Here is a 227,662-nt window from a genome sequence, read left to right as displayed (position 1 = left end):
CTAACCGGCGCCCGCCTGCCGTCTACTGCGTCTGCGGCACATGCCAGCCGCCGCCCAGCGACTGGATCAAGGCCACGGCCGTCGTCTGCCGGTCAGCCTGGGCCTGCACCAGCGAACGGCGCGCCGACAGGGCCGTCACTTGCGCCGTCACCACGTCCGTATAGCCGACCTGGCCCGCGTTGTAGCGGTTCAGCATTTGCTGCTCCACCTGGTCGGCGGCCGACGACGCCTGCTGGCGCAAGGCCAGCTGCTCGGCCAGCGCGCGCGTGGCCGACAACTGGTCTTCCACGGCGCCAAAAGCTGCCAGTACCGTCTGGCGGTAGCGTGCCACGGCGGCCTCATGCCCCGCCTTGGCCGCATCCACGCTGGCCGTGGTGGCGCCCGCGTTGAACAGGGTTTGCGCGGCCGACACGCCCAGCGACCACAGGCTCGACGAAGCATTGAACAGGTCGCCCACACGGCTGGCACCGGATCCGTAGGAACCCGTCAGGTTCAGGCTCGGATAGTAGGCGGAGCGGGCGATGCCGATCTGCTCGTTGGCCACGGCCACCCTGCGCTCGGCGGTGGCGATGTCAGGACGGCGCTGCAGCAGGGTCGACGGCACGCCCAGCGGCACCTCGGGCACGGTCAGGGTCCACGGCGCAACGGCAAGGCTGAAGTCGGACGGCGCTTTCCCCAGCAGGATGGCGATCGCATGTTCGAGCTGGGCGCGCGCGCGCACCTGGCTGGACAGATCGATCTGCGCATTGGCCAGCTGCGTCTGCGCCTGCAGCAGGTCGGACTTGGCGGCGATGCCGGAATTGAAACGGTTGCTGGTGATGTCGAGCACGCGCTTGTAGCCGGCGATGGTGGCGTTCAGCAGCGCGATCTGCGCATCGCTCTGGCGCAGCGAAAAATAATTGATGGCCAGCTCGCCCTGCGCCGACAGGCGCGCGGCGGCCAGGTCGGCCGCGCTGGCACTGGCGCTGGCGTCCGCCCCCGTCACGCCGGCGCGCAGGCGGCCCCAGATATCCGGTTCCCACGAGGCGCCGATGGCCGCCTTGAAATTATTGTTCGTCTGCTGCTCGCCCCCGCCGCCGGAGCGGGCGCCGCTGCCCGTCAGGCTCACGGTAGGAAACAGCGAGGCGCGCTGTTCGCGCACCAGAGCGCGCGCCTGCTCGTAGGAGGCAACGGCTTCGGCCACGTTCTGGTTCGATACTTCAATGCCTTCGGCCAGCTGGTTCAATTGCGCGTCGCCGAACAGGGTCCACCAGGGACCCCGTTCCAGGGTATCGGCCGGCACCGCCGCTTGCCAGCCGGCCGCCTCCTTGAACGTTTGCGGCGCGGCGGCCGTGGGTACTTCATATGCGGGGCTGACGGCGCAGCCGGCCAGCAGGGCAGCGGCGGCCACTGCCAGCAAATGGCGGGCAGGAACGGTGGATACGATAGGTTTTACTTGCTTCATGATTGTGTGCTCGGGTTATCTGGCCCAGGAATGCGGCTCAATTGCTGCTCGTCGGCACTGCGCGTGCGCAGCTTGTCGAGCAGGATGTAGACCACCGGGGTGGTCAGCAATGTGAGTAACTGGCTGGCAATCAGGCCGCCGATGATGGCGACCCCCAAGGGCTGGCGTAGCTCTGACCCCTCGCCGAAACCGATCGCCAGCGGCAAGGCGCCAAGCGCCGCCGCCAGAGTGGTCATCAGAATGGGGCGGAAACGCAGCAAACATGCCTCGCGCACCGCCTCCACAGCTGTCAGCCCGCGCGAACGCTCGGCCTCCAGCGCGAAGTCGATGATCAATATAGCATTTTTCTTGACGATGCCGATCAACAGGAACACGCCGATCAGGGCGATGATGGAAAACTCCATGCGGAACAGCAGCAAGGCCAGCACGGCGCCCACCCCCGCCGACGGCAAAGTCGACAGCACGGTAATCGGATGTATCAGGCTTTCGTACAGGATACCCAGCACGATGTAAATCACCACGATGGCCGCCAGGATCAGCAGCGGCTGCTCCTTGTTGCTGTCCTGCGCACTCTTCGCCGAACCCTGGAAGCTGCCGCGCACATTCACCGGCATGCCGATCTCCGACTCTGCCTGGGCCACGGCGGCCTGGCCGTCGCTGAGCGGATAGCCGTCGCTGAGATTGAACGACACGGTGGTGGCCAGCTCCCCGCCCTGGTGATTGATGGAGGTCGCCGTCGAGCTTTCGGCAAAGCTGCTGAACGACGACAGCGGCACCATCGTCGCCAGGGTGGTACTCAATGCCGAGCCGCTGGACGGATCGCGCGCCGCCGTCGTGTTGGACGTCGTCGCGGCCACGCTGGTGGTGGCCGTAGCGGCGCTGGTGGCCGTGGCCGTGGCCGTGGCCGTGGCCGTGGCCGTGGCGGCGACGGCCGCCGCATTCGACGCCGGCACATACACGGAGCGCAGCGCTTCCGGGCTTTGCGCGTAGCGGGGCGCCACTTCCATAATCACGTGGTACTGGTTCAGCTCATCGTAGATGGTCGCCACCTGGCGCTGGCCGAAGCTGTTGTACAGCGCATTGTCGATATCCTTGACTTGCACGCCCAGCTGCGTGGCCCGGTCCTTGTCGATGCTGACAAAGGTTTCCACGCCGTTTTCCGCCTGGTCCGTATCGACGTCGATCAGGGCCGGCTGCAGCTTCATCTGGTCGGCCAGTTTCGCCGCCCATTTCTTCAAATCGGCCTGGTTGTCGCTGATCAGGGTGTACTGGTAGGTCGAATTGCTGGAACGCCCGCCCATGCGCAAGTCCTGCACGGGATTGAGGAACAGCGAAATGCCCGTCACCTTGGCCAGCTGCGGACGTAAACGGGCGATCACGGCCTGGCCCTTGTCCGTGCGCTGCGAGGCCGGTTTCAGATCGATGAACATGAAACCGCCCCCTGCCCTGCCCCCGCCCGTAAAGCCGACGACGGTGGCGACGGCAGGATCGTCCTTGATGATGTTGACCAGCTGGCGCAGCTTGCCCTGCATGGCCTGGAACGAGATGCTCTGGTCGGCGCGCATGCCGCCGTTGATCTGCCCCGTATCCTGCTGCGGGAAGAAGCCCTTGGGCGCGGCCGCGAACAGATACACGTTCAGGCCGACGACGAACACCAGGATGGTCATCACCAGCGCGGCGCTGGACAAGGCCCAGTCCAGGCAATGCTCATACACTTTCAGCATGCGCTCGAAGCCACGTTCGAACCAGCGGGCCACCGCGCCCGGCGCCTTGTGCTGCTCGCCGCTTTTCAGCAGCCAGGCGCACATCATCGGCGTGGTGGTCAGCGAAATGACCAGCGAAATCATGACGGCGGCCGACAAGGTCACGGCAAACTCGCGGAACAAACGCCCCACCTGGCCGCCCATGAACAGCAGCGGGATGAAGACGGCCACCAGCGACAGGCTGATCGACAGCACCGTGAAACCCACTTCGCGCGCGCCCAGCAGGGCCGCCTTGAAGCGGTCCATGCCTGCCTCGATATGGCGCTGCGTATTTTCCAGCACCACGATGGCATCGTCGACGACAAAGCCCGTGGCCACTGTGAGTGCCATCAGGGACAGGTTATTCAGGCTGAAGCCCAGCATGTACATCACGCCGAAAGTACCCAGCAAGGAAACGATGGTGGCCACGGCCGGGATGATGGTGGCGCGCACGCTGCGCAGGAAGGCGCTGACCACCAGCACCACCAGCACGATGGACAGGATCAGGGTGAATTCGATCTCGTGCAGGGACGAGCGGATGGAGTTGGTGCTGTCGGACGCCACTTGCAGCTTGATGTCGCCGGGCAGCTGCGCCTGCAGTTGCGGCAGCAGCGCGCGCACGCCGTCCACCGTGGCGATGACGTTGGCGCCTGGCTGGCGCGTGATCAGTACGATGACGGCCGGGTCGCCGTTGAACAGGCCCAGGGTATTCGTGTTTTCCACGCCGTCGACCACTTCGGCCACGTCGTCGAGGCGGATGGCGGCGCCATCGCGCCAGGCCACCACCAGGCTGCGGTAGTCGGCTGCGCTGCGCCCGCCAGAGGCCGTGCTGGCGCCCGAATAAATCTGCAGGCTGCGCTCGTCGCCGGAAATCGCCCCCTTGGGCCGGTTGGCGTTCGTGGCCTGGATGGCCGCGCGCACATCTTCCATCGACACGGCATAGTGATTGAGCTGGTACGGCAGCAGTTCCACGCGCACGGCCGGCAGCGAACCGCCGCCCAGTTCCACGTCGCCTACGCCTTTGACTTGCGCCACCTTTTGCTGCACCAGGTTTGACACGGCGTCGTAGATCTGGCCCGGCGTGCGCGTTTTTGACGTCAGCGCCAGGATGATCACGGGCGCGTCGGACGGATTGGCCTTGCGGTAGGTCGGGTTGCTACGCAAGGTGGCCGGCAAGTCGACGCGCGCAGCGGCAATGGCCGCCTGCACTTCGCGCGCGGCCGAATCGATCTTGCGGTTCAGGTCAAACTGCAAATTGATGCGCGCCGAACCCGTGCCCGACGACGACGTCATCTCGTTCACGCCAGAGATGACTCCGAGACGCCGCTCCAGCGGCGTGGCCACCGAGGTGGCCATGGTCGCGGGGCTGGCGCCGGGCAGGCTGGCGCTGACGGAAATGGTCGGATAATCGACCTGCGGCAGCGGCGAGACGGGCAGCACGAAGAAGGCGCCGATGCCCGCCAGCGCAATGCCGATGGTCAGCAGCACGGTGGCGATGGGACGCTTGACGAACGGTTCGGACAGGTTCACGCGGCGCTCCCCGCATTATCGGCAGGCTTGTCCAGGTTGACGCCCCGCGTTTTGGATGCAAAGCGCTGACCCAGGCGGTCGAAGCCCAGGTAGATGACGGGCGTGGTAAACAGCGTCAGCACCTGGCTGACGATCAGGCCGCCGAAGATGGCCAGGCCCAGCGGACGGCGCAACTCTGCGCCCTCGCCCCAGCCCAGCATCAGCGGCACGGCCGCGAACAGCGCCGCCAGGGTGGTCATCAGGATTGGGCGGAAACGCAGCAGCGCCGCCTGGTGGATGGCTTCCTGCGCACTCTTGCCCTCGTCGCGTTCGGCCTCGATGGCGAAGTCGATCATCATGATGGCGTTCTTCTTGACGATGCCGATCAGGAGAATGATGCCGATGATGCCGATCACGCCCAGGTCCTGCCCGGAAATCATCAGCGCCAGCAAGGCGCCCACGCCGGCCGACGGCAAGGTCGACAAAATCGTCAGCGGGTGGATGTAGCTTTCGTACAGCACGCCCAGCACGATGTAGACGCAGACGACGGCGGCCAGGATCAGCCACAGCTGGTTCGACAGCGAATTTTCATACGCGCCGGCCGCACCGAGGAAGGTCAGGGTCACCGATGGCGGCAAGGCGATATCCTTGGCCGCCTGCCGGATGGCGTCGACGGCGCTGCCCAGCGCCACGCCTTGCGTCGTATCAAAGCCCAGCGTCGTGGCCGGGTATTGCGCCACGTGCGTGATCTGCAGCGGCGCCTGTTTTTCGCTGACGCTGGCAAAGGCGGACAGCGGCGTCGACTTGCCGGAACCCGTGCGCACCTGCAGTTCCGACAGGTCGGCCGGCGTGGTGACAATGCCGGGCTGCGCTTCGAGGATCACGCGGTACTGGTTGGTTTCCGTAAAAATGGTCGAGATGATGCGCTGGCCGAAAGCGTTGTACAGCGCGTCGTCGACAGTGGCCGTAGTGACGGACATGCGTGCGGCGCTGTCGCGGTCGATGGCCACCACGACGGCGGCGCCCGTGGCGCCCGCGTCCGTGACCACATTGCGCAGCTGCGATTTTTCGCGCATGCGGGCCGCCAGCTTGCCGGCCCACTCGGTGACGGTGGCCGTGTCGGCCCCTTCGAGCGAGACGCGGTATTGCGTCGGCCCCGATTCCGCATCGATGGTCAAATCTTGCGTCGGCTGCAGATACAGGGTCACGCCGGCCACCTTGGCGACGCGGTTGCGCAGGCGCTCCATGATGTCGTCCTGCTTGCCGCTGCGCGAGCGCTTCAGGTTGATCAGCATGCTACCCGTGTGCAGCATGGTATTGTTGGCTGCATCGACGCCCACCAGGGAACTCAGGGTATCGACATCGGGGTCCTCCAGCAGCGCGCTGGCCGCCGCCTGCTGCAAGGTGGCCATGCGTTCGTACGACACGGCTTGCGAGGTTTCGATGCGCGCCTGCAGCTGCCCTGTATCCTGTGTGGGGAACAGGCCTTTCGGGATGGTGATGTACAAAATCACCGTCAACAGCAAGGTGGCCAGGGCCACCAGCAAGGTCAGTCCCTGGCGTTTCAAGACCCACACCAGCGCATGGTCGTACTGGACGATCACGCGGTCGAGGAAAGCCTGGATGCGCTGGCCCGTGGCGCTGACTTTTTCATCGGCATGGCTTTTCAACCAGCGCGCCGACATCATCGGCACCAGGGTGAGCGAGACGACGGCGGAAATCAGAATCGTGATGGCCAGTGTCATGGCAAATTCGCGGAACAAACGGCCCACCACGTCGCCCATGAACAGCAGCGGAATGAGCACGGCGATCAAGGACACCGTCAGCGAGATGATGGTAAAGCCGATCTGCGACGCGCCCTTCAGGGCGGCGGCCATCGGCGTTTCGCCCTCTTCGATGTAGCGGGCGATGTTTTCGATCATGACGATGGCGTCATCGACGACAAAGCCGGTGGCAATGGTCAGCGCCATCAGGGACAAGTTATTCAGGCTGTAGCCAAGCAGATACATGACGCCGCAGGCGCCGATCAGCGAGATCGGCACGGACAGGCTGGCGATCACGGTGGCGCGCATGCTGTGCAGGAAGGCGAAAATCACCAGCACCACCAGCAGCACGGACAGCAGCAACTCCATCTCCACGTGTTCGACGGAGGCGCGAATGCCCGTGGTGCGGTCGCTCAGCACGTCGAGCTTCATGGCCGCCGGCAGGCTGGCCTGCAGGTCGGGCAGCAGTGCCTTGATGGCGTCGACCGTCTTGATGACGTTGGCGCCGGGCTGACGCTGCACGTTCAGGATGATGGCCGGCTGTTTGCCCGACCAGGCGCCCAGGCGCGTGTTTTCCGCGCTGTCGACCACGTTGGCCACATCAAGCAGGCGCACGGGCGCGCCATTCTTGTAGGTGATGATCAGGCGCTTGTAGTCTTCCGCCGTCACCAGTTGATCATTCGCATTGATGGTAAACGAGCGCGTGGGGCCGTCGAAACTGCCCTTGGCGCTGTTGACGTTGGCTCCCGCGATGGCCGTGCGCAGGCTGTCGAGGCCCAGGCCATACGACGCCAGCAATTTGGTGTCGCCCTGGATGCGCACGGCGGGACGCTGGCCGCCCGACAGCGACACCAGGCCCACGCCATTGACCTGGCTGATCTTCAGCGCCAAACGCGTGTTGACGATGTTCTGCACCTGCGTCAGCGGCATCGTGTCCGAGGTAATCGCCAGTGTCAGCACGGGCGCGTCGGCCGGATTGATCTTGGCGTACACGGGCGGCGCCGGCAAGTCGGTAGGCAGCAGGGAACCACCCGCATTGATGGCCGCCTGCACTTCCTGCTCGGCCACGTCCAGGGTCTGGCCCAGGGTGAATTGCAGGGTGATGATGGAGACGCCGGCCGCGCTGGTGGAACTCATGCGCTGCAAGCCAGACATCTGCCCGAACTGGCGCTCCAGCGGCGCCGTGACGGTCTGCCCCATGACTTCGGGACTGGCGCCCGGGTACAGGGTCTGCACCTGGATGGTGGGGAAGTCCACCTGCGGCAAGGCGGCCAGCGGCAAGAACTTGAAGCCGACCAGCCCCGCCAGCACGATGGCCAGCATCAGCAGCGCCGTGGCGACGGGGCGCTTGATGAAGGGAGTCGATGGACTCATTGCGCTGCGCCCTTCGCTGGCGCGGTGGCTGGCGCATTGGCCGGTACGGATGCGGAAGCCGATGCACTGGCCGCGCCGTCAGCCTGCTGGCGGCGGTGGCGGCGTTCGCCGTTCGCGCCAGTTGCACCGCCCGCGCCGGCACCGCGCGCGCCGGCCGGCTTGTCGCCAGCCAGGGTGACTTTCGCGCCTTCCTTCAGGCGGTCGGCACCTTCCGTGATGACTTGCTCTCCCGCTTCCAGTCCGGCGCGGATTTCCACCATGTCGGTGGTGGCCTGGCCGCGCGTGACCATGCGCACGGTGACGGTTTTATCCGCTTTCAGCACATATACGAAGTCGCCATTATTGCTGTGACGCAGGGCCGTGACGGGTACCAGCACGGCGCCCGTGATATTGCCCAACTCCAGGCGCACGTTGACGAACTGGCTGGGGAACAGGGCCATCTTGTCATTCATGTAGCGGGCCTTGGCACGCACGGTACCCGTCTGCACATCGACCTGGTTATCGAGCGCACTCAAGCGGCCCGTGTCCAGGGTATGCGTGCGCGTGCGGTCCAGCGCCAGCGCCGGCAGGGCCGAGCCGGCATTCAGGCGCTCCTGGATGGTCTGTACCTTATCCTGTGGCACGGAAAACTGCACGTCGATGGGCGACAGCTGCGTCACCACCACCACGCCGCCCGCGTCGCTGGTATTCACCAGGTTGCCGATATCGACCACCTTCAGGCCCGCGCGGCCGCTGATCGGCGACACCACCTTGGTATAACCCAGGTTGAGTCTGGCAGTGCCTTCTGCGGCGCGGTCTGTCATCACCGTGCCTTCCAGCTGCTTGACCAGGGCGGCCTGCGTATCGACGTCCTGGCGCGCGATGGAGTCCTGGCCCAGCAGGGTTTGATAGCGTTTCAGTGTCAGGCGCGCGTTTTCCAGCTGCGCTTCATCGCGCTGGCGCTGGCCCGTGGCCTGCATCAGCGCCATCTCGAACTGGGCAGGATCGATTTGCGCCACCACCTGGCCCGCCTTGACCATGCCGCCTTCCTTGAATTTCAATTCCTTCAGGATGCCCGATACTTGCGGGCGCACCGTCACGGTGGACGCCGCCGTCACGGTGCCCAGCGCATCGAGCACCACGGGCAGGTCCGATTTCACGGCAGTGGCCACGCCCACGGTGGTCGAGGGCGCGCCACGGCGCCCGCCACCGGGGCCACCAGGACCACCTGGCCCGCCGGGTCCGCCCATGCCGGGGCCGCCCTGGGCACTGGTGCCGGAGTGGGTCAGGTACCAGGCACCGCCCCCCAACGCAGCCATGACGGCCAGCGCAATGACACTGCCGACGATTTTCGAACGGCGGCTGCGCCGCGGGGTGTTGGGTGTTGTCTGCGAATCCATCGCTTATCCTTGTATAGGCCGCTGGCACGGCGAGTCTGTGGCGCCGGCCGAGGTGGGACACACTCAGGCCGGACGACCGTTTTTCGGGGTTGTTTCGGTACACAGCCGGGGGAGTCAAGAGCTGAAAGTCAGCTGAAAAAACATCGCTCCCTAGCGTGAAACGACTCTAGCATAGTCATGTTTCTGTTTCATTTCTACTTGAAACAATTACACACAGCCAGACTGGCATGGGAGGATCAGGAGGACCGGCTGAGGTGCCGCCGCTGTGGGGGAACGTCGGAAAAATCAGGCTTGCGGGGCGTCGCGCTGCGACGCCAGCCGTGCGCGAGCGCCTCGCATGCAGATACAAAATCGCTACAAATCTCCCGCCATCGGCCTTGACCTGGCGCCATACGGCTGCTCGGGCGACGGAAACTCTTTACCTCGATTTACAAGGTCAAGCCGAGGATGACATCCTGATAGTCGGTGCGGCCCACGCGGAAAGTGCGCCGGCCCACTTGCGCAAAGCCGCAGCGCGCATAAAACGCCAGCGCATCGTGGTTTTCCGCGTAAACGCCCAGCAGCACGCGCCCTGCGCCGCTGGCGCGCGCCTGGCTCAGCGCCGCCTGCATCAAACGCTGTCCCACGCGCTGGCCCTGGAAGCGGTGCAGCAGGTAGATGCGCTTGATTTCCAGATCTTGCGGATGCGGGTCGGCCACTGGCAAGCTGGCGGGACTGAGCACCAGATAGCCCACGGGCGCGCCGCCGGGCCTGGCTTCGGCCAGCCACAAACGCATGGCCGGCAGCGCCAGCCAGTCGCGGTACAGCTGCGCGTCGTGCTGGCGCTGGCAATGGGCGATGACGTCGGCGCCATCGAGGATACCGGCGAACGCTTCCAGGAAGGTGGCCTGCCCCACAAGCGCCAGCGCCTGTTCATCGCCCTGCACGCATGGGCGGATGGCGATCGCCGTGTCAGTGTGTGTACTCATGTCGTTTGCCATGCATCGCTCCTGATATGAAACAAGCCGGACGAAGCCGGCTTGGGTATGCAGTTTATGTGGATGTTACTTGCCGCCCAGAGGCACCTCGCACAAGCAGTGCGTGAGGGCCATGAATGGTTTGTGCTCGCGCGTGATGCCCGACAGCCAGCTCAGGTCCTGCGCCATGCCCAGCGCCGCGTCGGCCGGCAGGCCCGTGCTGGCCAGGCCCAGTTTCACGTGCTCGCCCAGCCCCAGTGTGGCCATGGCCTTGGAGCCGAACATGCCGATCAAACGGTCCACGTTCGACGTTTCCTGCTCCAGGTAGGTCACGCGGTAGTCGCTGCCCAGCTTGGCGCGCTTGGCGGCCGAGGCCAGCGCATCGCCATAGCTGCCGATACGGTCGACCAGGTTGCGTTCTTTCGCCTGCAAGCCCGTCCAGACGCGGCCCTGCGCCACTTCATTGATCTTTTCAGGCGTGGTCTTGCGCGCCTTCGCGGCCAGGTTCAGGAAATCGCCATACACGTGGTTGATCGAGCCCTGGATCACTTGCGCAAAACGGGGGTCGAGCGGACGCAGGGGGTTGCCCGCGTCGGCCAGCCAGGTGGTGGGCGAACCTGCCGTGTGGATGCCCAGCTTTTCCACTACCTTGTCGGCCGTCGGCAAAATCGCGAACACGCCGATGGAACCGGTGATGGTGGCTGCGTCGGCGATCACTTCATCGGATGAGGTGCTGATCCAGTAGCCGCCCGAAGCGGCCACGTTGCCCATCGAGACGACCACCGGCTTGCCGGCGGCGCGCGTCAGTTCCAGTTCGCGGCGGATCAGTTCCGAGCCGAAGGCGCTGCCGCCCGGCGAATCGACGCGCAGCACGATAGCCTTGATCGATTTGTCTTCGCGCGCCTGGCGGATCAAACGCGAGGTGGACAGGCCGCCGATGGCGCCCGGTGGCGCGATGCCGTCGCCGATTTCACCGGAAGCGATGACCACGCCGACGGCGTCGCCGATGTGCACGGGGCGCAGGCGCGCCAGGTAATCCGTGTAATTGATCTGGCGGAAGTTCGTGCCTTCCGTATTTTTGGCGCCGCGCGCCATCATGAACTGGCGCAGTTCATCGCGCGTTTTCAGGCCGTCGACCAGCTTGGCATCCAGCGAAAGCTTGCCCAGGTCGCCGCCAGCCGCCGTCATCAAGGCAGGCAGATTGTCGATCGATTGCATGATGGCGCCGGCCGGCAGCTTGCGCGCCTTTTCCACGTCCGACGTATAGGTGGTCCACAAACCGTTGTTCAGGTAGCGGTCCGCTTCGGCCGCCGCTTCGGACGGGCCGTTGGCGATGAAAGGCTCGGCCGCGCTTTTATACGTGCCCACTTTCAGCAGGTTGACCGTCACGCCCACTTTGTCGAGCGCGTCGCGGTAGTAATTACGGTAGCGGCCAAAGCCTTCCAGCATGACGCCGCCCATCGGGTGCAGATACACCTCGTCGGCCTTGGCAGCCACCAGGTACTGGCGCTGGTTGTAGCTCGAACCCCAGGCCGTGACTTTCTTGCCCGTGGCGCGGAAGCGTTCCACGCCGGCCGCCACTTCGCGCAGCGAAGCGAGACCGCCGCCTTGCAACTCGTCGAGCAGGATCACCATGGAGCCGATGTTCTTGTCCTTGGCCGCCGTGTCGAGCACCGCCAGTACATCGCGCAACTGCACGCTTTTCTTGACTTCGCCGCTGACATTGGCCAGCACCGCCTCGCGCACGCCGCCCGGGGTTTCCTCGACCAGCGGCCCTTGCAAGTCCAGCACCAGGGTGGTCTTTTCCGCCAGGGGCTTGGCGCCGCCGCCAAAGATGGCGATCAGGATGGCGATGACGATCAGCAGGAAAATCAGATTGATGACTGCGCGGCGGGTGGCGTCCAGCGCGCGCCAGAATGCGCCAAAGCCGCGGCGCAGCGGCGGGAAGGGGTTCAGTGACATTGATGCTCCGTGAGGTGATATGCCTAAAGGAAATCAATATAGCTGAAAACGGCCGGAATCGTCGTAGGATTCGTCTTATTTTGACAATATTACGCGCTCTTGCCTCCCCGCCCTGACGGCATGGAAATGAGAAACAGCCCCCCCAGCACCAGGGCACCATTCAATATCAGCAATTCCAGGCCGATGCGGTAATGCTCGAACAGCCGCGCCTGCTCCCCTTCGATCAGGGCGCACAGCAATGGCCCGGCGATGGCCACCAGCGGCACCCAACGGTCGCGCACGTCGCGCCGGCTCAGCAAGCCGAAGGCGAACAGGCCCAGCAGCGGCCCATAGGTATAGCTGGCCAGCTTCAGGATCACGCCTATCATGCTGGGACTATCGATCCACTTGAAGGCCATGATCAGGATCAGGAACAGTGCGGAAAAGCCCAGGTGGACGCGGCGGCGCCAGCGCATCTGCGCCACCGGGGTCAAATCCGTCCTGCGCTGCAGGCCCAGGATGTCGATGCAAAAAGTCGACGTCAATGCAGTGAGCGCCCCGTCCACGCTGGGAAACAGGGCGGAAATGAGGGCGATGAAGAAAATCAGCTGCACCACGGCGGGGAAGTGCCCGAGCACCACGGCGGGGAACAGTTTATCGCCCGTAGCCGTCACGCCCGCCAGCGGCGCATACAGGTGCAGCAAGCCGCCGAGGAAGAGAAACAGCAGCAGCACGCCCGTCAGCACGACGGTCAGGCTGAGCATATTCTTTTGCGAATCGCGCAAGGTGCGCACGGAAATGTTCTTTTGCATCATTTCCTGGTCCATGCCCGTCATGGCAATCGTGATGAACATGCCGGCGAGAATGTGCTTCCAGACATAGGCGGGACTGTCCGGGTCGACGGTGAAGATGCGCGTGAGGCCCTGCGCGCGCATGTGTTCCAGGCTGTCGACGAGGGACAGGTCCATCTCGCGCAACAGGAATATGCTGCAGATGACGAGGCCTGCCAGCATGCACGCCGTTTGCAGGGTATCGGTCCAGACGATGGTTTTCACGCCACCTTCATACGTGTAGAGCAGGATCAGCAGCAGCACGACACCGGCCGTCAGCCAGAATGGCACGCCCAGGCTGTCGAGTATCGTTGCCTGCAGGATATTGACCACCAGATACAGCCGCGCCGTGGCGCCCAGCAGGCGCGACAGGATGAAGAACGCCGCCCCGCTCTGGTAGGAACGCCGTCCCAGGCGCAGTTCCAGGTAGCGGTAAATGGAGGTCAGCTGCAGCCGGTAGTACAGCGGCAGCAAGATGAACGTGATGGCCAGGTAGCCCAGTACATAGCCGATCATCAGCTGGACGTAGCCGAAACCATTGCTCCCCACGGCGCCCGGCACGCTGATGAAAGTGACACCCGTGAGCGTGGTGCCCACCATGCCGAAGGCAACCAGCATCCAGTTGCTATCCTTGTTGCCGATGAAAAAGCTGTCGTTGGTGGCGTGGCGCGAGGTGCGCCATGCCACGCCCAGCAGGATCAGGAAATAGGCGAGGACGACGGCAAAAAGGATGGTGGGCGACATGGGCGTTGCGCTGGCGGCAAAGTGGAACAGGGGCAGAAATATACAGCAAAGCCCCTATTTACGCCGGTCTCAGCAGCCGGTCGGTTTCACGCGCTCCACTTCCAGGCCGAACCACGGGCGCAAGCGCGTGCCGACGACATTGCCGACGAAGGCGCACACCAGCCACAGCCAGCCGTGCAGGCTGCCAGAGATGATGCCGCTGAAATACGCGCCGATATTGCAGCCGTAGGCCAGGCGCGCGCCGTAGCCGAGCAGCAAGCCGCCCACGACGGCGGCGATGATCGACCGACGCGGGATGCGCCACACGGGCGCATAGCGGCCCGCCAGCGCGGCGGCCAGCATGGCGCCCAGCACGATGCCGATGTCCATCACGGACGTCTTGTCTTGCGTCAATGGCGCGGCCAGGGCGGCGGCGTTTGCTTTGGTGGACCAGTAGGCCCAGCTGGCCGTGTCGATGCCGACCACAGACGCCGCTTTCGCGCCCCACAGGGCGAACGCGGACGTCACGCCCCACGGCTTGCCCGACAGCGCCAGGGTGGCGAAGTTCAGCACGACGAGCGCCACGGCGCCCGCCACCAGCGGCCACGGGCCGTGCAGCCAGGGCGACGACTGCGCCGGGCGCAGCGGTGTCGCGACGAGCTTGCCGTGGCGGCGCTTTTCAACGAAGACCGTGATGCCTGCGATCAGCGCGAAAACGATCCAGTTCAGCGCCAGTGCCGGTACCAGGCCCAGGGTCGTGACGAGGGAAATGGGCTTGAGTTGCGGCAGCGCCGTCCAGAATGGCATGTGCGCCGTGCCGATCACGGAGCCGACAATGAAGGCAGCCAGGGTGACAAGCATGCGCGTGCTGCCGCCACCCACCGTGTACAGGGTGCCGGAGGCGCAACCGCCGCCCAGCTGCATGCCGATACCGAAGATGAAGGCGCCAAAGATCACCGAGGTGCCAGCGGGAGAAACCAGGCCCGCGACGGGCATGCCGAACAGGGTGCCGGCCGACAGCGCGGGGAAGAACAGGGCCACGCCCACGGCCAGCATCAGCATTTGCGCGCGCAAGCCGTCGCCGCGGCCATCGGCAATGAAAATGCGCCAGGCGGACGTGAAACCGAAGGCTGCGTGATACAGGGTGATGCCGAGCAAGGCGCCCACCACATACAGCGCGGCTTGGTTGATGCCCACGGTGTGCGCCAGATACCACGCACCCAGCAGGATGAGCACAAGCGCAACGCCCAGCGGTTTCGGATTGATATCGGTGCGCAGGCGTAGCGATGAAGCTGCAGTATCGGACATGGTAGGGAACGCGAAAGGGAGGGAAGCCCCATTTTCGCCCGTTTTGCTGTTTTCTGCCAGCAAGTTAGCTTGCCTTGATGCCCCACCAGCAATGCAAAGATGGCGGGCGGCACGCCGGCAAGGAAGGCCTGCCCCCCTGCCCTGCGTACCTGCAACCCTTATCGGACGGCGCGCATCATTTCGACAGTTTCACCTGCGTCAGTTCCGCCGTCAGATAGCCGACAGCGCCGCTGGCCTTGCTGTTGTAGTTGGTGTTGATGATGATGTTGATCTGATCCTTCAGCGCCGATGGCAGGCCGGGGAAGCGGTTCCACTCATCACCCGGATGCTGGAAGTTGCTCATCACATAGGTCCAGCCATTGATCTCATCGACCGCATGCAGGCCGGTCGATTCCGCGCCGGCCGGGCAGGACAGCAAACGTTCCAGCTTCCTGGTATCGACGTTGTACGCCCACAGGAAGTTGTTCAGGTGGTTGCCGCTGTCCTCGCCGATGAACAGGGTGCGCAGTTTTTCCGAGAATTTCAAGTTGTCGGGACTGGCGATCTTGGCCGGGTTGGCGGTATTGCCCAGGCCATCAGCCGCGATGTCTTCACCTGCGATCAGCAGGGTCGATTCGCTCGGCACCCATTCGCTGTCGATCGCCGCGCCGGTATCATCCTTCTGTCCGCCCGCCAGCTTGTGCGACACAACGCCGCCCGCCACCAGTTTCTTGAACTTGACGTTGTTGCCGGCCACGTAACCCGCACCGCCTTCGACCATCGAGTCCTGGATATTGGCATACGCCGAGTAGGCAATCTTGTCCTTGGCGTTGACCGTCGTGCCTTCGTTCTTGGTAAAGGCCATGCTGCCCCCCTTGAGGGCGGCGTACCGGTGGGTTTCCAGAAAAGCGGCGGCTTTTTCCTGGCCAGCCTTGACTCTGACCCAGGCGGTTTTCTTGTTCAGGACGATCTTCGTGTAGCTGGCATCGGACGGATCGACCAAGGTCGAATCCATGATGTCGGTGGCCTTGATGCCGCCGTCGACCAGCGCCTTGATCTCGGCGTGCGTCGCATGGCCCAGCTTGACCCATTGCAGCTTGCCGGTGGTGGTCTCGGTCAGCTGGGTGGTGTATTTGGCGACGTACAGGGTGCCGCCTGCCGCCAGGTCGGCGACCTTGTCGGCCACAAACATGAACAGCCCGCCATTCGTATAGTCGTCACCGCCCAGGATGGTGCGCTGGTCTGGCATCACCTGCACCAGTTCGCGCGAGTAGCGGCCCAGGCAGTAGTGCTTCTTGATGCTGCCGGTGCCGTCCGGGTTTACCGACACTTCCGGCAGGTGGCCGTAGTCATACGCATTGGCGGTAGTCGTATCGCCGAAGACGTTCTTGCTGAATTCCTTGAGCACGGCCAGGGTCTGGCCACCCAGGCCCTGGTCGAAGGCATCGGGTTCATACTCTTCGCTCGACAAATGGGTGTTCCAAGGCGACAGGCTGGCGCCGCAGGTAATCCACAGGCCTTTGACGGACGAAGTATCGACATTGTGGTATTTCACCAGCGACAACTTGCCGGTGGTCTGGTCCTGGTCCAGGGTCAGCACGGCGATCGGCGACGGCAGCGTGCCGTAGGTGGATGCGCCGGCCTGGTTGAGCGAGTTATATTCAAACTGCACGACGGCAAACACAGGCTTGCCCTTGACGCCGGTCACGGTGGCGTTGGCCACCGTCAGCATCGAGCTGCCGTCTGGCGAGTCCGAGAAGAACTGGCGTTCCTTGCCCGGCACCGAGCTGTCGATGATAGGCTGGTTCCTGATGTCAAAGTAGCCGCCCGCAATCACCGTTCCGCCCTTGCCATCAGGCACACGGTCGCCGGTCAGGAAGAAAGGCTGGTACGCCAGGTTGTAGCTGTTGCTGCTGCCATCGCTGAAATTGACCTTGAGCTTGGAGCCGACGGTGGTCGTGGCCAGCGCGGCAGGCGCGCTCGCCAGCGGCGCCGCCATGCCGGTGAATTCTGCCGTGGTAAAGGTCGCAGCCGGGGTGCCTGTGCCTGGCGTGGTCACCGGCGGCACGTCGTTATTCGAACTACCGCCACAACCGGACAGAAAGGCGCTGACACCGGTCAAGCCGGCCAAAGGCAGCATGGGTGCACCGGCAAACAGTTGCAACAGGCGGCGACGTGAGGACTCAGGGACGAAATTCGACATTTTTTGTTTCTTCCGTTATAAATAAATATCGTGGGACAGACCAGCTTGAATACGAGGCCGGAGCATAAACGACAAATATTTCAGCTTGATTACAGGCAAACTGTTCCGGGAAGTAAGGGCAAGCGGGCACTCAGGGTTTCAATGGCCTGTCGCATGCATCGATTTTTCGCCGGCAGCCCGCACGGGGATAGGGTTCAATCGATCCAGGCGGCCGCTCAGGGCCGTCAAGCCAAATGCACCGAGCACGACGAGGGCGCCGATCCAGCCCGTGTGCACGAGGCCCAGGTGTTCCACGATCAGGCCGCCGCCCCAGGCGCCGCCGGCGATGCCCAGGTTGAAGGCGGCGATGTTCAGGCCCGAGGCCACGTCCACGGCGCGGGGCGTGAAGTGCTCGGCCTGCTGCACCACATACACTTGCAAACCGGCCACGTTACCGAAGGCCACGGCGCCCCACAGCAGCACGGTGATGACGACCAGCACGGGATGCGGCGCCGTGAAGGTCAACAGCAGCAAGACGGCTGCCAGCAGCAAAAAGATCAGTTTCAGGGCGCGCACGGGGCCCTTCTTGTCGGCCAGCTTGCCGCCCCAGATATTGCCGAAGGCCACGGAAACGCCATACACGAGCATCACCGCGCCCACGGCGCCGGCGCTGAAACCCGATATTTGCTGCAGGATCGGCGCCAGATAGGTGAAAGCGATGAAGGAGCCGCCATAGCCGACGGCCGTCATGGCGTACACCAGCAGCAGGCGCGGCTGGCCCAGCACCTGCACTTGCTGCAGCAAGGAAGCAGGCTTGCTGTGGGCGATGGTCGATGGCACGTACAGCAGGCTGCCGACAAAGGCCACCAGTCCCAGGGCCGAGACGGCGAGGAAAGTTTCACGCCAGCCAAAATGCTGGCCGATGAAGGTGCCCAGCGGCACGCCCGTCACCAGGGCCACGGTCAAGCCCGTAAACATGATGGCGATCGCGCTGGCCGCCTTGTCCTTCGGCACCAGAGAGGTGGCGATAGTCGAACCGATGGAAAAGAACACGCCGTGCGCCAGCCCCGTCAGGATGCGGGCGATGACCAGGGTTTCATAGCCGGGCGACTTCCAGGCCAGCAAGTTACCCAGGGTGAACAAGACCATCAGCGACAGCAGCAGGGTCTTGCGGGGGATCTTGCCCGTCAGGGCAGTCAGCACAGGCGCGCCGACGGCGACGCCCAGCGCATACAGGCTGACCAGCAGGCCGGCAGATGGCAGGTTGACGCCCAGGTCCGCGGCGATGGTGGGCAACAGCCCGACAATAACAAACTCGGTGGTTCCGATGGCAAATGCGCTGAGGGTCAGCGCGAGCAAGGCAATGGGCATGACAAACTCCGATAAAAGATGTAGTCATGCAGTATCGGGGTTTTCTTTGTGGCGAAAAATACCTGCTCAGGCAGAAGATAATTGCGTTGTAATCAACAATCAATGGATCTGCTACACTGGCCCGATCGAAACCGGAGCTGTTGCATGAATTCAGAAAAACTGGCGCTGCTGGTCACGCGCGAAATGCCATATGGGAAATATCAGGGGCGGCTGCTGGCCGATTTGCCGGGACACTACCTGGGCTGGTTCGCGCGCGAGGGCTTCCCCTCTGGCGAACTGGGCAGTTTAATCGCGCTGATGTACGAGCTCGATCACAACGATTTGCGTGGCTTGCTCGACCCCTTGCGCACGCGCAAATCGCCGTGGCGGCCGGGCGAGTAAGTAGAGTCGTAAGGCGGGTCTTAAAACTGGCGCACCTTCTTCGCCAGCATGGCGCTGAACTCGCCATTTTCCACCAGCTTTTGCAGCTCGCTGGCGCCACCGATGAGCACGCCGTTGACAAAGACCATGGGGAAAGTTGGCCAGCCCGTCCACATTTTCAAGGCATTGCGGCGGTGCCACTGGTTCAGATAACTGCCGTATTGCAGGTACTGGTAGGGCGTACCCAGCACGTCGAGGATCTTGCGCGCCTTGCGCGGAAACGGATTGAGCGCCATGCCGACGACGACCACCTGGTGCGCGGCAATGGCAGCCTGCACTTCGCGCACAATGTCCATATGTTTGCTGCCGATCAAAGGGCGGGCGGCGGGATGGATCTGTGCTTCGTCGAGGATGGCGCGGGTCATGAAAGTCCTGGGGTGAGTGGCATGCGGATCACACATTGTGCCACGCATACAGGCTGGCGTGGGCTACACTGCGCCTCTTCCCCTCTTCGCGTGGAATATATGCAAGGAATCACTTCCATACCGCAATGCCGCACCCGCCGCCTGCTCGGCGCTCTTCTGCTCGCCGCCAGTTGCACCAGCGCCCTCGCCGCTGCCGATCCTGGGCTCGAAATGGGCCTGATCCATGCGCTGCACCTGAAAAAGGGCACGACAGACAGAGTGGGCACCTCCGGCAAGGCCATCCGGGCCTACATGCGCGAAGGCTACCTGGCCAAGCAACCCGACCAGCGCGCCGATTACACCGATTACTACCTGCTGAAGAAGCCGGCAAGCTTCATGGGACATGAACTGGTGCTGATCGAGGAAGAATACATCACGCAATACATCGGCTGCTGCGCCAGCCCCGGCGTTGGCGTGACGGTAAAGGTGCGCGGCAACACGCAGAAACTGCAAGCGTTTGCCCGCGCCCAGCGCTGCACCTTGACCGACCCCGTCAATGTTCAACATAAGCTGAGCGAGGTGACCATCAAGACCAGGATGCCCAAGGGCCATTACGCGTCATTGAGCTGCCGCCAACGCGATGCCGAGCGCGAAGAGCCGTAAGCTGCCACCGCCATGATGGCCTGCAGCTGCTCGCCGCCCCCTATTCAGAACAGCTCGTCGAGCAGCAAATGAAATTGCAGTTTGCCTTGATCGATATCAAGGAGCCCATATTGCTCAACAAACCTTTGCTGCAGCGCGGCGTCCAACTCTCCGAGAGCACGCCAGACGATGGCCAGGTCCTGGTAGCGGTCGGCAATGCCGGCCCCTCCCACGTCGATGCAGCCGCTAATGGCACCTTTCTGCATCAGGATATTCTCCGGCGAGAAATCGCCATGCGTGACGACCAGCTCTGGCGTGATCGGCAGGCAGTCCTGCAGCGCCGCCCACACCTGCTCAGCCGTCCAGCCTTGGCGCCCGGCATCGAAATCGTCGGCATCAACCAGGCCTGCATCAATGCGCTGGCGCGCCTGGGCCAGCCGAACGGCAGAGCCAGCATCGAACGGGCAGTCGCTCACGGGCAGCGCGTGCAGGCGGCGCAAGAAGGCCGCCAGTGCGTCGACCACGGCGGGCCTCATCTGAGGGCTCGCTTCCAGCACCGCGGACGCCCTTATGCCAGGCATGGCCGTCATCAGCAGCCATGCCTGGTCCGGGTCTGCCACGCGGGCGAACTGGACCACGGCCGGCACAGGCAGGTACTGCGCCAGCCAGCGCAGCCGCGCCATTTCATGGGCAATGTCGGCGGCCGCCGCCCCCCCGCCGTGTTTCAGGTACAGGTCCGGCCCACCATCCCGGCCCTGCAGGCGGTAGACGGCAGCGTCAGACTCACCGGCGCTGTCGCGCGTCCACAGAGAAGCAGCCACGGCGGCGCGCAGGCTGGCGGGCATGGCTGCCGTCATGGCGACTTGCCGGCTTTTGGATATGCTCATCTGTCTGGCCTTTGCCCTATCCCAGCGGAACGTGCAAGCCCATCTTGAGGCAGGTCAGTGCCACCGAGGTGCGGTAGCGCCGGATATTGTCGTCGCCGCCGAACAAACGCTCCGTCAGCGCCTCGTATTCGGCCATGCTGCTGGCGGTAATGATCAGCAGGTAATCGGCCTCGCCCGTGATGCCGTAGCACTGCTGTATGGCAGGCTCGGCCATGATGCGCGCGCGCATGCCCGCCGTGCGCTGCGGGTGCTCGTCGTGCAAATGCACTTCCACCGTCAAGATCAGGGGGCGGCCCAGGCGGCTCGCGTCGAGCACGGCCACCTCGTTGCGGATCACGCCGCTCTCGCGCAGGCGTCGGATGCGCCGCTGCACGGCCGGTGCGGACAGGTGCACGGTCTGGGCGATTTCGCGCTGCGAGGTCGTGTTATCGCGCTGCAAAATATCCAGGATCGCCAGGTCGAAGGCATCGAGGGCAAGGGAAGGCGTGAGCGAAAGTTGCGTCATGGAGGTCAAAATGCAGTGCAAATATCGGAGTAGACACAATAAACTTTCGCTATTCCGATATCAAGCCTTTTATCCCCATGCCATTACGCCGCTATTCCTCCCTGATTCCCCTGCTGGCCATCCTCGGCTCCGTCACCTGCCTGGGACTGGGCACTTCATGGGCCAAGCACAGCCTGTTCCCACTGGTGGGTGCACAGGGCACGACGGCCGTACGCGTGGGCTTCTCCGCCTTGCTTCTACTACTGTTCTGGCGTCCGTGGCGCTGGCAGCTGAGCCGCGCCGACCTGCGCACGGTGGCCCTCTACGGCGCGGCGCTGGGCTTGACGAACCTGTGTTTCTATATGGCCCTGCGCACGATCCCCTTCGGCATCGCCGTGGCGATCGAGTTTTCCGGCCCGCTGGCCGTCGCGCTGCTGGCCTCGCGCCGCCCGCTCGACTTCGTCTGGGTGGCCTTGGCCGTGGCGGGACTGGCGCTGCTGCTGCCGCTCGGCCACGACGTCAGCAAGCTCGATCCCACAGGCGTGCTGTTCGCCTTGGGGGCCGCCGTCTGCTGGGCCACCTATATTATCTTCGGCAAGCGCGCCAGCCATTTGCACGCGGGCCATTCCGTCGCCCTGGGCCTGGCCATGGCAGCGCTGGTGGTGGTGCCCGTGGGCGTGGCGCACAGCGGCGCCGCCCTGCTCTCGCCCGTCGTGCTGGGCGTGGGCTTGGGCGTGGCCTTGATTTCCAGCGCGATACCGATCTCGCTGGAAATGGTGGCCCTGAAGCGGCTGACACCGCAGGCCTTCGGCATCATGAGCAGCATGGAACCGGCCGTCGCCGCCATGCTGGCCTTCATCCTGCTCGATGAACGGCTGGATGCACCGCAATGGCTGGCCATCGCCATGATCATGGCCGCCTCCATGGGCAGTTCCTATATGGCGCAGCGCCAGAAACGGGCGCCGGCCGCCGCCGTGCATACCTGAACCGTACCCTTAATGCCCGGCTGCCCCCGCCACGTGGACGGCCAGGTTGCGGCGCGCCAGCCAGGCCAGCGGCAGCAGGGCGAGCAAGGCGGCAGCCACGCCGGCCCACGGCGACGACGCCATCAGCTGGCGCGAGACCATTAAGGCACCGAGCATGGAGCCGAAGGAAATGCCCAGGTTAAACGCGGAAATGTTCAGGCCCGAGGCGAAATCGACGGCTTGCGGCGTATAGCGCTCGGCCGTGGCCAGCATGCCCGCCTGCAGGGCGGGCGACAGGCCGAAGGCGAACACGCCCCAGACAAACAACATCACCGTCATCATCCATGGCGAGCTGATGCTCAACGCCACGCCCACTTGCGTAGCGGCCAGCAACAGCAGCATCAGGCGCAAGGCCTTTTGCCAGCCCAGGTGGCTCGTCAGGTAGCCGCCCGCCAGGTTGCCAGCAAAGGTGGCGATGCCGAACACGATCAGCAAGGCGCTGGCCATGGTGGCGGAAAAGCCCGTGACATCGGTCAGGATGGGCGTGATGAAGGTGAATGCGGCAAAGCTGCTGCCGAAGCCGAACGTCGTCACGGCCATCATGGTCAGGATGGGGCCGCTGCCGAGGGCCGCCAGCTGCGTCATGGCCTTGCCACCCTTGCCCTGCTGCAAGCCGGCCGGCAGCCAGCGCGCCATGGCGCCCAGGCCCACGGCAGCGAGCACGACGACGGCAAAGAAGGGCAAGCGCCAGCCCATCAAATTGCCAAGGAAACTGCCGAAGGGCACGCCGATCACCATCGCCAGGGTCAGGCCCGCAAACATCACGGAAATCGCCCTGCCCGCCTGCGCCTTCGTCACCAGGCTGGCGGCCACGGTGGCGCCGATGGCAAAGAAGGTGCCGTGCGCCACGGCAGTGATAACCCGTCCTGCCAGCAACAGTTCAAACGTGTGGGAAAAGGCGGCCAGCAGGTTGCCGGCCAGGAAAACGCTCATCAGGCCCAGCAAGGCAGCCTTGCGCGGCAGGCGCGACATCAGCAGTACCAGCAGCGGCGTACCAATGGCCAGGGCCAGCGCATACAGGCTCACCAGCGAGCCGGCCGATTCGATGGAAATATGCAAATCCTTCGCAATGGTGGGCAATATGCCCACGACGATGAATTCGGTGACGCCGATGGCAAAGGCGCCGACGGCCAGCGCCAGCACGCCGGGCGGCATCTTGCTGGCTGAAGTGGAAACAGGGCTTGCGGTGGTCATGATGGCTCCAACAATGATTCAAGCCAGCCAGTGTACCGAGACAAATACTTTTGATATAGACTCTCATAATGGAAACACTTATGAAATGGATTCAATAATGGCCAGGCAAGACATCAACCGCGCGTTCGAGATGGCCGTGTTCGTGGCCGTGGTGGAAACGGGCGCCTTTTCCGCCGCCGCGCGCCGCCTTGCCCTGACGCCATCGGCCGTCAGCAAACTGGTCAGCCGGCTGGAAGCGCGTCTCGGCGCGCGCTTGCTCCAGCGCAGCACGCGGCAATTGCACACCACACCCGAAGGCGACGCCTTCTTCGTGCAGTGCAAGCGCATCCTCGACGATATCGATGGCGCCGAGCGCGAAGCATCACAGGGCGCGGCGCCGCGCGGGCGCTTGCGCATCAACTGTTTCGTGCCATTCGGCGTGCACCATCTGCTGCCCATCCTGCCCGAGTTCGCGCAGCGCTATCCCGACATCGTGCTCGACGTGGTCGTCAGCGATGCCATTGTCGACTTGCTGGAAGACCGCACCGACATCGCCATCCGCACGGGCAAGCTGAAGGAATCGAACCTGGTGGCGCGCAAACTGGGCGAAGACGCGATGATCGTCGTCGCCGCGCCCGCCTACGTGGCGCGCCATGGCCTGCCGCGCACGCCGCAGGAGCTGTCACAGCACAATCTGCTGGCATTCAATTTCCGCTGCCAGAACGAAACCTGGCCCTTCCTCGACAAGGAGAGCGGAGCAACCTTGCAGGTGGCGCCGCAGGGCAATGCCTGCGTCAGCGATGGCGAAAGCATGCGCCAGCTGGTGCTGGCCGGCATGGGGCTGGGACGCTTTTCGCGCCAGCATGTGCAGCGCGATATTGCGCAAGGTCACTTGGTGGAAGTGCTGCAGGACTGCAACCCGGGCGACACGGAACTCGTGCACGCCGTCTTCGTGGGACCGGGCCTGCAAGTGCCGGCCCGCGTGCGCGTGATGCTCGATTATCTGCTGGAAAAAGTCAAGCTGGGCCAGCCTTAAACGACGGCCTCGCCCAGGCGCAGGCGCTTGCCATCGCCCAGCATCACTTCGAATTCCGCCGCCGGCACGGCCGGACTGAACAGATAGCCTTGCAACTGATCGCAGCCCAGTTCGCGCAGGAAGCGCATCTGCTCGGCCGTTTCCACGCCTTCCGCGACGATTTCCTGGCGCAGCTGCTGCGCCATGGTGACGATGGCGCGGGCGATGGCGCAATCGTTTTCCTCGAAGGGCAAGCCGATGACAAACGAGCGGTCGATTTTCAATGTGCTGATGGGAAATTTTTTCAAATACGCGAGGCTGGAGTAACCGGTGCCGAAATCGTCCAGCGCCAGCGACAGACCCATGGCCACCAGCTGGTTCATGATGTCGATCACCTTGTCGGCGCCACGCATCAACAGGCTTTCCGTGATTTCCAGCATGATCTGGTCGGGCCGCACCTGGTAGCGTTCCAGCACGGCCGCTATGCGCGCTGGTAACTGTTCATCGAACTGGCGCGCCGACAGGTTGACGGCGATGGCCGGCATGTCCAGGCCGCGGTCTTCCCAGTTGCGGATCTGGCGGCAAGCCTCGTCCAGCACCCAGGTGCCCAGCTCCAGAATTAAACTGGTTTCCTCGGCCACGGGAATGAAGAGGCCGGGCGAGACCATGCCGCGCATCGGATGCTTCCAGCGCAGCAAGGCTTCCGCGCCCACGATGCGCCCGCTGGCCAGGCTCACTTTCGGCTGGTAATGCAATTCCAGCTCCTTGTCGCCCAGCGCCAATCGCATTTCGCTTTCCAGGCGCAAATGTTCCTTGGCGCGCCGGTTCATGTCTTCGCGGTAAAACAGGAAGGTCGATTCGATGCTCTGCCCCGCCTTCGCCACGGCCACGTCGGCAAAGCGGAACAGGGCCGGCGCTTCCAGGCCGTCTTCCGGATACACGGTAATGCCAATGCTGGCGCCAACGTGCAGCGCGTGCGCATCGATATTGATCGGTGCTTCGAGCAAGTTGAGCAGTTTTTGCGCCACGTTCGCGGCATGTTCGCGCTTTTCGATATGCAGCAGCGCCACGACGAATTTGCTGTTGTCGACCCGCGCCAGGATGTCGGCGTCGCGCAGGGAACCACGGAACAGCTGGCCGATGGCGATCACCAGCTGGTCGCCCACTTCATGGCCCAGCGTGTCGCTGATGGAACCGATACGGCTGATATCGATGACCATCAGCGCGCCATGCGTCCCTTGCCGTTTCGCTTCGGCCAGGCCCTGGTCGACCAGCTGGTTCAGCAGGCAGCGGTTGGGCAAACCCGTCAGGCTGTCGTAATTGGCCATGCGCTGCATGCGCGCCTCGGCATCCTTGTGCACGCTGATGTCGGAAAACAGGGAAAACACATGGCTGATCTCGCCATATTCGTCGCGCACGACGCTAATGGTGACGTCTTGAGGGAACAGTTCGCCATTCTTGCGCTTGCCGATGATTTCGCCGCGCCAGGAGCCGTGCCCCCGCATGGCGGCGCGCACCTTGGCGCGGAAGTCGGGATCGTGCACGCCTGAGCGCAACAAGTCCGGCGTGCGGCCGATGGCTTCGGCCGGCGAATAGCCGGTGATGCGGCTGAAGGAACTGTTGATGGAGACGATGCGCTCTTCCGCATCCGTGATCAGCACGGCTTGCTCGCTATCTTCAATGATGCGCGCGTGCAACCTCACCTTGTCCACGTCGGAGAGCGGTTCGCTCATGGCCGACAGGCGCACGGCCATGCCGCAAGCCTTGCCCGCCTGGTCGTGGATCACGTGGCGGTGCATGCGCAGCCACGTCACCATGCCCGACTTCTTGCGCCGGCGCACATCGGTGGCCACGTCGCCCTGCTTGAAATGCAGTTCCAGCACGCTCGCTTCCGCGTCGTCTTCGGGATACAAAAACAAGATGTGCTGGCCCAGCGCTTCCAGTTCGGAATAGCCGAACATCTGTTCGGCGCCATGGTTCCAGCCAATCAGGAAACCATCAGGATCGATCTCCAGCAAGGCATCGGCCGGGGCCACGCGCACCACGGGCCGGCTGGCGCCGCGCAGCTGCTCCAGCTCGTCCTGCAGCCGCGCCAGGGTGGCGGCCTGCTGCTGCCCCGCCTGTTCACGGGCGTCCTGGGCCAGGCGCAGGCACAGCGCGACCTTCGCCTCAAGCATGGCAACCCCGCGCGTATGCCAGGTCAGGGGAACATATCAGGGGCGCTGCGGTGTGTGTAATCATCAAAATCCCACTGTGGGGCATGGAAGTCGGAGCAGAAAGACGGTCGAAATACTGTGAATATGGTAACTTAAAAATGTTGGCATATGTCAACATTTTAAGACCTGCGCCGAATGGCACGGCACTGCGACCCGGAGTGCCGTGACTGTGTGTCACGCCCGGCCCGGCAGATGCTGCGCCAAACGGGAAAACACATCGGGTTCACGCATGCGCGCCATCCACCAGCGCAGCGCGGCGCCATCCTCGCCCACGCGCCACGCCAGGTAAAACGTTTCCGACGGTTTCGGCTCTTCCACGGCCTTTTCCACCAGCAAGCCACGCGCAATGGCGGCGCGCGCACACGGCCCCGGCAGGAAGCCAAAACCCAGCCCCAGCACCTGGTAATCGAACTTGACCTGCATGTTCGGCACGCTCAAGGCATCTTGTCCCAGCAACAAACCCACGGTGCGCGGCGCCATCTGGCGCGCCGAGTCGGCCACGACCACGGCCCGGTGCTGCTGCAGGTGGCCGCGCGACAAAGGTTCCGCTACCTGCGCCAGCGGGTGCGTGGGCGCCACGGCAAAAACGAAATCGAGCATGCCTATCGGCTGCGCGATATAGCCGCCGCCCGCCGGACCGTCGCCGGGCGCGCCCACCAGCAAGTCGACCCTGCGGTCCAGCAAAGCTTCCCAGGTGCCCGACAGGGCATCTTGCGACAGGCGCAAGCGCGTCTGTTGCGCTACCTCATAGAAGGCGCGCACATCGTCGGCCAGGGCCACGGCGGAAAACATGGAATCGATGCCGATGGACAACTCGGTTTCCCAGCCGGACGCCACCCTGCGCACGCGGTGCTCGAGGTCCTGTGCCGCCTTCAATAAATACCGGCCCTCTTTCAGCAATTCCTGGCCGGCCGCCGTCAGCATGACTTTCGGGCCATTGCGCTGGAACACTTGCACGCCCAGGTCGTCTTCCAGCTTGGCCACCGTATAGGAAATGGTGGACGGCACTTTATGCAACTCCTTGCCGGCCGACGAGAATGATCCACGGCGGTCGATGGCGTCGACGATTTGCAAGGCTTCCAGGCTCAGTCTTAACATTCGATTTTTTCGATCATAGTACGGTAGATTTTCCGTTTTTCTTTCTGGACTGGGCGGCCTATACTTTCTCCATCGTACAGCGAAGGGCAGAAAAGAAGCCAGGGCGTAGCGCCAGGCAACGGTCCTTCGAAATTATCGCACATTCACTGATAGAAACGGAGTCCACCATGTTACAGATTCGTCATAGCGAAGAACGCGGCGCCGCCAACCACGGCTGGCTCAATTCCCACCACAGCTTTTCCTTCGGCAGCTACCACGATCCCCTGCACATGGGCTTTGGCCCCTTGCTGGTGATCAATGAAGACCGGGTCACGCCCGGCCAGGGCTTCGGCACGCACGGCCACCGCGACATGGAAATCATTTCGTATGTGCTCGACGGCGCGCTCGAACACAAGGACAGCATGGGCACCGGTTCCGTACTGCACTACGGCGACGTGCAGCGCATGAGTGCCGGCAGCGGCGTGCGCCACAGCGAGTTCAACCATTCTGCCACGGATGGCTTGCACTTCCTGCAGATCTGGATACAGCCGAACGTGACGGGCATTCCACCTAGCTATGAAGAGAAACACTTCACGCCAGAAAGCAAACGGGGCAAGCTGCGCCTGATTGCATCGAGCGACGGGCGCCAGGGTTCCGTGCTGATACACCAGGATGCTGCCATCTACGCCAGCATCCTGCAGGAAGGCGAACAGGCCGAGCATGGGCTGGACGAAGGCCGCCTAGCCTATGTGCACCTGATCCGCGGCAGCCTGGTGGTCAATGGCACGCCCTTGAAAGCGGGCGACGCATTGAAACTGACGCAGGAAGCGGCCGTGACGATTACCCAGCCTGAAGATGCAGAATTCCTGCTCTTCGACCTGCCTAAATAATTGATGAATATAAAGAAAAAGGAAACCAGCATGAAAAACAATACGGATATCCTGCTCCCCCTCGGCCGTGCCGCCCTTGGCGTGCTGTTCTTCGTTTCGGGCTTGCTGAAAATCGGCGGCTTTGCGGGCGTGGCCGGCTACATGGCCAGCCAGGGCTTGCCGCTGGCGAACATCCTTCTGGTGGGCGTGATCGCCCTGGAGGTAGGCGGCGGCTTGCTGCTGATCACGGGTTGGCAGGCGCGCTGGGCGGCGTTGGCGCTGGCGCTGTTTTTGATCCCGACCACGCTCATCTTCCACGCGTTCTGGAGCGCCGATGCAGCCCACTTCCAGGACCAGCTGACCAACTTCCTGAAGAATCTGTCCATCTTCGGCGGCATGCTGTTACTGGTGGAACGGGGCTTCGGCAAGGCCAGCCGCCTTGCAAAAGCCTGATCCGACCGCAATTAGAGGGCTATCACCAGGCATTCCTGCCTTCAAATCTCAGCCAGGGGGAATGGTTTCCCCTGCTTTTTGGTATGATGACAGGGCGCGCCGGCACCGCAGTGGTACGGCGCGCCTCCATTTTCGAACATTACCTATATGAGCACAACCATGCAAAGCGGCGCAGACCTCCTGGCGACAGGCGAATTGGATTACACGACTTCCTGCGCACTGCCGACGCCTTGGGCCCAGTTTACCCTGCACGCCTTTGTCGAACACGCCACGGGCAAGGAACACCTGGCCATGGTGCTGGGCGATGTCGGCAACGGCGAACCTGTACTGGCACGCGTGCATTCCGAGTGCCTGACGGGCGACGTGCTGTTTTCCCAGCGCTGCGATTGCGGCGCCCAGCTCGAAGGCGCCTTGAAACGCATCGCCGAGGAAGGCCGCGGCATTTTGCTGTACCTGCGCCAGGAAGGGCGCGGCATTGGCCTGATCAACAAGATCCGCGCCTACCGCCTGCAGGAAGCGGGTGCCGACACGGTGCAGGCGAATGAACAGCTGGGCTTCAAGGCCGACGCGCGCAACTACACCCTGTGCAAGCCCATGTTTGCGCAATTCGGCATCCACAGCCTGCGTTTGATGACGAACAACCCGCGCAAGATTGCCGCCATGGAAGCGCTGGGCATCACGGTGGCCGAGCGGGTGCCGCTGCTGGTCAACCGCAACGCCTTCAACCAGCATTACCTGAATACCAAGCAAAGCAAACTGGGCCACATGATGACGCCGGAAACGGCGCCGGCACTGGAAGACGGCGCCCTGTAATTCCCCGGGCTGGCGCAGCGCGTGCACACTGCCGCACCGGGCCAGCCCCGCTCCTGCTCACGCATAAAGGATGCATGAAATTATCTAACTTCGCCTTCTTGCTGGCCAGCCTGTGCGCCGCCGCAGGCGCACACGCGGCACGGGCGCCTGCGCCAGCCGCGGCCACCACCGCTTCGACTCCCCTCGCCAAACCGCCACCGGCCACCGCTGCGCCCGCCGCCACCGAACATGCGGCCTTGCCGCCGCCCTCGTCCGCCGCGCAAAAGCTGTACACGGCCGCGCGCGCCGACATCCTGCAGGTGCGCGTGCTGCTGAAAAACGGCCGCACGCAATCGTCGGTAGGTTCGGGCTTCCTGATCGGCACGGGCGACCTGGTCGTGAGCAACTATCACGTCGTGTCGCAATTCGCCCTCGATCCCGATACCTACGTGGGCGAATGGGTCGACACCAGCGGCCAGCGCGGCAATGTGGAATTGCTGGCTGTCGACGTGCTGCACGACTTGGCCGTCTTGCGCGTGAACCGCCATGGCACGGGCTTTTTCAACATGCCGGAATCGCTGGCGCCCCTGACTCAGGGCCAGTACCTGTATTCGATGGGCAATCCGCTGGACCTGGGCTTCGCCATCTCGGAAGGCTCGTACAACGGCATCGTGACGCGCAGCTTCTACGACCAGCTGATGTTTACGGGGCCGATCAATTCCGGTATGAGCGGGGGGCCCAGCGTGACGGCCAGCGGCGATGTCGCTGGCGTGAACGTCTCGAAACGCCTCGATGGTGAACTCGTCAGTTTTCTCGTTCCTGCCCGCTATGCCCAGCAATTGCTGGCCAAGGTGGCCCTGCAAGGCAGGGCGCCGAAAGACTTCAAGCCGCTGGTGACGGCGCAGCTGCTGGCGCATCAGGAAGTGATGCTGGCGCGCCTGCTCGACACGCCCTTGAGCCTGAAAGCCATGGGCCCGTACCGCGTGCCCGTGCGCGAATCGGACCAGATGCGCTGCTGGGGCCGCTCCAACGTGAAGTCCGACAAGCCCTACATGCTCGACAACACCAGCTGCGCCATGGAATCGGCCATCTTCATTTCCGGCGCACTGCAGACGGGGCAAGTGTCGATGCGCCACGAATTCCTGCGCAGCAGCGAACTGGGCGCGCTGCGCTTTTCCGAACTGGCCAGCGCCTCGTTCAAGAATGAAAGTTTCGGCAGCTACAAGAGCGTGCACCTGACGGGGCCACATTGCACCGAACAGTTCGTCAAAAACAAGACCCTGCCCCTGCGCGCCGTCCTGTGCGTGCGCGCCTACCGCAAGTTTACCGGCCTGTACGACTTTGCCCTGCTGGCCGCCAGCACCGATGAGCCACTGATGAGCCTGCAAAGCCGCATCGACGCGCGCGGCGTGTCTTACGCAAACGGCATGCGCGTCACGCGTACCTTCCTCGAAGCGCTGTCGCGCGCTCCCTCCGCCACCGGGACGCGCAAGCCATGAAGCCGCCCTATTACCTTGAAATCCTCGCCGAGAACGGCGAAGTGCAGCAGCGCCAGCGCATCGATGCCTTGCCGATCCGCATCGGCCGCGGCTACGACAACGACTTCATTCTCGACGACGCGCATACGGCCGCCCGCCACGCCGTCATCGAAGACGATGGCGCGGAAGGCTTGCTGCTGCGCGACCTGGGCAGCCAGAATGGCGTGATTTACCGGGGCCAGCGGCAACTGCAAGTAGCCTTGAACGGCAACAGCATCGTGCGCCTCGGTCATACGCGCCTGCGCGTGCGCGCCAGCGATCACCCTGTTGCGCCCGAGCTGAGCGATACCACCAGGCACGACTGGGAAGGCTTGCGCCCCGCCGTCGCCGGCCTGGCCATGATCGCCACCTCGGCCGCCTTCAGCAACTGGCTGGGCGACGCGGAAGCCTTCGACCCGATTTCCTACCTGATGATCGTCGCCTACGCACTGGCCGGCGGCCTTGTGTGGGCATCGATCTGGGCCGTGGCGAACCGCCTTTTCGGCCATGTGGCGCGCTTTGGCCGCCACCTGTTCATCATCGGCTGCGGCTTGCTGGCCATGGAAGTGTGGGAACTGGGCAGCAATGTGGCGGCGTATGCGCTGTCGCTGGAAGTGCTGACGCGCTACGGGCGGCATATGTTCATCGTGATTGTATGCGTCATGATCTACTACCATTTGCGCACGATCAAACCCCAGCACCCGCGCCGCTTCGGTCTCGTTGCCGTCGTGCTGGCCATCGTCGGCTCGACCCTGATTTTGCTGAGCAACCTGCAGATCAGCGGTCGCCTGGCCGACGAGGCCTACATGTCGGCAATCTACCCGCCGGCACTGCGTCTGAGCCCGGATCACACGACCGAGGTTTTCTTCCGCGATGCGGCCAGCCTGCAGCGCGCCGTCGATGCCGAGCGGGGCAAGGCGACCAAGGGGGCAGAGGAAGACGAGGACAGCGGCGACTGACAACGCACACGTAAAAAAAGCCCGCCGTGTCCTTGCAGACCGGCGGGCTTTTTTACGTGCGCAGCGAAGCCCGCACTGTCTCCCAGCTTAGAACTTGTCGTCCTGCCTGCGGCGTGCCGTGAAGCCCAGTAAGCCCAGGGTGGTCAGCAGCATGGCGTAGGTGCTCGGTTCCGGCACAGCCGACACCAGGTCACCGCTGCTGGAAAAACTGGCGAAATCGCTGTTACCCGCCTTTAACTGGACTTGCTGGCCTTCATCGCAGCAGCCCTCCAGGCCATCGATACTCAAGCTACGATTACCTGCCGGCATGGTGCCAGAACCGGCGAGGAACTGGCTGCTGCTTTGGATGTTGGCAGCCCACCACAGGTCGCTGCTCTTGCCGTCCAGCGCCGCGCCGGCATTCACCACGGACGGGTAAGCGGCAGCTTGCAAGCCAGTATTCGAGTAATCGGTGGTGACGGTAATGGTGCTGGCGTTCGCGTGGGCAAACACACCAGCAGCGATCAGGGACAGGACGATTTTAGGCAAATTTTCCATGATAAGTATCCAGTCAGTAAGTATTCAACGGGCGCAGCGGGCGTGCTTGAGCTGAATACACGCTGCATTGAGGCGTGTCGGCATCGCGCTGGCAATTGCAAGGATGAGCGGTCGGGGGCCTGGCTTTCGCAGAGCTTCGCGGGCTTGCGGCATGCCATGGCGGCACTGCAAGCGTCCTGGAACGGGTTCGGGTTCCCCGGACAAAGCCAGACAGTTGACGGGTCAGGTAAAACGTTGAATCTATTGTATCTTAAATTCCCTGGAGGAAAAGTATTTTTCTTTTTACCATGTAAAATATTTTTATGACAATCGCGCTGAAGGCAGCTAAAACGGCCTGGATAGCCTTGCTGCCCTGGCAGCACTGTCGCCGCGCAGACTGGCTCGGTGTCGCACCAGCACCACAAAGGCACGCGCCAGTGTCGCATCTTGCGCATTTCTTTTCGCATGCCGCTGCACCACGCGACGAAACAGCATGGCAAAATGCAGTCATGCAGTCATGCAGTCATGCAGTCAAGCAGTCATGCAGTTATCTGTCCGATGAGGGAGAAAGAGGAAATGGTCAACCTGGAAGAACTACGCTATCTGGCATTGTCGTTTCCCGACACCACCGAGGAAGAACACCACGACCGTCCAGCCTTCCGCGTAGGCGGGAAGATCTTTGCCACCCTGCCCGACGACAAGCACATCAACGTGCTGCTCGATGCGGAAGCGGCGCATATCGCCACCGTCATCTCGCCGTCCGGCTGCGAAAAACTGTGGTGGGGCGAGCGGCTGGCCGGTATCACGGTATGCCTGGCGGATGCCGAACTGGACATGCTAGCCGCCGCCCTGACGGCCGCCTGGCGGCGCAAAGCGCCCAGCGACCTGGCCAAGACCATCGCCCCGACAGGGTAGTTACAGCGGCCAATTGCGCAACAGCAAGCCCACCATCTGCTGCAATTGCTCGCGCGATACGCCCGCCGCCGCCTGAATGGCCATGCCCTGCGACAGGGTCACGACAAAGCGCGCCTGCTGCTCGGGGCAGGAATCGGGCGGCAAATCCCCCTCTTCCTTGGCGCGCCGCAAGCGGTCGCGCAATTTGATTTCACCGCGCAGACGGCGCGCAAACAATTCATCGCGGATCGGCAAGGCATCGTCGCTGCAGGCGAGCGCCGCATTCACGCCCATGCAGCCGTGCGGACCATCGGGCATGGTTTGCGCATCGACATACTGCGTCAGCAAGGCTTCCACCACCTGGCGGGCCGTCGGCTGTTCCAGCGCAGCATCGAAAAACTGCATGCGCGTGTCGCTGTAGCGCTCCAGCGCCTTGTGGAACAATTGCTCCTTGTTGCCGAAAACGGCGTACAGGCTGGGCCGGTTCATGCCCATGGCTTTCGTCAATTCCGGCAAGGAACTGCCTTCATAGCCTTTCTCCCAGAACACTTTCATGGCGCAATCGAGCGCTTCGTCCGCGTCAAAGGTGCGTGGCCGGCCCGTTTTCGCCTTGACCGCTTGCTCTTTTTTATCTTGTTTCATACCGTTCGGTAAAAAATTATTGACAACAATGTCTGCCTGGCCTGATTATATACCGACCGGTTAAAAACCTCTCGGCTTTTCAGGACTCCCCATGCAAACACCACCTGCTTCCCCCTCCGCCCCGGCGGCCACCAGCAACGATACCACCGTGGCGCCCTGGCTGGCCGTCTTATCGGTCGGCATCGGCGCCTTCGCCCTCGTCACGTCCGAATTCCTGCCCGTCGGCCTGCTGCCGGCCATGGCTGCCGAACTGGATATCAGCAAGGGCCAGGCGGGGCTGATGATCACCACGCCCGGCATCGTTGCCGCGTTTGCCGCCATCTTCGTCACCGTCGGTTCGGGCCGCCTGGACCGCCGCATCGTGCTGCTGGCACTCACCGCGCTGCTGGTCGCTTCGAACCTGCTGGTGGCGCTGGCGCCCTCATATGGGGCGATATTACTGGGCCGCGCCATGCTGGGCGTGGGCGTCGGCGGCTTCTGGGCGATCGGCAGCGCCATCGGCCCGCGCCTGGTGGCGCCGCAGCATGCGTCGCGTGCCATGTCCATCATCTTCGCCGGCGTCTCGCTGGGCACGGTGGCCGGCGTGCCGGCCGGCGCGCTGGTGGGCGAACTGGTGGGCTGGAGGGTCGCCTTCGGCGCGGCCAGCGCCATTGCCGTGCTGGTCTTCCTCGGCCAGTTGTTGCTGCTGCCCAAGCTGCCACCGACACAGGCCATCCGCTTGCGCCAGTTGCCGATGATTTTCGGCATCCGCAAGGCCAGGCTGGGCCTGATCGCCACGGCCATGCTGTTCACGGGCCAGTTCGCCGCCTACACGTATATCGCACCCTTCCTCACGCAAATTTCGCACCTGTCCGCCGGCACGGTCAGCGCCATGCTGCTGGTATATGGCGCTTCCGGCTTCATCGGCAACCTCGTGGGCGGCTGGGCCGCCGGCCGCTACGAACGGGCCGCGCTAATGGTCACAGGTGCAGTGCTGGGCCTGTCCACCCTGGCCTTGGCCGCGTTCGGCAGCCATGCGCTCGCCGCCATGCTGCTGGTGGCCGTGTGGGGCTTCGGTTTCGGCGCCATGCCGATCGCCGTGCAAACGTGGATGTTCAAGGCGGCGCCGCACTTGATGGAAGGCAGCAGCGCGCTGTTTGTTGCGATTGTGCAAGTGTCGCTGGCGTCCGGCGCCCTGCTCGGTGGCATGGCCGTCGACCGGCTGGGCGTATCGAGCGCGATGGTGGTGGGCGGCCTGTTCGCCCTCGGCTGCGCGTTGACGATCGCGCTCTTCGGCAAGCCGCAGGCCAGCGCCAAGGCCAGCGCGTCCTGCATCGCATCGTAGGAAAGTGATATCAGATGCGGCCGCGCCGAAATTCGCCGAGGAATTTCACGACTTCGGCTGGCGTCATCAAGACGTCCGCATCGCCATGATACGCATACAGGAAGGGCGTGCCGCCCAGGCGGTCCGTCAGCTTGGCGAACAATAAAAAACGGCTGCCCAGCGGGTAGCGCTGCAGGTCCACCAGGCGGCGCGAACACTGCACGGCCAGTTCGGGCGAAAAGGCCTGGCCCGGCACGGGCCGAATTTCCACGCGGCCATCGATGGCGCGCGATTCGACGGCAACGTGCCGGTATGCATAAGTATCACGGGCCATGCCGCCACCTTGTCTTGAGTAAAGGCGCCATCTTAAGCGAAGATGGCGCCTGCCGTACTACTGCCCCACGATGCGCAGCAAGCGGCCGTTGTCCTCATCCGTCAGCGCATACAGGTAGCCGTCCGGTCCCTGGCGCACGTCGCGCACGCGCGCGCCGATTGCCAGGCGGTCCTGCCCCGTCACCTTGCCATTCGCATCGACGGCGATGCGGCGTATATCCTTGGCCGCCAGGCCGCCGCTGAAGATGCTGCCGCGCCAGGCGGCAATCTTGTCGCCAGTGTAGACGGCCAGCCCTGACGGCGCCGGCGACGGCACCCAGGCCACGCTCGGATTGATCATGCCTGCCACTTCATGCTTGCCCACGGGTTCATGCGTCTTGTAGTCGGCGCCATAGCTTTGCAGTGGCCAGCCGTAGTTGCCACCCGCCACCACCAGGTTCAGCTCGTCGCCGCCATACGGGCCATGTTCCGTGGCCCACACGCGGCCGGAAACGGGGTCGAGCGCCAGGCCTTGCACGTTGCGGTGGCCATATGACCAGATTTCCGGCAAAGCGCCCTTGGCCGCCAGCGGATTGCCGGGCGCCGGCTTGCCATCTTCCGTCAGGCGCAGGATGGAACCCTGGTGCGTGGCCAGGTTTTGCGCCTGCTCGCGCGCCAGGCGGTCGCCTATGCGCAGCGGCGGATTGCCGCCGTCGGCCACACTCATCAGCAAGGTGCCGTCCGGTAACCACAACAGGCGCGAGCCGAAGTGCTGGCCGCCAATCTTGTCGGTCGCCACCTTGAACAGGGTCTGGATGCCCGTCACCTTCTTGCCGTCGAATACGCCGCGCACCAGGGTCGTGCGGTTAGCGTCATTGGTACCCGTCGACAGCGTCATGTACACGCGCGGAGTCGGCTTGCTGGCATCCTGCGGATGCAGCGCGATATCGAGCAAGCCGCCCTGCCCGCCCGTAAACACCTTGGGCATGCCTTCCAGCGCCACGTCGGTAAACGTCTTGCCGTTCAGCAAATGCAAGCTGCCCTGCTTGCTGGTCACCAGCGCGCGGCCGTCGCCCAGCCAGGCAATGCCCCAAGGCTGGCGCACGCCTTCGGCGACCGTCTCGGCCTTCCATCCCTGTTTCGCGGCGGGCGGTTCGCCCGTGGCTTGCAGTTCGGCCCAGGCCGACGGCGCGGCGGCCAATGCCCATGCAAGCAAGATGCTGGTGCGGCGTAACTGGAACATGCTCTCTCCTGTCAGTGAATGATGCGAAAGTGGTGTCTCAGGCGCGCAGCAGCAAGGCCACGGCTTCGGCGGCGATGCCTTCTTCACGGCCCAGGTAGCCCAGCTTTTCATTCGTCTTGGCCTTGATGTTGACCTGACCCACGGCGACGCCCAGGTCTTCGGCCACGTTGGCGCACATGGCGCCGATGTGCGGTGCCATCTTCGGGCGCTGGGCGATGATGGTGGCGTCGATATTGCCGATGATATAACCGGTGGCTTGCACGCGGCGCACGGCTTCGCGCAGCAGGGTGCGCGAATCGGCGCCCTTGAATTGCGCATCCGTATCGGGAAAATGGCGGCCGATGTCGCCCAGCGCGGCGGCGCCGAAGATGGCGTCGGTAATCGCGTGCAGCAGCACGTCCGCATCGGAATGGCCCAGCAAGCCCAGGTGATGGGGAATCTTCACGCCGCCGATGATCAGGTCGCGGTTTTCCACCAGCGCGTGGCAGTCATAGCCCTGGCCGATGCGGAAAGGAAGTACGGGAGTCGTTGTGTTCATGCGGGTCTCTCTGGAATTCAAGGATGTGCCAGGTACAGCTCGGCCGTGTGTATGTCGCGCGGTAAAGTGACCTTCAGATTGCGCGGATGGCCTTCGACCAGCCTGGGCGCCAGGCCCAGGGCTTCGACGGCGCTGGCGTCGTCCGTGATGGCGTGCGGGTCGGGCGCCTGCGACAGGGCCCGGTGCAGCAAGGCATAGGAAAACATTTGCGGCGTCTGCGCCAGCCACAGGTGATCACGCGGCACCGTCTGCGCCGACAGGCTGCCCGGCCCTGCCCGCTTGACAGTGTCGACCACGGGCAAGGCCAGCAAGCCACCGGCCGGATGGTCACCCACTTCGGTGATGAGCTTGCCGATCAGCGCTGGCGTCAGGCCCGGTCGCGCCGCGTCGTGCACCAGCACCTGGTCGAGGGCATCGATGCTGCCGTGCAAGGCCTGCAAGGCATTCAAGATCGTTTCCATGCGCGTGGCGCCACCGCAGCGCAACACGGTAACGCCGTACCCGGCGCCTTGATCTGGCACAAGCCCATCGATCTGCCCATCGTCTGCGCTGACGACGATGTACGTGTGCGCGATCAGGGGACTGGCGAGAAAGGCGTCAAGCGCGTGGCGCAGCATGGGCTTGCCCGCGATGGGTAAATATTGTTTGGGGCTGCCCGCTTCCATACGCGCGCCCACGCCGGCGGCGGGGATCAGCGCAAAGTGGCGGACCGTGTTCGGTGCTGCTGTCATGCCATTCCTTGTCTAGTTGGCGGGCGCTGCCTTGCCCGACAGGATATTCTGGATCTCGCCTTTGCACGCCTTGCCCAGGCGTGCATATTCCTGCGGCGAATCGATGGCCGCCTGCAAGGTTTCCACCTTGCGCATTTCGGCCTTGACGTATGGCAACCAGCCCGTGTCGATCTCGCGCGCCAGCGCTGCCTTCGCCGTGCCGCTGGGCGCATACAGGGGCCGCGCCTCGAAGCGCTTGGCCAGGGCGGCGCGCACAGTCTTTTCCACGCGCGGCAAGTGTTCCATATAGGTTTTCATGTGCCGCAGCTCGTGCGTGAGTATTTCATCATACGCGCAAGTTCCGGGAGCAAACTCGCGGCCGATATAGATCACCACGGGCGCATACGTGAGGGTCACGGTAATCTGCGGCGCCACGCATTCATAGCCGCTGGCCGGATCCTGCAGCATGGGGCCGGCCAGGGCGATGGCCACACGCGAATCCGTCCTGGTCAATCCCAGCACCCAGCTATTCGCGCGCGCCGTCCCCTTCATCACCGTCAGGGCCTTGTACGGCAGATGCGTATCGATGCTGTAGCCGTTCTGCTGCGCCGTCAGCACGGACACCGTCTTGCTGATCGTGTCTTCGCAGCGCACCTGGAACGGCGTGCGCGCCTGCGCCTGTGCACCCACGGTGACACAGGCAAGCAGCAGGAAAAGAGCCGTACGCATGCGCAGGATCAAGCCGCTTGCCAGGCGCCGCTGGTAATTTTGTCTAGCCAGAAGATGCCGATGACGGTTTTCACATCCGTGATCGTGCCATCCTTGACCCAGTCGAGCAGCTGCGGCACCGTGGCGGTAAATGTTTCCAGAAATTCGCCCTCGTCGAGCTGGCGTTCGCCGGCCACCAGGCCGCGCGCCAGAAACAGTTCCAGGTGCTCGTCGGAATAGGCGATGGCGTTATGGATGGTGGAGACGAATTGCCAGTCGCTGGCCGTGTAGCCCGTTTCCTCCAGCAATTCGCGCTGGGCGCAAGCCAGGTGCGATTCTCCCGCATCGATCTTGCCAGCCGGGAATTCAATGAAGACCCGGTCCAGCGGATAGCGGTACTGGCGTTCCATCAGCACCGTGCCATCGTCGAGCAGCGGCAGGATGACGACGGCGCCAGGATGCAGGACGAATTCACGCGCCGTGATCTTGCCGTCAGGCAGGGCGACACGGTCGCGCTGCACGCGCAAGAAGCCCCCTTGGTAGACGAGCTCGCCGTCCACCTTGGTTTCAGTTAAATTCATATCCATGCGTTCTGTATCCATACCTTGATTATGCTCAATAAAAAAAACGGCGCCAGAGGCGCCGCTTTCGGAGGGGAGGAACACTGACAAAACCGTAGCGAGCGGCAGTGATTTGTGGCTGAGAAGCGGAACTGTGCTCTAGCACAGTGAGCATCGCAGGCCGCAAAGCGCGACGCGCAGCAGGTTTGGTCAGCGTTCTAGCGACGTTTGCGCAGATAGCGTGTTACGAAGCCGGGAAAGGCCAGCACCAGGAACAGGCATCCGGTGATGGCGTAAAACTCCCACGTCTGCGGGAAACCGTTGCCGATGCGCGCTTCGAGCGCGAACGCCACGGCGCCGACGATGAAGTACAGAATCACCATCTCCAGCAGGCGCAGCGCCAGCGGCTTGCGCCAGCCTTTGCCGTCTTCTGCCTGCACCGCCTTTTTCAGGGGCACGGCGGCAAACAGTTTCTCGTTCAAGAATGGCAGGTTGGCGCCCAGGATGCCCAGGGCGATCACCAGCCAGCTCGAGGCGGTGACATCCATCGGTCAGGACGCCAGGGTCTTGGTGATGGCTGTCGCGCAGGCAGCCAGGATGCTGTTCGGCATCACACCGAGCGCCAGGACGAACACGCCGTTCAGGGCCAGCACGACGCGCATGTCGCCATGCACGACCAGCGCGTTGGTGTCCGTCGGCTCGTCGAACCACATCATTTTCACGACGCGCAGGTAGTAGAAGGCGCCGATCAGCGAGAACAGCACGGCAGCGATGGTCAGCCACAGCTGGCCGGTAGCCAGCACGGAGGCCAGCACCGAGTACTTGGCCATGAAGCCCATCAGCGGCGGCACGCCGGCCAGCGAGAACATGAACAGGGTCATCACCAGCGCGAAAATCGGGCTGCGTTTGCCCAGGCCCTTGAAGTCGGCCAGCTCTTCTGCTTCGAAACCATTACGTGCCAGCAACATGATCACGCCAAAGGTACCCAGGGTGGTGAACACGTAGGTGATGACGTAGTACATCGAGGCGCCATAGGCGGTGGCCGCGCCAGCCGCGTTCAGGGTGTTGTTCGGCGCATCGACGGTGCCGGACAGCAGACCCAGGAGAACGAAGCCCATTTGCGCGATGGTCGAGTACGCCAGCATGCGCTTCAAATTGGTTTGCGCGATAGCGGTGAAGTTACCGATAGCCAGCGACATCACGGCCAGTACCAGCAGCATTTGCTGCCAGTCATGCGCCATCGGCAGCAAGCCCTCGCCCAGCAAACGCAGGGTGATGGCGAACGCGGCCAGTTTCGGCGCGCCGCCCAGCAGCAGGGTCACGGCTGTCGGCGAACCTTGATACACGTCAGGCACCCACATGTGGAATGGCACGACGCCCAGTTTGAAGGCCAGGCCGGCTACCAGGAAGACCAGGCCGAAGACCATGATGGTGCCGTTGGTCTTGCCGTTTTCCAGCGCCACGCGCAGTTCACCCAGGTCCAGCGTGCCGGAGGCACCGTACAGCATGGAGATACCGTACAACATGAAACCGGAAGCCAGCGCGCCCAGGATGAAGTATTTCATGGCCGCTTCCGTGGCCTTGGCATTGTCACGGCGCAAGGCGATCAGCGCGTACAGCGACAGCGACATCAGTTCCAGACCCAGGTAGATGATCAGGAAGTTGTTGGCCGAGATCATGATCATCTGGCCCAGCAGTGCAAACAGGGCCAGCACGTAGAACTCGCCGCCCAGGTTACCCGACAGCATGCTGCGGTCGGTGGCATAGGCACGCGAGTAGATCAGGGTCAGCGCCACGGCGCCGTACGAGAACAGTTTCAACAGCTGCGACATCGGATCCGACACGAACATGTTGTGGAACGTGTAGACGGTGGTGCCCGCGTTGAAGTCGCCCACGGTCAGCAAGGCGCAGCCTGCCAAAGTCAGCAGCGACAGCGCATAGGTGATCGAACGCTTCGCCGCAGGCAAGAACATATCGATCAGCAAGAGCGCCGACGTGGCGATCAGCAGAAAGATTTCCGCGTACAGCGGTACCAGATTAGGTGCATTAGTCATGTTATCGGTCTTCTATTTAAGGCAACTTGCTGATGGCGACATGCTGCAGCAGGTCGGCAACCGAAGTTTGCATCGTGTCGGTGAACGGGGCTGGGTACAGACCCATCACGAGCACGGCGATGGCCAGCACAGCAAGCATGAAGAATTCACGCTTGTTAATGTCGGTCAATTCGGCCACATGCTTGTTCTTGATCTTGCCGAACACCACGCGCTTGGCCATCCACAGCGAGTACGCCGCGCCCCAGATCAGTGCCGTTGCAGCCAGCAGACCAATCCAGAAGTTGTATTTCACCGCGCCCAGGATCACCATGAACTCGCCGACGAAGCCGGAAGTCGCTGGCAAGCCGCAGTTCGCCATCGAGAACAGCACGAAGAAGGCGGCAAATTTCGGCATGCGGTTTACGACGCCGCCGTAGTCGGCGATGTTGCGGGTATGCATGCGGTCATACAGCACGCCGATGCACAGGAACATCGCGCCGGAGATGAAGCCGTGCGAGACCATCTGCACGATACCGCCCTGCACCGAGATGTCGTTGAACATGAAGAAGCCCAGGGTGACAAAACCCATGTGCGCGATCGACGAATAGGCGACCAGTTTTTTCATGTCGGTTTGCACCAGGGCAACCAGACCGATATAGATGACGGCGATCAGCGACAAGGCGATCATGAAGCCCGACAGGTAGTGGCTGGCGTCCGGCGTGATCGGCAGCGAGAAACGCAGGAAGCCGTAGGCGCCCAGTTTCAGCATGATGGCGGCCAGCACGGCGGAACCACCGGTAGGCGCTTCCACGTGGACGTCCGGCAACCACGTGTGGACGGGGAACATCGGCACTTTCACCGCGAAGGCCATCAGGAAGGCCAGGAAGATGAAGATCTGTTCGTTCATCGTCAGCTTGAATGCATGCCAGGCCAGGATGTCGAAGCTACCCGTCACATTGCGCAGGTAGATGATGGCAACCAGGGTCAGCAGCGAACCGAAGAAGGTGTACAGGAAGAACTTGAACGACGCGTACACGCGGTTCGAACCACCCCAGATACCGATGATGATGAACATCGGGATCAGGGTTGCTTCAAAGAAGAAGTAGAACAGCAAGCCGTCCAGCGCGCAGAACACGCCGATCATCAGGCCCGACAGGATCAGGAAGGCACCCATGTACTGGGCGATGCGCTTCTCGATCACTTGCCAGGCCGAAATGACGACGATGACCGTGATGAAGGCCGTCAGTGGAATGAACCACAGCGACAGGCCGTCGATACCCAGCGAGTACCAGATATTGAAGGTGGCTATCCACGGTGCTTTTTCGACGAATTGCATGCCGTGTGCGGCGTTGTCGAAATGCTGGATCAGCGGCAAGGTGCACAGCATGCTGAGCACGGCGCCAGCCAGCGACAGCCAGCGGGTAAAGCCCGCTTTGCTGTCACGGCCGAGAGCCAGGACCAGGACGCCGCAAATGATCGGCACCCAGATCGACAGACTCAGGTAAGGAGGTAGTGTAGAAATCGTAGACTGCATCATGGTTCTCAGTATTCTTTTATCAGGTCAGCTTACTTAGCGGGCCAGAATGGCAGGAAATAGATCAGGAAGCCCAGCACGCCCAGGATCATCACGAATGCATAGTGATAGATGTAGCCGGTCTGCAGCACTCGCGACAGCGAGGACAGCCAGGCGACGACCTTGGCGCTACCGTTGACCAGCAGGCCATCGATCAGCTTCTTGTCACCGAAGTTCCACAGGCCATTACCCAGCAAACGGGCACCGCCGGCGAACACGACTTCATTGAACTTGTCCATGTAGTACTTGTTGTCCAGCAGGGTGTGGATCGCGTGGAACTTGGCAAAGAACCAGGCCGGCACACGCGGGTTGACCATGTAGCAGTAGTAGGCTGCCACCACGCCGGACAATGCCAGCCAGAACGGAGCCGTCGACAGGCCGTGGATCGCCATCGCCATCGCGCCGTGGAATTCATGCGACAACTCTTCCATTGCTGGATGGTTTTCGCCAACAAAAATCACGCCCTTGAAGAAATCGCCATGCAGCATCGGGCCGATGGTCAGGTAACCGATCAGCAGCGACGGAATCGCCAGCATCACCAGCGGGAACCATACGACGAATGGGGATTCGTGCGGCTTCTGGCCAGGTTCCAGACCGTGATGCGCGTGGTCGTCTTCCTCTTCCTCTTCGTGATGGTCATCATGCGCATCGCCGTGCGCGCCATGGGCCGCTTTCGGTGCGTGGTGGTCGTCATGACCGTGCGCATGCGCCTGGCCGAAACGTTCCTTGCCGTGGAAGACGAGGAAATACATGCGGAACGAGTAGAACGCAGTGACGAACACGCCAGCCAGCACGGCGAACTGGGCAAAGCCAGCGCCCCAGATGTGCGTCGCTTCGACCGCTTCGATAATGCTGTCTTTCGAGTAGAAACCGGAGAACAGCGGCGTGCCGATCAGGGCCAGCGAACCGACCAGCGACGTGATCCAGGTGATAGGCATGTACTTGCGCAGGCCGCCCATGTTGCGGATATCCTGGTCATGGTGCATGCCGATAATGACGGAACCGGCGCCCAGGAACAGCAGTGCCTTGAAGAATGCGTGCGTCATCAGGTGGAACACGGCCACGGAGTACGCGGACGAGCCCAGCGCGACAGTCATGTAGCCCAGTTGCGACAGAGTCGAGTAAGCGACGACGCGCTTGATGTCGTTCTGGATGATGCCCAGGAAACCCATGAACAGCGCCGTGATGGAGCCGATCACCAGGATGAAGGACAGTGCCGTGTCGGACAGTTCGAACAGCGGCGACATGCGCGAGACCATGAAGATACCGGCCGTCACCATCGTCGCGGCGTGAATCAGTGCCGAGATCGGGGTAGGACCTTCCATCGAGTCAGGCAGCCATACGTGCAGCGGGAACTGCGCCGATTTGCCCATCGCGCCGATGAACAGGCAGATGCAGGCAACGGTCAGCAGGGCCCAGTCGGTACCAGGCAAGCTCAACAGCGCCAATTCGTCTTTCTTGGCGAACACTTCCTGGTAGTTCATGGTGCCGGCGTAAGCCAGCAACAGGCCGATGCCCAGGATGAAGCCGAAGTCGCCCACGCGGTTGACCAGGAAAGCCTTCATGTTGGCCACGATGGCTGTCGGACGCTGGTACCAGAAGCCGATCAGCAGGTAAGAGACCAGGCCCACGGCTTCCCAACCGAAGAACAGTTGCAGGAAGTTGTTGGCCATGACCAGCATCAGCATCGAGAACGTGAACAGCGAGATGTAGGCGAAGAAGCGGTTGTAGCCTTCGTCGTCCTTCATGTAGCCGATCGTGTAGATGTGCACCATCAGGGAGACGAAGGTGACCACGCACATCATCATCGCCGACAGCGAATCGATCTGGAAGCCCACTTCCATCTTCAGGGTGCCGATCGTCATCCAGTTATAGATCGTGCCATTGAATGTCGCGCCATCCATCACTGCCAGCAGTGTCTGCACGGACAGGATGAACGCAATCAGTACGCCAAGGATCGTCGCGGTATGCGACGTCTTGCGTCCGACCAAATTACCCAGGAACTGGGTGCCAAGCAAACCTGCAATCGCGGCACCGGCCAGCGGCGCCAGCGGTACGGCAAGAAGGAGGTTAGGGTTGAGGAGTTGCCCCGCCATGATGAACCTTAATCGTTATTATTCGAGAGATCGAGTCTGAAAAACATCAGCCTTTAAGGCTGTCCAGGTCTTCGACGTTGATGGTATCCAGATTACGGAACATCACCACCAGAATAGCCAGACCGATAGCCGACTCAGCGGCGGCAACCGTCAGGATGAAGAAAACGAAGATCTGACCGGCCGCGTCGCCCATGAAATGGGAGAACGCGATGAAATTCATATTCACCGCCAGCAGCATCAATTCGATTGCCATCAGCAATACGATGATGTTCTTGCGGTTCAGGAAAATACCGACGATCGAGATTGCGAACAGGATCGCGCCCAGGACCAGAAAATGTGTGAGCGATAATGTCATGGTGCCTCCTTAACTTCCGGCTCAGCCGCAGGACGCTCGACGACCGCGTCCATCTTGATGATCTTCAGGCGGTCGTTGCGCTTGACGCGTACCGCATCGCCCGGAGCAAAATGCTTGGTGTCCTTGCGTTTGCGCAGGGTCAGTGCAACCGCGGCAACGATGGCCACCAGCAGCACGACGGCAGCGATCTCGAAGGCGAACACATATTTCGTGTAGATCAGCAGGCCCAGTTCCTTGGTGCCGCCCAGATTGACGTTCACCGGAGCGATGCTAGGCGCAAAGTTGCGGAAACCGTGCCACAGGACAGCGGCCATTTCCAGCACGATGATCACGCCCACCGTCACGGACAGCGGCAGGTAGCCCCAGAAACCTTCGCGCATGCGGTCGATATTGATATCGAGCATCATGACCACGAAGAGGAACAGCACCATCACGGCGCCGACATACACCAATACCAGCACGATGGCCAGAAATTCAGCTTGCAGCAGCATCCAGATGCCCGCTGCGGAAAAGAAGGACAGTACCAGGAACAGTACTGCGTGGACCGGATTACGGGCCGTGATAACGCGCGTCGCTGCCAGAATCAAGATCAGCGCAAAGGCGTAAAACAAAATTGTTTTAAAGTCCATAAAAAACCCAATAGACGTACAGATGAACGAGGGGCGCGCCGTAGCCAGAGGCTACGGCGCATCCATCAGCGATAAGGTGCGTCGGCGGCGCGCGCAGCGGCGATGTCATTTTCATAACGATCACCCACGGCCAGCAACATCTCTTTCGTGTAATACAAATCCCCGCGTTTCTCGCCGTGGTATTCCAGGATTTGCGTCTCGACGATCGAATCGACCGGGCAGGACTCTTCGCAGAAACCGCAGAAGATGCACTTGGTCAAGTCAATATCGTAACGCGTGGTGCGGCGCGAACCGTCGTCACGCTGTTCCGATTCGATCGTGATGGCCATCGCCGGGCAAACTGCTTCGCACAGTTTGCAGGCGATGCAACGTTCCTCGCCGTTCGGGTAGCGGCGCAGCGCGTGCAAGCCACGGAAACGCGGCGAGATCGGTGTCTTCTCTTCCGGGAATTGCACCGTGATCTTGCGCGAAAACATGTACTTGCCTGTCAGCGCCATGCCCTTGATCAGCTCGCCTAACAAGAGGCTGCTGAAGAAATCTTTTACCTTATCCATTCGTATGCACTCTCTTACTTCCAAATATTCCAGGATGTCTGCATCCAGGCAGCGACGAAGACCAGGTAGACCAGCGTCAACGGGATAAACACTTTCCAGCCGAGGCGCATGATCTGGTCATAACGGTAGCGTGGGAAAGTACCGCGCACCCAGATGAACACCGACACGATGAAGAAGGTCTTGGCGAACAGCCAGAAGAAGCCGCCGAAACCACCCCAGAACTCAAGGAAAGCAAATGGTGCGGACCAGCCACCGAGGAACATGATCGAAGCCAGGGCGCCGATCAGTATCATGTTGGCGTATTCGGCCAGCATGAACATGGCGTAGGCCATGCCCGAGTACTCGACCATGTGGCCGGCAACGATTTCCGACTCGCCTTCGACGACGTCGAATGGGTGACGGTTGGCTTCAGCCAGGCCCGACACCAGGTAAATGACGAACATCGGCAGCAGCGGCAACCAGTTCCACGACAGGAAGTTCACGCCCTTGTCAGCGAAGAAGCCGATTTGCTGGCCGCCAACGATGTCGATGAAATTCAGGCTGCCCGATACCATCAGCACGATGACCATCACGAAGCCCATCGGGATTTCATACGAAATCATCTGTGCCGAAGCGCGCATGGCGCCCATGAACGAGTACTTCGAGTTCGACGCCCAGCCGGCGATGATGATGCCGTAGACTTCCATCGAGGTAATCGCCAGCAGCATCAGCAAGCCCGCGTTGACGTTGGCCAGCACGGCTTGCGGACCGAACGGCACGACCGACCAGGCAGCCAGGGCCGGCATGATGGTCATGATCGGACCGATCACGAACAAGCCCTTGGCGGCCTTGGACGGGATGATGATCTCTTTGAACAAGAGTTTCAGCGCATCGGCGATAGGCTGCAGCAAGCCCAATGGGCCCACGCGGTTCGGGCCGACACGGATCTGAATCCAGCCGATCAGCTTGCGTTCCCACAAGGTCAGGTAGGCAACCAGGCCCATCAGCGGCAACAGCACGCACAGGATCTTGATCAGGGTCCAGAAGAACGGCCAGGAGCCGCCCAGCAAATCCTGGCCACCGCTGTTGATGACGTTTACAAATTCAGGCAGAGCCATCAGATTTTCCCCTCTGCTGTTTCAACTGTGATGTCACCGAACATGCCGCCCAGGCTAGCCGTCGAGGCATGCGCCGCCGACACTTTGACCACATTGGCTGGCAGGCCGGCATGAATAGCCGCCACCAGAATGGCGCTGCCGGAGCCTTGCGCCACTTTGACCTTGTCGCCTGCCTTGATGCCCAGCTTGTCAGCCAGCGCCAGGGACAGGTGCGCTTGCGGCGCGGCACCATCGACCGTGCGTTGCAAAGGTTCGGAGCGGCGTACCAGCGCGTCGGCGAAGTAGATCGGCACGTCGGCGATGCGTTGCAGCGCCGGCGAAGCCGGTGCGTAGCTTGCCGCTTCCGGTGCGTTCTTGGCGATATTGTTCAGCTGTGCCGACAGATCGGTCACGCCAGCGCCAAACGCTTCGTCGCGGATCGCTTCGGAGGTGTCGTAGTCGAAACCGGCCAGGCCCAGGATGTTGCCCAGCACGCGCAGCACTTTCCAGGCTGGACGGGTTTCCGCCAGCGGTTTCACGGTGCCGTTGAAGCTTTGCGCGCGGCCTTCGCAGTTCACGAAGGTACCCGAGGTTTCAGCGAACGGCGCGATCGGCAGCAAGACATCGGCGTAATCCATGCCGTGCTTGAAGGCCGACATCGCCACGACCATGTCGGCGCCATCCAGGGCGGCGCGGGCCGCTTGTGGATTGGCAGCATCGAGTTCCGGCTCGGCGTGCAGCAGCACGTAAGCTTTCTTCGGCACGGCAAAGGCAGCTTGCACATTGGTGCGCGGCTTGGCGACCAGGTGTGCGCCAACCGTGTTGGCCGCTTCCGTCAGGTAACCGAGCTTGGCGCCCGTCTGTTCGGCGATCCATTGCGCGGCAGCATGCAGTTGCGACGCTTGCGGGTGTTGCGTTGCTGCGTTACCCAGCAGCACGGCGCCATGATCGCCAGCCATCAGGCTGGCAGCGATGGCGACGGCCACGTCCGAAGCGGTCACCGCTTCAAAACCGTTTGGCGCGGCGATTTCTTTCGCTTTAGCAACAGCAGCGACCACTTCCGACAGGGCCGCCAGCCAATCGCTAGGCGCCACGATCATCTTGTTGGCGATGGTGATCAGTTGATCATCGTCCGAGGCGTGCAGGATGGACAGCTTGGCACCGCCCTTGACGGACGCGCGCAAACGCGTAGCCAGCAATGGGTGATCCTTGCGCAGGAACGAGCCGATGACGAAGGCGCGCTTGATCTGGCCAAATTCATTGATCGGCATGCCCAGCCATGGCTTGACGCCGGCATCGAGCGCGAAGTCGGTCTGGCGCAGGCGGAAGTCGACGTTCTCGGAACCGAGGCCGTGGACGACTTTTTGCAGCAGGACCAGCTCTTCGACGGTCGAATGCGGGGTGGCCAGCGCGGCGATGGCGTCAGCGCCATGCTCATGCTTGATATTTTTCAAACCGTGCGCCACGTATTCCAGCGCCGTTTGCCAATCGACTTCTTTCCACTCGTTGCCTTGTTTCAGCATCGGGGAAGTCAGGCGTTCAGCGCTGTCCAGCGCTTCGTACGAGAAACGATCCTTGTCCGAGATCCAGCACTCGTTGACAGCTTCGTTTTCCAGTGGCAATACGCGCTTGACCTTGCCAGCTTTCACTTGCACGATCAAGTTGGTACCCAGACCGTCATGCGGGCTGACCGATTTGCGGCGCGACAGTTCCCACGTACGGGCGCTGTAGCGGAATGGCTTCGAGGTCAGTGCACCGACGGGGCACAGGTCGATCATGTTGCCCGACAGTTCGGAGTCGACCGTATGGCCAACAAACGACACGATTTCCGAGTGTTCGCCGCGGCCGATCATGCCCAGCTCCATCACGCCGGCCACTTCCTGGCCAAAGCGTACGCAACGGGTGCACTGGATGCAGCGCGACATTTCCTGCATGGAAACCAGCGGACCGGCTTCCTTCGGCTGCACCACGCGCTTGTCTTCCTTGTAGCGCGATTCGCTCTTGCCGTAGCCCACTGCCAAGTCTTGCAACTGGCATTCGCCGCCCTGATCGCAGATAGGGCAATCAAGCGGGTGGTTAATCAGCAAGAATTCCATGACCGACTTTTGCGCCTGCACAGCTTTATCGCTGGCGGAGCGCACGATCATGCCGGCACTGACCGGGGTCGCACAAGCGGGCAAAGGCTTGGGCGCCTTTTCCACTTCGACCAGGCACATGCGGCAGTTCGCTGCGATCGACAATTTCTTGTGATAGCAGAAGTGCGGAATGTAGGTTCCCAATTTGTTGGCGGCGTCCATCACCATGCTACCAGCAGGGACTTCGACTTTTTTGCCGTCTATTTCGATTTCAACCATGGTGATCGTTACCTGACGCAGCTTAGATATATGCGGGCACTAAGCAATGCTTGTGCTCGATATGATATTCAAATTCTTCACGGAAATTCTTAATGAAGGCCCGTACCGGCATGGCAGCCGCATCGCCCAGCGCGCAAATGGTGCGGCCCTGGATGTTGTCGGCGATCGAGTTGAGCATGTCCAGGTCGTCTGGACGACCCTGCCCCTGCTCGATGCGATGCACCATGCGGTACATCCAGCCTGTGCCTTCACGGCAAGGCGTACACTGGCCGCACGATTCTTCAAAATAGAAGTAGGACAGGCGTTCCAGCGCCTTCACCATGCAGCGTGTTTCGTCCATCACGATGACAGCACCCGAACCCAACATCGAACCGGCTTTCGCGATCGAGTCATAGTCCAGGTCGGTCTGCATCATGATGTCGCCGCGGATCACCGGAGCGGACGAACCGCCAGGGATCACGGCCTTGATCTTTTTGCCACCGCGCATGCCGCCTGCCAGTTCCAGCAGGGTCGCAAACGGGGTGCCGAGCGGCACTTCATAGTTGCCCGGTTTTTCCACGTCGCCCGAGATCGAGAAGATCTTCGAACCGCCATTGTTCGGCTTGCCCATCGCCAGGTATTTCTCTGGACCGATGTTCAGCACGAAGGGCACGGCCGCGAAGGTTTCCGTGTTGTTGATCGTCGTCGGCTTGCCGTACAGGCCAAACGAGGCGGGGAAAGGCGGTTTGAAGCGCGGCTGGCCTTTCTTGCCTTCCAGCGATTCGAGCAGGGCCGTTTCTTCGCCGCAGATGTAAGCGCCATAACCATGGTGCGCATGCAACTGGAACGAGAATTCGCTGCCCATGATCTTGTCGCCCAGGAAACCGGCGGCACGCGCCTCTTCCAGCGCTTCTTCGAAACGCAGGTATTCCTGGAAGATTTCACCGTGGATATAGTTATAGCCGACGGTGATGCCCATCGCATAAGCGCCAATGGCCATGCCTTCGATCAGCGCATGGGGATTGTAACGAATGATGTCGCGGTCCTTGAAAGTACCCGGTTCGCCTTCATCTGTATTGCAGACGAGGTATTTCTGACCCGGGAACTGGCGCGGCATGAAGCTCCACTTCAAGCCGGTAGGGAAACCCGCGCCGCCACGGCCGCGCAAGGACGAAGCCTTGAGGTCGGCGATGATCTGTTCCGGCGTGATTTTCTCTTCCAGAATACGCCGCAGGGCCGAATAGCCGCCGCGGTTCACATAGTCTTGCAAATGCCAGTTCTTGCCATCCAGATCCTTCAGGATCAATGGATCGATATGGCGGTTGTGGAGTGACGTCATTTCTTGAGTTCCTCCAGCATGGCGTCGATTTTCTCGTTCGACATCCAGCTGCACATGGTTTTATTACTGACCAGCAAGACAGGCGCATCGCCGCAAGCACCCATGCACTCGCCTTCAACCAGGGTGAACTGGCCGTCTGCGGTGGTTTCGCGGAAATCGATACCCAGTTTCTGCTTCAGGTACTCTGCAGCGCGCACGCCGCCCGACAGGGCGCATGGCAGGTTGGTGCACACGGTAATCTTGTGCTTGCCCACGGGCTTGACGTTGTACATATTGTAGAACGTGGCCACTTCCTGCACGGCAATCGCCGGCATGCCGATGTAATCGGCCAGTTCCTTCATGGTTTCCGGCGCCAGCCAGCCCAGTTCATCCTGGGCATGGGCCAGCGCGGCCATGACGGCCGACTGACGCTGGTCGGCCGGGTACTTGGCCAGCTCGCGGTCAATTTTCTTATAGCATTGCTCTGATAACAACATACTTTTTGCCTCTTAGCGGTCAATACTGCCGAACACGATATCTTGCGTCCCGATGATGGTCACGGCGTCGGCAAGCATGTGCCCACGCGCCATCTCGTCGAGCGACTGCAAGTGAGCGTAGTCTGGCGCGCGCAGTTTCATGCGGTACGGCTTGTTGGCGCCATCGGACACCAGGTACACGCCGAACTCGCCCTTCGGATGTTCCACGGCGCTGTAGGCCTCGCCTGGCGGCACGTGGAAACCTTCGGTAAACAGCTTGAAGTGGTGAATCAACGATTCCATGTTGGTCTTCATGTCGACGCGGCCCGGAGGCGCCACCTTGCGGTTGCTGGTCATGACAGGACCTTCATTGTTGCGCAGCCACTCCACGCATTGCTTGATGATGCGGTTCGACTGGCGCAGCTCTTCCACGCGGACCAGATAGCGGTCGTAGCAATCGCCGTTGGTGCCGATAGGAATGTCGAAATCCATCAGGTCGTACACTTCGTACGGCTGTTTCTTGCGCAAGTCCCACTGCACGCCCGAGCCGCGCAGCATGGCGCCCGTAAAGCCCATGGCCAGCGCATCTTCCGGCGACACCACGCCGATACCGACGGTACGCTGTTTCCAGATACGGTTGTCGGTCAGCAAGGTTTCGTACTCGTCCACGGAATTCGGGAAACGGCGCGCGAAGTCTTCGATGAAGTCCAGCAGGGAACCCTGGCGGTTTTCATTCAGCTTGGAAATCGCCTTGGCGTTGCGAATGATCGACGCCTTGTGCTGCGGCATTGCGTCCGGCAAGTCGCGGTACACGCCGCCCGGACGGTAGTAGGCTGCGTGCATGCGCGCGCCCGAGACTGCCTCGTAGGCGTCGAACAAGTCTTCGCGGTCGCGGAAGCAATACAGGAACGGGCCCATGGCGCCAACGTCCAGCGCGTGGGTGCCCAGCCACATCAGGTGATTCAGGATGCGCGTCATTTCGTCGAACATGACGCGGATGTATTGCGCGCGCAGCGGCACTTCCAGGCCCAGCATCTTTTCGATGGCCATCACGTACGCATGCTCATTGCACATCATCGACACATAGTCGAGACGGTCCATGTACGGCACGGATTGCAGATAGGTCTTTTGCTCGGCCAGCTTTTCGGTGGCGCGGTGCAACAGGCCGATATGCGGGTCGGCACGCTGGATGACTTCGCCATCCATCTCCAGCACCAGGCGCAGCACACCGTGCGCGGCCGGATGCTGTGGCCCAAAGTTCAGGGTGTAGTTCTTAATCTCAGCCATTATTTCATCCCGTAATGTTCTTCGCGGATCACGCGCGGCACGTTTTCCCGCGGCTCGATCGTCACGGGCTGGTAAATCACGCGCTTCTGTTCCGGATCGTAGCGCATCTCGACATAGCCGGAGACGGGGAAATCCTTGCGGAACGGATGGCCGATGAAACCGTAGTCGGTCAGCAGGCGGCGCAAGTCGTTGTGGCCTTCGAAGAGGATGCCCAGCAAGTCGAACGCTTCGCGCTCATACCAGTTGACGGCACGCCAGATGTTCACCACGGAGGGCAGCAGCGGCATGTCGTCGTCCGGTGCGAATACGCGCACGCGCACGCGCCAGTTGTGCTTGACCGACAGCAAGTGCGAGACGGCCGCAAAACGCTTGCCATCCCAGCTACCGTCGCCATAGGTCGAGTAGTCGACGCCACACAGGTCGAGCAATTGCTCGAAATGCAGGGTCGGATCGTCGCGCAAGGTCTGCATCACGGCCAGGTAGTCCTCGGCCTTGACGACCAGGGTGACTTCGCCCAGCGCAACCGTCGTGCTAACGCGATCGCCCAGGGCAGTGCCGAGGGCGTTTTGCAATACTTCTAAATGTGTTGTCATAATCTGAAGCGGCCCGGTTAGCGTGCGATCGTGCTGGTACGCTTGATCTTGTTCTGCAACTGCATGATGCCGTACAGCAAGGCTTCAGCGGTCGGAGGACAGCCAGGCACATACACGTCGACAGGCACGATGCGGTCGCAGCCGCGCACCACAGAATAGGAGTAATGGTAGTACCCGCCGCCATTGGCGCAGGAACCCATCGAGATGACCCAGCGTGGCTCTGCCATCTGGTCGTAGACCTTGCGCAAGGCCGGCGCCATCTTGTTGCACAGGGTGCCGGCAACGATCATGACGTCGGACTGACGCGGCGACGGACGAAACACGACGCCGAAACGGTCCATATCGTAGCGGGCTGCGCCCACATGCATCATTTCGACCGCACAGCAGGCCAGACCGAACGTCATCGGGAACATAGACCCGGTGCGCGCCCAGTTGATCAGCTTGTCGGCCGAGGTGGTGATGAAACCTTCGCTTAATACGCCTTCAATAGCCATGGCTTATTCCCAGTCAAGGGCACCTTTCTTCCAAATGTACCAAAATCCGACCACGAATTCAGCGATGAATACCATCATCGTGACGAAACCGGCCCAACCCAGGTCGCGCATTGCAACGCCCCACGGGAAAAAGAATGCCGTTTCCAGATCGAACAAAATAAACAGGATTGCGACCAGATAGTAGCGCACATCAAATTTCATGCGCGCGTCTTCGAATGCTTCAAAGCCACATTCGTACGGGGAGAGTTTTGCTGCGTCAGGCTTGTTAGGACCTAACAGGCGCCCCAGGAGCTGGGGAGCGATACCGACACCAAGGCCGATAATAATAAACAGCAGGACGGGGAAGTAATTTTCGAGGTTCACGATTGATAAGCTTATATTGAACGATCGGTTAAATGAGGACGCTGCGATCATTTGCAGCGTATCTAACGCACGACCCCAATCAAAGCTAAGACCAGGATCGAACGACACATCCTCGTAAAAAAAGCCAGCAACTTTGTACGAGCCATGGCTCGTGCGCCGTTGCTGGCTTCTGATTTCTGGTGCCGACGACGAGACTCGAACTCGTACAGCTTTCGCCACTACCCCCTCAAGATAGCGTGTCTACCAATTTCACCACGTCGGCGGTAAGGCCCGTATTCTACTCTGCTTTGCCGCTAAAGTTAATGCACAAATGCATCAAAACACAGATAAAAACGATAAATTTTTACATCTTCCAGCGCGTCACGATTTTTTCCTGCCGCGCTGCTAAAACATTGAGCAATAATCTGCCCGTAATGAGAACTACTCTCGATGAGGTATCGAGATGCTGCTCAGTGACGACACAATTACTTCGGAATCGCGCCTGCCGGAGTGCTGGCAACCGGTGCCGCAGCTGCCGGAGCGCTGGCGACCGGTGCTGCTGCAGGTACCGTCGTCGGGATCGCGCCCGCACCGGTGACTGGCACTGGCTTGACGACTTTATCCATCACGCCGCCGCCGACAGTGGTGGCGCGCTGATTGGCCATCAGCGACAGGGCCAGGGTGGCGCCAAAGAAGATCGCGGCGGCAACGCCCGTCGACTTCGACATGAAGTTCGACGAACCCGTCGCACCGAACAGGCTGCCCGAGGCGCCCGAACCGAAGGCGGCACCCATGTCGGCGCCCTTGCCGTGCTGCAGCAACACCAGCGCGATAATCGACAATGCCGAAATAACCTGTACTACCACTACCAGATTGAACATCATGTTCATTGCAATTCCATTCTTAGTTTAAATTAATTCAATCAGCGGCGTGAATAATCGCCAGGAAATCCACCGCCTTCAATGCTGCACCACCGATCAGACCGCCATCGATATCCGGCATCGCCATCAATTCTTTTGCGTTCTCCGGCTTCATGCTGCCGCCGTACAGGATTTGCACGCCGGCCGCCGCTACCGCATTCTTTGCCGCCAGCTGGCCGCGCAATACCTGATGCACGTCCTGCGCCATTTGCGGCGTGGCTGTCTTGCCAGTGCCGATGGCCCAGACTGGCTCGTAGGCCAGCACCAGTTTCGCCACGTCGTCGGCGGAAATCGCCGCCAGCACGGCGCCCAACTGCTGCGCCACGACCGCGTCGGTCTGGCCCGCTTCGCGCTGCGCCAGCGTTTCGCCGATGCAAACGATAGGCGTAATGCCCGCCGCCAGCGCAGCTACCGTCTTGGCCGCCACCAGTGCATCGCTCTCGCCATGGTAGGCGCGGCGCTCGGAATGCCCGATCACCACATAGCTGCAGCCAAAATCCTGCAACATCGCGACCGAGATTTCGCCCGTGTAGGCGCCGCTGGCGTGCGCGGACACATCCTGCGCGCCCCAACCAAGAGCCGTGCCTGCCAATTGCGTCTGGCACTGCGCCAGATACGGCGCGGGCACACAGACGGCGCTGGCGGCGCCAGAGGCAGCCAGGCCAGCAACTATTTCAGACAATAACACCGCGTTCGAGGTGCGACTGCCGTTCATTTTCCAATTTCCGACGACGAGTTTGCGACGCATAGTAGCCTAAATTCTAATAACCCGTCATTCTAACTCCGGCGCCGATGCCGGTCAAACAGGCAGTGCCCCGTTTCAGGCAACTTGCAACATGATCTTGCCTACATGCGTGCTCGCTTCCATCAAGGCATGCGCCTCGTTGGCTTTTTCCAATGGGAAGGTTTGATAGATCACAGGCTTGATCTTGCCCGCCTCGATCAGGGGCCAGACGGTCGAGCGCAGGTGGTTCGCGATGGCCGCCTTGAAGGCGACGGGACGGGGGCGCAGGGTCGAGCCGCTGACGCTCAGGCGGCGGCGCAGCACCTGCCCCAGGTCCAGGGTGGCCTTGCTGCCGCCCTGCACGGCGATCAAGCCGATGCGGCCATCGTCGGCCAGGCAATCGATCTCGCGCGGCAGGTAGTCGCCACCCACCATGTCAAGGATGACATCCACACCACGGCCTGCCGTCAACTCCTTGACGACGGCAACGAAATCTTCCGTGCGGTAATTGATGCCCCGTTCGGCGCCCAGCGCCTCGCAGGCGCGCGCTTTTTCATCGCTGCCCGCCGTGGCGAACACGCGGTGACCGAGCGCGGCCGCCAATTGAATGGCCGCCACGCCAATGCCGGACGTGCCGCCCTGCACCAGCAAGGTTTCGCCGTCGGCCAGCGCGCAGCGATCGAACACATTGCTCCAGACGGTGAAGAAGTTTTCCGGCAGGGACGCGCCTTCCAGCGCCGTCAAGCCTTTGGGCAAGGGCAGGCATTGGCCGCTTGGGGCTGCGCAGTACTCTGCATAGCCGCCGCCCTGCACCAAGGCGCAGACCAGGTCGCCCTTCTTGAATGCAGTGTCAGTAAAATCGCCATCGACGACTTCGCCAGCCACTTCCAGGCCGGGCAAGTCGGACGCGCCGGCGGGCGGCGCATACTTGCCCAGGCGCTGCAACACGTCGGGACGGTTGATGCCGGCCGCGTGCACCTTGATCAGCAGTTCGCCCGCCTTATAGTGCGGCATGGGACGTTCGGCGATCTGCAAAACGTCGGCGGGACCTGGCTGGCTGATGGCAACTGCACGCATGGCGGGACTCTTTCAAGGGAAAATGGCGATTGTACGCCAAGCCGCCAGCCCTTGCAGACGCCCCCCCCTCAACCGGCGCCCGTCTTCGACTGGCGCGGCAAGGGCGTGCCCGGCTTCCATTTCGCCGACAGGGCCTGCCCCTCCTCGACTTGCTCATGCGTCATCTTGCGCACCACGGCGGCGCGCTGGTCGGCCGCATTTGCGTTGCCATTCGCGGCCGCCAGGTTCCACAGCATGTAGGCGATGACGTTGTCCTGCTGCACGCCACCCATGTGGTAGCGATACATCAGGCCCAGCACCTGCTGCGCCTCCGCATGATTCTGCTCGGCAGCCTTGCGAAACCAGCCCACTGCCTGCTTGTGATCCTGCAGCACGGCATTGCCCGTGTAATACATGGCGCCCACCACATACTGGGCGTCAGCCTTGCCCTGCTCGGCCGCCTTGCGGTGCCAGAACATGGCTTGCTTGTAATCCTGCGGCAAGCCCCGTCCCATGTAATACATCAAGCCCAGCAAATGCTGGGCATCGGCGTTGCCCGTCTTTGCAAGGGGCAATATTTCCTTGTAGGCTAGCGCGTAATTCTTGTTGTTGTAAGCACTGGCGCCTTCGGCGAAACCAGCCCGCGCGGGTAGCTGTATCGTCAACAGCATGAGTAATGTAATGATCAGTTTTTTCATCGGAATGGGATGTGGTCTGACTACTTATTCTTGTCCTGCCAATAAGATCTGCGGCAGGATGCTTTTACTTCCAGCTAACTTTGCCCAGGCCCTCGACGCTGACATCGCGGTTGGCCGGCTTGCCGTACACCACCACCGACCCGAGTCCGCTCAGGTTCAGCTTGGCATTCGTATGGGCATTCACTGTGGCATTGCCGAGGCCACTCAATTCCAGGTTGACGGCGTCCGCCTCGAATTGCTGCGCATTCAGGCTGCCCAGGCCGCCCAGGCTGGCTTTCAGGATGCGTCCGCGTCCGCCCAGCACTACCGAGCCGGCACCCTGCAAGTCCAGCTCCGCTTTGTCGTTATTGCCGATCCAGAGCTGCATGCTGCCCACGCCACCCAGGCTGGCATTGAGCTTGCGGTAGTCGCCCACCAGCTTGATGCTGCCCGCCCCTTCCAGCGACAGGGTCAGCTCCTCGCCCTTGAAACCGGTGATGTCGGTGCTGCCAAAGCCTTCCGAGCTCAGTTCGCGCAAGTTCGGCAAGACGAGGTCGGCGCGTATCGACGAGGGACCGATCTTGAAGCCGCGCACTTCCGTCTCGATGTGCAGGGTATCGCCGCTTTGCGCCGTGCTGACATCGGCGATGTAGCGCTTGTCGGCCGTGATGCTCAGCGAAGGCACGTTGCCCTGGCGAATGCGCACTTCCATCACACCATCGAGCTTGACGCGTACCACGCGGGCGTCGATGTTGCGCATTTCCAGCAAGCGGGTCTCGGCGGCCGCGCCGCGCACCAGGCCCAGTGCCGCCAGGAACAGCAGCGCCAGTTGGAGTGTCTTTTTCATGTAATGCATCCTCGGTATCTTGTTTTTATCTGTCTGGCCGCCCGCCGGGGGCGCCCGCATTGCTCGCGCAGCACCACTGTAGCAGCGCGGAAAATTGCTGACAATCAATTATGCAAAACGGGATTTTTCCGCGGCGCTGAGGCGCTTGGCCTTGATCACCACCACTTGCATGGCAGCCTTGTTCGCTGGCGCGGCCAGGGTGGCCGTGGAACTGGCCACTTGCAGGGCCGGGGCGAGCGGGGCAATGGCGTAGCAGCTGGCGCTGACCAGGATGGCGGCGGCAACGGCAATGACTTCCATGTTTTTAGCGACGTTCATGTTGTTCTCCTCGGGTGTCTGGCAGTGGGCTTGCGGTATGGTGTCACTATAGCCATACCGCCCCCGGCCAACACGCCGATTGCGACGAACTGCGCTTTTGGCAGGCTGACCTGACAAAAACGCGGATGAACGTGCCGAATAGGCGTCGCGAATCAACGTCGCGACTGCTGCGCGCTTAAAACTCTTCCCACTCGTCGGCGCCGGACTTCGCTGCCTTGACCGGCTTGCTCGGCGACAGCGCGCGGGCCGGCGCGCGCGGCGCTGGCGCCGCTGGCCTGGCCTTGAGGCGCGTCACGGGTGCGGACGCCGCGCTGGCACCTGCATCTCCGAGGCGGAACATGCCGACGGCCTGCGCCAGGTCCACCGCCTGCTCCTGCAGGCTTTCCGCGGCGGCCGCCGCCTGCTCGACAAGGGCCGCGTTCTGTTGCGTCATGGTATCCATGTGCGTGACGGCCGTATTGATTTCGCCGATGCCGGCACTCTGTTCGCGGCTGGCCACCGTGATCTCGCTCATGATGGTCGTCAATTGCTGCACCGAGGCCACCACCTGATCCATGGTCTGGCCCGCCTCATCGACGAGCCTGCCACCGGCGCCCACCTTTTCCACCGAGTCGCCGATCAATTCCTTGATTTCCTTGGCTGCCTGGCTCGAGCGTTGCGCCAGGTTGCGCACTTCGGACGCCACCACGGCAAAGCCCCTGCCCTGCTCGCCTGCGCGGGCCGCCTCGACGGCCGCATTCAAGGCCAGGATATTCGTCTGGAAAGCGATGCCATCGATCACGCCGATGATGTCGACGATCTTGCGCGAGCTTTCCTGGATGCCTGCCATGGTGCCCACCACCTGCTGCACGACGCGGCCACCCTTGGCCGCCACTTCCGAGGCGGACATGGCCAGCTCGTTGGCCGCATGCGCGTTTTCCGCATTCTGCTTGACGGTCGAGGTCAGCTCATCCATCGAACTGGCCGTCTCTTCCAGCGCGCCCGCCTGCGCTTCCGTGCGCGAGGACAGGTCGGCATTACCGGCGGCAATGTCGGCTGACTCACTGCGCACCAGGGTGCTGATGCTGCGGATCTGCACCAGCACGGTGGCGATTTTCTCGACGAACAAATTGAAGGCCTTGGCGATCTGCGCCAGCTCATCCGCACCTTCCGCGTCGAGGCGGCTGGTCAGGTCGCCGTCGCCCGTGGCGATCGCTTCCATCGCATCGCGCACCAGGCCCAGGCGGCGCAAGGCGCGCGCTACCAGCACGCTCAATGCCGCGGCGGCCAGGGCCAGCACCAGCAAGGCCGTCAGGGCCGAGGCGCGCAGCATGGAGCTCAGGGCTTGCGTGGCTTCCGCGCGATCGAGCACGGTAGCCAGCAGCCAGTCGCTGCCCGGCACCTTACTCACATGCAAGATACCTTCGCGCTCGCCAAGGCGAATGGCGGCACCATCGCCGCTCTTTTCAATATTGCCCAGCGCCTGCGCGCTCAAGCCCGGATCGAGCTCGGCCAGCGGCTTCAGGGTCAGCTTGCCGTCCGGGTGGGCGATGATCTTGCCGCCTCCATCGACGAGGAAGGCGTAGCTGGCCGCGGTTGGCTTGATCGAGGCGACATTTTGCACCACGGCATCCATCATCACGTCGGCCGCCATCACGCCCGTCACGCTGCCCTTGCCGCCCAGCGGCTCGGCAAACGTCACCACCAGCTTGCCCGTGCTGGCGCCGATATATGGCGCCGTGATGATGGGACCGCCCGACTCGGACGCCTGCTTGTACCAGGGCCGCGCCGTAGGATCGTAGTCGGCGGCGCGCTTGCGCTCCTGCGAAAAGACGGCATGCTTGTCGGCAAAGCCGATATACGCCATGTCAAACGTGCCAGCCTGCTCGGCCGCCTTCAGGGCCGGCAGCGGATCGGCCGCCGTGGCACCCTGCTTGAGCGAGCCCACGACGGCTTGCTTGGAGCGCAGCCATTCGGCGATGGCTGCCGCATGGCTGTGCGACAACTGCAGCATCTGCGTATCGAGCGCGGCAAGGGTGCTTGAGCGCGTGGTATAGAAATTGGCGATGGCGACGGCCAGCATGGCCAGCACGACGGTGGAAACGGCGATGGCGATCAGCCGCGCCTTAAGGGAGGACAACATGGTGCATCCAATAAAAAAGGGGAAATCGGGAGGGATGCGCCATGGTCGATGAATAAGATTTTGTCGTCAAGTAATACTGACTCTCAATTACCCATAAACAACAATTGATACCGTCTATTAACTACATATCAACTACATCTCGCCGCGCAGCTTGCGCAAGGCGGGCGATTCGCCGCCCGTGGCTTCGATGCGGAAACGGGCAAACGCCTGCTCCAGCTCGGGGTAACGGCGCTGGCTGCCTTCGTTAAAGTAGCGCCCGCCCGGGATATCGCCCCATGGCAGGGGCGCATTCAAGGCGCCAGCAGCCACCTGCGCCTGCATGGATGTGGATGTGACGGCGATGGAGATGGGCAGCAGCACCGGCGCGGATGGGTTGTCCAGCCCGCATAGGGTGCGCATGCTGCATCTCCCCGGAAGACGCGTTCAGGGGAAGGTCCCATCCCGAACCGGCAAGGCGCGGCAGCGGCCGATACGCGCTGGATCAAGGCCGGTACACACGTCGGCACTCACCTTCGATACAGCGCAAACGCGGCGCATAAAAAAACCGCCAGGGCTTGCGCACTGGCGGTTTTTGAGCATGCGGCCGAGGCCGCACTCAGGCTAACTTAAGCGGCTGGCGCTTCGTTGCCTTCAGCAGCTTTCATCGACAGCTTCAGACGGCCGCGGTCGTCCGTTTCCAGGACCTTGACGCGAACCAGCTGGCCTTCTTTCAGGTAATCGGCCACGGCATTGACGCGCTCGTTGGCGATCTGCGAAATGTGCAGCAAGCCGTCTTTGCCTGGCATGACTTGCACGATGGCGCCGAAGTCCAGCAGTTTCAGCACGGTGCCTTCGTAGGTCTTGCCCACTTCGACGGAAGCGGTCAGTTCTTCGATGCGGCGCTTGGCTTCCTGGCCGGCAGCAGCGTCGACGGAAGCGATGGTGACCACGCCTTCGTCGCTGATGTCGATCTGGGTGCCCGTCTCTTCGGTCAGCGCGCGAATCACGGCGCCGCCCTTGCCGATCACGTCACGGATTTTTTCCGGGTTGATCTTGATGGTGATCAGACGCGGTGCGAAATCGGACAGTTCGGTTTTGACGTGCGGCATGGCTTTTTGCATTTCGCCCAGGATGTGCTCGCGGCCTTCCTTGGCTTGCGCCAGTGCCACTTGCATGATTTCCTTGGTGATGCCCATGATCTTGATGTCCATCTGCAGCGCCGTGATACCGTTGCGGGTACCGGCTACCTTGAAGTCCATGTCGCCCAGGTGATCTTCGTCGCCCAGGATGTCGGACAGCACGGCAAACTTGCCGCCTTCCTTGATCAGGCCCATGGCGATACCGGCCACGTGTTCTTTCATCGGCACGCCGGCGTCCATCAGTGCCAGGCAACCGCCGCAGACGGAAGCCATCGACGAGGAACCGTTCGATTCCGTGATTTCCGATACCAGACGCACCGAGTAGCTGAACTCTTCAGCTGCTGGCAGGGCGGCGATCAGCGCGCGCTTGGCCAGGCGGCCGTGGCCGATTTCGCGGCGCTTAGGCGTACCGACACGGCCCGTTTCGCCGGTGGCGAACGGAGGCATGTTGTAATGCAGCATGAACGAATCGGTGAACTCGCCCATCAGCGCATCGATCTTCTGGCTGTCGCGGGCGGTGCCCAGGGTGGCGACGACCAGCGCCTGCGTTTCGCCGCGTGTGAACAGGGCCGAACCGTGGGTGCGTGGCAGCACGCTGGTGCGGATCGAGATCGGACGCACGGTGCGCGTGTCGCGGCCGTCAATGCGTGGCTCGCCGTCCAGGATTTGCGTACGCACGATTTTCGCTTCGATATCGAACAGGATGTTGTTGACTTCTGCGCTATCGATGGAAGCGCCGCCGGCAGCAGCCGCTTCAGCCGACAGGTCGGCGATCACTTCCGACGTCGCTGCTTTCAGCTTGGCCGTACGCTCTTGCTTGTCCTTGGTTTGATACGCGTCATTGATCTTGGCGTTGGCGAAATGCGCGACGCGGGCGATCAGTGCTTCGTTTTTCGGCGCAGGCGCCCATTCCACTTCCGGCTTGCCGCCGTCACGCACCAGGTCGTGAATCGCGTCGATGACGACTTTCATCTGGTCGTGGCCGAAGACCACGGCGCCCAGCATGATTTCTTCGGACAGCTGTTTCGCTTCCGATTCGACCATCAGCACGGCCGTTTCGGTACCGGCGACCACCAGGTCCATTTCCGACGTCTTCAGTTGCTGAACGGTTGGGTTCAGGATGTACTGGCCATTGGCGTAACCGACGCGCGCAGCGCCGATAGGGCCGTTGAAAGGCACGCCCGATACGCACAGGGCAGCCGATGCGCCGATCATGGCGGCGATGTCCGGATCGATTTCCGGGTTGACCGACAGCACGTGAATGATAACTTGCACTTCATTCAGGTAGCCTTCCGGGAACAGCGGACGGATAGGACGGTCGATCAAACGGGATGTCAGTGTTTCTTTTTCGGAAGGACGGCCTTCGCGCTTGAAAAAACCGCCCGGGATTTTACCGGCAGCATAGGTTTTTTCAACATAATCAACCGTCAAAGGGAAGAAATCCTGGCCTGGCTTGGCATCTTTGCGTGCCACTACCGTTGCCAGAACGACGGTATCTTCGATCGACACCAGCACTGCGCCGGATGCCTGACGTGCGATCTCGCCGGTTTCCAGGGTCACTTGGTGTTGACCGTACTGGAAGGTTTTCGTAACTTTGTTAAACATGGGGTATCCCTTTTCTAATTGCCGACAGATTTTCAGGGGCTGTCGTTCACCTCACCACAGGCGGCGCAAACATCGTTGCCGCCTTTACCACTTTACTTTTAAAACATGATATCGGTAGAGAATACTGCACTTACCGACATAAATCAGGAATTCAAATGACAAAATGCCCGCGTCAGCGAACTGGCGCAGGCATTTCTGTATAAACCTTGTACGGCAAAAATTACTTGCGCAGACCAAGTTTAGCGATCAGGTCGCGATAACGGGTAGCGTCTTTAGCCTTCAGGTAGGACAACAGGCTCTTACGACGGTTGACCATCATGATCAGGCCGCGGCGGGAGTGGTGATCTTTCGAGTGGGCTTTGAAGTGGCCGTTCAGTTCGTTGATGCGAGCTGTCAGCAGTGCAACTTGCACTTCAGGGGAGCCGGTGTCGTTTTGACCACGTGCGTTGTCCGCGATGATAGCGGCTTTGTTGATGTTTTCTACTGTCATGATAAACCTTTCACATGCGGTGCACAGAGTCTGAACCCTATCCACCGTGAACTACGATTATTAAAATACTGGTCTATGCTTACAACCAGACGCGCAAGTATATCGGAAAAATGCCCGCCTGTATCCTGCCGTGCGGCCTTTTCTCGGCGCATGATAGGATTTTCCTGCATTTGAGGAGCATAAACATGAAAACCATACTCAAATTAGCAACACCTGTGCTGCTTGCCGTGCTCGCGGGCTGTTCCAGCCTGGGCGGCCCGCCGCCGCAGCCGGGCGAACCGCGCACCGCAGTGGAAGCGCGCCTGGGCCGGCCGACTGCCATTTACCAGCTGCCCACGGGGCCGGAACTGGAATACGCCACGGGGCCGTACGGCCAGTACACCTACATGGCGCGCTTCGGCCCGGATGACAAGCTCATTTCCTACGAGCAAGTGCTCGACACGCCAGGCTTTGCCCGGGTCAAGGTGGGCTTGTCGACCCAGCAGGACGTGCTGCAACTGCTGGGCCGCCCGACGGAAAAATCCTATCTGTCCATCCCTAAACTGGTCGTCTGGTCTTACCGCTACAAGGAATCGGGCGCCTGGGATTCCATGATGCACGTGCACTTCGACCACGACGGCATCGTGCGCATGATGATGAACGGCCCCGATCCGGACAAGGAGGAGCGGCGCTCTTTCTGGTGACAGATTGCTAGCGTAACGACGTCCTTTACTACGGCTGCGGGTCGATGCGCTCATCCTTGGCATGTAACTTGTTCAGCGCCGACAAATACGCCTTGGCCGACGCGACGATGATGTCCGGATCCGCACCCACGCCGTTGACGATACGCCCGTCGCGTGAGAGGCGCATCGTCACCTCGCCCTGCGACTGCGTGCCCGTACTGATGGCATTCACGGAAAACAAGACCAGCTCCGCGCCACTGGCGGCCGCGCTTTCGATGGCATTGACGGTAGCATCGACGGGACCGTCACCCTGCCCTTCGCAGCTGCGCTGCACGCCGCCGACGAGAAATTCCACGCGCGCATGAGGCACGGCGCCCGTCGTCGACTGCTGCGCCAGGGAAATGAAACGGTAGTGCTCACTCTCCTGCGCCTGCTGTTCCTCGCTGACGAGGGCCATGATGTCTTCGTCGAAAATCTCGGATTTCCGATCGGCCAGCTCCTTGAAACGCAGGAAGGCAGCGTTGACTTCCGCTTCCGATTCGAGCGCGATGCCCAGCTCGTGCAGCCGCTGCTTGAAGGCATTGCGGCCCGACAGCTTGCCGAGAACAATCTTGTTGGCCGTCCAGCCCACGTCTTCGGCACGCATGATTTCATACGTCTCGCGCGCTTTCAATATGCCATCCTGGTGGATGCCCGACGCGTGCGCAAAGGCGTTCGCGCCCACCACCGCCTTGTTCGGCTGCACGGCAAAGCCCGTAATTTGCGACACCATTTTTGACGCCGCCACGATTTGCGTCGTATCGATGCCTACCGTCAAGTTGTAATAGGCAGCGCGCGTACGCAGCGCCATCACCACTTCCTCCAGTGCCGTGTTGCCGGCCCGCTCGCCGAGGCCATTGACCGTGCATTCGATCTGCCGCGCGCCGCCTATCATGACGCCGGCCAGCGAATTGGCGACTGCCAGGCCCAGGTCGTTATGACAATGGACAGACCAGATGGCTTTATCGGAATTCGGTATGCGTTCGCGCAAGCGCTTGATGGTATTGCCGAAGATTTCAGGCACGGCGTAGCCCACCGTATCGGGGAAATTGATGGTCGTGGCGCCCTCGGCGATCACGGCTTCCAGCACACGGCACAGGAAATCCTCATCGGAGCGGCTGCCGTCTTCGGGACTGAATTCAATATCGTCCGTGAACTGGCGCGCGTAGCGCACGGCGTTCTGCGCCTGCAGCAAGACTTCCTCGGGCGTCATGCGCAGCTTCATCTGCATGTGCAGGGGCGAAGTGGCAATGAAAGTGTGAATGCGCTTGCGCTCGGCCGGTTGCAGGGCTTCGGCGGCGCGGGCGATGTCGCGGTCGTTGGCGCGCGACAGCGAGCAGATGGTCGATTCGCGCACGGCGCCGGCAATCGCCCGTATCGACTCGAAGTCGCCCTGCGAAGCGGCGGCGAAGCCCGCCTCGATCACGTCGACCTTCATGCGTTCGAGCTGCTTGGCGATGCGCAGCTTTTCCTCGCGCGTCATGGAAGCGCCCGGCGATTGCTCGCCGTCGCGCAAGGTGGTGTCAAAAATGATGAGTCGGTTGCTGGTGCTCATGGCTGCTCCTGGCTGGCTGAAGACTGGCGACGCTACCGACTCTGCGCATCAATGCTCGGGGTCGGTCTGAATGATGCTGACGGGCTTGCCCTTCGCCATGCGCCAGAAGAACACGGCGTAGCCGGACAGGCCATAGGCGACGAAAATCGGGAACAGCACTTTCGGCGGGTCGATGGAAATGAGCGCGAAGAACAATGCCAGCAGGAATACCACGATGAAGGGCACGGACTTGCGGAAATTCACATCCTTGAAGCTGTAGAACGGCACGTTGGTGACCATGGTCAGGCCCGAGAACAGGGCGATCGTCCACGATACCCAGGCCAGCTGGTTGCCGGCAAATTCCAGGTCATTCATCAGCAGGATGAAGCCGGCCACCATGGCTGCGGCTGCCGGGCTGGGCAAGCCCTGGAAGAAGCGCTTGTCGACCACGGCGATATTCGTGTTGAAGCGGGCCAGTCGCAAGGCGGCACCGGCGCAATACACGAAGGCGGCCAGCCAGCCCAGCTTGCCCATGCCGCGCAGCGACCATTCGTAGATCACCAGCGCCGGCGCGGCGCCAAACGACACCATGTCGGACAGGCTGTCGTACTGGGCGCCGAATTCGCTCTGCGTATTCGTCAGGCGCGCAATGCGGCCGTCCAGACCATCGAGGATCATGGCGATGAAGATGGCCCAGGCCGCGTGTTCGAATTTCTGGTTCATGGCCATGACGATGGCGTAGAAACCGCAAAACAGGGCTGCCGTCGTAAAGGCATTCGGCAACAGATAGATGCCGCGGCGACGCAAGGTTTTCTTGCCAGTGCCATCGTTCACCGGCTGGCGCACGAATTTGCTGAAGCGGGACGCTTTGGATACTGCGGGGGTGCCGTTCTTGCCTCTACGACGGGGGAAGTTTGCCATGTTGTTCCATATCTTGTGTACTGCGGGGGATTCGGTGCCAGATGGCAGGCGCATTCGTCTTGCGGCATGCGCCTGCCGATGTTGCCATTATAGAGGAGCCACCGCCAAAGAAAAGCGCGGCGGCGTCAAGCTGGCAATATTGACGCCTATTCAAGCATCATTTGAACTTGACCTTCGCCACCAGGCCCATGTTCAGGGTCGTTTCGCCCGGCTCGAAGCTCGGTTCGGCCACCTGGTTGCCGCCGTAGCCCATGGAGTCTGCACTCATGTTGCGCGCGCCGGCCACGCTGACGCGCTGGGCGTAATTGCCCGAGCCTTCGAAATCGATGGTATCAATCACGGCGTCATTGACATTGCGGCCCATGGCGCCGGCGATGGCGGCCACGCGCTCATTCAGGTTCTTGTAGGCGGCGGCGATGCGCTGGTCATCGAGCTTGCGGACCGTGGCGGGCGCCAGGCCGAAGTTCAAACGGTTCAGGGTCAGTACGCCTTGCGCTGCGGAAACGGTTTTCGGCAAGGCAGCCAGGTTCGTCGTCGTCACCTGCAAGTACTGGCCCACTCTCCAGCCGGTCGGCACTCTTGGCTTGGCGGCGACGCCCGGCGGCAGGGGCGCCGCTTCCGGGTACACGGCATACGTGTAGTAGCCCTGGGTCTTCAGCACGGCTTGCGGGTCGGCTTTCTTGACGATGGCCGCGCCCTGGTTCATCTTCTGGTTGACGCGCGAGGCGGCGGCGGCCTTGTCCTTGTCCTGCTCTTCGATGGCGAGGGTGACGGTCACCTGGTCATTCGCATGCACCACTTCGCCGTTGGCGGGCACCACGACGAGGGCGCCGGAAGTGGGCAGGCTTTGCGCTTGGGCGGACAGGGCAACGGTAACGGCGGCGGCAGCCAGCATAGCTTTCATGACGGTCATGGTGTTCTCCTGGAAAATAATGGGGCAAAAACGCGCATGGGGCCAGCAGCCCCATGATTTTTACAACATGCTAATGTGGAAATATTTCCACGCTGGCGTGCTTACTTGAACTTGACCTTGCCGACGACGCGCATGTCGAGGGTGGTCTCGCCCGGCTCGAAGCTTGGCTCGGCCACGACGCTGTCTTCGGCCATCTTGGCGCTGCGCATCATCATCGGTGCGGCGGCAGGACGGCTTTCGTTGGCATAGTTGCCCGAACCTTCAAAGTCCACCGTATCGAGCACGGCGTCGGACACGTTGCGACCCATGGCCTTGGCGATGGCGGCCACGCGCTCATTCAGGTTTTTGTAGGTAGCGGCGATGCGCTGGTCGTCCAGCAGGCGGATGGTTTCCGGCTTCAGGCCGAAATTCAAGCCATTCAGGGTCAGCACGCCTTGCGCCGCCGACACGGTTTTTGGCAAGGACGCCAGATTGGCCGTTGTCACTTCCAGGTACTGGCCGACTCTCCAGGCCGTTGGCAAACGTGGCTTGGCGACGGCGCCGGCTGGCAATGGGCGCTCTTCCGGGTACACAGGATAAGTGTAGTAACCGTACGATTTCAGTGCCGCCGACGGATCGGCCTGCTTGACGATGGCGATACCCTTGTTCATCTTCTGGTTGACGCGCGACGCAGCGGCAGCCTTGTCCTTGTCCTGTTCTTCGATGGCCAGGGTAGCGACCACCTGGTCATTGACATGCTTGACTTCGCCAAATGCGGGTACGACCACCAGGGTGCCGTTGGTTGGCAGGGATTGGGCTTGCGCGCTCAGGGCAACAGTGGCTGCGGCGGCAACAAGGACGGATTTCATCACGGTCATGGAGGTACTCCTAGGTAGTTAATATGGCTGACAGCAGGCAGTGGGGCATGCACTGCACGCCCCCATTTCGCCTGAGAAACTTGTCAAACTGTGTAGATTCTAACGCCTCATTCGTTCCCGTGGCGCAAATTAACAAATCGTCACAAAATGTGTCTGCCAGTCACATCTGCTCACATTTCAACACACCATCATTCAAAATAACAGCGTTATTAGTGGCCCAGCACCGCGCCGCCACTGCGCCGGCCCGGCTTGAAACTGTGGCGGTGCGCGCACCAGGCGATAGTCAATGCCACCAGCAGCAAGGCCAGCATGGCCCAAGGGAACGACGCCGCGCCATAGCCGTCGAGCAACATGCCGCCCGCCAGGCCGCCGCCCGCGATGGCCACGTTCCAGATGGTCGCCACCATCGCCTGCGCCACATCCATGCCGTCGCCGGCTGCGTCCGCCGACGCCGTCTGCAGCAAGGTGCCGGCGCCGCCGAAGGTGACACCCCAGATGCCCATGCTGATATAGATGACGGCGGGCGAGTCCATCGCCAGTCCCAGCGCGACCATCACGAGGGCAAAGGCGGCGATGCAGCCCAGCACGAGCGGGCGCAGCCAGCGGTCGATCAGCTGGCTGACCAGCCAGATGCCGGCCAGTGAACCCAGACCATATACGAGCAGCACCAGGTCGACGCGGGGGCGCAAGCCGGACGGCGCCAGGAACGGTGCGATATACGTATATAAAATGTTATGCGCCAGCATCCAGGCGACGATGACCGCCAAAATAGGCCGCACGCCCGGCGTCATGAACACGGCACGTATCGACAGGCGTTCGCCATTCTTTTGCCCAGGGTAATCGGGCACAACCAGCAGCACCCACGCGACCAGCACCACGGCCAGGCCGGACATGATGCCAAAGATGCTGCGCCAGCCCAGCACGCCACCCATCAGGGTACCCAGCGGCACGCCCAGCGACAGCGCCAGCGGCGTGCCTATCATGGCAATGGCCATCGCCCTGCCCTGCTGTTCGACGGACACCATGCGGCGCGCATAGCCAGCCATCAAGCCCCAGGCCAGCCCGGCAGCCATGCCAGTGATGAAGCGCGAGACCAGGGCGACAATATAGTTGGGCGACAGGGCCGTCGCCGTATTGAAGATCAAAAAGCCGATGATGGCCAGCAGCAAGACATTTCGCCGACGCCAGCCGCTCGTCAAGGCCGTCAGTGGAATCGCCGTCAGGATCGATCCGATGGCGTAGACGGTCACCAGCTGGCCGGTCATGACTTCGGAAATATGAAGATCCCGGGCAATCTGCGGCAGCAGGCCGGCCGGCAGGGTTTCCGACAGGAGGGCGAGAAACGCCGTCATGGCCAGGGCCAGCAAGGCCAGGATGGGAAGCCGTTCGGAAACGGAAGATTCGGCAGTGCCCGGCATGGGTACTGTCGTGGTAATGCGGTCGGTCATAGGGGTCCTTCAGGATGCGCAAGCGGCTGATCAACTAGCGCCTGGCGTGCTACAAAAGCGGTGATGCGCGTTGCGGTCGGCAGATACCGAAACAGATGCAGTCCATAGGAAACTGCAAAGGAAGGGCGGAATTATAGCGCAAACGCACCAAAAGCGTGCGCACAAGAACAGCCGCCCTCAAGCTGGCGTCATGCAGGCATCATTGGCCGCCTTGCGTGGCGAAAACCAGGCATTCGATTTCGGACTGAACAGGAAGGCGCAGATGACGACGAACGTGAGCACGCCAGGCAGGACGCTCATCTTGAGTGGCACGGTCGCCAGACTGAGCGCAATGTCGATCACGCCCCACACCAGATAAACAGTGCGCGCGCCACGCTGCCGTTGCAGCATGGCCAGCGCTGCCACCAGGGTGATGCCCAGGCTGGCGAACAACATCGCGTACTGCGCCTCGGCGGAAATCGCGCTGCGTGCCATCCAGGCCAACATGGCGGGATCGTCGCGGCCAAGGTAAGCAGACACCAGGGATGACAGCGAGCCGAAGATCAGAAACCAGCAGCTGATGGCAACCGAGACGGGGCGCTTGATCAGATGAAGATTCCCAACGAAAACTTTAGAAAAAACAAGCATGGTGCTGGCGGTATTTTTGAAGGGGTCTGATTGTAACGGATGTTGCCTGCCAAGCGCCTGCGCACAAAAAAAAGCCGGCTTGCGCCGGCTTTGCTATGCAACAGACTGCTTAGTTCTTCGACTGGTCAACCATCTTGTTCTTGGCGATCCAAGGCATCATGGCGCGCAGTTTGGCGCCCACTTCTTCGATCTGGTGCTCGGACGTCAAACGGCGACGCGAGATCAGGGTCGGTGCGCCTGCCTTGTTTTCCAGGATGAAGCTCTTCGCGTATTCGCCCGTCTGAATGTCTTTCAGGCATTGACGCATCGCATCCTTGGTGGCCGACGTCACCACTTTAGGACCGGTCACGTATTCGCCGTATTCGGCGTTGTTCGAGATCGAGTAGTTCATGTTGGCGATGCCGCCTTCATAGATCAGGTCGACGATCAGTTTCAGTTCGTGCAAGCACTCGAAGTAAGCCATTTCAGGCGCATAACCCGCTTCCGTCAGGGTTTCGAAACCGGCCTTGATCAGTTCCACGGCGCCGCCGCACAGCACGGCTTGCTCACCGAACAGATCGGTTTCGGTTTCTTCACGGAAGTTCGTTTCGATGATGCCGGCACGTCCGCCGCCGTTGGCCGAGGCGTACGACAGGGCGATATCGCGGGCGATGCCCGATTTATCCTGGTACACGGCGATCAGGTGGGGCACGCCGCCACCTTGGGTGTAGGTAGCGCGCACGGTGTGGCCCGGGGCTTTCGGCGCGACCATGATCACGTCCAGGTCGGCGCGGGGAACGACTTGGCCGTAATGCACGTTGAAGCCGTGGGCGAAGGCCAGGACGGCGCCCTGCTTGGCGAACGGAGCGATGTTTTCGTTGTAGACCTGGGCGATGTTTTCATCTGGCAGCAAGATCATGATGACGTCGGCCGCTTTCACGGCGTCGTTCACTTCCGCTACTTTCAGGCCGGCTTGCTCGACCTTGGTCCACGAAGCGCCACCCTTGCGCAGGCCGACGGTGACGTTGACGCCCGAATCGTTCAGGTTTTGTGCGTGCGCGTGGCCTTGCGAACCGTAGCCGATGATGGCAACGTTTTTGCCTTTGATCAAGGAGAGGTCAGCGTCTTTGTCGTAAAAAACTTTCATGGTATTTCCTATAATTTGATGATGCGTTGTTGTTTTAAATGCGGCGCCAGGGCCGCGTAGTGCTACTTATATTTTTATACTTTGAGGATGCGTTCGCCGCGGCCGATGCCGGAACCACCCGTACGGACGGTTTCCAGGATGGCGGCGCGGTCGATCGAATCGATGAACGCGTCCAGCTTGACCTTGTTGCCGGTCAGTTCGATCGTGTACGTCTTTTCGGTGACATCGATGATGCGGCCACGGAAGATATCGGCGGTGCGCTTCATTTCCTCGCGCTCCTTGCCCACGGCACGAACCTTGATCAGCATCAACTCGCGTTCGATATGCTGGCCTTCGGTCAGATCCACCACCTTCACCACTTCGATGAGGCGGTTCAAGTGCTTGGTAATCTGCTCGATGATGTCGTCCGAGCCGCTGGTGACGATGGTCATGCGCGACAGGGTCGAGTCTTCCGTCGGCGCCACGGTCAAGGTTTCGATGTTGTAGCCGCGTGCCGAGAACAGGCCCACCACGCGCGACAGGGCGCCCGCTTCGTTTTCCAGCAAGACAGAAATAATATGGCGCATGATTAAAGATCCTCCGAACCGAGCATCATTTCGGACAGGCCCTTGCCGGCTTTCACCATTGGCCACACGTTTTCGGACTGGTCGGTAATGAAGTTCATGAATACCAGCCTGTCTTTCATGCCAAACGCCTCTTTCAGGGCGCCGTCGACGTCGCCCGGTTTTTCAATTTTCATGCCCACGTGACCATAGGCTTCAGCCAGCCTTTCGAAGTCGGGCAGCGAATCCATGTACGACTCGGAATAGCGCGAACCGTAATCGATTTCCTGCCACTGGCGCACCATGCCGAGGAAACGGTTGTTGAGCATGATGATCTTCGGCGTCAGGTGGTACTGCTTGCACGTGGCGAGCTCCTGGATGCACATCTGGATCGAGCCTTCGCCGGTAATACAAGCAACGGTGGCATCCGGATTGGCCATCTGCACGCCCATGGCGTAAGGCAAGCCGACACCCATGGTGCCCAGGCCGCCGGAATTGATCCAGCGGCGCGGCTTGTCGAAGCCATAATATTGCGCCGCCCACATCTGGTGCTGGCCCACATCGGACGTGATGAAAGCGTCGCCCTTGGTGATCTGGAAGACCTTTTCCACCACCGATTGCGGCTTGATGACCAGGTCGGAAGTCGGGTATTTCAGGCATTCGCGGCCACGCCATTCGGCGATCTGCTTCCACCAGTTACTCAATGCATTGACGTTCGGCTTGGCTTCGGCCGCGTCCAGTTGCGCGAGAAACTCGATCAGCACGTCCTTGACGTTGCCGACGATGGGGATATCGACCTTGACGCGCTTGGAAATCGACGATGGATCGATGTCCACGTGGATGATCTTGCGTGGATGCGAGGCGAAATGTTTCGGGTTGCCAATCACGCGGTCATCGAAACGGGCGCCGATGGCGATCAGGACGTCGCAATTCTGCATCGCCATGTTCGCTTCATAAGTGCCATGCATGCCGGGCATGCCGACATACTGCTCGCTCGAGGCGCGGTAGCCGCCCAGGCCCATCAAGGTGTTGGTGCAAGGGAAACCCAGGCGGTCGACCAGCTTGTTCAGCTCGGGAGCCGCATTCGCCAGGATGACGCCGCCACCCGTGTAGATCATCGGGCGTTCGGCTTGCAGCAACAGCTGCACGGCCTTGCGGATCTGGCCCGAATGGCCCTTGTCGACGGGACGGTAGGAACGCATCTCGACTTCCTTCGGATAGTCGAAATGGCATTTGTGCATGCTGATATCCTTGGGGATATCGACCAGCACGGGTCCCGGACGGCCGGTACGGGCGATGAAGAAGGCTTTCTTGATCGTTGCCGCCAGGTCCTTGACATCCTTGACGAGGAAGTTGTGCTTGACCACGGGGCGGGTGATGCCGACCGTGTCGCACTCCTGGAACGCATCCTGGCCGATGGCGTGGCTCGGCACCTGGCCAGAGATCACCACCATGGGAATCGAGTCCATGTACGCGGTCGACAGGCCCGTGACGGCATTCGTGACGCCCGGACCGGACGTGACGATGGCGACACCGACTTTGTTCGAGCTGCGCGAATAGGCATCGGCGGCGTGGATCGCGGCCTGCTCGTGGCGTACCAGGATATGCTGGAATTTGTTTTGCTGGAAGATGGCGTCGTAGATGTAGAGTACGGCTCCGCCCGGGTATCCAAAGACGTGCTCGACTCCCTCTTCAGCCAGACAGCGCACGACAATTTCTGCGCCCGTAATTGGTCCTGCTGCTGCTTCGGTATTCATGAAACATTCCTTTCAAGGTCCATTGGAGATTGATCGGATGTTCTTTCCTGACGAGGTACGCCTAACGCAACAGTGCTCCTGCTTCCCTTTTCATGCGGTCACGCAATTTCTTTGGGCACCCATAGATACCTTACAAAACAACGCTTAACGCAACTCGTTTGGCCGGAGTTTCTGTGGCGCCTGTACGAACCGCTCGCGCTTGTGGCGCGGGTTAGAACAAACTGCCTACAAATGAAAGCGCGTCTTGCCGCGGATGGCCTTGTGTGCCGGTCGCGACCTGACCATAGGGCTTTGGGGTGTTCAAAGCGTCCCATACGTTATCGCGTTGCACCATTATGGTCAAGGAAAATGTCAGCCTCGCTGCATTTTTGCTCGCACGACGTGCAAAAACCCTGCGGAAACGCACATTTTTTGCTAGCATGCACGGGGTTGCAAAAAGCATACCCGTCCCCAATTCGCCCACCGCACCCGCAGCCGCTAAGATCCCCATACCGCATGGCAACAGACAAAGAATTATCCGACTTTCTAGAAAACGTCGAGCGGCGCGCGTTCAAGCAAGCCGCCTACGCGGTCCGCAAGGAAGAATCGGCACTCGACATCGTGCAAGATGCCATGATCAAGCTGGCCGAGAAATACGGCGACAAGCCGGCCGCCGAATTGCCGATGCTGTTCCAGCGCATCTTGCAGAACACCATCCTTGATTATTTCCGCCGTGAAAAAGTCCGCAACACCTGGGTCAGTCTGTTTTCCGGCATGAAACCCTCGGGCGACGAGCATGAAGATTTTGATATACTTGACACTTATGAATCGGAACAGGGTTCCAGCGCCGCCGAATCTTCGGCCGACCAGGTCGAGCGCGCACAAATCCTTGATTTGATTGATGCAGAGGTACAAAAACTGCCTTCACGTCAACGCGAAGCCTTCCTCATGCGTTATTGGCAGGACATGGATGTGGCTGAAACAGCGGAAGCGATGGGTTGTTCCGAAGGTAGCGTGAAAACACATTGCTCTAGAGCTACCCACACGCTCGCCGAATCGCTGAAAGCCAAGGGAATAAAATTATGAACACCGACGATCTCAATTTCGCCTACAAAGTGCGCCATGCACTGAACGAAAAACTCGACGACCTGCCCGCATCGGCCACCGATCGCCTGGCAGCGGCACGCAAGCTGGCCCTGTCGCGCAAGAAGGCAGACGCACCCGCAGTCGTTGCCGTGCGCAAGGACGTCTTCGCCGGCATCGCCAGCCACCTGTTGGTCGAGCCGCTGTCGTGGCTGGGCCGCATGAGCGTGATCATCCCGCTGTTGCTGCTGGTTGGCGGCATGGTGGGCATCTATCAGTTTGAGCAGGAACAACATATTGCCGAACTGGCAGAAATCGACGCAGCCGTTCTGTCCGACGAATTGCCGCTCTCCGCCTATATGGACCATGGCTTCAACGCCTACCTGACGAAACGCGAGCAATAAGCATGGCACGCTTGAGCGTACGCAAAGGCTGGCTGGCTGGCGGCTTGGCTCTGGGCGCCTGCGCCCTGGCTGGCGCTGCATGGGTAGGTGCGCAGCAACATCCCGCGCCCGTCGCCCCTCCCGTGGCGACAGCGCCCGTGGTGGCGCCGGCCCCGGCCGTCAAGCCCGGCTCGCCCCGCACGGCCGGCAAAGGCGGCACGCCGCCCAAGGCCAGCGACAACCCTTCCTGGAACAAGCTGTCGCGCGCGCAGCAGGAAGCCCTGCAGCCGCTGGCGGGCGAATGGAACAAGCTGGAAGCCTTGCGCAAGCAGAAATGGCTCGATATCGCCAACCGCTTTGCCTCGATGTCTCCCGACGAGCAAACCCGCGTGCATGAACGCATGCGAGAATGGATCAAGCTGACGCCGGCACAGCGCAGCCTGGTGCGCGAAAACTATGCGCGCACGAAGAAGATCGATCCTGGTCAAAAAACCGCGCAATGGGAGCAATACCAGCAATTGCCGGAAGAGCAAAAGAAAAAGCTGGCCACGGAACTGGTACCGAAAAAACCGCTGGGCAAGGTGCCTGCGATCAATTCGAATACCAGCAAGCCAGCCTTGATCCTGCCACCCGCCACGCCGGCAGCGCCTGTCGCCGCCGCGCCCGTCCTGCCGCCCGCTCCTGCGGCGGCAAGCGTGCCGGTAAGCGATCCGGCCGCAGCTCCCGCCACCGTGCCCGTCACGCCGCCTTCCACGCCTGCCCCCCTGCCGAACTATGCCAAATAGCACGCCTGCCGCCAGCATCACTTCCCATCCCACGATCAAGCGCCGCCTGATTTCCATGGTGTACGAGTCACTGCTGGCCCTGGCCGTGCTGTTTTTGCCCTTCCTGCTGTTTGAGCTGGCCGTGCAGAGCGCGCATACGCCACTGACGGAACACATGCGCCAGTGCCTGGCCTTCCTCGTCATGGGTGCGTACTTCATCCACCAGTGGAGCCGCGAAGGGCAAACCCTGGCCATGAAGACGTGGCGCCTGAAAGTCGTGCTGCCGGGCCACGCCCACGTGCCACTGCGCGTGGCCGCCTTCCGCTACATCCTGTCATGGATGTGGCTGCTGCCGGCACTGCTGGTGTCCTATGTATTCGATTTGCAGCACTGGACAGCCCTGAGCGCCATCGGCGTGGGCATCCTGGCCTGGTCAGGCACGGCCCTGTTCACCGGCAATGGGCAATTCCTGCACGACAAGCTGCTGGGCACGCAGATCGTGCAATTGCCGGCCCCCGCCAAGAAGTCAAAGAAAGTCGCCGCCTGAGTTTTTTCTGGGGCTTGACCTGGGTCATTGAAGCGCCACGGGGCCTCTGCGATCATGGCGTGCCATGAATAATACCGCCCCCCTCCCCCACACGCGCTTCGCCCCCTTTCGCGAGGAAGTCTGCAGCGAAGACGAAGTCAAGCATCTCGTCCACACGTTTTATGCGGCCGCCCGCGACGATGCCATGCTGGGCCCCATCTTTGCCGCCGAGGTCAAGGATTGGGATGCCCATCTGGCAACATTGGTCGATTTCTGGTCGGGCTTGCTGCGCGGCACCATGCGCTACCACGGCAAGCCGCTGGCCCAGCACGCGCAAATGGAACACCTCACGCCCTGCATGTTCCGCCGCTGGCTGACCCTGTTCTTTGCCACGACCGAAAGCATGGGCAACCCGGCCCTGCAAGAGAAGGCCGATACCATTGCATTGAATATTGCCGAACGGCTATGGAAAAGCTTTGCGGAAAGCCATGCCATCGTGGCGCCGCAGCTTTAGAATCTTTCGTAGCCTTGCAGATAACGCCATTGCCCCACGGGCATGGCGCCCATCGGGATGCGGCCGATGCGCAAGCGCTTCATGGCGACCACTTCCAGTCCCACCATCTTGCACATATGGGCGATCTGGCCCGGTTGCACGTTTTTCAGGGCGAAACGCAAGCGCGTTTCATTCTGCCAGCTGACCTTGATCGGCGGCAAAGGTTTGCCATTGAAAGGCAAGCCGTGATTGAGCAGCGCCAGGCCGTTTTCCGCGATGGCGCCCGACACTTCCACGATGAATTCCTGCTCCACCGTTTTCGCTTCGTCGACCAGCTTGCGGGCAACGCGGAAATCCTGCGTAAACACCAGCAGGCCGGAAGCCATGGTGTCGAGCGGATTGGTGATGGTCAGGCCGATCAGGTGGCGCTTGAGGAAGCGCGTGACGGCGCTGGGCAGCACGTTTTCCGGGGTGAACAGCTCTTCGGGACGCAAACAGGCCAGGGCCGGCTTGCCTTCGCTGCCCACGCCGCCGTTGATGCCGGCCGGCTTGTGCAGCAAGATCGTCACGGGCGGCATTTCTTCCAGGGTGGCGTTCGGCAACAGCACCACCGCTTGATTGTCGGCTACGCGCGCACCCGATTCTTCCACCAGCACGCCATCGACCGTGACCCAGCCGCCCTCGATATACAGCTCGGCCTCGCGGCGCGAGCAGGGCACGTCTTCAGACAGGCGCTTGGCCAGGCGGACGGTGGGCATTTCGTGTGGTGTGGTCATGGGGGAGGCGCAAAAAGCAAGAGGAGGAGAAAGCCGGTATTGTAACCGACCCGCTCCTCCTCTCGGGTGCGCCAGCGTATGCTTACGCAGTGGCCTTGGCCAGCTCTTCGGCAAAGAAGCGGTGACCCATCTCTTCCAGGCCCAAGGTTTGCAGCACTTCCTGCAGGCGCTCCGTCGGACGCTGGCGCGGCAAGTTCTTGTAGCTGGCGATGATCAATTCATTCTTCATCGAATGCTCCCAGCCCACCAGCTCCGTCACGCTGACCTGGTAGCCATGCGCTTCCAGCTGCAGACAGCGCAGCACGTTGGTGATCTGGCTGCCGAACTCGCGCGTGTGCAGCGGGTGGCGCCACAATTCCGTCAACACATTCTTGCCCAGGCTCTTGCCCTTGTTCTTCTTCAATACAGAAGCGACTTCGGCCTGGCAACAGGGCACCAGCACCATGAATTTCGCCTTCTTCTTCAAGGCGAAATGGATGGCGTCATCGGTGGCCGTGTTGCACGCATGCAAGGCCGTGACGATGTCAATCTGCTGTGGCAGCAAGTTTGACTCCGTCGATTCGGCCACGGACAGTGGCAGGAAGGACATGCCCGGGAACTTGAATTTCTTCGCCAGCTCTTGCGAGCGCTGCACCAGCTCTTCGCGCGTCTCGATGCCGTAGATGTGCGAACCGTCGTTGCCGTTCTTGAAGAACAGGTCGTACAGGATGAAGCCCAGATACGACTTGCCGGCGCCGTGATCGACCAGCGACACGCCGGGATGGTCCAGCTGCACTTCGCGCAGCAGCGGCTCGATGAACTGCGTCAGGTGGTACACCTGCTTGAGCTTGCGGCGGCTGTCCTGATTCATCTTGCCGTCGCGCGTCAGGATGTGCAATTCCTGCAGCAGGGCGACCGACTGACCATCCTTGATCTCGGGCATGTTGCTGGCGGCAGTGATGACGTCTTTCGGCACTGCGACTGCGGTGGCGGCCGCTGCCGCGCCCTTAGCGCGCTTCATCGATCCACGCCATCTGTATCGCTTCGAGCACTTTTTCGCCGCCGCGCGTGTGGTCATCGTCGAAACCGTCCAGCTCCACCACCCAGTTATGCAGGTCGGTGAAACGCACGGTCAGGGGATCGATGTCCGGATGCGCGTCGTACAGCGCTTCGGCGATCACATGGATGTCGGACCATTTCATGTTAGTGACTGCCTTCGCTGACCTGGTTGATCGTGTATTTCGGGATTTCGACGACGAGGTCTGCCTCGGCCACGATGGACTGGCACGACAGGCGCGACACGGCTTCCAGGCCCCAGGCCTTGTCCAGCATGTCTTCTTCCAGTTCCGTCGCTTCGTTCAAGGATTCGATGCCTTCACGCACCAGCACGTGGCAGGTGGTGCAGGCGCACGATTTTTCGCAGGCGTGCTCGATGTCGATGTCGTTTTCCAGCAAGATGTCGCAGATGGACTTGCCGGCAGGGGCTTCGATGACGGCGCCGTCCGGGCAAAGCTTGGCGTGCGGCAGAATGACGATTTGGGGCATATTACCTCTACAATTTCAATGATTCGGAGCGCTGCCGCAGCAAGTGCACGCGGCGCGCATTTCAGTTATCTTTAAACGACCTGGTCGAGCGATTTGCCCTTCAGGGCAGTGCGCACGCTGCGGTCCATGCGGCGCGAGGCGAAATCCTCGGTGCCGTCGGCCAGCGCTTCGATCGCCAGCTTCAATGCCTGGTGGTCGACGGCGCCGCTTTGCGATTGCACAATGGCGTCGCGCACCTTGTTCATCAAGCCATCCACTAGCACGCGCTCCGCGTCATCGAGCAAGCTGCCGTCTTCATCGAGGGCCGACTGCGTGGCAAGCAGGATGCGCTCCGCTTCCACCTGCTCTTCGCGCAACGCGCGCGCCACCATGTCGACGTCGGCCGAGGTGTAGGAATCCTGCAGCATGCGGGCGATGTCGTCGTCGCCCAGGCCGTAGGCAGGCTTGACGCTGATCGACGCTTCCACGCCCGAGCGCAGTTCGCGCGCCGAAACGGACAGCAAGCCATCCGCATCGACTTGATACGTGATGCGGATGCGCGCGGCGCCCGCCACCATCGGCGGAATGCCGCGCAATTCAAAACGCGCCAGCGAACGGCAATCGCTCACCAGTTCGCGCTCGCCCTGCAACACGTGTACGGCCAGGGCCGTCTGGCCATCCTTGAACGTCGTGAACTCCTGCGCGCGCGCACAGGGAATGGTCGAATTGCGCGGGATGATCTTTTCCACCAGGCCGCCCATGGTTTCGATGCCCAGGGAGAGCGGGATCACGTCCAGCAGCAGCCAGTCGTCGCCGGCGGCGCGGTTGCCGGCCAGCAAGTTTGCCTGGATGGCCGCGCCCAGCGCCACCACTTTATCAGGATCGATATTCGCGTGCGGCGTCGTGTGGAAGAATTCGCTGACGGCACGCTGCACGTGCGGCATGCGCGTGGCGCCGCCCACCATCACCACGCCATCGACGTCGTCCGCATCCACGTTCGCGTCGCGCAAGGCTTTCTTGATGGCGTTCATGGTCTTGCCCACCAGGTGCTGCGTCATGGCCGCAAATTCCGTCGCCGTGATGCGCAGGTGGATCTCTTCGCCCGAGTTCAGGGCCGCGTCGATCATCGTTTCCGACTTGGTCGACAATGTTTCCTTGATTTCGCGCGCTTTCACCATCAGGATCGCCGTGTCTTCATCCGACAGGGGCGCCAGCTTGGCGTGTTCGCTGATCCAGCAGAACAGGCGGCGATCGAAATCGTCGCCGCCCAGGGCCGAATCGCCGCCCGTGGACAGCACTTCAAAGACGCCCTTGCTCAGTTTCAGGATCGAGATATCGAAGGTGCCGCCGCCCAGGTCATACACGGCGTACACGCCTTCGGAGGCGTTGTCGAGGCCATACGCAATGGCCGCGGCCGTGGGCTCACTCAGGAGGCGCAAGACATTGATGCCGGCCAGCTGCGCCGCATCCTTGGTGGCCTGACGCTGCGCGTCGTCAAAGTAGGCGGGCACGGTGATCACGGCGCCGACCAGGTCGTCGCCCAGCGAATCTTCCGCGCGCTGGCGCAGGGTGGCGAGGATTTGCGCCGACACTTCGACGGGACTTTTCACGCCGGCCACGGTTTTCAGCTGCACCATGCCAGGCGTATCCTGGAAGTCGTAGGGCAGGTTTTCCGCGTAGGCGATGTCGGCCAGGCCGCGGCCCATGAAGCGCTTGACCGACACGATGGTGTTCTTCGGGTCGGTGGTTTGCGCGGACAGGGCCTTGTAGCCGATGTTCGCATGGCCGTTCGGCAGGTAGCGCACGACGGAGGGCAGCAAGGAGCGCCCGTCCTCGTCGTTGAGTACCTCGGGGATACTGTTGCGGACAGTGGCGACCAGGGAATTGGTGGTGCCCAGATCGATGCCGACGGCCAGGCGGTGCTGGTGCGGCGCGGTCGACATGCCTGGTTCGGAAATTTGCAGAAGTGCCATTGTATTCGTGCCTCGATTAATTTTTTGCGTGATGCTGCTGATGCCTGTCGCGCATTATAAGACGCGTGCCAGACTGGCGCTTGGCACGCGGGTCAAGCGATCAGCCAGTCAGGCTTCCATGGCTTCGTATGCAAAGCGGACTTCCTCGCCGAATTTGTCCAGGAACATCAGGGCGCGCACGCTTTGCGCGGCGTTCACATAGTCGCCCCCGTCGAGCTGGGCCGCCACCTGGGCCAGCAAAGCCTTGCGTTCGCCGCGCAGCTGGCGATCCAGGGCGTCGAGCGCGTCGGCATCCTTGCCGGCACGGGCGTCGCCCAGCTCTTCGCGCCATTCCATCTGTTGCATCAGGAAGCTGACGGGCATGGCCGTGTTCGATTCCGTCTGCAAATCGACGCCATTGAGCTCGCACAGGTATTGCGCGCGCTTCTGCGGGCTTTTCAGGGTTTGATAGGCTTCATTGGCGCGCGTGGCCCATTGCATCGCCACGCGCTTTTCAGCGCTGCTGGCGTTGATGAAACGGTCCGGATGGACCTTGCCCTGCACGTCGCGATAGGCCGCGTCGAGCGCGCTCATGTCGAGCCCGAACTGCGCCGGCAACTGGAATAATTCGAAATGGTTTTGCATAATTGTCGGTGGTCGCTGTACCGCAATCGATGGGTACAGCGCACCGACCGGGGTCTTGCCAGCTGTTTAAATCCTGAAGGACTCGCCGCAGCCGCAGGCGTCTTTTTCGTTCGGATTGTGGAACTTGAAGCCTTCGTTCAAGCCTTCGCGCGCGAAATCGAGTTCCGTGCCATCGATGTAAGGCAGGCTTTTCGGGTCGACGAATACCTTCACGCCGTGCGATTCGAAGACGCTGTCTTCGGCCGCCACTTCATCGACATATTCGAGCTTGTAGGCCAGGCCCGAGCAGCCCGTGGTGCGCACGCCAAAACGCAGGCCCATGCCCTTGCCGCGCCGTTCGATATAACGGTTGATGTGTTTCGCCGCTTTTTCGGTCAGTGTGATCATGTATTTCTCCGCAACTGCCCCGGCCTTGCGGCTGGGGCGGGCTGCCAACGTTTAAGCTGCTACTGGATGGCGGGTCTGGTAGTCCAGAACAGCTGCCTTGATGGCGTCTTCCGCTAGGATGGAGCAGTGGATTTTCACTGGCGGCAGGGCCAGTTCTTCGGCGATCTGCGTGTTCTTGATGGCCAGCGCCTGGTCCAGGGTCTTGCCCTTGACCCATTCGGTCACCAGCGAGCTCGACGCGATGGCCGAACCGCAGCCGTAGGTCTTGAATTTCGCGTCTTCGATCAGGCCATCGGCGCCGACCTTGATCTGCAGCTTCATCACGTCGCCGCAGGCAGGCGCGCCCACCATGCCGGTGCCGATGGTTTCATCACCCTTGTCGAAAGCGCCCACGTTGCGCGGGTTTTCGTAGTGATCGAGTACTTTGTCCGAGTAAGCCATTTTGATGCTCCTTTAATATGCTTGCCGGCCCCGTGAGCGGGACCTGCGTGATGGTTAGTGTGCCGCCCATTGGATCGAATTGATGTCGATCCCTTCCTTGAACATGTCCCACAGGGGCGACAGCTCACGCAATTTGTGTACTTTCGATTTCAGCAGGTTCACGGCGAAGTCGATGTCTTCCTCGGTCGAGAAGCGGCCGATGGTGAAGCGGATCGAGCTGTGCGCCAGTTCGTCGCTGCGGCCCAGGGCGCGCAGCACATACGATGGCTCCAGGCTGGCCGAGGTGCAGGCCGAACCGGACGACACGGCGATATCCTTGATGGCCATGATCAGCGACTCGCCTTCGACGTAGTTGAAGCTGACGTTCAGGTTGTGCGGCACGCGGTGGTCCATGTCGCCGTTGATGTAAACTTCCTCAATCTCTTGCAAGCCCTTGGCCAGGCGGTCGCGCAAGGCCTTGATGCGGCCGATTTCGCTGTCCATCTCTTCCTTGGCGATGCGGAACGCTTCGCCCATGCCGACGATCTGGTGCGTAGGCAGGGTGCCCGAGCGCAAGCCGCGCTCATGGCCGCCACCGTGCATTTGCGCTTCCAGGCGCACGCGCGGCTTGCGGCAGACGTACAGGGCGCCAACGCCTTTCGGGCCGTAGGTCTTGTGCGCCGTAAAGGTCATCAGGTCGACCTTGGTCTTTTGCAGGTCGATGACGAGCTTGCCCGTCGCTTGCGCGGCGTCGCAATGGAAGATGATGCCTTTCGAGCGGCAGAACACGCCGATCTCGTCGATCGGCTGGATCACGCCGATTTCGTTGTTCACCAGCATCACCGACACGAGGATGGTGTCCGGGCGCACGGCCGCAGCCAGTTGCTCGACAGTGATCAGGCCATTGTCCTGCGGTTCCAGATACGTTGCTTCGAAGCCGATGCGTTCCAGTTCGCGCACCGTGTCGAGTACCGATTTATGCTCGGTCTTGACGGTGATGATGTGCTTGCCCTTGGTCTTGTAGAACTGCGCCGCGCCCTTGATGGCCAGGTTGTTGCTTTCCGTCGCGCCGGAAGTCCAGATGATTTCGCGCGGATCGGCGTTCACCAGAGCCGCCACGTAGCCGCGTGCCTCTTCCACGGCTTTTTCCGCCGTCCAGCCATACATGTGGCTGCGCGACGCCGGATTGCCGAACTGCTCGCGCAAGTAAGGAATCATCTTGTCGGCGACGCGTGGATCAATCGGCGTAGTGGCCGAGTAATCCATATAGATCGGAAAATGCGGTGCGGTTTCAAAGTGCACTTGGCCTACGTTTTTTTCAGGGGCGTTCATCAATAACTCCAATGCAATCAGCAACTTAGTATTTTATAATGTTCAACCGACGGCGGCGTGATTACGGTGCATCACCATCACGCTTTGTTCGGCAATCTTTTGTCTCTGCTGGTCGACCAGGTCCTGCAAGGACACAGAATCCAGATAGTCGACCATTTTTTCGTTGAGCGTGGACCACAATTCATGCGTCATGCAGCGTGCCCCCGTTGCCGCATCGGCGCCGTGGCAATGTTCCTTTCCGCCGCACTGCGTGGCATCGAGCGGCTCATCGACGGCGATGATGATGTCGGCCACCGTCACCTTGTCGGCACGGCGCGCCAGGCTGTAGCCGCCGCCGGGGCCACGAATCGATTCGACGATCTCATGGCGGCGCAACTTGCCAAACAGCTGTTCCAGGTAGGACAGGGAAATCGACTGGCGCTGGCTGATGCCGGACAAGGTGACCGGTCCCTTGCCCTGGCGCAGGGCAAGATCGATCATTGCAGTCACGGCAAAACGGCCTTTTGTAGTCAGACGCATACATCCTCGGTCAACTGTTCAATAACTGGTTTAAAATATCGCGGCTTTTCAACTTCTCAAACCCTGAGTAGTTGAATGATTTAGTCAAGTATAACAAATTCGGCGGGGTTTGTCAGAGCGCCCCTCGAAGACCACAGGGCTGGCAGGGGCATGGCCGGCCGCGCCAGGCGCGGCGGCATCAGGAAAACAACATTACGGAAAATCGCTGGCATCCTCACCCGCGCAGGGCTGTCCGTACTTTCATTAATTCAAAACCCAGCAAGTTCAAACCATCCCAGCGCGATGGATCGCCGATACGCGGATTGTCCGACGCCAGGCCCACGCCCCAGATGCGATCGACGGGACTGGCTTCGACGATGACGCGCTCGCCCGTGCCCAGCAAAAACTTGCGCAGCGCGGCTTTTTGCGAGAACTTGGCAAAGTTGCCATCGAAGACGATGCCGGCGCGCGCCGCCTCCCAGACCCTGGCGTCAAAGTTCGCCACTTCGCGCCCCAGCTTTTTCACTTCCGACGGCCGCCCGGCCGCCACGATACGCGCCTGCACGGCCGTGTCACCAAACAGGGCCGCCTTTTGCGCCATCATGTAGTGCTCGGCCGTCGCATACGTCACGCCAGCGAGGCTGAATGGCGACGGAAACCACTGGCTGAAGCAGCTTTTGTCGGGCACCTGCGGCTGTGCTGGCGTGTGCCCCCAGAAATACAGATAGTCGGGCACGCCGCCCGCCTCTATCCATGCCTTCAATTCTTCCACATTACTAATTTGCATATTCCCCGCACTTCCGCCAGACAGGCGCCAATTCAAGCACGCAATAGTTGCATCGGACCAAACAATGCCTGCATGTCACGATTGCCGATAAAGGACAGATTATACGGATGTTCCGCCGTCACCTGCGGCAAGGATGCCGCCACCGGCAGGCGCTTGATGAGCTCGGCAATCTTGCCCCACAACACCAATTGCGGCGCGGCCGCCCCGCCCTGCTGCGCCAGCGCTTCCAGCACCACTTGCAAGAAGGGCAGCCAGCCGCGCGCATCCTGCGCGGGCGGCACGTGGGAACGGAACACCAGCGCCGCGTTGAGCAGCAAGAAGCCCTGCTCCGTCATCTTGCGCTGCAAGTCGGGCAGGGTCTGGATCACGCCGCTGCCCGGCAGTTGCGCGGCGGCCGCCACGGGCGCCATGGCCATGCCGGACGTGTCGCCTCCCTGCAACTGACCATCGGCCACCAGCAGCATCTTCATGAAGTTGCGCAAGGAGGTGGCGCGGTTGACGGGCTTGGACAGGCCTGTCGCCGACCATAAACTGCCGACGGCGCCATCCATGAAGCACACGCCCGTGGCGCTCTCAGCGCGCGGATACGGCCCCTCACCCACCAGCACGTAGCGCACCTGCTCCAGCGGCAAGGCAAAGGCGGCGAACAGCCGGCCCTGCGTGGGCAGATAATCGTCAACAGCCAGCGCCGGCAGGTAGGCGGGATCGGCCGCCATCACGGCGTGCAAGCCGCGCAGCAGGACGGGACGCCAGGAAGGATGCGCCAAGGACAGGGCATCGATGATGCCGGAAGGAACGGTGGTAGCAGTCATGGCGCGGGAAGTATTTGGACAAACGCAAATTGTAGCGCACCGGCAAGCTGGCATTGACTGCCCCACATCAAGCACGCATAAAAAATCCCCGGCCTGTTGCCAGGCCGGGGATTTTTGAGTGCGCTACATCAAGTCTATTCGGCGTCAGGCTGCTGCGACGGATGGGCAGCGGCAAACGCAGGCAAGCCGGCGCAATGCGCATGGATGCGCACCACGCGCGGGTACGGCGCCAGGTCGATGGCGAAACGCTGCGCATTGAACACTTGCGGCACCAGACAGCAATCGGCCATCGTCGGACTGTCGCCATGGCAGAACAGGCCCGTGCCGGCAGGGTCGCCCTGCGCCAGCAGCGCTTCCACGGCCGCCAGTCCCTCGGCCATCCAGTGGCGGTACCACTCCTGCTTGGCCTCGTCCGACAGGCCAAGCGTGTTTTTCAGGTATTTCAGGACGCGCAGATTCGTCAGCGGATGGGCGTCGCAGGCGATCGCCAGCGCCAGCGCGCGCACGCGGGCGCGTCCCAGCGCGTCCGCCGGCAACAGCGGCACGCCAGGACGCGTCTCGTCGAGGTATTCGAGCATCGCCAGCGACTGCGTCAGGATGGCGCCGTCGTCATCGAGCGCCGGCACCAGCGCCGACGGGTTGACGGCGCGGTAGGCTGGCAGCAGCTGCTGGCCGCCATCCTGCAGCAGATGCACGGGAATGCTGTCGTAAGCGATGCCCTTCACATTGAGGGCGATGCGTACGCGGTAGGCTGCCGAACTGCGGAAATAGGTGTACAGCTTCATGCTCATGGCGAGGCGTCCTTTCAGGCGCGGCCGGCGTACAGCGCGACCGTCTGCTCGATGCTGCCGAAGATGCTGGCGCCAGCCGCGTCGCGCATCTCGATGCGCACCGTGTCGCCGAACTTCAGGTACGCCGTCTTTGGCGCGCCGTGTTCGATGGTTTCATACATGCGCACCTCGGCCAGGCAGCAATAGCCCACGCCGCCATTGTCGATGCTGGAACCGAACAGATTGCCCTGCTTGTTCGACACGGTACCGGAACCGACGATGCTGCCGGCGCCCAGTTCGCGCGTCTTCGCCGCATGGGCGACCAACTGGGCGAAGTTGAATGTCATGTCTTCGCCCGCATTCGGCTTGCCGAAGGGCTTGTCGTTCAGCTCCACCAGCAGCGGCAGGTGCAGCTTGCTGTCCGACCAGTCGGCACCCAGTTCATCGGGCGTGACGGCGACGGGCGAAAACGCGCTGGCCGCCTTGGACTGGAAGAAGCCAAAACCCTTGGCCAGTTCGCCCGGAATCAGGTTGCGCAGCGAGACATCGTTGACCAGCATGACCAGGCGAATCGATGCCGCCGCATCGGCCACGCCGGCGCCCATGGCCACGTCGCCCGTAATCACTGCCACTTCCGCTTCCAGGTCGATGCCCCACTCTTCCGACAGGGCGAAGATCGGGTCGCGTGGGCCGATGAAACTGTCCGAGCCGCCCTGGTACATCAGCGGGTCCGTGTAGAACGAGGCTGGCACTTCCGCGTTGCGCGCCTTGCGCACCAGTTCCACGTGGTTGATGTAGGCGGAACCGTCGGCCCACTGGTAGGCGCGCGGCAGCGGCGAGTGGCACAACGCTGCATCAAACGGCTGCGCGTCCGGCGCCTGGCCCGCGTTCAGGTCGGCGTAGGCCTGTTCCAGCTTTGGCGCGACGGCGTCCCAGTTGTCGAGTGCCGCCTGCAGGGTGGGAGCGATGGCGGCCACGCGCTGATACTGGCGCAGGTCGCGGCTGACGAGGATCAGGGCGCCGTCGCGGCTGCCGTTTTTCAGGGTTGCGAGTTTCATGGTATTCCTTGTTCGGTGGTTGTTTCAGAAGGTATCGGTCTGCGGCGCTCAGGCTTCGGCCGGCGCGTGCATCCAGGCGGCGTGTTTCGGCGCACGGCGCGTCTGCGACCATTCTTCCAGCATTTCCCATTTGACGGCGTCCAGTTTGGCCATCATTTCCGGCGTGCCCACGTTGGCTGCCAGTTCCAGGCGGTGACCGTTCGGGTCAAAGAAGTAAATCGACTGGAAGATCGCGTGGTTGACAGGGCCCAGCACCTCGATGCCTGCGGCCACCAGGCGCTCCTTGGCGGCCAGCAGTTCTTCCATGCTGCCCACTTCCAGCGCCAGGTGCTGCACCCAGGCGGGGGTATTGCGGTCGCGGTCCATCGGCGGCTGCGTCGGCAGTTCAAAAAAGGCCAGCACATTGCCCTGGCCCGCGTCGAGGAAGACATGCATGTACGGGTCCGGCGCCTTGGTCGACGGCACCAGGTCTTCGGCGATGGCGAGGACGAAATTCATGTTCAAATGCTTGACATACCACTCGACGGTTTTCTTCGCGTCGATGCAGCGGTAGGCGACGTGGTGGATTTGCTTGATTTTCATGGTCTGTCTCCAATGGATGCGCTCAGGGCGCGATGGCTGGCGTGTTTTTCAGCTTTTCACCATTAGAATCGAGTTACAGCTATCATACAAACAATTTTTAACCATTGATTTATCGGATTATCTTATGAGTCCTAGCCTGCGACAGATGCGCGCCTTCGTGGCGCTGGCCAAGACCGGCAGTTTTACCCTGGCCGCCGAATACCTGCACGTGACGCAGTCCGCCTTGAGCGGCTTGATCAAGGAACTGGAAAGCGTGCTGGGCGTGCGCGTGGTCGAGCGCAGCACGCGCAAGACGCAGCTGTCGGAAATCGGCCGCGAACTGTATCCGCTGTTTGAAAAGATGATCGAGGATCTCGATGGGACCATGGCCGGCATCGCCCAGCGCAAAGCCCTGAAAACGGGCATGGTGCGCATAGCAGCGCCGCAGATGATGGCGTGTACCCTGCTGCCGGAAGTGATCGCCGCGTACCGCCAGGCCCATCCGGATGTGCAGCTGCGCCTGGTCGACTGCCCCGTGGAGAATGTATCGAGCCGTGTCTTCAGCGGCGAAGTCGATTTCGGCATCGGCCCCGAGCGCGATCCGACGGCGGAAATTGCCGCGCAAGTACTGTTCGAAATGCCCTTCGTGCTGGTCTTCCCGGAGCAGCACCCGCTGCAACAGAAAGACCGCGTCACCTGGGCCGACGTGGGCGACTACCCGTTCATCTCGCTGCAGGGCCAGTTTACGGAACGCCTGCTGCGCGACATGCACGGCAGCTTCCGCGACCTGTCGCTCAATCCCTACAATGAAGTCACGTTCATGACAACGGCGCTGGCCATGGTCAGCGCCAACCTGGGCATCACGGTCTGCCTGCCGTATGCAGAACCGATGGTCAAATTATATAAATTGCAGATGCGCGCCCTGCACGAGCCGGAACTGACGCGGCGCTTTTTCGTCTACACGAAGACGGGCCGTTCGCTGTCGCCGGCGGCCGAAAGCTTCATGGCCTTCCTGTTCCAGTTCGTCGAGACGCACGAGTGGAATGTGGGCGCGGGCGGCGACGCGGCACGCGATAGCCTGCCAGCGGGCAACCCTGCGGGCAGCGCTTTATAATGGCGCATCGCCCCTTTGCAAACACGCCATGACCCAGCCTGACCAGCACGACCTGTCGCCCATCGACGCGGCCACCATCGCCATCAACCAGCGCATGAACAAATTCGACGGTCATGAACAAGTCTGGCTGTTCGGCTATGGCTCCCTGATCTACAAGGCGGACTTTCCCTATATCGAGCGCCGCCCGGCCAGCATCGCCGGCTGGACGCGGCGCTTCTGGCAGGGTTCGCACGACCATCGGGGCACGCCCATGGCGCCGGGCCGGGTCGCCACCATCGTGCCGCAGGCGGGCGCCGTGTGTGACGGCATGGCTTACCTGATCACGCCCGAAGTCTTCGCCCACCTCGACCACCGCGAAAAAAATGGCTACCTGCGCCTGGCCACCGACATTAGCTTCGAGGACGGCGGCAAGGTCGAAGGCCTGGTGTACATCGCCAACGAGGAAAACGCCGCCTTCCTCGGTGCCGCCCCGGAACTGGACATCGCGCGCCAGATCGCCCGATCAAACGGCCCCAGCGGCCCGAACAGCGAATACCTGCTGCACCTGGCCAGCGCCCTGCGCGAGCTGGGCAAGAACGACCCGCACGTATTTGCCATCGAGCAACATCTGGCGCAACTCCAGACACCTACCCAGCACAGCGCCGCAGCACACCCCTGCAGCAACAGCACTGACGCTGGTGTAACTTAAAACAGATCCAGCTGCCCCGCATTCGCCCCTTTTGCCTTGTTCCCCAACGGCGGCACCACCAGCGGCCGGCGGAACTGCGTGCAATCGAGCTGCTTGAAACGCCCCCCCTTGCCGTGCAGCCCCAGCCGATGCACGGCCTTTTCAAAGCGCTGGTGGATGAGGTCGGCCCATACGCCTTCGCCCCGCATGCGCGCGCCGAACGCGCTGTCGTAATCCTTGCCGCCACGCATTTCGCGCACACGGTTCATCACGCGCTGGGCCCGCTCCGGGAAGTGCGCCTCCAGCCATTGCTGGAACAATGGACTCACTTCCCACGGCAGGCGCAGTACCACATAATGGGCGTGGATCGCGCCCGCGTCGCGCACGGCTTCAAGCAGTTGCTCGATTTCCGGCTCCGTCACGAACGGAATGATGGGCGCGATGCTCACGCCCACGGGAATGCCCGCCTCCGTCAGGGTGCGGATGGTGCGCAGCCGCCGCGCCGGCGCGGCCGCGCGCGGCTCCAGGGTGCGCGCAATGGCAGGGTCGAGCGTGGTGACAGTGACGGCCACGGCCGCCAGGCGCCTGGCCGCCATGGGCGCCAGAATGTCGATGTCGCGCTCGATCAGCGACGATTTTGTGATCAGCGCCACGGGATGCTCGCACTCGTGCAGCACTTCCAATACGCGCCGCGTCAGCTGCCGTTCGCGTTCACACGGCTGATACGCATCGGTATTGACGCCCACGGCGATCGGTTCGGGCACATACGATGGCTTGGCCAATTCGCGCCGCAACAGTTCGGGGGCGTTCACCTTGGCATAGATGCGGCTCTCGAAATCCAGGCCCGGCGACAGGCCCAGATAGCTGTGCGTGGGACGGGCAAAGCAATAAATGCATCCGTGTTCACAGCCCCGGTACGGGTTCAGCGACACATTGAAGGGCAAGTCGGGCGAAGCATTGCGCGTAAGGATGGTGCGCGCCTGCTCGTCGCTGACCTGCGTCTTCCAGCCCGAAGCGACCTCCTCCCCGGCCGTTTCATCCAGGCCACCCACGCTCCAGCCGTCATCGAAACCGGCGCGCGCATGCGCCTCGTAGCGCCCTTGCAAGTTCGACACGGCTCCGCGCCCCTTGTGAGCTTTCAGCGATTGCGGCGGCAACATGGCTTGCCCGGCGAAGCTGTCATCGTACTCTGGAATGATTGCTTTCATGAACGGCCCCATTAACTGTATATACGTACAGTATACTATGCCGCTGCGCGGGCAAGATCAAGGGCTGGCGTGATGCCATTTCACGCTTTTTCAGCATGCTGCATGACATAACTCAACTGCTGCGCGACAAAACCGTCAAATGCCGTGATCAAGGGAACGAAACGGGGTGCATCCTGCTCCAACTGCATCAAGGCATAGCATGTCGCTTCCAGGGTCGATAACTGGTCTGGCGCGTGTGCCTTGCGGATCAGGTAATGGGAAGCGGGCGTATCGCGCAAGGGCAGGCGCGGCAACTGTTGCAAGCGGGGATTCAGGTACACCATCTTGCGGCTCTTGCGCCAGGTGGCGTCCAGCACCACCAGCTGCAAGCGGGCCGGATCGAGCAATGTGGCGGGGTCGAGCGCAGGCGGCGGCGCGATGCCCAGCGAACGATCGCCTGGCGTATCCGGGTACAGCAGCACAGCGTGCTTGTCGGCCAGCAATGCGGCGAGCGTGTCAGGGGCAAACTGCTCGCCCGTCAGCATGCGGCTGTTGGGCAGGCTCAGGTGCAGCAAGCGGGCGCTGCCCTTGGCGTTGTGGACTTCCAGCGGATGCTGCAGGATCAGCACGTCCACCGCGTGGGCAACGGGGGTGATCCAGCGGCAGATGCAGCTGCTTTCGGCGCGCAGACAGCTTGGACAGCGCGCGCGTTTGGCGGTTTCAGCCAGGGAGGAGGATGCAGCGGTATGGCTGGAGCTAGAACTGGAGGTACGGCGGGTGGTCATGGCGGAGCGCGTTCGCGGCTGTCTTCAAGCCGCGATTGTAGCGCCCGCGCCATGCCACGGGGAGTCTGCGCTTAAAACTCTTCCCATTCGTCGGCGCCAGACGCCACCGGCGCCTTCGGCGCGCGTGCGCGCATCGCTTCCGCTGGCGCGGCCACGGGCTGCGCTGGCGCACGCCGCACGGCGGCTTGCACGGCAGGCCGCATGGCCGTTCTTGCCGGTGCAGACGCGTTCACAGACGGGGCAGCCCTGGTGGAAACATATTGCTGCGTGGCATCAAGCTTGAATACTCCCACCACCTCGGCCAGCTTGGCTGCCTGTTCCTGCATGGATTCGGCCGCTGCGGCAGCCTCTTCCACCAGGGCCGCATTTTGCTGTGTCACCTGGTCCATCTGACCGATGGCCTGGTTGACCTGTTCGATGCCGGCGCGCTGCTCGTCGCTGGCATCGGTGATCTGGTTCATGATCTGCGTCACATGGCTGATGCTTTGCACGATCTCGTCCATGGTGCGGCCCGCCTTGTCCACCAGTTGCGAACCGGCCTCGACCTTTTGCACGGAATCGTCGATCAAGCCCTTGATTTCCTTGGCCGCCGCGCTGGAGCGCTGCGCCAGGTTGCGCACCTCGGAGGCCACCACGGCAAAGCCGCGGCCCTGTTCGCCCGCCCTGGCCGCTTCCACGGCCGCGTTCAGGGCCAGGATATTCGTCTGGAAGGCGATGGCGTCGATGACGCTGATGATATCGACAATCTTGCGCGAGGAATCGTTGATCGAACCCATGGTGCTGACCACTTCCGACACCACCACTCCGCCCTTGCTGGCGATCTGCGAGGCGTCGATGGCCAGCTGGTTGGCGCTGCGTGCATTGTCGGCATTGAGTTTCACGGTCGAGGTCAGCTCTTCCATCGAAGAAGCCGTCTCTTCCAGCGAACTGGCCTGCTCTTCCGTGCGCGACGACAAGTCCAGGTTGCCGGCGGCAATTTCGCTCGACGCCGTGCTGATCGATTCCGTGCCGGCGCGCACCTGGCCGACGATACTGACCAGTTTATCGTTCATGTTCTTCAGCGCATGCATCAGTTGCCCCGTTTCATCGTGGCTTTCCACCACGATATGGCTGGTCAGGTCGCCAGCGGAAACGGCTTCCGCCACCTGCACGGCGCGCGTGATGGGACGCGTGATCGAGCGCGTGATCCAGTATGCGCAGGCGATACCCAGCAAAATGGCGAGCGCGCCCAGCGAGATCAGCAGCAAACGGCCGTTTTCATAGCGCGAACGGATTTGCGCGGCCGCTTCGTCCAGCAATCTGGCTTCCAGCACTTCCAGCTTCTTCAGCGCCGCCAGATAAATGTCGCGCTTGGCGACCATCTCACCTTCGTACAGGCGCTTGCCCAGTTCCAGGTCGCCCGCGTTCTTGGCCTTGAACACATTCTTGCGCACTTCCGTATACGCCTTGCGCGTGCTCAGCACCTCCTGGTACAGTGCCTGCTCTTCAGTGTTCAGCTCGCTCTTGCCGATATCGTTCTGGATTTCCGTGGCGCGGGCGGACGAAACCGCCATTTCCTTTTCAAACTGCTTCTGGTGTTCAGGATCGCTGACTTTCCAGGCGGCGGCCGTGCGTGCCGCGTTCACCTCGATGACCTTGGTCCATTCGGCGATCAGGCGCTCATTGCGCACCTTGACATTGACCAGTGTATCGGTTTCCTTGCTGGCGCTTTGCATCTGCACGATGCCCACCACGGTCAGGCTCGTCAACAGGAGCAGGACGGCGGCAAAAGCGCCACCGAGACGCACGCCGATTTTGAGGTTTTTCATTGCGTGATTCCTATCTGAAAAAAAACAATGCACAGACGCCACGAAACCGACCTGCTGCTACCTAGCAATATAGCAGGCATCTGCCGTGCGGCAATCACGAACGGCGACGCAACGCTACCGCCTCGCCGGAATGGCAGCACGCCGCAGCGCACCACTTTGGAGCAGATTGTGAGTGAATCAGGATGGCATTGCAAGAAATAACATGCAGGAAAGCAACAACTGGGAGACACTATGCCGCCACGAATGGGCGGCAGGCAAGCAAGCTCAGTTTTGCTTCACATAGATCAATTTTGACGTATCGAAACCCAGCCCCCGGGCTTTCTCGATCAATCGTTGCTGCAAGCCAGCGTCCATGGTGGGCGTGCGCGACAGCAACCACAAGTATGACTTGTCGGGTCCGCTGATCATGGAATAGCTGTAATCTTGCTGGTCCAAATCAAAAACGATGTAGGAACCATAAAAGGGGCCGAAAAACGACACTTTCAGGTAGCCCACGTCTTTCTTGTCCACGAAATACGCCTTGCCTTCGGCTTCCTTCCACTTCGCATCCGTGTCCTTGTAGCCGCGATTGAGCACTTTCAGGCCACCATCCTGGCGCAGGCTGTAGTCGGCCGTCACATGGCTCAGGCCCCGTTCGAACGAGTGGTCCAGACGCGCAATCTCATACCACTTCCCCAGATAGCGGGTCGTGTCGAAGTGATTGACGGGATGAATATTCTCGGGCCGGCCCACACAGCCGGCCAGTACGAGCACACACAGGAACAGCAGTTTTTTCATGGTCTTCTCCAGATGGTGAAATCAAGGCAGCTGCATCAGGGCAGCAATGCGTGGTCGACGATGCGGCGGATCGCGCCATTATCTTGCATGCGCACGATGGCGGCATTGAATTGCTCGATAAAGTCATCACGATAAGGGTAGGCGGCCGGCCGGCGCGCCGTAAAACCCAGGTGGCCCTGCTGGCTGGCCAGCTGCGCCGTCTCCTGGATCGCCTGCATCGGCGTGCCCGGCGGCCCATAGCGCCGGATGCGCTGCAATTCCCACTGCGCCGACAGGCGGTCGCTGACATAGCAATCGATGCGCCCGCGCATCAGCTTGAGCAGATTCGTGCGCGTGCCTTTGGCCGGGTCGAGCACGATTTTTTCGGCGCGCAAGGACGCCGTCAGCGCCGCATCGCCAAGCAGGAAACCCGCGTTCACGCCGATGTGCAGGCCGCCGTAATCGGCGGGCCATTGGCGCAGTGCGCGCTTGGCCAGCACGTCCTGATTGCACAGCACCACCAGCTGCTCCATCAGCAGCGGCACGGAATAGCGCACATACGGCCGTTCGCTGCGCCACGAATACGGCGGATACAGGGCAAACGCCTCGCCCGTCTGCAGCATCAGCAGTCCCCGCTTCCAGGGCACCGGGCGCAGCTGCACCGCATACTGCGGCATCGATTGCAAGGCGACACGCACGATCTCCGTGTAGATGCCTTTCAGCTGGCCATTCTCGACGTAGGAGTACGGCGGATAATCGTCGTCACCATAGATCACCAGTGGCGTCGCAGCCCCGGCGTGCGCGCTGGCAGCGATGGACAGGCATAGCGCGGCAGGCAACATGATCATTCTGAGCATGCCCAAAGATTAGCATGGAAGCGCCAACCGCGATCAGCCGTTCGCGCTGTTCGTCCCCAGCATCTCATCGAGCTGCGCCAGGGTGCCCGAGTCCTTCACGACGGCACGCAGCCACAGGTGCAGCGGCAATTCTCCCCAGCTGGCGGCCTTGTCGGCCAGGTAGGCGACGGGACTGTGCGGCTCCGTGCGGCGGAAGAAATCGGCCACCAGGCGCAGCTGGGCCAGCGCCTGCTGGCGCTGCACGATGGCGCCCCCGCTGCTGCTGGCACCCTGGCCAGCGGCGGGCGGCGCGCCAGCGAAGTCCACGCCAGGCGACAGTGGCGCGATGAAATGAATGACGTTTTCCAGCGCTTCTCGCGCGGCGCGAAAACTCGGGCCATCGGCGCCGAAACGCGCATCGACGCTGCGTTCAAACGCCAGCAGCGACTGCATGCAGTATTGCGCATCGGCCAGCAAGCCATCGGAAAATGCGCGCGTATTCCTTTGCTGCGCCGCCTCCATCTGTGCCAGTGTCTCACCGTCGTCGTGGCGCGTATCGCCCCAGCCCTGCTCTGCACCGCCCTGCGCCAGGCTGGCCGCCGCGCGCTGGCGCGCCACATCGAAATCCTGCAGTGAAAACAGGCCATTGGCGCCTTCGGTCAACGGGATCTCGCGCAGCAACTGCGGCGTGCGCGACAGCAGCCAGAAGACATTGCCGATACGCTGTTCCTGGTCGCCCTCTTCTGCTGGCGGGTACAGACCATCCCAGTAGCGCTCGCACAGGCCAGCCAGCAGCGCGTAACCATCGCCCAGGCCGCGGAAGTGGCGTGTTTTCGCATGCGCCTCGGCCAGCCACACGGCCACGCGCAAATCCTTGCTACTCGTTGCGATCAGCTGTTCGCAGCGCGTCGCCACGAAAGGCCAGTCGGCTTCCTTCAGCGCCGTCACCCACTCGCCCTGGTCCAGGCTCGGGTCATCATGCTGGCGCGCCCGCGCGATGGCGTCGAGCTCCTGGCTGAAAGTGATGTCTTCGCCACAGGGGCTGACGGCGCTGACGGGGTGCAGCAACTGCTCCAGATTGAACATGGCGCTCTCCGGCGGTTGACGTTATTTGATGGCGTTACTTGATCGCGTATTTGAACTGCCCCTGCTTGCCGGCGCTGACGCGTATCGAGGCTATCGGCTCGCCTTCGGCCATGCGCGCCAGCACCGCTTCGGCGATCGCCGGCAGCAGGCTGCCGTTGAGGACCTGGTCGACGTTGCGCGCGCCCGAGTCGACCTCGGTGCAGCGCGCCAGCACCGCGTCGACCAGGCCCGCGTCATGGCTGAACTGCGCCTGGTGGTTGCGCGCGATGCGTGCGCCGATATGCGCCAGTTTCAGGGCGATGATCTCGGCCAGCACCGCGTCGTTCAAGGGGTAGAACGGCAGCACCTTCAGGCGCCCGAGCAAGGCCGGCTTGAAATGCGCCACCATCTGCGGACGCACCAGTTCTTCCAGCGCGGCCGGCGTGGGCAAGTCGTGCGCTGCCCGGTTCAGGCAGGCGGCCATCATGGCGCCGGCGCCCAGGTTCGAGGTGGCGATGATGATGGTGTTGCGGAAATCGACTTCGCGCCCTTCAGCGTCATCGAGCACACCTTTGTCGAAGACCTGGAAGAACAGTTCCAGCACGTCGGGATGGGCCTTTTCCGCTTCGTCAAGCAGCACCACGCTATAGGGCTGGCGCCGCACGGCTTCCGTCAGCACGCCGCCCTCGCCATAGCCGACATAGCCGGGCGGCGAGCCTTTCAGGCCGGCCACGCTGTGCGCCTCCTGGTATTCGCTCATGTTGATGGTAATGAGCTTGCGCTCGCCGCCATACAGCAGGTCGGCCAGCGCCAGCGCCGTTTCCGTCTTGCCCGTACCAGACGGCCCCGTGAACAGGAACACGGCTTGCGGCTTGTTCGGGTCGTCCAGGCTGGCGCGCGCCGTGCGCACGCGCTGCGCCACCGCCGCGATAACGTGGTCCTGTCCCAGCACCCGTTCGCGCAGCGCCCCATCCAGGGTCTGCACCGTGCGGATCTCGTCCTTGAGCATTTTCCCCAGCGGGATGCCGGTCCAGCCGGCGACGATGCCGGCCACCACCTGCGCATCGACTTCCAGCGGCGACAGAGGCGCCTCTCCCTGCAGGGCCGCCAGCTCTTCCTTCAGCGCCAACAGCCTTACCGCGCCGGCCTCGCCCGGCCGCTCGCCGCGCAGCTGCGCGCGCAGTTCGCCGATCTGCGCCACCAGCGCCTTTTCGCGCTCCCAGCGCTGCGCCAGGGCCGCGACCGCCGCCTGTCCTTCCTCATGCTCGCGCCGCAGTTGCGCCAGGCGCGCGGTACCGGCTTTATCGGGCGCTTCGCCGTCACTTGCCTCGCGGGTCAGGGCGGCGATTTCCGCGCCGATGCGTTCCTGCCGCCGGTTTGCGTTTTCCAGCTGGGCCGGCGTGGCGCACTGGCCCAGCGCCACCTTGGCGCACGCCGTATCGAGCACGCTGATGGCCTTGTCGGGCAACTGGCGCCCGCTGATGTAGCGGTGCGACAAGCGCACCGCCTCGACGATGGCGGCATCGCGCACGCGGGTGCCGAAATGGCGTTCCATTAGCGGCGCCATGGCGCGCAGCATGGCGCAGGCGACATCTTCGCTCGGCTCCTCCACCTTTACCACCTGGAAGCGCCGTGCCAGTGCCGCATCCTTTTCAAAATATTTTTTGTACTCGCTCCAGGTAGTGGCGGCAATCGTGCGCAGGGCGCCGCGCGCCAGCGCCGGCTTGAGCAAATTGGCCGCATCGTTCTGCCCCGCCTGGCCACCGGCGCCGATCATGGTGTGCGCCTCGTCAATGAAGAGGATGATGGGATGCGGGCTTTTCGTCACCTCGTCGATAACATTCTTCAATCGGCTTTCGAATTCTCCCTTCACGCTGGCGCCAGCCTGCAGCAAGCCCATGTCGAGCGCGTGGATGCGCGCCCCCTGCAGCACCTCGGGCACGTCGCCGGCGGCGATGCGCAAGGCCAGGCCTTCCACCACGGCCGTCTTGCCCACGCCCGCCTCGCCCGTGAGAATGGGATTATTCTGGCGCCGGCGCAGCAGGATATCGACGGCCTGGCGTATCTCCGCCTCGCGGCCGATGACGGGATCGAGCTTGCCGTCGCGCGCCAGTTGCGTCAGCTCGGTGGTGAACTGGTCCAGCGCCGGGGTTTTGCTGGCCAGGGTCGCAACAGGATCGTCGGGTGTGCCGGAAAGCTGCGGCACGGCCGCGCTTTCCTCCTCGGAGCCGGCCGTCAGCCTGTCTGGATGGTGCTTCAATTGTTCCACGCTGAAGCGGGCGAACAGCTTCGAACCCCGATACGCGAGCTGCGACAATTCCGGGTCCGTCAGCAGCGCCAGCAACAGATGGCGGCTGCGAATGGGTCCCGACTGCGCCGTATCGAGCGAGGCGACCAGCCAGGCATGTTCGAACAACAACGGCAAATGGGGCGAAAACACGGGAGTGCGCGCACTGCCCGTCCGGAAGCTGCCGATCTCGCGGCGCAGGTCCGACTCCAGCGCCGTCAGACTGATTTCACTACGCCGCGCGATGGTGACGAAATCGCTGCGCTCCTGCTCCAGCAGCGCCAGGAACAGGTGTTCGATATCGACTTCGTACTGGCCCAGTCCCACGCAGATGCCGGCGGCGCGGGTGGCGGCCGTGCGCGCCGTGTCATTCAGTTTGGCGATCAGGGTTTTCAAATGATTGCTCATGCGGCGGCTCCCTTGCGGTTGATCGAATAGCGCAACGACGATGGCTGCAGCACGGCGTCGAAATTGACCGTCTCGCCGGCGGACATCACGGCCAGTGAGCCGCTGATGACAAAGCCGACGCGGTTGATGCTGCCCGCTTCGCGCTCCAGGCGGGCGCGCACATTGCGCAGGCGCGGTTCGTGGCGTTCGATTGCTGCCTTCAGCGCGGCGCAGATGCGTGCGCGGTCATCGCTGCTGGACAAACACATGCCGGCGAAATCGATCAAGCCATAGTTGACGATGGAGGCCGCGCATTCCGGATAGGCGTCGAGCGCGCCGGGCGGCAGGGCCACGCGCGTGTTGAGCAACTCTTCCAGGTCGCGCGCCACCGCATCCTTCAATTGTTCCAGCGACAGGCGTGCCGCCACGCCGCCCGCCGCCGCACCGCCGTCGCCCATCAGGCGGTCGAACAGGCCAGGTACAAAACTGTCCATGCGCTCTCCTGAAAAGTCGGCGCGACGCGCAGGCGAAGGTGGCCGCCGCGCGCCGCGCACGATGGATCAAGCCACGCGGTTCGCGGCCAGGTCCCAGCCGCCCGAGGTATTGCCGCCGGCGCCGCCCGTCACTTTTTGCTGCGTGTATTTCCACTTCACTTTCGAGAACTTGAAGCCGACGTGTTCACCCAGGATATCGCCCTCTTCCACGTTCGGCGTCACGGCGCCGATCAGCACATTCTCGATTTCGATTTCAAAGTACTTGACGCGCTCTCCCTGGCCGTCGGCGCGCATGAATTCGAAGCGCGCCTTTGGAATGGTCTTGCCGGCCGAGCAGGTCTGCAGCAGCACCGGTGAGGCCAGGTCGGCCAGCTTGGAGATGACGATGTCCTTGTGCTCGCAGCGTTCGGCCGTATGGCCGCCGCCCGTCGAGGCGGTGGCGGACTTCGGCTGCTCGACGCTCCAGTTGACCGATTTGCACTCGATCCAGTCCTTGTGCTTGTCATCGGTGGACTCGCCCTTGATGCCGTCTATCTGCAGATATACATCGATTGCCATGGTGTGCTCCTCTGGTTGAAAGATGGGTGAATCAGGAATTGGTCGACTTCGGCAACTCCGCGACCAGTCGGAGCGAAACGGATAATTCATCGAGCTGGAAGTGCGGCCGCAGGAACGACACGGCGCGGTACACGCCGGGCCGGCCCGACACTTCCTGCACTTGCACGGATGCCTCGCGCAGGGGGAACTGCGCCTTCTGCTCCTGGCTGGCGTTATCGTCGAGCAGCACGTACTGCATCAGCCAGCGATTCAGGAAGTCTTCCACGTTGGAGGCGGCGGCAAAGCTGCCGATCTTGTCGCGCATCATGGCCTTCATGTAATGGGCAATGCGCGAGACGGCGAAGATGTACTGCAGCTGCGACGACAGCACCGCGTTCGCATTGGCCGCGTCGCTTTTGTACTTGCGGCTTTTCTGCGCCGACTGGGCGCCGAAAAACGCCGCATACGCCGTGTTCTTGCAGTGCACCAGCGAGATGAAGCCCAGGTCCGACAACTCCTTTTCGCGGCGGTCAGTGATCGCCACTTCGGCCGGGCATTTCAGGGCCACGTCCCCCTCGTCCGTCTTGAAGGTGTGGGTGGGCAGGTCGTCCACCAGGCCGCCGCCCTCCACGCCGCGGATGGCGGCGCACCAGCCATAATCGGCAAAGGCGCGCGTGAGCTTGCAGCCGAATGCATACGCGGCGTTGCACCACAGGTATTTGTGATGGTCGCTGCCATCGACTTCCTCGATAAAGTTAAAACCTTCAACGGTGGTGCCATCGACGGGATTGAAGGGCAGCCGGCCCAGGAAGCGGGGCAAGGTCAGGCCCACGTAGCGTGCGTCCTCGGATTCGCGGAAGGCCTTCCACTTCGCGTACTCGATGGTGTCGAACACCTTGGCCAGGTCGCGCGGCTTGCCCAGGTCACCGTAGCTTTCCAGGCCAAACAATTCCGGCGCGGCCGAGGCGATGAACGGTGCATGCGCGGCGGCAGCGATGTGCGACATCTGCTCGACGAAATACATGTCTTCCGGCTGGCGCGAGATGGCGAAGTCTCCCAGCAGCGCGGCGAACGGCGCGCCGCCGAAGGTGCCAAATTCCTCTTCGTAGACCTTCTTGAACATGCAGCTCTGATCGAACTCCAGCGCCGCCTGGAAATCCTTCACCAGTTCGCGCTTGGTGGCGTTGAACATGCGGATCTGCAGGCGCGTGCCCGTATCGGAGTTGCCGACCAGGTAGCGCAGCCCCGTCCAGCTTTGTTCGAGCTGCTGGAACGGCGCCGCGTGCATGATTTCGCTGAGCTGGGAGGAGATCAGGCGGTCGATTTCCGCCACGCGTGCGTCCAGGGTGGCCGACAGGCTGCTGGACATCAGCACCGTGCCGTCAAGCACCTGCGCCACCAGTTCCGAAATGAGGTCGCGTGCGCGCGCATGTTCGGCGCCCGACTTGGCGACGCGGCTTTGCTCGACGATCTGGTCCAGCAAGTCGGTCGCCACCGGCGCATCGGATGCGGATACTGCAAGGGCTTCTGCATGGGCGCTCATCTCAATCCTCCTGCGTCGGGAAGCGCGGTTTCAGGGTGGCCAGGCTGTCCGTGTTGTTCAGCACCTCCGTCAGCAAATCTTCCAGCTTGTCATTGCCGGCCAGCTTGTTGCGCAAGTCGGCCAACTTGGTGCGCGCCTCGAGCAGCTTGCGCAAGGGGTCGACCTGGCGCACCACGGATTCCGGGCGAAAGTCATCCATCGAGCGGAAGTGCAGGTCGACGGCGAACGTGCCACCCGCCTCGCTCATGCGGTTCGGCACGGCGAAGCGGGCCACCGGCTCCACGCCGGCCAGCACTTCGTCGAAGTTTTCGTGGTCGATGGCGACGAACTTGCGGTCCTTCAGGCGTTTTTTCTCATTGTCAGAATTACCGCCAAAGTCACCCAGCACACCGACCACGAAGGGCAGCTCCTTGTTTTCAATCGCGTCGCCAATCTCGACGTCATAGGTCATTTGCACGCGCGGGGCGCGTATCTTTTGCAGGCGTTTCTGCACGCTGTCGGACTTGGACATGTCGCTTCCTTTGCAAGGAGATGGTGGGGATGCTGGCTTATTTCAGGCCGCTGAACGGATCGGCCCCGCTGGCTGGCGCTGCCGCGCCCTTCGCCGCCGGCGTGCCGGAACCGGCTGCGCGCTTGCCGGCCGCCGCCGGGCGCCTGGCCGGCGGCACCAGCACATCTTCGCCGATGCTTGCGCGCAGCAGCTTGGCCAGATCCTGCGCTTCCGAGCGCAGCGAGCCATTCAGATTGTTTTGCCGCGACAGATCGGCCAGCGCCTTGCCGGACAGGCGCAAGCCGCTGACGGCGACGATGCTGTTGGCAACCTTGTCGTCCGGGTCGCGCTCCAGCGCTTCGAGCGCATGGCCGATGGCGTCGCCGTACTGACCACGGTCGAACTTCATCTGCGCCATTTGCAGCCACGGCGCCTTGTCGGCCGGGTAGCTGCTGCCGCCGCGCTGAAGCAGGATCATGGCGCGCTCGTACTGGCCGGCGCGCGCGGCAGCATCGGCGTCGCTCATCACTTGTGCCAGGGTGGGCGCGGCAGGTTTCTTGGGCGCCGGCTGGTCTGGCGTGGCGCAGGCGGCCAGCAGCAAGGCGCTGGCGAAGCAGGCAATACGGGGCAACATGGTGGCTGGCTTCATCGGGCATTCCTTCACGTGGAGGACGCTACCGCTGGGAAAAATGGGCGGCGCCTTGGTGGAGGCCATTATTGATCGCCAATTTTCATGGCAGATTGAGATTAATCAGCAAAGAAGAAGTTCCACATCACAGCCACGTGCAGCCGCCTGAATCCTGATCTGGCGCAGGAACTGCGTTGAACGCAGGCGGACTTTGCGCCAACGCAAGCAGGCCGCCGGTGCATGCGTTTAAATGACTGCAACACTTTTATTTCCACCCTCCATTCTTAAAAAGAAAACCCATGCCACCTGACGCCCCGCTCCGCCGCCTGGCGCGCGCCACCCCGCTACTGCTGCTGGCCTTGCTGCAAGCCGGCTGCGCGGGCGGCGCCATCGGCACCCTGGCCAACGCGGCGCTGCAAATGGCCGGCGTGGCCAAGCCGCCGCCCGAACTGCCTGACGCGCAAAAACCACCGCGCAATGTCAGCATCCGCCTGCACGCGGCGCAGCGCATCTACACCGATGCCGAAGGCCGGTCGCTGGCGCTGGTGGCGCGCATCTACAAGCTGCGCCAGAGCGCCGCCTTCGAGCAGGCCCACTACGACAGCTTCCTCGACGCGCAGCGCGAAAAGGCGGCGCTGGGCGCCGACCTGCTGGAAGTGAAGGAAGTGCTGCTGGTGCCGGGCCAGCGCTACGAAGTTCTGGAAAAAGTCAGCGGGGAAGCGTATTTCATCGGCGTAGTGGCCCTGTTCCGCGCGCCTGCGGCACAGCGCTGGCGCGCCACCTTTGCCGCCGCAGATGCGGAACGCGGCGGCATCACCGTCGGCCTGCACGCCTGTGCGCTCAGCGTCACTGGCCTGGCCGGCATGGACAGCGGCATGGTGCCGCTGTCCGCCCTGCGCTGCCAGTAACGGAGCAGCGGCACGCCACACATTCAAGGAGAAACGAGATGGGCATGGCAGCGAAAGTCTTGTGGGGAGAAGGCCTGTTCCTGCGGCCGCAGCATTTCCAGCGCCAGGATCAGTATCACGAAGCGCGCCTGCATCACACGGCCAGCGCGCTGCATCCCTACCTGTGGGGCGTGGCGCAGCTGCAGTGGGATCTGGCGGGGCTGAAGACGGGCACCCTGCGCCTGCAGGCCCTGTCGGCGATCTTCCGCGACGGAGAAGTGTTCGAGGCGCTGGGCGACGGTGCGCCCGGCAGCGATACGCTGCCCCCGCCGGTGGACCTGGAAGCGCTGCCGCCTGCGGTTCAGGAAGTGACGTATTACGCGGCGCTGCCCATCCTCAACCGCGAAGGCATGAATTGCACGGCGCAGACGTCAAAGACAGGCACGCCTGCAGCCACGCGCTTTGCGCATGCCATGCGCGCCACGCCCGACCTGTTTACGGAGTCCACCGTAGCCGACGTGGCGTATCTGAAGAAAACCGTGCGCCTGATTCCCGACAGCGAGGCGCGCGGCTCCTACGACTGCCTGCCGCTGATCGCCCTGCGGCGCACGGTGTCGGGCGGCTTCGAGCCCGTGCCATCGTTCATGGCGCCCAGCCTGGCGATCGCGGGCGCGCCGCGCCTGCAGGGCGTGCTGGAACACTTGCTCGACGCATTGCAGGCGAAAGTGAGCGCGCTGCACGGCCACCACCGCGAGCCGAGCCGCAACGTGATCGAGTTCCGCTCGGGCGACGTGTCCTCGTTCTGGTTGCTGCACACGGTCAGCGCGGCCGCCGCCGCGCTGATGCACTATGTGCGCCATCCGGCCCTGCATCCGGAGCGCCTGTACGAAGCGCTGCTGGGACTGGCGGGCGGCCTGCTCAGCTACTCCAGGCATTACACCCTGGCCAGCCTGCCCGCCTACGACCACGCGCAGCCGAGCGCCTGCTTCGATGCCATCGACGGCATCATTCGCGAACTGCTCGACACCGTCATCTCGTCGAAGTATTTTTCCATCGCCCTGCTTGAGGACAAGCCGTCGTATTACCTGGGCAAACTCGATTCGGACAAGATCGACCAGCACACCACCTTGTACCTGGCGATTCGTGCCGCCATGTCCGCCATCGAACTGGTTGACGTGGTGCCGCTGCGCGTCAAGGTGGGCGCGCCCGACGACGTGGAAAAATGCGTGCTGACAGCCATGCCCGGCCTGAAACTGTCGCACGCGCCGCAAGTGCCGGCCGCCATTCCCGTGCGCCCCGAAACCTATTATTTTGCGATTGAAAACCGCGGCGCGCTATATGAGCAGATGCTCAAGGCGCAGTCAATTTCCGTGTACGTGCCGGCAGGCATACGCGACCTGCAGCTGGAACTGATCGCGGTGACGGCATGAGCCAGCTCATCGAACGGCGCGCGGCGCCATCCCTGCTGGGCCCCCGCAGTGCCGCCCCTGCGGGCAGCAGCCGGCATGCCGGCAGTGCCCTGCCGGACCTGATGCACGAAGGCTTTTACATGCTGTTCATGCTGAAGCACGGTTCGGCGCCCGGCGACGAACAGAGCTTCATGGACCGCATCACGGCCTTCCTCGACGACTTCGAACGCGAAGCGAAAAAGATCCGCGCCGACGGCGACGATATCGAAGCGGCCAAATATGCATTCTGCGCGGCGGTCGATGAAATCATCCTGGCCTCGCCTTTCGACCTGCGCAAGCAGTGGGAGCGGCGCCCGCTGCAGCTGCTGATCTTTGGCGACCAGTTGGCGGGCGAACACTTTTTCGATCGCCTCGACGCCCTGCGCGGCAAGGGACCCATGCGCGTGCAGGCGCTGCAGGTTTTCCATATGTGTTTGTTGCTGGGATTCCAGGGCAAGTATGCGATCGACGGCGGCGAAAAACTCAGCTACCTGACGGCACGCCTGGGCGACGAGATTGCCCACATCAAGGGCAAGAGCCGTGGCTTCGCGCCGCGTGCGGAACGCCCCGACCAGGTGATCAACAAACGCGGCAGCGACGTGCCGCTGTGGGCGTTGTTGAGCTTTTTCGCCCTGCTGGCCATCTGCGCTTACCTCGGCCTGAAAACGCATCTGACGCGCAACACGCAAACGACTCTGGCCTCGTATGCAGACCTGGTCAAACTGGCGCCGCGCCCAGCACACCTGACCATCACCCTGCCCTGAACACCTCACAAAACCTACTGCGCGTCGGTTTAGGCGGCCTGCGATGCTCACCGTGCTCTAGCACGGTTGCGCTTCTCGACCGCCTCTCCCTTCCGCTCGCTACGGTTTTGTGAGGTGTCAACCCAATCTATTGCGCGATCCTGAACTCGATGCGCCGGTTTCTCGCCCGGCCATCGGCCGTGGCGTTGCTGGCCACGGGACGGTCAGGCCCCTGGCCCGACACCAGCACCGAATCGGCCCCGACGCCCTTGCTGGCCAGGTGGGCACGCACGGCTTCGGCGCGCGCCTGGCTCAGGGCCACATTGCTGGCGCGCAGGCCCGTATCGTCCGTGTGGCCGATCACCTCCACCTTGCGGCCCCGCAACTTGAGCATGACGGCAGCCATTTCGTCGAGGATGGCCAGGCCGGCCGGCGTAATGGACGCCTTGCCGCTGTCGAATTCGATGATGCGTTTATCCAGTGCAGCATCGAGCAAGCCCTGCTCGGCCTCGGCCGCCCTGACCCGCAAACCATTGCTGACGATGTAGGTGGGATTGAGGCTGGTGGCGATGTCGCTGGCGATCTGCTGGCGCTGCGCCTCGTTCGCCACCTCGCCGCGCACGCTGACGTCGTTGCCGGCTATGCTGATCTGCCCCCGTGAAATGAGCTTCAGGTTCGGCGCGATGAGCTTTTGCACGTAAGCGTTCCAGTTGGCCGGCATGGCAACGTTGCCGATGGCGATCTGGTCGACCACGCGCTCGGCGCCATACAGTTCGCGCAGTCGGGCCAGCACGGCAGCCTTGCCCGCCTCGTCGGCCAGGGTGCCCGTGACGAGGATTTGCCCCGGCATCGGCGTCTGGGGCGCCTGGGCCTGGGCGTGGCAGGAAGTGGCTGCAGGAAGCAGCAGCGGCAGCAGGAAAATGTGTGACTTCATCGCAATCCTTCAGGCAAAGGTATCGGCAAACATCACGCAGGCCGAGCGCAGCGACAGCTGCTCCTGCTCCAGGCAGGCGGAAAACTGACGCAGCGCCGCATCGTCTCCCAGCTGCCCGTCAACCCAGTCCAGCTGGTCGAACAGGATCAGCCTTTCGCTGCCGGCCTGCGGATCGATCAGCGCGCGCAAGCCATGCGGGTCGGCGCCGCAAAAGCCGATCACCAGTACGGGTGCCTCGTCGAGGTGGGAGAAAAACAGCGCCAGTTCGAAATCGGCCTGGCGCAGGAAAGGCGCGATCAGGTGCAGCCAGAGGCTGGCCACCAGCTCGCGCAGCTGCACGTCTTGCGGCAGCGGCAGCACCAGGCTTTTCTCCAGGCGCGGCAAGCCGCTGTGGCGCACCGGCTGCAGCAGCAGGCCCAGGCCCAGCAGCAATTCGCGCACCGTCACCGGAAACGCGGGCGAGGCCAGCATCGCCTGCAAGTCATGCACGGTCTGCGCCTGCAAGAAGGCGGATAACCGCGCCGCATGGCCAGGCGCGGCCGGTTCGACTTCGACCACATTGCCGGCCAGCGCCAGCAAGGCCGGTCCGGGTTCGTCGCTGGCCACGATGCCCTGCGACAGCTGCTCCACCTGCTGCCACAGCGGCGCCAGCACCAGCGGGCTGCAAGCGACGAAGGCTTCGGCGTCATCGACTTCCAGCGCGCCCATGGCCATGAAGGGAAACCGCCGCTGCGACTGGTCATTGCTCGCTTCCAGGCGCCCGGCGATGGCGCGCCGGCTGCGCGTGCCGACGAAGGCAAAGCGCAGCGGCGGCAAGGCATCGTAATTGAGCTTCCAGCGCGGGTTCACCGTCAGGGCATTCATGACCTGCGCCAGCCAGTCGTCAAGCAGCTGCACCAGCGCGTGATTGTCGCAAGCCTTGATGAAATCGCCGCGCGCGGGGATCTTGCCGAAGTACCCGAGACGCACCTGTTGCGCCGCGCGCCTCATGGCGAAACTCCCGCTGCAGCTACAGCAACGGCGGCAATGGCTGGCGGGGGTGCTGGCGTGCCGACGATGGTCTCGGGCAGCTGCATGCCGCGAAACCCCTGCTCCTGCACCGCCGCAGTCCCACCCGCGCCCGCGCCTGTCGTTTCGGCGCTGCTGGTGATTTTCAGGTCGACCGCCACGGCCACCTCGCCGCGCACCCAGCGCAGTTCGAACACGCCGCCATCCTTGCGCTTCTTGGTGGCCGCATCGATCATGCGCTTCAAGCCGAATTGCCCCGGTTCGTTGAACAGCTCCAGCGTGCGCCCGTCAAAGGTGACGGCGGTGATGCGCGCGCCCTGGAGGCCCGCCGCGCCTTGCGGGCCGGGATGGACCATGTTCGTCCACTGCGCCGGCGTGTTGCGGTAGCGCAGCTGCTGGCCGTCGATCTCCACCGTGTACTCCAGGGTGCCGGGCGCGGGCGACGGCTGGATCTGGAACACGGTTTGCGCCACGCTGGAGGTGGCCGCCACGCCACCCGCGCCCAGCGGCGCAATCCAGCCGGGGAAGCGCGCCACCACTTGCGGCGACAGGCTGATGCCCATGTCGGCCCAGGTGCGCGGCGCCAGCACGTCGCCGCGCCGCACCACCAGGGGGCCCATGGAGGTGGTGACGAATTTTGCCACCAAGCCTTCAGGACCGAAGTACTGGCCGATCTCCAGGCTGCTCGCCTCGATGCGCGCGCCTGGGGAAAACGGATATTTATTGGCCAGCGATTTCTGGAACGGTTCATATACCTGCGCCGCCCAGGTCTTGTTGATATCGAGTTCGGCCGGTGCGACGATGACGGCAAAAGTCTGCATCAATGGCCGTACGAGGATGGGTCGTATGGCCTGTTTTTGCGCGTCGCTCATCCCCGTGAGCATCTGCTCGTCGACCAGCTTCAGGGCGTCGGCCAGTTCGGAACCGCTGCCTTCCAGGGTCTGCTGCATGAACTGGCGCGCGCCCGGTCCCGCGTCGCCCTGGTTCTTCAGCAAGTTCAAACGACTGCGCAGTTTCGACAGCGCCTCCAGATACGCGCGCATCAGCGAGGCATTGTTGTCCCTGGCCGCCACCAGCTTGCCCACGCCGGCAAATTCGCGCCCCACGGGACCCATGGGTTTGTCCAGTCGGGCCGGGTCGAGCTGCGCATTCATGCCCGGATTGGCCGTCAGCTGCGATGGCGCACGGCGCAGCACCGTTTCCTTGAACCAGGCGATGATGCCCCGCTCGGCCTTGCGCAACTGCGCATTTTGCAGGGCCGGATTGTCCCACGAGGTTTCCTCGTAAATGGTCGTCAGCAATTTGGCAATCGGCGACGCTTGCGGGTCACCCAGGCGGTTCATCGCCTGCACGGCGCCGTCAAAGCCCTTCAGATCGGCGACAGCGACGCCCTGCACGAATTTTTGCCACTCGCGCGCGTAGTCGGCCTTGTACATGGCCACCAGGTTTTTCTCGATCTGCTCCGGGCTGCCTTCCAGGGTCAGGTCGTCGGTGGAAGCGCTTTTCAGCACCCAGTCGGCGCTTTGCAGTTCGTGGTTGGCAGCGCCCCGAAACGCGCCCTCGACGAACTTTTCCCACGCCTGGCGCGTAAAGGCGCCGGAGACGGCGTAACTGCCCGCCAGCAGTGCCTGATCCTGTTCGCCGACGATGCGCGCCACCGTCATGCCGGGAAAGCGCGTCGAAGCGCGCGCGCGAATGTCGGCATACACGCGCTCGCGCGCCGGCATGCCCTGCACCACGCGGCGCAGGTTTTCGCGTGCCTGGTCGACCAGCGCCAGCTTCTGCTCGATGCGCGGCCAGGACGGGTCGCCAATTTGCGCCAGGTAAAACGTCAGTAGCCGCTCGGCGCTGCGTATCATCTGTTCGCGCGGCATGGCGCCGCGGTTGCCTTCCAGCCAGGCGCGCCAGAAACGCGTCAGCTGGTCGTTCAGGTGGCTGCTCTCGGCATGCGTCTTATCGGCCAGCATCAGATAGGTTTTCAGCGCGTTGTAGGCATCTTCCACGTTCGTCGGCGACGCGGCCTGGTACTGGAACGATCGCGCGGCCGCTGAAGTGGCCGGGGCGGCGGCCGGCGTCTGCGGCGTGCGCGCCGCTGGCTGTAGCTGGTCGGCGCTGGCGTTCATCTCGAACAGCAAGGCTTCCAGCGCGCCCGCCACGGGGACCAGCATGACCTGGCGCGCGCCGGCAAAGTATTCTTCACGCAGCTTGCGCTCAAGCAGATCGCCCTGGTACAGGCCCAGGCGCAATGACCAGGGCCGTTGCGTGCGGTACGCTTCCAGCTGCTCGATGCGGTCCTGCAAGATCTCCAGCGCTTCCAGGCGCGACTGCAAATCCAGGCGCCGCTCCTGCAGCTTCACCACTTTGTTTAAATCGGCCTCCACGTTGGCAACCAACTGGCGGTTGCCCAGGTAGGACCAGCTCCAGCCACCCAGGCAGGCGCCCAGCGACACCGTGGCGGCAAAGAACACGGCGTACTTGAAGCGCAGCTTGGCGCGGTTGGCATAGTTGGCCACCAAATGCTTGTCGGCAAAAATCACCTTGCGGAACAACTCCAGCAGGAAATAACCATGCTGGCGCGCACCTGCGGGCAGCAAGGCCGGGGTTGGCGCGTAGGCCAGGTCGAAGCGGCGCGCCACCTGCTGCGAGGAAGCACTGACTGGCTCGCCCTCCTGCAGCGCGCTGGTGAAATAGAAGCCGCGGAACACGGGCTGGAACTGGAACGGGTTTTCCTCGAACAGGGTGGCGATGAAGGCGCGCAGGGCTGGCTTGATGGCGGTAAATTCCAGCGGGAAGGTAAACACGCCGGGCGCCATCGTCTTGCGTTGCCGGTGCGCCATGTTAGCCAGGCTCAGCTCCGTCAAGCCATCGTGCAATTCATCGAAACTCTGGTCGAAAAACGCCAGCAAGTCGGCCGTGGGCAGCTTGCGCTGATAAGGCATGGTGGCGCCCCAGACACGCTCGCGCTCGCTACGCTCGGCATCGGCAAAAAACTCCGTGAAGCCGGCGATCAGGTCCGCCTTGGTAAACACGATGTACAGGGGTGCGAACACTTCCAGGCGTTCGATGACGTCCTGCACGCGCTTGCGCAGGCTGCGCGCCAGTTGCATGCCCACGTCGGGGTCACCTTTCAATTCGTCGATGCTGACAGCGATGAGGATGCCGTTGATGGGTGCCTTGCGCCGGTATTTTTTCAGCAAGTCGAGAAAACCGAACCACTCCCCACGGTGCTCGTCGACGACGCAGTAGCGTCCCGCCGTGTCGAGCACGATGCCATCCGTGGTGAAAAACCAGTCGCAGTTGCGCGTGCCGCCCACGCCTTGCACGATCTTGCCGTCGGCGAAAGGGAACTGCAGGCCCGAATGCAGGATGGCGCTGCTCTTGCCGGCGGCCGGATTGCCAATGATCATGTACCACGGCAATTCGTAGAGAGCGGCAGCGCCAGATTTGAGGCCCAGCTTGGACGTCTTGATGGTCTCGATGGCGGCCAGCATGCCCGTGCGCACGGCGTCGAGTTCGCCATGCTGGGTGCTGCTGGGCGTCGAGACCGAGGCCGCTTGCGCGGCGGCGATCTCGGCCTCGTTGAGGATGGCTTGCCCCAACGCCTGGGCATTGCGCCGTGCGCGGCGCCGGCGCCACAGCCATAGGCCGAGCCAAGTGACAAAGGCCAGCAGCAACAGGGCAAGCGCCCAGATCAGCGCCACTTCCAGCACCTCGGCGCCCAGGTACAGGAACACGGCCAGCGCCACGAAGCCGAGGATGGTCAGATAGCGGCTATCGGTGAGGAAATGCCAGATTCGTCGCAGCATGATGAGCCCAGGGTGAGGTCGCAAAACATGAGGAACGCCGCCGCGTAACTAGGCGGATTCGCCCCATCCTGACAGCAATGCGGCGCGCCTTTGTTGACATATGACAAGTACCAGACGCCAGCGCACGGCAGGCGCTGGCGTGCCATTGACGCTGCGCAAGCAAGCTTGCAGCTGTGAAAATAAAGCCGCGCTGCGGCGCTAGAATGGCTGGCGCTGCTTACTTGCCCAGCACGCGAGGTTGCGGCAATTCCGTGTGGCCAAAATCCATCATGGTCCAGCGCCCGCCCCAGCGCAGGCCCACCGATTCGGCCGTCACGCCATATAAACGGTAGCCGCGCATGGCCCAGGCATTTTTTTCAGAAAGGATGAGTTTTCCTTCATGCATGAATGCGCAATCGGCGGCCAGGCCATACTGGTGATAGCTTTGAAACGCCCTGGCGTTGGTCACGTTCGGGCCGGCCGCCGCCAGCTGGTCCTGGCGCGCGGGGCTGCGATAGCCTTCCAGCAAGACCATCTCGTAGCCATGCACGTCCTTCATGATCTTGAAGACCAGCAGCAGGCGCTGCGCGTAGTCGTGGTCGAGCAATTGCCAGTTGCGGCTGGCGCCGCCCAGCAGCGGGCGCAGCTGCGTCACTTCCGCCGTGGAAAACAGCAGCGGCGGCAGGCTCAAAGGCGGCACCAGCTGCTCGCCTTTCAGCAAATCGCTGACCTGGTCGTTGATGACATGTTGCCGGTCAGCATAGCCGCGCAGGGCGATGTGATTGCTGGACAGCCACGCCAGCAAGGGCGGCACGATGACCACCACGCTACCTGCCAGACTCAGCCAGCGATGCCGCAACAGCAGCTGCCAGGCATGCGCCATGCCCGAGCCCGTACGCCGCTGGAGGCGCTGCCATTGCGCGCCGCTGCCGCCCTTCAGATGCTGCGCGCGACGCTGCATGCGCCAACCCAGATTGACGAGCGTGTGCAGCACGATGGCGCGGCCGCCGGGAAACAGCAGCAGCCAGCAGGCAAAACAGGCCAGCAGGAAATACATCAGGACCAGGGCGACGAACATGGGGCGCTCCGTGACAGGGATGGGCGTGGGCCGGACAGCAATTTCCCGGCCGTATTGCTAGATCGTAGGCGTCCGCGGTCCGCATGAGCGCGGTTTACATCAAGGTCAGTCGAGTTTGATCCACTGTGGAGGTGATATTTTGTCTTTATTGAAAACCGGGGAGTGCCAGGCGTGCGGTCCTGACCTGCTGAGCAAGGCTGGCGTGGCTGACGTGCACATCGAAGGCAAGGGCATCCTGTCGCAGCTCGAACACGGCGTCGCCGCGCCTGCGGCCAGACCCGCCCTGCGCTGGCGCCCAGGACGGTGGCACTGGGCCGCTGCTGCGCTGTGCCTGGCGGTGCTGATTACGACCGTGCTCGCTTATGACACGACCATCGTGCCCGTGCCGGCAGCACCCGCCACGGCTATGACGGCGCCCGTAATGCCCGCGCCAACGATACTGCCGCTTGCCGTGCAGGCGGCCACCATCGTCAATACGGCGGCCCCGCCCTTGCCTGCGGCGTCCGCCACGACAGCAAGCGCAAACGCGCCGCACAAGACGCCGCCACCCATGCGCCAGGCGGCCGCGCATCCACAGGGGGCGAGGCCGGCCGCCGCGCCCGGCGACAGCGACGTCGCCTTGCTGACGGCGATGGTCGCCCATGCGCACCGGCAAGAATCCACGGTGGCGCCCGTGCGCGACGTGGTGCTGCGCCAGCAGGAACAGGAAAAGGAAACGGCGGAACTCTTGCAGCGCTGTCAGCAGCTGGGCCTGATCGAAGGCATGCTGTGCCGTTCGCGCATCTGTTCGGGCCGCTGGGACAGCGATCCCGCCTGCCATTGAGCGCCCGCGCGCCCAGTAACATGTCAGGCGCGCTCGGACACTCGCGTCAGCTTGCGGTCCCGTGGCCCGTCAGCCTACCTTCGGGTGAGTGGCCGCGTCCATGCGGCCTTGCAAAAAGCCTTCCATCAGCGCCAGCAATGCCTGCGGCTGTTCCTGGTGCGGTGTATGGCCGCATTGCTCGACGATGGCGGGCACGGCGTTGAGCGCCTGCGCCACGATGGTGTCGACCTGGGCCGCGCTGCCGTACTGGTCCTCGCTGCCCTGCACCACCAGCGCCGGACATTCGACGGATGGCAGCAGGTATTCGATGTTCCAGAACTGGAATCCATAGCTGAGCCAAGTATGCGACCAGGCCTTGAAGATGGCTTCCGTCTTGTCGCCATGGTATTTCGCCAGTGCGCGCAGCTTGCCCGCGCCAAACGCCGCGTCCGCCACACGGATGCCATCGAGTGTGATGCCTTCGACAAACACGTGCGCCGCTTCGGTGATGATGCCGCGCAAGCGCGGCGGCTGCTGCGCCGCATAAATGAGGGCGATGCTGCCGCCATCGGAGTGGCCGACGAGAAAATGGTCCTGCCCCGGCAGCAGTGCAGTGAGCACTTGCGGCAGCTCGCACAGCGCGTAGTCGTGCAAATAATGGAGTTGGCGGCGCGCCTCAAGCGGCGACGATTGCCCATAGCCGTGGCGGTCATACAGCAAGCCGCGGCAGCCCGTCGCCTGGCATAGCTGCGCGGGGAAATCTTTCCACATCGCACAACAGCCGAGCCCCTCGTGCAGGAATACCAGGCAGGGCTTGGCGGGGTCGCCTTCGATCAATTCGTAATAGATATCTGTTTCGGCACTCAGGTTCAGTATCGGCATAGGCTAGGCTCGCAACGGGTTGCGTATCGACAGGTCGGCTGCGCCTATTGTGCCATTGTCCTGCCCGGCATGCGTGGTGCCCCCCTAAAAATAGCCTGCGGGAAAAGATCTTGCCACTTGCCTGCAAGGTGTTTGCGCCAGCACAAATGAGCGCCGTTTTGCATGGCCAGATCACGCCTTTTTGCTAGCTTGCGGGCCTAGAATTCATCTCTGCACTATCGGAGCAGACGGCTACCTTATCAGCCAGGACGTGACACTGGCCGTCACGGCAACAGATAGGGCGTCTTGCCGCACGACGTCAGGCGCGGCGTCCAAACTATTAATCAGGAGCGCATCATGGATATGAAAGTAGAACATCGCACCGGTAGCAATCTGGCCCTGGAAACCGCGGATCTGCCGATGGAACAGGACGGCAAAAGCGCGAAAGGCGCGGCTGCACAGGCCTTGAACCTGAGCGCCGCCGCCTTCACCACCTATTACACGTGGACGGCCAATGGCGTGCATCCTTCGGTCAACTTCGCCAATCCCAACGTGAAAGCCAATTCGCGCGTCTTGCTCAACATCAGTGAATATGGCGCGACTCCCCAGGACCGTTTTATCGGCTCAGCCCGCATGGCCGTATACAACATCGCACCATACAATGGCGGCTTCCGTGCCTGGGTGGATATTTCCTGGGGCAGCCCGCTCAAGGTGCGTTTCGACGTGTTTGTCGATCCCTGATCCGGGAAACACTGCGCCTGCCCCTGCTACTGGCGGACCGGCAACGCGCACGTCGCTAAAACGCGTAAGGGATGGCAAGCGTGGATGGAAAACCGTGCGCGCATGACAAAAGGGTCACGTGTTGCCACGTGGCCCTTTGCTGCTGCTTGTTCTGGCTCCCCGACCTGGACTCGAACCAGGGACCTGCGGATTAACAGTCCGTCGCTCTACCAACTGAGCTATCAGGGAAAGGAGGCCGAATTATATACGTCAAAATTTCTCATGTCCAGTTGTTGCTGCATGCCCGGCAAAAACAGGCTGCCTGTGGCTGCCTGCCTCGCTGGGACGTGAACGAATGGCGGGCGCTGCGGCGCGCCTTCGCCTTGAGCATAGGCGCTGACTGGGCGCTGCTGTGGCATCGTGCGCGTGCGCCAGACGGGACGCCGACGCCGGACGGCGCAAGCCTGCGGGTAGCCGCCGCGTCCGTCTGCGCGGCGCCACGCAAGATAGTAGAATAGCCAGGTCTTCCCGACACGGAAGGCGCTAACGGCATGCCGCCAACGGGGCGTCGACCACGCCACCGTGCGGGCATGTGCTTGCAAGGCTCATCCTTGCCCCTGGCTGACTGCTCTCACCCGACATGACAGAATCAAGCGCACCCCTGGTGGAAAAGCACGGCAGCGGCGACAGCTCGGCAGAGATTGCCGAGCATATGACGGCAGCCATCGTGGCGCGCCAATTGCCGCCCGGTACGCGGCTGCGCGAAGAGGCGCTGTGCCGGCTGTATGGCGTCAGCCGCACCAAGATCCGCGCTGCCCTGTTGATCCTGTCCAAAGACAAACTGATCCGTATGGTGCCCGACAAGGGCGCCTTCGTCAGCCAGCCCACCGAAGCGGAAGCGCGCGACATCTTCGCCGCACGGCGCATCATCGAGGCGGCCCTGGCGCGCGAGTTTGTCGCGCGGGCCAAGCCCGCCGACTACCGGATGCTGGAGCGGCACCTGAAAGCGGAGCGCCTGGCGCTGATGCAAGCGACGCCGCTGCGCTCGCAACTGCTGGGCGACTTCCACGTTTTGCTGGCCGACATCGCCGGCAACGCCGTCCTGCGCGACATCGTGCGCGAACTGGTGGGGCGCAGCTCGCTCATCACCATGCTGTACCAGTCCAGCCATGCTGCCGCCTGCTCGTATGACGAACACGGCCGCTTTCTTGAGGCCGCGCGCAGCGGCGATGCGGACCTGGCAGCGCGCTTGATGGTCGAGCACCTGGCACATGTGGAAGCGGCCTTGCGCTTCGATGGCAGCGCCGGCGACGCCAAAAAAGACCTGGTGGCGGCGCTGCTGATGTAAGCGACGCCATGATCAAAAAAAGGCCGCCCCTGCGGATGCCCGGGCGACCTGTCTCATGCGACGGCAACTGCTTGTCAGCAACCTGGCTATTCGCCCAGGTAGATAAACTTGAACAGGAAGATCGCGGCGATGATGTAGGCTACCACCGACACTTGCTTGCCCTTGCCAGTCAACAATTTCAATACCGCATACGTAATGAAACCGAACGCCACGCCGCTGGCCACCGAGTAGGTAAACGGCATCATCAACGCCGTGATGGCAGCCGGAATGCTTTCCGTGCTGTCATCCCAGTCGATATAGGTCAGTTCGCGCAGCATCAGGCACGCCACGTACAGCAGTGCAGGCGCCGTCGCGTACGGCGGCACCGTGTGCGCCAGCGGGGCGAAGAACAGGCTGCCCAGGAACAGCAGCGCGACGGCCACGGCCGTCAAGCCCGTGCGACCACCGGCTTGCACGCCGGCCGCGCTTTCCACGAAGGCCGTGGTGCTCGACGTGCCCAGGCAGGCACCGGCGGCAATCGCCGTGCTGTCGGCCAGCAAGGCCTTGTTCATGCGCTCCATTTTGCCGTCTTTTAACAAGCCGGCACGGTTGGCCACGCCCATCAGGGTGCCCGTCGCATCGAACAATTCCACCAGGAAAAATACCAGCACCACGTTGACGATGCCGATCGACAGCGCGCCCATGATGTCGAGCTTGAACAGCGTCGGTTCGATGGCGGGCGGCGCCGAGATGATGCCGTTGAACTGGTTGCCGCCAAAGAAGAAGCTGGCGATGGTGATGGTGAGGATGCCGATCAGGATGGCACCCGGCACTTTCAGGCGGTCCAGCGCGACGATGATGAAAAACCCGAGGATGGCCAGAATGGGCGCCGCCTTGTGCAAGTCGCCCAGAGCGATGATGGTGGCGGGGTTCGACACCACCACACCTGCGCTTTTCAGGGAGATGATCGCCAGGAACAGGCCGATACCGACAGTAATCGCTGTGCGCAGCGCGGGCGGGATGCTGTTGATGATCAACTCGCGCACCTTGAACAGGCTGACCAGGATGAACAGGCAGCCGGAAATGAAGACGGCACCCAGCGCCACTTCCCAGCTCATGCCCATGCCCTTGACCACCGTGTACGAGAAATAGGCATTCAAGCCCATGCCTGGCGCCAGTGCGATCGGATAGTTCGCGTACAGGCCCATGATCAGGGTGCCGATGGCGGCCGCCAGGCAGGTGGCAACAAAAACGGAGTCTTTCGGCATGCCCGCGTCGCCAAGGATGGACGGGTTGACGAAGATGATGTAAGCCATCGTCAGGAATGTGGTCAGGCCGGCCAGCAGCTCCGTGCGCACATTGGTCCCGTTGTCCTTCAGTTTGAAATAGCGTTCCAGGAACTGCATGATTAACCCCTTGTTTTGGTAAAACCGCGCGCGTGGTCTTGGACTATGCGCATCTTTTTTTCTTGCAAAAAATACTTACTTGGTCGGCGCGCTGGCCGGCTTGAAGGCCCACCAGCGACTGCCCGCAAAATTCCAGACCACCCCGATTCCCGTCGCCAGCACCTGCGCCAGCCAGTAATACCAGCCCAGTTGATGTACCAGCAGCCACATCAGGCCCGTATTGATGCACCAGCCTATGCCCAGCAGGGTGAAATACTTGCTGGCCGCTTCGCCATGCCCCTTGTCGCTTTTAAACGTGAAAAAGTAATTGAGGATGTAGTTGACGACGGAACCGAGGATGTAGCCGATGCCGGAAGCGGCGGCGGCGCTGATGCCAGCCCATTCCACGCCGCCCCACAGCACGCTGTATTGTACGGCCGTGCCGGAAGCGCCGACGGCGGCAAAACGTAAAAATTGGTGATGCAGGGAATGGGACATTGTCAATTTTCAAATGAGGCGTAAGCCAGGATCGGGCCAGAATAAAAAATGGCTACGATTGCTCGTAACCATTTTTCAGCCTGCATTTTACTGCAAGTTGCGTCCAACGTTCATAGTCGCCGCCGTTTCGCCACCGCTTCGACTCTTAAACGTTGCGTTGACGGCGCCGGCGCAGCCACACCAACAGCGCGATCAGCAGCAAGATGCCCACGATTCCGCCGGGCAGCATGAAGGGTTGCATGCGCGCCAGCACGGGCTTCTCGCCGCCGCTGCGCGCCTGCGCCACGTACGCGGGAGTGACGGACACGTCCGGATTGCCATACTGCTTCAGCACGTAGTTGGCGATCGAAGCGATCTGCTCATCCGTCAATGGCTGTACGTAGGAACGCTGGTCGAAACGGGGCATGAAGGCTTCGTGCTCCTCCCCTTCGATCTTGCGCTCGACGCCAAACAGAATGGCCGACACCAGGTTGGCCGGCGTGTTGCCGCCCGTCGCCGTGTTGTTGAACAGGGCCGGGTAACTCTGGCCCGTGCTGCCGGCGCCGCTGGCCGAATGGCAGCTGGCGCAGTAGCCGGAAAACAGCACCGCACCGCTGTTCAGGGAATGGTGCTCGGTGGAACTGGCCATGCCGCGCAGCACAGCTTCCTCGCTGGCCGCGCTGCCATGGCTGAACGCGGCCTTGGTCTGCCCCGGCGCGCGCACGGCCGGCACCGTGCGCAAGTACGCCACGATCGCGGACACGTCGTCATCGCGCAGGAATTGCAGGCTGTTCTGGATGGCTTCGGCCATGCCGCCCGCCGCCTGCCCCTTGCCTTCCACGTGGCCCGTCTTCAGGTAGGCGGCAATTTCCCCGTCCGTCCAGGCGCCGATACCGCTGACCTTGTCGGACGTGATGTTGGGCGCGTGCCAGGAACCGAGTGACGCGCCCGCCAGGGTCTGGCTGCCGATTTCCGCCATCAGCGCATTGCGCGGCGTATGGCAGGCGCTGCAGTGCGCCAGGCCTTCGGCCAGGTAGGCGCCCCGGTTGATCTGCGCGCTCTTCGCTGGATCTGGCACAAAGCGTTTATTGTCGAGGAACAAGGTATTCCAGCCCAGCATGGACAGGCGCACATTGAACGGGAATGGCAGGGTCGTCTGGCGCGCCGGTTCATCGACGGGCTTGACGGCCTGCATGAAGTAGTAATACAGGTCGCCCACGTCCGCGTCCGTCAGCTGCGCATAGCTGGTGTAGGGCATGGCGGGATACAGATGGCTGCCATCGGCGCGCACGCCTTCGCGCAGCGCGCGCGCAAAGTCGGCTTCGCTGTAGTGGCCGATGCCGCCTTTTTTCGATGGCGTGATGTTCGTGGCGTAAATCGTGCCCAGCGGCGAGTCGATGGCATAGCCGCCCGCATACGGCTTGCCGCCCGCTGCCGTATGGCAGGCCATGCAGTCGGCGGCGATGGCCAGGTAACGGCCCCGCTCCAGGCGCGCATCGGGGCCAGCCGCAGCGACTGCAGCGGGCGCGGCCGGGCGGTCCGGCGTCAGCGTGACGGGCGGAACAGGTGGCGCAGCGTGCACGGCCAGCGGCAAACCGGCCGCCAACGCCAGGCCAAGCAAGAAACGGCGCATCATGCTGCCTCCCTTGCCAGGGTGCGGGCGATGTCGTCGGCCGCGCGCAAACCGAGCGCGGCCATGCTGAGGGTGGTGTTGACGACGCTGGCCGACGGCATGGCGCCGCCGCCCGGCAGCCACAAATTGGCATGGTCGTGGGCGCGGCAATTGCCGTCGACCACGGAGTCAAGACGATTCGAGCCCATGATGACGCCCCCCATGATGTGGTTATTCGCGTTCAGGCTGCTGGTGATGTTGAATTCCACGGCGCCGAACAGCTTGCCGATGTGCTCCAGCTGCGCGTGGGCTGCCTTCGCGCCATCGCGCACGTAATCGCCCACGTCGTAATAAATATCGGGACAGGCCAGGCCCAGCGGGTCCTTGCGCGTCTTGCTCAGGGTCAAGCGGTTATGCGCTTCGGGCAGCGGCTCCAGGCTGATCGACAGGTCCACGCCAAAGGCGGCGCGGCGGCGGATTTCATCGTCGAGATCCTTGCCCACCAGGCCCAGTTTGAGCGACTGCTGGGTAGCAGGTCCAACGCGGGTAATATTGTTCAGGATCATCTTGTTGGCCGAATACTGCGAACGGAAGGCGCCGTCGCGCGGCCCCACCAGACAGCTGCTCTGCGCCGGGCCGCGGCCCGTCCAGATCGGTTCATTGGCCAGGAAGGTACAGTGGAAGCCCGAGTGATCCATCATGTTGCGGCCGACTTGATCCGAACTGTTGGCGATGCCGTTCGGATTGTTCTGGTTCGCCGCCAGCAGCAGCAAGCGGGGTGTTTCGATGCCATTACAGGCAATCACGAAGGCCTTGCCGGTCGCCATGTGCGACTGTTTTTTTGCGTCATACCAGTGCACGGCCGTCACGCGGTTGTTGTGGTCCGTGTCGATGCGGTAGACGACGGCCTCGGCCAGCACGCCAGCGCCCTTCAGCTCGGCACGCTCCACATGGTGGATGCCGTTGTACATGGCGCCGATGGGGCAGATCGGCTGGCAATTGTTATTGCCACAGCAAGTCGGACGGCCCTGCCACGGACGCGTCGAGCGGCCTTGCGGAATCGGCACGGAACGGTAGCCGTGCGGGTTGACCACTTCGGCGAAGCGCTTGTCGCCATAGCCCCAGGGCACCATGTCCATCGGGTACGGTGCACTGCGCTCGCTGGGCGACTGCAGTGCCGGATCGTTGGGCCCGGCCACACCCATTTCCTGCTCGGCGCGGCAATAGTACGGTTCCAGCTCATCGTAGGAAATGGCCCAGTCGCGCCCTACCCCGTAATCGCTCTTCATGCGCATGTCGGACGGCAAATGGCGCCAGCATGAAGCGGCCCAATGCCAGGTGGTGCCGCCCACCGTGCGCAGATAGCCCTGCTGGAAACTGCTGCCGCTGGGGCCGGACAATTCCACATAGTTATTCTTTGGGAAATACAGGGGCGCGGGCGCGTTCTCCGCCTGCGGATACAGGCCCTGGAAGTCGGAACCGACGCGGTTTTCGAACGGCATGTTGCGCCAGTTTTCCACGGCCTGGCCCCGCTCGATGCGCAAGCCCGCTTCCAGCATGATCACGGAATGGCCCTGCGCGGCCAGCTGGTCGGCCATCATGGCGCCCACGACACCAGTACCGACGATGACGACATCGGCGACGACGTCGCCATTACTCTTGAATTGGGGTGATTTCATTTTGCTTGCTTGCCTTTCGGTTCGGGAGTGCCGGTGGTGGCCGGGGCCGGTACGGGTTTCGGTGCCACGGGCGCGGAGACGCGCACGGCCGGCGGTGCCTTCAGCCACCACAGGGGGCCGTAGTTGCAATAGGTGGGCACGACCTGGCCATCGGCCACCGTGCGGTACATCAGGGCTTCCGCATACGCGACGACGATGGACTTCGTGCCCTGCGCCGGGTTGCCGGCCACGGCGCCCGTGTACCAGGCGGTGACGATAGCCAGCGCCAGCTCGCGCAGGCTGGCATCCACAGCGGTGGCGGCCGCCAGCAGCGCCTTGGCTTCCTGGCCCGTGACGAGCAGCGCGCCCAGCTGCGGCAAGCGCTCGGCAAAGCCGGGCAAGTTCGCGCGCATGGCTTGTTCGATGCGCGCCGCCGTACCGGCGGACAGATCGCGGTGGCCCGTGATCGTTTGCGACAAGGTATAGAACAGCATGGTGGCGGGCGCCAGACCGGCAGCCGGAGCGCTGGCCGGCGCCTGCATGGCGGCGGACAGGGGATTGCTCCAGAAACCGGCCTGCGCCAGCAAGGCGGCCAGACCGATCAGGGCGTGGCGGCGGCTGATGCGGGGAAGGGATGACACGGATGTTGCAGATGGTTCGCTGCCTGGATGGTTCATGAGACTCCCGCAAGACTTGTTGTTTTGTTGACTTGGATGATTGCGTTACATTGCATTTGCGCATATGGAACCGGTTCCATCATTATCCTACATAAATAAATTGTTTGCCAATGGAGTATTACTACTGGGACAGTAGTGGGCAATAGACCTGCCGCAGTCGCAGGGCATCGCTCGCAGGCTTGTCGGTGCAGACGGTGCAGACGGTGCAGACGGTGCAGGATGCATGGCCATCCCTCTTGAAATGATTGCAAGCTTGCTTAAAAATTGGCAGCATAGCGAATAGGAAAACGCCTGCAATACCGCCTGGGGCGTATCCACCAGTCCATCCCTGAACCGGAGCATCGATGCACACTTTGCCGCCTCCACTCCTTGCCGCCCTGCCCGCCCCCTATCAATTGCGGCTACAGCACGACGGGGACGATGCCTTTGCCGCCGCGCTGTACAGTGCCACGCGCGATGACCTGCGCCAGATGCAGGCCGAGCCTGCCCTTATCGAAGAGTTGATCGCCATGCAGCGGCGCATGCAGTCGCACGGCTACCGCCAGCATTTTCCGCAAGCGGCCTACCTGGTGTTGCTGTACGGCGACATTCCCATTGGCAGGCTCGTCATCGAGCAGCGGGAACAGGCGCTGCGCGTGGTCGATATCGCCGTGCTGCCGGAGGCGCGGGGCCGGGGCGCAGGCAGTGCCGTGCTGCGCTGCCTGCAGTCGCTGGCCGAGGCGCAGCAATTGCAGATCCACCTTGGCGTCAACCGCAATAATATGGCCGCGCGCAAGCTGTATCTGCGGCTGGGATTTCAGGTACAGGCGGAAGACCAGGTGCAGGAGCAGCTGGTATGGCGAGCAGCGCGATGCCACTGACCTTCGATGTGGCCCGCATGCTGCACCCGGCTCAGTTGCCGCTGCCCCGCCTCGGCCTCGCCCCACGGCCGCGCAGTTGCAAGCGATGCGCGCGGCGGCGTGCACGCGACATAGGGCACGGCCTTCCACGGCGATCCACCGGTGCCCAGGACGACTGCCAGATCGATGTTTTTTTTGCAGCCAACTATCTGAAGAGGAGGTTTGTCGACGCACCCGATGAAAACCATGCGAGCCGCATGACCCTCGCGTACCCCATGCAGCTGTTCAAAGGCGGCGCGCAATATGCCGCTGCAATCAACCTGAAACTGACCCTGAAACCATGATAAAAAAAATGACCCTGGCAGTACTCTTTACCGCCCTGTTTCCCTTCTACGGATGCCAGGCGCAAACCACGGCTGAAGCAAAACCCGTTTCCGCTGAAGTCACCACCACCCTGACACCCGACATCGGCGGCATCAAGCAGGTGGTGGAAATCAAGACTGACGACGCGACCAAACCCGTGCTCCTGTTCTTGTCCGGCGGGCCGGGAAGCTCCATGATCAAGGGTGCGGATACCTTTACCAATGCGCTGAAAAGCAGATACACGCTGGTGCAATGGGACCAGCGCGATGCCGGGAAAACCTTGAAACTGAATCCTTCCCCCACGCAACCGTCCGTCGCTCAGATGGAGCAGGACACGTATCAAGTCATACAATTTCTGCGCAAGGAATTAAAGCAGGAAAAAATATACTTGCTGGGTAGCTCCTGGGGTAACGTCCTGGGCTTTTATATCGTCAAGCATCACCCGGAACTGCTGCATGCCTATTTCGCGTCGAATCCTGTCGTGAGCCAGCTGGAAAGCGAAAAAGAATTGCTGCAAGCCTTGAAAGTGCACTTCAAGGACAATGCCGTCGCCAGCCAGGAACTGGACAGCGTCAGTTTCCCGTTTGCCAGTGACGAAAGCATGTTTTATTTAAGAAAATGGCTTTTTTACAAGGATGGCAAGGCATTTGCAACGAGCGAGGGTTTCAAGACGGGCTTTCTTCAATGGTCAAAAACCTGGTCGCCAGTCTGGAACGAGGTCATGAACATTGATTTGCCAAAGACCTTGAAGAGCGTTGATTGCCCCGTGTATTTCTTCGTCGGCAAAAATGACATCCAGACCTCGACCAGGATCACGCAAGCGTATTTCGAGACCTTGAAGGCGCCAAAGAAGGGACTGTTTTTCTTTGATCATTCCGGGCATCAGATACACCAGGATGAACCTGCAAAGTTCCAAGAAGCCATCATCAAGACATTGGATACGGCTGGCAATTCCTGACGCCACGCGCTGGATAAACAAACTGCCCCGACTCTGGTGTTGCCCATGACACCATGCTCGGGAGCTGGCCAGCCGGCCAAAACAGCGCCGCCTCACTCGCCGGCAATGCTCGCAACGGCCCTCCCGATCAGCGACGCCAACGCATGGGCTTGCAAAGCAAGGAATCGACAGACTCGCCTCGATCCGGCACAAACGCCGCAATGCAGACCAATGCCTGGGCCTTGGCATCGTTCCCCGCTTGCGTGACCACGGCGCCGCCATACGAGTGAGCGACCAGGACCACAGTCGCTGGATGCCTGGCGGTCTATGTGGCGGATCAAGGGCAGGCAACATGGGCGTCTCGTGCGGGCTTTGAAACGCAAAAAGCCCAACCGGTAAAGGCTGGGCTTTTCGATACTGCTGATGTTCTGGCTCCCCGACCTGGACTCGAACCAGGGACCTGCGGATTAACAGTCCGTCGCTCTACCAACTGAGCTATCAGGGAAAAGAGGCCGCATTCTATAGGGTAAATTTTGCGATGTCCAGATTCCCTCCTGAAAAAGGTATATTTTCCTGCCTCACCTTGCCAGACACTCAGCCAGGATGCTCTTGCGGGTAGTAGTCAAAGACCAGCACACGCCCCAGCCAAGGCTTGAGCTGCTCGACAAATGCCAGGTGGGCCGGATGGGTCAGATACACGTCGCGCGCAGCAGCGTCATCGAAGGTCAGGGTAAAGCAATCGGTAAAGCCATCATCGAGGCCTTCCGGGCTGACGTTCGGCCCCCACTCAAATTGCCGCACGCCGGGAATGCGGTGTTTCAGTTGGGAAAACTCATAGACGAGCTCGGCATGCTTGGCGGAGGTGATGCCATCGAGAAAGTCGCACAGGACGATGTGGCGCAAGGCGGAGGTACAAGTCATGGGAAGGTGCTCCTGAAGTGATGCCTTCAGGATAGCGCAAAACGCGATCACGCACAGCCCAGCCCAGCTGGCAGCAACGGAAAACAAAAAAGACCATGTTTTTCAACATGGCCTTCCAAATTCTGGCTCCCCGACCTGGACTCGAACCAGGGACCTGCGGATTAACAGTCCGTCGCTCTACCAACTGAGCTATCAGGGAAAAGAGGCCGTATTATATAGGGCAACTATTCACATGTCCAGATTCCCATAGGGAAATTCTTATCCTGCCAATCTGCCCGCGTCTGCGGCGGAAAACAAAAAAGGCCACGTTTTTCAACGTGGCCTTCTGAATTCTGGCTCCCCGACCTGGACTCGAACCAGGGACCTGCGGATTAACAGTCCGTCGCTCTACCAACTGAGCTATCAGGGAAAAGAGGCAATATTATATGTCGCTTGTTCCACATTTGCAAGACTGAAACTGCATCTCGACAAACACGGCTACCACCGACTTTCTACTGCCATCAGCGCCGCACTTGCATGCAGCGCCGAAGAAGCAAGATCTTAAAGCACTTTGGCGATCGCGTCAATAACGATGTCGATATTGCGCGAATTCAACGCTGCCACGCAGATGCGGCCCGTGTCGACGGCATAGATCGATTGCTCGCGCAAGGACGCCACTTGCTCCTTGGTCAGGCCCGAGTACGAGAACATGCCGATCTGCTGGCGCACGAATTCGAAGTCGTGCACTGGCGCCTTGGCTTTCAGCTTTTCCACGAAGGCATTGCGCATTTCACGGATGCGCACGCGCATGCCGGCCAGTTCCTCTTCCCACAGCTGGCGCAGTTCCGGCGTGGCCAGGACGGTAGCAACCACCTTGCCGCCATGCGTAGGCGGATTCGAGTAGTTGGTGCGCACGACGCGTTTCAATTGCGACAGCAGGCGTGCCGCTTCATCGGCGCTGGCCGCGACGACGCTCAGGGCGCCCACGCGCTCGCCATACAGCGAGAACGATTTCGAGAACGAGTTCGACACCAGCAGCGGGCCGCCCGCGTCGGCGAAGCGGCGCACCACGGCGCCATCTTCGGCGATGCCGTTGGCAAAGCCCTGGTAAGCCATGTCCAGGAACGGCACCAGGCCGCGCGACGTGACGATGGCGATGATCTGGTCCCACTGGGCCACGCTCAGGTCGGCGCCGGTCGGGTTGTGGCAGCAAGCGTGCAGCACGACGATGGAGCCGGCTGGCATGGCGTTCAGGCTGGCCAGCATGCCGTCGAAGTTCACGCCGTGGGTGGCTGCATCGTAATACGCGTAGTTATTCACGACGAAACCGGCGCTTTCAAACAGCGCGCGGTGGTTTTCCCAGCTTGGATCGCTGATATAGACCTGGGCACCCGGCGCGAAGCGCTGCAGGAAATCGGCACCGATCTTCAGTGCGCCCGTGCCGCCGATGGCTTGCACGGTGATGGCGCGGCGCTCTTGAATAACGGCACTATCGGCACCAAATACGAGTTCTTGCACCGCCTTGTCGTAGGCGGCCAGGCCTTCGATCGGCAGATAGGTGCGTGGCGAGGCCTGTTCGATCAGAATGGCTTCTGCCTTGCGTACGCAAGCTAACAGCGGCACTTTACCGTTGTCGTCATAATAGACGCCAACGCCCAGATTGATTTTGGCGGGATTCTGGTCCGCGTTAAATGCTTCGGTGATGCCCAGGATCGGGTCGCGTGGGGCCATCTCGATGGCGCTAAACAGACTGGCAGAAACAGTTGGGTTCGTCATGATAAGATTGGATTCGATTGGAAGCAGGTTCACAGCGGAGTTGTAGACAGCGCCCCGAATACAACGCCAGGGCCGCCAGCAGAGCACTATTCTAACAAAGGTCTGATTCACATGCCCGAATTATCTACCGCCAGCGAGGCGGAAAGCGCAATTATCTCTTTCCCGGACTCCCCCTTCAAGCTGCACCAGCCCTTCCCTCCGGCTGGCGATCAGCCGGCGGCGATCGCCCAGTTATCCGAGGGGATTGCCGATGGCCTGGCCTTCCAGACCCTGCTGGGCGTGACCGGTTCGGGCAAGACCTACACCATGGCCAACGTCATCGCGCGCATGGGCCGGCCGGCCATCGTCTTCGCGCCCAACAAGACGCTGGCGGCGCAGCTGTACAGCGAGTTCCGCGACTTTTTCCCGCAAAATGCGGTCGAGTACTTCGTCAGCTACTACGATTACTACCAGCCCGAAGCCTACGTGCCGCAGCGCGACCTGTTCATCGAAAAGGACTCGTCGATCAACGAACATATCGAGCAGATGCGTTTGTCGTGCACCAAGTCGCTGATGGAGCGGCGCGACGTCATCATCGTCGCCACCGTCTCGGCCATCTACGGTATCGGCAACCCGAACGAATACCACCAGATGATTCTGACGTTGCGTGTAAAAGACAGGGTCGCGCAGCGCGACGTCATCGCGCGCCTGATCCAGATGCAGTACACGCGCAATGAAGTCGACTTCGGCCGGGGCACCTTCCGCGTGCGCGGCGATACCATCGACATCTTCCCCGCCGAGCATGCAGAGCTGGCCGTGCGCCTGGAAATGTTCGACGACGAGATCGAATCGATCCAGCTGTTCGACCCATTGACGGGCCGCGTGCGGCAAAAAATCCCCCGCTTCACCGTGTACCCGGGTTCGCACTATGTGACGCCCCGCTCCACCGTGTTGCGCGCCGTCGAGACCATCAAGGACGAACTGCGCGAGCGTCTCGAGTTCTTCCGCAAGGAAAACAAGCTGATCGAAGAACAAAGGCTGGAACAGCGCACGCGCTTTGACCTGGAAATGATGGCCGAAATCGGTTTCACCAAGGGCATCGAAAACTATTCGCGCCACCTGTCCGGCGCGCTGCCGGGCGAACCGCCGCCCACCCTGGTCGACTATTTGCCCGCCGACGCGCTGATGTTCCTCGACGAGTCGCACGTGCTGACGGGCCAGCTGAGCGCCATGTACAACGGCGACCGTTCGCGCAAGACCAACTTGGTCGACTATGGCTTCCGCCTGCCGTCGGCGCTCGACAACCGGCCCTTGAAATTCGAGGAGTTCGAACAGAAGATGCGTCAGACGATCTTCGTCTCGGCCACCCCTGCCGACTACGAAAAAACGCATTCCGACCAGGTGGTCGAGCAGGTCGTGCGCCCGACCGGCCTGGTCGACCCGCAAATCATCGTGCGCCCCGCCAGCAGCCAGGTGGACGACCTGATGTCGGAAATCGTCGAACGCATCAAGAAGGATGAGCGCGTGCTGGTAACGACACTGACCAAGCGCATGTCGGAGCAATTGACGGAATACCTGGGCGACCATGGCATCAAGGTGCGCTACCTGCACAGCGATATCGAAACGGTGGAACGCGTGGAAATCCTGCGCGACCTGCGACTGGGCACCTTCGACGTCCTGGTGGGCATCAACTTGCTGCGCGAGGGCCTGGACTTGCCGGAAGTGTCGCTGGTCGCCATCCTCGACGCGGACAAGGAAGGCTTCTTGCGCTCAGAGCGCAGCCTGATCCAGACCATCGGCCGCGCCGCGCGTAACCTGAACGGCACGGCAATCCTGTACGGCGACCGCATCACGGACTCCATGCGCCGCGCCATCGACGAGACAGAACGCCGCCGCGCCAAGCAGATCGCTTTTAATACGGCCAACAACATCATCCCGATCGGCGTCAAAAAATCGATCCGCGAAATGATCGACGGCGTCTACAGTCCGCAGGAAGCGCGCGAAAACCTGCAAGTGGCGCAGGAAGCGGCGAAGTTCGAGGCCATGAGCGAGAAACAGGTCAGCAAGGAAATCAAGCGCCTGGAAAAACTGATGGTCGACCACGCCAAGAACCTGGAGTTCGAAAAGGCGGCGCAAGTACGCGACCAGCTGCACCTCCTCAAGCAGCAGCTGTTCGGTGCACCCGGCACCGACAATGTGGCGTCGATCCTGGGAAAATGAATACCACGCCATGCGTAGGTCGGATTAGGCCCTGCGGGCCGTAATCCGACAACATTGTTGGCGCTGGTGGTGGTGTCGGATTACGCGGCCTTGCCGCTAATCCGACCTACTTGAAAAGCCGCTCGGCACGAAGTCCTGGGCTGTGGCTTGACTGTATCAGCGAGTACAGGATTGCTGCCCATGGGTTTGCCCTACTCCGGCAGCGAATAGTCGATATCGTAGAAATGCTGACCATCGACGATGCGGATGGCCATCGTCCCGCTGATGCCCGTCAGTTGCCCCGTGCCGGAATACGGCACGATGACGATACTCAGCTCCTGCCTGCCGTCGGCCATCGTGCCGAAATGCTGGGCCACGAAACTGCCCTCTTTTCCCTGCAGGACGCCCGTGATGGCTTCCATCGCGACATAGCCGGCAGCGCCTTTGGTGTCGGTCACGCCATTGAGCATCTGCCCCTTGGCAGTGGCGACAAGGTCGCCCGCATACACCTTGTCAAGCAGCACCCTTCCCAAGGTCGTGCGCCCCGCGCGTTGCGGCGCCGTGGCCGGCGTCATGGTGATGCTAAAACTTCCCGTAGCGTGCGCGTGCATGCGATGATTCCCCTCTGTAGACGAGGCGGCGCCGGCTGGCGCCACCGATAGACAACATGCGGCCAGCATCAGGCCCGACCAACTGTGTGATTTCATGATTCCCTTCCGATCAATGCGAGAGGGCCAGCTTAAGGCCGTGCAGGAGACAAATATTGGATAAAGCCGACAGCGCGGCCAATCTGCTTGCCGTGCGCGGGCAAGCACCGAAAGGCATCGTCGACCCGCACGCAGCGGCCCGCCGCATACGCCTGGCGATCTATCCACCGGCTGCAGCGCTGGCGCCGTTCGTCGAGTATTGCTGGGTGGTCGAATGGGACAGGCGGGGCTGCGCACCGGAGACGCAGCGCGTGCTGCCGTATCCGAACGCCCATCTGGTTTTCGATGCCGGACGCACCGCCATTCATGGCGTGGTGCGCGGCGCCTTTGACAGGCCATTGATCGGTGCAGGCAAAGTACTGGGCGTGCGTTTCGCGCCGGGTGGCCTGCGCCCGTTCATCACGCAGCCACTGTCAAGCTTCACCGACACGACCATCGCGGCCGAGGCGCTGCTGGGCATGCCGGCAGCGCAAGCCGAGGCGCGGGTGTTAGGCAAGTCCGACGATCTGGCCATGGTGGCGCAGGCACAGGCACTGCTGCTGGCAAGACTGCCGCAGGTCGATGATGCTGCCCTGCTGTCCGCCCGCTTGACTGCCGCGGCAGCGGCCCATAACGGTCCGGCGAGTGTGGCGCAACTGTGCGAAAAAATGGCCATTGGCGAGCGCAGGCTGCAGCGCCTGTTCGCCAACTACGTAGGCGTGCCGCCTAAATGGGTCATACAGCGCTACCGCCTGCAGGAGGCGATCTGGCGCCTGGCGCAGCCCGATGCACCCGACTTGGCCAGCCTCGCACATGAACTGGGCTTTTTTGACCAGGCCCATTTCAGCCGCAGTTTTGCGGAACTGGTGGGCAGCACGCCGCTCGACTATCGCCGCTCGCAACTGGCGAAAGTCGCCTAGCCCGGCGCTTCAGTGCACTCACCACATCGCACTGCACTGCAGTCATGTTCGCCGCCCCTGCTTTCCTATGCTCGCGCTCATCATGTCGAACAGGGTGCGTGACGCGGGCGGCATCGCATACTGATGCCGGCTAATCAAGCCCAGTGTCCGCTTCACGGCAGGATTGACGAGCGGCACGCCGACCACCGTGCTTTGCCGCTCCGGCAAAATGGACAGCCCCGGCACCGCTGCCACGCCCAACCCCGACTCCACCAGCGCCAATATGCCTGATACATGGTTGATCTCGCACGAGATCCAAGGGTGCTTTTCCACGCCAGCCAGCGCCGCATCGAGCACGCTGCGGTTGCCGCTCGACTTGGCCACCGAGATATAGCGCTCGTCGACGGTGTCCTTCCAGTTCAGTTTCTTGCGCTTGGCCAGCCGGTGATCGTGCCGCATCGCCAGCACGTAGGTCTCGACGTAGATGGGCTGGAAATTGATCTCCGGATTTTCCGCGCCGGTAAAGCTGATGCCGAAATCCGCCTCCCCCGCCAGCACGAGATTGAGCACGTCTTGGGCGCTTTCGTCATGCACGCGCACGCGGATTTTCGGAAACTGCGCGCTGAAGCGCTTGAGCACGTCAGGCAGGAAATGCCATACGGCCGAAGGCACGCAGGCGAACGTCACCGTTCCGGTGCGGTGTGCGGCGAGGTCGGCGACGCCCAGTACGGCATCCTCCAGGCCATTGAGCGCATCGCGTACGTTCACCAAAAACACCTGTCCGACATTGGTTAGCTGCACGCGCCGGGTGGTGCGTTCGAACAGCTTGACACCCAGCGCATCCTCCAGTTTTTCGATGCGGCGGCTGAGCGCCGGCTGCGACAGGAACAGGTCGGCTGCGGCCTGGCGAAAGCTGTTGCGCTCCGCCACTGCCACGAAGGCCTGCAAATCATGAAGTTCGTAATTGATGCGTGCCATGCATTAATCCCTGGAAAAATTGCAATTATCAAATTATGCCATTTCAACGATGATGGGATCCTAATACTGAGCCTCGCCAAGAAGGCATCACTCAAAAAACGGAGACACCATGCCCGCCATTTGTAGCGGCGTCAACAACACAAACCGCGGGGGCGTGCGCGGCCAAAGCCGGGAAGCTGTGCGACCGGCAGGCCTGGGCCGACCTCAAGCCGCCGCTCGGATCGGTGTATCTGGGACGCCAGGCGACCATGCTGGGCGACACCAACTCGCCGTTGGACCCGCTGGCGATCCACTGCGCCTCCCTCCATCCGAACATCGACATCGCGCAGCGCCACGGGCCATGTCGATGACGGCTTCCAGCGCGCTTTCGCCTACCCGGAAAAAAGCGCTCTCGCCACGCTTGGCCCTGGACCTCGAATTGGACTACACCCTGTGGCAAGGCGATACCGCCGGCGTCACAGGAGCGCGGGGCAACGACCGCAAAGGCATGAGCCTGACGTTCGGCCTCATGCGCAAATTTTAACGACAGGAGAAACAACGATGCTTCAACATATCCTGGTGCGGCGATCCGCCCCCATACTGGCCGGCTTCATGCTGCTCGCCGCCGGCGTGGCCCACGCCGCCGACATCCGCGTGGTCAGCTCAGGCGGTTTCGCGCAGGCCTACAAAAACCTGGCGCCCGCCTACGAGCGCGCCAGCGGCAACCATCTGCTGTCCGAATGGGGGCCGTCGATGGGTACCACAAAGAATGCGATCACGGCGCGGCTGGCACGCGGCGAACCGATCGACGTCGTCATCATGGTGGGCGACGCGCTCGACAAGCTGATGCAGGAGGGGCGCCTGGTCCCCGGCAGCAAGGTAGTCCTGGCGAATTCGCCGATTGCCTGCGCCGTGCGGCGCGGCGCGGCAAAGCCCGACATCAGCACCACCGAGGACTTGCGCAGCGCTTTCCTGTACGCGAACAAGGTGGCCTATTCGGACAGCGCCAGCGGCGAATACATCGAGAAGCAACTGATGAAGAAACTGCACATCTCGGAACAGATGCAGGGCAAGGCCGCAAAAATTCCCGCCACCCCCGTCGGTGAAATCATCGCGCATGGCGAGGCCGATTTTGGCTGCCAGCAGCGCAGCGAACTGCTGCCTGTCGAGGGCATCGACATCGTCGGCCTGCTGCCGCCGGAAGTGCAACTGATGACGCAGTTTTCGGCAGCGCTGGTCCCGGGCGGCAAAGAACCAGAAGCCGGCCGCGCCTTGCTACGCTTCCTCGCCGCCCCTGCCAACGCCGGCGCGATCGAAGCAACCGGACTGGAACCGGCATCGGCACCCATGCCAATCACACACTAGACGACGTCACTCATCTTTCATCAATAGGTAAACCATGGCCATTCCATCCACCGTCACGCCCAACGCCAAGGCTGCACCGCCGCGCGCGCAGGTGCGCCCTCCCTCGCGCATCGCCACCGTCATCCGGGTGACGAGCGGGAACTTCATCGAAATGTACGATTTTTTCCTGTTTGGTTTTTACGCGACGTATATTGCCAAGGCCTTCTTCCCAGCCACCAGCGAATACGCGGCCTTGATGATGACGTTCGCCACCTTCGGCGCGGGTTTCTTCATGCGGCCGCTGGGCGCCATCATTCTCGGCAGCTATATCGACCGCATCGGCCGCCGCAAGGGCCTGGTGCTGACCTTGGCCATCATGGCTTCCGGCACGGCGCTGATCGCCTTCGTGCCCGGTTATGCAACCATCGGGCTGCTGGCGCCGTTCCTCGTGCTGATCGGGCGTTTGCTGCAAGGCTTCTCCGCCGGCGTAGAACTGGGCGGCGTCTCGGTCTACCTGTCCGAGATGGCGACACCGGGCAACAAGGGATATTACGTGAGCTGGCAATCGGCCAGTCAGCAAGTCGCCATCATCTTTTCCGCCGCGCTCGGCTACTATCTCAACGAAACCTTGAGCAAGGAATTCATCGCGGACTGGGGCTGGCGCATCCCGTTCTTCATCGGTTGCTCCATCATCCCGGTGGTGTTCTACATCCGCCGTTCGCTACAGGAGACCGAGGCCTACCTGACGCGCAAGTCCCATCCGACGTTCCGGCAAATGCTGGGGACTATCACCCTCAACTGGCCGCTGGTCGTCGCCGGCACGATGCTGATCGTGCTGACGACGGTCGCGTTCTACCTGATCACCGTCTACACGCCGACCTTCGGCAAGAACGTGCTCAAACTGAGCACAGAGGAAAGCCTGCTCGTCACGCTGTGCATTGGCTTGTCGAACTTCATCTGGCTGCCCCTCATGGGCGCTCTGTCCGACCGGATCGGGCGCTGGCCGATCATGGCCGCGTGCTCGGCGCTGACGGTGCTGACCGCCTATCCGGCCTTGTCCTGGCTGGTCGCCCATCCCAGTTTCGACCACATGCTCATGGTGGAGCTGTGGCTGTCCTTCCTCTATGGCAGTTACAACGGGGCCACCATCGTCGCGCTGACGGAAATCATCCCGGCCAGCGTCAGGACCACGGGTTTTTCGCTGGCCTACAGTCTGGCCACCGCGCTGTTCGGCGGCATGACGCCGCTGGTATCGACCTTGCTGATCGAAAGCACCGGCGACAAGGCGGCGCCAGGCTACTGGATGGCAGGCGCCGGCGCCATCAGCCTGCTGGCCACGTGGCTGATCTATCGCGGCATCGTCAAGGAACGCCATCCCGTCCCGGCATGAACCAGTCCCACCTGGCCAGACGGCATGTCATGGTGTCATGGCCAGGCGGGCCGGCGCATGTGAAACAGGCTGTCCGGTCCGATCTCAAAATAATCGGCCGGCCCGCCACCGCGCAATATCGGTGCAGCGGCGGCCGTGTCGTACACGCCATCGCTCAACAGATGGCGCGCGATATGCACGCCCACCACTTCACCCAGCACCAGCCAGCTGCCGACACCATCGCCATTGACGCCTTGCAGCTCGATGATCTGCGTGCGCCGGCATTCGAAGGACACGGGGCTGTCGGCTACGCGCGGCACATTGACGATGCGCGAGGCGGCCGGGCTCAAGCCGGCCAGCGCGAATTCGTCGACGTCGGGCGGCGCCGCCGCGCAGCTGAGGTTCATCGCCTCGGCCAGCGGACGCGTCGCCAGGTTCCACACGAATTCGCCCGTCTGCTCGATATTGCGCAAAGTGTCCTTGCGGCCGATGCTGGAAAAACCGATCAGCGGCGGCGTGTAATTGAAGGCGTTGAAAAAACTGTAGGGCGCCAGGTTCAGCACGCCTGCGCTGCTGCGCGTGGCGATCCAGCCGATCGGCCGTGGTCCGACAATCGCATTGAAGGGATCGTGCGGCAGGCCGTGGCCCTGCGCAGGTTCATAAAAGTGAATGGGGTCAAGCACGCGCGTTCCTGAAGTCAAAAGAAGTCAAAGGCGCCCGGGGATGGAGCGCCTGAAACGACAGCTTACTGGAATTGCCGCCACCACGTTGCCAGCCCGCCGGCGCCAGGTGCGCTCGCGCACAGACGACCAAGGCGACAATTGTATGGCGCGCCCCAGCACGCCTCGCTTATGATGGCACAACTCAACCCTTATCATAGCGCTACCGCCCATGCATACACTCACGCTGCACCAGAAAGTGTTCTTGCTCCTCTTGAGCATCGTCACCATCGGCTTCGGCTGGATACTGGCGCCATACGCTGGCGCCATCTTCTGGGGCGTCATCCTGGCGATCCTGTTTGCACCTGTGTATCGCTGGCTGCTGCGGAAAACCAAGGGCCGCGCCGGCCTGGCGTCGGTGCTGACCTTGCTGCTCATCGTCGTCATCGTGATCCTGCCGCTGTCGCTCATTTCAGTGTCGCTGGTGAACCAGGCGGCCAGCGTAGTGGAAATGGTACGTTCGGGCGAAATCACGGTCGGCATGTTCTTCAATAAAATCATGGCGGTGCTGCCGCAATGGCTGATCAATTTGCTCGAGCGCTTCAATCTGAGCAGCCTGGCCAGCCTGCAGGACAAGCTGGCCGAGGGCGCCACGCAGCTAAGCCAGGTGGTGGCGGTGAAAGCCATCAATGTGGGCCTGTACACCTTTGAATTCCTCACCAGCCTGTGCATCATGCTGTATCTGCTGTTTTTCCTCATGCGCGATGGCTCCGCCCTGTCGGCCCGCATCAAGGGCGCCGTGCCGCTGAGCCGCAAGTACAAGCAGCGCCTGTTCACCAATTTCACGACGGTGATCCGCGCTACGGTGAAGGGCAACATCCTCGTGGCGATCGCCCAGGGCGCCCTCGGCGGCCTGGCGTTCTGGTTCCTGGACGTGCCCGCGCCCCTGCTGTGGGCAGTGCTGATGGCCTTCCTGTCGCTGCTGCCAGCCGTCGGCGCCGCCCTTGTCTGGGCGCCCGTGGCCGTCTACTTCCTGGCCACGGGTGCGATCTGGCAAGGCGCAGGCCTGGCCGCCTTCGGCGTCTTCGTCATCGGCCTGGTCGACAACGTGCTGCGCCCCATCCTGGTGGGCAAGGACACCAAGATGCCCGACTACGTGGTGCTGCTATCGACCGTAGGCGGCATGGCCCTGTTTGGCCTGAACGGCTTCGTCATCGGCCCCGTGGTGGCGGCCCTGTTCATCGCTTCGTGGGATCTGTTCGTCTCGGCCAGCGAGTTTCAGGCCGAGGATTAAAGCGTGGCGACCTGGCCAAGCGGGAAACAGATGCGCATCAACCCTGCACGACAGGAGCATGATTTTTCTCTCGGCCAGCGTCCCCATGGCCGCTACATCGCCGCGATTATCCTGCTGCACCTGGCGCTGTTCTGGGCCGCTACGCAGCCCGTACACACCAGCATCGAGCACGATGACCGGGTCTGGCTGCAGCTGACGCCACCACTGCCGCCAACACGAGGGTTGATTCCACCCGCCGAGCCAGATCCAGCGCCGGCACCTCCGCCAACCCTTCCATCGAGCACGGCAAGCGTGTCGCCACAGAAGGAGGCGCCAGCACCGGTGCAGGACCAGCCGCAAGACGATGCCCTGCCGGCAGAACCGGTGCCTGCCGCACCCAAGGCCGCCCCCCTCACCCTGGCGCAACAGGCGCTGCAGGCAGCCGGCGCCATCGACCGCCAACTACGCGCAGAGCATCCGCAGGAATTCGTGGCGCCGCCCGAGACGCCGCACACGCGCCTGGCGAAAGGCTTCGCGGAAGCGCATGCGGCGGTCAAGCCGAAGTGGTTCGAAGCAGCACGTATCGAACTGTGGAGCGCACCAAACGATCCCAAGCGCATCTACCGCGTCATCACGGCGACCGGTGAATACTGCATCTATTTGCCGGACAAAGGCAATATGACGCTGAACCTCAGCGCGCGATCCGGCTACGCCGGTTTTGGCGAAGGGACTGCGGCCCCTTGTCCCATCAGGTTCTAACGGCGGGTGACGGTGGGTAGCGGGAGGTGTACGAACAGCCCGGATCGCTTGCATTGACACTGCCATTGCACTATCGTTACAGCACGCGCGTGTTGCCAACTTTGCAAAACAACCGGAGATCCTACCGTGTCGCTCATCCTCTACGGCCATCCTTTTTCCTCGTACACGCAGAAGGTGCTCATTGCCCTGTACGAGAACGCCATACCGTTCGACTTCCGCTGCCTGGCACCGGACATGCCGCAGCACCTGCAGCAGTGGCTGGCGCGCTGGCCGCTGCGCAAGTTTCCGCTGCTGGTGGACGGGGAGCGCAACGTCGCCGAGACCAGCATCATCATCGAATACCTGCAACTGGCCCATCCCGGCCCGCTGCGCCTGCTGCCGGACGACTCGATGCAGGCGCTGGAAGTGCGCTTTCTCGACCGATACTTCGACCTGCATGTCATGACGCCCGTGCAGCTTGCCGTCGGCGCGGCCCTGACTGGCGACCCGGCGAAGACTGAGGAAAGCCGCGCGTTTGCCGGCGAAAAACTGGACCTCGCCTACGCCTGGCTGGAAACCCACCTGGCGGGCAGGACGTGGGCCGCCGGCGAAGACTTTACCCTGGCCGACTGCGCCGCCGCCCCGTCGCTGTTCTATGCCGACCGGACGCAGCCGATTCCCGCCGCGCTGCCCCTGCTGCGCGCCTACCGCGCGCGCCTGCTGGCCCGCCCATCGTTCGCCCGCGCTGTGGAAGAAGCACGCCCGTATCGCCACCTCTTTCCCCTGGGCGCGCCGCAGCGCGATTGAGGCGACTCAGGCAAACACGGGGCGGAAAAAACTGCGCTCGTAGCTGACGATGCAGCGCGTCTCCTCCGCGTAGCGGAAAGCGGCCTGGCACTCGGCGTCCTGCATCGAGTCGCTGCGGTACTGCTCGTACAGGGCCAGGCTGGGGAATGAAAACATGGCCAGGGCCACGTTGCTGGTGCCTTCGGACGGTAAAAAGTAACCGTGGTGCTGGCCGCCGAAGCGTTCGACCAGCGGTATCCACAGCTTGCCGTAGGCTTCGAATTCCGTCAGTTTGTACGGGTCGATGATGTAGCGCAAATAACAGGTGATCATGCGGTTTCCTTATAAACGTTCACATCCATCAGCATGCCCGCTTCCCAGGAGCCGATGGCGGCCAGTGGCGAGCCAGGCAAAAAGTCCAGCGCGCAGGGATACGTAAAAGCGTCTTGTGCCAGCACGCCGAGCCCCGGCCAGCCGTAAAACAGCAGCTTGCCCTTGCCGATACGGCCCAGCGCGCTGCCGTCGGGCAGCCAGCGCAAGCCGTTGCCCGTGCCGCCCCCCGCCTCCACGGGCACCTTGCCCAGGCAACAGCCGTCGGCCAGCGCGTACATGGAAAGGAATTCCGTGCCGCCCGCGTGGTGCAGCACGGCCAGATATTCCCCATCTGGCGACGGCGCGCACGACATCAGGCCTGGCAGCGACAGCACTACCCTCCCGCCGCCCGTCCGCAGGGGCCAGTCCCACACACTGCAGTAGTCGGGCGGCTGCAGCAGCCCCTCGTCCACCGATTTGACGCCGTGCAGTACCAGTAAACGCCGCCCGCCATCGACGGCGTCGATCGTGTGTATGGCGCGCAGCATCTCGCCAGCATGCACCTGCGTGAAGAGCACCTCGCCCGTTTGCGCTTCGCGCAGCCGCAGGCTGCCATCCCAGCCGCCATCGGCCAGATATCGCCCGCACGGCGACCATGCGGGGCCGCAGCCTTCGCCATCCTTCTTGTTCCGGAAGTTCAGCAGCAGCTGGCCCGCCTGCGCATCCACCACGGCCATCTGGCCCGTCGTGCTCTTGATGGCCAGTTGACTGCCGTCGGGCGAAAACGCCATGCCCGACATGTGCGCGATGAACTTGCCGCGCCACAGTTTCTGCCGTGCCGCCACATCCCACAAGACCAGGTCGCGCCCCAGCACAGCCAGGCGCGTGCCATCGGGCGAAAAGCGCACGCCGTAGCTGCAACCGAGCTTCAGGGGCTTCGGCCTTGCCGTCATGGGCGCGCCAGACGGTACACGACGCTATCGATGTCGTAGTGGCGTTCCATGCCCGCGTATTGCATGCCCAAACGCGTCATGACCTTGATCGAGGCGGCATTGTCCGGGTGCGCCACGGCCACCACTTCAGGCGCACCGACGACGTCGAAGGCATGCGCGACGATGGCGGCGGCCGCCTCGCTGGCATAGCCCTGCCCCCAGCCGGTGCGGGCCAGACGCCAGCCGATTTCATGCGGCCTGGCTTTGTCGCCATCGAGATGCTGCAGGCACGCCATCCCCACCATCTCGCCATCGTCGAGACGGATCAAGGCCCACCACGAATAGCCCCATTCGGCCCAGCGACCTACCAGACGCGTGACGGCAGCGCGCGTATCCTCTTCCGTTTCGGGCTGGCCCGCGTTCAGATAAGTCATCACCTCGGGATCGGTGTTGAGAGTGCGCATGCGCTCGTAGTGGTTTTCGGTGATCGGTTCCAGGCGCAGCCGCGCCGTCGTCAGTATGGTCATCGCATTTCCTTGGACGAAAAAAAAGACGATACACGATCGTCTTTTTTTTGCAAGCGCGCACGCAATTACTTGCCTGCTTCGCCCTTCTTGATCCATGCCGCCAACTGGTGCGGGCGCAGGCCGTCATAGTCTTCGAACGGCTGATGGATCCACGGGTTGTGCGGCAATTCGTCGAGGAAGTAGTCTGGACGCACGACGGAGCAGCCTTTCAGCCAGATCACGGCCGATTTGACTTCGGTCACGTCAGGGAAGTTTTCCTTCAGGTGACGCGTGACCTTGTCCAGGGTGACGCCGGAATCGGCCAGGTCGTCGACCAGCAGGATGCGGCCAGCCAGCGGACCCTTGGTCATGGTCATGTACTTGGCGATATCGAGGTCGCCGCGCACGGTGCCCGCGTCTTCGCGGTAGGAGCTGGTCGACAGGATGGCCAGCGGCAAATCAAAAATGCGCGAGAACACGTCGCCAGGACGCACGCCGCCGCGCGCCAGGCACAATACCTGGTCAAACTTCCAGCCTGATTCGTAGACCTTGAGCGCCAGGCGCTCGATCAGGCGGTGGTACTCTTCCCAGTTGACCCAGAGATGTTGATCGTTCGATTGTGGGGTAGTCATGATAGTGAAATCTTATTATTGGCGTGATTAAAAAAATCCGCCTTGCGGCGGATTGTGTCCAGCAGCTTACTCGAATGGGTGGCGCAGCACGATCGTTTCTTCACGATCCGGACCGGTCGAAACCATGTCCACCGGTACGCCGACCAGTTCTTCGATGCGCTTGATGTAAGCGCGCGCCGTCGCCGGCAAGGCAGCCAGCGATTTCGCGCCGACCGTGCTTTCCGTCCAGCCTGGCATATCTTCGTACACCGGTACGCAACGTGCGGCTTCTTCAGCGCCCGATGGGAAGATGTCCGTGGCCACGCCGTCGATGGTGTAGCCAGTGCACAGTTTCAGCGTTTCGATACCGTCCAGCACGTCCAGCTTGGTCAGGCACATGCCCGTCACACCGTTGATCTGCACGGAACGGCGCAGCAAGGCGGCGTCGAACCAGCCGCAGCGGCGGGCGCGGCCCGTCACGGTGCCGAATTCATGGCCCACTTGCGCCAGGTGATGGCCGACGCCTGCATCCGTTGGCAATTCCGAAGGGAAAGGACCGGAACCGACGCGCGTCGTGTAAGCCTTGGTGATGCCCATGATGTAGTGCAGCATGCCTGGGCCTACGCCCGAACCGGCAGCGGCATTGCCGGCCACGCAGTTCGACGAGGTGACGAACGGATAGGTGCCGTGGTCGACGTCAAGCAGGGAACCCTGCGCGCCTTCGAACAGCAGGTTTGCGCCGGCCTTGTGCGCCTTGTACAGCGCGCTCGACACGTCGGTGACCATGGGACGCAGACGCGGCACATAGGCCAGCGCGTCGTCGAGGGTCTTCTGATAGTCGACTTTCGGTGCTTTCAGGTAGTTTTCCAGCACGAAGTTGTGGTAATCGAGGTTCTCGGCCAGCTTTTCGGCAAAGCGCTTCTCGTTCAGCAGGTCGGCGATACGGATCGCGCGGCGCGCCACTTTGTCTTCATAGGCCGGGCCGATGCCCTTGCCGGTGGTACCGATCTTCGCATCGCCACGCTTGGCTTCACGCGCCAGGTCGATCGCGGTGTGGTACGGCAGGATCACGGGCGCAGCGTCCGACACTTTCAGGCGCGAGGCGACTTCGACGCCCACAGCTTCGAGTTTGTCGATTTCGCGCAGCACGTCCGGCACGGAAACGACCACGCCGTTACCAATGTAGCAGGCTACGCCTGGACGCATGATGCCCGAAGGGATCAGTTGCAGCGCGGTTTTCACGCCGCCGATGACCAGCGTGTGGCCTGCATTGTGGCCGCCCTGGAAGCGCACCACACCCTGGGCGTGATCGGTCAACCAATCGACGATCTTGCCTTTACCTTCATCGCCCCATTGGGTGCCGATGACAACGACGTTCTTTGCCATAATTTTCTTTGACATCACTCAACCTAAGTTTTTAAGAATCCAGCTACTACCATTATCGGCAAGTACCAGCACGCGATCGCACTCGAACTCGTCTTGTTCATTACTGTGACCCGGCATACTCTGGATCACGACCTCGCCCGCCTTGCGCAACTCGGCGATTTTTTCCTTCAATTCTGGCGCGCTGCCCCACGGCGCGCGGATCGAATGCTTCCGTTCCGCGGTCGGTAACAGGCGCGCCAGTTCGCGCAAATCGAGCGAGAAGCCGGTCGCGGGACGAGCCCGGCCGAACGCTTCGCCGACGTGGTCATAACGGCCGCCGCGCGCAACCGCGTTCGGCAAGCCAGGTACATACAGCGCAAACATCGCGCCGCTTTCATATTGGTAGCCGCGCAGGTCGGCCAGGTCGATCGCCACTTCGGCGCGGCCCAGGGCGGATCCTGCCAGCGCGGCCAGCTCGGCCAGCGCCTTCAGCACGCCCGGCAACGGCGGCAGCACTTGGCGCGCACGCGCCAGCACGTCGATGTCGCCGTACAGATTCGGCAAGGCCAGCAAAGCATCGCGCGTGACGGGATCGTAGGTGGCAGTCAGCGCACGCAGGCCCGGCGCATCTTTCGCGCGCAGCAAGGTGTACAGCGCAGCCTCGTCGCGCACGGCAGCGGCGTCTTGCGCAATGATAGCGCGCAACAGGCCGACGTGCGACAAATCCAGGCGGACAGAGTCAAAACCGGCCAGTGCCAGCGAAGCGAGCGCCAGTTCCTGGATCTCGGCATCGGCTTCCAGGCCGGCGTGGCCATAGATTTCGGCGCCGATCTGCAGCGGTTCGCGGGTGGCATGCAGACCCGACGGACGGGTATGCAGCACGCTGCCGGCATAGCACAGGCGGGTCACGGTGGCACGGTTCAGCAGGTGAGCGTCGATGCGCGCCACTTGCGTCGTCATGTCGGCCCGCAGGCCGAGCATGCGGCCCGACAGCTGGTCGACCAGTTTGAACGTGCGCAGGTCGGTATCCTTGCCAGCGCCAGTCATCAGCGATTCCAGATACTCGAGCAGCGGCGGCATGACCAGTTCATATCCGTACAGACGGAAATTATCCAGCATGAGGCGGCGCAGCTCTTCGATCTTGCGCGCTTCCGACGGCAGAACATCGGCAATATTTTCGGGCAAAAGCCAATTCGGCATGAGGGAGCGAGATACGGAAGAAAGTTGAAAAAATGCATCATGCGAGGCAGCGGCGAGCGCGCCAGGCAAGAGGCCGAACCTGATATTTTACGCGAAAACACGGGCCTTTAGGGACAAGTTCTCCGAATAGCTGCCACACAGCCCTAAAAACACCGCATTTTACGCCTTCCCGCAACAACTAGACGGGCACAAAAAAACGGGGCCGACGTCGATGCCGGCCCCGCTGCTGCCACCCGTCCTTGCGGCCAGGTGCAGTCTCGATGCTGCCTTACTTCTTGGACGGAGCGGCCGTGCCGTTACCCTTGAAGTACTTGAAGAATTCCGAACTCGGATCGACTACCATCACGTCGCCCTTGTCCTTGAAGGTGGCGCGGTAGGCTTCCAGGCTACGGTAGAACTTGTAGAACTCCGGATTCTTGCCAAACGCTTCCGCATAGATTTGCGACGCCTTGGCATCGCCCTCGCCGCGGATCTTCTCGGCTTCGCGATACGCTTCGGCCAGGATCACGGTGCGCTGCTTGTCGGCGTCGGCGCGGATTTTCTCGGAGTCGGCCGAACCGGTCGAACGCAGCTCATTGGCCACGCGCACGCGCTCGGACTTCATGCGCTCGTACACGGAGTTGTTGATCTGCTCGACGTAATCGACACGTTTCAGGCGCACGTCGACGATTTCCACGCCGATGGCCTTGGCTTCCGCCGAGACCTTCGCCAGGATCGCTTCCATCACCTTGCCGCGCTGGCCCGAGATCACTTCGCGCACGGTGCGCTTGGTGATTTCATCGTTCAGCGCCGCCTTGACGATTTGCGACATGCGGTTGCGGGCCGGTTTTTCATCACCACCGAAGCTGCGGAAATACAGCCGCGGGTCGGCGATGCGCCACTTCACGTAGGCGTCGACGAGGATGTTCTTCTTCTCGGCCGTGATGAAGCGTTCCGGCTCCGGCGTATCGAGCGTCAGGATGCGCTTGTCCAGGTACAGCACGTTCTGGAACGGCGGCGGCAGCTTGAAATACAGGCCCGGCGTGCTGATGACTTCCTTGACTTCACCGAGGGCGAAGACGACCGCATACTTACGCTGGTCGACCACGAACACGGTCGAGGACAAGAGCATGATCGCGATAAAGCCCGCGATCAGGGCGGCTACGATACGGTTCATTAGCGGCTCTCCCGTTCACGCGAAGAGCGGCTGTCGCGGCGCGTATTGACTTCTACTGTCTGCATGGCTTCCTGTGGCAAAACGGTATTGGCTGCGGGTGTCGCGGCAGCACGGGCGGCGGCAGCGGCAGCATCGGTGGCAGCCGTCTGGGCGATCAGCTTGTCGAGCGGCAGATACAGCAGATTGCTGCCCGTCTTCGCGTCAACCATGACCTTGCTGGCACTGCTGAACACTTGCTGCATCGTTTCCAGGTACATGCGGTCGCGCGTGACAACGGGCGCCTTCTGGTACTCAACCAGCACCTGTTTGAAACGCGAGGCATTACCAGCGGCGTTTTCAGTCACCATCGAACTGTACGCTGCGGCTTCCTCCATCAGGCGGAAAGCGGCGCCGCGGGCTTTTGGAATGACGTCATTGGCGTAAGCCTGGCCTTCATTCTTCTGGCGTTCGCGGTCCTGTCCAGCCTTGACGGCATCGTCGAAAGCGGCTTGCACCTGCTCCGGCGGCTGCACGGCCTGCATCGTCACGTTGGTGATGACAGCGCCAACCTTGTAGCGGTCCAGAATTTGCTGCATCAGCTGCTGCGTATCGTAAGCGACCTTTTCGCGGCCTTCGTACAGCACGAAGTCCATCTTGCTGCGGCCGACCACTTCGCGGATCGCCGTTTCGGCGACCTGGCGCAGGGTGTCTTCCTGGTCGCGCGTGTTAAACAGCCACGCCACGGGATCTTTCAGCGTGTATTGCACCGCGAACTGGATGTCGATGATGTTTTCATCGTCCGTCAGCATCAGCGACTCGCTGGCCTGCTTGTTGCGCAGCGACTGGCGGTAACCCACTTCCACCGTGCGCACCTGCGACACGTTGACCGTTTCGTCGGTCTGGAACGGGTACGGCCAGCGCCAGTTAAAACCGGCCGGCGTAGTGTGGCTATACTTGCCGAACGTGAGCACGACGCCGTTCTGGCCCTCTTGCACGATGAAGGCGCCACTGGCGAGCCAGATGAAGACGGCGATCACGCCGACCACGCCGGCGGTGATGCCAGCGCCCTTCATGTCGGGACGCGGGCCGCTGCCACCACCGTTGTTATTGCCGCCGTTGTCGGGACGGTTCTTCTGTCCGAAAAAGGCATTCAGGCGCTGATTGAAATCGCGCCACAACTGATCGAGGTCCGGCGGACCTTCGCCGGGCTTTTTGCCTTCTTGGGCTTTCTTGCCGTCGTCCTTGCGATTGCCCCAGCGGGGATCGTTCAGGGACAACTTCAAGCCTGTTTTTTTGAGTAGGGAGACAAGCATAACTATCGTGTTCCGACTTGGGAGTGGGTGGAAATCCTATCGTCCTCGCCAGGCTCTTCGTCCTGGTCCGGGGCGGCGCCATCGTGCTGGTCGTGCTGGTCGTACTGACCGTCCAACTGATCTTCCTGCTGTGCTTCGTCGTTCTGATACAGGTGGGCCGAGCGAGGCGCCTTCCTGGCCATCTCGACGATCGCATCGCGCAGCAGGTCGAGCCCGCTGCCCTTCTGCGCACTGACGAACACGCGACTGATCGTAGCATATTCGTCGCGCTCCACCGAAGGCTCCAGCCCGGCCGCATCGATCTTGTTCCACACGAGGATTTGCGGAATATGATCGGCGCCGATCTCTTTCAAGACCAGGTTGACCTGTTCGATCTGCTCCATGCGTACCGGCGACGCAGCGTCGACGACATGCAGCAGCAAATCGGCATGGATGGTTTCTTCGAGCGTGGCGCGGAAAGCGGCCACCAGCTGATGCGGCAATTCGCGCACGAAACCGACCGTATCGGAGATCACCACATTGCCCACTTCCTGGCCCAGGTAAACCCGGCGCGAGGTGGTGTCCAGGGTGGCGAACAACTGGTCGGCGACATACACGCCAGCCTTGGTCACGGCATTGAACAGGGTCGACTTGCCGGCATTGGTATAGCCGACCAGGGACACCGAGAATGTGTGATTGCGGCCGCGCGCACGGCGCTGCGTTTCGCGCTGCTTGTGCAGTTTTTCCAGGCGCGCGCGCAGGGCCTTGACACGGTCGCCGATCAGCCGGCGGTCCGTTTCAAGCTGCGTCTCGCCGGGACCGCGCAAGCCGATACCGCCCTTTTGCCGCTCAAGGTGGGTCCAGCCGCGGATCAGGCGCGTGGCCAGATGCTGCAGCTGGGCCAGCTCGACTTGCAGCTTGCCCTCGTGGCTCTTGGCGCGCTGCGCGAAGATGTCGAGGATCAGGCTGGTACGGTCGAGCACCCGCACGTTCAGGCGCTTTTCCAGATTGCGCTGCTGAGCAGGTGAAAGGGCGTGATTGAAGATGACGATTTCCAGGCCATCGTTGACGACGACGTCGCCAATTTCATCGGCCTTGCCGCTGCCGACGAAATACGCGGAATCGGGACTGGAACGCTTGGCCGTGATGGTGGAAATCGGGTCAGCGCCAGCCGAGCGCGACAACAGCATGAGTTCCTCCATGCTGGCGGCGAAGTCGCTGTGACCGAAGTCAACCCCGACTAGTACGGCGCGCATGATGGCATCAGACAAGTTGCGGCGGACGCCGACGCCGATGCAAACGCATCAGCGCCGCTGGCGCGGACGGGGGCGATGGAGGGTGAAAGGCGCTGGGCCTTCAAGCTCAACGCTTTACTCCGCTTCAGATTCAATATTGAGATTGACGGCACGGGCCGGCACCACTGTCGAGATGGCATGCTTGTACACCATCTGTGTCACTGTATTGCGCAGCAATACGACATATTGATCGAACGATTCGATATGGCCCTGCAATTTAATGCCATTGACCAAGTAGATCGAGACAGGAACATGCTCTTTGCGTAATGCATTGAGGAATGGGTCTTGTAACAGTTGCCCTTTGTTGCTCATAACAGCTCCGTTTGTTTATGTTGTTGTGTAAGAATTGGAGGCGACTCGCTTGATTTCAAGTGCTCTCACACCTTTCAAAGAGAGAAAGATGCGTCATAGCTACTGTAACCTGTTTTCACGATCGCTGTCGCGCATGGCGCATTAACACTTTATTATTTTCGTGCAAATGCCGTTGAATTGGCAGTCGGCGCCGCATTATCTCTGCGGCGCCTTAATATGCACTTAATTCAGCCGAAATCGTTACTTGCTCGGCGTGCGTGCAAACGGATTTTTACCCGTGCGCAGTTCAATGCGCAGCGGCGTGCCGACCAGGGCAAACGTATCGCGGAAATGTTTTTCCAGATAACGCTTGTATGGATCGCCAACGGCGTCGAGCGCATTGCCGTGTATCACGATCACAGGCGGGTTCATGCCGCCCTGGTGGGCATAGCGCAGCTTCGGACGAATCGAGCCTTTGCGGCGTGGTTCCTGTTTCTCCACAGCCTCGATCAAGGCGCGCGTCAGCTTCGGCGTCGACAGGTCGCACATGGCGGCTGCATACGCGGCGTTGAGCGACTTCATCAATGGACCGATGTTGGTGCCCTTCAGCGCCGAAATGAAATGCATTTGCGCGAACGACAGGAAATCGAGCTTGCGGTCAATATCGATCTTGATTTCATCGCGTTCGTGCGATTGCAAGCCATCCCACTTGTTCACGGCCACCACCAGCGCACGGCCCGATTCCAGAATGAAGCCGGCGATATGCGCGTCTTGTTCGGAAATATCCTGCTGCGCGTCAAGCATCAGCACCACCACGTTGGCCTCGGAAATCGACTGCAGGGTTTTCACCACCGAGAATTTCTCGATCGCTTCAAACACCTTGCCGCGGCGGCGGATACCGGCCGTGTCGATCAGCGTGTATTGCTGGCCATCGCGCTCGAACGGAATCTCGATCGAGTCGCGCGTCGTACCCGGCATGTCGAATGCGATCACGCGCTCTTCGCCCAGCAGGGTGTTGATGAGCGTCGACTTGCCCACGTTCGGACGGCCCACCAGGGCAATCTTGATGCCGCGGTCCGTCTTTTCCAGCTCTTCAGGCTCATCAGGACGCTGCGCAAAAGCGAGGTCCAGCATCACTTCGACGAGGTCGTTGACGCCGTCGCCGTGCGCCGACGAGATCGCATACGGATCGCCCATGCCCAATTCATAGAATTCGGACACGACGGCCGTATAGCGCATGCCTTCGCTTTTATTGACTACCAACAAGACCGGGCGTCCGCTCTTGCGCAGGAAGTCAACGATGGTCTTGTCATGCGGGGTCAGGCCTTGGCGGCCGTCCACGATGAAGACCACCACGTCGGCCTCGGCCACGGCCTGCTTGGTCTGCAGTGCCATCTGGTGCATGATGCCTTCCTTGGCGACGGGTTCGAAACCACCCGTATCGATGACCAGGAAGGGACGTTCGCCGACACGGCCTTCGCCATAGTGACGATCGCGCGTCAACCCAGGCAAATCCGCCACCAGCGCATCGCGCGAGCGGGTCAGACGATTGAATAAAGTCGATTTCCCAACATTGGGTCGACCTACTAGTGCAATTACCGGCTTCATTGTATTACTCGACCGCGAGAGCGGTCACTGTCCCTGATTGGGTTTGAAAAATCAAATTCGAACCGGCAACAACGGGAGCCGAAACAATCGGGCTACCGTCGGTACTGACACGACCTATTAATGCGCCATCTTCCCGTGACAGGAAGTGGATATAACCTTGATAGTCACCGACGGCGACGCTGCGGCCAAAGGAGGCCGGCGTCGACAGGCGGCGGCGCGCCAGCGCCTCATTCTTCCAGGCGCTCTGACCGGCTTCGCGGCCGAACGCCACCACCGAGCCCTGGGCGTCAGCGGCAAACACGAAACGCTGGTCGACGGCCACGCCCACATCGGACGAGATCGGCTTGGTCCAGCGGGGCACGCCCGTGGCGGCATCGAAGCAGCCCACCTTGCCCTGGTACGTGACGGCGCACACTTCGCCCTCGAACACCACCGGCGTGCCGGCGATGTCGGAGACGCGCTCCAGTTCGGTGGCGCCGCGCGGTTCGCTGACGACGATCTCCCAGCGTACCACACCGGTGGCGGCCGTCAGTGCCAGCAGCTTGCCACCTGGCTGGGCCACGTAGACATTCGCGCCACCCATCACCATGCCCGGCGCATTGCGCAGGGTCAGTGCCGGCGTGGCGCGCTGCACCGTCCACTTGCGCTCGCCCGTCTTGGCATCGAAGCCGACGATGCGGTTGTCCACGCTGCGCACCACGACCACGCCCTGTCCGACTACTGGCGGGGTCAGCACTTCGCTGGACGCCTGTGCCTTCCACAGTTGCTTGCCATCAGTATCAAAGGCCAGCACGGCGCCCTTGGCAGCGCCCACGGCCACCAGCGCGCCATCGCTACCGGCGCTGGAAGTGATGTCGCTGCCGGCCTTGATGCGCCACGTTTCACGGCCGCTGGCCGCATCCAGGCGCGCCAGCGCGCCATCGGCATTGACCACGTACAGGCTGTTGCCGGCCAGCGCAGGCGTAAAGGCGTACACGCCGGCCTTGCCGATCGAATACTTCCAGGCGTCGCGTACGGCAATGCTCGATTTTAACTCGACCAGCTTGGCCGGTTCGACTTTCGGGTCTTTGGAGGCAAACGGGTTCCAGGACGAGCAACCGGCCATCAGGGCCAACAGACTTGCAGCTACCAGCTTTTCAGTGACACGCATAAGTGTTATCCAACCTTTTTCTTGTACTTGTAAGGGCAAGGCAGGCGGCGCAAAACGCCGCATGGCCGAACCATCAGTGTTCCTGTCAGGCGGCGGCCTTCTCAGCCTTGGCCTTGTCTTCCGGTACCGTGCCGCCAATCGCCTCCAGTTTGACCTGGATCAATTGACGACCTGGATTATTCTTGTCCGTCGCGGCCAGCGCGGCCTGGTAGGCCGTGCGGGCATCGGCCAGCTTGTTTTGCGCCACGAGGATATCGCCCTTGCGGTCGGCCACGGCGCCGGCAAATTGCGCTACGCTGGCCGTCGCCAGCACTTTCAACGCTTCATCGTAGGCTTTCTCGTCCAGCAGGACACCCGCCAGGCGCAGCTTGGCCATGGCCTTGTACTCTTCCGTGCCATGCTCGGCTACCCATTGCAGCTGGGTCTTGGCCGTCTTCAGGTCATTCGCGTCAAACGCCACTTTGGCTGCGGCCAGCGCGCTCATCTGCGCATACGCCGTGCCGCTGAAACGCGATTGCATGTCGCCGGCCGCGCGCATCACCTTGGCGGTGTCCTTGGCGGCGATGGCGTTTTGCAGTTCGTCGTACAGCTGGCCCGCTTGCGCAGCTTGCGTGCGCTGGTAGTACTGCCAGCCAGCCCAGCCGCTATAGCCTGCCAGCGCCACGATCAGGACCCAGGAGGTCAGATTGCCATTGCGCTGCCACCAGGCCTTGAGGGTTGCCAGTTGTTCTTGTTCTTCGTGATCGTATGCCATGGGTCGTCAGTTTTAATGAGTAGTTGATCGAGGGTAGTACGGTCTTGCTTCAAATCAATGGTGGTGATGCACGTGACCGCCAGGACCGTGGTCGTGGCCGCAATCATGGTCACCGATGATCTGGTCCACCACGTAATCGACGACATCGTCGAACGGTACCGTGTTTTGCTGCGCGCCCGCATCGGCTTCGCGCATGGCTTTCACCGTAGCGACATTGTTGGCGATTTCATCATCGCCCATGATCACGGCAAACGCCGCACCGCTGGCATCGGCCTTTTTCATTTGCGTCTTGAAGCTGCCGCCGCCGTTGCTCGCTGCGCAATGTAGCACAACGTCGAGGCCCGCATCGCGAATCCGTTCGGCCAGCACGAAGGCTTGCAAGCCTGCCTGCTCGCCCTGATGCACCAGGTAGACGTCGCACTGGGCCGGCGCTTCCGGTTCGGCCGCATCCTTCATCAGCAGCACCAGACGTTCGACGCCCATGCCGAAACCGACGGCTGGCGTCGATTTGCCACCGAACATTTCCACCATGCCGTCATAGCGGCCACCGGCGCACACCGTGCCTTGCGCACCCAGCTTGTCGCTGACCCACTCGAACACCGTGCGGTTGTAGTAATCGAGGCCACGCACCAGGCGTGGATTGATGGTGAACGGGATATTGTTGTGATTCAAGATCTTCTGCACGCCGTGGAAGTGGGCCAGCGATTCCTCGCCCAGGTAGTCCAGCAGCTTCGGTGCACCATTCACCAAGTCCTGCATGGCAGGGTTCTTGGTATCGAGGATGCGCAGCGGATTGCTATGCAGCCGGCGCTTGGCTTCTTCGTCCAGCAGCTCGCTATGGCTTTCCAGATAGGTGATCAGGTCAGCGCGGTGGCGCAGGCGCTCGGCCGCGTCGCCGATCGAGTTCAGTTCCAGGCGGATGCCTTCCAGGCCCAGGTCATCCCACAGGCGGCGCGACAGCATGATGATCTCGGCGTCGATATCCGGGCCCGTGAAACCGATGGCTTCCACGCCAAACTGGTGGAACTGGCGGTAGCGGCCTTTTTGCGGGCGCTCGTGGCGGAACATCTGACCCTTGTACCACAGGCGTTTCGGACCTTCGTAGACGAGGTTGTGCTCGACCACGGCGCGCACCACGCCAGCCGTGCCTTCCGGACGCAGGGTCAGGTTGTCGCCGTTCATCGAATCGGTGAACGAGTACATTTCCTTTTCCACGATATCGGTCACGGCGCCGATGGCGCGCGCGAACAATTTCGTTTCTTCCACGATCGGCGTGCGGATTTGCTGGAAACCATAGCTTTGCAGCACGGATTGCGCCGTATTTTCAAACAATTCCCACAGCGGGGCGTCGGCAGGCAGCACGTCATTCATGCCTTTCACGCCGGTGATCTTATCTGCTTTTTTATTTTCGGACATAGTGTTCTCTTTAACTTGATTGTCGGATTACGCGCGTAGCGCTAATCCGACCTACGCTGCTGCGCCATAATGGCTTTTAACATAACTGAGGACGATGTCCTGGAATTCCTCGACGATGCGTTCGCCGCGCAAGGTAACGACTTTTTCGCCATCGACAAACACGGGCGCGGCCGGCGACTCGCCCGTACCGGGCAGGCTGATGCCGATATTCGCATGCTTCGATTCGCCGGGGCCGTTGACGATGCAGCCCATGACGGCCACGTTCATCGCTTCCACACCCGGATACGATTTTTTCCATTCCGGCATCTGCTCGCGCAGATACGTCTGGATGTTGTCGGCCAATTCCTGAAAGGTGGTCGACGTCGTGCGGCCGCAACCTGGGCAGGCGATCACCATGGGCGCGAACTTGCGCAAGCCCATGGTTTGCAAAATTTCCTGGCCGACGATGACTTCACGCGTGCGGTCGCCGCCAGGTTCTGGCGTGAGCGAGATGCGGATGGTGTCGCCGATGCCCTCTTGCAGCAGCACGGACAGGGCCGCCGTCGAAGCGACGATGCCCTTGCTGCCCATGCCCGCTTCCGTCAGGCCCAGGTGCAGCGGATAGTCGCAGCGCTGGGCCAGCTCGCGGTACACGGCGATCAAATCTTGCACACCAGAAACCTTGCACGACAGGATGATCTTGTCGCGCCCCAGGCCCAGCTCTTCGGCCCGCACGGCGTTCTCAATCGCCGACGTCACCAGCGCTTCATACATGACGGCTTGCGCCGGCCACGGTTCGGCGCGGCCTGCATTTTCATCCATGATGCGCGCCAGCAAGGCTTGATCCAGGCTGCCCCAGTTCACGCCGATGCGCACCGGCTTGTCGTACTTGCAAGCCGCTTCGATCATTTGCGCGAATTGCGTATCGCGCTTGGCGCCCTTGCCCACGTTGCCCGGATTAATACGGTACTTCGACAGCGCGCGCGCGCAATCGGGGTAGTCGTTGAGCAAGGTATGGCCGTTGTAATGGAAGTCACCCACCAGCGGCACGTCGATGTCCATCTTGTCGAGCTGCTCGCGGATATACGGTACGGCCGCAGCTGCTTCCGGACGGTCCACGGTCAGGCGCACCAGTTCCGAACCGGCACGCGCCAGTTCCTTGATCTGGATCGCCGTGCCGATGGCGTCAGCCGTATCGGTGTTCGTCATCGACTGCACCACCACGGGGGCGTCGCCGCCTACCCAGATCTGGCGCTGGCCGTGCACGATCAGCACCTTGCGGCTGTCGCGCCGGCCGGAAGGACCGGAGCCGATCGCTGTTTTCGAGGTAGCCATAATATTATCTTCTGAGTTTGCTTGAACGATTACTGCGCTTATTTGATGCTGACACGGGAAATCGTGCCACCCGCAACGGTCGGCAGGTCCAGCTTGGCACCGCGCAAAGTTGCCTGCACGACACCTGGCTTGCCCACCACCAGGGTGGCCGGGCCCGTGATATCAAACGTTTCCGTGCTGCCAGCCTTGACCATGCGCGAAATCAGCGGCGTGCTGCCAGGGCGGCGAATCTCGACCCACGAATCCTGCTCCACCTTCAACACCAGCGCATTCGCGCCCACGGCAGCGGGGGCCTCGGCCGGCGCAACGGCAGCCGTCGTCGCTGGCGGCGTCGCAGGCACAGCGGCAGGCACAGCGGCAGGCGCTGAAGCGACGCTGGTGGCAGGCGCGCCCGTCTGCGTATCGTTGCCTGGCGGCGGCGGCACGGAAATCAGCGGCACGGACGGCGTCTGCACGGGCGTCAAGTCCTGGCCCGGCTTGATCAGGGTTGTTTCCACGGGGCCCACGTCCGCATGTGCCACTTCTTTCTCGGCGTGCGAGGACAGCAGGCTGGCTGGCACATAGCCGAGCTTGTAGGCGCCAAAGGCTGCCGCCACGACGACAGCTACGGCGCCGGCGATCCAGAGGGGAGTCTGGTTCGACGAGCGCTGCGTCATCGACGGGAAGCGCGATTCGGAAAACGTGGCGGAAATTTCACGCCGCACGGGCGCGGCCGGGTCTTGCGCCGGCGCCGGATGGACTTCGATCATGGCCACCAGCGGCGCCGCGTCGAGGCGCACCACCTTGGCATAGGCGCGCACGAAACCGCGCACCACGGCCACGTTCGGCAAGGCCGCCATGTCGCCCTCTTCCAGCGCGATCACCTGGCGTGGCGCCAGCTTGAGCTGGTCGGCCACCTGTTCCACAGGCCAGCCCAGCGCTTCGCGCTGCGCCTTCAACTGTGCGCCTGCCAACGCAAGATTGCCCTGGGGCTGCTGCTGAGGCGTTTCTGCCCACTCTGAATTCATTGGTATCCCTGTCTCACTCATCAAACGCCCCATTTTGATAAGCAGCATATTCGGGGGAGCCGGAATGGTGGTTGCGCAAATGCGCCCCCAGGCCAGCTTCCGCACCCGCATCCCCGAGCTTATGCTGCACCTTGATCCCGAGCCACAGCACATCGGCCGTCTGGCTCTCCATTGTCGCTACTTTACCGAGCCGCTCAAGGTAATGAGCCGCTTGCCGGTAGTCTTGCTGTTGGTAATACACGCGCACCAAGCCGGCATAGGTCATTGCCGCAGCAGGTGCGATGCGCTCCGCCTTGAGCCAGTAGTCAGCGGCGCGCGGGTAATCTTTCATCATCAGGCTGCACGCCGCTGCATTCTGCAGCGCAAGTTCAGGCGTGCCATAGGCCACATCTTGCAGTGCGGCATCGAAATATGCCAACGACTGCGCCGCGCGCCCGGTCTGGCACAGAAACTGGCCATAATTATTGCTCAACTCGGGATTGTGGGGCGCGAGGCGCAATGCGTAAAGAAAATCTTTTTCAGCAGCCACAGGTTGGCGCAGGGCGGCAAAAATCAGGGCGCGCATGCCGCGCACCTGGGCGTTGTCCGGCACCAGCCGCACCGCCTGCTCTGCCTCGGCCAAAGCCACCACAAACTGGTCTTGCATATAATAGGCGCTGGCCAACTGCAAGCGCAAGGCGGCGCGCTGCTCGACAGATGCGGCTTGCTCCTTGTTTGCGGTGGAAGCACAGCCGGCCAGCAGCACGCCCAGGCTGACAACAGCCACGGCAAGTGCGCCAGGATAAGCCATGCTTCCCCGCATCAGGAGCGGATCTCCACGATCTTGCCGAAATTGGCGCCAAATTTCTGTTGATACTCGGTCATCTTTTCCATGCGTTCCTGCACCCGCGTGCGGTCCTTGACTTCGCCCGCCAGCTGACCGCAAGCCGCATCGATATCGTCGCCGCGCGTCTTGCGCACGGTGGTGATGATGCCACCATCCATCAGCACCTGGGCAAACGCCTTGATGCGCGGGTTTTTCGAGCGGAACAGGCCCGACTCGGGGAAGGGATTGAAGGGAATCAGGTTGAACTTGCAGTTCACGCCGAACTCGCGGTCTTGCACCAGCGCCAGCAGTTCGCGCGCGTGCTCGTCGCTGTCGTTGACGCCGTCGAGCATACAGTATTCAAACGTGATGAAATCGCGCGGGGCGAATTCCAGGTAACGTTTGCAGGCCGCCATCAATTCCTTCAGCGGGTATTTCTTGTTCAGTGGAATCAAACCGTCGCGCAAGGCGTCGTTCGAGGCGTGCAGCGAGACGGCCAGGGCCACCGGCACTTCCTGCGACAGCTTGTCCATCATCGGCACCACGCCCGAGGTCGACAGGGTCACGCGGCGGCGCGACAGGCCATAGGCATTGTCGTCGAGCATCAATTTCAGGGCCGTGACGGTCGGCTCAAAGTTCAGCAGGGGCTCGCCCATGCCCATCATCACCACGTTGGTGATCTGGCGCTCACCTTTCGGGCCCGGCTCGATGCCCTTGGTGCGGCGCAATTCGAATTCCGCCATCCACAGCTGGCCGATGATTTCACCAACGCTGAGGTTGCGGTTGAAGCCTTGCTTGCCCGTCGAGCAGAAACGGCAGTTCACGGCGCAGCCGGCCTGGGTCGAGATGCACAAGGTGCCGCGGTTTTCTTCCGGAATGAACACGGTTTCCACGGCATTGCCATTGCCCACGTCAACCAGCCACTTGCGCGTGCCATCCGTCGATGTGTGGTCGCTGATGATGGCCGGGGCGCGCACTTCGGCGCGCGTGGCCAGCTTGTCGCGCAGCGACTTGGCCAGGTCCGTCATGGCGTCGAAGTCGGAGGCGCCGAACTGATGTATCCAACGTTGCAATTGTTTCGCACGAAACGGTTTCTCTCCCAACTCGGCGCAGTAGGCGATGAGTTGCGCGGGATCGAGGTCCAGCAAGTTGGTGAGGGTCGTCGTATTCATGATCATGTCTATTCTAAAAATCCGTCCCCGCGCGCATCAGGAGCGAAAACTCCACAGCGCAGCGGGAACAGGGGGTGATAAGTTATTTCACAGATAACGCCAGGAAATAACGTTATCTAAAGCAATTAAGCCTTCAGTTCTGGGAAGAAGTAAGCGATTTCCACTTTAGCAGCTTCGACAGCGTCGGAACCGTGTACGGCGTTAGCGTCGATCGAATCGGCGAAATCGGCGCGGATCGTGCCTTTTTCTGCTTTCTTCGGATCGGTCGCGCCCATCAGGTCACGGTGGGCCAGAACGGCGTTTTCGCCTTCCAGGGCTTGGATCATGACTGGACCCGAAACCATGAAGTCGACCAGATCCTTGAAGAAGCCGCGCTCTTTGTGCGCTGCGTAGAAGCCTTCAGCTTGTTCGCGCGACAGTTGGGTCATGCGTGCTGCAACGATTTTCAGGCCAGCGTTTTCAAAACGGGTGTAGATTTGACCGATTACGTTTTTTGCAACTGCGTCTGGTTTGATGATCGACAGGGTGCGTTCGATTGCCATGTGTGAAAACTCCAATAAAAAGTAAGGTTTAAAACAGTAAATTGATAACTCAATCAACCTTTGATTTTACCATACTCCACCCCATATCACCCAGACAGGCAGGGGGCGTCTTGCCGCCCTACCCCTGTTTAATGAAATCTTAAGCTGCTTTTTTGGCAAATTCCGACCCTCATGCTATCCTTGGGTAAAGCACTAATTTGAATTGACAACACGGAGGCACTATGAATCAGAACATGCAACGCACCTTTGACCTGTCGGGGGGCATGCAGCAAGTCCGCCACCAGGTCTTGCGCAACACTTACTGGCTGCTGGCACTGTCCATGATACCGACCGTGCTGGGCGCCTTCATCGGCGTGCAAATGCACTTGCCGATGCTGAGCGGCGGCATGGGTTTCATCATCTTCATGGCAGTCGCATTCGGCTTCATGTATGCGATTGAAAAAACCAAGAACTCGGGCCTGGGCGTCGCCGTCCTGCTGGGCTTTACCTTCTTCATGGGCCTGATGCTCACGCCTATCCTGACGCGTACGCTCGGCTACTCGAACGGCGGCATGCTGATCATGACGGCATTCGGCGGTACGGCCACCATCCTGGCCGTGATGGCGACCATCGCCACGGTCTCGAAGCGCGACTTCTCGGCCATGGGAAAATGGCTGTTCGCCGGCGTGATCGTGCTGATCCTGGCGTCGGTGGCGAACATCTTCCTGGGCCTGTCGGCACTGTCGATCGTGATCTCCATGGTCGCCATCGCCATCTTCTCGGCTTACATCCTGTATGACGTGCAGCAAATCATCAATGGCGGCGAGACCAACTACATCTCGGCCACCCTGCGCATCTACCTGGACGTGTACAACATCTTCACCAGCCTGCTGTCCTTGCTGGGCTTCGCCGGCGGCAGCCGCGACTAAGCGCTGATGCAAAAACGCCGGGGCGGCGTTGCAGCGCCTGGCCCTGAACGTTTTATGCGCCTGGGCATGAAAATAAAAGCCGACCCTCGGGTCGGCTTTTTTACGCCTGCAGTCTCTACTTGATCTTCTCCGCCGCCGCCGACAGGCAGGCGCGGGCACGATCCAACGTCGGGTTGTCGCGCTGGGCCGCATACACGGCGTAGGCGGAATGCGAGAATTCGGGCGCGTCACGCACGCGGTGCAAGTGTCCTGCATCGAGGTGAGGTTGCGCGCTGCCAATGCGAAAGTAACTGGCGCCACCCACTTCCAGCAAGTACACGAGGGCCAGCGGCCCCAGCGAGATTGACACGGGCGGGCTGCTCAACTCAGGATACGCCGCCTGGTGGTTGGCCGCGAAGCTGGGCCCCCAGTCTACATACACATACGTATCAACATGCATCTGCCCGTCGGCGCGCGTGGTCACCATCACCAGCTTTTCCTCGGCCAGCAATTCGCTGGCCAGGCCCGGGCGCTGCGGCGGGTTGTACAGCACGGCCAGGTCGAGTGAGCCGTCGTGCACGGCGTCGAGCAAGCGCGCAGGACTGTCGACTTCCGCACGCAAGGCGATCTCGGGGCAATCGCGGCTCATGCGTATCAACCAGTCGCCCAACAGCGGCTGCCACAAGCTCAATTCGCAGCCGATGCTGACAGCGTCGTCGCGCCCCGGCGGCAAGGCCACCTGGTGGCGGGCCCTTTCCCACACCTGCACCATGGTGGCCGCATGGCGCATGAAGCGCTCGCCGGCCGAGGTCAGGCGGGCGCCCGCCTTATTGCGTACGAACAACTGGCGCCCCAGTTGCTGCTCCAGGGTACGGATGCGGGCGCTCACGGCGGTCTGCGTCACGTGCATGCGTTCGGCCGCCATGTTGAAGCTGCCGCAGGAAGCCACTTCCAGGAAGGTGCGCGCTTGATTGATATCCATCAAGCCATGATATCAGCTGCCGCACATATCAACTGACACGCTCGTAGCCGCCCAGCACGCCCTGCTTCGACAGCACCCATTGCCACAGTTGCAAGTCGCGCGCGCGGAAGGCGCCCGCACACGACAGCAGATAATATGACCACATGCGATGGAAGCGCTCGCCCAACTGGGCGGAAAACCGCGGCCACGCCTGCTCGAAATTCGCATGCCAGGCCATCAGGGTCTTGTCGTAGTCAGCGCCGAAGTTGTGCAAGTCCTCGGCCACAAATAAATCGTCCATGGCGTCGCCGAGCTGCCCGATCGACGGCAAGTCGCCATTCGGGGAAATGTATTTGTCGATCCACGGGTCGCACGCGGACTGGCGCTTGTTCTTGCCGATGGTATGCAGCAGGAACAGGCCATCGTCTTCCAGGCAGCGGTGCGCCACTTCCATGAAGGTGCGGTGGTTCTTGTGCCCCACATGCTCGAACATGCCGATGCTGACGATGCGGTCGAATTTTTCATTGACGTCGCGGTAGTCCTGCAGGCGGAAATCCAGGTGCTCGCCACCCGGCATGGCGCGCGCATACGCGGCCTGCTCTTTCGAAATCGTTACGCCCACGCACTGCACCGCGTATTTTTCCACTGCATAACGCATGAAACTGCCCCAGCCGCAGCCGATGTCGAGCACGCGCATGCCCGGCTCCAGCCTGAGCTTGCGGCAGATCAAATCGAGCTTGGCTTCCTGCGCCTCGGCCAGGTTGCTGGCGTCCTTCCAGTAGCCGCAGGTGTAGGTCATGCGCGGGTCGAGCATGGCCGCGTAGAAGGCGTTGCCCAGGTCGTAGTGTTCCTTGCCCACCATCCACGCGCGGCGCTCCGTCTGCAGGTTGAACAGGCGCGCAGTCAGCGCGTGGAAGGCCAGGCGCATGGGGCGCACGTCGTCGGCTATCCTGGCGCGCAGCAGATGGCAAAAGAATTCATCCAGCTGGCTCGCATCCCAGTCGCCGTCCATGTACGCTTCGCCCAGACCCAGGTTGCCGCTGGCGAAAGCCCGTTCGGGTACGCCAGGCTTGCGCAGCTGCATGTCCCATGCGGCGCGGCCATTCAAATGGATGCCGGCCCTGGCCAGCAATTCGGCCGCTTCGCGGGTCAGCCGCGTGTCGAGCCGGAGTCCGGCACTACCTGCCGGTGTTTGTCGCAACTGCCTGCCTGCTTGTGTCGTGTGCTGCGTGTTCATGCCCTGCCGCCTCCAGATGGTTGTCGGTGCTGGCGCGCGCCGGCAAGTCCACTCAGAGGCCCGGTGGCGCACCAGCAATAAAATTATCTACCCCTCATCCGCATCTGGATAATGAAACATCATGACCATTCATATCAAAAATTTTGCTGCAAAATGATTTTGAATAAATTATTTGTGAAAAACTACTGCGCATGAAGCGCTCTGTAGCATGAAAAAAGCCGCCTGTATGGCGGCTGTTCGCGGCAAGTTCGCGCCATTCGGCAGCACGATCAAAAGTCGTGATTCGACGGATACTTACTATAAAAATCGTTATCCCATTTGAAATTGGTGAAGGCCACGGTAAGGGAAATATCCAGCGCCTCGACAAAATGCCAGCAGCCGACGGGCAGAAACAGGATTTCGCCCGGTGCCAGCACGCATTCGCGCACCTGCACGTCGGCCATCAGCGGATAGCGCTGCAAGTCGATGTCACGCCCGTCAACAGGGGTAAAACAGTGGCGCTGGTTATATACGCGCGCCACCTCGCAGGCGGCCATGATGCGCAGCCGCTTGCGCCCTTTCACCTGCGCCATGAAGTTGTTCGTCAGGTCGTGGTGGAATGGCGTCACCGTGCCTGCCGGTCCAAACCACAAAAAGCCCGTGGGACCGCCATCCTGCTTCAGGTATTCGGGCAGCTGGCCGATATCGCCCCACAGCTCGCGCAAGGCTTGCCGGTTCTGCGAATTATTGTTCGCAGTCATGTAGAAATCGTTGGTCGTGCCGCTGCTCTCGACCAGGCTGGCGTACTCGCCAAAGGCCATCTTGCGCTTGTGCGCCACGCTGTTCATTTCATACTGGGCGTCCGCTTCGCGGCCGAACTGCACTTCCACCTCGCGCTGCCCGTAATGTTCGCGGAAATAGGCCGGACTCCACTTGGCCATGGCGGGCCAGTCGTCCAGCATGCCCGTGATGATCACGGGTTGGTTGGTGGAATAGAACTCCGTTAAAAACGCTTGCGCGGACAGCCTCTCGCGGCGGGGAATCTCGGTCGGGCGCAGCTGGTTCAACTTGCGCTGGATATCGATCACCCAGTCGCGCTTGGCCAGCCGGTTCGACAGGCGCACGGCGCCGGCAAGATACGGGCTGTGCAACGCAAGTTCGATTTCGCGGCGCGCCAGGGGCTCAGCGATGCCGGCCTGTTGCAGCACCGGCATCAGCGTCGACGGATGGCTGCCCAGCATGAGGTTTTCCGCGATCCAGCTGCGCCATTCGCGGCTCAGCTCCGCGTCTTGCTTCTGCTCCAGCTGCTTGACTCCGAATGTCGATACCGCCGCCATCGCCCGCCTCCTGTGTCTTTATATGAATAAACGGCCGGACAGCATGACTATCCGGCCGCGTCTTACGCTACATCAACATTACCGCACCTTCCACACCTCGGTTGCCAGCACGCCAGTCGCGTCGCCATCGAGTTCCCACGAGAACGCGCCGCGCAAGCCCTGGTCCTTGACGTATTTCACCTTGGTGCCGATGACGGTCGGGTCATCATAGCTCCACCACTGGCCGCCCGCGCCCGTGTACAAATACAGCTGCTTGGTTACGGGATGGTAGTAGCGCGTACCGGTCTTGGCGACGAGAATTTTATAGTCCTCGATGCCCGACTCGTACGTGCCCGGCGCCGTGCCCGTCGCCGCCTGGTACAGGCCATCGCCGTTCGGTCCCGGTGCCACGCCCGTCCAGCCGCGGCCATAGAACGGTATGCCCAGCAGCAGCTTGTCGCGCGGCACGCCGGCGGCAATCATGTACTGCACCGCCTTGTCTCCCACGTATTCGCGTGCCATGCCCGTCGAAGGATCGGCAGGGTCGGCAAACAGCTGGGCATTAAAGTTGGTGCTGCTTTCCCAGCCGCCATGGAAGTCGTAGGTCATCAGGTTGATCCAATCCATGTACTGCGAGTACAGGGCCGGTTCCGTGTTGTCGATCTTGTCCTTGCCGGCACCAACGGCCGCCGTCAACAGGTAGCGCTTGCCGTTGGCGGCACCGAGCGCATCGAGCTGGCTGCGGAATTCCGCCATCAGCAAGGTGAAGTTGCGCTTGTCGTTGGGACTGACCGTGTTGTACGGCTGGCCGCCGCCCACCGGGTATTCCCAGTCGATGTCGATGCCATCAAAGATGTTGGCAGCCGCACCCACGCCGCCGCGCCCGCCCTGCACCGGCAAATTGCCCTTGATGTAGATATCGATGCAGGAACGCACCATCTGCTTGCGCAGGGCATCCGTGGCCGAACCGACGGAGAAGTTCTTCGACCAGCTCCAGCCGCCCAGCGAGATGAACAGTTTGAGGTTCGGGTGCGCCGCCTTCAGTTTTTTCAGCTGCAGGAAGTTGCCCGACAGGGGAGCGTCCCATGGGATCGCCTGGCCATCGACGGTGCGCTTCGGCGTACGGATATAGTCGGCTTCGGCATCGCCACCGGTGCCCGCGTCCGGCGCATTCGGATTCGTCGCGCCCGGCTCCGCCTTGGTGATCATGCCGCACTCGTAGCCGCCATTTTTCGGATAGATGTTGCCGAAGGCATAGTTAATAAAGGTCAACTTGTCGGCCACGCCGCTGGAATGCACGTTCGCCACTTCATAGTCGCGGCCATACACGCCCCACTGCGCGAAATAGGAGCCCACTTCGCGGCCCGTTGGTGTCGGGGTTGGCGTTGGCGTTGGCGTTGGCGTTGGCGTTGGCGTCGGCGTCGGGGTAGGAGTAGGCGTCGGGGTTGGTGTCGGAGTAGGAGTAGGCGTTGGGGTAGGCGTGGTGCTGCAGACCTCCTGGCTGGTCCATGGCTTGCCCGTGCCGGCGGCGCCGCTGCTGGTCGACGGGTTATTGCCCTGCGTCCAGTAGTTGGCGCGGTAATTCGTGCCGGCATAGCTGACGGTGGCGCCCGCGCTGTAAGCCGTGCCCGCCACCCACGCCAGCGCGCAGGTGCCGCCGGTTGGGATCGGCGTTGGCGTCGGGGTGGGCGTCGGGTTCGGCGTTGGCACCGGTGTCGGGGTGGGTGTCGGAGTCGGCGTCGGCGTCGGCGTCGGCGTGGTACCGCCATCACAGGTGCCGCCCGCGCTCCACAGGCTAGGCGTGGAGACGGGATTCCAACCCGAGCCCACGTGATCGGTCTGCGTTACCAGGGCCGTGTAGTTGGCGCCCAGGTAAGTGACCACCGTACCGGCATTATAGGTGCCACCCTCTTGCCATGGCACGCAGGCGACTACCGTGCTGGCCGCCAGCAATTGCGAGCCGGCCGGCGTACTGGCGTCGCCGCCGCCACCGCAGGCCGCCAGCACGCCTCCACTGGCCAGACATACCATCATGTTCCTGATTGTTTTTTTAAGTATTAGATTTTCCACGCTGTCTCCTGTTCAGGTTTGCGGAGTGCCACTCTGCTTCGTCAATAACTACCCTTGATCTGTTTTTTGCAGTTGCAAGAACAGCATGCTGCTGAAAAAATAGGCGGTCAAGTGGTTTTAAAGTGGACTCAAAGTGGACAATACCACTCCGCGTAAAAAACGCGGCAGCCCAGGCGAACGGCATGTTGTCCTACTGGACAAACAAAAAACGACAGAGGGAGGATGAAAAAAGAAGCGTGATCTGGAAAATACAGACCAGTTTTATAATACGGCGTAAGTGGTATTGCGCCAGTTTGTTGCGCCGCCAAACGCGGCAACGGCGGGTGCCTGCCTGGCCACCCGCCGTATTTTCAATGCTTATTGCGCCAGATCAAACACTGCCATCGATTCCACGTGCGAAGTGTGCGGGAACATGTTGACCACGCCCGCCTTGCTCAGCACATAGCCAGCTTCCAGCGCCAGGATGCCGGCGTCGCGCGCCAGGGTCGAAGGACTGCAAGAGACGTAGACGATGCGTTTCGGCAGCATGTCGGGACGCACTTGCGACAGGCCAACCAAGGCCTGGCACAGGGCCATGGCGCCATCGCGCGGCGGGTCGATCAGGATGCGATCAAAACGGCCCAAGGCGATCAGGTCGTCGGTGGTGACTTCGAACAAGTTGCGCGTCGAGAACGAGGTCTTTTCCGCCAGGCCATTGGCCAGCGCGTTTTCCAGCGCCCGCTCCGTCAGGGTAGTGCTGCCTTCGATGCCCACCACTTCGCTGCCTTGCGTAGCCAGCGGCAAAGTAAAATTGCCCAGGCCACAGAACAGGTCGGCGACGCGGTCCGTCGGCTGCACTTCCAGCAAACGCAGGGCTTTCGACACCAGCACGCGGTTGATGTGGTGGTTCACCTGGGTAAAATCGACAGGCTTGAACGGCATCTTGACGCCGAATTCCGGCAGCAAATAGTGCAATTGCTTGTCCAGCGGATAGAACGGCACGGCCGTTTCCGGGCCTTTGACTTGCAGCCACCATTGCACGCCATACTCGTCGGCAAAGGCCTTCAATTTCGTTTCATCGTCCGCCGTCAATGGCGCCATGATGCGCAAGACCATGGCGGTGACGTCTTCGCCCACGGCCAGCTCGATCTGCGGCATCTGGTCGAAGATCGACAGCGAAGCAATCAGTCCACGCAGGGGCAGCAGCATGGCGGAGATGTGCGGCGGCAAGATTTCGCAGCTATCCATGTCGGCGACAAACGCCGATTTCTTTTCATGGAAGCCCACCAGCACGGCGTCTTTTTTCTTGACGTGGCGCACCGACAGGCGCGCGCGGTAGCGGTAGCCCCAGGTCGGGCCATACATGGGGCGCATGATGCTTTGCGGACGCACCTTGCCGATATGCCACAAGTTATCTTCCAGCACGCGCTGCTTGATCGCCACCTGGGCCGACGGCTCCAGATGCTGCATGGAGCAACCGCCGCAATTGTCGAAATGCTTGCACTTGGGCGTCACGCGCATGGACGATTCGCGGTGCAGCGCCGTCATGCGGGCCATTTCCCAGTTCTTCTTTTTCTTGAACGTCACAAAGCTGACGCGCTCGCCCGGCAATGCGCCTTCGACAAACACGACCTTGCCCGGCGAGCCGTCTTCGTTTTCAATATGGCCAACGCCACGGGCGTCCATGTCGAGCGATTTGATTTCGATGATATTTTCTTGCATAGCGATCAATAGGTAAGAGTGGGCCAGGACGCAGGGCCGCGCTGGAACTTGAAAGAATGGGGGAAAGGTCAGGCGCCGCGAGCGGGGCGTATGATAGCAGATGCAGCCCCGGAAATACCGGACCGGCTACCTTAGAGCAGGGAGTCGCGCACCACGCCGCGCGCAGCCATGGCCCGCTTGAGCTTGATCAAGGCTTCCTGCTGGATCTGGCGCACTCTTTCACGCGTCACGCCCATTTCCTCGGCCAGGGTTTCCAGGGTGGCGGGGTCATCGTTGTCGAGACCGAAACGGCGCATGATGACCACGCGCTGCTTGTCGGGCAGCTTGGTCAGCCAGTCGCGCACCAGCACCGTCATTTCATGGTGTTCCGCGCGCGCGTCGGGGCTGTCTTCGCTGGCGCCCGGCAGCATGTCCATCAGGGACGACTGCGGGTCGTTGTCAAGCGGCGCGTCGAGCGAGGTGGCGTGTTCGGACAGGGCCAGGATATCCTGCACCTCTTCCACGGGACGCCCCACCAGGTGGGCGATGTCTTCCGCAGTGGCATCCTTGCCGTCGTGGTGCTGGGCTTCCAGGTGGTATTTGCCGCGCAAAATTTGATTCAGTTCGCGCACCATGTGCACGGGCAGGCGCACCGTGCGCGCCTGGTTCATGATGGCGCGCTCGATGCTCTGGCGTATCCACCAGGTGGCGTAGGTGGAAAAGCGGAAACCGCGCTCGGGCTCAAACTTGTCGATGGCCCGCATCAGGCCGATGTTCCCCTCCTCGATCATGTCGAGCAAGACCACACCGCGGTTGATGTAATGCTTGGCGATCGACACGACCAGGCGCAGGTTGTGTTCGATCATGGTTTGCCGGGCTTCAAAATTGCCCTGCTTGGCCAGGGTGGCGTAATACACCTCTTGCGCCGCCGTCAGCAATGGCCGCGTGCCGATCTGGTTCAGGTAGTGCTGCGTGGTGTCGGTCGACAGCTCGGCCGCCAGCACTTTTTTCAACTCATCGACACTTTCGACCAGCACGCTGACGCTGGCAACCTCGCCGCCCTCGCCCGCGTCAACGGCATCAATGCCGTCAAGTTCGCCGACATCGTCCGTCACGACTTCGTCCGCTCCGTCTTCCGGCAGTTCCGGCTCATCGTCCAGCTGATCGTGCGGCGCGTGTGTCATTGCTTTACCTAACGGTTAGGCAGGAATTTCGAAGGGTCGACAGGTTTGCCCTGCTGGCGGATTTCAAAGTGCAGCTTCACGCGGTCGGCATCGGAATCGCCCATTTCGGCGATGGCCTGGCCTTTGTTGACGTTCTGCCCTTCCTTCACCAGGATGCTGCGGTTATGCGCATATGCCGACAACAAGCTATTACTGTGCTTCACGATGACAAGATTACCATAACCACGGATTCCGCTCCCGGCATACATGACTTTTCCCGCGCCGGCGGCCACCACTTGCTGGCCCGCCTTGCCGGCGATATCGACGCCCTTGTTCTTGCCTTCGTCGAAAGTGCCGATGACCTTGCCTTCGGAAGGCCACATCCAGCTGATCTTGTCATCGCCAGCCGCTTGTGCGGCAGGGGCGGCGGCCACTACTGCTGGTGCGGGGGCCGCAGCGACGGGCGCAGGCGCCGGGGCAGGCTTGGCGTCGGTGGTGCCGCCGTCGGCGCGCAACTCGGCCAGGGTGGCGTCGGAATACGCGCGCTTCTCGCCGCGCGGGCCCGCTTTCTTCGGCACGACAGGGGCGGCCGGCTTGATTTCCGTGACAGGCGGCATGACGATGGCCGACGTTTGCGCGCCGCCCGTGTCGCCATTCGGCGGAAGCACGCGCAAGACCTGGTCGACCTTGATGTCGTTCGGGTTGCTCAAGTCATTCCAGGCCACCAGGTCGCGGTAATTCTGGCCGTGTTCCAGAGCGATGCGCAACAGGGTGTCGCCGCGCTTGACCGTGTAATAGGCCGGATCGCGGTCGCGCGGATCGCTGGCGGCGGCGCTGCTGCTCGATGGATGGCGCTCCACAACGGGCGCCTGGACACCAGTGGTGCCGCAACCGCTCAACAGAGCGGCCAGCGCGAGGCTGCAGAGGAATATGTTACTTTTCTTAATCATTCGCATGTATGTTTAGGTCCTGCTTGCTAGCTGATCCGAGGATCATATGATGCCCGGGCGCAAAGGCACGAAATGGCAGTCTTCCAGGGTCTGGCTGGTCCATTCCATTTTCCCCACCCGGGTAATGAGTTGTAAGTGTTGCAATTTGCCCCCCACCGGCGCAACCAGACGCCCGCCGGGCGCCAGCTGTTCCAGCAAGGCTTGCGGGACTTCCAGGCCGGCTGCGGCAAGGATGATCCCGTCAAAGGGCGCCGCCTGCGGCAGGCCAAGCATACCATCTCCGTACTGCAAACGCAGATTTGACACGCGCAGGGGGCGCAGATTGGCCTTCGCCAGCTCGTGCAAGGGCCGGATGCGCTCGATCGAATACACCTCTTTCGCCACCAGCGACAGCACCGCCGCCTGGTAGCCGCAGCCCGTGCCGATTTCCAGCACTCGCTGCAAGCTGCCGCCCTGGCGCATAACTTCGATCATGCGCGCCACGATATACGGCTGTGAAATGGTCTGGTGGTGGCCGATGGGCAATGAAGCGTCGATATAGGCCTGCGACGCCAGCGCCTCGTCCATGAACAGATGACGCGGCACGGCTTGCATGGCGTCGAGCACTACCTGGTCCTTGACGCCCTGTTTCGCGATGCGCACCACCATGGCCCGGCGCACGGCCTCCGACACCAGCGGGTTTTGCCGTGGCGGCGACAGTACCGCTGGCTGCGCCCGCTCATTGGCGATGGCCTGGGCGCGCGACGGCGCGATGGGCACGGCTGCACCATGGTGCGGCGCTCCGCCCCGCGCCGCGTTTTGCGCCGCATTCTGCGTGGCCGTCTGCGGTGTGGCGATCCTGGACTGGGCCAGCGACTGCCCCCCGCCCAGCCTGGCGGGCTTGCCTGCCAGCGAATCGAGGGAAAGGGGGAAGGTACGCGGCTTATCGGTCATGCCAGGCCTTTTGCCAGTGCATCGAGTTGGGTGGTATGCGTCAGGTCGATCTGCAGCGGCGTGATCGATACTTGTCCATGTTCAACGGCATGGAAGTCCGTGCCCGGACCGCCTTCCTTGGCAGCGCCGGCAGGGCCGATCCAGAAGATTTCACGGCCACGGGGATCGAGGGAGCGGATCACGGGCTCAGCCGAATGGCGCTTGCCCAGGCGCGTGGCCACCATGCCTTGCAATTGCGCGTAAGGGATGGCGGGGATATTCACATTCAGCAAATACGGTTTCTGCAGGGCGTCAAACTGGCGCTCGACGATTTCCCTGGCCACGCGGGCGGCCGCGTCCAGGTTGGCCCAGCCAAACTGCGACTGGGAAAAGGCGATGGCAGGAATGCCGAACAGATAGCCTTCCGTGGCGGCCGCCACAGTGCCAGAATACAGGGTGTCGTCACCCATGTTGGGGCCGTTGTTGATGCCGGACACCACCAGGTCGGGGCGCTCGATGAGCATGCCCGTCAGCGCCACGTGCACGCAGTCGGTGGGCGTGCCGTTGACAAAATAAAAGCCGTTGGCGGCCTTGTGCACGGACAGGGGCCGGTCCAGCGACAGCGAATTGGATGCGCCCGAACGATTGCTGTCGGGCGCCACCACGACGATCTCGGCAATGGGCGCGAGCGCGTCGGCCAGGGCAGCCAGGCCAGGCGCCAGGTAACCGTCGTCGTTACTGATAAGAATTCTCATAAGCAGATTTTACCCGAAGCAATGCCAACACTGGGCGTACCGCACGCTGATAGTCAGCATTATTTGTGCCGCCGCGCGGCCATGGCGCGCGGCGTCAGCGCTGCCCGATGCGCGCCTCCGACAAGGCCCCTTCCAGCGCCTGCACTTCATCCTCCTGCAAGGCCAGCAAGGCGTTCAGGTTGCCTTGTAATTTGTACATTCTTTTCAGCTGCGCCATGCCACGCCTGCGCAGCTTGCCCGGCACACCCGGGCGCAGCAGGCAGGACTTCATATGGTCGGCCAATTCATCGGCCTGCGCATACTGCTCACGCTCTATCATGCCTTGCAACATCAAGATCATGCTGGACAGGGTATCCGGCTCGGCCACGCCCCGCCCGCTGGCACGGCCGGCCAGTATGGTTTCCTGCAAATGCCGGGCGCCGTCCAGCACGCTGTCCGCATGCTCCGTGACAGGCGCATTCAACAGCCGGTCGCTGCCGCTGAGCACGGCGTCCTCCAGCAGGCGCGCCGCCTCGCTGTCACCCTGCTGCTGGAGGGTGCCGGCCAATTGCTTCTTGCTGTGCAAGGTATCAAGGTGGTCTTCGCCCAGCAGGCGCGCATGTACTTCCAGCACCTGCTCCTGCACGCTGCGCGCCGCATCGAGTTCGCCGCGCCGCAGCAGCGCTTCGGCCAGCTTGCGCTGACTCATCAGGGTTTCCGGATGGTCGAGCCCGCGCGTGCGCTCGCGCGCCGCCACCTGGTCTTCGTGCAACTGGCGCGCGCCAGCCCAGTCGCCCTGCCCAGCCACGATATCGGCCAGCATGTCACGCGTGGCCAGCGTGGCGGCATGGTCACCGCCCAGGCGACGCTCCTGCACCTGCAGCACGGCAGCGAGCAGGCGCCGCGCGCCTTCCAGGTCGCCTTCACGCCCCAGCGCCTGCGCCAGGGCCAGCTTGCTGCGCAAGGTATCGCCATGCTCGGCGCCAAACAGGCGCTCACGCGCCGCCACCACCGTGCCCAGCACTTGCTGCACCTGCGCCAGCAGGCCCATGCGCAGCAAGGTGGCGGCGCGGCCATCCATCGCCTCCAGGGTCAGCGGATGCTCGCCGCCCAGCTGGCGCGCGTATGTTGCCAGCACCGTATCCTGCAGCAGCAGCGCCGCCGCCAGCTCTCCCTGCAGCAACAGGGTTTGCGCCAGGCAGGCCCGGGCGGCCAGGGTATCGGGATGCTCGCTGCCCAGCACGCGCTCGCGCACAGCGAGCACGTCCTCTTCCAGGAAGCGGGCTTCATCGAGCTTGCCCAGCTGGCGCAGCAGGCGCGCCATGCCGCTCTTGCTCTCCAGGCTGTCGGGATGCTCTTCGCCCAGCAGCCGTACGCGGATCTCGACGCTCTGGCGAAAGGCATCGAGCGCCTGCGCGCTGCGCCCGTCCTTGCGATACAGCTCGCCCAGGCGGGCCAGGTCGCGCGCCAGCGGCAGGGCCACGGCGCGGCCAGGTTCGAACAGCAAGGCCTGGCGCGCTTCGCCGATGGCGCCCAGCAAGGCGATTTCACGGCTCGATTGCCATGGGAAATAGCCGCCCGTCAGCCAGTGCAAGAAGGCTTCGAAGGTGCGCGTGAGGGAAAAACGGTCGCCGCCCTGGTCGATGCGCACGGCCAGTTGTTCGCCATAGGCGAAGGTTTTCGTCTGCTGCAGCTGGACTTCGTCGAAATAGCTGTCGAGGGCAATCTGCGACAAACCGTAAGAGGTGCGCAGCAGGCGCTCGAACATGGGCTGGAAGCCGGCGATGCCCTTGTGCGCGTCGCCGCGACGCCACTCGGCGCGCTGCGCCCCGTCGCCCATTTCTATACGCGAGGGCAAGGGGTACATCAGCAGCGGACGCTGTTCATCTTCATGGCTGCGGCGGTACTCGATCGCCCGCGTAACGAGTGCATCGACGCCTTCCAGGCTTTGCCGGTTAGGCGTAAAGACCACCACCAGCTTTTTCGGCAGCAAGGTGGTGCAGATGCCGGCGCTGTCCGTGCGGCCCGTGCGCGAATCGACCAGCACATAGCGGAAATGCTGGGCCAGGGTATCGGCGAAGCAACGAAACAGGGCCGGACAGGCGTCGAACAACTGGTCCCAGCGCATCTGCGCCAGACGTTCGCTGTAGCTGGCATCGAATCGCCCCGCGCGCATCAGGTACAGCGGGCTGCCCTGATCGACGCGCACCACGTATTGCTGCCAGTCGATAGCGTCGAGCACGCGCTGCGCCAGCGCCGCATCCTCGCGCCCAGCGTCCTGCCCGCCGGCGCGCGCGCCCGCCGTTTCCAGGCTGATGCGCTCGAGCTGCTGGCGGCACGCCTCGAAGAACTCGAGCACGCCCGGTCGTTCCTCGTGCTGCTCGAAGTAATGGTGCAGGCCAGGCGCTTCCATGTCCCAGTCCAGCATCAGCACGGGCACGCTGGCGTTCTCGCGCCGCGCCAGCAGGACGGCGATGTTCGACAAGGCCATCGTGCGGCCAGTGCCGCCCTTGTAGGAATAGAAGGTAACGACTTCGCCAGGGGCGCTCAAAGGTGGCAGGGAGAGGCGTTGGCATTCCATGTCAGGACCTTTTACATGATTAACGTGGAAAGTGGGGAGGCGGAATGGCGCGCCATTCCGGTGGAATATCGGGTAACACGAAACGGCTGCAATCGTGGCCGGGCGGCGTGGATCGCTTCAGCAGGTGGTAATGCGTGGCGATGCGCTGCACGATGCGTTCGATGTCGGGCAGGTATTGCGGATTCGACTTCAGGTCGCCGCTGGCCAGCGTATAGCCGGAGAAATCGACGTACAGGCCCGACTCCGTGATTTGCGGCGGCAGGCCGTCCGGATGGCGCGTCATGATGATGGGGATGATAAGGTGGCTGGGCAGTTCATACCAGGCGCGCCGCTCCTGTTCAATTAGTTGCATGGCGGCAAACTCGCGCCGCGTGTAGCCGTGCGCTTCATATTTGGGCGTGTACAGCACGATCATGCAGACGCTCTGGCACATGGCACGCGCCACGCGCAGGTCGATATCGTCACCGCCGCCCAGTTGCTCGCTGTCGATGAACAGCACTTCCTCACGGTCGAGGTGAGGCTCCAGATAGCAAGCCAGCGCCTCGATGAGATCATTCTTGAACTTGTTCATGAACGCATATTGGCCGTGTGCATAGCTCAAGAAACAGCCGTAGCGGATCTCCATGGCATCCCCCTGTTCCCCGTGCGGCCCTGCCATCGCCGCGCCTTCATCCTGCAAGGCATGCGCTCACTGTAGACCGCCCGGCAACAAGCCTGTTTGCGCTGGCGCAAAACTATGTCTGGCGTCCTGGACATGTGGAAAAAGCCAGAAACTGGCGCGATCACGCCCATTATTGGCATGCCAGGCACGCAGGCAAGCGCCGCGCAAGAAACGCCAGAGGCTTGATAACAAAGGAAAATAAGCCGGCGCGCTGATGGCGCCGGCAAGCGGGACTTAAACGCCCTTGGCGGGCAGGTTGCGGAAGAACTCCACGACTTCGGCGGTATCGCGCGTGCGCTTGAACGGTGGCAGGCTTTGCCAGATGCGCTTGCCGTACGGCTTGGAAATGAGGCGTGGATCGCAGATCATCAGCACGCCCCGGTCGCCCTCGTCGCGGATCAGGCGGCCTGCGCCCTGCTTCAGGTTGATGATGGCTTCTGGCAGGGAATGATGCATGAAGCCGTTCTTGCCCTGCTTTTCCATTACTTCGATACGCGCGGCCAGCACGGGATCGTCGGGCGGCGCGAACGGCAGCTTGTCGATGATCACGAGCGACAAGGCATCGCCGCGCACGTCGACGCCTTCCCAGAAACTCTGGCTGCCGATCAGCACGCCATTGCCGGCGGCGCGGAACTGGTCCAGCAATTCCGTGCGGCCCTTGTCGCCCTGCACGAACAGGGGAAAGTTCAGACCCCGCTGCTTGAATTCATCGGCCAGGCGCTCGGCTGCGCGCTTGACGGCGCGCAAGGTGGTGCACAGGAAGAAGGTGCGTCCGCCCGCCGCCTCGATGATGGGCAGGGCGCAGTCGATGACGGCATCCGTGTAGCCCAGCGAATTGGGCTGCGGCAGGTTTTGCGGCACGAACAGCAAGCCCTGCTGGCCATAGTCGAAGGGGCTCGGCCAGGTGTGCGACGGTTCGCCCGTCAAGCCCATCTGTTCCGAAAAATGCTTGAAATCGTTCTTCACGGCCAGGGTGGCGGACGTGAAAATCCAGCTGCGCGGCGTGCCTTCGCGCTGGTTGTTGAAGATCGGCGCGATCGACAATGGTGTTTTATGCAACTGCAAAGAGCTGGAAAACGCTTCCACCCAGAACACGGCTTCTTCTCCAGCCGCCACCTTTGCCTTCGGATCAAACTTCCAGCCGCTCAGCTGCTGCGCCAGCTCGACGCCGCGCACCCGGCACTGCTCCAGGGTTTCTGCCCGTTCCGCCTGGGTTTCCAGCACGGCCACCATGCCGTCGAGCTCATCTTTGAGAGTGTCGAGCGCGGGAAAGAAGTCGCTCGACGGGGCGATCTGCGGCAGGGACAGGCGCACGATATCCTGCGGGAACGTCAGGCGCAGGTCGCGCGCCGCCTTTTCCACCACCGTGACGGTCTTGGCCCAGTCGATGCCGCGCGCATGCGCCAGGCCCTCGGCCAGCACGTCGCGGCACAATTCCAGGATGTGCGACGTCGACACCGTGTTGCCAAAGAACAAAGTGGCCGTATCGGGCAGCTGGTGTGCTTCATCGAAGATGATGGTGTTGGCCGACGGCAGCAATTCGGCCACGCCCGTGTCCTTCAGGGCCACGTCGGCAAAAAACAAATGGTGGTTGACCACCACCACGTCGGCCTGCTGCGCTTCCTTGCGGGCCTTCATGACAAAACAATCCTGATAATACTGGCACTCGGCGCCCATGCAGGTGTCGCGCGTGGACGTCACCAGATTCCAGATCATGGCGTTTTCCGGCACCTTGGCCAGTTCGGCCTTGTCGCCGGAGCTGGTCATCTTGATGAAGCGCGAGATTTCGCGCAAATGCCCCACGTCGTCTCGCGAAGTCATGCGCCCGTTCTGCAGGGTGCGTTCCAAATGATAGTGACAGACGTAGTTCGAGCGGCCCTTCAGCAAGGCCACGGAGACGGGCGCCTGCAGCGCGGCGCGCACGGTGGGGATATCGCGCAGAAATAACTGGTCCTGCAAGTTCTTCGTACCGGTAGACACGATGGTCTTGCCGCCCCACATCAGGGCCGGCACCAGGTAGGCGAAGGTTTTACCGGTACCCGTGCCCGCCTCGGCGATCAGGGTGGTCTGGCTGTCGATAGCGTGGGCGATCGCCTTGGCCATTTCCGTTTGCGAACGGCGCGGCTTGTAGCTGCCCACGGCGGGACCGAGCGGGCCGCCGGCGCCGAACAGGCGCTCGATGTCGGCATCGTGCTTGCCAGGCGCGGCCTGGACTTCGGCTGGCAGACTGGCTTGCAGATCGGCAGGCTGGCCATCTGGGCTTGCAGGCAATAAATTGTGATCGGTCAAAATATACTTAGGTGAAGGCTGGACTGGACGCTACTGGCGCCCCTCAGGCGGGAACGTCGGGCACCAACTGCATTTTCAGCAAGGTGATGTGATCTTTCAATTGCAATTTGCGCTTTTTCAGGCGGCGTAACTGCAGCTCGTCATGGTGACCATCGAGTATCAGCAACTCGATGACGGCATCGAGGTCACGGTGCTCCACGTTGAGTTCAATCAGGCGCCGCTCTATATGCTGTGCATCGCTCATGTGTTGCGTTCCAGGCAGTGTTAGTAACAGGCGCGCGCAGCGTACGCAGGCAGCCATTGACGCCGGCATCACCGGCAAGTGCGTAGTTTAACCTGCCGCGCGCGTTAGGGCACGCCATTTCCGGCATCCCCCTGCACGGCGGTCTTAATTGGCAGGCGGCACAGGCACAGCAGCGGCCGGCTTGCTGGCAGCATCCGCGGCTGCCTTGGCAGCCTTGGCCTGCGCTTCGGCCTGGCGCTCGGCCAGGCGTTGCGCTACGCGTTTCTGGCGCGCCACGGCGTCCGCCTGCTTGCGCGCATAGTCTGCCTCGCGGGCCGCGCGGCGCGGCGCTTCGGCGGCGTCGGCGGCAGCCTGTCTCGCCACCTTCGCCGCTTGCTCAGCCTCGCGCTCGGCAACACTCTTGCCTTCCGGCTTGGGCGGCGCCGGCTCGGGTGCGACGACCCTCACAGGCTTGGGCATGGCCGCAGCCCGCTTCTCGGCGTCGAGACGCGCATCTTCCTGCGTCCTGGCCAGGTCGATATCGCGCAGGCGCACGGACTCGGCCCGCTTGAAGTAGTTCGCTTCCGCGTCGACGGCGCGCAGGCGCACCAGGATCAGGCGGCGCTTTTCCTTGGCCTTGTCCAGGCAGTTATTCACGAAAAACTTGTCGTAGCACTCCAGTTCGCGCACGGCAAACTCAGCTTCCGCCGCCTCGCGCTCGCTGGCTGACTGCTTCAGCTTGGCGTCCGCTTCTTCCACCGACAGGGTGGCGGGCACCTGCGGTGCGCCGACCTCATCCAATGCCGCAGCACCCTGGTGCGCGCAGGCGGACAATGCCAGCACCAGGCCCAGCGCCGCTCCCAGCTTGTATAGTGTATTTGCCATCATGTTCATTATCCCTGCCTCAGACGATCGCGTCGGCCGCGCCGCGCTGTTCTTTTTCCATGTATTCGCGCGATTGCATCTCGATGATACGCGAAACGGTGCGGTGAAACTCGTTGGCCAGCATGCCGTTCGTGTACAGCTCATCAGGCGCCACTTCGGCCGACATGATCAGCTTAACTTTTTGATCATAAAACACGTCGATCAGCCAGGTAAAGCGGCGCGCTTCGGACGACTGCGCCGCCGACATGGCCGGTATGCCGGACAGTATCACCGTATGGAAGCGGCTGGCGATTTCCAGGTAATCATTTTGCGAGCGGGGGCCGCCGCACAGTGTAGCGAAATCGAACCAGATGATGCCGCCGGCGCGGCGCAGGCAGTGGATTTCGCGGCTTTCGATGCGGATGCGCGCGTCTTCGTCGGCCGTCTCGGCGATGCGCGCATAGGCATCGCGCAAAGCCTTGTCGGTGGCCGCACCCAGCGGCGTATAGTAACTTTCCACCTGCTCCAGCGCGCGGCCGCGGTAATCGACGCCCGCGTCGACGTTCATCACGTCGAGCTTGTCCTTGAGCAGCGCGATGGTCGGCAGCATGCGGTCGCGGTGCAGGCCGTCCGGATACAGCAGGTCCGGATCGTAATTCGAGGTCATGATGAAGGACACGCCATTGGCGAACAGGGCCGACAGCAGGTTGTACAGGATCATCGCGTCGGCGATGTCGGAAACGTGGAATTCATCGAAACAGATCAAGCGGTATTTCTTGGCGATGCGCTTGGCCACCTCATCCAACGGGTCGGCCACGCCTTTCAATTCATCGAGCTGCTGGTGCACGCCGCGCATGAATTCGTGGAAGTGCAAGCGCGTCTTGCGCACCAGGGGCACGACCGAATAAAAACTGTCCATCAGGAACGATTTGCCGCGCCCCACCCCACCCCACATGTACACGCCTTTCGGCACGGCAGGACGGTTGAGCAGGCGCTTGAAGGTACTCGAGCGCTGGCCCTTGTAAGCCACCCACTCGTCATAGCACAGCTGCAGGCGGTCGACCGCGCGCCGCTGGGCGGCATCGGCCTTGAAATCGCGCTTCTGCAACGCGTGCTGGTAAAACTCTTCAACGTTCATGGGATTCGATTCAACAGGGATTCTTGACATAGCGCAAACGGGCCGGCAAGGCAGAAACTGCTTTGCCGGCCCGCTGCGAAGTACCGTAGCGCTTAGAAGTTCAGCGTACGCTTATCGACGGCCAGTGCCGCTTCCTTGGTCGCTTCCGACAGGGATGGGTGAGCGTGGCAGATGCGCGCGATGTCTTCGGCCGACGCCTTGAATTCCATCGCCACGACGGCTTCGGAAATCAGTTCGGACGCCATCGGGCCGACGATGTGCACGCCGAGGATTTCATCGGTGGTCGCATCGGCCAGGAATTTCACCATGCCCGATGTGTCGCCCAATGCGCGCGCACGGCCGTTGGCCATGAACGGGAAGGTGCCTGCTTTGTAAGCGATGCCTTCGGCCTTCAGGGTTTGCTCGGTCTTGCCGACCCACGCGATTTCCGGCGAGGTGTAGATCACCCACGGAATCGTGTTGAAGTTGGTGTGACCGTGCTGGCCAGCGATACGCTCGGCCACGGCAACGCCTTCTTCTTCCGCCTTGTGCGCCAGCATCGGGCCGCGCACGACGTCGCCCACCGCCCACACGTTCGGCAGGTTGGTCTTGCAATCGCCGTCGACGGCGATGAAGCCGCGTTCGTCCAGCTGCAGGCCTACCTTATCGGCACCCAGGCCATTCGTGTTCGGCGTACGGCCGATCGAAATGATCAGTTTGTCGAACACGGCTTTTTGCGCTTCGCCCTTGGCGTCCACGAATTCCACGGTGACGTCTTTCTTGCCTGGCGTGATCGCACCGATCTTGCAACCGAGGTTGATCTTCAAGCCTTGCTTGGTGAACAGCTTCGACGCTTCCTTGGCGATCTGCTCGTCGACGGCGCCCAGGAAGACCGGCAGGCCTTCCAGCACGGTGACGTCGGAACCCAGGCGGCGCCAGACGCTGCCCATTTCCAGACCGATCACGCCGGCACCGATGACGCCCAGCTTGGCTGGTACGGCGTCGATGGCCAGTGCGCCCGTGTTCGACAGGATCAGTTTCTCGTCGAATGGTGCGCCCGGCAGTTCGCGTGCGTTCGAACCCGTGGCGATGACCACGTGCTTGGCCGTCAAGGTTTCGTTGGCTTCGCCCGTCACGCTGATGTCATACGTGCCAGCGGCGGCGGCAGCGAAAGCGGCGCGGCCGTGGAAGAAGGCGATCTTGTTCTTCTTGAACAGGTACAGGATGCCGTCGTTGTTTTGCTTGACGACGGTGTCCTTGCGCTTGAGCATCTGGCCCAGGTTCAGTTTCAGGCCGGCGACGTCGATGCCGTGCTCGGCGAAGCTGTGGCCCGCATGTTCGAAATGCTCGGACGATTGCAGCAGCGCTTTCGAAGGGATGCAGCCGACGTTGGTGCAGGTACCGCCAGGAGCGGCGCCGCCCTTGGCGTTCGACCACTCGTCGACGCAGGCGACGGAAAAGCCCAGCTGGGCTGCGCGGATGGCGGCGATGTAGCCGCCAGGGCCCGCACCGATGACAACTACGTCAAATTGTTTAGTACTCATGTTTTGTTATTCCAATCTCTTCGTCTGGTACGAAAATCCACAATAGAAGGTAAATCACCACGCCGAAGCCGAAGGTCAATGTAAACAGGACGAAGACGAGGCGCCAGATCCACGCTTCCATGCCGGAAGCGCGGCCCAGGCCACCACAGACGCCACCGAGCCAGCGGTCGTTGCGCGAGCGGCGCAGGCGGCTGAATTCCTGCACCAGGTCATTCGCCGGACCGGAGCCGGATGGGCTGTCCGATTTATCCAGGTTGATATTGCCCAGGAGCTTGGCTTTCGCTTGCGCGAATTCCGCGTCGCTCAGGGCGCCCGCCAGGTGCAACTCGTGCAGACGCTTGATTTCTTCAGAGACGTTCATAGGAATCCTCTTTCATTGAGATCAGCCAGCTGCGTCTTCTGGCAAGGGTTATCAGCTACATTGCCCCGGCGGCGACGCCGGGGTGCTACAGTGCTTACAGATCCAGCAGCAGGCGTGCAGGATCTTCCAGCGCTTCTTTCATCGCCACCAGACCCAGGACAGCTTCGCGGCCGTCGATGATGCGGTGGTCGTAGGACATGGCCAGGTAGTTCATCGGACGTACCACGATCTGGCCGTTTTCGACAACAGCGCGGTCCTTGGTCGCATGCACGCCCAGGATGGCCGATTGTGGCGGGTTGATGATCGGGGTCGACAGCATGGAGCCGAAGGTACCGCCGTTCGAGATGGAGAACGTGCCGCCCGTCAGGTCGTCCAGGGTCAGCTTGCCTTCCTTGGCCTTCGCACCGAATTCACCGATTTTTTTCTCGATGTCGGCGATCGACAGCTGGTCCGCATTGCGGATGATAGGCACGACCAGACCACGTGGCGAACCGACAGCGATGCCGATATCGAAGTAGCCGTGGTAGACGATGTCGTTGCCATCAACGGAGGCATTGATGATCGGGTATTTTTTCAGGGCGGCGACGGCAGCCTTGACGAAGAAGGACATGAAGCCCAGCTTGACGCCGTGCTCTTTCTCGAACTTGTCCTTGTACTTGTTGCGCAGGTCGATGACCGGCTGCATGTTCACTTCATTGAACGTGGTCAGGATGGCGTTCGTCGATTGCGATTGCAGCAGGCGCTCGGCGATACGCGCGCGCAGGCGGCTCATCGGCACGCGCTCTTCCGGACGGTCGCCCAGGCTCGCAGCCGATGGCGTGGCAACTTGCTGCAGCGCTGGCTTGGCAGCGGCTGGCGCCAGTGGCGCGACAGCTGGCTTGGCGGAAGCGGCCAGGGCGTCGCCCTTGGTCACGCGGCCATCTTTGCCGGAACCGGCGACGTCGCCAGCGGACAGGCCTTTTTCCGACAGGATCTTGGCGGCGGCAGGCATGGCGACATCGCCTTTGCTTGCAGCAGCTGGGGCGGACGCGGTAGCGGCGTCTTGCGCGGCGGCAGCCAGGGCTGGCGCAGGAACAGCGGATACTTCCATCGGGCTGACCTTGGCCGAGCCGTCGGTGTCGATGATGGCGATGACTTCGCCGGCGACGACGGTAGCGCCGTCAGCCTTGATGATCTGCACGATCACGCCAGCGGCGGGCGCCGGCAGTTCCAGAACCACTTTGTCGGTTTCGATATCGATCATGTTTTCGTCGCGCGCGACTGGCTCGCCGACTTTCTTGTGCCATGCGAGCAGGGTCGCTTCTGCTACCGATTCCGACAACTGGGGAACTTTGACTTCGATTTGTGCCATGTAAAACTCCGTTTATTTTGTTATTGCGGCGCCGCCCCTGCGTAGCAAGGGCGGCGCTCCGTCACGATGTATGCGAACAAGCGCCATGCATAGACATGGCGCCCGCTATCCTGCCAATTACTTGGTCAGGATAAAACCCTTCAGCTTCGAGAATGCCGTTTCCAGCAGATCTTTTTGCTGTGCGTAGTGCTTGTCATAGTAACCGACAGCAGGCGACGCCGAAGCAGGACGGCCGGCGTAAGCCAGACGCTGACCCGATTCCAGGCCTTCGAAGATGTTGTGCTGGATCTGGAACCAGGCGCCCTGGTTTTGCGGCTCGTCCTGGGCCCATACGACTTCAACCAGGTTCGGGAACTTCTTCAGTTCAGCAGCGAACGACTTGTGCGGGAACGGATACAGCTGTTCCAGGCGCACGATGGCCGTGTCGGTCTGGCCGCGTGTCTTGCGTGCATTGACCAGGTCGTAGTAGACCTTGCCCGAGCAGGCGACGACGCGCTTGACTTTCTTGGCGTCGATTTTGTCGTCGACTTCGCCGATGACGGTCTGGAAACCACCCTTGGCCAGGTCGGTCAGTGGCGAACCGGCATCCTTGTTGCGCAACAGCGACTTCGGCGTCAGGATGACCAGCGGCTTGCGGAACTGGCGCACCATCTGGCGGCGCAGCAAATGGAAGATCTGCGAAGCCGTCGTCGGCTGCACCACTTGCATGTTGTTGTCTGCGCACAGTTGCAGGAAACGCTCAGGACGCGCGGACGAGTGCTCAGGACCCTGGCCTTCGTAGCCGTGCGGCAGCATCATGACCAGGCCAGAGGCGCGGCCCCACTTCACTTCGCCGGAGCTGATGAATTGGTCGATTACCACTTGCGCGCCGTTGGCGAAGTCGCCGAACTGGGCTTCCCAGATCGTCAAGGTGTTCGGTTCAGCGGTCGAGTAGCCGTATTCGAAGGCCAGTACGGCTTCTTCGGACAGCACCGAGTCGATGACGGTGAACGGCGCTTGGTTGTCCGAGACGTTTTGCAGCGGAATGTAGGTACCTGCATCCCAGCGCTCGCGGTTCTGGTCATGCAACACGGCGTGACGGTGCACGAAGGTGCCGCGGCCGGCGTCCTGGCCCGTCAGGCGGATGGCGTAGCCGGACGATACCAGCGATGCGTAGGCCAGGTGTTCGCCCATGCCCCAGTCCAGATTCATTTCGCCACGGCCCATGGTGCCACGGTCGCCCAGCACTTTTTCAACCAGCGAGTGGACCTTGAAGTCTTCCGGCACGGTGGTGATGCGGGTAGCCAGACGTTTCAGTTCCGTCATCGGCACGGCGGTGTCGGCCGAATCGGTCCATTTCTTGTTCAGGAACGGCAGCCAGTCGACGGCGTACTTGTTCTTGAAGTTAGAGATGACTGGATCGACGGTATGCTTGCCGGCGTCCATGGCGTCGCGGAAAGCGGCCACCATCTTGTCGCCGCCATCGGCAGGGATCACGCCTTGCGCTACCAGTTTGTCCGCGTACAGCTTGCGGGTGCCTGGATGCTGGCCGATCTTCTTGTACATCAGTGGCTGCGTCAGTGCCGGAGTATCTTGCTCGTTGTGGCCAAGTTTACGGTAGCAGATGATATCGAGGACGATGTCCTTCTTGAATTCCATGCGGTAGTCGAGCGCAATCTGCGTCGCCAGCACCACGGCTTCGGGATCATCGGCATTGATGTGCAGGACCGGTGCTTCGATCATCTTGACGACGTCCGAGCAGTACAGGGTCGAGCGTGCATCGCGCGGGTCCGAGGTGGTGAAACCGATCTGGTTGTTGATCACGATATGCACCGTGCCGCCCGTATGGTAGCCACGGGTTTGCGCCAGATTCAGCGTTTCCATCACGACACCCTGGCCGGCGAAAGCAGCATCGCCGTGCACCAGGATAGGCAGCACTTGCGCGCCCTGCGCGTCGCCGCGGCGATCCATGCGGGCCTTGACGGAACCTTCGACCACAGGGTTGACGATTTCCAGGTGCGACGGGTTGAACGCCAGCGACAGGTGGACCGGGCCGCCTGCGGTGGAGATGTCCGACGAGAAGCCTTGATGGTACTTCACGTCGCCGGCAGGCAGGTCGTCGCCATGCTTGCCTTCGAATTCTTCGAACAGTTCCTGCGGCGCCTTGCCCAGGGTGTTCACCAGCACGTTCAGGCGGCCGCGGTGGGCCATGCCGATAACGATTTCCTGCACGCCTTTTTCGCCGGCGCGCTGAATGGTTTCATCCATCGAGGCGATGAAGGTTTCGCCGCCTTCCAGGGAGAAGCGCTTCTGGCCCACGTAACGGGTGTGCAGATAGCGTTCCAGGCCTTCCGCCGCGGTCAGGCGGTCGAGGATGTGGATTTTTTTCTCTGGGGTGAAATTCGGGGTGGAGCGGATCGATTCCAGCTTCTCTTGCAACCAGCGCTTTTCGGCCGGATCGGAGATGTACATGAATTCGGCACCGATCGAACGCGTGTAGGTGTCGCGCAGATAGTTCAGCAGATCGCGCAGGGTGGCGGTCTCGGGGCCAAAATAGGTATTGCTGATGTTGAACACGGTGTCCATGTCCGCGTCGGTGAAACCGTAGAAGCTCGGCTCGAGCTCAGGGATCATCGGACGTTCCTGGCGTTGCAATGGATCCAGATTGGCCCAGTGCGAACCGAGGTAGCGATAAGCGGCGATCAGTTGCGTTGCAGCAACACGTTTGCGGCCCATTTCAGCATCGAAGGAAGCGGTCACCGTACGGATCGGACCTGCTTTTGCACGCTCGGCGAACGAGGCGACGACGGAGGCATGCGCCACGTCAGGCTTGTTGCTGCCATCGACTGCAGGCACATGCTGCATAGCGTCGAAATAGGCGCGCCAGTTATCCGGCACCGAGCCTGGATTGTTCAGATACGCCTCGTACAGGTCTTCCACGTACGGAGCATTCCCACCGAACAGGTAGGAGTTGGTCGTTAATTGCTGCATATATTGCTCACCTTTCTTCGCGCTTCGCGAGGAATTAGCGGGTTAATCTAACCTTCCGCGACACGGCCTGACCGGTTAGCGGATTGCACATCAAGTTGTGGGGAAGGGCTTTTTTATTGCACCAGCATTCTGCATACCGTCATTTAGAATAGCACGCGGTATTGTAACGCAACAACCACTAGTTGAATTTTATTTGGCAAGCAAATGTAAGCCGTGTTGTTGATTTTCCCGGGCTTGCAGCCCGTTTCTGTTGCGCTTATGCGATTCCGCCGCCAGCATCGGCGCGACGCTGGCGCGCAAGTGGTCTGACTGATAACGGCGGCGCCCCGATGGCCGCCAGCCAATCGGCATCTCCCGCAAACCACTCCACCAGGAAGTCGAGCATGGTGCGCAGCAGGGGCGACATGTGCTGGCGCGAGGTATAGATGCCGTAGATACCCATATCTTGCGGCACATAAGCAGGCAGCAGCTCCACCAGCTGTCCGCTGGCGATCAGCGGTGCGGCCGAATAGCGCGGCTGCATGGCGATGCCCGCCCCCGCCACCGTCGCCACCAGCAGGACCAGCGATTCATTTGCCGACAGGCGGCCACTGACGGGGACAGTGAGCGCTTCCCCGTCGTGCGTGAATTGCCACAGGCTCTTGCCAAAATACGTATACGTCAGACAATTATGCAGGGCCAGGTCTTCCGCCCGGCGCGGCGTGCCGTGCGCAGCCAGATACGATGGTGCGGCGCACACCACCGACGCGCAACTGGCCAGCTGGCGAGCGATCAGATTCGGCTCGAGCGCGTTCGTGATGCGGATCGCCAGGTCGATGCGCTGCTCCACCAGGTTGACGGCGCGGTTCTCCATCTGCAGGTCGACGGCGGCGCGCGGGTAGCGCCGCAGGTAAGCGGTCACTGCGCCAGCGAGCGCCGTCTGCGCCAGCGATTGCGAACAGGTGATGCGCAGCAAGCCATGTGGCGTATCGAGGCCTTCGGGCGAGGTGACGGCCATGGCGCCGGCCACTTCCAGAATCTGCCGGCAGCGCGCCAGGGTAGCCTCGCCCGCGTCCGTCAAGCTCAAACGGCGTGTGGTGCGATGCAGCAGACGCGCTCCCGCCCACTGCTCCATCTCGGCCAGGTAGCGCGTCACCATGGCGCGCGACATATCGAGCGCCTCGCTGGCGGCCACCATGCTGCCCCGTTCGGCGATAGCGACAAATACTTGTGCGGCGGTGATGCGGTCCATGCGGGCACTCCCTTGATTCGTTCGATCCATGCAACTAAGTATTGCAATCTACCCTATTTCTCGCGCCTGGTCGAAAGGATAATATGCGGGAGAGTATCTAATGTAGAAAGAACAATATGCTTGCACGTGCCGCCCTCTCCTTCCGCGCGCTGGACACCTTCCAGCTGGAGGTGCTTGGATGCGCACCGTCCACTTCCCTGCTGCTGAGCGGCGCGGACGACGCCATCCTTGTCAACACCCAGTTCCTGCGCGACGATGCGGCGCAGTTAGCGCACACCATCGCCGCCAGCGGCAAGCGCCTCACCACCATCTATATCAGCACCGCCGACCCGCAAGCCTATTTCGGCCTGGGCGTGCTGCAGGCAGCCTTTCCGGAGGCCCACATCCTCGCCAGCGGCACCACGGTCGAGGCGATCCGCCGCCAGGCCGGTGCCAGAGTCGCCCACTGGGGCGGCATCCTCAAGCACAATGCGCCGCGCTGCATCGTCCTGCCCCGGCCCTATGATGGCACCAGCCTGCAACTCGAAGGGCGGCAAGTCGCACTGCGCCACCTGGAAGCAGCGCTGGACTGAGCCTGGACCAGCGGCCTTACAAGGCGGCCAGAAAGCGCTCATACTCTTGCGCGCTGCGCGCCAACCGCTCGCCATAGCCCACTTCCTTCGGTCCGTCTTCCGCACCATAGAAGGCAAAGAAGCGGCGGTTGTCGGCGCCGATATACGCCAGGGTGACATCGAACGGCGCCAGCAACTGCGCCAGGGTGACGTTCCACTTGCCTTGCTGCGTAAAGTCTTCCTGCCGGATGCCAGCCGTGACGGCCAGCGCCACCTTGCGGCCCTGGAAGGCATCGCCGCCGGTGCCGTAGGCCCAGCCATACGCCAGCACGTCATCGAGCCACCGCTTCAGCAAGGGCGGGCAGTTGAACCAGTACAGGGGAAACTGCAAGACCACATGGGCGTGCGCTTCCACCAGCGCCTGCTCCCGCGCCACATCGATATTCCCGTCCGGATAAGCCTGCTGCACGTCGTGGATGGTGTAGCGGTCGGGATACTGCGCCAACTCCTGCAGCCAGCGCTTGTTCGCCACCGAAGTATCGATGGAAGGATGGAAGACGATAACGAGGGTTTTCTTCATGCTGCTTTCCTGAGTAAGGGATGGATGGACCGGCCCTGCCTTCCAAGGAAAGCAGGCAAGCCGGCACCCTGCCCCGTGGCGCGCAGCATGTGGCCGCGCGCCTCCAGAGGCAGAAACAGCATAGCCATCCCGAGTACTTTTCACAAGTACGCACATTAACTGCCTATACAGTAAGAAAAGTAAGCAACTTAGACGTTAGAAAGTAGCCTGCCATCCACATCCGGATCAGACTGGCTGGTGCCGCTCACCCCACTCGCACAAGGTATGGAGCACGGGGATCAGCGAGGCGCCCTTGCTTGAGAGGGAGTATTCGACCTTGGGCGGCACTTGCGGATACTCCTTGCGGATGATCAGCGCATCGGCCTCGAGCTCCTTCAGGACGACGCTGAGGGTCTTGAAGGCGATGCCACCGAGATGGCGCTTGAGTTCGTTATGCCGCAGCACCGTGTTTTCCGCGAGCGCGTACAGGATCAGCATTTTGTATTTGCCACCGATCAGCGACAAAGTGTAGCCAAATGCCGTATCGCCCAGGGCAACGCCACTGGGGGCGCATGTTTCTTCGTTCATCGCGTTGTGCTTCTCGGTTCTCAGGGTTGAGCCTCACAGCCTAGCAGCTTTGCGTTGCGTCAGCCATGCCTGGCGCATATAAAAAAAGCGAGCCATCAGGCTCGCTTTTTTGCGCCGGGCAGCAAGGCCCGGCAGGAACAATACGCGGTAACTTAAGCGCGCTTGTCCAGTGGCAGTACTTCGCGGGTCGTCGAACCGACGAACAGCTGACGCGGACGGCCGATTTTCTGTTCCGGATCGGCGATCATTTCGTTCCACTGGGCGATCCAGCCGATGGTGCGGGCCATGGCGAAGATACCGGTGAACAGCGACACAGGGATGCCCAGCGCCGATTGCACGATACCCGAGTAGAAGTCGACGTTCGGGTACAGTTTGCGCGAAACGAAGTAGTCGTCGTTCAGTGCAATCTTTTCCAGTTCCATCGCCAGCTTGAACAGCGGGTCGTCTTGCAGGCCCAGCTCTTGCAGCACTTCGTAGCAGGTTTCACGCATCAGCTTGGCGCGTGGATCGAAGTTCTTGTACACGCGGTGGCCAAAGCCCATCAGCTTGACGCCGGAGTTCTTGTCCTTGACTTGCTCGATGAAGGCAGGGATGTTCTCGACGGTGCCGATTTCCTTCAGCATGTTGAGTGCCGCTTCGTTGGCGCCGCCGTGAGCAGGGCCCCACAGGCAGGCGATACCGGCAGCGATACAGGCGAACGGATTGGCGCCCGACGAACCGGCCAGGCGGACGGTCGAGGTCGATGCGTTTTGCTCGTGATCTGCATGCAGGATCAGGATGCGGTCCAGGGCGCGCACCAGCACGTCGTTGACCTTGTACTCTTCGCACGGGTTGGCGAACATCATGTGCATGAAGTTGGCGCTGTACGACAGGTCGTTGCGTGGGTACACAAACGGCTGGCCGACCGAGTACTTGTAGGTCATGGCGACCAAGGTTGGCATCTTGGCGATCAGGCGAATGGCCGACACTTCGCGGTGACGCGGGTCGTTGATGTCCAGCGAATCATGGTAGAACGATGCCAGCGCGCCGACGGTGCCCACCAGGACCGACATCGGATGCGCATCGCGGCGGAAGCCACGGAAGAAGAATTGCATCTGTTCGTGCACCATCGTGTGCTTGGTGACGGTGTCGACGAACTTGGCTTTCTGCGCCGCGTTCGGCAGTTCGCCGTTCAGCAGGAGGTAGCACGATTCCATGAAGTCGGCGTTGACGGCCAACTGTTCGATCGGGTAACCACGGTACAGCAGCTCGCCCTTGTCGCCGTCGATATAGGTGATCGACGAGTTGCAGGCGGCCGTCGACATAAAGCCTGGGTCGTAGGTGAACTTGCCGCTACCGGCGTACAGTTTGCGGATGTCGATGACGTCCGGGCCAACCGTGCCTTTGTAGATTGGAAATTCAAGCGATGGGCTGCCATCGGAGAACGACAGGGTAGCTTTTGTGTCAGAGATATTCATGGGCTCTTCCTTCTCGGGAGTGAGTCGAAATTAAAATCAAAAATTCTGGCTGCAATTCGCACAGCAATTCGGCAGTGCTACAGCGCGCCACTCGCACCGTTTGCAATATATCGCCCAGGCGTCTAGGCAATGCGCAGTCGTTGCAGCAGTGCGCGCACATGCGGCAGATCGACTTCGCCTTCCGGCTCTTTACGGGCCAGTACCAGATCCATTAACGCATTGTCCGATAAATCCAGCAAACGCGTCAGCGCGTCAACTTCTTCATCGGTCAATTCGGTTTCATACGCATCGAGAAAACGGGTCAGGATAATGTCGTTTTCCAGCAGGCCACGGCGTGAACGCCAGCGCAGGCGGGCGCGGTTGGCCGGGTCGGCCTGATGCGAGGACAAAATTGATTCTGTCATTTGGTTTACCACTTTACGTGTGCCTTGCGGCACGGTGCTGCTATGCAGGCGCCGCCCGCAGGCAAGAGAGGATACCCTCTTCCCGCAAACGGCGCCCGGCGGACGCGATCAGACGAATCAGATCGCGCGGCGGACCATCAATTCCTTGATCTTGCCGATCGCCTTGTTCGGGTTCAACCCTTTCGGGCAGACGTCGACGCAGTTCATGATCGAATGGCAGCGGAACAGGCGGTACGGGTCTTCCAGGTTGTCCAGACGCGCACCGGTGGCTTCGTCGCGCGAATCGGCGATGAAGCGGTAGGCTTGCAGCAGACCGGCCGGGCCGACGAATTTGTCCGGATTCCACCAGAACGACGGGCACGACGTGGAGCAGCAAGCGCACAGGATGCACTCGTACAGGCCATCGAGTTCTTCGCGCTGTTCCGGCGACTGCAGGCGCTCTTTTTCAGGCGGGATCGAATCGTTGATCAGGAAAGGCTTGATCGAATCGTATTGCTTGAAAAATTGCGTCATGTCGACGATCAAATCGCGAATGACTGGCAGACCTGGCAACGGACGCAGCACGATAGGCTCGGACAGCTCGTTCAGGTTGGTGGTGCATGCCAGGCCGTTCTTGCCGTTGATGTTCATCGCGTCCGAACCGCACACGCCTTCGCGGCACGAGCGGCGCAGGGCCAGCGAGTCATCGACGTCCGCCTTGATGCGCTGCAGTGCGTCGAGCAGCATCTTGTCGGTGTCTTTCAGTTCGACCGTCAGGTCTTGCATGTACGGCTTGGCATCCTGGTCAGGATCGTAGCGGTAGATTTTGAATTTAAGAGTGCGTGCCATGGTATAGCCTTAGAAAGTACGTGGTTTCGGTTTGAAGGTATCAACCGTCAGCGGCTTGGTCACGACAGGCTTGTATTCCAGTCGGTTGCCTTCCGAATACCACAGAGTGTGCTTCATCCAGTTGTCGTCGTCACGTTGCGGATAGTCATCCTGGGCGTGGGCGCCGCGCGATTCCTTGCGTGCTGCTGCCGAAACGATGGTCGCTTTCGCCGTTTCGATCAGGTTGTCCAGTTCCAGCGCTTCCACACGGGCCGTGTTGAAGACCATCGATTTATCCTTGAAGGAGACGTGCTTGCGGCGCTCGTCGAGCTTCATGATTTCTTCGACGCCCTTGTTCAGCATCTCGTCGGTACGGAACACGCCACAGTACTTCTGCATCGTTGCGCGGATGTCGTTCGCCACGCCCTGCACGGTCTCCGTGCCGGTCGAGTTTTCCAGGCGCGCCAGGCGGCCCATGGCAAATTCGGCAGCATCGGCTGGCAAAGGCTTGTTTTCCTTGGCTTTCAGGCCGCTGTTGACGATGTGGTTGCCGGCCGCGCGGCCGAAGACCACCAGGTCGAGCAGCGAGTTCGTGCCCAGGCGGTTGGCGCCGTGCACCGACACGCAGGCGCATTCGCCGATTGCGTACAGGCCGTTGACGACCTTGGCCGAATTATCCGGACCGGTCGGGGTGACGACCTGGCCGTGGATGTTCGTTGGAATGCCGCCCATCTGGTAGTGAATCGTCGGCACGACAGGAATCGGTTCCTTGGTGGCATCGACGTTGGCGAACTTGTGGCCGATTTCCAGGATCGACGGCAGGCGCTTGGCAATGGTATCGGCGCCGATATGGCGCAGGTCCAGCATCACGTGGTCCTTGTTCGGACCGCAGCCGCGGCCTTCCTTGATTTCCTGGTCCATCGAACGCGATACGAAGTCGCGCGGCGCCAGATCCTTCAGGGTCGGCGCATAGCGCTCCATGAAGCGTTCGCCTTCGCTATTGATCAGGATGCCGCCTTCGCCGCGCACGCCTTCGGTGATCAATACGCCCGCGCCGGCCACGCCGGTCGGGTGGAACTGCCAGAATTCCATGTCTTGCAGTGGCAGGCCGGCACGTGCCGCCATGCCCATGCCGTCACCGGTGTTGATGAAGGCATTCGTCGACGCGGCGAAGATACGGCCTGCGCCGCCCGTTGCCATGACCGTCGTCTTTGCTTCCAGGATCATGCATTCGCCGGTTTCCATTTCCAGCGCGACTACACCGATCACGTCGCCTTCGGCGTCGCGGATCAGGTCGAGCGCCATCCATTCGACGAAGAAGTGCGTACGGGCGCGCACGTTGCGCTGGTACAGGGTGTGCAACAGGGCGTGACCGGTACGGTCGGCCGCTGCGCAAGCGCGCTGCACCGGCTTTTCGCCGAAGTGGGCCGTGTGGCCGCCGAAAGGACGCTGATAGATGGTGCCGTCAGGGTTGCGGTCGAATGGCATGCCGAAGTGTTCCAGTTCGTACACGACCTTCGGTGCTTCGCGGCACATGAATTCGATGGCATCCTGGTCGCCCAGATAGTCGCCACCCTTGACGGTGTCGAACATGTGCCAGAACCAGTTGTCTTCGGCCATGTTGCCGAGCGACGCGCCGATACCGCCCTGCGCCGCAACGGTGTGCGAGCGGGTCGGGAAAACTTTCGACAGGACTGCGACGTTCAGGCCGGCTTCAGCCAGCTGCAACGACGCGCGCATGCCGGAACCGCCGGCGCCAACGATTACCGCATCAAAGCGGCGGGTAGGAATTGCAGATTTATATGCTGCCACGATTACACACTCCAGAGTATCTGCACCGTCCAAGCGGCACAAGCGATCAACCACAGCATGGTGGCAATTTGCAGCGTCAAACGGAGGCCAGCGCTTTTCACGTAGTCCATCCAGATATCGCGTACGCCAACCCATGCGTGGTAAAACAGGGCAACGAAAGTCACCAGGCTGAACAATTTAAACCACTGCTGTGCGAACAGACCGGCCCAGCCTTCATAGCTGAAGTTACTGCCGGTAAGGAAGGAAATCAGCAGGATGGCCACATAGGCCACCATGACGATGGCGGTGACGCGTTGCGCCAGCCAGTCGCGCAAGCCGTAATGGGCACCGACGACGAGGCGTTTCGGTCCGATGTTATTGTCTGCCATTAAAATACTCCAAACAGTTTCAAAGCGACCAGGGCCGTCAGCACCAGGCTGACAACCAGCACGGACGTCGCGGTCTTGCGTGCCGAATCTTTTTCGATAGCAACGTGGACATCCATGAACAGGTGGCGGACGCCGGCGCAGAAGTGGTGCAGGAAGGCCCAGACCAGAGCCAGGGTGATCAGCTTGACGAACCAGTGCGATGCGATGCCCTGGAAGTAAGCGTAGGACATCTCGGAACGCAAGCTCTGTTCCAGCATGTACAGGATGCAGGGCAGCAGGGCGAAAATGATAAAGCCGCTGATGCGATGCAGGATCGAGACGATGGCGCCGACAGCCATGCGGTAGTTCGACAATTCGGTAACATGAATGTTACGGAATTCCGGCCGTTCTTTTTTTGGTACTTCTCTTACGGCTTCAGACATAACAAAAACCTCCCCTTGATAACTTAAATATTGAAGCGAAGCCGCGATTTTCGCCTATTTTCGCAACCCACACCAATATCTATTGTTGCATATAACCAAAATGGTTTTTTACTACAAAATATCGCGCTACTTTCCGTAGTTCACGTAATTTAATTACAGAATCGCCGGCAAAGCACGGCCCGCCGAGGCGGGCCGTGCTTTAGCTGCGCTTTCTGCTGTCTCCGTTGCCCGCCTTGCGGCAGGCATCTTGCAAGCGATGCACTTCAGCCCTGCTGCTTGTGCGGACGCCCGCGGGCGCCCCGCCGCTTCAGCTGAGTTCATTCTGATAATGATGACGACTGGTCAGGTACAAGCCCCGGCGCAGTTCGACCGGCTTGTCGCCGTAGGTAAACGACACGCGCTCGGAACTGAGCAAAGGCGTGCCAAGGTCGATATTCAAGAGCTGCGCGGCACCGGCATCGGCGCACACGGCGCGGATCTGCTCGGACGCGCGTATCATGCGCGTGCCAAATTCCGTTTCAAACAGGCCATACATCGGGCCCTTGTATTCCACCAGGCGCTCGGCCGTCAGACCTTTGAAGATCAGGCCGGGCAACCACAGCTCCTCGACGATGGTCGGCACGCCGTCGAAATACTGCACGCGCTTGATGAAGATGACGGCATCGCCGGACTTCAGATCCATCAGGCGCGCCACGTCGGCGGGCGCGCGCACGCGCTTGACTTCGATGAACTTGCTTTCGGGATAGTGCGGCACGCCTTCGTCCGGCACCAGGCGCAGGAAGCGGAAATGCGCGCGCGCCTCATGGTGGGTGGAAACAAAAGTGCCCTTGCCCTGGCGACGCATGACGAGGTTCTCGGCCGCCAGTTCGTCGATGGCCTTGCGCACCGTACCCTGGCTGACCTTGAAACGCCCTGCCAGCTCGACTTCGCTGGGAATCAGCTCGCCCGGCTTCCATTCGCCAGATTGCAGGCTCTGCGTAATGAGCGCCTTGATCTGCTGGTACAGGGGGCTGAAGGTGGGAGAAGGGCTGGCAACGGGCATCGCCGTCGCAGTGGTATTGCTGCTGGCCACTACGGTGACTGGCGTGCCGGCAGGTACGGCGACGGGCGTGGCCGGGGAGCTCGCGGTCGGACTGACCGCCCCGCTTGCAGCAGTGGCATTGTTGGTCAGATTGGACGAGGCGGAATTCATAGTCCGACATTTCAACACAAATCACTGCCCGCGTCCAGTAAAACACTCGTAGTTATCTGTCTTATATAAGACATAAGATATGATTGACAGATACAGATCAGGGGCCTAAACTGCCTTCGATAAAACTTGTGAACCACCGTTTTATGTTGTCGGCCAGCCACTCTGGCCTCGTGCAGCACGAGCGTGACGGCGGCGTACACCAGCAATTCGGTGGCGCGTGCCGGTTTTGGTATCATTATAGTTTTTCCGGATAAGCGTAAGCCCAGCTTCAAGCCCGTTTTCTTTCCCATTTTTGGAGATTCATCATGGCTAAAACCCCAATGCGTGTTGCAGTGACCGGCGCCGCCGGCCAGATCGGCTACGCCCTGTTGTTCCGCATCGCCAATGGCGACATGCTCGGCAAAGACCAGCCTGTCATCTTGCAACTGCTTGAAATCCCGGACGAAAAAGCCCAGAAGGCGCTCAAGGGCGTAATGATGGAAATCGACGACTGCGCCTTCCCGCTGCTGACCGAAATGACCGCCCACTCCGATCCGCTGACCGCATTCAAGGATGTCGACGTAGCCGTACTGGTTGGCGCGCGTCCACGCGGCCCAGGCATGGAACGCAAGGACCTGCTGGAAGCGAACGCACAGATCTTCACGGTGCAAGGCAAGGCGCTCGACGCCGTCGCTTCGCGCAATGTCAAAGTCCTGGTGGTCGGCAACCCTGCCAACACCAACGCTTACATCGCCATGAAATCGGCACCGTCGCTGCCGGCGAAAAACTTCACCGCCATGCTGCGCCTGGACCACAACCGCGCGCTGTCGCAAGTCGCTGCCAAGACCGGCACCGCCGTGAAAGACATCGAGAAGCTGACCGTATGGGGCAACCACTCGCCAACCATGTACGCCGACTACCGCTTCGCCACGGTGAACGGCAAGGCCGTCAAGGACCTGATCAACGACCAGGAATGGAACGCCAACACCTTCCTGCCGACCGTCGGCAAGCGCGGCGCGGCCATCATCGAAGCGCGCGGCCTGTCGTCGGCAGCGTCGGCAGCGAACGCAGCCATCGACCACATCCATGACTGGATGCTGGGCACGGCTGGCAAGTGGACCACCATGGGCGTTCCTTCGGATGGCTCGTATGGCATCCCTGAAGGCACCGTGTTCGGCTTCCCGGTCACCACCGACAACGGTGAGTACACCATCGTTCAAGGTCTGGAAATCGATGCATTCTCGCAAGAGCGCATCAACCTGACCCTGAAAGAACTGACCGAAGAGCGCGAAGGCGTGAAACACCTGCTGGCCTAAATCCAGTATTGGCGGCGCGGCCTGAGCGCCGCCCGCCAAGAAGGCCGCCCCGCGAGATTCGCGGCGCGGCTGTTTTATCAAGTAGTTTTTACCTGCAGAAATGCCTTAAGCATGCACCCTTCCGAGGTTTTATTCCAAGGCAAACGCCAGCCGCTGTTGCTCGCCGCTTGCGACCACTACGCCGGCTCTGAAAAGCTGATGCGTAAATCGATTGCTTTGCAACAAGAGCTTGGCCCCCTGTTCGACATCACGTTCGACTGCGAAGACGGCGCCAGCGCCGGCAATGAAGAAACCCACGCCCACATGATCGCCGGCCTGCTGGCCAGCGACGAGAACCAGTTCAACCGCATCGGCGTACGCGTGCACGACGTCGACAGCCCGTTTTTCACGCGCGACGTGGAAATCATCTGCACCGCAGCGGCCCGCCTGGCCTACATCGCCGTGCCCAAGGTGGGCGGCGTGCAGGATGCCATGCTGGCCATCGACCTGATCAACCTGCACGCGCGCCGCGCCGGCCGCGACAACCTGCCCGTGCATATCCTGATCGAGACGCATGGGGCGCTGCGCGACGCCTACGCCATCGCGGCCCTGCCCCAGGTCGAATGCCTGTCGTTCGGCATCATGGATTTCGTCTCGGCCCATTACGGCGCCATTCCCGCCGCCGCCATGCGTACGCCGGGCCAGTTCACGCACCCGCTGGTGGTGCGCGCCAAGCTGGAAGTGGCGGCCGCCTGCCACGCGCACGGCAAGGTGCCGTCGCACAATGTGACGACGGACGTGCGCGATTCGGCCGTGGTGGCGAATGACGCCCAGCGCGCAACGGCCGAGTTCGGCTACACGCGCATGTGGAGCATCCATCCGGACCAGATCAAGCCCATCATCAAGGCCTTCACGCCGCGCCTGTCCGAAGTCAACGAGGCCAGCAACATTCTGAATGAAGCGCTGCGCGCCAACTGGGGACCGATTGCGCAAAATGGCCGCTTGCATGACCGCGCCAGCTACCGATATTATTGGACCGTTTTGCAACGCGCCAAACTGGCAGGCCTGGGCCTGCCCGAGGCGGCCGCTGCATTACTCAACGCGCTGCCTACCAGCACCACTGAAAACTGACAGGAATTACACGATGTCCATCTCCAAATTAGCAATTGCCTGCAGCGTCGCGCTGGGCGCCATGACCCTCACGCTGGCGCCAGCCAGCTTCGCCGCCACGGCAGAGGCAAATGCCAAGGCAGTCAAGGCCAAGCCGAAAGCCAAGGCCACCAAGGCCAAGGCGGCCGCCAAGGAAGCCCATCCGCTGGCCATGTCGGTCGCCGACAAGGAAGAAGCCGATGAACCGAACACCGCAGGCTCGGCCTCCACCGATTTCAATTGTGAACTTGGTAATAAAATTACCATCTACACCAATGCTACTGACGACAAACACATCGCCCTGCGCTGGAAGAAGCGCCTGCACCGCCTGAGCCGCGTTGGCACCACCACCGGCGCCAACCGCTTCGAGAACCGCTTGTACGGCCTGGTCTGGATCGGTATCCCCGCCAAAGGCATGCTGCTCGATTCCAAGCAGGGCCGCCAGCTGGCCAATGAATGCAAGGATGCGGAGCAAGCCAAACCGGCGGCAGTGGTGGAAGCCCCGCCATCGCTGGGCGTCTTGCCAGTTACCGGCGGCTGATGTGCGCAGCAAGGGCCTCTTCGGGGGCTCAGTCATGTTTTTTAATTTGAATAATCAATAAATAGACGATACCCAACAAGGAGAGGTCATGTCCCGCAACACTCTGAACACGCTCAAGGACTTTAATATTTCGGATAGCAAGAAGGGCAAGCTGTATTCCCTGCCTGCGCTGGAAAAAAGCCTGGGCATCAATGTCTCCCGCCTGCCAGTGTCGATTCGCATCGTGCTCGAATCGGTACTGCGCAACTGCGACGGCAAAAAAGTCACCGAAGAACACGTCAAGCAATTGGCGAGCTGGGGCCCGACCGCCGAGCGCACCGACGAGATCCCGTTCGTAGTAGCGCGCGTCGTGCTGCAAGACTTCACCGGCGTACCTCTGCTGGCCGACCTGGCAGCGATGCGCAACGTGGCCGCCAAGATGGGTATCAACGCCAAGAAGATCGAACCGCTGGTGCCGGTCGACCTGGTGGTCGACCACTCGGTGACCATCGATCACTACCGCGAAAAGAAAGCGCTGGACCTGAACATGAAACTGGAATTCTCGCGTAACAACGAGCGTTACCAGTTCATGAAATGGGGCATGCAGGCATTCGACACCTTCGGCGTCGTGCCACCAGGCTTCGGCATCGTCCACCAGGTCAACCTGGAATACTTGGCGCGCGGCGTGCACCACGCAGGCAAGAAAGCCGGCGATGTGTACTACCCTGACACCCTGGTCGGCACCGACTCGCACACCACCATGATCAACGGCATCGGCGTGGTCGGCTGGGGTGTGGGCGGCATCGAGGCGGAAGCCGGCATGCTGGGCCAGCCAGTCTACTTCCTGACGCCAGACGTCATCGGCGTGAACCTGACCGGCGCCCTGCGCGAAGGCTGTACCGCCACCGACCTGGTGCTGACCATCACCGAATTGCTGCGCAAAGAGAAAGTCGTCGGCAAGTTCGTCGAATTCTTCGGCGAAGGCACCGAATCGCTGACCCTGACGGACCGCGCGACGATCGCCAACATGGCACCGGAATACGGCGCGACCATGGGCTTCTTCCCGGTCGACGACGCGACCATCGATTACTTCAAGGGCACCGGCCGCAGCAAGGCTGAAATCGCCGCGTTCGAAGGCTACTTCAAGGCGCAAAACCTGTACGGCATTCCAAAAGCGGGCGACATCGACTACACCCGCGTGGTGGAACTGAACCTGGCGTCGGTCGCTCCGTCGCTGGCCGGCCCGAAACGCCCGCAGGATCGTATCGAAATCGGCAACGTCAAGGCGAACTTCGCCGAGCTGTTCGCCAAGCCAACCACGGAAAACGGCTTCAACAAGAATCCGGCCGACCTGGCTGCCGTGTACGAAACGACGAACGGCGTGAAAGTGTCGAACGGCGACGTGCTGATCGCCGCGATCACCTCGTGCACCAATACCTCGAACCCGAGCGTGATGCTGGCTGCCGGCCTGCTGGCCAAGAAAGCCGTGGAAGCCGGCCTGAAAGTCGCACCGCACATCAAGACCTCGCTGGCTCCCGGCTCGCGCGTCGTGACCGAGTACCTGACCGCTGCCGGCCTGCTGCCATACCTGGAAAAACTGGGCTTCGGCGTGACCGCCTACGGCTGCACCACCTGTATCGGCAATGCGGGCGACCTGACGCCTGAGCTGAACGCAGCCATCGCCACGCACGACATCGTCGCCTCGGCCGTGCTGTCGGGCAACCGCAACTTCGAAGCGCGTATTCATCCGAACATCCGCTCGAACTTCCTGGCTTCGCCACCGCTGGTCGTCGCCTACGCCATCGCCGGCAACATGACGCGCGACCTGATGACCGAGCCAGTCGGCAAGGGCAAGGGCGGCAAGGACATCTACCTGGGCGACATCTGGCCAAGCTCGGCTGAAGTGTCGGCCATGATGAAGTTCGCCATGAACGCCAAGGTGTTCAAGGACAACTACGCCGACGTCAAGGGCGCACCAGGCAAGCTGTGGGAAAAAGTCACCACCGTGTCCGGTCAAGTCTACAACTGGCCGAAATCGACCTACATCGCGGAACCACCGTTCTTCGACAACTTCTCGATGACGCCAGCAGCTGTCGCCACCGGCATCGAAGGCGCGCGCGCACTGGGCGTGTTCGGCGATTCCATCACCACCGACCACATCTCGCCAGCCGGCTCGATCCAGGAAAACGGCCCTGCAGGCAAGTGGCTGAAGGAAAACGGCGTCCTGAAAGCGGACTTCAACTCCTATGGCTCGCGTCGCGGCAACCATGAAATCATGATGCGCGGCACGTTTGCCAACGTGCGTATCAAAAACCGCATGATCCCTGCCAAGGCAGACGGTTCGGCAGTCGAAGGCGGCATCACGATTCACCAGCCTTCCGGCGAACAGATGTCGATCTACGACGCAGCGATGAAGTATGTTGCTGAAGGTACGCCAACCATGGTCTTCGGCGGCGAAGAGTACGGTACGGGCTCGTCGCGCGACTGGGCCGCCAAGGGCACCCAACTGCTGGGCGTGAAAGCCGTGATCACCCGTTCGTTCGAACGCATCCACCGCTCGAACCTGGTGGGCATGGGCGTACTGCCACTGCAATTCATCGGCGACGACAGCGTGCAAACCCTGGGTATCACCGGCAATGAAACCTTCGACCTGAAAGGCCTCGAAGGCGAAATCAAGCCACAGCAACTGGCTACCCTGGTGATCCACCGCGCCGACGGCACCAGCGTCGACGTGAAAGTGCTGCTGCGCATCGATACGCCTATCGAAGTCGATTACTACAAGCATGGCGGTATCCTGCCATTCGTGTTGCGTCAACTGCTGGCCGAGTAATCAGCCCAGCTGTAAGGCAAGATAAGAGCGCCGGTTTCGACCGGCGCTTTTTTTCGTCCCTGCACCCCGTTTTTCCTTGAAATTTCGACTATTGGCATGATCTGAGGAGAGCTTACGTATTGCGTGCGGCCGAATCCTCTACAATACGGTTATAAGGGTTTATCATTGTTTGACTGATCCATTTTTTTCACTTTCCGAGACTCTTATCCCGCTATGCGTCGTCCTTCCAAAGATTCATCCCATAAACTGACTGCCGACAGCCAGCGCCTGGTCACCTTTGCCCAGGCGATCGTACAGGCAGCCAGCCGTCTCGAAGAGCGGTCCTGGGAACACAGCCTGGATACGCAGCTCCAGAAATTACTCAAAACCGGCCACCAGGACACCATCGACAACACCCTGGGCAGCCTGTTCAAGGAAGACTTGAACGCCTACGACGTGCTGATGGACTGCGTTGAAGCCATCAGTGAATCGACCGTCATCACGCATGAAGACGTGCGCTACGACGCCCTGCTGGTCGCCGTGCCCATCCTCGCGTGGACGCGCTTTTCCATCGCTTCCGGCGCCATGGCCGGCGACGCGCACGGCGTATTGTCCGCACACTTTGCGGCCCACCTGCTGGCCGATGGCACGAAGATGGCCATGGCGCCAACCCTGTACTCGATCGACCAGCTGCCGCGCAGCCACGTCGAGACCTATGCCAAGACGCAGAAGCTGGCACTGGCCGCTCTGAAAGGCACGGCCGTCAAGCCATCAAGCAAAGAAGCCGAAACGGCGCCCTTCCTGGCCGATACGCGCTACCTGCTGGTGGCCGTGGTGGCGCCAAGCGGCGCACCGCTGTTCCGCTGGCAGACGCCGTCGAACCAGCTCGACTTCATCGCCGAGCGCAGCGCCGCCCTGGAACAATGGCGCACGCAGGCAACGCCGACGATTGCCCGCCTGCTGCCCGGCTGCGGCCTGGAACTGCTGCTGCCGGAAGCGTACTACGTGGCCTGCCGCGAAGCGGACAAGCTGATACGCCCCGTTTCCGTGCGCGCCGCCGTGCACTACCTGACGCACACGCTGGCCATCGAGCCGTCGGAACTGCGCGCCGTCATCGCCGGTTTCGGCGAGGAAGCGGCCGATGGGCAGGTGGATGAGTACCGCATCGCCTTCACCCTGCGCCAGGCGCCGGACGTCATCTACGGCATCGTCTGGCCTTTATATGGCCAGGAAGACGAGGATGGCACGCCGATCGAAGGCCTGATCCAGGTCGGCATCGCCGCGCTGGACAAGCAAAAGACGCCCGTCGATGAAATCATCGAGCACCTGAACGCGGCCGGCGTGACGCAGATCAAGCGCCACGCGGAACGCTTTGTCGGTGAATACTGCGACGATTGCGGCGCACCTTTGTTTGCCGATCCCGTCGGCGAGCTGGCGCATGCGGAAATGCCGGAAGATACGCCGCAAGGTACCGAGCATTTCCACTGATGCTGTAACGGTGTTGTCGGATTACGCCGTACCGGCTAATCCGACCTACGATGCCGGTACGGGCTGTAGGTCGGATTCGCGCGCAGCGCGTAATCCGACAACACCACCAGCGCATGCAAAAAAGGCGGAACCTCGGTTCCGCCTTTTTCATTGCAACAAGCTTTTTAACGCGCCATCACCACTGTGAAAACGGGTGGCGGATCAGGTTCGCGTTGTAGTAGCGCGCATCGCCCGACACTTCCGCGCCGACCCAGTCGGGTTTCTCGAAGGGCTGGTCTTCCGAAGCCAGTTCGATCTCGGCCACGATCAAACCCGCATTCGCGCCCAGAAACTCGTCGACTTCCCACACCATGCCCGCATGTTCGATGCGGTGGCGATACTTTTCGATCAGCGGCTGTTCACACAGGCCGTCGAGCAGTTCGGCCGCATCGGCCAGCGGAATCGGATACTCCCACTCGCCGCGCGTCGCGCCCACGTTCGCGCCCTTGATGGTCAGCATCGCCTGCTCGCCCTCGATGCGCACGCGCACCACGCGCTCGCGCGCCGACGATAAATAGCCCTGGCGCAGCAATACAGCCTGCCCCAGGCCGCGCCAGGCGTCGCCTTGCAACAGGAATTTACGCTCGATCTCGACGCCCATGATCAACGCCGTTCAATCCAGCGACAGCAGGATGGGCTGCAGCATGGCCGCGCCCAGTGCCGCGCTGCGCGCGCCATTCCAGCCCACGGCCGGATCGGGCAAGTCGGCGTTTTCCTTGAACGGCATTTCCAGGGTCAGCGCCAGGCAGCCGAAGTGGTGGCCGATGTACTTCGATGCCAGGGTCAGCATGTCCGACTTGTACTTGCTGGCCGCATAGCCGAACTTGTCCTGGAAGTCAGGGCTGGCCTGCTTGTAGCGCTCAATGAAGGCTTTCTGGTGCGCCGCTTGCGCCGGCGTGAAGTTTTCCAGCATTTCATTGCCGGCCACGAAGTTGTACGGCAACGCTTCATCGCCGTGGATGTCGAAGAACATGTCGACGCCCGTCTCGTGGATCTTGTTTTTCACGCACAGCACTTCCGGGCTGGACTCCAGTGATGGCGTCATCCATTCACGGTTCAGGTTGGCGCCTGCCGCATTCGTGCGCAGGTTGCCGCGGATGGAACCGTCCGGGTTCATGTTCGGCACGATGTGGAACACGGCCCGCTGCAACAGCTTGCGCGCGATCGGGTTGGCGTCGTCCAGCAGGGAATCGATCAGGCCTTCGACGAACCATTCGGCCATCGATTCGCCCGGATGCTGGCGCGCGATGACCCAGATTTTCTTTTCCGCCTGCGGGTTGCCAATGGTGACCATATTCATGTCGCGGCCGTCGACCGTGCTGCCCAGGTCGGAGACGCGCGCCAGCGGATGCTCGGCCACTTCGCCCAGCAGGCGCAAATGGCGCTCCCACGAATACGGTTCGAAATAGGCGTAGTACACGCTGTCGAGTTCCGGCGTATGCGAAATCGTCATGACCTGGCCGTCGAACGAGGTCGGCACGCGGAACCAGTTTTCGCTGTCGTAGCTGGCCACGGCCTGGTAGCCTTCATAGCCGGCAGGATAGGTGGCCTGGCCCGCGTTCAGGATGCGCATCGTGCATGCCTGGTCCCGGGCGCCCTGCAGGCGGAAGTGGAACCACTGATGGATGTCCGCGTGGCTATCCTTGCGCAAGTTCAGGTCGATGGCAGCAAAGCTCGTGGCGCTTACTACGTCGATGGCGCCCGAGTCGAAGTTCTGGCTGATTTTAATGGTCATGTAATGATCCCGTCCGAATGTAAGTGTTCCGGCGTTGCCTCGTGGGCCAGCGCCGTTGCGCGAAAAACCGCAGTGTAAGCTATCCCGCTATTTTCCGCCCTTTGGTCCCGTTAGCAAAGCCTGGGCGGGCGCTTTATGCACCAATCCGGGGCATCGATGGCAAAGCGCCGGGCAAAAGGGCGAAAAATCGGTTCACTGTCCCATCCACCGGAGAAAAAACTGAATTGTAACAATGCCAGACACATTGGCAGGCCATCGCCACCCTATAATTCCTGCTTTCATAGAGTCGCCAGGAAAGAATCGTGGACAAGAAGTTGACCAATATTCAGGAAAGAAAGCTACGCGAGGCTCAGGCGCGGCGCGAGCACATCATCGACGTCGTCAAAGACCTCATCAAAAAGGGAGGCGCGCGCGCCGTCTCCATCCGCAAAGTGGCCGAGGCGGCCGGTTTTTCCACCACCGTCGTGTACGCCCTGTTCCGCGACAAGGCCACCTTGATCGCCCAGGCCATGGACAAGGACTTGCTTGAACTGGTGCGCGCCATGCGCAGTGCGTCCGCCAACAGCATAGACCCATGGGATCGCATCCGCCTGGTCGGTCGCGCGTACATCGAGTACGGTTTCCAGCATCCCGACGAGTATTCGCTGATCTTCATGGAATTGCGCCCGCATGCGGAAATCGACGCTGTAGAAGTGGAACACGGCAATATCGAGCAGGATCCATACGCCTACGCGTTGCACCTGTTCGGCGAACTGGCGCAGGCGGGCAAGGTGCGCCAGGACGAGCCAGCGCTGCACACGATGACGCAAATCTTCTGGCAATCGCTGCACGGCCTCGTTTCGCTGCGCATCGTCATGGATGCGGGCGACCCATGGACGCCGCACCCGGAAATGAATGCGCATATCGACGACTTGCTGGCCGTCGTGACGGCAGGCATCCGACTGCGCTTTGCGCCAGCGGTCTGACCCTTGATCTGGCGCAACATGCGCCAGGCAAAAAAAGTGGGCAGGCGCGGTGCTGCACCGCCCTGCCCTGTTTCGAGCTTAAGCAAGCTTACTGCGCTGCCAGCATGCTCTGCGTTTCCTGGTAGCGCGTATGCCATGACAGCGCCTGCTCCAATATGTGCGGCGTGTGACCGCCGCGCTGGCATGCCGCGTCGTAATACGCGCGCAATTGATCGCGGTAATCGGGGTGCGTGCAGCGCTCGATGATCAACGGCGCCCGTTCGCGCGGCGCCAGTCCGCGCAAGTCCGCATAGCCCCACTCCGTTACCAGCACATCGACGTCATGCTCCGTATGATCCACATGCGAGACCATCGGCACGACGCTGGAAATACGTCCACCCTTGGCCGCCGATTTCGACACGAACATCGACACTTGCCCGTTCCGCGCAAAGTCGCCCGAGCCACCGATGCCGTTCATCATGTGCGTGCCGCACACGTGCGTGGAGTTGACGTTGCCGTAGATATCGAATTCCAGCGCCGTGTTCAGGGCAATGATGCCCAGGCGGCGCACGATTTCCGGGTGGTTGCTGATCTCTTGCGGACGCAGCACGATTTTTGACCGGTAATGGTCGATATTGTCCATCAGCTTTTGATGCACGGCGGCCGACAGGGTGATCGACGAGGCCGAGGCGAACGCCAGCTGACCCGAATCGAGCAGCTCGATGGCGCTATCCTGCAGCACTTCCGAATACATGGTCATGTTCCGGAAGGGCGAGCCGATCAGGCCATGCAGCACGGCGTTGGCGATGGTGCCGATGCCCGCCTGCAGGGGCAGCAATTCCGGCCCCATGCGCCCGGCCGCCACTTCGCCTTCCAGGAAGGCGATCACATGGCTGGCGATGGCCTGCGTTTCCGCGTCGGGCGGCAAGGCGTTCGACGGGCTGTCGGGGCTATCCGTGATGACAATGGCGGCGATGCGGGCCGGATCGATGGCAATGGCCGTGCTGCCCAGGCGCTGGTCGACGCGCGTGAGCGGAATCGGCTCGCGGCCCGGCAGGGCTTGCGGAATATAAATGTCGTGCAAGCCTTCCAGCGCCAGCGGCGTGGACAGGTTGATTTCGATGATGACTTGCGTTGCCTGCTGGGCGAAGGCGGCGGAATTGCCCACCGACATGGTCGGGATGATGGCGCCGGCCGCCGTGATGGCCGTCGCTTCGATGACGGCGATATCGACGGCCGCCAGGTTGCCCGAACGCAACTGCTCAGCCGTTTCCGACAGATGCTGGTCGATGAACATGACCTCGCCCTTGTTGATCTTGCCGCGCAAGACCGGGTCGACCTGGAATGGCATGCGGCGCGCCAGCACGCCCGCCTCGGCCATCAGGCCGTCGCTGCCATTGCCAAGCGAAGCGCCCGTGATCAGGGTCAGGCTCAAGGGATCTTTCAGGGCGCGCTCGGCCAGCGCGCGCGGCAGGGCCTTGGCGTCGCCGGCACGGGTGAACCCGCTCATGCCGACACGCATGCCGTTGTGGAACAATTTGGCTGCCTCATCGGCGCTCATGATTTTGCCGAGCAAGCCTGGGTGGCGGATACGGTCCTCGTACATCGTGATGCTCCTGATATTCTTAATATTCTCAAACTGGATGGCTGTCATACACCAACCCCATAAGTGGATTCAGTATAAAATCCCGGCTACATGCATGGCATGAATTAATTTCGCCAAACCCAGTCGATATTTTCATGCTTCGCCGAGGCGAGCCCCATCTTGGATATCCGTTCCCTGCGCTATTTTGTCGAAACCGTGCGCCTGTCGAGCTTTACGCAGGCGGCCGAATCGCTGCACCTGACCCAGTCGACCATCAGCAAGATGGTGCGCCAGCTGGAAGAAGAAGTGGGCGCGCAGCTGCTGGTGCGCGACGGGCGCAAGCTGACCCTGACGGACACGGGCCGCATCGTCTACCAGCACGGCCAGGAAATGCTGGCCAATATGCGCCAGCTGACCCTCGAAGTGCGCGACACGCAGACCTTGCAGCGCGGCAGCCTGACGGTCGGCATCCCGCCCATGATCAATGTGCTGTTCACGCCCGTATTGAAGGCCTTCCGCACGCGCCACCCGAACATCAGCCTGACCCTGCAGGAAGATACGGGCCAGCAGATCGAGCGCAAAGTGGCGGCCGGCGAGCTGGAAATCGGCATGACGGTGCTGCCGGCCGACCCGGAACTGGACCTCGTGGCGGTGACCATCGCCAGCTACCCGATCTGGGCCCTGGCTGAGCCGGGCACGTTCCAGAAAAAGCGCACTAGCTTGCCCTTCAAGGCGCTGGCCGAGCTGCCGCTGGTGCTGTTGAAAGATGATTTCGCGCTCACGCGCAGCCTGCGCCAGCATTTCGCGCAGGCGGGCTTCACACCGACCATCGCGGCGCAGAGCGGACAGTGGGACTGGCTGGTGGCGATGGCCTCGGCCGGCCTGGGCGTGGCCCTGCTGCCTGAGCCCTTCATCCACCGCCTGGCCGGCGAACCGCTTGAGGCGGTGCGCATCATCGAACCGGAGGTGGCGTGGCAGGTGGCGCACGTCTGGAGCGGGCGCTATCTGTCGCACGCGGCGCGCGCCTGGCTCGAGGTCTGCCAGGACGTGCTGGGCACGCAGTTCGCGCACTGACGTAAAAAAGGGTGGCCGAGGCCACCCTTTTGATTGATCACGACAGCGCGCCTTATTTGGCGGCGGCGTCGTTGTACATGCTGGCGTATTTCCAGCCGAAGTACAAAATGAAGGTGTAGCACAGGGCCGGCACGAGGAAGGACAGCTGCAGGTTGATGTGGTCGGCCAGGAAGCCCTGGATGAACGGCACGATGGCGCCGCCGACGATAGCCATGCACAGGATGCCCGAACCTTGCCCCGTTTGCGCACCCAGCTTGTTCAGGGCCATGCTGAAGATGGTCGGGAACATGATGGAGTTAAACAGGCCGACGGCGATCAATGCCCACATGGCAGTATGACCGCTGGAGAACACGGCAACGAGGATCAGCGCGATGACGACGGCGGCGTTGAAGGCCAGGGTCTTGCCCGGGCTGACATAGCGCATCACGGCAAAGCCGACGAAGCGGCCCAGCATGGCACCACCCCAGTAATAGCTGACGAAATAGGCGGCGTCGGCGTGGCTGAGGCCAGCGATATGGCTCTCGCCCAGGAAGTTGATCAGGAAGCTGCCGATGCTGACTTCACCGCCCACATACAGGAAGATGGCCAGCGCGCCCAGCACCAGGTGGCGGTGCGACCAGATCGAGACCTTGTCGCCAGCCTGCGCCAGGGCAGCCGCATCGCCGGCATGCGAAATCTTCGGCAATTTTGCCAGCGCGAACAGCACGGCCAGGATCACCAGCGTAGCGGCCAGCACCAGGTAAGGACCTTGCACGGAGGCCGCCTCCTTGGCGCGGTAAGCCAGCTGCTCGGCCGCCGGCAACAGGTCGAACTGCTGCACCGTCAGCACGGTGCCGGACAAGATCAGCATGCCGCCCAGGGCCGGCGCCACGGTGGTACCCAGCGCATTGAAGGCTTGTGTCAGGGTCAAACGGCTCGACGCCGTCTGCGGGTCGCCCAGTTCCGTCACGTAGGGATTGGCCGCCACTTGCAGCACGGTGATGCCGGCCGCCAGGATGAAGAAGGACAAGAGGAACAGCGCGTAGCTGCCGGTCGATGCCGGGTAGAACATGGCGCAGCCTGCAGCCGCGATCAGCAAGCCGGCGACGACGCCGCGCTGGTAGCCGATTTTCTTGATCAGCATGCCCGCTGGCAGTGAAACGATGGCGTAAGCGCCAAAGAAGCAGAACTGCACCAGCATCGCCTGGACATAGGTCAAGGTGTAGATCGAGCGCAGATGGGGAATCAGCACATCATTGAGCGATGTCAGCAGCCCCCACATGAAAAACAGCACCGTGACAATGATCAGGGCGCCCGTATTGTTTTGCGTGCCGGCCTGTGCGGACTGTACGCTTTGGCCTTGCTTTACGTATTCCATACCTTCTCCATTTTTCAATTCCAAGTTGATCTTGCCAGGCATGGAAGCGTTTCCACCCGGGCAGCACCAGGACGCGCAAGCGCCACGCAGATATCAGCGTGGGCCATGACTGCCATCAGCGAAATGGGGGCAGGCAGGGCGACTCTTGCGCGCGACAGGCGCACGGCCGACCGTTTCTCGTCAGAATGATGTTTTGTGGACGCGGCATGCCTGCGGGCTGCGTCTGAAAACAACATTCAGAACAAAACAGTCTTGTAGTAAAACTACGATACTGCGCCGGCATTATGCCTTAAAGCCCCGTATTGCGCAGCTTTCCCGCCTGTTATTTGAAAAATGAATAGCTGACATTTGAAATCAAAAGTAGCCTTATAACTTGGAATCGCTATACTTATATTGCAGTGCAGCACAACGCGGCACGCCACTCAAGGAGTCTGCCATGTCTACCGCATTTACTTACCACACCACGCAAAACAGCAATATCGTCGCCACCCTGATCCACGCCGCCAAACGTGTGGGCGCCTGGCTGAACCAAAGCAGCGACCGCCGAGAACGTGCTTACGAAGAAGCCTACCTGGCCGAATCGACCGACCGCTACGATCTGGAATACCGCATGCGCGAACTGGCCCGTGCCAACCCGCAGCCAAGCTGGATGAGCGGCCTCAGCCGTTAAGAGTGACGCAGTACCCAGCCACGCATCGCAGCCCGTCATCGGCTGTAACAACATCGATAGCACCATCCTGCTCGCCTTGCGCTTGAGCACAGGATGGGCTATACAGGCGGAATGCAAACGCCCATGACCATCCTCGCCATCGCCGGCAGCCTGCGCGCCGCCTCTCTGAACACCGCCCTGCTGCACGCCATCGCCCGGCTTGCCCCGGCGGACTATGCAATCCGCATCTATCAGGGACTGGGAGAATTACCCCTGTTCAATCCCGACCTCGACGCCGACAGCCTGCCGGCCGTGACGGGCCTGCGCGACGCCATCCTGGCAGCCGACGTGCTGATGCTGGCCAGCCCCGAATACGCGCACGGCGTGAGCGGCCCCATGAAAAACGCGCTGGACTGGATGGTGGGAAATGAATCATTCATCGACAAGCCGCTGGTGCTGCTGAACACCTCGCCGCGCGCCACGCATGCGCAGGCGGCCTTGCGCGAAACGGTGCGCACCATGTCGGCGCGCGTGATCGACGAGGCCTGCATCAGCCTGCCTTTGCTGGGGTCGGGTCTCGATGCGGACGGCATCGCTGCAGACCCGGCATTGCGCCGGGCCATCCTCGATATGCTGCAGTGCATCAGGTCATTTTCATGACCCTCTGCACGTTTCGCTATCAGTTTATCTAGTTTTACTACGTACTTCTACGGACCGCTCAGTGTGGGATCATGCCGGTGAAGACGTACGCCTGCAGCATGGTAATGATGCCGATGATCACGGCAAATAGCAGACTGTGCTTCAAGGTAAAGCGGAACAGGTCCGATTCCTTGCCCACCAGGCCCGTTGCCGCGCAGGCGACAGCGATCGATTGGGGCGAAATCATCTTCGCCGTCACGCCACCCGTCGTATTGGCCGCCACCAGCAAGGTGTCGGACACGCCGATCTGGTGCGCCGTGGTGTTTTGCAAGGAGCAGAACAAGGCGTTCGAGGAAGTGTCGGAACCCGTCAGGAAGACGCCCAGCCAGCCCAGGAATGGGGAGAAGAACGGGAAGGCAGCGCCGCTGCCGGCTAGCAACAGGGCCAGGGTGGACGACATGCCCGAGTAATTGGCAACGAAGGCAAACGCCAGCACCAGGCCAATCGACAGCACGGGACGGCGCAATTCCACCACGGTTTCCACGAAGGCCTTGAGGCCATCGCGCGGCTTCATGCGCAGCATCAGCATGGACAGCACGGCCGTCAGCAAAATCGCCGTGCCCACAGCCGACAGCAAGTCCAGCTTGAACACGGCGTCATACGCCTTCGGCACGGCCACGATGGGCATGGTCTTGATCACCAGCTGGTCCAGGTAGGGCACGTGGATCTTGATGACCAGGCTCGATAGCGCCCCGCCGGCGGCAAACAGGGCCTTGAAGCCGGGCAGGCTCCACACGGTGACGATGGCCGTCAACAGGCCAAACGGCGCCCAGGCGCGCATGGTCTGCGCCGTCGTATAGGGCGAGGCGGCGCGGCTGCCGCTGCCGCGCAGGTCCGTCTTGCCGGCGCCACCGCCAAAACCGGACAGCGCGGCCGTGCCGCCGCCGACGGCATGGGCCACTTTCGCATTCTTCGGCTGCCACACTTTCAGGAACAAGGTCAGCGACACCAGGCTGACGAGGGCCGAGGTGATGTCCGGCAGTTCAGGGCCGATATGGTTGGAAGTGAAGTACTGGGTGACGGCAAAGCTCAAACCCGTCACCAGCGCGGCCGGCCACACTTCGCGCACGCCGCGGAAGCCATCCATCATGAACACCAGCCAGAACGGCACCAGCAGCGACAGCAGCGGCAACTGGCGGCCCGCCATGGCGCCGATCAGGAACGGGTCGATGCCTGTCACCTGGCCCGCCACAATGATGGGGATGCCCATGGCGCCAAAGGCCACGGGCGCCGTGTTGGCGATCAGGCACAGGCCCGCCGCGTACAGCGGGTTGAAGCCCAGGCCCACCAGCAGCGCCGACGTGATGGCCACGGGCGCGCCGAAACCGGCAGCCCCTTCCAGGAAGGCGCCGAAGGCAAAGCCGATCAGCAGCACCTGCAGGCGCTGGTCGTCCGTGACCGACAGCACGGAGGCGCGGATGATCTCGATCTGCCCCGTTTTCACGACGATCTTGTACAGGAAGACGGCCGTGACGATGATCCACGCGATGGGCCACAAGCCGTAAGCAAAACCGTAACCGGCCGCCGCCAGCGCCTGCGGCACGGGCATGCCGTAAGCGAAAATCGCCACAGCCAGCGCCAGCGCCAGGGTGACGGCGGCCGCCACGTGGCCCTTGATGCGCAGCGCCGCCAGGGCGATAAAGAAGAAAATGATGGGAACGGCTGCCGCCAGCGACGACAGCCACAAGCTGCCGAGCGGGGTATAAAGTTGGGTCCAGGTTTGCATGTCGGGTCTCCTCCGGTGGATGCGGGTTGAGTAAAAAAAACGGCTTTTGATGTAATTGTGTGTAGCGTGTTTTTTGCGGTGCTTCGGTGCTGCCGGGCGGGGCTATTCTTCCTGCCCCCGTGCGTTGAGCAGGTCGGCCAGGCTGCGCGGCGCCGGCGTCAAAGGCTTGCGGTGCTGCGTCCAGCCCAGTTGCGCGCGCGGCGTCAGCAGCCGCAGGCGCGTGGCGGCCCAGCGGAACAGGCGGTAGCTGGCGGGGCGCGCAAAGGCGCCGCTCCAGAAACGCCAGATCAGGCTTTCGCCGCGGCTGAACTTGGCGCCCTGGCCGCGCAGCGGATGGGCCACCTGTTCGCCGGGATTGCGGTTCGCCTCCGTGCGCAGGCGCACGAGCAGTTGCGGAATCGGGATGCGCACGGGGCACACTTCGCCGCAGGCGCCGCACAGGCTGGAAGCGGTGGCCAGGTCGGCCGTCGCGGCGAGCCCCAGCAAGTGGGGCGAGATGATCTTGCCGATCGGCCCCGGATACGTGGTGCCGTAGGCGTGGCCGCCGATGCGCGTATAAACGGGGCAGTGGTTCATGCAGGCGCCGCAGCGGATGCACTGCAAGGTGGCGCGCAGCTGCTCGTCCGCGTAGGCCTGGCTGCGGCCGTTATCGAGCAGCACTAGGTGCACTTCGCGCGGCCCATCCTTTTCACCCGCGCGGCGCGGGCCGGAAATCAGGTTGAAATAGGTGGTGATCGCCTGCCCCGTCGCGGAGCGCGTCAGGAGACTCGCCAGCGGCACGATATGTTCCAGCTTGGCCACCACCTTTTCCATGCCCATGATGGCGATGTGCACCTCCGGCACGGACGTCGTCAGGCGGCCATTGCCCTCGTTTTCCACCAGCCACAGGGTGCCCGTGTCGGCCGCCGCGAAGTTCACGCCTGACAGGCCGATGTCGGCCTCGACGAAGGCGTGGCGCAGGGCGCGCCGGCCCGTCTGGATCAGGCTATCTACGTCTTCCGTGTAGGGCGCATCGGGGATATGCTCGGCGAACAGGCCGGCGATGTCCGCGCGGGTCTTGTGAATCGCCGGCATGACGATGTGCGACGGCTTCTCGCCGGCCAGCTGCACGATGTACTCGCCCATGTCCGACTCCAGGCACGTCATGCCGCGCGCTTCCAGGTAGTGATTGAGCTCGATTTCCTCGCTGGCCATCGACTTGCCCTTGATAAAGCGCGTCGCCTGATTGCGCTGGGCGATGGCGTGGATGATGGCGTTGGCCTGCTCGCCATCCTCGGCCCAGTGCACCTGCACGCCGGCCGCCGTCAGCTTGTCTTCCAGCTGCACCAGCAGATCGGGCAGGCGCGCCAGTGCGTGCTGGCGCACAGCTTCGCCGATGTCGCGCAGGCGCTCCAGCTCATCGCCATCGGGGAATTGGGCGCTGCGTTTGTCCTGTAAAAAATCCATGGCGCCGCGAAAGCTCTGGCGCAGCTTCGGGTCGTCCAGCGCGGCGCGCGCGCGCGCGTGGAAGTCTGCCGGTTTGACGAATTGCAAGGGCTTGGCGTTCATGGCTGGCCTCCTTCATGGGCTGACAAGTCATCGATGATCAGCACCCACAGCCAGCGCGGGCCGTGCGCGCCATAGGCCAGGGTTTGCTGGATATCGGACGTTTTCGAGGGGCCAGACACCAGCACCAGGTTGGCCGGCATGCCGTCCGCCCAGCGCTCGGCGCGCGCCGCCGCGTGCAAGTCCGCGTGCAGGGTGCTCGCATACACGAGGCAAATGTGCAGCGGTGGCGCCAGCGACACCGTGCGCGGCGTGGCTGCGTCAGGTGCGATGACCAGGGTGCCGCTGGCGGCGATACCCGAACGGGCGACCGTGAAACCCGCGTCGACGCTATCGAACAACTCGCCCTTCCATTGCGCCAGGGGACGCTCAAAAGACAGCGCTTCTACGCCGGTCGGCAAGGCGGCGTTCAATGCCCGCCCTTCGGCGCTGCCGGCATCGAACAGCAGACGGTGCACGCCGTGCGCGCCCAGGCGCTGCGCCAGCATGGCGGGCCAGGCGTCTGCGCTCACGCAATCGACTTGCGCATGCGCGGCACGCAAGGCGGCCTGCATGGCGGCCATCTGCTGGTGCGGCGACTGCGGCGCTTGCGCGCGGCGTGCCTGGTAGTGGCTGTCGATGGCGACGTCGATGGTGTCCACCGCCACAGGCGAGGCGGGCTTGGCTGCGCGCAGCCGTCCCAGCATGCGTTCGCGGGCAGTCAGGGCCGCGCTCATGCCGCGCCTCCCGTGCGGCGCCACAAAAAACTGGCCAGGTGCTCGACGGGCAGCGGCGCGCCCTGGTGCTGCGCGGCGTGGCCGATATTGAGCAGGCAGCCGCAGTCGGCCGAGACGAGCCGGTCGCAGCCCGTGGCACAGGCCGAAGCGATCTTGTCGCTGACCATGGCGCCGGAAATGTCCGGGTGCTTCAATGAAAACGTGCCGCCAAAGCCGCAGCATTCCGATTCGCGCTGATGTTCGATGCGCGTCACGCCGGGCAAGGCGTCGACCAGGGCCACGCCGTGCTGGCGCGTGCCCATTTCGCGGCGCGCGCCGCACGAGGTATGCAGCACCACGTTTTCATCCGCCTGCCCGGGGTCGGCCAGGGCCAGGCTGGCCAGGTCGAGTTTCAGCACGCAGAGGAGAAATTCGCTCAGTTCATACACGCGTCCGGCCAGCTCCAACGCCTTGGGACCAGCGACCGGGTCGTCCTGGAACAGCTGCGGCCAGTGGTGGCGCATCATGCCGGCGCAGGAACCGGACGGCACGATCACGGGCCAGGGCTGCGCAAACAGGTCGAGCTGGGCGCGCGCCACGGCACGCGCCTGCTCCGGGTTGCCGCTGCTGTAGGCAGGCTGGCCGCAGCAGCTCTGCCCGCGCGGATAATGCACCAGCAAGCCTTCCCGCTCCAGCAGGCGCACCGCGTCGAGCCCCGCCTGCGGCACGAACAGGTCGACCAGGCAGGTGGCGAACAGGTACACCTGGAGCGGTGCGGGCGGATACTGGCGTGGCTGGCGCGGGTCTGGCTGCATGAGTGTGTCTCCCCGGCGCTCTGTATGTTGCTGCGGCGCCGCTGTGTGTTGTTAAGAATGACCGGTTCACGCATAATTCCAGCTTCCGCGAGCCACTTCAAATTGCTCGGACCACTTGAAAACAACAAACGAGACAACAGCGATGGCGACAGGCATGCAAACGCGGGGCAGGGTCGAAATGGTGATGCGCAGGCTGGAGACAGCCCTGCTGGACGGCAGCCTGCCGGCGGGCGCGCAGCTGCCGGCCGAGCGCCTGCTGGCGCTGCAATATGGGGTCTCGCGCAATACCGTGCGCGAAGCGGTGCAGCGCCTGGCGGCGCGGGGACTGGTGCGCAGCCGGCGCGGCGCCGGTGTATTTGTGACAGATCAATTGCGCACCGGCATAGCCTCGCCGTGGAGCCAGCTGGTGGCCGACCACCCCGCCCTGCGCGACGACATCCTGGAATTTCGCCGCGTGCTGGAAGGAGCGACGGCCTATTTTGCGGCGCAACGGGCCAGCACCGGCGAGCGCGCGCAGATCATGGCGCTGCTGGCCGAACTGGAACAGGCGCGCGCCAGCGACGACAAGCACGGCGAGGCGCAGGCCGATGCGCGGCTGCATGAAGTCATCGCGCAAGCGTCGCACAACACCATGTTCCTGCACTTGCACACCAGCATCATCGGCATGCTGCGCGAACATATCACCATCAATGGCACGGGCTTGCGCCAGCAGGATGACGCCACCTCGCTGCAACTGCTGTCGCAGCACCGCACCCTGTGCGAGGCCATCTGCGCCAGCCAGCCCGAGGAGGCGCGCACGGCCATGCAAAGCCACATCGATTTCGTCCGTACGCGCGTCACCAGCGAAGACGATGGAGGCCACTGGTAGGACCAGTACATGAACTCAAAGGCGGCAAAAACTGCTACCATCGCGCGCCGCCACTCACTTCACTCTCGCATGACCGTCCTTAGCCACACCCATCCGCTGGTACTCCAGCTGGAAAACGACTTGCTGCCCCTGTTCCGCGCCGCCCTGCCGCCACTCGTGGCCGCTGCGCCTCAGGTGCTCGCCTCCGTGTTCGCCTTTTCCAGCGGCACGGCCAGCGCTTTCGAGGATTATCATTTCGGCATTTCCTGCCTGCTCGGGGAAGTGCCCGAGGATGCACCGGAAGAAGTCGCCCTGCTGGTCAGCGTCACGGGACTCGACGCCAGCGCCCGGCTGAGCGCAAAAATCGTCTGGGGCCAGCCATCGGGCCTGGTGGAGGCGCAGACCGAGCTACTGGATGGCGAGCTGCCTGCCCTGCATGCGGCCCTGCCCGGCTTGCTGGCCAGCTTGCAACAGGCAGTCTGCCGTGGCAGGCCGAATGTGACAGGAGCATGAAAAAGTTCCAGGAAACAACAACTTACGATTTCCGTAGCGCAACTTTATTGACTTCCACTAGCCCTAGCCCCTATCCTTTCGGTTACGTTTGGTGAGAATGTGTGCATGTTCCTGCGAACATGCACACGGCGTCGCCTTGCTTGCGCAAAGTCCATTCCGCATTTATTTATTGCAACCATCAGGGCAACGTGCCTGGACGGCCGCTGCCGGCAAATACGGAGCCGACTGCCATGCCATCGAACCGCCATTTTCGTGGAACATCCTTGCTGGGCTGTGTCTTCCTGCTCGCCGCCATGCCCGTGCAGGCGCAGACCACGGACAGCGCTGCCGCCACCTTCAGCGCCAATGCCAGCCTCACCTCGCAATACATTTCACGCGGCTTTCGCCAGACCTGGGGTAAACCTGCGCTGCAAGCGGGTGCCGACTACGCGCACCCCAGCGGCTGGTCGCTGGGCACCTGGGTTTCCAGCGTCAGCGACCGTTATATCGAGGACGCGACCATCGAATGGGACCTGTATGGCGGCTACAGCGGCACGGTAGGCGAACTGGGCTACAGCGTGCTCGCGTACTATTACAAGTATCCGGGCGCCGTCTACCGCGCCACGGGCGTCAAGTACGACTATGGCGAGGTGTCGCTGGGCCTCAGCTACAAGATGCTGTACGCCAAGTACAACCGTACCGTCACGCCGGACTTCTTTGGCATCACGAATGCGCGCGGCACGGGCTACCTGGACGTGGGCGCGAATGTCGACCTGGGCAATGCCTGGACCTTGAACCTGCACGCCGGCAATGGCCGGGTGGCGGGCACGGGTAATGCCATCTGGAACTGGCATGACGCCAAGGTCGGCGTCACCAGAACCTTCGACGGCGGATGGAGCGCCAGCGCCGCTATCACGCGCGCCTGGGGCGCCACCGATGCCTACGACCATTACACCCTGGGCATCCCGAATGCGGCCGGCCAGTTTGACACGTCCAACCCCGCCGCCGCCACGCTGGTCGTGGCCATCAGCAAGACGTTCTAGGCGCGCCACACGCGCCGCCCAAGATACCGATACACATCCCCATCAAGGAACAGCATCATGCAACTTTCTCTCAACAGCAAAATCTGCGTCGCCGCTACCGCGCTCGCCATCCTCAGCCTGGGCGTCACGGCGGCGGTGATCGGCTACAAGAGCAGCGCCAGCGCCGAGGCAGCCGCTTTGGCACTGGCGCACACGTCGGCGCGCGAAGTGGCGGGTGCTCTGCAGGCGCGCATCGCCAGCAACCTGGCCAGCGTCAGCAGCCTGGCCGGCGCCATGCGCGGCACGAAAAGCGCGAACCTGCCCCTGCAGCGCGAGCAGATCAATGAACTGACCAAGGCCACCCTGAGCAGCTCGGAAGACTTGCTGGGCGCGGCCGTAACGTGGGAACCGAACGCGCTCGACGGCAAGGATGCGGAATTTGCCAACCAAAAACCGAACTACGACGCCAGCGGCCGCTTCATGCCCTACTGGACACGGGGCGCCGGCGGCAAGCTGCAAGTCGAACCCATCGTCTTCGATCCGAAACCGGGCGCCAACGACTGGTATGACGTGCCCAAGCGCACGGGTAAAACCTTCTTTACGGAACCGTATATCTACCCCGTCGATGGCAAGAATGTCCTGATGGCCTCGCTGGTGACGCCCATCATGATCGACGGCAGCTTCAAGGGCACGGCCAGCGCCGACTTCATGCTCACGCGCCTGGCGAAAATCCTGGCCGACCTGAAAGTGATCGAGGGCGGCAAGCTGGCGCTGATCTCGAACGGCGGCCTGTACGCCAGCCACCCCGTGCCTGAGCGGCTGGGCAAGAAGGCCGACGACGTGCCGGCCGCCGGTCTGGAAAAGGTACGCCAGGGCCAGGCGTATGAATACGAGGATGACCAAGGCTACATCCATTTGCTGCAGCCGCTGCAGATCCACCCCGACATCGCGCCCTGGAGCGTGGAACTGAACTTCCCGAAAAGCGTGGCCACCGCCTCGGCGCGCGAGCTGATGACCTACACCCTGATCGTCGCCCTGCTGTGCGCGGCAGCCACGGCCGGTATCCTGATCCTCGTCGTCAACCAGCTGACGCGCCCCCTGCGCACCCTGGGCCGCACCATGACGGATCTGTCCAGCGGCGACGCCGACCTGCGCGTCAAACTGGAAGTCAAGGGCACCGACGAGCTGGCCGTCATCGGCAAGGGTTTCAACGCCTTCGTGGAAAAGATCCACGCCGTGCTGCTGCAAGTGCAAGCCAGCGCTGACAATGTGGCCCGCGCCAGCGCGGAAATTGCACAAGGCAATAACGACCTGTCGGCCCGCACGGAACAGCAAGCCAGTTCGCTGGAAGAGACGGCCGCCTCGGTAGAGGAGCTGACGGGCACCGTCAAGGAAAACGCCGACCATGCGCGCCAGGCGAATCAATTGGCAGCTTCCGCGTCCAGCGTGGCACAAAAGAGCGGCGAAGTGGTCGGCAAGGTGATAGCCACCATGACCTCGATCAATGACTCGTCGAACAAGATCGTCGACATCATCAGTGTGATTGACGGCATCGCCTTCCAGACGAATATCCTGGCGCTGAACGCGGCCGTGGAAGCGGCGCGCGCGGGCGAACAGGGGCGCGGTTTCGCCGTCGTCGCCACGGAAGTGCGCAACCTGGCACAGCGCTCGGCCGCGGCGGCCAAGGAAATCAAGCTGCTGATCGACGATTCCGTCGGCAAGGTGGCTGCAGGCAGCAAACTCGTCGATGAAGCGGGCGCCACCATGGAGCAGGTGGTCGACAGCGTGCGCAAGGTCACCGCCATCATGGCCGACATCAGCGTCGCCACCACCGAGCAAAGCGACGGCATCGCCCAGGTCAACCAGGCGCTGGCGCAGATGGATGGCGTGACGCAGCAAAACGCGGCCCTGGTCGAGGAAGCGGCGGCCGCCGCCGAAAGCTTGCAAGACCAGGCCAGCCATCTGGCCGAGGTGGTCAGCGTGTTCAAGCTGGGCGAGCAGGTGCGCCAGACGGCACCAGCAGCAAGCGTGGCGACGCCGCGCGCCGCCACGCCAACAACACCGGCGCCCGCCAAGCGCCTGAGCATCGCCAAGCCGCAAGCAGCACAGCGTGCGCCCGCCAAGGCACCGGCAGGGGATGACTGGGAAGAATTTTAAGCCTGCCATCTCTGGCGGCGGCCGGCGCCATTATCAGGCGCCGGTATTATCTTCACCTGCTGCATTCGCAAGACAATGGCGCTCTGTATATGCGGCCCTATCCTATCAATACGTGCTTCTTTCATGATTATGCGCGGCACTCCACCCGTTTCTTCTCGCCGTCATTTAATGGCAGCACTTGAGATTGCATTCATATCCCGCCACAAAGATGGGCTTTGTTAATGGTATCTGGCACAGTGGTCTTGACTGGCTGTGGTGGTGGCCGTGCCGGTAGTGTTGACGTCGCTGTCCCGCCAGTGGTGCTCGCGCCCCTTCCTGCACTGGCCGCTTATGTTGATACTTGGCAACCCGCTTGTGAAAACCAGTACCGCCAGCTCCCGATTGCAGCGGCCCCGTGCAGTTCAGCGCGTCACCGCGACATGATCCAAATCAAGTCAGCGATAGATTCGGCGAGAATTGCCGCTGATTAATAATCCTATAATCAGGCCGCGTTGACGGCACGCCCTGCTGCCGGATGAAAAAGGATGATGAATGAAAAAATTACTGGCTGTATTGGCTGGCTCGGCCGCAACACTCCTGGCTGGCTGCGGTGGTGGTGGCAGCGGTACGGCGCAACAGCTTGCCGGCGAGTCCGGCAGCACTTCGCCGCTGGCCGCGTATGTCGGCACCTGGCAGTCGGCCTGCGACCATCACGACCGCCAATTGCTCGTCATCGCGTTGAAGAGCGACGGCAGCGGTTCGCTGGAACTGACGCCGACCGGCGAAACGTACTTCAAGGCCGATTGCTCCGGCCCCGTGGTCGCGACAGACGGCATGAGCGCGACGATCACCGGCAAGCCGGATGGCACAGCCGACATGCTGATCAAGCTGGCGGAAAACGCCACAGCAACGAGCTTGCGCGTCGACAAGATCACCTCGTCGGTCCCGGCCTATACGTTCCTGAGGAGCGGTACTACCGTAAAATATGTACAGATGGATGGCAAGAACAACTGGTGCGTTGACGTGGACAATGGCGCTTCCTGCATGCAGGACGACGGCATGCAGCCGGCATTAAGCGTCCCCGGCGGCCTGTCTTTGCGCGCTAACGACCTGTACACGGTGATGCTGGACAAGGGCGCGTATGTGCTGGACATGCACTACGTCAAAAAATAAACGCTTGATCTGCTGTGGGGCCGCCCGGCCCTGCAGCTTGCCACAGCCGCGCCATCCCGCCCGCCGCCGCATCGACTTGAGGCCATTAGCGAGTGTATGTGCAGAATCGAACATACATTGCGAAAATACAAAGCTATTCTGTTGAAAAACAGGAGCTTGCCATGCCGCCCAATGCCTTTCCCCTACCGTCCAACGCTGCACTGGCCGCCCTGCTGCAGCCACAGGACAGCGCTTTCCACCCCATCGAATGCTTGCAGCGTCTGCGCGACGCGGGGCTGGACCAATTACCCCTGCCCGGCCACGGCTCCACGCTGCAGCGCTGGCAAATGCTGGCTGCCATCGCCGCCATCGACCTTTCTCTGCTCAAGCTGTACGAGGGCCATACCGATGCACTGGCCATCCTGGCGGAGATCGACGGGCCCGGCGCACCGACCGGCAGCAGCTGGGGCGTATGGTGCGCGGAAATGCCGGGCGCGCGCGTACAGTTGCAACAGGCGGCCGATGGCCGCTATGTGCTCGATGGCCGCAAGGCCTGGTGCTCGGGGGCGAATGGACTCAGCCACGCCTTGGTCAGTTGCTGGAATGAGGAAGGCCAGGCTTGCCTGGCCTCCGTGGCGCTGTCGCAGCCGGGAGTGCACGTCACGGATGAAGGCTGGCAAGCCGTCGGCATGCTAGCCTGCGCCAGCGTCGACGTGACCTTTTCCGGCGCGCGGGCCTTTCCCGTGGGCCCGCCGGGCGCCTACCTGGAGCGCCCCGGCTTCTGGCATGGCGGCGCCGGCATCGCAGCCGCCTGGTATGGCGCGGCCTGCGCCGTCGCCAGCCACCTGCATGCGCGCGCGCAGCACGCTGCCCCCGATCCCGTGCGCCTGGCGCAACTGGGCCAGATCGACTGCGCATTGCGCGCCACCGGCGCCCTGCTGCGCGAAGGCGCCGCCGAAATCGACGCACAGCCGCAGCGCGACGCCATGGGCCTGGCCCTGCGTCTGCGCCTGGCGGTGGAAGACGCCGCCACCCAAGTCCTGCACCTGGCCACGCGTGCACTGGGCGCCGGCCCCCTGTGCCGCGATGCCCGCTTTGCACGCCTGGCGGCCGACCTGCCCGTCTTTCTGCGCCAGAGCCACGCCGAACGCGATCAGGCCGTGCTGGGCGGTATTGTCGCCGGCGCCGAAGACCACCCGTGGGCACTTTGACATGCTCGCCCATCCCGATACGCATGCGCGCCGCATCGAAGGCAGCGGCACGCCGGACCATGTGTGGCTATCCTGGCGGGGGTTGAACGACCTGCCCACCATCAGCGCGCACGCAATGGTGCCGCCAGGGACGCGCGCCGTCATCGTCGCGCCCCATCCCGACGATGAAATCCTCGCCTGCGGCGGCTTGCTGCAACTGCTGGCGGCGCAGGGCAGCGAACTGCTGCTCATCGCCGTCACCGATGGCGACGCCAGCCACCCGGGCTCGCCGCTCTGGCCACAGGATCGCTTGCGCCAGGTACGCCCGCAAGAGTCCGCGCAGGCGCTGGCCGCACTGGGACTGGCGTCGCCCGCATGGCTGCGCCTGCACCTGCCCGATGGCGGCGTGGCCGGCATGACACCACACCTGAGCACCACATTGGCAGCGCAGCTGCGTCCCGGCGACAGAGTCTTCACCACCTGGCGCCTGGACGGCCACCCGGACCATGAAGCATGCGGCCGGGCTTGCGCTTCGGCATGCGCGGCCAGCGGCGTCCCCCTGGTGGAAATGCCCATCTGGGGCTGGCACTGGGCCGCACCGGGCGACATGCGCGTGCCGTGGCATCGCGCACACCGCCTGCCCTTGCCAGCCCCCATCCTGCAGCGCAAGCGCGACGCCCTGCACTGCTTCGCCAGCCAGATGCAGGACGACCCGTCGACGGGACGGCCCGCCATCGTCGCCGGCGACGCCTTGCGGCGCCTGCTGCATGCCTGGGAGGTGTATTTTCTATGAACGCATCTTTCATGCCCGACGAGCAGCGCGGCAGCTATTTCGAACAACTGTATCGCCAGGATGCCGACCCGTGGCGGGTGCGCCAGCGCTGGTACGAAGAGCGCAAGCGCGCCCTGCTGCTGGCCAGCCTGCCACAGCGGCGCTACCGCCACGCCTATGAACCAGGCTGCGGCAATGGTGAACTAACGCTCGAACTGGCGCGGCGCTGCGACCGCGTGCTGGCAGCCGACCTTTCGGCCGAAGCGCTGCGGCTGGCGCAGCAGCGCCTGCTGGCCGCGGGATGCGGCAGCAACGTCGTCCTCGCGCAGCACCGGCTGCCGCAAGACTGGCCGCGCATCCTGCCCGGCGCCGACAAATTCGACCTGATCGTCCTGAGCGAGATCGCCTATTACCTGTCGCCGGAAGAACTGGCACGCGTGGTCGAACACAGCATCGCCAGCCTGGCGCCGGGCGGCAGCATCGTCTTGTGCCACTGGCGCGCGCCGTTTGCGCAGCGCATCATCTCAACCGTGCGCGTGCATGCGGCGTTCCAGGATGCGCCCGGCCTGCACCGCGTGCTGCGCCATGAAGAAACCGACTTTCTGCTGGGGATCTGGTCGAACGATACGCGCTCGGTGGCGCAATGCGAGGGCTTCGCATGATAGGCGTCGTCGTACCCGTGCATAACGAGGAAGCGTGCCTGGGCGCCTGCCTGGAAGCGTTACGCCTTGCCGCCACCTGTCCCTTGCTGCATGGCGAGGCGGTGTGCATCGTCATCGTGCTCGATACCTGCAGTGACCAGTCGCAGCGCATCGTGCTGGAGCATGCCATGCAGGCGGACCTGCGCTGGCGTCTCGACTGCATCGCCATCAATGCGCAGAACGTGGGCACCGCGCGCGCGGCCGGCGCGCAGCAACTGCTGCAGCGCGGTGCCCGCTGGCTGGCCTTTACGGATGCGGATACGCGCGTATCGCCCTCCTGGCTGAGCGCCCAACTGGGCCTGGACGCCGATGCCGTCTGCGGCACTGTGGCGGTGGACGACTGGTCGCCGCATGGGCCAAACGCCGCTGCGCTGCGCCAGCACTTCGCGCACACCTACACCGATGCCGACGGCCACCGCCACATCCATGGCGCCAACTTCGGCGTACGCGCCAGTGCCTACCTGCGCGCAGGCGGCTTTGCGCCATTGGCCTGCAGCGAGGACGTGGCCATGGTCGCCGCGCTGCAAGAATGCGGCGCGCACATCGCCTGGAGCGCCGCACCGCGCGTCACCACCAGCGCCCGCCGCCATGCGCGGGCAAGGGGCGGCTTCGGCGATACTTTGCTGCAGGTGGTGGCGGCGATGGAATCGTCACCACTCCTGACGCTGACATAGCCTAAAAAAGATCGCCGGGCCGGTTTTTTCCCGGTCCGGCGATCAGGTTTTTCCTTGCTACTTGATTACTTCAGCGGCATGGCGATACCGAACATCACCGATTGGGTACGCCCGCTATCGATATTCAGATTGCTGTTGTAGTCCAGCGTGAGGGTCATGCCGTTCGACAGCAGCAGCTTCACGCCCAGCCCCGCCGTCCAGTTACCCGTCTGCTGCGGCAAGGTGCGGATCACATACACGGGACCGTCCGCCGCCAGGTCGGCATACGCCAGGCGCGCATCATCGGCGCCCTGGAACTGGTGGCGGTACTCGAGCCGCGCACGCGGGAACCACGTGCCCAGGCCTCCCACGTACAAGCCCTCGGCCCGCACACCCAGCGCGCCGATGCGCGAACGCACGGTTTGCTTGAAGTAGCTCAAGGCATTGATGCCCGTCGCCTTCTCCGTGTACGGATCGAGCTTGGCCGACATCAGTTCCACCCGGCCATATGGGGACCACATCCATGTTTCATGGCGCATCTCGATACCGCCGACGACTGCACCGAACACTTGCTTGCCGTCGCGTTCACCCGTGGCGAAACCGCTGCCATCGCTCAGGTAGCGCGAGGCGTCGTATTGCAAGGTGCCATAGCCGAGCACACCGTCGAGGAAGACGCCTTTGCTTGGGCGCAGGGTGCCATACACGGCCGCCACGGCGCTGTCGGCCGTGCTGCGGCTGCCGTTCTGGCCCACGTCGCTGCGGTCATGGCTGAAGCCGGCACCCACGCCCAGGGTGGCCAGGTCGCTGAGACGGTAATCGCCGCCCACGCTGACGCCATTGGTGCGGAAACGGAAGCCCGTCTCGCGGCCATTCACATAGTGCTGGCCGAAATCGACCGCGCCACCAAGCCACAGCGATAAGGCCTGCTTCTGCCTGTCCGGCTTCTGCGGCATGTCCGGCAAGCCATTTGTAGCCTGGCCGACATCCACACCGCCCGCCTGTCTGTCGCTACTGAAACCAGTATCAGTTTGGCGCAAGGCTGCCTTGCGCATATATGGTTTCACGGCGGTACCAAACACGCGGTCTGCTTCCTGCTCCTGCCAGCGCGCCAGCGCCGCCGTCGGGTTGCCACTGTCGTTCGGCGGCGTCATGCTCAGGCCGAAGTTGGAACGTCCCCAGCCGTCACCATGCAGGCTTTCCAGGCGCTGCGTGAAGTTCGACAGCTGCGCGCTGGCGAAACGCCGCGCCGCATCGGCTTGCGCCGCCTGCAAGCCGATCACTTCCGGATCGACCGACGGATCGCGACGCGCCGTCACGGTCACGTTGACCACGCCCGGCTTCGAGGTGGCAAAGGCATTGTTCAGGGTGTAGCTGACGACAGCCGCGCCGGCAAACTTGCCCGACGCAGCAAAGCTCAGCTGGTACGACGGCTTGCCGGCCGTGCCCACGTCGCGCACCTCCGCCTTGCCCGCCTCCGCCGGCGTGACGCTGAGCACATTGGCCGCCGTGAACGGACCGCCCGTGGCGCCCGCAGTGAGATCGACGGTCACCGTCAGGCCGGCCACCACCGTGGCGCTCTGGTCGAGCACTTGCGGCATCGGATTGACCCTGATCGTCGATTTCACCGGCGCCGAAGTGCCGAACACGTTCGACACGGTGTAGCCGATGCTGATGTCGCCGCTGGTGTTGATGCCTGGCGTGTAGAGGATATCCATGCCGCTGACCGTTGCCGTGCCGCTGACGGGCTGCGTGGTGATGGCCACTGCCGTGAACGGGCCGCCGGTGGCGCCTTCCGTCACATGCAGGGTCACCGGCGTGCCGGCCAATACCGTCGCCGTTTTGGCGACAGGCACGGGCACTGGCTGCGGCGCCACCGTCACGCTGACCGTGGCCGGCGCGGACGTGCCGCCAGGGCCCGTGACCGTATAGCTGAAGGCGTCAGGACCAAAGTAGTCGGCATTCGGCACATACGTCAACTTGAAGCTCGCGCCCACGGCGCGCGCCATGCGCGCCAGCGCCCCCGTCGACACCACCGTGACGCGCCCATGCCGCGGCGGCGTGACGATGGTGACGTCGGTGATCGGGCTGCCATCGGTGGAAGCGATGGTCAGGCTCAACTCCTGGTTGACCGAGGTCGTCGCCGTTTCATTGGCAATCGGTGGCGGCGCCTGGTTCACCTGCAGGGTCAACGCTTGCTGCACCGTGAACTGGTGCGCATCCCTGGCCTGCAAGGTGAAGTTGTAACTGCCCGCCACCGTCGGCGTGCCGCTGACGATGCCGGTCGCCGCATCAAGCACCAGGCCGGTTGGCAAGGTCCCGCTGCTCAGGGAATATGCATAGGGCGCGATGCCGCCGGCGGCCGTGAACTGCTGGCTGTAGGCGTCGCCGGCGCGAATGCCAGCCAGGCTGGAGGGCGTGAGCGTCAAGGCTGGCGCGGCCACCGTCAGCGTATAGTTTTTGCTGACGCTGAATGGTGCCCCTACACCCGTGCTGCTATCCGTGACTTTGATGCTGAACGGGAAACTGCCGGCCACATTCGTCGTGCCGGAGAGTACGCCCGTCGCTGCGTTCAGGCTCAGGCCGACAGGCAAGCTACCAACCACGGCATAGCTATATGGCGCCGTGCCGCCCGTGCCCGTCAAGGTGGTGCTGTAGGCCGCTTCCGCCGTCGGATTGGGCAGGCTGGCTGGCATCAGAGCGAGCGTTGCCGAAGCTACAGTCAAGGTATAGTTTTTCGTCGCCGTGAACTGACGTGCATCCGTCACTTGAACGGTCAGCGCAAAACTACCGGCTGCCGTTGGCGTACCGCTCAGCACACCGCTTGCGCTCAGCGCCAGGCCGGCTGGCACGCTACCGGAAACCGTAAAAGCGTATGATTCGATACCGCCGGTGGCCGTCAATTGCTGGCTGTAAGCGGTACCAACTGTGGCGGCCGGCAAGCTGGCTGGCGTGATGTCCATCGCGGATGTCACCGTCAAGGCATAGCTTTGCGCTGCCTGGGCATTCACGCCAGCCACTGCGGCCTGCGTCGCGGTGATGCTGCTGGTACCAGCGGCAACGGGCGTGATGACGCCAGAGCTGCTGACGGTCGCCACGCCCGCATTCGAACTGGTATAGCTGATGGCGCCATAGCTGCCGCCCGCGAGGCTGGAAGTAGCCGCATTGGTAAAGCTATTCCCCAAAGGAACGGAAGCCGCAGTCGGTGTCGCAAACGTGATGACACCGGTCGGGATATACGTGAATTGATCCGCCACGCTGCTGGCACTGGTGCCGCCAACCGTAGTGACCTTCACGTCCACCACGCCCAGGCTGCCCGATGGACTGGTGGCCGTGATCTGCGTAGCACTGTTGACCGTGAAGCTGGTGGCATTGGCGCTGCCGAATCGCACCGCCGTGGCGCCGGCAAAGCCCGTGCCGGTGACGACGACGCTGGTGCCGCCTGTGATGGCGCCGGAAGCGGGCGCAATGCCGGTGACAGCCGGTACCACCACATAGGTGAACTGATCTGACGCGCTGGTAGCGCTGGTGCCGCCTGCCGTGGTGATGCGCACATCGATCGTGCCGGTGCCAGCCGGCGCCGTCGCTGTGATCTGCGAGGCACTGTTGACCGTGAAGCTGCTCGCCGCCGTGGCACCAAACGTCACCGCCGTGGCGCCGGAAAAGCCTGAGCCGTTGATCGTGACGCTGGTGCCGCCCGTCGTTGGACCGGACGTTGGCGACAGGCCGTTCACCACTGGCGCGCCCACATACGTGAATTGGTCCGCTGCAACCGCGGCACTGGTACCGCCCGTAGTAGTGATGCGCACATCGACCGTGCCGGAGCCCGCCGGCGCCGTCGCCGTGATCTGCGTGGCGCTGTTGACCGTGAAACCGGTCGCCGCCGTGGCGCCGAAGGTCACAGCTGCCGCGCCCGAAAAATTAGTGCCGGTGATGATGACCGTCGTGCCGCCGGTCGCCGGACCGGAGGTGGGCAAAATGCTGGTGACCACCGGTGCCGCCACATAGGTAAATTGATCGGCCCCGCTGGTGGCGCTGGTGCCACCCGCCGTGGTGACGCGTACGTCGACCGTGCCGGAACCCGCTGGCGCCGTCGCCGTGATCTGCGTGGCGCTGTTGACCGTGAAACCGGTGGCCGCCGTTGCGCCGAACGTCACCGCCGTCGCGCCGCCAAAATTCGCGCCAGTGATGATGACCGTGGTGCCGCCCGTCGACGGACCGGAGGTGGGCGAAATGCCACTCACCACGGGCCGTGCCACATAGGTAAATTGATCGGCAACACTGGTGGCGCTGGTGCCGCCTGGCGTGGTGACGCGCACGTCCACCGTGCCACTGCCCGCTGGCGCCGTCGCCGTGATCTGCGTGGCGCTATTAACCGTGAAACCGGTCGCCGCCGTGGCGCCGAAGGTGACAGCTACCGCGCCCGAAAAATTAGTGCCGGTGATGATGACCGTCGTGCCGCCGGTCGCCGGACCGGAGGTGGGTGAAATGCTGGTGACCACAGGTGCCGCCACATAGGTAAATTGATCGGCCCCGCTGGTGGCGCTGGTGCCCCCCGCCGTGGTGACGCGTACGTCGACCGTGCCGGAACCCGCTGGCGCCGTCGCCGTGATCTGCGTGGCGCTGTTGACCGTGAAACCGGTCGCCGCCGTGGCGCCGAACGTCACCGCCGTCGCGCCGCCAAAATTCGAGCCAGTGATGATGACCGTGGTGCCGCCCGTCGACGGACCGGAGGTGGGCGAAATGCTGGTGACCACCGGTGCCGCCAAGTAGGTAAATTGATCGGCCCCGCTGGTGGCGCTGGTGCCGTTTGGCGTGGTGACGCGTACGTCGACCGTGCCTGAGCCCGCGGGCGCCGTCGCCGTGATCTGCGTGGCGCTGTTGACCGTGAAACCGGTCGCCGCCGTGGCGCCGAACGTCACCGCCGTCGCGCCGCCAAAATTCGAGCCAGTGATGATGACCGTGGTG

Annotated in this window: 213 protein-coding genes and 5 tRNA genes; 56 read left to right on the top strand and 162 right to left on the bottom strand. The window is 62.2% G+C overall.

Annotated features, from left to right (window positions below):
- Positions 1–22: 22 nt before the first annotated feature.
- The 10 genes from ACQ4WZ_RS03995 to ACQ4WZ_RS03950 form a co-directional block, all read right to left on the bottom strand.
- Positions 23–1,444 (bottom strand): efflux transporter outer membrane subunit, encoded by a 1,422-nt coding sequence (locus tag ACQ4WZ_RS03995; RefSeq protein WP_436572625.1) that lies wholly within the window; start codon positions 1,442–1,444, stop codon positions 23–25.
- On the bottom strand, positions 1,441–4,716 hold the full coding sequence (locus tag ACQ4WZ_RS03990; RefSeq protein ID WP_436572624.1) for an efflux RND transporter permease subunit: 3,276 nt from the start codon (positions 4,714–4,716) through the stop codon (positions 1,441–1,443). The genes ACQ4WZ_RS03995 and ACQ4WZ_RS03990 overlap by 4 nt, the downstream gene beginning before the upstream one ends.
- Positions 4,713–7,832, bottom strand: a complete 3,120-nt coding sequence (locus ACQ4WZ_RS03985; RefSeq protein ID WP_436572623.1) for an efflux RND transporter permease subunit — start codon at positions 7,830–7,832, stop codon at positions 4,713–4,715. Before ACQ4WZ_RS03985 ends, ACQ4WZ_RS03990 begins: the two co-directional genes overlap by 4 nt.
- Entirely contained in the window at positions 7,829–9,211 is a 1,383-nt protein-coding gene (locus ACQ4WZ_RS03980) for an efflux RND transporter periplasmic adaptor subunit (RefSeq protein WP_436572622.1), read from the bottom strand. The genes ACQ4WZ_RS03985 and ACQ4WZ_RS03980 overlap by 4 nt, the downstream gene beginning before the upstream one ends.
- A 428-nt stretch (positions 9,212–9,639) precedes the next feature.
- Positions 9,640–10,179 carry a GNAT family N-acetyltransferase gene (locus tag ACQ4WZ_RS03975; RefSeq protein WP_101482060.1) on the bottom strand — a complete coding sequence of 180 codons (540 nt, stop codon included), beginning with the start codon at positions 10,177–10,179 and terminating at the stop codon, positions 9,640–9,642.
- Positions 10,180–10,254: 75 nt separating this feature from the next.
- The gene (gene sppA / locus ACQ4WZ_RS03970; RefSeq protein ID WP_101482061.1) at positions 10,255–12,129 is read right to left on the bottom strand and encodes a signal peptide peptidase SppA; all 1,875 of its coding nucleotides are present in this window, start codon (positions 12,127–12,129) and stop codon (positions 10,255–10,257) included.
- Between the two features lie 89 nt (positions 12,130–12,218).
- Positions 12,219–13,682, bottom strand: a complete 1,464-nt coding sequence (locus ACQ4WZ_RS03965) for a sodium:solute symporter (protein WP_436572621.1) — start codon at positions 13,680–13,682, stop codon at positions 12,219–12,221.
- A 69-nt stretch (positions 13,683–13,751) separates the two neighbouring features.
- On the bottom strand, positions 13,752–14,969 hold the full coding sequence (locus ACQ4WZ_RS03960) for a YeeE/YedE family protein (RefSeq protein ID WP_436572620.1): 1,218 nt from the start codon (positions 14,967–14,969) through the stop codon (positions 13,752–13,754).
- A gap of 175 nt (positions 14,970–15,144) precedes the next feature.
- Positions 15,145–17,151, bottom strand: coding sequence for a PhoX family protein (locus ACQ4WZ_RS03955; protein WP_436572619.1), 2,007 nt, complete (start codon positions 17,149–17,151; stop codon positions 15,145–15,147).
- A gap of 138 nt (positions 17,152–17,289) precedes the next feature.
- A complete protein-coding gene (locus ACQ4WZ_RS03950; RefSeq protein WP_133990172.1) occupies positions 17,290–18,501 on the bottom strand; it encodes an MFS transporter in 1,212 nt (403 codons plus the stop codon).
- 144 nt (positions 18,502–18,645) lie between these two features.
- Here ACQ4WZ_RS03950 and ACQ4WZ_RS03945 point away from each other — a divergent pair, with 144 nt between their 5' ends.
- Entirely contained in the window at positions 18,646–18,882 is a 237-nt protein-coding gene (locus ACQ4WZ_RS03945; RefSeq protein WP_071076391.1) for a DUF3820 family protein, read from the top strand.
- 20 nt (positions 18,883–18,902) lie between these two features.
- Here the strand turns inward: ACQ4WZ_RS03945 and ACQ4WZ_RS03940 are convergent, their stop codons facing one another.
- Positions 18,903–19,286 carry a glutaredoxin domain-containing protein gene (locus tag ACQ4WZ_RS03940; protein WP_101482066.1) on the bottom strand — a complete coding sequence of 128 codons (384 nt, stop codon included), beginning with the start codon at positions 19,284–19,286 and terminating at the stop codon, positions 18,903–18,905.
- Between the two features lie 99 nt (positions 19,287–19,385).
- On the opposite strand from ACQ4WZ_RS03940, the gene ACQ4WZ_RS03935 reads away from it, so the two are divergent.
- Complete coding sequence (locus ACQ4WZ_RS03935) at positions 19,386–19,928, top strand: hypothetical protein (RefSeq protein ID WP_436572618.1); 543 nt, start codon at positions 19,386–19,388, stop codon at positions 19,926–19,928.
- A gap of 44 nt (positions 19,929–19,972) precedes the next feature.
- Here ACQ4WZ_RS03935 and ACQ4WZ_RS03930 read toward each other — a convergent pair whose 3' ends face one another.
- Positions 19,973–20,794, bottom strand: a complete 822-nt coding sequence (locus ACQ4WZ_RS03930; protein WP_436572617.1) for an APH(3') family aminoglycoside O-phosphotransferase — start codon at positions 20,792–20,794, stop codon at positions 19,973–19,975.
- Between the two features lie 16 nt (positions 20,795–20,810).
- Complete coding sequence (locus ACQ4WZ_RS03925; RefSeq protein ID WP_133990166.1) at positions 20,811–21,299, bottom strand: Lrp/AsnC family transcriptional regulator; 489 nt, start codon at positions 21,297–21,299, stop codon at positions 20,811–20,813.
- Positions 21,300–21,376: 77 nt separating this feature from the next.
- Here ACQ4WZ_RS03925 and ACQ4WZ_RS03920 point away from each other — a divergent pair, with 77 nt between their 5' ends.
- Complete coding sequence (locus ACQ4WZ_RS03920; RefSeq protein WP_436572616.1) at positions 21,377–22,264, top strand: EamA family transporter; 888 nt, start codon at positions 21,377–21,379, stop codon at positions 22,262–22,264.
- A gap of 9 nt (positions 22,265–22,273) precedes the next feature.
- On the opposite strand, the gene ACQ4WZ_RS03915 is transcribed toward ACQ4WZ_RS03920, so the two are convergent.
- Positions 22,274–23,497 (bottom strand): MFS transporter, encoded by a 1,224-nt coding sequence (locus ACQ4WZ_RS03915; RefSeq protein WP_180338502.1) that lies wholly within the window; start codon positions 23,495–23,497, stop codon positions 22,274–22,276.
- Between the two features lie 97 nt (positions 23,498–23,594).
- Here ACQ4WZ_RS03915 and ACQ4WZ_RS03910 point away from each other — a divergent pair, with 97 nt between their 5' ends.
- Complete coding sequence (locus tag ACQ4WZ_RS03910) at positions 23,595–24,512, top strand: LysR family transcriptional regulator (protein WP_436572615.1); 918 nt, start codon at positions 23,595–23,597, stop codon at positions 24,510–24,512.
- Here ACQ4WZ_RS03910 and ACQ4WZ_RS03905 read toward each other — a convergent pair.
- Both ACQ4WZ_RS03905 and ACQ4WZ_RS03900 read right to left on the bottom strand, forming a co-directional pair.
- Entirely contained in the window at positions 24,509–26,668 is a 2,160-nt protein-coding gene (locus ACQ4WZ_RS03905; protein WP_436572614.1) for a putative bifunctional diguanylate cyclase/phosphodiesterase, read from the bottom strand. The genes ACQ4WZ_RS03910 and ACQ4WZ_RS03905 overlap by 4 nt on opposite strands.
- 213 nt (positions 26,669–26,881) lie before the next feature.
- Positions 26,882–27,805 carry a LysR family transcriptional regulator gene (locus ACQ4WZ_RS03900; RefSeq protein WP_101482074.1) on the bottom strand — a complete coding sequence of 308 codons (924 nt, stop codon included), beginning with the start codon at positions 27,803–27,805 and terminating at the stop codon, positions 26,882–26,884.
- A gap of 167 nt (positions 27,806–27,972) precedes the next feature.
- On the opposite strand from ACQ4WZ_RS03900, the gene ACQ4WZ_RS03895 reads away from it, so the two are divergent.
- The 5 genes from ACQ4WZ_RS03895 (at position 27,973) to ACQ4WZ_RS03875 (ending at position 32,374) form a co-directional block, all read left to right on the top strand.
- Positions 27,973–28,674 carry a pirin family protein gene (locus ACQ4WZ_RS03895; RefSeq protein WP_101482075.1) on the top strand — a complete coding sequence of 234 codons (702 nt, stop codon included), beginning with the start codon at positions 27,973–27,975 and terminating at the stop codon, positions 28,672–28,674.
- Positions 28,675–28,704: 30 nt separating this feature from the next.
- Complete coding sequence (locus ACQ4WZ_RS03890) at positions 28,705–29,106, top strand: DoxX family protein (protein WP_101484640.1); 402 nt, start codon at positions 28,705–28,707, stop codon at positions 29,104–29,106.
- Between the two features lie 159 nt (positions 29,107–29,265).
- Entirely contained in the window at positions 29,266–29,919 is a 654-nt protein-coding gene (ribA, locus tag ACQ4WZ_RS03885; protein ID WP_035820484.1) for a GTP cyclohydrolase II, read from the top strand.
- A 74-nt stretch (positions 29,920–29,993) separates the two neighbouring features.
- The gene (locus ACQ4WZ_RS03880) at positions 29,994–31,397 is read left to right on the top strand and encodes a S1 family peptidase (protein ID WP_436572613.1); all 1,404 of its coding nucleotides are present in this window, start codon (positions 29,994–29,996) and stop codon (positions 31,395–31,397) included.
- Complete coding sequence (locus ACQ4WZ_RS03875) at positions 31,394–32,374, top strand: FHA domain-containing protein (protein WP_133990158.1); 981 nt, start codon at positions 31,394–31,396, stop codon at positions 32,372–32,374. The genes ACQ4WZ_RS03880 and ACQ4WZ_RS03875 overlap by 4 nt, the downstream gene beginning before the upstream one ends.
- Before the next feature lie 87 nt (positions 32,375–32,461).
- Here ACQ4WZ_RS03875 and ACQ4WZ_RS03870 read toward each other — a convergent pair whose 3' ends face one another.
- Positions 32,462–32,911 carry a CCXG family PEP-CTERM protein gene (locus tag ACQ4WZ_RS03870; RefSeq protein ID WP_436572612.1) on the bottom strand — a complete coding sequence of 150 codons (450 nt, stop codon included), beginning with the start codon at positions 32,909–32,911 and terminating at the stop codon, positions 32,462–32,464.
- A gap of 537 nt (positions 32,912–33,448) precedes the next feature.
- Here ACQ4WZ_RS03870 and ACQ4WZ_RS03865 point away from each other — a divergent pair.
- Complete coding sequence (locus ACQ4WZ_RS03865; RefSeq protein ID WP_243857992.1) at positions 33,449–33,805, top strand: MmcQ/YjbR family DNA-binding protein; 357 nt, start codon at positions 33,449–33,451, stop codon at positions 33,803–33,805.
- On the opposite strand, the gene ACQ4WZ_RS03860 is transcribed toward ACQ4WZ_RS03865, so the two are convergent.
- Positions 33,806–34,426: a TetR/AcrR family transcriptional regulator gene (locus ACQ4WZ_RS03860; RefSeq protein ID WP_101482080.1), complete on the bottom strand. Its 621-nt coding sequence runs from the start codon at positions 34,424–34,426 to the stop codon at positions 33,806–33,808.
- Positions 34,427–34,517: 91 nt separating this feature from the next.
- Here ACQ4WZ_RS03860 and ACQ4WZ_RS03855 point away from each other — a divergent pair, with 91 nt between their 5' ends.
- Positions 34,518–35,750: an MFS transporter gene (locus ACQ4WZ_RS03855; RefSeq protein ID WP_436572611.1), complete on the top strand. Its 1,233-nt coding sequence runs from the start codon at positions 34,518–34,520 to the stop codon at positions 35,748–35,750.
- Between the two features lie 10 nt (positions 35,751–35,760).
- On the opposite strand, the gene ACQ4WZ_RS03850 is transcribed toward ACQ4WZ_RS03855, so the two are convergent.
- The 32 genes from ACQ4WZ_RS03850 to rpsO form a co-directional block, all read right to left on the bottom strand.
- Positions 35,761–36,063 carry a hypothetical protein gene (locus ACQ4WZ_RS03850; RefSeq protein ID WP_436572610.1) on the bottom strand — a complete coding sequence of 101 codons (303 nt, stop codon included), beginning with the start codon at positions 36,061–36,063 and terminating at the stop codon, positions 35,761–35,763.
- Between the two features lie 57 nt (positions 36,064–36,120).
- Positions 36,121–37,284: a PQQ-dependent sugar dehydrogenase gene (locus ACQ4WZ_RS03845; RefSeq protein WP_436572609.1), complete on the bottom strand. Its 1,164-nt coding sequence runs from the start codon at positions 37,282–37,284 to the stop codon at positions 36,121–36,123.
- Between the two features lie 37 nt (positions 37,285–37,321).
- Positions 37,322–37,822 (bottom strand): 2-C-methyl-D-erythritol 2,4-cyclodiphosphate synthase, encoded by a 501-nt coding sequence (gene ispF, locus ACQ4WZ_RS03840; protein ID WP_101482084.1) that lies wholly within the window; start codon positions 37,820–37,822, stop codon positions 37,322–37,324.
- A 17-nt stretch (positions 37,823–37,839) separates the two neighbouring features.
- On the bottom strand, positions 37,840–38,553 hold the full coding sequence (gene ispD, locus ACQ4WZ_RS03835) for a 2-C-methyl-D-erythritol 4-phosphate cytidylyltransferase (RefSeq protein ID WP_101482085.1): 714 nt from the start codon (positions 38,551–38,553) through the stop codon (positions 37,840–37,842).
- A 12-nt stretch (positions 38,554–38,565) separates the two neighbouring features.
- Positions 38,566–39,261 (bottom strand): hypothetical protein, encoded by a 696-nt coding sequence (locus ACQ4WZ_RS03830; RefSeq protein ID WP_436572608.1) that lies wholly within the window; start codon positions 39,259–39,261, stop codon positions 38,566–38,568.
- Positions 39,262–39,269: 8 nt separating this feature from the next.
- Entirely contained in the window at positions 39,270–39,827 is a 558-nt protein-coding gene (locus tag ACQ4WZ_RS03825; protein ID WP_101484641.1) for an NUDIX domain-containing protein, read from the bottom strand.
- Between the two features lie 191 nt (positions 39,828–40,018).
- Positions 40,019–40,348 carry a DUF2818 family protein gene (locus ACQ4WZ_RS03820; RefSeq protein ID WP_436572607.1) on the bottom strand — a complete coding sequence of 110 codons (330 nt, stop codon included), beginning with the start codon at positions 40,346–40,348 and terminating at the stop codon, positions 40,019–40,021.
- Positions 40,349–40,351: 3 nt separating this feature from the next.
- A complete protein-coding gene (gene nuoN / locus ACQ4WZ_RS03815) occupies positions 40,352–41,854 on the bottom strand; it encodes an NADH-quinone oxidoreductase subunit NuoN (protein WP_096236656.1) in 1,503 nt (500 codons plus the stop codon).
- Positions 41,855–41,870: 16 nt separating this feature from the next.
- Positions 41,871–43,370 (bottom strand): NADH-quinone oxidoreductase subunit M, encoded by a 1,500-nt coding sequence (locus tag ACQ4WZ_RS03810; RefSeq protein ID WP_101482088.1) that lies wholly within the window; start codon positions 43,368–43,370, stop codon positions 41,871–41,873.
- 29 nt (positions 43,371–43,399) lie between these two features.
- Complete coding sequence (nuoL, locus tag ACQ4WZ_RS03805; protein ID WP_436572606.1) at positions 43,400–45,502, bottom strand: NADH-quinone oxidoreductase subunit L; 2,103 nt, start codon at positions 45,500–45,502, stop codon at positions 43,400–43,402.
- 46 nt (positions 45,503–45,548) lie between these two features.
- The gene (gene nuoK / locus ACQ4WZ_RS03800) at positions 45,549–45,857 is read right to left on the bottom strand and encodes an NADH-quinone oxidoreductase subunit NuoK (RefSeq protein WP_010399724.1); all 309 of its coding nucleotides are present in this window, start codon (positions 45,855–45,857) and stop codon (positions 45,549–45,551) included.
- The gene (locus ACQ4WZ_RS03795; RefSeq protein ID WP_034779507.1) at positions 45,854–46,486 is read right to left on the bottom strand and encodes an NADH-quinone oxidoreductase subunit J; all 633 of its coding nucleotides are present in this window, start codon (positions 46,484–46,486) and stop codon (positions 45,854–45,856) included. Before ACQ4WZ_RS03795 ends, nuoK begins: the two co-directional genes overlap by 4 nt.
- Positions 46,487–46,551: 65 nt before the next feature.
- On the bottom strand, positions 46,552–47,040 hold the full coding sequence (nuoI, locus tag ACQ4WZ_RS03790) for an NADH-quinone oxidoreductase subunit NuoI (RefSeq protein ID WP_010399726.1): 489 nt from the start codon (positions 47,038–47,040) through the stop codon (positions 46,552–46,554).
- A gap of 14 nt (positions 47,041–47,054) precedes the next feature.
- Positions 47,055–48,137, bottom strand: coding sequence for an NADH-quinone oxidoreductase subunit NuoH (gene nuoH / locus ACQ4WZ_RS03785; protein WP_133990143.1), 1,083 nt, complete (start codon positions 48,135–48,137; stop codon positions 47,055–47,057).
- Entirely contained in the window at positions 48,137–50,470 is a 2,334-nt protein-coding gene (gene nuoG / locus ACQ4WZ_RS03780) for an NADH-quinone oxidoreductase subunit NuoG (RefSeq protein ID WP_436572605.1), read from the bottom strand. Before nuoG ends, nuoH begins: the two co-directional genes overlap by 1 nt.
- Positions 50,471–50,492: 22 nt before the next feature.
- The gene (gene nuoF, locus ACQ4WZ_RS03775; RefSeq protein ID WP_010399729.1) at positions 50,493–51,788 is read right to left on the bottom strand and encodes an NADH-quinone oxidoreductase subunit NuoF; all 1,296 of its coding nucleotides are present in this window, start codon (positions 51,786–51,788) and stop codon (positions 50,493–50,495) included.
- The gene (gene nuoE / locus ACQ4WZ_RS03770; RefSeq protein ID WP_035820520.1) at positions 51,785–52,264 is read right to left on the bottom strand and encodes an NADH-quinone oxidoreductase subunit NuoE; all 480 of its coding nucleotides are present in this window, start codon (positions 52,262–52,264) and stop codon (positions 51,785–51,787) included. The genes nuoF and nuoE overlap by 4 nt, the downstream gene beginning before the upstream one ends.
- Before the next feature lie 12 nt (positions 52,265–52,276).
- On the bottom strand, positions 52,277–53,530 hold the full coding sequence (locus ACQ4WZ_RS03765; protein ID WP_010399731.1) for an NADH-quinone oxidoreductase subunit D: 1,254 nt from the start codon (positions 53,528–53,530) through the stop codon (positions 52,277–52,279).
- Positions 53,530–54,123 carry an NADH-quinone oxidoreductase subunit C gene (locus tag ACQ4WZ_RS03760; RefSeq protein ID WP_436572604.1) on the bottom strand — a complete coding sequence of 198 codons (594 nt, stop codon included), beginning with the start codon at positions 54,121–54,123 and terminating at the stop codon, positions 53,530–53,532. The genes ACQ4WZ_RS03765 and ACQ4WZ_RS03760 overlap by 1 nt, the downstream gene beginning before the upstream one ends.
- 17 nt (positions 54,124–54,140) lie before the next feature.
- Positions 54,141–54,617, bottom strand: coding sequence for a NuoB/complex I 20 kDa subunit family protein (locus tag ACQ4WZ_RS03755; protein WP_010399733.1), 477 nt, complete (start codon positions 54,615–54,617; stop codon positions 54,141–54,143).
- Positions 54,618–54,620: 3 nt separating this feature from the next.
- The gene (locus ACQ4WZ_RS03750; RefSeq protein WP_010399734.1) at positions 54,621–54,980 is read right to left on the bottom strand and encodes an NADH-quinone oxidoreductase subunit A; all 360 of its coding nucleotides are present in this window, start codon (positions 54,978–54,980) and stop codon (positions 54,621–54,623) included.
- Between the two features lie 177 nt (positions 54,981–55,157).
- Positions 55,158–55,242: transfer RNA gene (locus ACQ4WZ_RS03745), tRNA-Leu, on the bottom strand.
- Between the two features lie 202 nt (positions 55,243–55,444).
- Positions 55,445–55,849 (bottom strand): preprotein translocase subunit SecG, encoded by a 405-nt coding sequence (secG, locus tag ACQ4WZ_RS03740; RefSeq protein ID WP_101482093.1) that lies wholly within the window; start codon positions 55,847–55,849, stop codon positions 55,445–55,447.
- Positions 55,850–55,877: 28 nt separating this feature from the next.
- Positions 55,878–56,627, bottom strand: coding sequence for a triose-phosphate isomerase (gene tpiA, locus ACQ4WZ_RS03735; protein ID WP_101482094.1), 750 nt, complete (start codon positions 56,625–56,627; stop codon positions 55,878–55,880).
- Positions 56,628–56,699: 72 nt separating this feature from the next.
- Entirely contained in the window at positions 56,700–57,680 is a 981-nt protein-coding gene (locus ACQ4WZ_RS03730; protein WP_436572603.1) for an NAD(P)H-quinone oxidoreductase, read from the bottom strand.
- A 68-nt stretch (positions 57,681–57,748) separates the two neighbouring features.
- Complete coding sequence (locus tag ACQ4WZ_RS03725; protein ID WP_077407077.1) at positions 57,749–58,357, bottom strand: tetratricopeptide repeat protein; 609 nt, start codon at positions 58,355–58,357, stop codon at positions 57,749–57,751.
- Between the two features lie 64 nt (positions 58,358–58,421).
- Complete coding sequence (locus ACQ4WZ_RS03720; RefSeq protein WP_101482097.1) at positions 58,422–59,183, bottom strand: GIN domain-containing protein; 762 nt, start codon at positions 59,181–59,183, stop codon at positions 58,422–58,424.
- A gap of 108 nt (positions 59,184–59,291) precedes the next feature.
- Positions 59,292–59,501, bottom strand: coding sequence for a hypothetical protein (locus ACQ4WZ_RS03715; RefSeq protein WP_436572602.1), 210 nt, complete (start codon positions 59,499–59,501; stop codon positions 59,292–59,294).
- Between the two features lie 175 nt (positions 59,502–59,676).
- Positions 59,677–61,623 carry a methyl-accepting chemotaxis protein gene (locus ACQ4WZ_RS03710; RefSeq protein WP_180338504.1) on the bottom strand — a complete coding sequence of 649 codons (1,947 nt, stop codon included), beginning with the start codon at positions 61,621–61,623 and terminating at the stop codon, positions 59,677–59,679.
- 132 nt (positions 61,624–61,755) lie between these two features.
- Complete coding sequence (locus tag ACQ4WZ_RS03705; RefSeq protein WP_436572601.1) at positions 61,756–62,022, bottom strand: hypothetical protein; 267 nt, start codon at positions 62,020–62,022, stop codon at positions 61,756–61,758.
- Between the two features lie 206 nt (positions 62,023–62,228).
- A complete protein-coding gene (gene pnp / locus ACQ4WZ_RS03700; RefSeq protein ID WP_010399742.1) occupies positions 62,229–64,346 on the bottom strand; it encodes a polyribonucleotide nucleotidyltransferase in 2,118 nt (705 codons plus the stop codon).
- 220 nt (positions 64,347–64,566) lie between these two features.
- Positions 64,567–64,836: a 30S ribosomal protein S15 gene (gene rpsO, locus ACQ4WZ_RS03695; protein ID WP_010399743.1), complete on the bottom strand. Its 270-nt coding sequence runs from the start codon at positions 64,834–64,836 to the stop codon at positions 64,567–64,569.
- A 185-nt stretch (positions 64,837–65,021) separates the two neighbouring features.
- Here rpsO and bamE point away from each other — a divergent pair, with 185 nt between their 5' ends.
- Entirely contained in the window at positions 65,022–65,519 is a 498-nt protein-coding gene (gene bamE, locus ACQ4WZ_RS03690) for an outer membrane protein assembly factor BamE domain-containing protein (protein ID WP_133990138.1), read from the top strand.
- 28 nt (positions 65,520–65,547) lie between these two features.
- Here the strand turns inward: bamE and ACQ4WZ_RS03685 are convergent, their stop codons facing one another.
- The 9 genes from ACQ4WZ_RS03685 to ACQ4WZ_RS03645 all read right to left on the bottom strand — a co-directional run bounded on the left by ACQ4WZ_RS03685 (position 65,548) and on the right by ACQ4WZ_RS03645 (position 75,262).
- The gene (locus tag ACQ4WZ_RS03685; RefSeq protein WP_101482101.1) at positions 65,548–67,092 is read right to left on the bottom strand and encodes a 2-isopropylmalate synthase; all 1,545 of its coding nucleotides are present in this window, start codon (positions 67,090–67,092) and stop codon (positions 65,548–65,550) included.
- 48 nt (positions 67,093–67,140) lie between these two features.
- Positions 67,141–67,992, bottom strand: coding sequence for a CDP-diacylglycerol--serine O-phosphatidyltransferase (gene pssA, locus ACQ4WZ_RS03680; protein ID WP_101484643.1), 852 nt, complete (start codon positions 67,990–67,992; stop codon positions 67,141–67,143).
- 157 nt (positions 67,993–68,149) lie between these two features.
- Complete coding sequence (locus ACQ4WZ_RS03675; RefSeq protein WP_436572600.1) at positions 68,150–68,905, bottom strand: SIMPL domain-containing protein; 756 nt, start codon at positions 68,903–68,905, stop codon at positions 68,150–68,152.
- A gap of 101 nt (positions 68,906–69,006) precedes the next feature.
- Positions 69,007–69,762: an SIMPL domain-containing protein gene (locus ACQ4WZ_RS03670; protein ID WP_101482103.1), complete on the bottom strand. Its 756-nt coding sequence runs from the start codon at positions 69,760–69,762 to the stop codon at positions 69,007–69,009.
- A 209-nt stretch (positions 69,763–69,971) separates the two neighbouring features.
- Complete coding sequence (locus tag ACQ4WZ_RS03665) at positions 69,972–71,210, bottom strand: MFS transporter (RefSeq protein WP_133990129.1); 1,239 nt, start codon at positions 71,208–71,210, stop codon at positions 69,972–69,974.
- A gap of 177 nt (positions 71,211–71,387) precedes the next feature.
- A complete protein-coding gene (locus tag ACQ4WZ_RS03660) occupies positions 71,388–71,837 on the bottom strand; it encodes a hypothetical protein (RefSeq protein ID WP_436572599.1) in 450 nt (149 codons plus the stop codon).
- 109 nt (positions 71,838–71,946) lie between these two features.
- Positions 71,947–72,963, bottom strand: a complete 1,017-nt coding sequence (gene ilvC, locus ACQ4WZ_RS03655) for a ketol-acid reductoisomerase (protein WP_034750044.1) — start codon at positions 72,961–72,963, stop codon at positions 71,947–71,949.
- A gap of 74 nt (positions 72,964–73,037) precedes the next feature.
- A complete protein-coding gene (ilvN, locus tag ACQ4WZ_RS03650; protein ID WP_010399754.1) occupies positions 73,038–73,529 on the bottom strand; it encodes an acetolactate synthase small subunit in 492 nt (163 codons plus the stop codon).
- 2 nt (positions 73,530–73,531) lie between these two features.
- On the bottom strand, positions 73,532–75,262 hold the full coding sequence (locus ACQ4WZ_RS03645; RefSeq protein ID WP_100873806.1) for an acetolactate synthase 3 catalytic subunit: 1,731 nt from the start codon (positions 75,260–75,262) through the stop codon (positions 73,532–73,534).
- 495 nt (positions 75,263–75,757) lie between these two features.
- Between ACQ4WZ_RS03645 and ACQ4WZ_RS03640 the strand changes: the two genes are divergently transcribed.
- The 5 genes from ACQ4WZ_RS03640 (at position 75,758) to ACQ4WZ_RS03620 (ending at position 78,511) form a co-directional block, all read left to right on the top strand.
- Positions 75,758–76,327 (top strand): RNA polymerase sigma factor, encoded by a 570-nt coding sequence (locus ACQ4WZ_RS03640; protein WP_034779551.1) that lies wholly within the window; start codon positions 75,758–75,760, stop codon positions 76,325–76,327.
- Positions 76,324–76,728 (top strand): DUF3619 family protein, encoded by a 405-nt coding sequence (locus ACQ4WZ_RS03635; protein ID WP_101482107.1) that lies wholly within the window; start codon positions 76,324–76,326, stop codon positions 76,726–76,728. Before ACQ4WZ_RS03640 ends, ACQ4WZ_RS03635 begins: the two co-directional genes overlap by 4 nt.
- A gap of 2 nt (positions 76,729–76,730) precedes the next feature.
- Entirely contained in the window at positions 76,731–77,492 is a 762-nt protein-coding gene (locus tag ACQ4WZ_RS03630; RefSeq protein WP_436572598.1) for a DUF3106 domain-containing protein, read from the top strand.
- Positions 77,482–78,018: an RDD family protein gene (locus ACQ4WZ_RS03625; protein ID WP_101482109.1), complete on the top strand. Its 537-nt coding sequence runs from the start codon at positions 77,482–77,484 to the stop codon at positions 78,016–78,018. The genes ACQ4WZ_RS03630 and ACQ4WZ_RS03625 overlap by 11 nt, the downstream gene beginning before the upstream one ends.
- Positions 78,019–78,082: 64 nt before the next feature.
- Positions 78,083–78,511, top strand: coding sequence for a group III truncated hemoglobin (locus ACQ4WZ_RS03620; protein WP_101482110.1), 429 nt, complete (start codon positions 78,083–78,085; stop codon positions 78,509–78,511).
- Here the strand turns inward: ACQ4WZ_RS03620 and ACQ4WZ_RS03615 are convergent.
- The 15 genes from ACQ4WZ_RS03615 to ACQ4WZ_RS03545 form a co-directional block, all read right to left on the bottom strand.
- A complete protein-coding gene (locus tag ACQ4WZ_RS03615; protein ID WP_101482111.1) occupies positions 78,508–79,266 on the bottom strand; it encodes an rRNA pseudouridine synthase in 759 nt (252 codons plus the stop codon). The genes ACQ4WZ_RS03620 and ACQ4WZ_RS03615 overlap by 4 nt on opposite strands.
- An 82-nt stretch (positions 79,267–79,348) precedes the next feature.
- A complete protein-coding gene (locus ACQ4WZ_RS03610) occupies positions 79,349–80,266 on the bottom strand; it encodes a class I SAM-dependent methyltransferase (RefSeq protein WP_133990123.1) in 918 nt (305 codons plus the stop codon).
- A complete protein-coding gene (gene iscX, locus ACQ4WZ_RS03605; protein ID WP_071322763.1) occupies positions 80,253–80,447 on the bottom strand; it encodes a Fe-S cluster assembly protein IscX in 195 nt (64 codons plus the stop codon). Before iscX ends, ACQ4WZ_RS03610 begins: the two co-directional genes overlap by 14 nt.
- A 1-nt stretch (position 80,448) precedes the next feature.
- The gene (gene fdx, locus ACQ4WZ_RS03600; RefSeq protein ID WP_034750070.1) at positions 80,449–80,790 is read right to left on the bottom strand and encodes an ISC system 2Fe-2S type ferredoxin; all 342 of its coding nucleotides are present in this window, start codon (positions 80,788–80,790) and stop codon (positions 80,449–80,451) included.
- A 71-nt stretch (positions 80,791–80,861) separates the two neighbouring features.
- Positions 80,862–82,742, bottom strand: a complete 1,881-nt coding sequence (gene hscA, locus ACQ4WZ_RS03595; protein WP_101482113.1) for a Fe-S protein assembly chaperone HscA — start codon at positions 82,740–82,742, stop codon at positions 80,862–80,864.
- A gap of 108 nt (positions 82,743–82,850) precedes the next feature.
- The gene (gene hscB / locus ACQ4WZ_RS03590; protein WP_101482114.1) at positions 82,851–83,366 is read right to left on the bottom strand and encodes a Fe-S protein assembly co-chaperone HscB; all 516 of its coding nucleotides are present in this window, start codon (positions 83,364–83,366) and stop codon (positions 82,851–82,853) included.
- 66 nt (positions 83,367–83,432) lie between these two features.
- Positions 83,433–83,753, bottom strand: coding sequence for an iron-sulfur cluster assembly protein IscA (iscA, locus tag ACQ4WZ_RS03585; protein ID WP_010399774.1), 321 nt, complete (start codon positions 83,751–83,753; stop codon positions 83,433–83,435).
- 51 nt (positions 83,754–83,804) lie between these two features.
- Entirely contained in the window at positions 83,805–84,194 is a 390-nt protein-coding gene (iscU, locus tag ACQ4WZ_RS03580; protein WP_076567031.1) for a Fe-S cluster assembly scaffold IscU, read from the bottom strand.
- 54 nt (positions 84,195–84,248) lie between these two features.
- Positions 84,249–85,505, bottom strand: coding sequence for an IscS subfamily cysteine desulfurase (locus ACQ4WZ_RS03575; protein ID WP_133990121.1), 1,257 nt, complete (start codon positions 85,503–85,505; stop codon positions 84,249–84,251).
- 42 nt (positions 85,506–85,547) lie between these two features.
- Positions 85,548–86,024 (bottom strand): Fe-S cluster assembly transcriptional regulator IscR, encoded by a 477-nt coding sequence (iscR, locus tag ACQ4WZ_RS03570; protein WP_101482116.1) that lies wholly within the window; start codon positions 86,022–86,024, stop codon positions 85,548–85,550.
- Positions 86,025–86,238: 214 nt separating this feature from the next.
- The gene (gene ybiA, locus ACQ4WZ_RS03565; protein ID WP_101482117.1) at positions 86,239–86,790 is read right to left on the bottom strand and encodes a riboflavin biosynthesis intermediates N-glycosidase; all 552 of its coding nucleotides are present in this window, start codon (positions 86,788–86,790) and stop codon (positions 86,239–86,241) included.
- A gap of 32 nt (positions 86,791–86,822) precedes the next feature.
- Positions 86,823–87,602, bottom strand: a complete 780-nt coding sequence (locus tag ACQ4WZ_RS03560; protein ID WP_436572597.1) for a uracil-DNA glycosylase family protein — start codon at positions 87,600–87,602, stop codon at positions 86,823–86,825.
- 134 nt (positions 87,603–87,736) lie between these two features.
- Positions 87,737–88,387, bottom strand: coding sequence for a maleylacetoacetate isomerase (gene maiA, locus ACQ4WZ_RS03555; protein ID WP_101484644.1), 651 nt, complete (start codon positions 88,385–88,387; stop codon positions 87,737–87,739).
- Between the two features lie 20 nt (positions 88,388–88,407).
- The gene (locus ACQ4WZ_RS03550) at positions 88,408–89,430 is read right to left on the bottom strand and encodes a fumarylacetoacetate hydrolase family protein (RefSeq protein ID WP_101482119.1); all 1,023 of its coding nucleotides are present in this window, start codon (positions 89,428–89,430) and stop codon (positions 88,408–88,410) included.
- A 48-nt stretch (positions 89,431–89,478) separates the two neighbouring features.
- Positions 89,479–90,012, bottom strand: a complete 534-nt coding sequence (locus tag ACQ4WZ_RS03545) for a VOC family protein (RefSeq protein ID WP_070224143.1) — start codon at positions 90,010–90,012, stop codon at positions 89,479–89,481.
- Between the two features lie 124 nt (positions 90,013–90,136).
- On the opposite strand from ACQ4WZ_RS03545, the gene ACQ4WZ_RS03540 reads away from it, so the two are divergent.
- Together ACQ4WZ_RS03540 and ACQ4WZ_RS03535 are read left to right on the top strand one after the other, a co-directional pair.
- A complete protein-coding gene (locus ACQ4WZ_RS03540; RefSeq protein WP_436572596.1) occupies positions 90,137–91,105 on the top strand; it encodes a LysR family transcriptional regulator in 969 nt (322 codons plus the stop codon).
- 61 nt (positions 91,106–91,166) lie between these two features.
- Complete coding sequence (locus ACQ4WZ_RS03535; RefSeq protein ID WP_436573852.1) at positions 91,167–91,793, top strand: gamma-glutamylcyclotransferase; 627 nt, start codon at positions 91,167–91,169, stop codon at positions 91,791–91,793.
- Here ACQ4WZ_RS03535 and ACQ4WZ_RS03530 read toward each other — a convergent pair.
- From ACQ4WZ_RS03530 to ACQ4WZ_RS03475, 12 genes are all read right to left on the bottom strand, one after another.
- Positions 91,790–92,980 carry a PA0069 family radical SAM protein gene (locus tag ACQ4WZ_RS03530; protein WP_436572595.1) on the bottom strand — a complete coding sequence of 397 codons (1,191 nt, stop codon included), beginning with the start codon at positions 92,978–92,980 and terminating at the stop codon, positions 91,790–91,792. The two genes, ACQ4WZ_RS03535 and ACQ4WZ_RS03530, sit on opposite strands and share 4 nt — an antisense overlap.
- A gap of 80 nt (positions 92,981–93,060) precedes the next feature.
- Positions 93,061–93,744, bottom strand: a complete 684-nt coding sequence (locus ACQ4WZ_RS03525; RefSeq protein WP_436572594.1) for a tRNA-uridine aminocarboxypropyltransferase — start codon at positions 93,742–93,744, stop codon at positions 93,061–93,063.
- Positions 93,745–93,815: 71 nt separating this feature from the next.
- Positions 93,816–95,552: a methyl-accepting chemotaxis protein gene (locus tag ACQ4WZ_RS03520; protein WP_436572593.1), complete on the bottom strand. Its 1,737-nt coding sequence runs from the start codon at positions 95,550–95,552 to the stop codon at positions 93,816–93,818.
- 264 nt (positions 95,553–95,816) lie between these two features.
- Positions 95,817–96,329: a lipocalin family protein gene (locus tag ACQ4WZ_RS03515; RefSeq protein ID WP_133990111.1), complete on the bottom strand. Its 513-nt coding sequence runs from the start codon at positions 96,327–96,329 to the stop codon at positions 95,817–95,819.
- Between the two features lie 35 nt (positions 96,330–96,364).
- Positions 96,365–97,150, bottom strand: a complete 786-nt coding sequence (locus tag ACQ4WZ_RS03510; RefSeq protein WP_436572592.1) for a substrate-binding periplasmic protein — start codon at positions 97,148–97,150, stop codon at positions 96,365–96,367.
- A gap of 48 nt (positions 97,151–97,198) precedes the next feature.
- Positions 97,199–98,230 (bottom strand): type VI secretion system protein TssA, encoded by a 1,032-nt coding sequence (tssA, locus tag ACQ4WZ_RS03505; RefSeq protein WP_436572591.1) that lies wholly within the window; start codon positions 98,228–98,230, stop codon positions 97,199–97,201.
- 34 nt (positions 98,231–98,264) lie between these two features.
- Positions 98,265–100,904 carry a type VI secretion system ATPase TssH gene (gene tssH, locus ACQ4WZ_RS03500; RefSeq protein WP_436572590.1) on the bottom strand — a complete coding sequence of 880 codons (2,640 nt, stop codon included), beginning with the start codon at positions 100,902–100,904 and terminating at the stop codon, positions 98,265–98,267.
- Positions 100,901–101,377, bottom strand: a complete 477-nt coding sequence (gene tssE, locus ACQ4WZ_RS03495; RefSeq protein WP_436572589.1) for a type VI secretion system baseplate subunit TssE — start codon at positions 101,375–101,377, stop codon at positions 100,901–100,903. Before tssE ends, tssH begins: the two co-directional genes overlap by 4 nt.
- A gap of 66 nt (positions 101,378–101,443) precedes the next feature.
- On the bottom strand, positions 101,444–101,935 hold the full coding sequence (locus ACQ4WZ_RS03490) for an Hcp family type VI secretion system effector (RefSeq protein WP_101482127.1): 492 nt from the start codon (positions 101,933–101,935) through the stop codon (positions 101,444–101,446).
- 31 nt (positions 101,936–101,966) lie between these two features.
- Positions 101,967–103,457, bottom strand: a complete 1,491-nt coding sequence (gene tssC / locus ACQ4WZ_RS03485) for a type VI secretion system contractile sheath large subunit (protein WP_436572588.1) — start codon at positions 103,455–103,457, stop codon at positions 101,967–101,969.
- 1 nt (position 103,458) lies between these two features.
- The gene (gene tssB, locus ACQ4WZ_RS03480; protein ID WP_101482129.1) at positions 103,459–103,968 is read right to left on the bottom strand and encodes a type VI secretion system contractile sheath small subunit; all 510 of its coding nucleotides are present in this window, start codon (positions 103,966–103,968) and stop codon (positions 103,459–103,461) included.
- 37 nt (positions 103,969–104,005) lie between these two features.
- Positions 104,006–104,596, bottom strand: coding sequence for a hypothetical protein (locus tag ACQ4WZ_RS03475; protein ID WP_243857991.1), 591 nt, complete (start codon positions 104,594–104,596; stop codon positions 104,006–104,008).
- 278 nt (positions 104,597–104,874) lie between these two features.
- Between ACQ4WZ_RS03475 and tssJ the strand changes: the two genes are divergently transcribed.
- The 3 genes from tssJ to icmH are packed head-to-tail and all read left to right on the top strand — an operon-like array spanning position 104,875 to position 107,674.
- Positions 104,875–105,483, top strand: a complete 609-nt coding sequence (tssJ, locus tag ACQ4WZ_RS03470; protein WP_436572587.1) for a type VI secretion system lipoprotein TssJ — start codon at positions 104,875–104,877, stop codon at positions 105,481–105,483.
- Between the two features lie 38 nt (positions 105,484–105,521).
- A complete protein-coding gene (tssK, locus tag ACQ4WZ_RS03465; protein ID WP_436572586.1) occupies positions 105,522–106,892 on the top strand; it encodes a type VI secretion system baseplate subunit TssK in 1,371 nt (456 codons plus the stop codon).
- Positions 106,889–107,674 carry a type IVB secretion system protein IcmH/DotU gene (gene icmH / locus ACQ4WZ_RS03460; protein WP_436572585.1) on the top strand — a complete coding sequence of 262 codons (786 nt, stop codon included), beginning with the start codon at positions 106,889–106,891 and terminating at the stop codon, positions 107,672–107,674. Before tssK ends, icmH begins: the two co-directional genes overlap by 4 nt.
- Positions 107,675–107,801: 127 nt before the next feature.
- Here the strand turns inward: icmH and ACQ4WZ_RS03455 are convergent, their stop codons facing one another.
- The 4 genes from ACQ4WZ_RS03455 to ACQ4WZ_RS03440 form a co-directional block, all read right to left on the bottom strand.
- The gene (locus ACQ4WZ_RS03455) at positions 107,802–108,587 is read right to left on the bottom strand and encodes an OmpA family protein (protein ID WP_101482134.1); all 786 of its coding nucleotides are present in this window, start codon (positions 108,585–108,587) and stop codon (positions 107,802–107,804) included.
- A gap of 9 nt (positions 108,588–108,596) precedes the next feature.
- The gene (gene tagF / locus ACQ4WZ_RS03450; RefSeq protein WP_436572584.1) at positions 108,597–109,577 is read right to left on the bottom strand and encodes a type VI secretion system-associated protein TagF; all 981 of its coding nucleotides are present in this window, start codon (positions 109,575–109,577) and stop codon (positions 108,597–108,599) included.
- The gene (gene tssM, locus ACQ4WZ_RS03445; RefSeq protein WP_436572583.1) at positions 109,574–113,401 is read right to left on the bottom strand and encodes a type VI secretion system membrane subunit TssM; all 3,828 of its coding nucleotides are present in this window, start codon (positions 113,399–113,401) and stop codon (positions 109,574–109,576) included. Before tssM ends, tagF begins: the two co-directional genes overlap by 4 nt.
- A gap of 217 nt (positions 113,402–113,618) precedes the next feature.
- Positions 113,619–114,458 (bottom strand): M15 family metallopeptidase, encoded by an 840-nt coding sequence (locus ACQ4WZ_RS03440; RefSeq protein WP_436572582.1) that lies wholly within the window; start codon positions 114,456–114,458, stop codon positions 113,619–113,621.
- Positions 114,459–114,597: 139 nt separating this feature from the next.
- Here ACQ4WZ_RS03440 and ACQ4WZ_RS03435 point away from each other — a divergent pair, with 139 nt between their 5' ends.
- Positions 114,598–115,281 carry a hypothetical protein gene (locus tag ACQ4WZ_RS03435; protein ID WP_436572581.1) on the top strand — a complete coding sequence of 228 codons (684 nt, stop codon included), beginning with the start codon at positions 114,598–114,600 and terminating at the stop codon, positions 115,279–115,281.
- A 69-nt stretch (positions 115,282–115,350) separates the two neighbouring features.
- On the opposite strand, the gene ACQ4WZ_RS03430 is transcribed toward ACQ4WZ_RS03435, so the two are convergent.
- Positions 115,351–116,142, bottom strand: a complete 792-nt coding sequence (locus ACQ4WZ_RS03430) for an alpha/beta fold hydrolase (protein ID WP_436572580.1) — start codon at positions 116,140–116,142, stop codon at positions 115,351–115,353.
- A gap of 336 nt (positions 116,143–116,478) precedes the next feature.
- Here ACQ4WZ_RS03430 and ACQ4WZ_RS03425 point away from each other — a divergent pair, with 336 nt between their 5' ends.
- On the top strand, positions 116,479–116,862 hold the full coding sequence (locus ACQ4WZ_RS03425) for a hypothetical protein (RefSeq protein ID WP_257561069.1): 384 nt from the start codon (positions 116,479–116,481) through the stop codon (positions 116,860–116,862).
- Positions 116,863–117,014: 152 nt separating this feature from the next.
- On the opposite strand, the gene ACQ4WZ_RS03420 is transcribed toward ACQ4WZ_RS03425, so the two are convergent.
- Positions 117,015–117,090, bottom strand: a tRNA-Asn gene (locus tag ACQ4WZ_RS03420).
- A gap of 391 nt (positions 117,091–117,481) precedes the next feature.
- Here ACQ4WZ_RS03420 and ACQ4WZ_RS03415 point away from each other — a divergent pair.
- Entirely contained in the window at positions 117,482–118,189 is a 708-nt protein-coding gene (locus ACQ4WZ_RS03415) for a GntR family transcriptional regulator (RefSeq protein WP_133990084.1), read from the top strand.
- Between the two features lie 86 nt (positions 118,190–118,275).
- Here the strand turns inward: ACQ4WZ_RS03415 and ACQ4WZ_RS03410 are convergent, their stop codons facing one another.
- From ACQ4WZ_RS03410 to ACQ4WZ_RS03390, 5 genes are all read right to left on the bottom strand, one after another.
- Entirely contained in the window at positions 118,276–119,574 is a 1,299-nt protein-coding gene (locus tag ACQ4WZ_RS03410) for an NCS2 family permease (protein ID WP_101482142.1), read from the bottom strand.
- A gap of 75 nt (positions 119,575–119,649) precedes the next feature.
- Complete coding sequence (locus ACQ4WZ_RS03405; RefSeq protein WP_436572579.1) at positions 119,650–120,051, bottom strand: GtrA family protein; 402 nt, start codon at positions 120,049–120,051, stop codon at positions 119,650–119,652.
- Between the two features lie 145 nt (positions 120,052–120,196).
- Positions 120,197–121,666 (bottom strand): c-type cytochrome, encoded by a 1,470-nt coding sequence (locus tag ACQ4WZ_RS03400; protein WP_436572578.1) that lies wholly within the window; start codon positions 121,664–121,666, stop codon positions 120,197–120,199.
- Positions 121,663–123,321 carry a GMC family oxidoreductase gene (locus ACQ4WZ_RS03395; protein WP_101482144.1) on the bottom strand — a complete coding sequence of 553 codons (1,659 nt, stop codon included), beginning with the start codon at positions 123,319–123,321 and terminating at the stop codon, positions 121,663–121,665. Before ACQ4WZ_RS03395 ends, ACQ4WZ_RS03400 begins: the two co-directional genes overlap by 4 nt.
- A complete protein-coding gene (locus tag ACQ4WZ_RS03390) occupies positions 123,318–123,977 on the bottom strand; it encodes a sugar dehydrogenase complex small subunit (RefSeq protein ID WP_436572577.1) in 660 nt (219 codons plus the stop codon). Before ACQ4WZ_RS03390 ends, ACQ4WZ_RS03395 begins: the two co-directional genes overlap by 4 nt.
- A 344-nt stretch (positions 123,978–124,321) precedes the next feature.
- Here ACQ4WZ_RS03390 and ACQ4WZ_RS03385 point away from each other — a divergent pair, with 344 nt between their 5' ends.
- Genes ACQ4WZ_RS03385 through ACQ4WZ_RS03375 form a run of 3 tightly spaced genes read left to right on the top strand, consistent with a single transcriptional unit; the run spans position 124,322 to position 126,137 of the window.
- Positions 124,322–124,837 carry a GNAT family N-acetyltransferase gene (locus ACQ4WZ_RS03385; RefSeq protein WP_436572576.1) on the top strand — a complete coding sequence of 172 codons (516 nt, stop codon included), beginning with the start codon at positions 124,322–124,324 and terminating at the stop codon, positions 124,835–124,837.
- Positions 124,828–125,160 (top strand): hypothetical protein, encoded by a 333-nt coding sequence (locus ACQ4WZ_RS03380; protein WP_436572575.1) that lies wholly within the window; start codon positions 124,828–124,830, stop codon positions 125,158–125,160. The genes ACQ4WZ_RS03385 and ACQ4WZ_RS03380 overlap by 10 nt, the downstream gene beginning before the upstream one ends.
- Before the next feature lie 8 nt (positions 125,161–125,168).
- Positions 125,169–126,137 (top strand): alpha/beta fold hydrolase, encoded by a 969-nt coding sequence (locus ACQ4WZ_RS03375; RefSeq protein WP_436572574.1) that lies wholly within the window; start codon positions 125,169–125,171, stop codon positions 126,135–126,137.
- A 408-nt stretch (positions 126,138–126,545) separates the two neighbouring features.
- Here the strand turns inward: ACQ4WZ_RS03375 and ACQ4WZ_RS03370 are convergent.
- The 5 genes from ACQ4WZ_RS03370 to ACQ4WZ_RS03350 all read right to left on the bottom strand — a co-directional run bounded on the left by ACQ4WZ_RS03370 (position 126,546) and on the right by ACQ4WZ_RS03350 (position 128,792).
- Positions 126,546–126,621: transfer RNA gene (locus ACQ4WZ_RS03370), tRNA-Asn, on the bottom strand.
- An 89-nt stretch (positions 126,622–126,710) separates the two neighbouring features.
- Positions 126,711–127,037, bottom strand: coding sequence for a Dabb family protein (locus ACQ4WZ_RS03365; protein ID WP_101482147.1), 327 nt, complete (start codon positions 127,035–127,037; stop codon positions 126,711–126,713).
- A 123-nt stretch (positions 127,038–127,160) separates the two neighbouring features.
- Positions 127,161–127,236: transfer RNA gene (locus ACQ4WZ_RS03360), tRNA-Asn, on the bottom strand.
- A 134-nt stretch (positions 127,237–127,370) separates the two neighbouring features.
- Positions 127,371–127,446 (bottom strand) — tRNA-Asn (locus ACQ4WZ_RS03355).
- A gap of 131 nt (positions 127,447–127,577) precedes the next feature.
- Positions 127,578–128,792, bottom strand: a complete 1,215-nt coding sequence (locus ACQ4WZ_RS03350) for an amino acid aminotransferase (protein WP_436572573.1) — start codon at positions 128,790–128,792, stop codon at positions 127,578–127,580.
- 111 nt (positions 128,793–128,903) lie between these two features.
- On the opposite strand from ACQ4WZ_RS03350, the gene uvrB reads away from it, so the two are divergent.
- Positions 128,904–130,991, top strand: a complete 2,088-nt coding sequence (gene uvrB, locus ACQ4WZ_RS03345; RefSeq protein ID WP_101482148.1) for an excinuclease ABC subunit UvrB — start codon at positions 128,904–128,906, stop codon at positions 130,989–130,991.
- 191 nt (positions 130,992–131,182) lie between these two features.
- Here the strand turns inward: uvrB and ACQ4WZ_RS03340 are convergent, their stop codons facing one another.
- Complete coding sequence (locus ACQ4WZ_RS03340) at positions 131,183–131,677, bottom strand: DUF3224 domain-containing protein (protein WP_243857988.1); 495 nt, start codon at positions 131,675–131,677, stop codon at positions 131,183–131,185.
- Between the two features lie 56 nt (positions 131,678–131,733).
- On the opposite strand from ACQ4WZ_RS03340, the gene ACQ4WZ_RS03335 reads away from it, so the two are divergent.
- The gene (locus ACQ4WZ_RS03335) at positions 131,734–132,576 is read left to right on the top strand and encodes a DUF6597 domain-containing transcriptional factor (RefSeq protein WP_436572572.1); all 843 of its coding nucleotides are present in this window, start codon (positions 131,734–131,736) and stop codon (positions 132,574–132,576) included.
- 42 nt (positions 132,577–132,618) lie between these two features.
- Here the strand turns inward: ACQ4WZ_RS03335 and ACQ4WZ_RS03330 are convergent, their stop codons facing one another.
- A complete protein-coding gene (locus ACQ4WZ_RS03330) occupies positions 132,619–133,533 on the bottom strand; it encodes a LysR family transcriptional regulator (protein ID WP_101482152.1) in 915 nt (304 codons plus the stop codon).
- 346 nt (positions 133,534–133,879) lie between these two features.
- On the opposite strand from ACQ4WZ_RS03330, the gene ACQ4WZ_RS03325 reads away from it, so the two are divergent.
- Genes ACQ4WZ_RS03325 through ACQ4WZ_RS03315 form a run of 3 tightly spaced genes read left to right on the top strand, consistent with a single transcriptional unit; the run spans position 133,880 to position 136,246 of the window.
- Positions 133,880–134,056 carry a hypothetical protein gene (locus tag ACQ4WZ_RS03325; RefSeq protein ID WP_436572571.1) on the top strand — a complete coding sequence of 59 codons (177 nt, stop codon included), beginning with the start codon at positions 133,880–133,882 and terminating at the stop codon, positions 134,054–134,056.
- 17 nt (positions 134,057–134,073) lie between these two features.
- The gene (locus ACQ4WZ_RS03320) at positions 134,074–134,877 is read left to right on the top strand and encodes a substrate-binding domain-containing protein (RefSeq protein WP_436572570.1); all 804 of its coding nucleotides are present in this window, start codon (positions 134,074–134,076) and stop codon (positions 134,875–134,877) included.
- 34 nt (positions 134,878–134,911) lie between these two features.
- Positions 134,912–136,246 carry an MFS transporter gene (locus ACQ4WZ_RS03315; RefSeq protein ID WP_436572569.1) on the top strand — a complete coding sequence of 445 codons (1,335 nt, stop codon included), beginning with the start codon at positions 134,912–134,914 and terminating at the stop codon, positions 136,244–136,246.
- A gap of 35 nt (positions 136,247–136,281) precedes the next feature.
- Here the strand turns inward: ACQ4WZ_RS03315 and ACQ4WZ_RS03310 are convergent, their stop codons facing one another.
- A complete protein-coding gene (locus ACQ4WZ_RS03310; protein WP_133990068.1) occupies positions 136,282–136,908 on the bottom strand; it encodes a flavin reductase family protein in 627 nt (208 codons plus the stop codon).
- Between the two features lie 208 nt (positions 136,909–137,116).
- Here ACQ4WZ_RS03310 and ACQ4WZ_RS03305 point away from each other — a divergent pair, with 208 nt between their 5' ends.
- From ACQ4WZ_RS03305 to ACQ4WZ_RS03295, 3 genes are all read left to right on the top strand, one after another.
- On the top strand, positions 137,117–138,178 hold the full coding sequence (locus ACQ4WZ_RS03305; RefSeq protein WP_436572568.1) for an AI-2E family transporter: 1,062 nt from the start codon (positions 137,117–137,119) through the stop codon (positions 138,176–138,178).
- A 3-nt stretch (positions 138,179–138,181) separates the two neighbouring features.
- Positions 138,182–138,916: a hypothetical protein gene (locus tag ACQ4WZ_RS03300; protein ID WP_436572567.1), complete on the top strand. Its 735-nt coding sequence runs from the start codon at positions 138,182–138,184 to the stop codon at positions 138,914–138,916.
- A 126-nt stretch (positions 138,917–139,042) separates the two neighbouring features.
- Positions 139,043–139,702 (top strand): glutathione S-transferase family protein, encoded by a 660-nt coding sequence (locus tag ACQ4WZ_RS03295; protein WP_436572566.1) that lies wholly within the window; start codon positions 139,043–139,045, stop codon positions 139,700–139,702.
- Positions 139,703–139,708: 6 nt separating this feature from the next.
- On the opposite strand, the gene ACQ4WZ_RS03290 is transcribed toward ACQ4WZ_RS03295, so the two are convergent.
- From ACQ4WZ_RS03290 to ndk, 19 genes are all read right to left on the bottom strand, one after another.
- The gene (locus tag ACQ4WZ_RS03290; RefSeq protein ID WP_101482160.1) at positions 139,709–140,014 is read right to left on the bottom strand and encodes an NIPSNAP family protein; all 306 of its coding nucleotides are present in this window, start codon (positions 140,012–140,014) and stop codon (positions 139,709–139,711) included.
- Positions 140,011–140,946, bottom strand: a complete 936-nt coding sequence (locus ACQ4WZ_RS03285; RefSeq protein WP_436572565.1) for a WD40 repeat domain-containing protein — start codon at positions 140,944–140,946, stop codon at positions 140,011–140,013. The genes ACQ4WZ_RS03290 and ACQ4WZ_RS03285 overlap by 4 nt, the downstream gene beginning before the upstream one ends.
- On the bottom strand, positions 140,943–141,452 hold the full coding sequence (locus ACQ4WZ_RS03280; protein ID WP_436572564.1) for a GNAT family N-acetyltransferase: 510 nt from the start codon (positions 141,450–141,452) through the stop codon (positions 140,943–140,945). The genes ACQ4WZ_RS03285 and ACQ4WZ_RS03280 overlap by 4 nt, the downstream gene beginning before the upstream one ends.
- A gap of 65 nt (positions 141,453–141,517) precedes the next feature.
- On the bottom strand, positions 141,518–142,063 hold the full coding sequence (locus ACQ4WZ_RS03275; RefSeq protein WP_034752020.1) for a phosphoribosyltransferase: 546 nt from the start codon (positions 142,061–142,063) through the stop codon (positions 141,518–141,520).
- A gap of 66 nt (positions 142,064–142,129) precedes the next feature.
- Complete coding sequence (locus tag ACQ4WZ_RS03270; protein ID WP_436572563.1) at positions 142,130–143,443, bottom strand: adenylosuccinate synthase; 1,314 nt, start codon at positions 143,441–143,443, stop codon at positions 142,130–142,132.
- 3 nt (positions 143,444–143,446) lie between these two features.
- The gene (locus tag ACQ4WZ_RS03265) at positions 143,447–144,607 is read right to left on the bottom strand and encodes an ATP phosphoribosyltransferase regulatory subunit (RefSeq protein WP_133990062.1); all 1,161 of its coding nucleotides are present in this window, start codon (positions 144,605–144,607) and stop codon (positions 143,447–143,449) included.
- 268 nt (positions 144,608–144,875) lie between these two features.
- Entirely contained in the window at positions 144,876–145,763 is an 888-nt protein-coding gene (gene hflC, locus ACQ4WZ_RS03260) for a protease modulator HflC (RefSeq protein ID WP_101482164.1), read from the bottom strand.
- Positions 145,763–147,055 (bottom strand): FtsH protease activity modulator HflK, encoded by a 1,293-nt coding sequence (gene hflK, locus ACQ4WZ_RS03255; protein WP_101482165.1) that lies wholly within the window; start codon positions 147,053–147,055, stop codon positions 145,763–145,765. The genes hflC and hflK overlap by 1 nt, the downstream gene beginning before the upstream one ends.
- Before the next feature lie 2 nt (positions 147,056–147,057).
- Complete coding sequence (gene hflX, locus ACQ4WZ_RS03250; RefSeq protein ID WP_101484652.1) at positions 147,058–148,290, bottom strand: GTPase HflX; 1,233 nt, start codon at positions 148,288–148,290, stop codon at positions 147,058–147,060.
- 114 nt (positions 148,291–148,404) lie between these two features.
- Complete coding sequence (gene hfq / locus ACQ4WZ_RS03245) at positions 148,405–148,641, bottom strand: RNA chaperone Hfq (protein ID WP_008450615.1); 237 nt, start codon at positions 148,639–148,641, stop codon at positions 148,405–148,407.
- A gap of 240 nt (positions 148,642–148,881) precedes the next feature.
- Positions 148,882–150,228, bottom strand: coding sequence for a ribosome biogenesis GTPase Der (der, locus tag ACQ4WZ_RS03240; protein WP_034752028.1), 1,347 nt, complete (start codon positions 150,226–150,228; stop codon positions 148,882–148,884).
- A gap of 4 nt (positions 150,229–150,232) precedes the next feature.
- Positions 150,233–151,378: an outer membrane protein assembly factor BamB gene (bamB, locus tag ACQ4WZ_RS03235; protein ID WP_101482166.1), complete on the bottom strand. Its 1,146-nt coding sequence runs from the start codon at positions 151,376–151,378 to the stop codon at positions 150,233–150,235.
- An 85-nt stretch (positions 151,379–151,463) separates the two neighbouring features.
- Entirely contained in the window at positions 151,464–152,132 is a 669-nt protein-coding gene (locus ACQ4WZ_RS03230; RefSeq protein WP_133990060.1) for a tetratricopeptide repeat protein, read from the bottom strand.
- Positions 152,133–152,186: 54 nt separating this feature from the next.
- Positions 152,187–153,548 carry a histidine--tRNA ligase gene (gene hisS, locus ACQ4WZ_RS03225; protein ID WP_101482168.1) on the bottom strand — a complete coding sequence of 454 codons (1,362 nt, stop codon included), beginning with the start codon at positions 153,546–153,548 and terminating at the stop codon, positions 152,187–152,189.
- 51 nt (positions 153,549–153,599) lie between these two features.
- Complete coding sequence (gene ispG, locus ACQ4WZ_RS03220) at positions 153,600–154,862, bottom strand: flavodoxin-dependent (E)-4-hydroxy-3-methylbut-2-enyl-diphosphate synthase (protein WP_101482169.1); 1,263 nt, start codon at positions 154,860–154,862, stop codon at positions 153,600–153,602.
- A 38-nt stretch (positions 154,863–154,900) separates the two neighbouring features.
- On the bottom strand, positions 154,901–155,869 hold the full coding sequence (locus ACQ4WZ_RS03215; protein ID WP_436572562.1) for a helix-turn-helix domain-containing protein: 969 nt from the start codon (positions 155,867–155,869) through the stop codon (positions 154,901–154,903).
- A gap of 13 nt (positions 155,870–155,882) precedes the next feature.
- Entirely contained in the window at positions 155,883–156,659 is a 777-nt protein-coding gene (gene pilW, locus ACQ4WZ_RS03210) for a type IV pilus biogenesis/stability protein PilW (protein ID WP_243857986.1), read from the bottom strand.
- 11 nt (positions 156,660–156,670) lie between these two features.
- The gene (gene rlmN, locus ACQ4WZ_RS03205) at positions 156,671–157,846 is read right to left on the bottom strand and encodes a dual-specificity RNA methyltransferase RlmN (RefSeq protein ID WP_034752035.1); all 1,176 of its coding nucleotides are present in this window, start codon (positions 157,844–157,846) and stop codon (positions 156,671–156,673) included.
- Between the two features lie 125 nt (positions 157,847–157,971).
- Positions 157,972–158,388, bottom strand: coding sequence for a nucleoside-diphosphate kinase (gene ndk, locus ACQ4WZ_RS03200; protein ID WP_070223377.1), 417 nt, complete (start codon positions 158,386–158,388; stop codon positions 157,972–157,974).
- A gap of 221 nt (positions 158,389–158,609) precedes the next feature.
- On the opposite strand from ndk, the gene ACQ4WZ_RS03195 reads away from it, so the two are divergent.
- Positions 158,610–159,296 carry a Bax inhibitor-1/YccA family protein gene (locus ACQ4WZ_RS03195; RefSeq protein ID WP_101482172.1) on the top strand — a complete coding sequence of 229 codons (687 nt, stop codon included), beginning with the start codon at positions 158,610–158,612 and terminating at the stop codon, positions 159,294–159,296.
- A gap of 115 nt (positions 159,297–159,411) precedes the next feature.
- On the opposite strand, the gene ACQ4WZ_RS03190 is transcribed toward ACQ4WZ_RS03195, so the two are convergent.
- The 20 genes from ACQ4WZ_RS03190 to ACQ4WZ_RS03095 all read right to left on the bottom strand — a co-directional run bounded on the left by ACQ4WZ_RS03190 (position 159,412) and on the right by ACQ4WZ_RS03095 (position 185,469).
- On the bottom strand, positions 159,412–160,257 hold the full coding sequence (locus ACQ4WZ_RS03190; RefSeq protein WP_436572561.1) for a LysR family transcriptional regulator: 846 nt from the start codon (positions 160,255–160,257) through the stop codon (positions 159,412–159,414).
- Between the two features lie 28 nt (positions 160,258–160,285).
- A complete protein-coding gene (cfa, locus tag ACQ4WZ_RS03185) occupies positions 160,286–161,473 on the bottom strand; it encodes a cyclopropane fatty acyl phospholipid synthase (RefSeq protein WP_436572560.1) in 1,188 nt (395 codons plus the stop codon).
- 269 nt (positions 161,474–161,742) lie between these two features.
- On the bottom strand, positions 161,743–162,789 hold the full coding sequence (locus tag ACQ4WZ_RS03180) for a cupin-like domain-containing protein (RefSeq protein ID WP_436572559.1): 1,047 nt from the start codon (positions 162,787–162,789) through the stop codon (positions 161,743–161,745).
- A gap of 78 nt (positions 162,790–162,867) precedes the next feature.
- Entirely contained in the window at positions 162,868–164,802 is a 1,935-nt protein-coding gene (locus ACQ4WZ_RS03175) for a glycosyl hydrolase family 18 protein (protein ID WP_436572558.1), read from the bottom strand.
- A gap of 393 nt (positions 164,803–165,195) precedes the next feature.
- Complete coding sequence (gene rlmD / locus ACQ4WZ_RS03170) at positions 165,196–166,539, bottom strand: 23S rRNA (uracil(1939)-C(5))-methyltransferase RlmD (protein ID WP_436572557.1); 1,344 nt, start codon at positions 166,537–166,539, stop codon at positions 165,196–165,198.
- A 131-nt stretch (positions 166,540–166,670) separates the two neighbouring features.
- A complete protein-coding gene (gene rpoS / locus ACQ4WZ_RS03165; RefSeq protein WP_101482177.1) occupies positions 166,671–167,702 on the bottom strand; it encodes an RNA polymerase sigma factor RpoS in 1,032 nt (343 codons plus the stop codon).
- An 8-nt stretch (positions 167,703–167,710) separates the two neighbouring features.
- Positions 167,711–168,631: a peptidoglycan DD-metalloendopeptidase family protein gene (locus ACQ4WZ_RS03160; RefSeq protein ID WP_436572556.1), complete on the bottom strand. Its 921-nt coding sequence runs from the start codon at positions 168,629–168,631 to the stop codon at positions 167,711–167,713.
- Positions 168,632–168,673: 42 nt separating this feature from the next.
- Positions 168,674–169,564 (bottom strand): protein-L-isoaspartate(D-aspartate) O-methyltransferase, encoded by an 891-nt coding sequence (locus ACQ4WZ_RS03155; protein WP_101482179.1) that lies wholly within the window; start codon positions 169,562–169,564, stop codon positions 168,674–168,676.
- Positions 169,561–170,298, bottom strand: coding sequence for a 5'/3'-nucleotidase SurE (surE, locus tag ACQ4WZ_RS03150; protein ID WP_436572555.1), 738 nt, complete (start codon positions 170,296–170,298; stop codon positions 169,561–169,563). Before surE ends, ACQ4WZ_RS03155 begins: the two co-directional genes overlap by 4 nt.
- Before the next feature lie 94 nt (positions 170,299–170,392).
- Complete coding sequence (locus ACQ4WZ_RS03145) at positions 170,393–172,858, bottom strand: tetratricopeptide repeat protein (protein WP_436572554.1); 2,466 nt, start codon at positions 172,856–172,858, stop codon at positions 170,393–170,395.
- Between the two features lie 19 nt (positions 172,859–172,877).
- The gene (locus ACQ4WZ_RS03140) at positions 172,878–173,483 is read right to left on the bottom strand and encodes a toll/interleukin-1 receptor domain-containing protein (RefSeq protein ID WP_034752049.1); all 606 of its coding nucleotides are present in this window, start codon (positions 173,481–173,483) and stop codon (positions 172,878–172,880) included.
- Between the two features lie 270 nt (positions 173,484–173,753).
- Entirely contained in the window at positions 173,754–175,808 is a 2,055-nt protein-coding gene (gene yoaA, locus ACQ4WZ_RS03135) for a DNA repair helicase YoaA (RefSeq protein WP_436572553.1), read from the bottom strand.
- 43 nt (positions 175,809–175,851) lie between these two features.
- Positions 175,852–176,052: a YdcH family protein gene (locus tag ACQ4WZ_RS03130; protein WP_010399897.1), complete on the bottom strand. Its 201-nt coding sequence runs from the start codon at positions 176,050–176,052 to the stop codon at positions 175,852–175,854.
- A gap of 144 nt (positions 176,053–176,196) precedes the next feature.
- Positions 176,197–176,919 carry a hypothetical protein gene (locus tag ACQ4WZ_RS03125; protein ID WP_133990048.1) on the bottom strand — a complete coding sequence of 241 codons (723 nt, stop codon included), beginning with the start codon at positions 176,917–176,919 and terminating at the stop codon, positions 176,197–176,199.
- A gap of 16 nt (positions 176,920–176,935) precedes the next feature.
- The gene (gene zapE, locus ACQ4WZ_RS03120) at positions 176,936–178,033 is read right to left on the bottom strand and encodes a cell division protein ZapE (protein WP_101482182.1); all 1,098 of its coding nucleotides are present in this window, start codon (positions 178,031–178,033) and stop codon (positions 176,936–176,938) included.
- Between the two features lie 92 nt (positions 178,034–178,125).
- A complete protein-coding gene (gene lpdA, locus ACQ4WZ_RS03115; RefSeq protein ID WP_034752057.1) occupies positions 178,126–179,556 on the bottom strand; it encodes a dihydrolipoyl dehydrogenase in 1,431 nt (476 codons plus the stop codon).
- Entirely contained in the window at positions 179,546–179,917 is a 372-nt protein-coding gene (locus ACQ4WZ_RS03110) for a PspC domain-containing protein (RefSeq protein WP_101482183.1), read from the bottom strand. The genes lpdA and ACQ4WZ_RS03110 overlap by 11 nt, the downstream gene beginning before the upstream one ends.
- 94 nt (positions 179,918–180,011) lie before the next feature.
- Positions 180,012–181,268: a 2-oxoglutarate dehydrogenase complex dihydrolipoyllysine-residue succinyltransferase gene (gene odhB, locus ACQ4WZ_RS03105; RefSeq protein WP_101482184.1), complete on the bottom strand. Its 1,257-nt coding sequence runs from the start codon at positions 181,266–181,268 to the stop codon at positions 180,012–180,014.
- A 117-nt stretch (positions 181,269–181,385) separates the two neighbouring features.
- Positions 181,386–184,238, bottom strand: coding sequence for a 2-oxoglutarate dehydrogenase E1 component (locus ACQ4WZ_RS03100; protein ID WP_101482185.1), 2,853 nt, complete (start codon positions 184,236–184,238; stop codon positions 181,386–181,388).
- A 256-nt stretch (positions 184,239–184,494) separates the two neighbouring features.
- Entirely contained in the window at positions 184,495–185,469 is a 975-nt protein-coding gene (locus ACQ4WZ_RS03095; protein WP_436572552.1) for a LysR family transcriptional regulator, read from the bottom strand.
- A 116-nt stretch (positions 185,470–185,585) separates the two neighbouring features.
- Here ACQ4WZ_RS03095 and ACQ4WZ_RS03090 point away from each other — a divergent pair, with 116 nt between their 5' ends.
- On the top strand, positions 185,586–186,041 hold the full coding sequence (locus tag ACQ4WZ_RS03090; protein ID WP_436572551.1) for an MBL fold metallo-hydrolase: 456 nt from the start codon (positions 185,586–185,588) through the stop codon (positions 186,039–186,041).
- A 16-nt stretch (positions 186,042–186,057) separates the two neighbouring features.
- On the opposite strand, the gene ACQ4WZ_RS03085 is transcribed toward ACQ4WZ_RS03090, so the two are convergent.
- The 9 genes from ACQ4WZ_RS03085 to ACQ4WZ_RS03045 all read right to left on the bottom strand — a co-directional run bounded on the left by ACQ4WZ_RS03085 (position 186,058) and on the right by ACQ4WZ_RS03045 (position 193,629).
- Positions 186,058–186,600, bottom strand: coding sequence for an NAD(P)H-dependent oxidoreductase (locus ACQ4WZ_RS03085; RefSeq protein WP_436572550.1), 543 nt, complete (start codon positions 186,598–186,600; stop codon positions 186,058–186,060).
- A gap of 225 nt (positions 186,601–186,825) precedes the next feature.
- The gene (locus ACQ4WZ_RS03080; RefSeq protein WP_133990042.1) at positions 186,826–187,167 is read right to left on the bottom strand and encodes a winged helix-turn-helix transcriptional regulator; all 342 of its coding nucleotides are present in this window, start codon (positions 187,165–187,167) and stop codon (positions 186,826–186,828) included.
- 152 nt (positions 187,168–187,319) lie between these two features.
- Entirely contained in the window at positions 187,320–188,624 is a 1,305-nt protein-coding gene (gene gltA / locus ACQ4WZ_RS03075) for a citrate synthase (protein WP_101482189.1), read from the bottom strand.
- 122 nt (positions 188,625–188,746) lie between these two features.
- Positions 188,747–189,028 carry an FAD assembly factor SdhE gene (locus tag ACQ4WZ_RS03070; protein WP_034752073.1) on the bottom strand — a complete coding sequence of 94 codons (282 nt, stop codon included), beginning with the start codon at positions 189,026–189,028 and terminating at the stop codon, positions 188,747–188,749.
- A gap of 117 nt (positions 189,029–189,145) precedes the next feature.
- Entirely contained in the window at positions 189,146–189,856 is a 711-nt protein-coding gene (locus ACQ4WZ_RS03065) for a succinate dehydrogenase iron-sulfur subunit (RefSeq protein WP_034752075.1), read from the bottom strand.
- Positions 189,857–189,865: 9 nt separating this feature from the next.
- Positions 189,866–191,647, bottom strand: coding sequence for a succinate dehydrogenase flavoprotein subunit (gene sdhA, locus ACQ4WZ_RS03060; protein WP_101482190.1), 1,782 nt, complete (start codon positions 191,645–191,647; stop codon positions 189,866–189,868).
- 2 nt (positions 191,648–191,649) lie between these two features.
- Positions 191,650–192,015: a succinate dehydrogenase, hydrophobic membrane anchor protein gene (gene sdhD, locus ACQ4WZ_RS03055; RefSeq protein WP_071076254.1), complete on the bottom strand. Its 366-nt coding sequence runs from the start codon at positions 192,013–192,015 to the stop codon at positions 191,650–191,652.
- Positions 192,015–192,437: a succinate dehydrogenase, cytochrome b556 subunit gene (gene sdhC, locus ACQ4WZ_RS03050; RefSeq protein ID WP_436572549.1), complete on the bottom strand. Its 423-nt coding sequence runs from the start codon at positions 192,435–192,437 to the stop codon at positions 192,015–192,017. The genes sdhD and sdhC overlap by 1 nt, the downstream gene beginning before the upstream one ends.
- A gap of 307 nt (positions 192,438–192,744) precedes the next feature.
- Positions 192,745–193,629: a GntR family transcriptional regulator gene (locus ACQ4WZ_RS03045; protein ID WP_436572548.1), complete on the bottom strand. Its 885-nt coding sequence runs from the start codon at positions 193,627–193,629 to the stop codon at positions 192,745–192,747.
- A gap of 305 nt (positions 193,630–193,934) precedes the next feature.
- Between ACQ4WZ_RS03045 and ACQ4WZ_RS03040 the strand changes: the two genes are divergently transcribed.
- The 5 genes from ACQ4WZ_RS03040 (at position 193,935) to ACQ4WZ_RS03020 (ending at position 200,869) form a co-directional block, all read left to right on the top strand.
- Positions 193,935–194,924, top strand: a complete 990-nt coding sequence (locus tag ACQ4WZ_RS03040; RefSeq protein ID WP_034789110.1) for a malate dehydrogenase — start codon at positions 193,935–193,937, stop codon at positions 194,922–194,924.
- A 111-nt stretch (positions 194,925–195,035) separates the two neighbouring features.
- The gene (locus ACQ4WZ_RS03035; RefSeq protein WP_101482194.1) at positions 195,036–196,034 is read left to right on the top strand and encodes an HpcH/HpaI aldolase/citrate lyase family protein; all 999 of its coding nucleotides are present in this window, start codon (positions 195,036–195,038) and stop codon (positions 196,032–196,034) included.
- Positions 196,035–196,047: 13 nt separating this feature from the next.
- Positions 196,048–196,593, top strand: a complete 546-nt coding sequence (locus tag ACQ4WZ_RS03030; RefSeq protein ID WP_101482195.1) for a hypothetical protein — start codon at positions 196,048–196,050, stop codon at positions 196,591–196,593.
- 88 nt (positions 196,594–196,681) lie between these two features.
- A complete protein-coding gene (gene acnA, locus ACQ4WZ_RS03025; protein WP_101482196.1) occupies positions 196,682–199,402 on the top strand; it encodes an aconitate hydratase AcnA in 2,721 nt (906 codons plus the stop codon).
- A gap of 213 nt (positions 199,403–199,615) precedes the next feature.
- Positions 199,616–200,869: a DUF2863 family protein gene (locus ACQ4WZ_RS03020; RefSeq protein ID WP_101482197.1), complete on the top strand. Its 1,254-nt coding sequence runs from the start codon at positions 199,616–199,618 to the stop codon at positions 200,867–200,869.
- Between the two features lie 175 nt (positions 200,870–201,044).
- Here the strand turns inward: ACQ4WZ_RS03020 and ACQ4WZ_RS03015 are convergent, their stop codons facing one another.
- On the bottom strand, positions 201,045–201,509 hold the full coding sequence (locus ACQ4WZ_RS03015; protein WP_101484656.1) for a CYTH domain-containing protein: 465 nt from the start codon (positions 201,507–201,509) through the stop codon (positions 201,045–201,047).
- Between the two features lie 12 nt (positions 201,510–201,521).
- Positions 201,522–202,643, bottom strand: a complete 1,122-nt coding sequence (locus tag ACQ4WZ_RS03010; protein ID WP_133990034.1) for a M14 family metallopeptidase — start codon at positions 202,641–202,643, stop codon at positions 201,522–201,524.
- A gap of 302 nt (positions 202,644–202,945) precedes the next feature.
- Here ACQ4WZ_RS03010 and ACQ4WZ_RS03005 point away from each other — a divergent pair, with 302 nt between their 5' ends.
- Positions 202,946–203,608 (top strand): TetR/AcrR family transcriptional regulator, encoded by a 663-nt coding sequence (locus ACQ4WZ_RS03005; RefSeq protein WP_101482199.1) that lies wholly within the window; start codon positions 202,946–202,948, stop codon positions 203,606–203,608.
- Positions 203,609–203,696: 88 nt separating this feature from the next.
- On the opposite strand, the gene scpC is transcribed toward ACQ4WZ_RS03005, so the two are convergent.
- The gene (scpC, locus tag ACQ4WZ_RS03000) at positions 203,697–205,193 is read right to left on the bottom strand and encodes a succinyl-CoA:acetate CoA-transferase ScpC (RefSeq protein ID WP_436572547.1); all 1,497 of its coding nucleotides are present in this window, start codon (positions 205,191–205,193) and stop codon (positions 203,697–203,699) included.
- A 159-nt stretch (positions 205,194–205,352) separates the two neighbouring features.
- Here scpC and ACQ4WZ_RS02995 point away from each other — a divergent pair, with 159 nt between their 5' ends.
- Positions 205,353–206,246, top strand: a complete 894-nt coding sequence (locus ACQ4WZ_RS02995; protein ID WP_436572546.1) for a LysR substrate-binding domain-containing protein — start codon at positions 205,353–205,355, stop codon at positions 206,244–206,246.
- Between the two features lie 52 nt (positions 206,247–206,298).
- On the opposite strand, the gene fucP is transcribed toward ACQ4WZ_RS02995, so the two are convergent.
- The gene (fucP, locus tag ACQ4WZ_RS02990; protein WP_436572545.1) at positions 206,299–207,603 is read right to left on the bottom strand and encodes an L-fucose:H+ symporter permease; all 1,305 of its coding nucleotides are present in this window, start codon (positions 207,601–207,603) and stop codon (positions 206,299–206,301) included.
- 436 nt (positions 207,604–208,039) lie between these two features.
- Between fucP and ACQ4WZ_RS02985 the strand changes: the two genes are divergently transcribed.
- Both ACQ4WZ_RS02985 and ACQ4WZ_RS02980 read left to right on the top strand, forming a co-directional pair.
- The gene (locus ACQ4WZ_RS02985; RefSeq protein ID WP_101482201.1) at positions 208,040–208,273 is read left to right on the top strand and encodes a DUF3563 family protein; all 234 of its coding nucleotides are present in this window, start codon (positions 208,040–208,042) and stop codon (positions 208,271–208,273) included.
- A gap of 123 nt (positions 208,274–208,396) precedes the next feature.
- A complete protein-coding gene (locus tag ACQ4WZ_RS02980; RefSeq protein ID WP_436572544.1) occupies positions 208,397–208,912 on the top strand; it encodes an NADPH-dependent FMN reductase in 516 nt (171 codons plus the stop codon).
- A 58-nt stretch (positions 208,913–208,970) separates the two neighbouring features.
- Here ACQ4WZ_RS02980 and ACQ4WZ_RS02975 read toward each other — a convergent pair whose 3' ends face one another.
- The 4 genes from ACQ4WZ_RS02975 to ACQ4WZ_RS02960 form a co-directional block, all read right to left on the bottom strand.
- On the bottom strand, positions 208,971–210,677 hold the full coding sequence (locus ACQ4WZ_RS02975) for a lactate permease LctP family transporter (RefSeq protein ID WP_436572543.1): 1,707 nt from the start codon (positions 210,675–210,677) through the stop codon (positions 208,971–208,973).
- 102 nt (positions 210,678–210,779) lie between these two features.
- On the bottom strand, positions 210,780–212,225 hold the full coding sequence (locus ACQ4WZ_RS02970; RefSeq protein WP_436572542.1) for a LutB/LldF family L-lactate oxidation iron-sulfur protein: 1,446 nt from the start codon (positions 212,223–212,225) through the stop codon (positions 210,780–210,782).
- On the bottom strand, positions 212,222–212,938 hold the full coding sequence (locus ACQ4WZ_RS02965; protein WP_101482205.1) for a LutC/YkgG family protein: 717 nt from the start codon (positions 212,936–212,938) through the stop codon (positions 212,222–212,224). Before ACQ4WZ_RS02965 ends, ACQ4WZ_RS02970 begins: the two co-directional genes overlap by 4 nt.
- On the bottom strand, positions 212,935–213,732 hold the full coding sequence (locus ACQ4WZ_RS02960) for a (Fe-S)-binding protein (protein ID WP_101482206.1): 798 nt from the start codon (positions 213,730–213,732) through the stop codon (positions 212,935–212,937). Before ACQ4WZ_RS02960 ends, ACQ4WZ_RS02965 begins: the two co-directional genes overlap by 4 nt.
- Before the next feature lie 154 nt (positions 213,733–213,886).
- Between ACQ4WZ_RS02960 and ACQ4WZ_RS02955 the strand changes: the two genes are divergently transcribed.
- The 9 genes from ACQ4WZ_RS02955 (at position 213,887) to ACQ4WZ_RS02915 (ending at position 222,718) form a co-directional block, all read left to right on the top strand.
- The gene (locus tag ACQ4WZ_RS02955) at positions 213,887–214,600 is read left to right on the top strand and encodes a FadR/GntR family transcriptional regulator (protein WP_436572541.1); all 714 of its coding nucleotides are present in this window, start codon (positions 213,887–213,889) and stop codon (positions 214,598–214,600) included.
- Between the two features lie 69 nt (positions 214,601–214,669).
- On the top strand, positions 214,670–215,092 hold the full coding sequence (locus ACQ4WZ_RS02950) for a hypothetical protein (protein ID WP_133990018.1): 423 nt from the start codon (positions 214,670–214,672) through the stop codon (positions 215,090–215,092).
- A 230-nt stretch (positions 215,093–215,322) separates the two neighbouring features.
- Complete coding sequence (locus tag ACQ4WZ_RS02945; protein ID WP_436572540.1) at positions 215,323–216,114, top strand: TorF family putative porin; 792 nt, start codon at positions 215,323–215,325, stop codon at positions 216,112–216,114.
- 57 nt (positions 216,115–216,171) lie between these two features.
- Positions 216,172–218,250, top strand: a complete 2,079-nt coding sequence (locus tag ACQ4WZ_RS02940; RefSeq protein WP_436572539.1) for a methyl-accepting chemotaxis protein — start codon at positions 216,172–216,174, stop codon at positions 218,248–218,250.
- A 531-nt stretch (positions 218,251–218,781) separates the two neighbouring features.
- On the top strand, positions 218,782–219,402 hold the full coding sequence (locus ACQ4WZ_RS02935; RefSeq protein ID WP_436572538.1) for a hypothetical protein: 621 nt from the start codon (positions 218,782–218,784) through the stop codon (positions 219,400–219,402).
- 161 nt (positions 219,403–219,563) lie between these two features.
- Positions 219,564–220,592, top strand: coding sequence for an acyl-CoA dehydrogenase family protein (locus tag ACQ4WZ_RS02930; protein ID WP_436572537.1), 1,029 nt, complete (start codon positions 219,564–219,566; stop codon positions 220,590–220,592).
- A gap of 1 nt (position 220,593) precedes the next feature.
- Positions 220,594–221,364 carry a PIG-L deacetylase family protein gene (locus ACQ4WZ_RS02925; protein ID WP_436572536.1) on the top strand — a complete coding sequence of 257 codons (771 nt, stop codon included), beginning with the start codon at positions 220,594–220,596 and terminating at the stop codon, positions 221,362–221,364.
- Entirely contained in the window at positions 221,361–222,005 is a 645-nt protein-coding gene (locus ACQ4WZ_RS02920) for a class I SAM-dependent methyltransferase (protein WP_436572535.1), read from the top strand. The genes ACQ4WZ_RS02925 and ACQ4WZ_RS02920 overlap by 4 nt, the downstream gene beginning before the upstream one ends.
- Entirely contained in the window at positions 222,002–222,718 is a 717-nt protein-coding gene (locus tag ACQ4WZ_RS02915; RefSeq protein WP_101482214.1) for a glycosyltransferase family 2 protein, read from the top strand. The genes ACQ4WZ_RS02920 and ACQ4WZ_RS02915 overlap by 4 nt, the downstream gene beginning before the upstream one ends.
- Positions 222,719–222,783: 65 nt before the next feature.
- Here the strand turns inward: ACQ4WZ_RS02915 and ACQ4WZ_RS02910 are convergent.
- Positions 222,784–227,662, bottom strand: a 4,879-nt coding sequence (locus ACQ4WZ_RS02910; RefSeq protein WP_436572534.1) for an IPT/TIG domain-containing protein, incomplete at its 5' end; no start/stop codon positions are given.

The sequence above is a fragment of the Janthinobacterium darwini genome, assembly GCF_051380905.1.
Lineage (GTDB): Bacteria > Pseudomonadota > Gammaproteobacteria > Burkholderiales > Burkholderiaceae_D > Janthinobacterium.
This window is presented reverse-complemented; position numbering and strand designations above follow the sequence as displayed.

Coding starts and splice junctions, on each gene's coding strand:
- ACQ4WZ_RS03895 (WP_101482075.1), top strand. CDS start 27,973: ATGTTACAGATTCGTCATAGCGAAGAACGCGGCGCCGCCAACCACGGC.
- ACQ4WZ_RS03545 (WP_070224143.1), bottom strand. CDS start 90,012: ATGAAAATCAAGCAAATCCACCACGTCGCCTACCGCTGCATCGACGCG.
- nuoH (WP_133990143.1), bottom strand. CDS start 48,137: ATGGCTCTGCCTGAATTTGTAAACGTCATCAACAGCGGTGGCCAGGAT.
- ACQ4WZ_RS03855 (WP_436572611.1), top strand. CDS start 34,518: ATGCAAACACCACCTGCTTCCCCCTCCGCCCCGGCGGCCACCAGCAAC.
- sdhC (WP_436572549.1), bottom strand. CDS start 192,437: ATGTCTGAAGCCGTAAGAGAAGTACCAAAAAAAGAACGGCCGGAATTC.
- ACQ4WZ_RS03945 (WP_071076391.1), top strand. CDS start 18,646: ATGAATTCAGAAAAACTGGCGCTGCTGGTCACGCGCGAAATGCCATAT.
- iscX (WP_071322763.1), bottom strand. CDS start 80,447: ATGAAATGGTCCGACATCCATGTGATCGCCGAAGCGCTGTACGACGCG.
- ACQ4WZ_RS03230 (WP_133990060.1), bottom strand. CDS start 152,132: ATGGCATACGATCACGAAGAACAAGAACAACTGGCAACCCTCAAGGCC.
- ACQ4WZ_RS03560 (WP_436572597.1), bottom strand. CDS start 87,602: ATGACTGCTACCACCGTTCCTTCCGGCATCATCGATGCCCTGTCCTTG.
- ACQ4WZ_RS03425 (WP_257561069.1), top strand. CDS start 116,479: ATGGATATGAAAGTAGAACATCGCACCGGTAGCAATCTGGCCCTGGAA.
- tagF (WP_436572584.1), bottom strand. CDS start 109,577: ATGAGGCGCGCGGCGCAACAGGTGCGTCTCGGGTACTTCGGCAAGATC.
- hflX (WP_101484652.1), bottom strand. CDS start 148,290: ATGCGCGCCGTACTAGTCGGGGTTGACTTCGGTCACAGCGACTTCGCC.
- ACQ4WZ_RS03705 (WP_436572601.1), bottom strand. CDS start 62,022: ATGCGCACCCTATGCGGGCTGGACAACCCATCCGCGCCGGTGCTGCTG.
- rlmN (WP_034752035.1), bottom strand. CDS start 157,846: ATGAATACGACGACCCTCACCAACTTGCTGGACCTCGATCCCGCGCAA.
- ACQ4WZ_RS03875 (WP_133990158.1), top strand. CDS start 31,394: ATGAAGCCGCCCTATTACCTTGAAATCCTCGCCGAGAACGGCGAAGTG.
- pilW (WP_243857986.1), bottom strand. CDS start 156,659: ATGGCTTATCCTGGCGCACTTGCCGTGGCTGTTGTCAGCCTGGGCGTG.
- ybiA (WP_101482117.1), bottom strand. CDS start 86,790: ATGCAAATTAGTAATGTGGAAGAATTGAAGGCATGGATAGAGGCGGGC.
- nuoG (WP_436572605.1), bottom strand. CDS start 50,470: ATGGTTGAAATCGAAATAGACGGCAAAAAAGTCGAAGTCCCTGCTGGT.
- ACQ4WZ_RS03015 (WP_101484656.1), bottom strand. CDS start 201,509: ATGGGCGTCGAGATCGAGCGTAAATTCCTGTTGCAAGGCGACGCCTGG.
- ACQ4WZ_RS03620 (WP_101482110.1), top strand. CDS start 78,083: ATGAATAATACCGCCCCCCTCCCCCACACGCGCTTCGCCCCCTTTCGC.
- ACQ4WZ_RS03140 (WP_034752049.1), bottom strand. CDS start 173,483: ATGGAGATCCGCTACGGCTGTTTCTTGAGCTATGCACACGGCCAATAT.
- ACQ4WZ_RS03860 (WP_101482080.1), bottom strand. CDS start 34,426: ATGAAACAAGATAAAAAAGAGCAAGCGGTCAAGGCGAAAACGGGCCGG.
- ACQ4WZ_RS03100 (WP_101482185.1), bottom strand. CDS start 184,238: ATGCAGCAATTAACGACCAACTCCTACCTGTTCGGTGGGAATGCTCCG.
- ACQ4WZ_RS03525 (WP_436572594.1), bottom strand. CDS start 93,744: ATGACCACCCGCCGTACCTCCAGTTCTAGCTCCAGCCATACCGCTGCA.
- ACQ4WZ_RS03910 (WP_436572615.1), top strand. CDS start 23,595: ATGGCCAGGCAAGACATCAACCGCGCGTTCGAGATGGCCGTGTTCGTG.
- ACQ4WZ_RS03725 (WP_077407077.1), bottom strand. CDS start 58,357: ATGAAAAAACTGATCATTACATTACTCATGCTGTTGACGATACAGCTA.
- ACQ4WZ_RS03575 (WP_133990121.1), bottom strand. CDS start 85,505: ATGAACGCCCCTGAAAAAAACGTAGGCCAAGTGCACTTTGAAACCGCA.
- ACQ4WZ_RS02980 (WP_436572544.1), top strand. CDS start 208,397: ATGACCATCCTCGCCATCGCCGGCAGCCTGCGCGCCGCCTCTCTGAAC.
- ACQ4WZ_RS03315 (WP_436572569.1), top strand. CDS start 134,912: ATGGCCATTCCATCCACCGTCACGCCCAACGCCAAGGCTGCACCGCCG.
- ACQ4WZ_RS03395 (WP_101482144.1), bottom strand. CDS start 123,321: ATGAAATCACCCCAATTCAAGAGTAATGGCGACGTCGTCGCCGATGTC.
- ACQ4WZ_RS03110 (WP_101482183.1), bottom strand. CDS start 179,917: ATGAACGTCTCTGAAGAAATCAAGCGTCTGCACGAGTTGCACCTGGCG.
- tssA (WP_436572591.1), bottom strand. CDS start 98,230: ATGTTCAATCTGGAGCAGTTGCTGCACCCCGTCAGCGCCGTCAGCCCC.
- ACQ4WZ_RS03385 (WP_436572576.1), top strand. CDS start 124,322: ATGCACACTTTGCCGCCTCCACTCCTTGCCGCCCTGCCCGCCCCCTAT.
- ACQ4WZ_RS03540 (WP_436572596.1), top strand. CDS start 90,137: ATGAGTCCTAGCCTGCGACAGATGCGCGCCTTCGTGGCGCTGGCCAAG.
- ACQ4WZ_RS03215 (WP_436572562.1), bottom strand. CDS start 155,869: ATGAATTCAGAGTGGGCAGAAACGCCTCAGCAGCAGCCCCAGGGCAAT.
- gltA (WP_101482189.1), bottom strand. CDS start 188,624: ATGAATATCTCTGACACAAAAGCTACCCTGTCGTTCTCCGATGGCAGC.
- ACQ4WZ_RS03080 (WP_133990042.1), bottom strand. CDS start 187,167: ATGAACGAAGAAACATGCGCCCCCAGTGGCGTTGCCCTGGGCGATACG.
- ACQ4WZ_RS03980 (WP_436572622.1), bottom strand. CDS start 9,211: ATGGATTCGCAGACAACACCCAACACCCCGCGGCGCAGCCGCCGTTCG.
- hfq (WP_008450615.1), bottom strand. CDS start 148,641: ATGAGCAACAAAGGGCAACTGTTACAAGACCCATTCCTCAATGCATTA.
- ACQ4WZ_RS03325 (WP_436572571.1), top strand. CDS start 133,880: ATGACGGCTTCCAGCGCGCTTTCGCCTACCCGGAAAAAAGCGCTCTCG.
- hisS (WP_101482168.1), bottom strand. CDS start 153,548: ATGTCCGAAAATAAAAAAGCAGATAAGATCACCGGCGTGAAAGGCATG.
- ACQ4WZ_RS03410 (WP_101482142.1), bottom strand. CDS start 119,574: ATGCAGTTCCTGGAACGCTATTTCAAACTGAAGGACAACGGGACCAAT.
- ACQ4WZ_RS03845 (WP_436572609.1), bottom strand. CDS start 37,284: ATGTTCCAGTTACGCCGCACCAGCATCTTGCTTGCATGGGCATTGGCC.
- fucP (WP_436572545.1), bottom strand. CDS start 207,603: ATGGAATACGTAAAGCAAGGCCAAAGCGTACAGTCCGCACAGGCCGGC.
- ACQ4WZ_RS03625 (WP_101482109.1), top strand. CDS start 77,482: ATGCCAAATAGCACGCCTGCCGCCAGCATCACTTCCCATCCCACGATC.
- ACQ4WZ_RS03350 (WP_436572573.1), bottom strand. CDS start 128,792: ATGACGAACCCAACTGTTTCTGCCAGTCTGTTTAGCGCCATCGAGATG.
- ACQ4WZ_RS03455 (WP_101482134.1), bottom strand. CDS start 108,587: ATGAAGTCACACATTTTCCTGCTGCCGCTGCTGCTTCCTGCAGCCACT.
- bamE (WP_133990138.1), top strand. CDS start 65,022: ATGAAAACCATACTCAAATTAGCAACACCTGTGCTGCTTGCCGTGCTC.
- ACQ4WZ_RS03660 (WP_436572599.1), bottom strand. CDS start 71,837: ATGCTTGTTTTTTCTAAAGTTTTCGTTGGGAATCTTCATCTGATCAAG.
- ACQ4WZ_RS03405 (WP_436572579.1), bottom strand. CDS start 120,051: ATGTCCCATTCCCTGCATCACCAATTTTTACGTTTTGCCGCCGTCGGC.
- ACQ4WZ_RS03285 (WP_436572565.1), bottom strand. CDS start 140,946: ATGACGGCAAGGCCGAAGCCCCTGAAGCTCGGTTGCAGCTACGGCGTG.
- hscA (WP_101482113.1), bottom strand. CDS start 82,742: ATGGCACTTCTGCAAATTTCCGAACCAGGCATGTCGACCGCGCCGCAC.
- tssC (WP_436572588.1), bottom strand. CDS start 103,457: ATGAGCGCCCATGCAGAAGCCCTTGCAGTATCCGCATCCGATGCGCCG.
- ACQ4WZ_RS02920 (WP_436572535.1), top strand. CDS start 221,361: ATGAACGCATCTTTCATGCCCGACGAGCAGCGCGGCAGCTATTTCGAA.
- ACQ4WZ_RS03550 (WP_101482119.1), bottom strand. CDS start 89,430: ATGAAACTCGCAACCCTGAAAAACGGCAGCCGCGACGGCGCCCTGATC.
- ACQ4WZ_RS03710 (WP_180338504.1), bottom strand. CDS start 61,623: ATGTTGTCCTCCCTTAAGGCGCGGCTGATCGCCATCGCCGTTTCCACC.
- ACQ4WZ_RS03920 (WP_436572616.1), top strand. CDS start 21,377: ATGCCATTACGCCGCTATTCCTCCCTGATTCCCCTGCTGGCCATCCTC.
- nuoK (WP_010399724.1), bottom strand. CDS start 45,857: ATGACATTATCGCTCACACATTTTCTGGTCCTGGGCGCGATCCTGTTC.
- ACQ4WZ_RS03915 (WP_180338502.1), bottom strand. CDS start 23,497: ATGACCACCGCAAGCCCTGTTTCCACTTCAGCCAGCAAGATGCCGCCC.
- ACQ4WZ_RS03010 (WP_133990034.1), bottom strand. CDS start 202,643: ATGACCATTAAAATCAGCCAGAACTTCGACTCGGGCGCCATCGACGTA.
- ACQ4WZ_RS02935 (WP_436572538.1), top strand. CDS start 218,782: ATGAAAAAATTACTGGCTGTATTGGCTGGCTCGGCCGCAACACTCCTG.
- ACQ4WZ_RS03950 (WP_133990172.1), bottom strand. CDS start 18,501: ATGCCCATTGCCTTGCTCGCGCTGACCCTCAGCGCATTTGCCATCGGA.
- ACQ4WZ_RS03685 (WP_101482101.1), bottom strand. CDS start 67,092: ATGAGCACCAGCAACCGACTCATCATTTTTGACACCACCTTGCGCGAC.
- nuoF (WP_010399729.1), bottom strand. CDS start 51,788: ATGACGTCACTCCACAACCGCCATATCGATCCATTGATCCTGAAGGAT.
- rlmD (WP_436572557.1), bottom strand. CDS start 166,539: ATGCAAGAAAATATCATCGAAATCAAATCGCTCGACATGGACGCCCGT.
- ACQ4WZ_RS03530 (WP_436572595.1), bottom strand. CDS start 92,980: ATGAAAGCAATCATTCCAGAGTACGATGACAGCTTCGCCGGGCAAGCC.
- tpiA (WP_101482094.1), bottom strand. CDS start 56,627: ATGCGTCGCAAACTCGTCGTCGGAAATTGGAAAATGAACGGCAGTCGC.
- maiA (WP_101484644.1), bottom strand. CDS start 88,387: ATGAAGCTGTACACCTATTTCCGCAGTTCGGCAGCCTACCGCGTACGC.
- tssM (WP_436572583.1), bottom strand. CDS start 113,401: ATGCTGCGACGAATCTGGCATTTCCTCACCGATAGCCGCTATCTGACC.
- ACQ4WZ_RS02925 (WP_436572536.1), top strand. CDS start 220,594: ATGCTCGCCCATCCCGATACGCATGCGCGCCGCATCGAAGGCAGCGGC.
- ACQ4WZ_RS03085 (WP_436572550.1), bottom strand. CDS start 186,600: ATGAAGAAAACCCTCGTTATCGTCTTCCATCCTTCCATCGATACTTCG.
- ACQ4WZ_RS03125 (WP_133990048.1), bottom strand. CDS start 176,919: ATGATGGCAAATACACTATACAAGCTGGGAGCGGCGCTGGGCCTGGTG.
- fdx (WP_034750070.1), bottom strand. CDS start 80,790: ATGCCCCAAATCGTCATTCTGCCGCACGCCAAGCTTTGCCCGGACGGC.
- ACQ4WZ_RS02945 (WP_436572540.1), top strand. CDS start 215,323: ATGCCATCGAACCGCCATTTTCGTGGAACATCCTTGCTGGGCTGTGTC.
- lpdA (WP_034752057.1), bottom strand. CDS start 179,556: ATGAGTACTAAACAATTTGACGTAGTTGTCATCGGTGCGGGCCCTGGC.
- ACQ4WZ_RS03020 (WP_101482197.1), top strand. CDS start 199,616: ATGCGTCGTCCTTCCAAAGATTCATCCCATAAACTGACTGCCGACAGC.
- ACQ4WZ_RS03510 (WP_436572592.1), bottom strand. CDS start 97,150: ATGTTGCCTGCCGCGCTATGCCTGTCCATCGCTGCCAGCGCGCACGCC.
- ACQ4WZ_RS03760 (WP_436572604.1), bottom strand. CDS start 54,123: ATGACAACACATTTAGAAGTATTGCAAAACGCCCTCGGCACTGCCCTG.
- ACQ4WZ_RS02970 (WP_436572542.1), bottom strand. CDS start 212,225: ATGAACGCCAAGCCCTTGCAATTCGTCAAACCGGCAGACTTCCACGCG.
- ACQ4WZ_RS02955 (WP_436572541.1), top strand. CDS start 213,887: ATGCAAACGCGGGGCAGGGTCGAAATGGTGATGCGCAGGCTGGAGACA.
- ACQ4WZ_RS03290 (WP_101482160.1), bottom strand. CDS start 140,014: ATGATCACCTGTTATTTGCGCTACATCATCGACCCGTACAAACTGACG.
- ACQ4WZ_RS02940 (WP_436572539.1), top strand. CDS start 216,172: ATGCAACTTTCTCTCAACAGCAAAATCTGCGTCGCCGCTACCGCGCTC.
- ACQ4WZ_RS03870 (WP_436572612.1), bottom strand. CDS start 32,911: ATGGAAAATTTGCCTAAAATCGTCCTGTCCCTGATCGCTGCTGGTGTG.
- ACQ4WZ_RS03930 (WP_436572617.1), bottom strand. CDS start 20,794: ATGAGCATATCCAAAAGCCGGCAAGTCGCCATGACGGCAGCCATGCCC.
- ilvC (WP_034750044.1), bottom strand. CDS start 72,963: ATGAAAGTTTTTTACGACAAAGACGCTGACCTCTCCTTGATCAAAGGC.
- rpsO (WP_010399743.1), bottom strand. CDS start 64,836: ATGACAGTAGAAAACATCAACAAAGCCGCTATCATCGCGGACAACGCA.
- ACQ4WZ_RS03380 (WP_436572575.1), top strand. CDS start 124,828: ATGCCACTGACCTTCGATGTGGCCCGCATGCTGCACCCGGCTCAGTTG.
- ACQ4WZ_RS03045 (WP_436572548.1), bottom strand. CDS start 193,629: ATGAATTCCGCCTCGTCCAATCTGACCAACAATGCCACTGCTGCAAGC.
- ACQ4WZ_RS03755 (WP_010399733.1), bottom strand. CDS start 54,617: ATGGCTATTGAAGGCGTATTAAGCGAAGGTTTCATCACCACCTCGGCC.
- ACQ4WZ_RS03635 (WP_101482107.1), top strand. CDS start 76,324: ATGAACACCGACGATCTCAATTTCGCCTACAAAGTGCGCCATGCACTG.
- ACQ4WZ_RS03180 (WP_436572559.1), bottom strand. CDS start 162,789: ATGGCGGCGGTATCGACATTCGGAGTCAAGCAGCTGGAGCAGAAGCAA.
- ACQ4WZ_RS03275 (WP_034752020.1), bottom strand. CDS start 142,063: ATGACTACCCCACAATCGAACGATCAACATCTCTGGGTCAACTGGGAA.
- hflC (WP_101482164.1), bottom strand. CDS start 145,763: ATGAACCGTATCGTAGCCGCCCTGATCGCGGGCTTTATCGCGATCATG.
- ACQ4WZ_RS03400 (WP_436572578.1), bottom strand. CDS start 121,666: ATGATGCGCCGTTTCTTGCTTGGCCTGGCGTTGGCGGCCGGTTTGCCG.
- ACQ4WZ_RS03475 (WP_243857991.1), bottom strand. CDS start 104,596: ATGAAGCCAGCCACCATGTTGCCCCGTATTGCCTGCTTCGCCAGCGCC.
- ACQ4WZ_RS02950 (WP_133990018.1), top strand. CDS start 214,670: ATGACCGTCCTTAGCCACACCCATCCGCTGGTACTCCAGCTGGAAAAC.
- ACQ4WZ_RS03865 (WP_243857992.1), top strand. CDS start 33,449: ATGAGGGAGAAAGAGGAAATGGTCAACCTGGAAGAACTACGCTATCTG.
- ACQ4WZ_RS02975 (WP_436572543.1), bottom strand. CDS start 210,677: ATGCAAACCTGGACCCAACTTTATACCCCGCTCGGCAGCTTGTGGCTG.
- nuoI (WP_010399726.1), bottom strand. CDS start 47,040: ATGGATAAGGTAAAAGATTTCTTCAGCAGCCTCTTGTTAGGCGAGCTG.
- ispD (WP_101482085.1), bottom strand. CDS start 38,553: ATGACAGCAGCACCGAACACGGTCCGCCACTTTGCGCTGATCCCCGCC.
- ACQ4WZ_RS03670 (WP_101482103.1), bottom strand. CDS start 69,762: ATGACCGTGATGAAATCCGTCCTTGTTGCCGCCGCAGCCACTGTTGCC.
- secG (WP_101482093.1), bottom strand. CDS start 55,849: ATGAACATGATGTTCAATCTGGTAGTGGTAGTACAGGTTATTTCGGCA.
- ACQ4WZ_RS03320 (WP_436572570.1), top strand. CDS start 134,074: ATGCTTCAACATATCCTGGTGCGGCGATCCGCCCCCATACTGGCCGGC.
- ACQ4WZ_RS03645 (WP_100873806.1), bottom strand. CDS start 75,262: ATGAATACCGAAGCAGCAGCAGGACCAATTACGGGCGCAGAAATTGTC.
- odhB (WP_101482184.1), bottom strand. CDS start 181,268: ATGGCACAAATCGAAGTCAAAGTTCCCCAGTTGTCGGAATCGGTAGCA.
- sdhD (WP_071076254.1), bottom strand. CDS start 192,015: ATGGCAGACAATAACATCGGACCGAAACGCCTCGTCGTCGGTGCCCAT.
- ACQ4WZ_RS03035 (WP_101482194.1), top strand. CDS start 195,036: ATGCACCCTTCCGAGGTTTTATTCCAAGGCAAACGCCAGCCGCTGTTG.
- iscU (WP_076567031.1), bottom strand. CDS start 84,194: ATGGCTTACTCGGACAAAGTACTCGATCACTACGAAAACCCGCGCAAC.
- ACQ4WZ_RS03995 (WP_436572625.1), bottom strand. CDS start 1,444: ATGAAGCAAGTAAAACCTATCGTATCCACCGTTCCTGCCCGCCATTTG.
- nuoN (WP_096236656.1), bottom strand. CDS start 41,854: ATGACTAATGCACCTAATCTGGTACCGCTGTACGCGGAAATCTTTCTG.
- cfa (WP_436572560.1), bottom strand. CDS start 161,473: ATGAACACGCAGCACACGACACAAGCAGGCAGGCAGTTGCGACAAACA.
- pnp (WP_010399742.1), bottom strand. CDS start 64,346: ATGTTTAACAAAGTTACGAAAACCTTCCAGTACGGTCAACACCAAGTG.
- ACQ4WZ_RS03965 (WP_436572621.1), bottom strand. CDS start 13,682: ATGTCGCCCACCATCCTTTTTGCCGTCGTCCTCGCCTATTTCCTGATC.
- ACQ4WZ_RS03975 (WP_101482060.1), bottom strand. CDS start 10,179: ATGAGTACACACACTGACACGGCGATCGCCATCCGCCCATGCGTGCAG.
- ACQ4WZ_RS03390 (WP_436572577.1), bottom strand. CDS start 123,977: ATGAACCATCCAGGCAGCGAACCATCTGCAACATCCGTGTCATCCCTT.
- ACQ4WZ_RS03825 (WP_101484641.1), bottom strand. CDS start 39,827: ATGGATATGAATTTAACTGAAACCAAGGTGGACGGCGAGCTCGTCTAC.
- ACQ4WZ_RS03070 (WP_034752073.1), bottom strand. CDS start 189,028: ATGACAGAATCAATTTTGTCCTCGCATCAGGCCGACCCGGCCAACCGC.
- ispG (WP_101482169.1), bottom strand. CDS start 154,862: ATGGCTACCTCGAAAACAGCGATCGGCTCCGGTCCTTCCGGCCGGCGC.
- ACQ4WZ_RS03160 (WP_436572556.1), bottom strand. CDS start 168,631: ATGATTAAGAAAAGTAACATATTCCTCTGCAGCCTCGCGCTGGCCGCT.
- ACQ4WZ_RS03960 (WP_436572620.1), bottom strand. CDS start 14,969: ATGTCCGATACTGCAGCTTCATCGCTACGCCTGCGCACCGATATCAAT.
- ACQ4WZ_RS02965 (WP_101482205.1), bottom strand. CDS start 212,938: ATGAGCGCGGCCCTGACTGCCCGCGAACGCATGCTGGGACGGCTGCGC.
- iscA (WP_010399774.1), bottom strand. CDS start 83,753: ATGATCACACTGACCGAAAAAGCGGCGAAACACATCAACCGTTATATC.
- ACQ4WZ_RS03715 (WP_436572602.1), bottom strand. CDS start 59,501: ATGAACGTCGCTAAAAACATGGAAGTCATTGCCGTTGCCGCCGCCATC.
- acnA (WP_101482196.1), top strand. CDS start 196,682: ATGTCCCGCAACACTCTGAACACGCTCAAGGACTTTAATATTTCGGAT.
- ACQ4WZ_RS03440 (WP_436572582.1), bottom strand. CDS start 114,458: ATGTTCGTCGCCCTGGTCCTGATGTATTTCCTGCTGGCCTGTTTTGCC.
- ACQ4WZ_RS03155 (WP_101482179.1), bottom strand. CDS start 169,564: ATGACCGATAAGCCGCGTACCTTCCCCCTTTCCCTCGATTCGCTGGCA.
- nuoL (WP_436572606.1), bottom strand. CDS start 45,502: ATGGCGGGGCAACTCCTCAACCCTAACCTCCTTCTTGCCGTACCGCTG.
- ACQ4WZ_RS02985 (WP_101482201.1), top strand. CDS start 208,040: ATGTCTACCGCATTTACTTACCACACCACGCAAAACAGCAATATCGTC.
- ACQ4WZ_RS03795 (WP_034779507.1), bottom strand. CDS start 46,486: ATGGACTTTAAAACAATTTTGTTTTACGCCTTTGCGCTGATCTTGATT.
- hflK (WP_101482165.1), bottom strand. CDS start 147,055: ATGCTTGTCTCCCTACTCAAAAAAACAGGCTTGAAGTTGTCCCTGAAC.
- ilvN (WP_010399754.1), bottom strand. CDS start 73,529: ATGCGCCATATTATTTCTGTCTTGCTGGAAAACGAAGCGGGCGCCCTG.
- nuoE (WP_035820520.1), bottom strand. CDS start 52,264: ATGTTGTTATCAGAGCAATGCTATAAGAAAATTGACCGCGAGCTGGCC.
- ACQ4WZ_RS02960 (WP_101482206.1), bottom strand. CDS start 213,732: ATGCAGCCAGACCCGCGCCAGCCACGCCAGTATCCGCCCGCACCGCTC.
- ACQ4WZ_RS03265 (WP_133990062.1), bottom strand. CDS start 144,607: ATGCCGAATTGGCTTTTGCCCGAAAATATTGCCGATGTTCTGCCGTCG.
- ACQ4WZ_RS03490 (WP_101482127.1), bottom strand. CDS start 101,935: ATGGCAATCGATGTATATCTGCAGATAGACGGCATCAAGGGCGAGTCC.
- uvrB (WP_101482148.1), top strand. CDS start 128,904: ATGCCCGAATTATCTACCGCCAGCGAGGCGGAAAGCGCAATTATCTCT.
- ACQ4WZ_RS03610 (WP_133990123.1), bottom strand. CDS start 80,266: ATGAAGCGCGCTAAGGGCGCGGCAGCGGCCGCCACCGCAGTCGCAGTG.
- sppA (WP_101482061.1), bottom strand. CDS start 12,129: ATGTCACTGAACCCCTTCCCGCCGCTGCGCCGCGGCTTTGGCGCATTC.
- tssK (WP_436572586.1), top strand. CDS start 105,522: ATGGGCATGGCAGCGAAAGTCTTGTGGGGAGAAGGCCTGTTCCTGCGG.
- ACQ4WZ_RS03270 (WP_436572563.1), bottom strand. CDS start 143,443: ATGTCAAAGAAAATTATGGCAAAGAACGTCGTTGTCATCGGCACCCAA.
- ACQ4WZ_RS03095 (WP_436572552.1), bottom strand. CDS start 185,469: ATGGACCGCATCACCGCCGCACAAGTATTTGTCGCTATCGCCGAACGG.
- ACQ4WZ_RS03190 (WP_436572561.1), bottom strand. CDS start 160,257: ATGGATATCAATCAAGCGCGCACCTTCCTGGAAGTGGCTTCCTGCGGC.
- ACQ4WZ_RS03940 (WP_101482066.1), bottom strand. CDS start 19,286: ATGACCCGCGCCATCCTCGACGAAGCACAGATCCATCCCGCCGCCCGC.
- ACQ4WZ_RS03090 (WP_436572551.1), top strand. CDS start 185,586: ATGCTTGCACGTGCCGCCCTCTCCTTCCGCGCGCTGGACACCTTCCAG.
- zapE (WP_101482182.1), bottom strand. CDS start 178,033: ATGAACGTTGAAGAGTTTTACCAGCACGCGTTGCAGAAGCGCGATTTC.
- ACQ4WZ_RS03830 (WP_436572608.1), bottom strand. CDS start 39,261: ATGCGTACGGCTCTTTTCCTGCTGCTTGCCTGTGTCACCGTGGGTGCA.
- ACQ4WZ_RS02930 (WP_436572537.1), top strand. CDS start 219,564: ATGCCGCCCAATGCCTTTCCCCTACCGTCCAACGCTGCACTGGCCGCC.
- tssB (WP_101482129.1), bottom strand. CDS start 103,968: ATGTCCAAGTCCGACAGCGTGCAGAAACGCCTGCAAAAGATACGCGCC.
- ispF (WP_101482084.1), bottom strand. CDS start 37,822: ATGAACACAACGACTCCCGTACTTCCTTTCCGCATCGGCCAGGGCTAT.
- ACQ4WZ_RS03850 (WP_436572610.1), bottom strand. CDS start 36,063: ATGGCCCGTGATACTTATGCATACCGGCACGTTGCCGTCGAATCGCGC.
- hscB (WP_101482114.1), bottom strand. CDS start 83,366: ATGCAAAACCATTTCGAATTATTCCAGTTGCCGGCGCAGTTCGGGCTC.
- ACQ4WZ_RS03145 (WP_436572554.1), bottom strand. CDS start 172,858: ATGGAATGCCAACGCCTCTCCCTGCCACCTTTGAGCGCCCCTGGCGAA.
- ACQ4WZ_RS03665 (WP_133990129.1), bottom strand. CDS start 71,210: ATGACCGACCGCATTACCACGACAGTACCCATGCCGGGCACTGCCGAA.
- ACQ4WZ_RS03985 (WP_436572623.1), bottom strand. CDS start 7,832: ATGAGTCCATCGACTCCCTTCATCAAGCGCCCCGTCGCCACGGCGCTG.
- icmH (WP_436572585.1), top strand. CDS start 106,889: ATGAGCCAGCTCATCGAACGGCGCGCGGCGCCATCCCTGCTGGGCCCC.
- surE (WP_436572555.1), bottom strand. CDS start 170,298: ATGAGAATTCTTATCAGTAACGACGACGGTTACCTGGCGCCTGGCCTG.
- tssH (WP_436572590.1), bottom strand. CDS start 100,904: ATGAGCAATCATTTGAAAACCCTGATCGCCAAACTGAATGACACGGCG.
- scpC (WP_436572547.1), bottom strand. CDS start 205,193: ATGTACGAGGACCGTATCCGCCACCCAGGCTTGCTCGGCAAAATCATG.
- ACQ4WZ_RS02915 (WP_101482214.1), top strand. CDS start 222,002: ATGATAGGCGTCGTCGTACCCGTGCATAACGAGGAAGCGTGCCTGGGC.
- rpoS (WP_101482177.1), bottom strand. CDS start 167,702: ATGACACACGCGCCGCACGATCAGCTGGACGATGAGCCGGAACTGCCG.
- ACQ4WZ_RS03340 (WP_243857988.1), bottom strand. CDS start 131,677: ATGAAATCACACAGTTGGTCGGGCCTGATGCTGGCCGCATGTTGTCTA.
- ribA (WP_035820484.1), top strand. CDS start 29,266: ATGCAAAGCGGCGCAGACCTCCTGGCGACAGGCGAATTGGATTACACG.
- der (WP_034752028.1), bottom strand. CDS start 150,228: ATGAAGCCGGTAATTGCACTAGTAGGTCGACCCAATGTTGGGAAATCG.
- ACQ4WZ_RS03765 (WP_010399731.1), bottom strand. CDS start 53,530: ATGGCTGAGATTAAGAACTACACCCTGAACTTTGGGCCACAGCATCCG.
- ACQ4WZ_RS03330 (WP_101482152.1), bottom strand. CDS start 133,533: ATGGCACGCATCAATTACGAACTTCATGATTTGCAGGCCTTCGTGGCA.
- ACQ4WZ_RS03365 (WP_101482147.1), bottom strand. CDS start 127,037: ATGACTTGTACCTCCGCCTTGCGCCACATCGTCCTGTGCGACTTTCTC.
- ACQ4WZ_RS03375 (WP_436572574.1), top strand. CDS start 125,169: ATGACCCTGGCAGTACTCTTTACCGCCCTGTTTCCCTTCTACGGATGC.
- ACQ4WZ_RS03935 (WP_436572618.1), top strand. CDS start 19,386: ATGCAAGGAATCACTTCCATACCGCAATGCCGCACCCGCCGCCTGCTC.
- tssJ (WP_436572587.1), top strand. CDS start 104,875: ATGCCACCTGACGCCCCGCTCCGCCGCCTGGCGCGCGCCACCCCGCTA.
- ACQ4WZ_RS03065 (WP_034752075.1), bottom strand. CDS start 189,856: ATGGCACGCACTCTTAAATTCAAAATCTACCGCTACGATCCTGACCAG.
- ACQ4WZ_RS03900 (WP_101482074.1), bottom strand. CDS start 27,805: ATGTTAAGACTGAGCCTGGAAGCCTTGCAAATCGTCGACGCCATCGAC.
- ACQ4WZ_RS03615 (WP_101482111.1), bottom strand. CDS start 79,266: ATGACCACACCACACGAAATGCCCACCGTCCGCCTGGCCAAGCGCCTG.
- ACQ4WZ_RS03430 (WP_436572580.1), bottom strand. CDS start 116,142: ATGCCGATACTGAACCTGAGTGCCGAAACAGATATCTATTACGAATTG.
- ACQ4WZ_RS03195 (WP_101482172.1), top strand. CDS start 158,610: ATGAATCAGAACATGCAACGCACCTTTGACCTGTCGGGGGGCATGCAG.
- ACQ4WZ_RS03905 (WP_436572614.1), bottom strand. CDS start 26,668: ATGCTTGAGGCGAAGGTCGCGCTGTGCCTGCGCCTGGCCCAGGACGCC.
- bamB (WP_101482166.1), bottom strand. CDS start 151,378: ATGCGTGTCACTGAAAAGCTGGTAGCTGCAAGTCTGTTGGCCCTGATG.
- ACQ4WZ_RS03515 (WP_133990111.1), bottom strand. CDS start 96,329: ATGAAAAAACTGCTGTTCCTGTGTGTGCTCGTACTGGCCGGCTGTGTG.
- ACQ4WZ_RS03175 (WP_436572558.1), bottom strand. CDS start 164,802: ATGATGGTATGTCTGGCCAGTGGAGGCGTGCTGGCGGCCTGCGGTGGC.
- ACQ4WZ_RS03880 (WP_436572613.1), top strand. CDS start 29,994: ATGAAATTATCTAACTTCGCCTTCTTGCTGGCCAGCCTGTGCGCCGCC.
- ACQ4WZ_RS03925 (WP_133990166.1), bottom strand. CDS start 21,299: ATGACGCAACTTTCGCTCACGCCTTCCCTTGCCCTCGATGCCTTCGAC.
- ACQ4WZ_RS03415 (WP_133990084.1), top strand. CDS start 117,482: ATGACAGAATCAAGCGCACCCCTGGTGGAAAAGCACGGCAGCGGCGAC.
- tssE (WP_436572589.1), bottom strand. CDS start 101,377: ATGGACAGTTTTGTACCTGGCCTGTTCGACCGCCTGATGGGCGACGGC.
- ACQ4WZ_RS03810 (WP_101482088.1), bottom strand. CDS start 43,370: ATGATGCAGTCTACGATTTCTACACTACCTCCTTACCTGAGTCTGTCG.
- ACQ4WZ_RS03720 (WP_101482097.1), bottom strand. CDS start 59,183: ATGAAAAAGACACTCCAACTGGCGCTGCTGTTCCTGGCGGCACTGGGC.
- ACQ4WZ_RS03675 (WP_436572600.1), bottom strand. CDS start 68,905: ATGACCGTCATGAAAGCTATGCTGGCTGCCGCCGCCGTTACCGTTGCC.
- ACQ4WZ_RS03130 (WP_010399897.1), bottom strand. CDS start 176,052: ATGAGCGATGCACAGCATATAGAGCGGCGCCTGATTGAACTCAACGTG.
- pssA (WP_101484643.1), bottom strand. CDS start 67,992: ATGGCAAACTTCCCCCGTCGTAGAGGCAAGAACGGCACCCCCGCAGTA.
- ACQ4WZ_RS03520 (WP_436572593.1), bottom strand. CDS start 95,552: ATGAAAAACCTCAAAATCGGCGTGCGTCTCGGTGGCGCTTTTGCCGCC.
- ACQ4WZ_RS03730 (WP_436572603.1), bottom strand. CDS start 57,680: ATGCGTGCAGTTGCCATCAGCCAGCCAGGTCCCGCCGACGTTTTGCAG.
- ACQ4WZ_RS03820 (WP_436572607.1), bottom strand. CDS start 40,348: ATGGATGTCACCGCCTCGAGCTGGCTGGTGATCGCCCTGGGCATCCTG.
- ACQ4WZ_RS03955 (WP_436572619.1), bottom strand. CDS start 17,151: ATGTCGAATTTCGTCCCTGAGTCCTCACGTCGCCGCCTGTTGCAACTG.
- ACQ4WZ_RS03280 (WP_436572564.1), bottom strand. CDS start 141,452: ATGACCATACTGACGACGGCGCGGCTGCGCCTGGAACCGATCACCGAA.
- ACQ4WZ_RS03630 (WP_436572598.1), top strand. CDS start 76,731: ATGGCACGCTTGAGCGTACGCAAAGGCTGGCTGGCTGGCGGCTTGGCT.
- ACQ4WZ_RS03305 (WP_436572568.1), top strand. CDS start 137,117: ATGCATACACTCACGCTGCACCAGAAAGTGTTCTTGCTCCTCTTGAGC.
- ACQ4WZ_RS03040 (WP_034789110.1), top strand. CDS start 193,935: ATGGCTAAAACCCCAATGCGTGTTGCAGTGACCGGCGCCGCCGGCCAG.
- ndk (WP_070223377.1), bottom strand. CDS start 158,388: ATGGCAATCGAACGCACCCTGTCGATCATCAAACCAGACGCAGTTGCA.
- ACQ4WZ_RS03640 (WP_034779551.1), top strand. CDS start 75,758: ATGGCAACAGACAAAGAATTATCCGACTTTCTAGAAAACGTCGAGCGG.
- ACQ4WZ_RS03890 (WP_101484640.1), top strand. CDS start 28,705: ATGAAAAACAATACGGATATCCTGCTCCCCCTCGGCCGTGCCGCCCTT.
- iscR (WP_101482116.1), bottom strand. CDS start 86,024: ATGCGTCTGACTACAAAAGGCCGTTTTGCCGTGACTGCAATGATCGAT.
- ACQ4WZ_RS03030 (WP_101482195.1), top strand. CDS start 196,048: ATGTCCATCTCCAAATTAGCAATTGCCTGCAGCGTCGCGCTGGGCGCC.